Genomic DNA, 220,872 nt, shown 5'->3' with positions numbered 1-220,872 from the left:
TGAAATCGGCGTGGGGCTGTGGAGCTTTGACGAAAGCGCGCGCCCGCGCGTGCAAGGCCGGGCCAAGGTCACCCAGGATCAATCGCGCCAATGGTTCAAGATGTCGTTCCAGCGGGGTGGCCCCGTGGCAGCGCCCGTCGCCGAGCAGACCGGGCGTTTGGCTCTGGCCTGATCTGGCCGCGCGATTTAGGGTCTGCGCATGAACGCGCAGGCCCTTTCCCTATCCGAAGACCAGGCAGAGGCCTATGACGCCATGACCGAGCTGCTGGCCAAGGCTGGCGTTGACGTCACCGAAGGACATACGACCCCTCTGAACGAAGCCCGCAGCCAGGTGATGGCGATTGTCGGCAAGGCGGGCTCTGGCAAGACTTTGCTTTTGGCTCAGATGGTTGAGGCCATTCAGGGCGCAGGCGTCGACCTGATCTCAGGCGACTATGACGGCAAGCCGCGCAAGGACCGTCGCACCATCGCGGTGCTAGCGCCCACAAACAAGGCTGCAAGTGTGCTGCGCAACCGCGGTGTGCCCGCGACAACGATCCACCGCATCCTCTACACCCCGATGTATGACCCGGAATACGAGCGCATTGCCGACTGGCTGGCGGGCCAGGGCGAGAAGCCGGAGATCGAGGGGCTGACCGAGGTGGCGCTGGAGCGCGCGCGCTTGTTCTACGAGGCCAACAAGTCGATCCCGGGCGCGCTGGCCGCCGCGGGGCTGAAGGGGTCCGACTTTATCCAAGGATGGAAGCGGCGCGAAGACCCGCTTGATATCGGCTTCATCGACGAAAGCTCCATGCTGGACGAGAAGCAATACGAAGACCTGCGAGAGATTTTTCCCACGCTCGTCTTGTTCGGCGATCCGGCGCAGCTGGCCCCTGTGGGCCAATCCGGGGCGATGGTCTTCGACAAGTTGAAGGACGGCCGCAAGCTGGAACTCAGCCGTGTGCACAGGCAGACGCAGGACAACCCGATCCTCGACCTCGCCCATGCGCTGGCGGACCCGGACGTCAACTTCGCCACCTTCGAGAACATGGTCCAGGAGGCGGCAAGCAAGGATGAGCGCGTGGTCTGGTCGCCGCGGGTCGAGGCCGATCTGATGGCCCGCTCCCCCGTGCTGGTCTGGCGCAACGCAACCCGCATCCGGCTCATTCAAGCCTTCCGCGGCGCGTATGGCGCGACGGTGGATACGCTGCTGCCGGGGGAGCCGCTGATTTGCGACGGGATAGAGTTGCCGATCAAGCATCGCAAGAAGCGCATCGACCTCGAGGCGCGCGGCCTGATCAAGGGCGCGCAGGTGATCTACATGGGCCCGGGCAAGCGCGCGGGCTTTTCCCGCCTGCATGTCATCGGGGCTGAGGACCCGCAGGTCTCGGCCGCCTCGATCATCAAGATCGAAGCCCCGGGCGAGGAAGAGCCATTCATCCCCTTCGCCGCCCGAATGGGGGCTGCGTTTCTGCATGGGGCGGCAGTGACGATCCACAAGGCGCAAGGTTCGCAATGGGACACGGTGCAGGTCTTCGCGCCGGATCTCTATGCCGCCGCGCGGGCCGGGCGGGAGGAAGCGGGCCAGCCCCTTTGGAAACGGCTCGCCTATGTGGCTATCACCCGGGCCGAGACCCGGCTTTTGTGGATCACCCGCGCGATGCTCGCCAAGCCAAGCGGCCCTTTGGTGACCAATGATCTTCCCTCGGGTCCGGCCAAGCTGGAACTGACATCTGGCGAAGACGACTAGCCGCGCGGCAATGCTAGAAGCGGATGTAGCGGAACACGGCGGATGCGAGCCATCCGGCGGCAATCGCGATAAAGAGCGAGAGCAGTCCGTAGATCAGCGGACGGTCATGGGCCAGGTCGTAAATCCAGCGCTCCAGACCCACCTTGTTGACGTTGATCACCGTGTCAAACCGGTCCACCACAGACCCGCCGCGCACAAGAAAGATGCGGGTCGCATAGGGGCCTTCGACAAGGTTGGCAGGCAGATCGACGGTCGTTGAGAACAAGGTGTCGTCGTAGACTTTCACCGTCTCGTCCCGGCGTTGGTATAGGTCGTCCTTCGTGCGGATGCGGATCAGCGCCTCGGTGAAGGTCGCGGCATTGGCCACGCTCGCGGGCGCGCCGACCGAGCGGATGGCTCGCGGGATGGAGATCCGATTTCGCAGATCTTCGGTGTTGCTCAATACGTCAGACAGGACCCCGCTGGAGGCCACGGCATAAAAGCTTGGCGCGCGGTCGACCTCGACCACATCGGTGTTCACCCAGATGCCCAACCTGCGATCCTTGCGGCGGACGGACACGGGCTCCGCCGGGCCGGAGATGGTGATGATCACGTCCATGTCCCCGTCGCTGATCGGGGCATCCCGCTTGACCGCGCCGTAGATCAGGATGTCGGAGCCGTCGAAATTGGCGGTGATCGCCACCTCGTCGCGGGACAGGCCAGCCACAACCTCCTCCGCCGCGGCAGGAAGGGCGAGCAAAACCAAAAGGAGCAGGGCGCGGATCATCCATGCCCTCCGGTGCCGATCGAGAACAGCTCCGATGGCATAATCAGCAGATCGAGTGCGAGCTTGCCGCAGACTGCAAGGACCATGATCGATAGCAAAATACGCAACTGCTCGGCCTTGAGGCGCAGCCCGATCCGCGTGCCGATCTGCGCGCCAACCACGCCGCCCACCAGCAAAAGAACCGCCAGCGCCATGTCGACCGTGTAGTTCGTCGTGGCGTGCAGCAGCGTCGTGAAGGCGGTCACGAAGATGATCTGGAACAGCGAGGTGCCGACCACAACCTTTGTGGGCATACCCAGCAAATAGATCATCGCGGGCACCATGATGAAGCCGCCGCCGACACCCATGATGGCGGCAAGCACGCCCACGAACAGGCCCACCAGCAAAGGCGGGATGACCGAGATGTAGAGCCCCGAGGTACGGAATTTCATCTTGAACGGCAGGGCGTGGACCAGCCCGTGCTTCTTGCGCGCGGGCAGGGCGGTGGGGTTCTTCGAGCGGCGAATGGCGCGCAGGCTTTCGAGGAACATCAGCCCGCCGATGATGCCCAGGAAGACCACGTAGCAAAGCTTGACCAGCAGATCGACCTGGCCGATCTCGCGCAGGGCCGCAAAGACCTGCACACCGATGGCGGCCCCGACCAGGCCACCCACCAGCAGCACCGTCCCCATTCGGAGATCCACCGTCTTTCGCCTCAGATGCGCCAGCACGCCCGAGAAGGACGAAGCCACGATCTGGTTCGCCTCGGTCGCGACGGCGACAGCGGGCGGGATGCCGATGAAGAACAAAAGCGGCGTCATCAAGAAGCCGCCCCCCACGCCGAACATCCCCGAGAGGATGCCCACCAGCCCGCCCAATCCCAAAAGCAGGAAGGCGTTGACCGAAACCTCGGCTATGGGGAGGTAGATTTGCATGACACTCCCTAACCCCGTCCATCTGGACTGAGCAAATCAAAATTGTAGGTCCAGTTCCCAAATTCGCTGCAACGCGGAAAAATGGGACCGGATGGGGCCTACCGCTCCTTCACGTAGGGCTCACCACCCGCACGGGGCGGAATCGCCTTGCCCACGAACCCCGCCAGAATAACCACGGTCAGAATGTAGGGCAGCGCCTGCATGAATTGCGAGGGCAGGGTCACGATGCCCAGATCAAGCGAGGGGTAGCGGTTTGCCACGGCCTCCAGCAGGCCAAACAGCAAGGTAGCGTAAAGCGCGTACCATGGCCGCCACTTTGCAAAGATTAGCGCGGCAAGCGCGATGAATCCGCGCCCGGCCGTCATTTCCCGCACGAAGCTCGCGCCGAGGCCAGTGGCAAGATACGCCCCCGCCAAGCCGCAGAGCACGCCGCAGATCGCAACGGCCGCAAAGCGCAGTCCCACGACAGAAATACCCGCAGTATCCACCGCCGCCGGGTTCTCGCCCACCGCGCGCAGGCGCAGGCCGAAACGGGTGCGGAACAGAATGTACCACGTGGCAGGCACGCACAGCAGCGCCACGTAGACCAGCAACGTGTGGCCGGAGATCACCTCTGAATATAGCGGACCAAGGATCGGGACGCCTGATAAGGCCTCTGCGAAAGGCAGGTCGATGGAGTTGAAGCGCGCCTCGCGCGGCAGGGCGGGCGTCTGACCGCCCAGCTTGAACCAGGACAACCCGATCAGCACCGTCAGGCCGGAGGCCAGGAAGTTCAGCGCGACGCCAGAGATCAACTGGTTGCCGCGGAACGTGATCGACGCCAGCCCGTGGATGCCCGCCAGCACCATCGACGATGCGATGCCCGCCAGCAGGCCAAGCCACACGGACCCGGTGGAAAAGGCCGTCGCGGCGGAAAAGAACGCCGCGATCAGCATCTTGCCTTCGAGGCCGATGTCGAAGATGCCTGCGCGCTCGGAAAACAGCCCGGCGAGGCAGGCAAACAAAAGCGGCGTGGCAAGGCGCAGACCGGAGTCGAGGATTTGCAGAAGCGTCAGGTAGTCCATCCCCTATGCCTCCGCCGCTTTACGTGAGAAGAACAGCCGCGCCACGATAGACCGGATCATGTTGTCGAGCGCGCCGGTGAACAGGATCACCAGCGCCTGGATAACGATCACCAGCTCCCGCGGGATCGAGGTCCACAGCCCCAGCTCCGCGCCGCCTTGGTAGAGCGCGCCGAACAACAGCGCCGCGAACAGGATACCCACCGGGTGCGACCGGCCCATCAAGGCCACGGCGATACCGATGAAGCCCGCGCCTTCGACCGAGCCAAGGATCAGGCGCTCCGCCTCGCCCATGACGTTATTCGTGGCCATCAGCCCCGCCAGTCCTCCCGAGATCATCATGCAGATGATCGTGATGCGCACCGGGTTGATCCCCGCATAGACCGCCGCGGGCTGCGACTTGCCGAAGGCGCGGATCTGGTAGCCGAGCCGCGTGCGCCAGATCAGGTAATAGACCAACACGCAGGCGATCAGCGCCACGATCAGCGAGACGTTGGCGGGCGTGCCTTTCGAGAAGGGGATGCCCACCGCGCCCAGTATATCGCCGAGCGAGGGCAGATGCGTGGGCTCCGGAAATTTCGCCGTGGCCGGGTCCATCGCGCCTTTCGGGCGCAGCTGGTTGACGAGGATGTAGTTCAGAAGCGAGGCGGCGATGAAGTTGAACATGATCGTCGTGATCACGATATGGCTGCCGCGCTTGGCCTGCAGATAGGCCGGGATCAGCGCCCAAAGCGCGCCGAACAACGCGGCGGAACCGCAGGCGGCGACTAGCGCAATCGTCCAATGCGGCCAGGGAAAGAACAGGCAGATCAGCGCCACACCAAGCCCGCCTAAGGCGGCTTGCCCCTCGCCCCCGATGTTGAACAGCGACGCGTGGAACGCCACGGCCACGGCAAGCCCGGTGAAAATGAAGTTGGTCGCGTAGTAAAGCGTGTAGCCCCAGCCATAGGTCGAGCCGAGCGCGCCGGTGATCATCAGCGACAGCGCCTCCATCGGGTCATTGCCGGTGGCCAGAACCATCAGCATCGACAGGGCGAAGGCCATCACCAGCCCCACCAGCGGCACAAGGAACAGGTCGGCCCATTTGGGAAGCTCGTTCATCTCAGGTCGCCTTTCCGTCTACTCTGGCAAGGTTTTCGGCCACCGCTTCGGCCACCGGCGTCCCCTCGGGCGCGTTGGTCATGCCCGCCATCAGCAGGCCTAGCTCTTTCTCGTCGGTCTCTTCGGGCAGACGCTCGCCCATGAGCTTGCCGTCGAAGATCACCGCGATCCGGTCGCTGAGCGACAGGATTTCTTCCAGCTCGACCGAGACCAGCAGGATCGCCTTGCCCGCGTCGCGCAGTTCGACAATGCGCTGGTGGATGAACTCGATGGCGCCGATATCGACGCCGCGGGTGGGCTGTCCGACCAGCAGCAGGTCCGGGTTCCGCTCGATCTCGCGGGCGAGCACGATCTTTTGCTGGTTGCCGCCGGAGAAGCTCTTGGCCGGCAGCTCCGCATTAGGTGGGCGCACGTCGAAGCGCTCGATCTTGCCTGCCGTGTCCTCGCGCAGGGCGTCGTGGTCCATCAGCATCCCGCGCGAGTAGAGCGGGTCGTCTTCATAACCGAAGGCCACGTTTTCCCAGGCGCGGAAATCCATGATCAGGCCTTCGCGCTGGCGATCCTCCGGCACGTGGGCGATGCCGCGGTGCCTGCGCGAGCGCGCGTCTGACTTGGTGCCCGTCAGGTCCAACTCGTTGCCGTTCAACCGAACGGAGCCGGTGCCGTGGCGCATTCCGCCAAGCACTTCGAGCAGTTCCGACTGCCCGTTGCCCGCCACCCCCGCGATGCCCAGAATCTCGCCCGCGCGGACTTGCAGCGAGACGCCTTTGACCCGTTCCACGCCCGCGCCGTCCACGACGCGCAGATTGTCGACCTCCAGCACGGCTGCGCCGGGTTGTGCCGGGGTTTTATCGACCCGCAGCAAGACCTTACGGCCGACCATAAGCTCTGCGAGCTGCTCTGGCGAGGTCTCGGATGTCTTGACCGTCGCCGTCATTTCGCCGCGCCGCATCACGGACACGGTGTCGGTGGCTTCCATAATCTCGCGCAACTTATGCGTGATTAGGATGATGGTTTTTCCCTCGTCCTTCAGACGGTGCAGGATGCGGAACAGCTGGTCCGCCTCGGCGGGCGTCAGAACGCCCGTGGGCTCGTCGAGGATCAATATGTCCGCCTGCCGGTAGAGCGCCTTGAGAATTTCCACCCGCTGCTGCATCCCCACGCCGATCTCTTCGATCAGCGCGTCGGGGTCGACATTCAGCTCGTACTCGGCGGCAAGCTCAGTCAGCTCGCGCCGCGCCTTGGCCAGCGACGGGCCCAGTAGCGCACCGTCCTCGGCGCCCAGCACCACGTTTTCCAGAACGGTGAAGTTTTCGACCAGCTTGAAATGCTGGAACACCATCCCGATGCCCGCAGCAATGGCCGCTTGGCTATCTGGAATCGCAACCTTCTTGCCAGAGATGAATATCTCGCCTTTATCGGCCTTGTAGAAGCCGTAAAGGATTGACATCAAAGTCGATTTCCCCGCGCCATTCTCGCCGATGATCCCATGGATCGTGCCGGGCATAACCCGGATGGAGATGTCCTTGTTGGCCTGAACCGGCCCAAAGGCCTTGGAGATGCCCTGCAGCTCAATTGCCGGTTCGCTCATTCCACCGCTCCCGTGCCGACGAACCCGGTCATCTTGGCGATGTGGCCTGCGTCCATCTCCGCGAAGTATTGGCCGTGCTGTACCATCTCTGATCCGTCCGGGCCCTTTCCGCCAAAGGCCACGGTGCAGCGGATGCAGCCCGCGATCTCGTCGGATTTGACCACTTTGGCGGTCCAGCCGGGGGCGTTGGCGCTGAAGGCATTGACGTAGGTGGCGATGGCGTCGCCGCTTAACGTCCCATCCGAGCGCGGGTCGGCGTAAGTGCCGCCCTTCGCGAAGCTCTCGGCGATTGCCGTGGCGCGCGCGGCGTCGTCGGCCATTCCCCACGCGTCGAAAAAGCGCTCAATCGCGGTGCCCATGTGCCTGCCCCCTGAAGTTCCGAAAAAGACAAAAGGGCCGCTTTGAGAAAAGCGGCCCCCGTCTAAAGAGGTTTAGAACGTCAGAGCCGGGCAGCTCTCGTCGGACATGTAGTCATGCACGGTGATCTCGCCAGACACGATCTTCTCGGACACCGCGTCCACGGTCGCCTTCAGCTCGTCAGAGACCAGCTCGGCATTGTTTTCGTCCATGGCATAGCCCACGCCGTCATTGGCCAGACCCATCACGTTGAAGCCGGTCTCCATGTCGGGGCCGTCTTTCATGGCCTGGTAGACGGCATTGTCGACGCGCTTGAGCATCGAAGTCAGGACCTTGCCCGGATGCAGGTAGTTCTGGTTGCTGTCGACGCCGATGGAGAGGATGCCCTCGTCCGCTGCGGTCTGCAGCACGCCCAGACCGGTACCGCCAGCCGCGGCATAGACCACGTCCGCGCCTTGGCTGATCTGCGCGCGGGTCAACTCGCCGCCCTTCACGGGGTCATTCCAGGCCGCACCGGTGGTGCCGGTCATGTTGGCGATGACGGTCGTGTCGGGGTTGGCTGCTTTCGCGCCTTGGGCATAGCCGCAGGCGAATTTGCGGATCAGCGGAATGTCCATGCCACCGATGAAGCCCACGGTGTTGGTCTTCGAGGTCTGCGCGGCCATGTAGCCTACGAGGTAAGAGCCTTCGTGCTCGTTGAACACCACGGAGCGCACGTTGGGCGCGTCCACGACCATGTCAATGATGGCGAACTTGGTGTCAGGGTAGTCGCCCGCGACCTCACCCAGGGCGTTGCCGAAGGCGAAGCCGGCCATCACGATGGGGTTCGCGCCGGATTCTGCGAAGCGGCGCAGGGCCTGCTCGCGCTGGGCGTCGGACTGCAGCTCGACCTCGGCGAAAGTGCCGCCGGTTTCTTCGGCCCAACGGGTCGCGCCATTGTAGGCCGCCTCGTTGAAGGACTTGTCGAACTTGCCGCCCAGATCAAAGATGATCGCCGGGTCTGCGGCAACCGCGCCCGCGCTCAGCGCAAGGGCAGCGGTGGCGCCAAGAAATTTCTGCATGATGGTCATGGTGGTCTCCCAGATGTTTTTTAATTGGTACCGGGGACCGTCCCCCCGGCTCGCGCCGCGCGCAGATGCGGCGCGATGATCGGTCAATAACGCCCCACGTGGGGCAGGGGGTCAACCGATTCTTGGGTGTTTTCGCCGCAAATGCCGCCTTTTCAGGCAGTTACCCAAGGGTAGGTCGCGTTCGGCTCGTTGCGTCGCAAGCCCCTAGGTGCGCAAGTCCCGGCGCATGACGACAGCATCAATCTTGCCCAAGTCAGGCGCGAGGTAGTAGCCCGCGCGCAGACCCACCTCTTCAAACCCCGCCGCCCGGTAAAGCGCCCGCGCGGGGGCGTTTTCGGCGCTGACCTCCAGAAAGCTGGTTACAGCACCTCGCTGGGCTGCCTCGTCGAGGAACTGATCGACCAAAGCGCGACCCTGTCCACCGCGCCGGACCTCTGGCGCGACCGCAAGAGTCAGCAGCTCCGCCTCATCGGCGACGACCCGCCCCAGCAAGAAGCCCGCGTCGGATGTGAGCAGGAAGGCACGGGTCAGCAGATACTCGAATTCGGCGGCAGACCACGGGCGCGGCGTCTCGAAACATCGGGCATGCAGCGCTGCGAGCGCGTCCGGGCTCATTCCAGGATCACCGGGGCCGGGTCTTTCGGCGGAGCCGCATCGGCGGGGCGCATATACATCGGCGCCGGACGGCTGCCATCTGGCGTGCGCTCCGCCGCAATGCGGGCGATGGCCTCGATGGGCTTGATCGGGTTTTGAATGATGTGAAGGTTCAGCACGCGGCCGACCTCTTCGGCAAAACTGCCGGTGACCACGCAGTCCGCCTTCAGATGGGGTTTCGGGATCGATTGGTCGTCCAAGGATGATAGGGCGGGCGCCTCGCCCACTCCGCGGTAGAACACTTGCGTGTAGGCCCGGTTCTGACGCGCATCGAGGCACGACATAACCCAGTGATCCATGCCGTAAGCCTGGGCCTCCAGCGTAGAGACGCCGATGGCGGGGATGCCTAGCGCCAGCGCGAGCCCCCGCGCGGCGCTGACCGAGATGCGGATGCCGGTGAAGTTTCCGGGCCCGATGCCCACGCCAATGCGGTCCAGATCGCGCCACGTCACTCCCGCCTCGGCCAGCAGCTCTTCCAGAAGCGGCATCAGCCGTTCGGCCTGGCCCTTGACCATGTCCTCGCGCCGGGAGGCCACAAGGCGCTCGCCGGACAGCAAAGCGGCCGCGCAATGCGCGGCCGATGTATCAAACGCCAATGTCAGCATATCAGGCCGCGACGGGGCGCACCTCGACCACTTCCGGGATGTAGTGGCGCAGCAGGTTCTCGATGCCCATCTTCAGCGTCAGGGTCGAAGACGGGCAGCCCGCGCAGGCACCTTGCATGTGCAGGTAGACGACGCCGCGCTCGAACCCGTGGAAGGTGATGTCGCCACCATCCTGTGCCACAGCCGGGCGCACGCGGGTGTCCAGCAACTCCTTGATCTGGTTGACGATCGCGCCATCCTCGCCGGTATGCTCCGCATGGCCGCCGGATCCCGCGCCATCGCCCTCAAGTGCGGGTTGGCCGGACTGGAAATGCTCCATCACCGCGCCCAGAATGGCGGGCTTCACATGGTCCCACTCGACCGCATCCGCCTTGGTCACGGTGACGAAATCATTTCCCAGAAACACGCCGGTCACGCCATCCACCGCGAAAATGCGACTGGCGAGCGGCGAGGTGCCCGCGGTGTCGGAGGACGGGAAATCTGCGGTGCCCATCTCCAGCACGGTCTGGCCGGGCAGGAATTTCAGCGTTGCGGGGTTCGGGGTGGATTCGGTCTGAATAAACATCTGCAGGGGCCTCTCATGCGCTTGTGGTATATATGGCGACCCACGAGCGCGAAGTCAACGGAGTTAGAATAATTCTAAACTGGCTTCGTTTTGGCGGAAATACTCCCGCCGGAGGCCAGAAATCGCTTCAGCTGACCGCCTCGAGCTGCTCTTTGCTCATCTCGCCCGGCACGATGGTCACCGGCATCGGCAGATTGCCGGAGCGCCGCGTCAGCTCGGTCACCAGCGGCCCGGGGCCCTTGTTGCCGGTGCCCGCGCCCAGAACCAGCACGCCCACCTCCGGATCATCCTTCACCTGGGCGAGGATCTCCGGCACAGGCTCGCCTTCGCGGATCACCAGCTCGGGGTCGACGCCCTGCTTGTCGCGCATCCATTTGGCGAAGACCTCGAAATGGGCCACGATCCGCTCGCGGGCCTCCTGGCGCATGATCTCGCCAACACCGACCCAGTGCTGGAATTCTTCGGGCGGGATCACGGCAAGCACCTCGACCCCGCCGCCCGTGCGCGCGGCCCGCATGGCGGCGAAGCGCATCGCATTCAGGCATTCTCGGCTGTCATCGAGCACGACTAGAAACTTACGCATGGCCCAGGCCCTCCCGAGGGCCGATCATGGCGAAAGCTGCGCGCCCGCGCAACACAAGCTTTCAGCCATCCTCCATCGGGCCGCCGGCCTCCTGCCACTCACCGATGCCGCCGATGTTCGTGACCGAGGTGAACCCCATCTCTTTCAGCGTCTTGCCCGCCAGCGCCGCCTGCCCACCCGCGCCGCAGACGAGGTAGATGTCGGCATCCTTGGTCAGCGCCTTGTTGTGGAACTGGGTCGCGCTGTCGGCCATGAACTCGACCATGCCACGCGGCACCCGGTTGGCCCCCGCGATGGTGCCGGTCTTGGCGATCGAGCCGCTGTCGCGCACGTCGACGAAGACGGCATTCGAGCCGTGTTTGGCCACGGCGTCGCCGCCTGGGATGCGCGGCACGACGGCGTTGGCCTCATCAAGATAGTCTTTGGCGGATTTCATCGGTCACATCCTTTGCGTGAGGGGAGCGGCCCAGGCCGCATGAACAAGACGAGGTAGAGGACGACGTAGAAGATCAAGCTCAAGGCCAGCCAAAAAATCAAACCAGCCATCACGCGTCCTCTGACAGCGCCCAATCCCAGTACATCTCGCGCATGCGCTTCGTGACCGGGCCTTGCTGGTAGTGGGTGCCGTCGAACTCCTTGACCGGGGTAACCTTCATCATGTTGCCCGACAAGAAGACCTCATCCGCCTCGCGAAAGTCCTGAAAGCTCAACACAGCCTCGTGCACCTTCATGCCGTCGGCTGTCAGGTTCTTCATGTGCCGCGCGCGGGTGATACCCGCCAAAAAAGTGCCGTTGGGGATCGGGGTGAAGATTTCGCCGTCGCGCACCATGAACACGTTGGCAGTGGCTGTTTCGGCGACGTTGCCCATCGCGTCGGCCACCAGCGCGTTGCCGAAGCCTTTGGACCGGACCTCTGCCAGCATCCGCGCGTTGTTGGGGTAGAGGCAGCCCGCCTTGGCGTTGACCACGCTCGATTCCAGCACCGGGCGGCAGAACTGCGTTGTCGTCAGCGTCGTCGCGGCACTTTTGGGGGCCATCGGCACTTCTTCAAGGCACATGGCGAAGCCCGTCGCGCCTTCCAGCGGCACGATCCCAAGATCGCCCCCATCCAAGGCCCAATACATCGGGCGGATGTAGACGGCAGCAGTCTTGGGGTAGGCTTTCAGCCCCTCCCGCGCGATCTCGACCATCTCTTCGGCCGTGTGGGTCGGCGTGATCATCAGCGCCTCGGCCGAGCGGTTCACCCGCTCGCAATGGGCCAGCAGGTCGGGGGAGACCCCCTCGAAATACCGCGCGCCGTCAAAAACAGAAGTGCCCAGCCAAGAGCCGTGATCCGCCGCCCGCATGATCGGAATGTCGCCCTCATGCCACGTGCCTTGGAAATACGTGCGAATGTTTACGCCCATCGCCATGGTCAGACCTCCCTTGCGTCAGCGAGCAGGCTAGGCGGATATAGGTCAGGCGTCCAGACGTTCTTGCCCTTCGGCAACCAAGGCCGCGACATCGAGCGGCGCGTTGACCATCGCCAAACCTCCATCGGCATTGCGCGGCCAGTCGGCCTCCGCCCGGTCGCGGTAGAGCTCCACGCCGTTGCCATCAGGGTCGGAAATATACACAGCCTCGCTCACCCCGTGATCGGCGGCCCCTTCGATCTGGAAGCCGTGGTCCACCGCCCGCCCCACCGCACGGCCCAGACTGGCCCGGTCGGGGTAGAGGAACGCGCTGTGATAAAGACCGGGATGGCCGCGGGGTGCCGGGGGCGCGCCCGCGCTGTCCCAGGTATTCAGGCCCAAATGGTGGTGATAGCCGCCAAAGGACATGAAGGCCGCCGTGCGGCTTTGTTGCTGCACCTCAAGGCCGACAACGTCGCGGTAGAATGCAATGGCGCGGGCCAGATCAGAGACCCGCAGGTGAACATGGCCAAGTGTGGGATGAGACATGGGATATCTCCTTTCGCGGCCAAGATGATGCTCTTCCCGCGTAGAGAAAACCCGCAACAGCGCGCGCAATCTGTGCGTCAGACGAAGACGCAATGCGCCCCCGGCCACGGGGAAGAGAGCCGGGGGCGTGAGATCTGCGCGCGCCGGGGGGGCGGTCGTGACCACGGGACAGGGTCGAATGTCACGCGACCTCTGCGCTTTGTCTTAGGCCGATTCTGCAATGCTTTTGTGACACTCAGTCGAGACGGTTGCGCCGACGCATCCCGGCAAGGACCTTGCGTACCGTTGCAAGCTCCGCGCCGCGCTTGCCGCCCTCCGGCACGGGCCGCAGGAGACGGTCGTTGAGCAATTTGGCGTGGGCCGCCTTCGCGTCCGATCCGCGTAACGGCTCGAAAATCAGGTTGAGCGGCGTGCCATCCTCTGCCTCGAAATAATAATCGAGGATGCCGTCATAGGGCAGGGTCCCGAAGCCCATGAAGTAGTACCGCCCGTCCCGCACCAGCGGGCCGTTGATGTAGCCGACCGAGATATCTTCCTGCGCCTCGTAAAGCGTGCCGAAGGTGAAGCCGCTGCGGTCGAGTGCGAAGTTTCCCGCCGTGGCAATCAGGTCCGCCTTTTGTCCTGTCAGCGAGAAGCGTCCGACAAAGGCCAGCCAGTTGCGGTGATCGCGCAGCTTGTTCAGATCACAGGGCGCGCGACGCAGCCGCGCCCCCCAAAGCCACGCCGACAGCGCGCTTATCGCACCAGCCCCACGATCTCGTAGGTGCGCTCAAGGATCGGTACGGTCAGCTCCCGCGCGCGCTCGGCCCCGCGGCGCAGGATCGTGTCGATTTCGGACGCGTCCTGCATCAGCCGCGCCATCTCGCCCGAGATGGGCGACAGTTTCGACACTGCAAGGTCCGACAGCATCGGCTTGAACTCCGAGAACTGCTTGCCGCCGACCTCGGACAGCACCGCGTCGACATCCATATCGGCCAGCGCCGCGTAAATGTTGACGAGGTTGCGCGCCTCGGGCCGATCTTTCAAGCCCTCGGCCTCTGATGGCAGGGCCTCTGGGTCGGTGCGGGCCTTTCGGATCTTGGCGGCGATGGCATCAGCATCGTCGGTCATGTTGATGCGGCTCATGTCGGACGGGTCGGATTTCGACATCTTCTTGGAGCCGTCGCGCAGGGACATCACCCGGGTCGCAGCACCCTTGATCACCGGCTCGGTGATCGGAAAGAAGTCGACGCCGTAGTCATGGTTGAACTTGGCTGCGATGTCGCGGGTCAGCTCCACATGCTGTTTCTGGTCCTCGCCCACGGGCACGTGGGTGGCGTGGTAGATCAGGATGTCCGCGGCCATCAGGGCCGGGTAGGCAAACAGCCCGACCGAGGAATTTTCCTGGTTCTTGCCGGCCTTGTCCTTGAACTGGGTCATCCGGTTCAGCCAGCCCATCCGGGCGACGGTGTTGAAGATCCACGCCAGCTGCGCGTGCTCCGGCACCTGGCTTTGGTTGAACAGAATGGATTTTTCCGGATCGATCCCGCTCGCGATGAAGCCCGCGCACAGCTCGCGGGTGTTGCGGGCCAGCTCGGCCGGGTCTTGCCAGACGGTGATCGCGTGCAGGTCGACCATGCAGTAGATCGTCTCGAACGAGGCGTCGTCCTGCATGTCCACGAAGCGCTTGATCGCGCCAAGGTAGTTGCCAAGGGTCAGGCCGCCCGAGGGCTGAATGCCTGAGAACACCCGCGGTTGGAAGGCGGTGTCTGCCATGGTCTTGATCTCCGTCTGGATTAAAAGGCCCTTGTCGCTTATCGGTGGCCCCGAAGCAGGTCAACCGGAGCCCAAGCCATGTATCACAAAAACGCCGATGTCTCGCCCTTCAACGCGTTGCCGCCGGTGGTGTTGCTGATTGCAGGGCTTATAGCGGCGGTCGAGATCATCTTTCAGGCGGGGGCGGCGGGTCTTGCGGGCGACGCGCGGGCGGTGGGATGGCGGCTTGATGCGCTGCAGGACTACGCTTTCTTTCCGCGCGTGATGGGCGCGATGTGGGAGCAGGGATACTACCCCTACGAGCACATGCGCCGCTTCGTGACCTTCCCGTTCGTGCACCGCTCCTTCATCGACGCGGCCTTCGGCTGCGTGATCGTACTGGCCATCGGCAAGTCGGTGGGCGAGGTCTTTGGCACCGCGCGTTTCCTGATCGTCTTCTTTGCCAGCGCCGTACTTGGGGCCTTCGTCTATGGTCTGACCGGCGATGATTTCCCGCTGGTGGGGGCCTATACTGGCGGCTACGGGCTGATCGGGGCCTTCACCTTCATGCTCTGGGTCAGCCTTGCGGCCACGGGCGAGAACGAAATGCGCGCCTTCACCCTGATCGCGTTCCTGATGGGGATTCAGCTGGTATTCGGCCTGCTGTTTGGCGGCGGATTGGGTTGGGTCGCGGACCTGTTCGGCTTCATCGCAGGCTTTATACTGGCGTTTCTCATGAGCCCCGGTGGATGGTCCCGCGTGCTGGCGAAACTGCGCGCCCGGCGCTGAGCGCACCACGCGCAACTACTTACACGGCAACAAAAAAGGCCCGGGAAAACACCCGGGCCTTTTATTCTTGTTCGTGGAGTTATGCAGCCTTTGCGGGGTCGAACCGGCCGTAGAAGCTCTGGTTCTTGGACGCCATGTCCTCGAGCAGATCCGGGGCCTTGAACCGATCGCCATGTTTGGCGGCCAGCGCGTTCGTGGTCTCTGCCGCCCAGGGGGTGCCGACCATGTCGAGCCAAGACAGCGGCCCGCCGGACCAGGGCGCGAAACCCCAGCCAAGGATCGCGCCGACATCGCCCTCGCGGATATCCATCAGCACGTCTTCCTCAATGGCGCGCACGGCCTCCAGCACTTGGGCGAACAGCAGACGGTTCTGCACCTCGGTCAGGTCGGGCTGGTCGTCGGCGGTTGGGTACTGCTCGCGCAGGCCCTGCCACAACAGCTGGCGTTTGCCCTTCTCGTCGTAGTCGTAGAAGCCCGCGTTGGACTTGCGGCCCAGACGACCTTCGCCTTCCATCCAGAAGAGAACCTCGTCGACTTCCGCGTTCGGGTAGGCGTCGCCCATGGCGGCTTTCGTCGCCTTAGCGATCTTCACGCCCAGATCGATCGAGGTCTCGTCGGTCAGCTGCAGCGGGCCCAGAGGCATGCCTACGAGCTTGGCCGCATTTTCGATCAGCGCGGGCTCGACACCCTCTTTGACCATGCGGATGCCCTCGTTGATGTAGGGGATGATGCAGCGGTTGGCGTAGAAGAACCGCTCGTCATTCACGACGATCGGGGTCTTCTTGATCTGGCGCACAAAGTCGAGCGCCTTGGCGGTCGCGCGGTCACCGGTCTTCTTGCCCTTGATGATCTCCACCAGCAGCATCTTGTCGACGGGGGAGAAGAAGTGGATGCCGATGAACTGCTCTTCGTTGTTGGACGCTTTGGCCAGCTCGGTGATCGGCAGAGTGGAGGTGTTGGTCGCGAAGATGCAATCGGGGCCGACGACGGCCTGTACCTTCTTGGTGACCTCGGCCTTGACGCCGACGTCTTCGAATACCGCTTCCACGATCAGGTCGCAGCCTTCCAGGGCGGCGTAGTCCGTGGTGGCGTTGATCAGGCCAAGCACGGCCTCTTTCTTCTCTTCCGTGGCCTTTTTGCGGGCGATGCCCTTGTCCATATAGGCGGTGGTGTAGGCTTTGCCCTTGTCGGCGGCTTCCTGTTTGCTGTCGATCAGCACCACTTCGATGCCCGCCAGCGCGGAGACCAGCGCGATGCCCGCACCCATCATGCCCGCACCGATGACGCCGACCTTCTTGACGGACTGGTCGTCGACACCGTCGGGGCGCACGGCGCCCTTTTCCAGCGCTTCCTTGTTGATGAAGAGCGAGCGGATCATGTTGCTGGATGACGGGTTCAGCAGGACGTTGGTGAACCAGCGCGCCTCGATTTTCAACGCCGTGTCGAAGGGCACCAATGCGCCCTCATAGACGGAAGACAGCAGCGCCTTGGCCGCCGGGTACACGCCCTTGGTGTTGCCGTTAACCATGGCGGATGCGCCGACGAAGGTCATGAAGCCTGCGGGGTGATACGGCGCGCCGCCGGGCATTTTGTAGCCCTTCTCGTCCCAGGGCTTCACGATGGACGGACCGGACAAGATCCATTCCTTGGCTTTCGCTTCCAGCTCGTCGGCTGGCACCACTTCGTGGATCAGGCCCGCGGCGAGGGCTTTCTTCGGGTCAGACAGCTTACCTTCCAGCAGGAAGGGGGAGGCGCCCATCGCGCCCAGCATGCGGGTCACGCGGGTGGTGCCGCCCATGCCGGGGAAGATGCCGACCATGATCTCGGGCAGGCCGATCTTGGCCTTGGGGTTGTCAGCCGCAAAGATGCGGTGGCAGGCCAGCGGGATCTCGAAGCCGATGCCAAGCGCCGTGCCGGGCAGGCAGCAGGCGATGGGCTTGCCACCCTTGTTTTTGTCGTCCATGCCGCCGCGCTCGATCTTGCGCAGGATGGCGTGGGTGGCCATCAGCCCGTCCATCAGGCCCTTGGCGGGATTGTCGCCAGCGGCCTCTTTCATCTTGGCGATGACGTTGAGGTCCATGCCGCCCGCAAAGGAGCCTTCCTTGCCGGAGGTGATGATCACCCCCTTGACGGCGTCGTCAGCCAGCGCCTGATCAATCAGCGCATCAAGGTCGACGAAGCCCTGCTGGTTCATCACGTTCATGCTCTTGCCCTGGGTGTCCCAGGTGATGGTGGCGACGCCGTCGGCGTCTGTTCTCATGGTAAAATCGGTCATTGCGGGGTCCTTTCGGGATCGTATTCGTTCATTTCGGGGAGGTGCGGCTGCGCCGCCACCTTGGGCATGGTGATCTTGGCGGGGTCGGTAAGAAGCGCGTGGGCGGCCACGGTTTCCAGCCACTTGCCATCAATCAACTCCAGCCGGATGCGGTTGGGGTAGGGCTGCGTCAGCCGTTTTCCGTCGCGCAGGATATGGGTCACATGGCTGCCGCATATGCGGGTCTCGGAGACATATGTCGCAGCGGTCGCGATCCGAACGTGATCGGTGACGCTTTGCGATTTCAAGTTTCGAGACATGCTGAAAAACGCCGAGGCCAGTTCGTCGCGGGTCGAGAAGACTCGTTCCGCGGCCTCGGTGATTATGCGGCACGGCAACGCCATCCGCGCCGCGAAGGCGCTGAAATTGCCCGACAACAGGGCGGCCGACAGGGCATCGAGATGCTCCTGGTAGATCGCCTTGGGGTCGGGCAGATGGGGATGCGCGTCCATGGGGTCCGTGTCCTACACGCGCTCGATGATGGTAGCGGCACCCATGCCGGAGGCGACACAAAGCGTGGCCAGGCCGGTTTCCTTGTCGGTGCGCTCCATCTCGTCAAGCAGCGTGCCGATGATGATCGCGCCGGTCGCGCCCAGCGGGTGGCCCATCGCGATGGAGCCGCCATTGACGTTGACCAGCTCTGGGTCGACCTCGAACGCCTGCAGGAAGCGCAGCACGACGGACGCGAACGCCTCGTTGACCTCGAAGAGATCAATGTCGGAGATGTTCATGCCGGACGTCTTCATGATGTGCTCGGTCACGGGAACCGGGCCGGTCAGCATGATGGTCGGGTCAAGGCCGATCTTTGCCGTGGCGCGGATGCGCGCGCGCGGCTTCAGGTCGAACTTCTCGCCGAACTCCTTGGAGCCGATCAGCACCGCGGCCGAGCCGTCCACGATACCCGACGAGTTGCCGGCGTGATGGATGTGGTTGATCTTCTCCAGATGCGGGTACTTCATCAGCGCGACCTTGTCGAAGCCGGGCATCACCTCGCCCATCGCCTGGAAGGCGGGGTTCAGGCCGCCGAGGCTCTGCATATCGGTCTGGGGGCGCATGTACTCGTCGTGGCTGAGAATTTCCAAGCCGTTCTGGTCGCGAATGGTGATGATTGACTTGTCGAAGCGGTTGTCATCCCAGGCGGCCTTGGCGCGGCGCTGGCTCTCCATGGCCAGCTTGTCGGCGTCGTCGCGGCTGAAGCCGTATTCGGTCGCGATGATGTCGGCGGAGATGCCTTGGGGCACGAAGTAGCTTTCCATCGCGATGCTCGGGTCCACGGCAATCGCGGCCCCGTCCGAGCCCATGGCTACGCGACCCATCATCTCGACCCCACCGGCGATGTAGCCATCGCCCGCGCCGCCTTTGACCTGGTTGGCGGCCAGGTTCACGGCCTCCATGCCCGAGGCGCAGAAACGGTTGATCGACAGGCCCGGGATGCGCTCGTCCAGATCGGAGGCCAGCACCGCGGTGCGGGCGAGGCAGCCGCCTTGCTCCATCACCTGGGTGGCGTTGCCCCAGATCACGTCCTCGACGGCGTGGCCTTCGAGGTTGTTGCGCTCTTTGATGGCGTTCAGGATGTTGGCCGACAGGCGCGCGGCGGTCACTTCATGCAAGCTGCCGTCTTTGCGGCCTTTGCCACGCGGCGAGCGCACGGCGTCGTAGATATAGGCTTCAGCCATTGGGGAGATCCTCCATTAGATTCAGGACCCCGATCCATGTGAGAACGCTGCAGACCAGCGCCCCCACACCGAGGGGGAGTTTGTAGGCGGACAGAGCTTGGATGCTCCGCCCGAATGTCTCGTTACGTAAAACCAGCACGATGGCGGCGGCGATGGCGGGCAGGACAAGGCCCAGCCCCCAAGTTCCGCCCATCAAGAGCATGCCAAAGGCGCACCATGCGGCGAACATCGCCACGGCACTGCCGAACTTGTCACGGGTGTCTTCAACCTTGATCAACGCCAGGGTCAGGGCACAGAGCACCATGCCAATAAGGAACGCGCCCAGGATCATGGCCGCGCCCCGGTGGGATCAGCCGCAGGAGCAGCCCCCGCAATCGCAGGACACACAATCCGCCGCGCCGCAATCGAGCCCGCAGCCATCCCCGTCACAGGGGTTAAGGTCGACATTCTTGGACGCCCCACCGCGCGCCGCACCGCCAAAGCAGCCCGCAAAGGGCGAGGGCCCGCAGCCGCTGCCACAGCACTCGCAGGTGTCACAGCATCGGTCGCGACCGCGCCGGTCACGCTTGCGCAACTCTTGCTTTCGAAGGCGCAAAAGCTCCTTTCGCTCGTCCTCAGAGAGGGGCCGCTCGTCATCCCCGTCCGGAGCGCTGGTGTTGCAGCTGCAATTGGCGCGGATGTCTTCATAGGCCGCACGGCAGTCGCGGAACCTCTGCCGGATGGCAGGCAGCGCGCCCCAGAGCCCGTGATCGCGGATCGCATGTTTTGCAAAGCCCGAACAGCCGGTGCCGCCATGCGCGACCGAGCAAGCGCAGCGAAAACCCTTATTGGGCGAGATATACTGCTGGTAGGCCCAAATGCCCCCAAGCGCCATTCTGCTGAGCATGTCTCCTCCGTCCCTTGCCCGCGAGTTTTGCGGGCCAAGGGTAGTATATCCAGCAAAATGTCAGCTTTGTGGCTCATGCAGGCAGCGCCCGTTGCATCAAATCATAGGGATGCTTCCAGCCCGGCGTCTTGGAGATGCGGGTCAGCCACGCGTCGATATGGGGCCAGTCGGCGCGGTTGAAGCCGAAGGGTTCTTCGTAGAACAGGTAGCCCGCGTTCGAGATATCGGCGACGGTCATGCTGTCGCCCGCGATCCACTCACGCCCGTCGAGATGGGCGTTGAGCACCGCATAGGCCGCGGCCAGACGGCCCTGCAGGAACTTGATCGCCTCTTGCGGGCGCTTTTCCTCGGGCAGGAAGTTCATCAGGAAACGGGTGACACCGGCCTGGCTGGACATCTTGTGGTTGTCCCATAGGACCCAACGCAGCACTTCGTACTTGTCCGCGGGCGCGCCGCCCAGCTTGCCGGTCTGGTCGACCACATATTGCTGGATCACGCCCGATTGCGTCAGCGTCACATCGCCATCGACCAGCACCGGCACTTCGCCCATCGGGTTGATGGCCTTGAAGGCGTCCGAGCGGGCCTCGCCCTTGAAGAAGTCCACAAAGACCGGCTCCCAGCCCATGCCCGACAGCTCTAGCGTCAGGGCCGCCTTGTAGGCATTGCCGCTCTCGCCGAAACAGTAGAGTTTTGCAGTCACAGCCGTCCTCCCAGACTTTCTTGTGCTTTATCTTGGCAGAAATATTCCCGCCGGAGGCACCCACTGGTGCCTCAAGCGTCGTCTTCACCGCTTGCGCGACTCCAGCTCCGAATTGAAGATCCGTAGCCGGTGGGTCAGGTTGTCGTGGTCCGTCACCGAGGCGAAATTCTCAAACAGGAAAGACAGAGCCTCGCCCTCATCCAACCCCGCCTCTGCGCTGAATTTCTTCAGCCGCCGCCACGCGTCCTCGGTCATGGCGAGGTTCACGCGGCGGGTGAGGTTGAGACGCTTGGGCATTGGCAATCGCTCCTGTTCCTAGGGGTAGGGTGGGCAATTCTTGCCCACCGTCACCTTAGAAATTCGCGGCGTCCAGCGCCATGACCGTGTCCGCACCGCTCTCGATGCGGGCCAAGTGCATGCCGGTGGCGGGCAGCTGGCGGGCCATGTAGTAGCGACCGGTGGCGATCTTGGTCTCGTAGAACTCGGTGTCCGACGCGCCCGCGGCCAGTGCATCCATCGCGGCCTTGCCCATTTTCGCCCACATCAGGCCCAGGCAGACATGGCCGAACATGTGCATGAAGTCGTAGGAGCCCGACAGCGCGTTGTTGGGGTTCTTCATGCCGTTTTGCATGAAGTACATGCCCGCGGCCTGCAGGTCCTTGGACGCTGCCTTCAGCGGCTCGAGGAACGCCTTGTCGAACTCTTCATCGCCGGAATTGTCCTTGATGAAGGTCTTGACCAGGTCAAAGAAGGCCATCACGTGCTTGCCACCGTCCAGCGCCAGCTTGCGGCCCACGAGGTCCAGCGCCTGCACACCGTTGGCGCCCTCATAGATCATCGCGATCCGGGCGTCGCGGGCGAACTGGGACATGCCCCATTCCTCGATATAGCCGTGGCCGCCATAAACCTGCTGTGCCGCGGTGGCGTACTCGAAGCCCTTGTCGGTCAGGAAGCCCTTGATCACCGGGGTCAACAGCGAGATCAGACCGTCCGCATCGGCGTCTTCCTCGCGGTGTGCCTTGTCGATCATGCTGGCACCCCAGAAGGTGAAAGCGCGCGCGCCCTCGACGAAGGACTTCTGGTCCATCAGGTTGCGGCGAATGTCCGGGTGCACGATCAGCGGATCGGCCGGACCGTTGGGGTTCTTGGCACCGGTCACATCGCGGCCTTGCAGGCGGTCATTGGCGTAGACCACCGCGTTCTCATAGGCGACGGCGGCTTGTGCGTATCCTTGCAGGCCCACGCCCAGACGCGCTTCGTTCATCATGGTGAACATGGCGCGCATGCCTTTGTGCTCGGTGCCCAGCAGGTAGCCGGTGGCCTCATCATAGTTCATCACGCAGGTGGAGTTGCCGTGGATGCCCATCTTCTCCTCGATGGAGCCGACGGAGACGCCGTTGCGCGCGCCAAGCGAGCCGTCTTCATTGACCATGAACTTCGGCACGATAAACAGCGACACGCCTTTGATGCCCTCGGGGCCACCCTCGATCTTGGCCAAGACCAAGTGGATGATGTTGTCGGACATGTCGTGCTCGCCCGCCGAGATAAAGATCTTCTGGCCGGAGATTTTGTAGGTGCCGTCGCCCTGCGGCGCGGCTTTGGTGCGCATCAGGCCCAGATCGGTGCCGCAATGCGGCTCCGTCAGGTTCATGGTGCCGGTCCACTCGCATGAGACCATCTTGGGCAGGTACATCTGCTTTTGCGCATCGGTGCCGTGGGCGTGGATGGCCGAGTAGGCACCGTGGGTCAGGCCTTGGTACATGTTGAACGCCATGTTGGCGGAGACCATCATCTCGCCCACTGCCGTGCCCATCAGATAGGGCAGGCCCTGGCCGCCATATTCCGGGTCACAGTCCAGCGCGGTCCAGCCGCCTTCTTTCATGACCTCGAAGGCCTCCTTGAAGCCCTTTGGCGTGCGAACCACACCGTTTTCGAGCACGCAGCCCTCCTTGTCGCCGACCACGTTGAGCGGCTGCAACACTTCGGAGGACACTTTGCCCGCCTCTTCCAGAATGGCCGAGGTGAAGTCGGCCTCCAGCTCGTCGTAGCCGGGGATGGAAGACTCGGTCACTTTCAAAACGTCGTGCAGGACGAATTGCATGTCTTTGACGGGGGCGGTGTAGGTGGGCATGTGGCGTCTCTCCGAAAAGGTGGCGTCGTTATAGGTCTTAACCGTTGGCCGCTTTGGGCATCTGCATGGAGGCGATCATCTTCTCGCCCCAGCGCAGCTGCGCGGTCAGGTCGTTGATGGCGTCGTTCAACTCGTCGCGCTGTTTGACCATGTCGGCCAGGCGTTGCTTGGCAATCTCGTAGGTCTTGGCCAGCTGCGTCGCCTGCTGGTCGCCGATATGGTAGAGGTCGAGCAGCTGACGGATTTCCTCAAGCGAGAAGCCAAAGCGCTTGCCGCGCAGGATCAGCTTCAACCGCGCGCGGTCGCTTTTGGTAAACAGGCGGCGCTGGCCTTCCCGGATCGGGAACAGCAATTCCTTGGCCTCGTAGAAACGCAACGTGCGCGGGGTCACCGCATAGGCATCGCACATTTCCCGAATGGTCATCGTTTCCTCAGTCATGTTTTTCATCCTTGCATGATCGCTTTCATGCCTCGGACATGTTGAACGCAGGGCCACCATACAAGCATTGTTGACGTTAACGTAAACGGAACGTGGCGTCATTTTGAGGTTGACGTAATGTCAGGAAAGGTAAGGCAGGGATTTGGGTAATTTTCGCAAAACCAAAGCGCTTTGAATTCTGACGCATGTCCCGCAGAATTCCCCGCAAACGCCATGAAACAAGGGGCTTTGGGCCCTGATACGTGTCCCGGATTCTGGGGACAAGCCTGCGGGCTCGTGATGGGCAGTGATTTGCCTACAGTCCCTCGGCCACCTGATCGCGGAGCGCCTGCAGCTCGTCGATCGACTCCTCGATCTGCGCCCGCCGGGAGTTCAGCTCATCGAGCTGCGCGTCGGCGAGTTTGATCCAGGCCTCCATCTGCACGCGATTCTCAGGCCCCTGATCGTAGAGCTCCAGCCATTGCCGGATATCCTCCAGCGAGAAGCCGAACTTCCGCCCGCGCATGATCAGCTTCATTCGGGCCACCTCACGCGGGTGGTAATAGCGGGCCCGTCCGTCGCGCTCCGGTGACAGCAGCTCTATATATTCATAGTAGCGCAGGGTCCGGGGGGTGACGTCGAACTTGGCACACATCTCTTTGAAGCTCAGGCGTGCATCCTCGCTCATCGTCTCTCTCCCCGTTTTGAGTTGCGAAACCCTAACATTGAATTTTTGCGCACGCCAAGTGCGGCGGCGGAATTTCTATGCGCACCGCGCAGACCCGCTTGGCCCGCCCGCGCAAAGCTGCCAAACAGGCCCCATGAGCACGACAGACCCAGCGGCAGAGCGCCGCGCCCGCATCGCCCGCCAATTCATCGAGGCCATCCCCCATGCCAGGGCGCTCTCTATGCAGATCGAGGAGATCGGCGAGGGCTTGGCAATGCTATCCATGCCCTATGACGAACGCCTGATCGGCGATCCGGCCACGGGCGTAATCGCGGGCGGTGCGGTCTCCGCCCTGATGGACACCTGCGGCGGGGCGGCAGTGATGTCGCATCCCGACGCGCAGGGCACCGCCACCATCGATCTGCGCATCGACTACATGCGCGTCGCAACCCCCGGCCAGCGGATCCGCGCGCGGGCCGAATGCTACCATGTCACCCGTGCTGTGGCCTTCGTGCGTGCCACGGCGCTGGATGACGATGCCGACAACCCTGTCGCCGCAGCGACAGGCGCCTTCACCTTCCAGCGGGGGGCGTAAGCGATGCGCAAACCCGAGCCTGTGCAAGTGATCAAGACCCGCCGCGACGCCGCACTTGGGCAATTGGTCGGCGGAATTCCCTATATCCAATATCTCGGCGTGCAGTTCGACCGCCGCGGCGACGAGCTGACCGCGATCCTGCCCTACCGCGAAGAGCTGATCGGCAACCCGATGCTGCCCGCACTGCATGGTGGCGTTACGGCCGCCTTCCTTGAGATCAGCGCGGTGATCGAGCTGACCTGGTCCACCCTCTGGACCGAGATCGAAGACGGCACCGCCCCGGATCATCCGCCGATGCCCAAGACCATCGACTTCACCGTGGATTACCTGCGCTCCGGCCTGCCGCGCGATGCCTATGCGCGGGCGCGGGTCAACCGCTCCGGGCGGCGCTACGCCAGCGTGCATGTCGAGGCGTGGCAGGACAACCGCGAGAAGCTGTTCGCTCAGGCGACGGGACATTTCCTGATGCCGCCGCCCGCGCAGGATGGCTGACACGCTCACCCACGCCCGCGTCGCAAAAATCGCGGTGCCGATCGTTCTGTCCAACGCAACCGTCCCGATCCTTGGCGTCGTGGACACGGGCGTCGTCGGACAGATGGGGCTGGCCGCACCCATCGGGGCGGTGGGCATCGGCGCGGTGATCCTGTCGGCGTTCTACTGGCTTTTCGGCTTCCTGCGCATGGGCACCGCCGGGTTGGTGGCCCAGGCCCGCGGGGCTGACGATCAGGCAGAGGTCGCGGTGCTTTTGACCCGCGCGCTTCTCATCGGCGGGGTGGCAGGGCTTTTGATCATGGCGCTGCAGGTGCCGCTGTTCTGGGCCGCGTTTCAGATCTCGCCCGCCAGCGCGGAGGTCGAAAGCCTCGCCCGCGACTACATGACAATCCGCATCTTCTCCGCCCCGGCGGCGATCGCGCTTTACGGGATCACCGGGTGGCTGATCGCGCTCGAGCGCACCCGCGCGGTTCTTGCCCTTCAGCTCTGGATGAACGGCCTCAACATCGCGCTGAATTTCCTGTTCGTGCTGCAGTTCGGCTGGGGCGTCGAAGGCGTGGCGGTCGCCACCTTCATCGCGGAATGGTCGGGGCTGGCGCTGGGCCTTTACCTGTGCCGCGCGGCCTTCGCGCATCCTTTGTGGCGCGCGCCGGCGCGGGTGTTCGACCGCGCGAAGCTGACGGTGATGGCGGCGGTGAACACTGACATCATGATCCGTTCTGTGTTGCTCGAAGCCGCACTGATCGCGTTCCTGTTCTTCGGGGCCGATCTGGGCGACGTGACGCTGGCCGCCAATCAGATCCTGTTGCAATTCATGCACGTGACCTCCTACGCGATGGATGGCTTCGCCTTCGCGGCAGAGGCGCTGGTCGGTCAGGCCTTCGGGGCGGCGAGCCGCGCCCGGGTGCGCCGCGCGGCGATCCTGACGAGCATTTGGGGTGTCGGCACGGCGGTCGTGCTGGCGGTGGCCTTCGCGCTGGCGGGCGGCGCGATCATCGACCTGATGACCACCGCGCCGGATGTGCGCACCGAGGCCCGCGCCTACCTCATCTTCATGGTCGCCGGGCCGCTCTTCGGGGTCGCGGCCTTCATGTTGGACGGCATTTTCATCGGTGCGACACGCACGCGGGACATGCGCAACATGATGCTAGTCTCCTTCGCGGTCTACGCAGGCGCGCTTGCGATCCTTTTGCCGCTCTTCGGCAATCACGGGCTGTGGCTCAGCCTGCTGGTGCTCTACATCGCGCGCGGCGCAACCTTGGGGTGGCGCTACCCCGCATTGGAGCGCGCGGCCTCGAGCGCCTGAGGCTTCGTTTTGGCGGAAATACTCAAAAAGCCCCGCAGGGCCGGGCTACAGCCAGTCGCCCCGCCCGGTGCCGACGGCATCCTGAACACTCGCGAACCCGTCTGCCTCCAAAAGCGGTTCCAGTCCGCGTGCGATCTCTCCCGCAAGTGATAGCCCGCCATAGACCATGGCCGTGTAGAGCTGCACCGCCGTCGCGCCCGCGCGGATCTTGGCATAGGCCTGCGCGGCGGAGCCGACCCCGCCCACGCCAATCAGCGGCATCTGTCCGTCGGTCAGCTGCGACAGCCGCGCCAGCACCCGCGTCGATGTCTCAAAGAGCGGCTGGCCCGACAGCCCACCCGCCTCGCCGCGATGGCGCGAGCGCAGGCCCTCGCGCGACAGGGTCGTATTCGTGGCGATGATGCCTGCGAGCTTGGCCTCGACCGCGACCTCGGCAATCTCGGCCAAGGCATCGTCGTCGAGATCGGGCGCGATTTTCAGGAAGACCGGGATCGGGCGCTTCAGCTCGGCCCGCGCCTCCATAACGCCTGCTAGCAGTGCGGAGAGCGCCGCGCGGCCCTGCAGGTCGCGCAGCTTCTCGGTGTTGGGCGAGGAGACATTGACCGTCGCGAAGCTGACATGCGGCCCGCAATGGCGCAGCACGGTCGCGAAATCGGCGGCGCGGTCGTCGCTTGTCTTGTTCGCGCCAAGGTTCAGACCGACCGGAACGCCGACGACGCGGCGTGCAAGGCGGGCGGCGATCGCCTCCATCCCGTCATTGTTGAAGCCAAAGCGGTTGATCGCTGCCTGATCTTCGGTAAGGCGAAAGAGCCGCGGCTTGTCGTTGCCGGGCTGTGGCTTCGGCGTGGCCGCGCCAACCTCCAGAAAGCCGAACCCCGCTTGTGCAAGCGGCCCAATGGCCTCGGCGTTCTTGTCAAAGCCCGCGGCAAGGCCAACCGGGTTGGCCAACTCCATCCCGGCAAGGCTCACCCGCAACCGGTCGGAGCGCACAGGCCCGCGCCCGCCGCCAAGCCCCATATTCAATGCCGAAAGCGCCAGCCCATGGGCGCGTTCCGGGTCGAAATTTTGCAGCAGCGAGAGGCCCGCGCGCTCGATCAGGCTCATTTCACGCCTGACGGGAACTCATGCGCGGTGCCGTTCCACGGCAGCGGCGCTTCGCCTTCGACCTCATCCCACATCCAGTCGCGGTAAAGATGGGGGAATTTGTCGCCGCCCCGCGACACTTCCCATTTCAGGGCCGCGTCGGCGGGCTCTTCGCCCCAGACCAGCGCCAGATCACCCTGGCCCGCGAAGTGCTTGGCCGCTGTCTCGCGCGCCTGTGCGGCGGTGGAGAAGTGGATGTACCCATCCGCAAGGTCGATGGCGGCCCCGGTGAAGCGGCCGCTTTCGCGAAATTCGGCGAGCGCATCGCCGTGCATGATTTTGTAGATCAACATGGGCGCTGACATGCCCGTTGCCCGAGAATTGGTCAAGTCGCCAAGCTGCCGTTGCGTGAGGTGGCCTTGAGGGTCGATTAGTGGCGCGAGGGCTTTGACTCCCCGCATCATCCGCGCCACTCTGGTCTCAGAATCCAACTTGGGGGACCTCCAACATGTACAAGACCCTTCTTTCCAGCGCCGCGGCGCTGACGCTGTCCGCAGGTTTTGCGGCGGCGGAGTATTCGTTGACCATTTTGCACACCAATGATTTCCACTCGCGCATCGAGCCGATCAGCAAGTATGACAGCGGCTGCTCGTCCGAAGACAACGCCGCAGGCGAGTGCTTCGGCGGCTGGGCGCGTCTGGTCAACGCGGTCAAAGACGCGCGAGGGCGCACCAACAACTCCATCCTCGTGGATGGCGGCGACCAGTTCCAGGGCACGCTGTTCTACACCTACTACAAGGGCAAGGTCGCGGCCGAGATGATGAACGGGCTGGGCTATGACGGCATGACCGTCGGCAACCACGAGTTCGACGACGGCCCCGAAGTGCTCGCAGGCTTCATGGACGCCGTGTCCTTCCCCGTGCTGATGTCGAACGCCGATGTCTCGGCGGAGCCGGCGCTGGCGGACAAGCTGATGAAATCCACCGTGATCGAGCGCGGCGGCGAGAAGATCGGCCTGATCGGCCTGACCCCGGAAGACACGCCGGACCTCGCCTCGCCCGGCCCCAACATCACCTTTTCCGACCCGTCCGCAGCCGTGCAGGGTGAGGTCGACAAGCTGACCGCGGAGGGCGTGAACAAGATCATCGTGCTGTCGCACTCGGGCTTCGCCGTGGACAAGGTCGTCGCGGCCAACACCACCGGCGTGGACGTGATCGTGGGCGGCCACTCGAACACGCTGCTGTCGAACACGCAGGAGCGCGCGGTTGATGTCTACCCGGTCATGGTCGGCGACACCGCCATCGTGCAGGCCTATGCCTACGGCAAGTTCCTGGGCGAGCTGAACGTCACCTTTGACGACGCGGGCAAGATCACCGAAGCCAAGGGCGAGCCGCTGCTGATCGACGGCACCGTGCCCGAGGACGAGACCATCGTGGCCCGCGTGAGCGAGCTTGCAGGTCCGCTGGATGAGATCCGCAACAAGGTGGTGGCAGAGACCTCCGCCGCGATCGAGGGCGACCGCGCCGTCTGCCGGGTCGAGGAATGCCCGATGGGCAACCTGATCGCCGACGCCATGCTGGAGCGCGTGAAAGATCAGGGCGTGACCATCGCCATCGCCAACTCGGGCGGCATCCGCTCGTCGATCGATGCGGGCGAAGTGACCATGGGCGAGGTGCTGACCGTGCTGCCGTTCCAGAACACGCTCTCGACCTTCGAGGTGTCCGGCCAGACGCTGATCGACGCGCTGGAGAATGGCGTGAGCCAGGTCGAGGAAGTGAAAGGTCGCTTCCCGCAAGTGGCCGGCCTGCAATTCACCTGGGACGCCTCCAAGGCGCCGGGCGAAGGCCGGGTCGTGGAAGTTCTGGTCGACAAGGGCGACGGCATGACCCCGATTGATCCGGCCGCGACCTACAAGGTGGTGTCCAACAACTTCATCCGCGGCGGCGGTGACGGCTACAAGATGTTCACGGACGCGGCCAATGCCTATGACTTCGGCCCCGATCTGGCGGATGTGCTGGCGGAATACATGGCCGAGACCGGCCCGGTTGCGCCCTACACCGAAGGCCGTATCATCAAGCAGTAAATGTGTCGTCGGGCCGTTGGCCCAATGACCTGATGGGGGAGGGTTTTGCCCTCCCCCATCTTCATTTTCATATCAAGGATAATGACGCGCCGGGACCCACGCGCGATCAGAGGATGCCGCCCCAATGGCCCAGATCGAGGTTTTGACGGAAGACAGCCGATGGCTCGATGCGGGCCTGCCCGGGCTGGCTGAGAAGGGCTGCCTCGCCGCCTTGGCCGAGATGCAGCTCGACGGACCGTATGAGATCAGCCTGATGGGCTGCGACGATGCGCGCGTGGCGGAGCTTAACGCCGAATTTCGCGGCAAGCCCACGCCGACCAATGTGCTCTCCTGGCCGTCCGAGGAGCGCGCGGCGCAGGTGCCGGGCATGATCCCGCAGCTGCCCGGTGACGCCCCCCATGAGATGGAACTGGGCGACATCGCCATCGCGTTCGAGACCTGCGCGCGCGAGGCGGAGCAGGGCGGCATCACCTTTGACGACCATGTCACCCATCTTTTGGTGCACGCGACGCTGCATTTGCTTGGATTTGACCACCTCAATGAGCCGGATGCGGCCTTGATGGAAGGTTTGGAGACGCGCATTCTTGCAAAATTGGGGATTTCGGACCCATATATGACATAAGGGCCTGCGACGTGCCCCCGACATTTGGAAAAGGACCGATGGGCGAAGATACTGACGGCTCGTCTACCGCCGCGCCCCGCGCGCAAGATATAGACCCCAAGCAAAGTGCTGACGCGGACACCGCGCAGCCGGGCCTTTTGTCCCGGCTGGTCTCGGCGTTTAACCCGTCCGGCGAAAGCGGCCCGGACGAAAACTCTCCCGTAAACGGGGCGCAAGCCTCTGGAACTCTCGGGCTCGGCAATCTGCGGCTCAAGCGTGTGGATGACGTGGTGATCCCCCGCGCGGAGATCGTCTCGGTGCCCCGCGACATCGGCCTGCCGGAACTGGTCGAAGTATTCCGCGAAAGCGGCCTGACCCGGCTGCCCGTGTTTGAGGACACGCTCGATACGCCCATCGGCATGATCCACCTCAAGGACCTGTCGCTGGCCCATGGCTTCAACGGCACCCGCCCCAATTTTGATCTGACCGATTTGGTGCGCCCGGTGCTGTTCGTGCCGCCCTCCATGCCCATCGGCGTGCTGCTGGCCAAGATGCAGACCGAGCGCAAGCACATGGCGCTGGTCATAGACGAATATGGCGGTGTGGACGGCCTGCTGACCATCGAGGATTTGATTGAGCAGGTGCTGGGCGAGATCGAGGACGAGCATGACGTTGACGGTGCCGATCTGTGGAAGATGGAGAAGCCGGGCTGCTACCTGGCACAGGCCCGCACCCCATTGGAAGATTTCGAGGCCGAGATCGGCCAGCGCCTGTCCGACGACGACATGGACGAAGAATTCGACACGCTGGGCGGGCTCGTCTTTATGCTGGCGGGACGGGTGCCCGCGCGCGGCGAGATGGTCGAGCATCCCTCCAGCAATGCGGAGTTCGAGATCGTCGATGCAGACCCCCGCCGCATCAAGCGGCTGAGGGTTTTCGTTCCGGTCCTCCACCCCACTGAAGATCCCGAGCCGGAGCCTTCCGGCGACGCCACGACGTCCGACTAAGGCATGATCCGTCGCTCGTTACGCGCGCCGGTGCGCCCCGGCTGGCCGCTTTTGGCCCAAGGGGCCGCGCTGGGTGTGCTGGCGGCGCTTGGCCAGGCGCCATGGTCGCTTTGGCCGGTGGCGCTTGCAGGCTTCGGCGGGCTGGTCTGGCTGTATTCCCGCACTACGCGGACGGGCCACGCCGCATGGCTTGGCTGGGCGGGCGGCGCGGGCTATTTCGCGCTGTCGCTGTTCTGGATCATAGAGCCGTTCCTCGTCGACATACCGCGCCACGGCTGGATGGCCCCCTTCGCGCTTCTGTTTCTGGCGGGCGGTCTTGCGCTGATTTGGGCGCTGGCCTTCGGCGTTGCGCGCCATCTGGGCGGGCTTTGGGCGCTGGTCGCCCTTTGGAGCGCGGCGGAGATGCTGCGTGCGGTGCTGTTCACCGGCTTCCCATGGGCCAGCATCGGGCACATTTGGGCAGATTACCCGATGGCCCAGCTCGCAAGCCTTGGTGGCACGCCGCTTCTGACCTTTTTGACCCTCCTGATTTCCGCAGGACCGTCGCTGCAGCAGCGCGTGATCGGGACGGGGCTGTCTGTGCTCGTGCTGGCGGCGGCATGGGGCTACGGCGCGCTGGTGTTGGGCGGCAACCTAGCCACCGACACCGGTAAAACCGTGCGCCTGATCCAGCCCAACGCGCCGCAGCATCAGAAATGGGACGCCGACATGATCCCGGTCTTCCTGCAGCGCGCGATTGATCTGACCGCCGCATCTGCGCCGGTCCAGCCCGACGTGATCATCTGGCCCGAGACTTCGATCGCGTACCCGCTCGATGCTTCGCCCAACACTCTGGCGGGGATCGCGCAGGCGGGGGGCGGGGTCCCGATTATCGTCGGCGGCAACGACCGGGTGGACGGCAACTGGCACAACACGATGCTTCTGCTGAACCCGGACGGATCCCGTGGGGCCACTTACTACAAGCACCATATCGTGCCGTTTGGCGAGTATATCCCGTTCGGCGAGTTGCTGGCACATTGGGGCATTCGCGGTCTTGCGTCCCGCGATGGGGCGGGGTTCGCCCCCGGCCCGGGGCCCGCGCTGATCGAGCTGCCGGGGATCGGCACGGCGCTGCCGCTGATCTGCTACGAACTGATCTTCCCACGCAATCTGCGCGGCTTGGCCACGCGGCCGGACCTGATCCTGCAGATCACCAATGATGCGTGGTTTGGCGAAGTCTCCGGGCCTTACCAGCATCTTGCACAGGCCCGCCTGCGCGCGATCGAGCAGGGGCTGCCGCTGGTGCGTGCGGCCAACACCGGCGTGTCGGCGGTGATCGACCCGTGGGGCCGGATCATGGCGCAGACACTGCTGGGCGAGGCAGCGTATCTTGACGCGAAGCTGTCCGCCCCTGCCGCCGCCACGCTCTATGCCGGGATCGGGGATTGGCCGATGCGCGGGCTGTTGATGCTGTTGCTGATCTGGCAGATCGCCGCGCGCCGTCGTAATCGTGTTGACGTGTCGGGCGCGCAAGGGTAGGCGAGTTCGATCAATCAAGCGCCCCAACGGCTTCCTGACGGGGCGCAGTCATATATACCGGAGCACTTCCCCATGGCACGTAGCAATTACCTCTTCACCTCGGAATCCGTGTCCGAAGGGCACCCGGACAAGGTGTGCGACCGCATCTCTGACGCGGTACTGGACGCCTTCCTGACCGAGGAGCCGGAAGCGCGTGTCGCGGCAGAGACCTTCGCCACCACCAACCGCGTCGTCATCGGCGGCGAAGTGGGGCTGTCCGATCAGGAGAAGCTCAAGGACTACATGGGCCGCATCGAGGATATCGCCCGCGACTGCATCCGCGACATCGGCTACGAGCAGGACAAGTTCCACTGGAAGACCGTGAAGATCACCAACCTGCTGCACGAGCAGTCGGCGCATATCGCTCAAGGGGTCGACGCCTCGAACGACAAGGACGAGGGCGCGGGCGATCAGGGCATCATGTTCGGCTACGCCTGCACCGAGACGCCGGAACTGATGCCCGCCCCGATCCACTATGCCCACGCGATCCTGCGCCGCTTGGCGGACGTCCGCAAGAACGGCACCGAGCCCACGCTTGGCCCCGATGCCAAGTCGCAGCTGACGGTCAAATATGAGGACGGCAAGCCCGTTGGAGTGACCTCGGTCGTGCTGTCGACCCAGCATCTCGACGAGGCCATGACCAGCGCAGATGTGCGCGCCGTGGTCGAGCCCTACATCACCGAAGTGCTGCCGCAGGGCTGGCTGTCCGCCGACACCGAATGGTGGGTGAACCCGACGGGCAAGTTCGTGATCGGCGGGCCCGACGGTGACGCCGGGCTGACCGGGCGCAAGATCATCGTCGACACCTATGGCGGGGCCGCACCCCATGGCGGCGGCGCGTTCTCGGGCAAGGACCCGACCAAGGTGGACCGCTCCGCGGCCTATGCCGCGCGCTATCTCGCCAAGAACGTCGTCGCCTCCGGCATGGCCGCGCGCTGCACGATCCAGTTGAGCTACGCGATTGGTGTGGCCAAGCCGCTGTCGATCTATTGCGACACCCACGGCACGGGCCAGGTGGAAGACGCGGCGATCGAGAAGGCTGTGGGCGGGCTGATGGACCTGACGCCCCGCGGCATTCGCGAGAAGCTGGGCATGAACCGCCCGATCTACGCCCGCACCGCGGCCTACGGCCATTTCGGTCGCGCCCCCGATGAGGATGGCGGCTTTTCGTGGGAGCGCACCGATCTGGTCGAGGCGCTGAAGAAGGCGGTCTAGCGCGAAGGCCCGCCCGTCCGCATGGGCAGTCTCGTGCCCACTGCGGGACTTTCTTCTTGAAAACCAGAGCCGTGCCGCAATGTCGGGACGGCTCGTCCGTTTCATGACAATTGGCAAAACCTGCCGCCCCGCTTTCGCGGGGTTTCTGCAAGCATTGCCGAATTACCTGCATCCAAATCCCCTAGCCCGCCCCGCTGCGACTGTGACACGATCCCGATGTGGTGTGATCAGGCCAAGGGGATTGGAACGCGACGCAGGATGGCTGGCTTCTTGATCATTTTCGCGGCGACCGCGGCGTTTGCGATGATCGCGAAGCGCCTGTCGGCGACCAGCTTGACCGCGCCGATGGTGTTTCTCTCCCTCGGAGTCGTGCTGGCGCAGACGGGAATGATTTCCGAGCATGACAGCCACGCGCTGCTGCATCCCGTGGCCGAGATCACCCTTGTGGTTTTGCTGTTTCTTGACGCTGCGCAGACGGATTTCGCCGCGCTGCGCCGCCGTCATGTCTGGCCCACCCGCATGTTGCTGATCGGTCTGCCTGCGGCGATGGCGCTCGGCACGGCCGTTGGCCTGATCCTGCTGCCCGCCTGGCCCTTCGTCGCCGTGGCGCTTCTGGCGGCGGTCCTGTCCCCGACCGACGCGGCTTTGGGGCAGGCGGTAGTGACCAACCCCAACGTGCCGATCCGGCCAAGGCGGGCGCTCACTGTCGAGAGCGGGCTGAATGACGGCCTGGCGTTGCCGGTCGTGTTGCTGTTTGCCAGCCTGACGGGCATGCAGACCGGGGTGGACAGCACGCAGTGGTTGGTCTTCGGGCTCAGCCAGATCCTGCTTGGCCCGTTGGTCGGTGCGATGGTGGGCGCGATGGGCGGCTGGGTTCTGTTGCAGGCCAAGGCCCGCGCCACGACATCCGAGATCTACGAGGGCATAGGCGCGCTTGCGATGGCGGGTCTTGCCTATGTCGCGGCGGTGCAGGTCGGGGGTAACGGCTTCATCTCGGCCTTCGTGGCCGGGCTGGTCTTCGGTGGGATCATCAAGGGCGCGTGCAAATTCGTCTACGAGTTCACCGAAAGCGAGGGCCAGATGTTGTCATGGGCGTCCTTTCTGCTGCTTGGCGCGGCTTTGGTGCCAGAGGCCGTCGCGCATCTGACCGCGCCGATGTTGGCCGTGATCCTGATCAGCCTCTTCGTCGCGCGGCCTCTGGCGATCTGGCTATCGCTGATCGGAACTGACGCGGCACCTGTCACGCGCTTGTTTTTCGGCTGGTTCGGGCCGCGCGGTCTGGCAACCGCGCTGTTCGCGCTGCTGATCGTCGATCAGATCCCACCCGAGTTTGGTACACCGATCCTGCATACCGCGATCAACGCGGTCTGGATCAGCGCGATTTTGCACGGGATCACCGCCGCGCCCGCGGCGCTTTGGTATGGGCGCAAAATCGCTAACATGGGCGAAATGGCGGAAACCGCCCCGATCCGCAGCAGCGCCAAGCCGGTCATAACGAGAGACAGTCATTTTGATTAAGGGACTTTCATGAACAAAACCGCCATTTACCCGTCAGCCGATCTTGCCGACCGCACACCGGAATATGCGCTCGTGGGCGAGGTCGATCTGGTCGTCGTGCGCTTCGATGACGAGGTCTCGGTCTTCTACGGGCGCTGCCTGCATCGCGGCGCGCTCATGTCCGACGGGCATGTGCGGGGCAGGGATCTGATCTGCGGAGTGCACGACTGGGACTACCGGCTCGACACCGGTGTGTCGTCCTACAACAATTCCGAAAAGCTGCCGAAATTCACCGCCTGGGAAGAGGATGGCCAGATCTGGGTCGATGCCGACGAGATCAATGACTGGGGCGACAAGAACCCGCAGCCCTTCAACCGCGACGCCTATCTGGGGCTCTATGCCGACACCAGTCACGGCACGCAGGAAGAGCCTTATACCGGCCTGATCCACCAATATGCGCGAGACGGGCTCAGCAAGACGGGCCACCACGGGGTTGTCAGCTCCATGGGCGTGCCGCGCGTCGAGCTGCCCGATTGGGACGACATCCAGCTGATCACCGCGCAGCTGCACAAACCGCCGCTGCTCGACGATGCCGACGTCGGCACCGAGGTGGTGATCGGCCCCAACGCGCAAAAGCCGCTGACGTTGAATATTCCGCTCTTCGTGTCCGATATGTCCTTCGGCGCGCTGTCAGAGCCGGCCAAGCTGGCGCTGGCCACCGGCGCGGAGATGGCCGGCACCGGCATCTGCTCGGGCGAGGGGGGCATGCTGCCCGAAGAGCAGGACGCCAACAGCCGCTATCTTTATGAGCTGGCATCGGGCCGCTTCGGCTTCAGTTGGGACAAGCTCGACCGGGTGCAGGCATTTCACTTCAAGGGTGGGCAGGGGGCCAAGACCGGAACCGGCGGGCACCTGCCGGGCGAGAAAGTGCAAGGCAAGATCGCCGAGGTCCGCGGGCTGGAGCCGGGCTCTGCCGCGATCTCGCCCGCGCGCTTTCCCGAATGGACAGAGGTGAGCCAGATCAAGGACTTCGCCGACGAGGTCCGCGACCGCACCGGCGGCATTCCCATCGGCTACAAGCTTAGCGCGCAGCATATCGAGAAGGACATCGACGCGGCTTTGGCCGTGGGGGTTGACTACATCATCCTCGATGGGCGTGGGGGCGGGACTGGTGCTGCGCCGATCATCTTCCGCGACAACATTTCCGTGCCGACAATCCCGGCCTTGGCGCGGGCGCGGGCGCATCTCGACCGGCTGGGCCGCGGGGACGTGTCGCTGGTCATCACCGGCGGCCTGCGCAAGCCCGCCGATTTCATCAAGGCGATGGCCCTGGGCGCAGACGCTATCGCGCTGTCGAACGCCGCGATGCAGGCGATCGGATGTCTGGCAATGCGCGCCTGCGAGACCAACAATTGCCCGGTCGGCATCGCTACCCAGCGGCCCGAGCTGGTCAGCCGCCTGATCGTCGACCGCTCTGCCCAGCAGCTGGCGAACTTCTTTGACGCCTCGGTGGAGCTGATGCAGGTGATGGCACGGGCCTGCGGGCATGACCACCTGTCGAAATTCAACGCCGATGATCTGGTGACCTGGAAGCGGGACATGTCTGATCTGAGCGGCGTCGCATATGGAGGGCTGTCATGAACGCAGCGGAAGCCATCTTCATGGCCGTGCAGATCTGGGGCTGGATCGGGGCCGCGGTCGCTTTGGTCTTCCTGACCATCGGCATCGACCGCATCGATGAGGATGCGCGTGGTGCCTACATCTTCCGCCCGCTGCTGATCCCCGGGGTTCTGGTGATCTGGCCTTTGGTTTTGTGGCGCTGGTATCGCTACGAGACCGGCGCGGACAAATGGCCCGCCCGCTACGACCCGCCCCGCAAGAGCCATTTTACGGTGGGGCTGATCCTGCCCGTGGCCATCGTGGCGATCATCGCCGTGGGCCTTGTGATCCGCCAGAGCTGGCCCGCGGAGTTCGAGCCGGTTCAGATCTCCGCCCCGGGGGAGGTGTCGCAATGAGCGTCAAGTACACCCCCGTTCAATGGAACAACAACAAATGGATCTACGACGCGATCATGCTCGCGGGCGTCGGGCTGTTTCTCTACATCTTTCTCTACGCGGCGCCGGGCATCCTGAGCCATGAGCGTCCGATCAACCCGCAGGTGCACAATGCCCGCGCCTTCGGGGCCTGTGCCTTCGTGATGATGACGGTGATCTTGTGCATCGGTCCACTCGCGCGGCTCGACGAGCGGTTCCTGCCGCTCTTGTACAACCGCCGCCACTTCGGGGTGATGACGGTCTTCGTCGCGATTACCCATGCCTCCTACATCGTGGATTGGTACTTCGCCTTCTCAATGTCCAACAAGTACGAGGCGCTGCTGTTCGCCAATACCTCCTACGGCCAGCTCAAGGGCTTCCCGTTCGAGGCGTTCGGCATCTTCGCCCTGGCGGTGCTTATCATTCTGGCGGCCACCAGCCACGATTTCTGGATGAAGTTCCTGTCGCCTCCGGTTTGGAAGCGTATCCATTACTTGATCTACCCCGCCTACCTTGCGGTGGTGGCGCATGTCAGCCTCGGCATCCTGCAAGATCAGCAAAACCATGCTTTCACTTGGCTCTTCGCGGGCGGCGCGCTGACCGTGGGCGTGTTGCATCTGCTGGCGGCGCTGAAGGAGCGTGCAAGAGACCAGGCGCTCAGCGTCGCGGGCGCGGACTGGATCGATGTCGCCGGTGTCGATGAATTCGAGGACGGCTTCGCCAAGGTGCGGCTACTGCCGGATGGTGACCGGGTGGCGGTGTACCTGATGGACGGCAAGCTCAGCGCGATCTCCAATGCCTGCGCGCACCAGAACGGGCCGCTGGGGGAGGGGCGGGTGATCGATTGCCTCGTGACCTGCCCGTGGCACGGCTTCCAGTACGACGTGCGCAGCGGGCGCTCGCCCGCGCCGTTCACCGAAATGGTGCCGACCTACAATCTTCGCCTGCAGGGCCAAACCGTGCAGGTCGACCCGAAGGCCAATCCACCGGGCACCCCGGTCGATCCGATCGCCATTCCTCAGGGGGCCGTGACATGAGTGACAAACATCCTCCGTTTTTCGTGGGCTACCTGCCGATACCGCAGGGCCTGAAGCAGTGGTTGCTGCTGGTCAGCGCGTTGCTGGTCGCCGGGATGGCGGGTTTTGGTCTGGTGATGGGCATCGCGCAGGACGATCCCGGGCCGGGGGCGTTCCGCTTCGACTATGGCCGCCAGACCGTGACCGGCGTGGTCGAGCTGACACCCTACCCGCTGGTCCGCGTGACCGAGGGCAATGAGCGCATCGCGCCCGGCACGACGCTGATGCTGTCGGGTCAGGGCAAATCCAATGTCGACGCGCGGGCCATCCCGCTGGAGGGGCAGCTTGCGCAGGTCTCCGGCATCGTCCTGCAGCGCGGCACGCTCAACATGTTGCAGCTGCGCGGCGGTCGCAACGGCATGTCCGCGGTCGAGGGCGCGGCCCCTGCGCAAAGCTCCAAACCGCTGGGCCGCTGGAAGCTGGCGGGCGAGATTTGCGACGGCAAATGTCTGGCCGGGGCGATGCGCCCGGGCACGGGGCTCGCCCACAAGGCCTGCGCCAACCTGTGCTTGATCGGCGGCGTGCCCCCGGTCTTCGTGTCCTCCAAGCCCGTCGACGGGTCGGAATTCCTGCTTGTGACGGGGCCGGACGGCACCGAGTTGCCGAAGAGCCTCTACGATCAGGTAGGCGAATACATCACGATCGAGGGCGAGGTGGAGCGCAGGGGCGATCTGTTGGTGTTCAGCGTCGATCCCACAACAGTCGGGGAGCCGGAGTGATGCGCAAACTGATCTTTCTGAGCCTCGCCGCCGCCATCGCGGCCATCCTGTTCTACCTGTCGCGCTTCTGGTTCCTGTCGCTCTGGCCGCGCTCCGGCCTGTTCGGGCTGGACGCGCTGCCGCCGCAGGGCGGCCTTGTGGGGCGCTGGCTGCGCGGCACCGATGCCGCCCCGTTCGAGCTGCTGCTCTGGGCCATCGGATGCTTTCTGGTGCTGACCTGGTCGCAGAAATTCTACGACCTCGTGACCTCTGACCCCGATGCAGGAGATGACCATGACTGATGAAACGCTCGACTGGATCAGCGTCGGCCACACGGGCGATCTGCCCGAGGGCCGGGTGAAGACGATCACCGCCCGGACGACCTCGATCTGCCTGGTGCATTTCGACGGCCAATGGGCGGCGATGAACAACCACTGCCCACACCAGCGTGGCCCCTTGGGCGAAGGCTCCATCGAGAAAGGGGTCGACGACCAATGCTGGATCCGTTGTCCGTGGCACGGCTGGGATTTCGACCCGCTCACCGGCAAGCCGCCGGGCGGCCACGAGGACACGGGCCAGGAAATGTACCCGGTCGAGATTCGCGACGGCGAGATCTTCGTGGGCATCGCCCCCGAGCCGCCGCACACCCGCACCGTCACCGACGCCATGGTCGAGACGCTGACCAATTGGGGGCTGCAATCGGTCTTCGGCATGGTCGGCCATTCCAATCTGGGCCTGTCGGATGCGATCCGGCTGGCGGTGGGCGATGGCAAGCTGAAATACTACGGTATTCGCCACGAGGGTGCCGCGGCCTTCGCCGCCTCCGCCTATGGCAAGCTCACGGGCAAGCCCGCCGCCTGCCTGACCATCGCGGGGCCGGGGGCGACGAACCTGCTGACAGGTATGTGGGACGCCAAGGTCGACCGCGCGCCCATCCTCGCCCTGACCGGCCAGGTCCAGACACAGGTGATGGGGCCGGGCGCGTTTCAGGATATCGACCTTTTGTCGGCGTTTCAGGCGGTGACGGCCTTCTCCCAGCCCGTGCTGCCCAGCTCCAACCATGTCGAACTGGCCTCGCTTGCCTGCAAGACCGCGCTGGTCGAGCAGAATGTCGCCCACCTGATCTTCCCCGACGATGTGCAGACCCTGCCGTCAGAGCAGGAGGCTGGCGCGCCCGAAGGCCGCGTGTCGCGCACGTCGATCCGCCCCGCGCAGGCCGATCTGGACGCGGCGGCGGCGTTGATTGCAGGGGCGAAGCGTCCGCTGATCATCGTGGGACATGGGGCCATTGACGCACGCGATCAGGTGGCCGATCTGGCCGTGCGTCTGGGCGCACCGGTGCTCACCACGTTCAAATCCAAGGGGCTGGTGCCCGACGATCACCCCAACGCGGGCGGCGTTCTGGGCCGCTCCGGCACGCCGATTGCCAGCTGGTTCATGAACGAGGCCGATCTGATCATCGCGCTTGGTGCCAGCTTTTCGAACCACACCGGCATCGAGCGCGGCAAGGAGATCATTCAGGTCGATTTCGACCGGATGCAGCTGGGCAAATTCCACCCTGTCGCGCTGCCGGTCTGGGGAGAGGTTGGCGCGTTCTGCGACGGGCTGGAGGCGGCCCGCCACCCCGACGCCGACGACCAAATCACGGAGCTGGCGGAGCGTTGGGCCATCTGGCGCGCCGAAAAGCAGGCCCGTCTGGCAGAGGATCACGGCCGCGGCATCCATTCCTTCGCGATCTTCGACATCCTCGGCAGGCTGGTCCCCGACGACACGATCTTCGCCGTCGATGTGGGCAACAACACCTATTCCTTCGGCCGCTATCTGGAAACCAAGGGCTCCCAGCGGGTGCTGATGTCGGGCTATCTCGGCTCCATTGGCTTCGGCTTCCCGGCGGGGATGGGCGCGTGGGCAGCAACGCAGGACCTCGACGCAATGCGCGGGCGCAAGGTCGTCTCGATCTCCGGCGATGGCGGCTTCGGGCAATACCCGATGGAGTTCACCACCGCCGTCAAATACGGCATGGATGTCACCCACATCCTGCTGCACAACGGCGAGCTCGGCAAAATCTCCAAGGAGCAGCGCTCCGGCGAGTGGCCGGTCTGGGAGACGGGACTGCACAACCCCTCTTTCGCGGCCTTCGCGCGGCTCTGCGGTGGGCATGGCAGCAAGGTCACCGAACCCGCAGAGCTGGAGGCCGCCATTCAGGAGGCGCTCGACTACAAGGGCCCGGCGCTGGTCGAAATCATGACGGACGCGGAGCTGGTCTAGGCTTAGTCGGGCGAGAATTCTTCGCGCACCCGGTCCGTGTGCTGCCCAAGCGCGGGCACGGCCCCGGGCGTGAACCCTGCGTCCCGCCCCGTGGGGCGCGGAACTTCAGCCATTTGTCCATCAGGCAGTGGCGTCGGGATACGCCGCAAGGCGGGATGCTCGGCCAAGTCGTCGACCCCGCGATAGCGTCCAAAAGCGATCCCCGCGTCGCTCAACCGCCTGACCGCATCCGCCACCGACATCGCGGCAAAAAGCGGCTCCAACTCTGCATCCAGCAACGCGCGATTGGCGGTGCGCGCCGCATTGCTTGAAAACTCCTCTCGCGCGGCGAGGTCCGGTTGGTCCAGTGCCGTCTCACACAGCCGCGCGAATTCCGCATTGGTCTGCACGGCCACGATGATCGTGCCGTCCGCGCACGTGAACGGCCGGTACGGATAGATCGAGGCATGGGACAGCCCAAACCGCCCGGTGATTTTGCCCTGATGCTCAAAATGCAGCAGCGGCACGGCCATGCAATCGGCCATCGCGTCAAACATCGAAACTTCGATCTGCTGTCCACGCCCGCTGACCCCGCGCGCAATCAGCGCTTCCAGCACGGCGGCGTGGGCGTTTGCGCCGGTCGTGATATCGGCGATGGAGACGCCGACCTTCGAGGGCACCGCCTCGGTGCCGGTGACGGCGCACAGCCCGCTTTCGGCCTGCACCAGCATGTCATAGGCCTTCATCTGCGCGTAGTCCGTGGCAGCCCCGTAGCCCACGATGGAGACGGCGATCAGCTGCGGAAAATCCCGCGCAAGCGAAGCAGGGCCCAATCCCATGCGCTCCATCGCGCCGGGGGCGAGGTTTTGCACCAGCACATCCGCCCGCGCCAGCATCTCGCGCAGCACCGCCAGATCGTCCGACGCCTTGACGTCCAGCACCGCGCTTTCCTTGCCGCGATTGAGCCATGCGAAATAGGCAGAGGTGCCGTGGACCGCGCCGTCATAATGCCGTGCGGTTTCGCCGCCCGCGCGCTCGATCTTGATGACGCGCGCGCCCGCATCGGCCAGACGTACGGTGCAGAGGGGCGCGGCCACGGCTTGCTCGATGGCCACGACCAGCAGGCCGTCCAGCGCCCCCATCAATACGACCTCGGCAGGCCAAGCACATGCTCGGACAGATAGGACAGGATCAGGTTCGTCGAGATCGGTGCGACCTGGTACAGCCGGGTCTCGCGGAACTTGCGCTCGATGTCGTATTCCTCTGCAAAGCCGAACCCGCCATGGGTCTGGATCGCGACGTTCGCTGCTTCGTTGGAGGCATCTGCGGCCAGCATCTTGGCCATGTTCGCCTCCGCTCCCGGGTTCTCGCCCGCCTCAAAGAGCCGAAGCGCCTCGGCCACCATCAGCTCCGCCGCGCGCATATGGGCGTAGGCGGCGGCGAGCGGGAATTGAACGCCCTGATTTTCACCAATCGCGCGCCCGAAAACCTTGCGGTCCTTGGCATAATCCACCGATTTCTCGATCAGCCAGCGCGCGTCGCCAATGCACTCGGCGGCGATCAGGATGCGCTCGGCATTCATGCCCGACAGTATGTAGCGAAAGCCGCGGCCTTCCTCGCCGATCAGAGCCTCGGCGGGCACACGAAGGTTGTCGAAGAAGACCTCCGTCGTGGCGTGGTTCATCATCGTGCGGATCGGCCGGATGGTCAGGCCCGCCCCCACTGCCTCGCGCATGTCGACCAGCAGAACCGACAGCCCGTCGGTCTTCTTCATGCCCGGGCCCAGCGGCGTGGTCCGTGCGAGCAGGATCATCAGGTCGGATTGCGCAGCGCGACTGGTCCAGATTTTCTGGCCGTTGATCACGAAATTCGCGCCATCGCGCGTGGCGGTCGTCTTCAGCGCGCCGGTATCCGTTCCGGAAGTCGGCTCGGTCACGCCAAAAGCCTGCAGCCGCAGCGAGCCATCCGCGATGCCCGGCAGATACGCCCGCTTTTGCGCCTCCGAGCCATGGCGCAGCAGCGTGCCCATCGTATACATCTGCGCGTGGCACGCGCCCGCATTGCCGCCGGAGGCGTGGATTTCCTCCAAGATCGCCGCGCCCGCCGACAAGGGCAGCCCCGCGCCGCCATACTCTTCGGGGATCAGCGCGGCGAGCCAGCCCGCGTCGGTCAGCGCCGCGACAAATTCGGTCGGGTAGGCCATCTCGCGATCCAGCGCGCGCCAGTAGGCCCCGGGAAACTGCGTGCAAAGCCTGGCGATCGCGTCGCGGATGTCTTGGTAGGTCTCGCGCATGGTCCCTCTTCCCTTGCCGCCCTGATCGTCATGGCTAAGGCGAAGGGCGCGGCTCTACAAGCCTTGCGGCGCCTGCGCGTCGCGCCACGCAGAGGGCGTCATGCCGGTGACGCGCAGAAACTCACGGTTGAAATTGGACTTTGTGTAAAAGCCGGACGACAGCATCGCGCCGGTCACCGTCTCGCCAGAGCGCAGCGCCTCTTGCGCGGCCTCGATCCGGGCGGTGTTCACATAGCGTGAGACGTTCCCGCCTGTGGCGCGATTGATTGTCGAGGACAGCGTCTTGGCCGGAACCCCCAGCCTGCGCGCCAGCTTTGACAGCGTCAGCTCCGGGTCGAGATAGGGGCGCTGCGCGTCCATGTAGTGCTCGACCCGCGCCCAAAGTGCGCCATCGGGCGGCGCGCTGGGTGCCTGCTGGTCGTCCCCACGGTCCTGCCCGGACTGCAGGTGACCCGACAGGCTGAGCGCGCCAATCAGGATGAGGTTGCCGACCGAGTAGAGCGAGATGATCCACGGCTGAAGATAACCCGCCCCCGCCGCCTGCGCCGCGATGATCAGCAGATCGCTGAAGGCCGACGCGATCAGGGCGATCCCGATGATCCGCCAGATCTGCGCAGGCCACGCGCCGCTTTCCAGCGCCGCGCGCGGCTGCGCATCGGGACCCGCCATCGTGGCCAGCAGGATCGCCGCCCCGTAGACCACGAAAAGCCCCGGGATCAGCACATCAAGGAATGCTGGCGCTGTCAGCAGCGCGGCCAGCGTCGTCACTGGCACCAGCCCGTGCAGCAGGTCCGCGCGCCGGGCGGGGCGCACGGCGGTGATCTGAAAGGCCAGCCAGGCGGCGGGCGGGATCAGGGTCGCGGTGATGGGCTGCACCAGCCGCGTGCCGGGCACGAGGTAGTGCTGCGCAAGGGCGATGATCGCAGTCTGCGCCGCGCACAGCGCAATCAGGATCGCCAGGGGGCTGATTCTGCCTTGGGTGATCCACAGGCGCAGAAACAGGAAAAACAGCACCAGCGCGCCGATCATGGGGATAGGGAGACTTGGCATGGGGCCGATCATTCGGATCGCCGCCGCGCGCGCAAGTCCTCAAACCGGATCGAGACGTCCTAAAACCGGATCGAGGTCGCGCGGGCGGGGCAGCGAGTGCCAGATCCGGGGCATCACTTCCATTTCGCATAAAGGACGATCCCAATGAGACTGACACTGCTCGCGACCGCTTTTGGCCTTGCGGCCAGCGCTGCACTGGCCGCGCCTCCGGGCCTCATGCTCGACAAGACCTACATGCCGCATCACGACGCCATGGCCGTCACCGCCATCTGGTATCCGGGCGACGGCTCCGGGACAACGCGCATCGTGGCCGAGAACCCGGTCTTTCAGGGGGTCGAGGTCTCCACCACCACCCGGATCGCGCCGGGTGCGCACCCGGTGGTTCTGTTCAGCCACGGGATGGGTGGCATGTACCGCACGCAGGCCTGGCTTGCCGCGGGGCTGGCAGCGCGCGGGGCGATTGTGCTTGCGGTGAATCACCCCAACTCCACGTGGGGCGATTTCGACATGGGCGCGGGCGTGCACCATTGGACCCGGGCACAGGATCTGTCCACGGCGCTCGACGCGCTGCTCGCCCAGCCCGATTTCGCCGGTCATATTGATACGTCGCGGGTGATGGCGGCGGGCTTCTCCTTTGGCGGGTGGACGGCGCTGTCGCTGGGCGGGGTGCGCGGCAATCATGCGGGCACCGTCGCCGCCTACACCCGCTTTGGCGCGCGGATGGAGGCCTGCGAGATGCTCCTGTCGGAACGGGTGAACCTGCAAGGCGTCGCACCGGAAGACTGGAACGGCGACTACGCGGACCCGCGGGTGACCCATGTCACGGCAATTGATCCGGGCTTCGTTTGGGGGCTGGAGCCTGCGGATGTGGCGGGCCTGTCGGTGCCCACCCAGCTCATCGGCTTTGGCGATGCGGCGACCCGGATGCTGGCCACAGATTTCGATGCGAGCGGCCTGCGCGCGCTCTTGCCAGAGGCGCAGGCGCATCAATTGGTGCCCGGCGTGCATTTCACGGCCATGCCGCTCTGCAAGCCCGCCGGGGCGGCGATCCTTGCCGCCGAAGAGGACGACCCGGTCTGCACCGACCCCGACGGCACCGACCGCGCCGCGGTTCATGATGCAATCATCGCGCTTATCGCGGATCAGCTGGGCCTGTAGAAAGCGCCTGTCGCCCGGTTACAGCGGGCGGCAGGACCTCCGCACCACCAGCTCTGGCGCGCATTGCACATTCGCGCGCGGGGCAGAGGGGTCCTTGATTGCCTGCGCGAGGCTCAGGCCCGCGCTGCGCCCGATGCGACGGGCGGGCAGGCGCACCGTGGTGAGCGCCGGCTCGATCTCGGCAGAGCCCTTGAAGTCGCCGATCCCGACAATCGTTATGTCCTCGGGCACCGACAGCCCCACGGTCATCGCTGCATAAAGCGCGCCGGTGGCCAGGATATCATTGCCGCAGATCAGCGCGCTTGGCCGTTCGTCAGATTGCAGCAGCGCGATCGCGTCGCGCTTGGAGGCGGCGATGCTGTACACGGTCGTCAAGAGCCACGGCTCCGGCACCGTCACGCCCGCATCGCTGAGCGTATGCAGGATCGCGGCGCGGCGGGCCTTGGCGCGGTCATTGCCTGCAACCGGGGCGAACATGCAGGCGATATCGCGGTGACCGAGCGACAGTACATGGTTGGCAATCAGCTGCCCGGCCATCTCGTTGCTGGCCCCGACTGACGGGTGCACGGACCGCTCGGCATAATTCCACATCAGCACGGTTGGCACCGATTGGCTGTCGATAAGCTGGAACACTGCCTCGTTGTGATCGAGCCCGGTCAGGGCCACGCCATCCACGCGGTGTTCAAGGAATTTGCGCAGGATCGCGTATTCGCTGTCTTGGTCGTACCCGTGGGAGGCCAGCAGGATCGTGAATCCTTCCTCCGCCACCGTGTCCGAGAAGGCCTGCACCACTTCCGCGAAGATCGCGTGGTCGATCGTGGGCACCAAAACGCCGATGGTGCCGGAGCGGATGCCGTGGATCGTCTGGGCCGCGCGGTTGCGGATGTAGCCTTGTGCCTGAACCGCCCGCTCGATTCTGCGGCGCGTGGTGGGTTTGAGCAGTTCAGGGTGATTGAAGTAGCGCGATACCGTCGAGGCGGAGACCTTCGCCGCCTTCGCGACACTCACGATATCGGCCTTTTTCGATTTGGTTTCAGCCATCTGGAGCGCCCCGCAGGTGAATTTATGAAAACATTTGCAAAACTATTTTCATACCGTAGCGTCATGGGTCAAGCAGCGTTGCAGGGAGGCAGCGATGGAATTCCTGTTCTACATGGGCGACGTGTTCACCCCGATCAATTTCGGGCTGCTCTTGCTCGGGACCATCGGCGGATTGATCCTGGGGGCGACCCCGGGACTGTCCCCGACGATGGCGGTGGCGCTGCTGATCCCGTTCACCTTCCAATTGGAAGCCGCGCAGGGCCTGATCCTGCTGGGCGCGGCCTATACCTCCACCGTGGCGGGCGGTGCGGTGTCGGCGATCTTGCTGAAGATCCCGGGCGCGCCCGCGAACATCGCAACCACGCTCGACGGTCATACGATGGCGCAAAAGGGCGAGGGCGCGAAGGCGCTGCAGATCAGCTTCCTCGCCTCTGCCGTGGGCGGTGTGTTCGGCGTGCTGCTCTTGATCTTCCTGACGCCCGTTCTGGCCCAATGGGCGCTGGCCTTCGGCCCGTCGCACCTGTTCTGGCTGGCCATTCTGGGGGTCACGGTCATCGGCTCGCTCGACAGCAAGTCGGTGGTAAAGGGTCTGCTGTCTGGCTGCATCGGGCTGTGGCTGGCCACGATCGGCTTCGACGACATCATGGGCGCGCAGCGCTTCATCTTCCATCCGGCGCTCGGCGGCGGCATCAACATCATCGCGGCCCTGATCGGGTTGTTCGCGATCCCGCAGGTCATCACCATGTTCGCCAAGGGACGTCACAATGACGGGGCAGAGGTCATCAAGGTGCAAAAGCACCCCGTATCCGGCGCAATCCGCGAGCTGGCCCGCAACAAGCGCGCCCTGGGGATCGGCACGGCGGCAGGCTCGATCATCGGGCTGATCCCCGGTGTGGGCGGGCAGATCGCGGGGCTGGTGGCCTATGATCAGTCCAAGAAGTTCAGCCCTGATCGCGACAAGTTCGGCACCGGCCACCCGGAGGGTGTGATCGCGGCCGAGAGCGCCAACAATGCCATGGTCGGCCCCTCGCTGGTGCCGCTGCTGACGCTCTCAATCCCCGGCTCGCCCACCGCCGCCGTGCTGCTGGGCGGCTTGCTGATCCACGGCATCTTCCCGGGCACGGACCTGTTCGACAACCACCCGGATGTCGCCTGGACCTTCATAAACTCGATGCTGATCGGGCAGGTGCTGATGTGCCTCTTCGGGCTTTACGTGGCGGGGCTGGCGGCCAAGGTCGCGCAGGTGCCGCAAAGCGTCATGGCCGCGGTGGTGCTCGGCCTTGCGGTCTTCGGCAGCTACTCGGTGCAAAGCTCGATGGGCGATGTCTATGTCATGGCGGCCTTGGGCGTGATGATGTATTTCCTCGAACGCTTCGGCTTCTCCGCCGCACCCCTGGTGCTGGGGCTGATCCTTGGCCCCATTGCAGAGGCGAATTTCATCCAAGGCAGCATGATCGCCAATGCGACTGACGGGCTTGCGCCGTATTTCCTGGGCGGTCCGCTCAACATCTTCCTGATCGCCGTGGTGGTCGCGTCGGTGCTCTATTCGGGCTACATGGAGCTGCGCACGCGCCGCTACACCTCCAAAGAGGAGATCATGGCATGAGCGCGCCGTCTCTCCCGCGTCTTCAGCACATCATCGGCTCCGGCATCGTGGCGCTGGTGGGCATCTGGGTCGCCTATATCAGCTACACGCAGCAGCCGTCGGAGGCGTTTCTGTTCCCGCGGCTGATCTCCAGCGTCTTCGCGGTGCTGGCCTTCTGGACCTTCGGGAAGGCCTGTCTGGGCTGGACCAAGGTCGGCAGCGGCATCTCCGGGCGGCAGTTCATGAACCTGTTGCCGGGGCTGGTTGTGGCGCTGGTCTACATCTTCTGGGCCGCCAAGGGCTTTGGCTTCTACACCGCCACAACCATCGCCTTCTTCATTCTCTTGAGCCTCTACGATCCGGCCCCGCACACGGCGCTGAAATCCTGGCTCAAGCGCATCGCCATCACGGCGGTCTTCATGGCCGTCATGTACGGCCTCTTCGCAAAACTTCTGACCGTGTACACACCGCGAGAGGTCTTCTTCTGAACCGCAACAGCGGCAGAACTCACTTTCCCAGGGAGGAACTACCAATGATGAAATCACTATTTGCAGGGGCGGCCATCGCGCTGGCCTCGATGACAGCCACGGCAAGCGCCGACGGCCATGCCAACTACCCGGAGCGGCCCATCATGATGATGGTCAGCTACGGCGCGGGCGGGGCCACCGACTTTCAGGCGCGCATCGTCACAATGACCGCTGGCAACGAGGACGCGCTCGGTATGCCCATCGCGATCATCAACAAGCCCGGCGCGGGCGGCCGCGTGGGCTGGAACTGGCTCGCCGGACAGGCAGAGGCCGATGGCTACACGCTGGGCGCCTACAACATCCCCCACTTCATCGCCCAGTCGATCAAGGGCGGGGTGGAGTATTCACGCGACAGCTTCGAGCCGATTGCCAACTGGGGCGCGGATCCGGCGGTGCTGGTCGTGGGTGCTGACAGCGAGTTCAACACGCTGCAGGACGTGGTCGATTTCGCCAAGGCCAATCCCGGCAAGCTGACGACCTCCGGCGCGGGGCTTTTCGTGGGCCACCACATCGCGGCGCTACAGATGGAAAAGGCGGGCGACATGAAGATGGCCTATATCCCGACCCAAGGCGGCGGTGCTGCGGCGATGAAGGCCGTGATCGCGGGTGACGTGATGGCAGGCATCAACAACCTGTCCGACGCCTTCCGCGCGCGGGAGGCGGGCAATGTCAAAATCCTCGCCGTTGCCGATCTGGAGCGCAACGAGTTCCTGCCCGACGTGCCGACGATGATGGAAGCGGGCCTCGATGTGGACAATTCGTCGGTGAACTTCCGCGGTGTGATGGTGCCCAAGGGCACACCGCAGGGCATCATCGACAAGCTGGCCGCAACCGTGCCCACGATGTTCGAGAATGGCCGTGTCCAGGGCAAGATGAAGGCCGGTGGCTCGCCGATGCACGTCATGACCCGTGACGAGGTGCTCGAGATGTGGGCGGCGCGCGAAGAGACGCTTAAAGAGCTGCTCGCCGGGCTGTAACACTGCAAGGCGGGGCGCGCAGGTCGTGCCCCGCCGCATCCTCGCAAGGATTTTCCCCATGAACGCTGTAGATGATCTTGCCGAAGTCGATGCCATCGTCGCCCGCGCGCGCGCGGCGCAGGCCCGTTTCGAAGCGGGCGGCTCGCAAGAGCTCTACGACCGGGCGGCACTCGCTGCCGGCTGGGCGATCATGGAGCCCGGGCGCAACCGCCATCTGGCCGAGTTGGCTGTCGAGACGACGGGCCTTGGCAACGTGCCCGACAAGATCACCAAGAACCACCGTAAGACCCTTGGCCTGCTGCGCGATATCGCCCACGCCAAGACCTTCGGCGTGATCAAGGACGACCCCGCCACCGGCATCACAGAAATCGCGCGGCCCATCGGGGTGATCGGCGCCGTGGTGCCGTCGACCAATCCCGGGGCAACGCCCGCCAACAACATCATCAACGCGCTCAAATGCGGTAATGCCATCGTCGTCTCGCCCTCGCCCAAAGGGGTGCCGACCTGCGAGGCGCTGCTGGGCTATATCCACGCCGAATTCGACCGCGCGGGCATCAACCGCGATCTGGTGCAGATGATCCCGGGGCGCGGCTCCAAGGACAAGACCCAGCGGCTGCTGGAAATCTCCGATCTGATCGTCGTGACTGGCAGTCAGAACAACGTCAAACGCGCCTATACCTCCGGCACGCCGGCGCTCGCCGTGGGGGCGGGCAACGTGACCGTGATCGTGGACGAAACAGCCGATCTGGCGGCGGCGGCGGAGAAGATCTGCGCCTCCAAGACTTTCGACAACGCGACGTCCTGCTCGTCCGAGAACTCTGTCGTCGTGGTCGATGCAATCTACGATGCCTTCGTCGCCGAGATGGCCCGCACCGGCGGCGCGCTGATTTCAGACGAGACCAAGGTCACCTCGACCCTTTGGGTCGACGGCCACTTGAACCCGCGCGCGTTGGCCAAGGATGCAAGCGAGATGATCGAGGTGCTGGGGCTGACGGGCGAGGTGCCAGACGGCACCGAATACCTCGCCGTCGAGAGCACGGGCATCGGCCCCGACCACCCGCTATCGGGCGAAAAGCTCAGCCGTGTGCTGACTGTCTATCGCGCCCGGGACTTCGACGACGCCGTGCGCCTCACCCGCGATGTACAGCTGCATCAGGGGCGGGGGCACTCGGTGGGTATCCATACGACGGATGACACGCGTCCGCTTGTGCTGGCACAGGCCATCCCGACCAGCCGCGTCATCGTCAATCAGGCCCACACGTTCGCCACAGGCGGCGCCTTCACCAATGGCATGCCGTTTTCGCTGTCCATGGGCTGCGGCTCTTGGGGCGGCAATTCCATCGACACGAACGTGCATTGGCGCCACTTCATGCAGACCACGAAGATCGTGCGCGAGATCCCCGGCCACGAGCCCGCGCCGGAGGATATCTTCTCAGGCTACTGGGCGGATGTGGGCAAATGATCGCGACGCCCGCCTATCCACCGGAAGGCACGGTGCGCGACTGGCTCGACGCACGGGCGACGGGCGGCGAGACCGCGATCGTGTTCCCGGAGACGGGCGAGAGCCTCGGCTGGCGCGAGCTGCGCGATACCGCCAAATTGATGGCGCAGGGATTGTACGGGCTAGGCCTTAGCAAGGGCGAGAGCGTCGCGATTATCCATCCTAACGGACGCGCGGCGGTGCTGGCGCTCTACGCAGCGCTTTATGGCGGCTTCCGCGCGACGATGATCAATCTCGCGGCCGGGCGGGACGCGATCGCCTACGCGCTGGAACACTCCGGCGCGCGCTTCGCCTTTGTCGATGATAGCCAGGCGGACACGTTCGCCGCCGCGGCCCCCGCGAACTTGCGCCGCCTCGACCCATCGGCGCTGCAGGGCGGCGGCACACTGCCCGATCTGGCCTCCGACGATCATGCCTTGCTGATGTACACGTCAGGGACCACGGGCAAACCCAAGGGCGTGGTGCACACCCATGGCAGCCTGCTGGCCGGCGGCTGGACCGCCGCCATCGCCCATGTGCTGACGCCCGAGGATCGCGGCTTCTGCGTGCTGCCGATCTACCACATCAACGGGCTTTGCGTGACGGTGATGGGCGCGCTGGTCTCCGGCGGATCGCTTGCCATGGTGTCGCGCTTCTCGTCGGGGCGATTCTGGGACCAGGCGGATGCGGCGGGTGTGACGTGGTTCTCGGTGGTGCCGACGATCATCAGCCACCTGCTGCATGGCGAGGCACGCCCCAGCGATGGGCTGCGCGCCCGCCTGCGCTTCGGTCGCTCAGCTTCCTCTGCGCTGGCCGTCGACACGCAGCAGGCGTTTGAGACCCGCTTCGGTGTGCCAATTGTCGAGACGATGGGCTTGACCGAGACTGCCGCGCAAATCCTGTCGAACCCGCTGCCGCCGGGGACGCGCAAGGTCGGCTCGCCCGGCGTGGCGTTCGGCAATGAGGTCCGCATTCTGACCGGTGATCTGGACGAGGCCCGGCGCGGGACCGAGGGCGAGATCGCAATCCGCGGCCCCAACGTGATGCGCGAATATCTGAACAATCCGCAGGCCACCGCCGAGACCTTCGCGGGCGACTGGCTGCGCACCGGCGATCTGGGGCGCATGGATGCGGATGGCTATGTTTTCGTGACGGGCAGACTGAAGGAGTTGATCATCAAGGGCGGCGAGAACATCGCCCCGCGCGAGATCGACGAGGTGCTTTATTCGCACCCGGATGTGGTCGAAGCTGCCGCCTTTGCGCGGCCCTGCGCGCGCTACGGCGAGACGGTCGAGGCCGCGGTCGCCCTGCGCCGTGGCGCGCGGCTTGGTCCCGACGATCTCATCGCGCTCTGCAAAGAACGTCTGGGCGTGTTCAAATCCCCCGACGTGATCCACCGGCTCGACGAGCTGCCCAAGGGTCCCTCCGGCAAAATCCAGCGCATGAAGCTGTCGGACCTGATTGCCAGCTAGGCGGCGAAGCAGCTCAGACCGTTAATCCCACAGCAAGGTCTTTGGGCTAGGGTTTCGGCAAAACGAGCGAAGTGACCTTGCATGGCGGATACACTGAAAAGACATCTGTGGGCTGCCGCACTTGGCACCGCCTTGGCGTCCGGATCGCCGCTCCTTGCGCAGCAAAGCTCTGCCAATATCGCGTGGTCGGATTATCCGGGCTGGCGGATGATCATCAATTCTCTCAACGACGCGGTTTTCGGTGCCGGGCCCTATACGCAAGACAAGGCCGAAGAGCTCTACCTGCGCGGGGTGGCAGATATGCTGGCCATCTCGAATATCGGCTTGATCGAGCTGATCGCCGAGAATCCGCGCATGCCGGACACGGTTATACTCTTCCCAACCAGCATTTCAGTTGGGGCAGACAAAATCGTTTTGGCCGAAGGGGTCGATCCTGCGAATTTGATCGGGCGGCGGGTCGGCCTCGTGCGCAACTCCGTCAGCCATTACATGTACGAGCACGCGACGAAGTACTCACGAAGCGCGTTGCAAGGTCCGGCGAACCTGACCTTCCTCAAGGAAGACGAAATCGTGGATGCGTTTCGGTCTGGCCGGGTCGACGTGGCAATCGGCCGGGAACCTGTAATTTCTGGCGCCGTCCGCATGAAGGGCGCGCAGGTGGTTTATGACAGCTCCGGCCTGAACAACGCGGTTGTCGACCTCGTGGTCATGCGACGCGACGTGTACGAGCAGTCGGTCGAGATCGCCCGCCGCTTCGTGCAATCGTGGTTCGAGAAATTCGCCGAAACGGCGGACGGGCGTGTCTCGGTTTCAGACGCGTTCGAGCTGCCGGGCATTGGCGAGCGGTATTTTATCGAGGGTCAGGGCATCAGCCGGCGTGGTTTTGCCACGATCGACCGCGCGCGCGCCATGATGGAGAGCGGGCGGCTTCGGTTTTCGCTTTTGCGGGCCAAGGATTTCGTTGATCTCCACACGTCGCGGCAGCCGGGCATCGCGTCGCTTGGCGCGTATGGCATCCAGTTTGCGGATGGATCAATCCTCGGCAACCCGCTCAACGTGCGCGTGCAGGTTCGGACCGACCATTTTGACGACGCTCCCTCGGACGGCTGACGACGGTTCTTCGGGCTTATGTCAGCGGGCCTCGCAGCTGCCTGTCGTGGTTTTCTGTGTCTGGCGTCTCGAAGCGCATTCGTGAACGGGGCACGCGCGACGGCGACGTGACCTTGCAGTGGCGTTTTTGGACGCCGCTTCCATTATAGTTGAGTAAGAAATCCTGCCCTAAAAACCTCTTTGCCAAGGGTTCTCAGAAAGGTCGATATCAAAATGCGATCCTCGCAGGTCGTCGTAGGTTCCGAGATTGCTGTCCCGGATTATGGATACGAAGCTCCGGATCTACCGCTCGCCAAAAGCTCTTTGGAACGGATCGAAGAGTGGGTTGAGGACGTAATCCAGCACCGTGCGTGTTCCCGTGATGATCGAGGCGTTCACCTCCATCCCCGCCTTGATTGCAAGGAACTCGCCGTTCTCGCCAACCCAATCCTGGCCAAGGTCGACCTTCACCTTGAAATACGTCTCCAGTTGTTCGTTGCGTGTCGAGGTTGCCGAGATCTGGGCGACCCAGCCTGCCAGAACGCCGAATTTCTTGGTGTTGAACGTGGTCAGCTTGATTTCCACCGGGTCGCCTACGGTGATATGTCCGATGTCGCGCGGCTTCAGATGCAGCTCGGCGATCAGGCGATCCGATGTCGGCAGTATTTCGGCGACGAGCCCGCCGGGCTCCAGCACTTCGTTTTGAGAATTGACATACATCGCCTGCACAACCCCGGTCACCGGTGTGGTGATCGTCAGCCGGTCGACCCGCAATCTGTTTTCGACAATGGCGCGCTGGAGCAGAGAAAGCTCCTCGGACGTTGCCTCAAGATCGGCGTAGAGAGTGTCGCGGGTCGTGGTGAAGAACTCGGACAACGCGCGTTCGGCGTCTTGCTTGTTGGCCTGCGCCTCGACCAGCGCTGCGCGGGCGCGGACCACATCACCTTTTATTTCTGCGTGGCGACGCTCGTATTCGGTGAGCTGGCGAAGCGTGGTCAGTCCGGCGCGCACAAGGTTTTCCGCCCGTCCCAGCTCGGCCGCCTCGATGGCGATCCGGGTTTCAAGCGCGTCCAGCACCGCCTGCTGCGACGCAATACGACCCTCCGCGCTTTCGATGCGTGCTTTCAACCTGATGCGCTTGGCATTATAGGCCGCGAGCTGCGCAGTGACCCGCAATCCACCGTTGACCGGGGAAGGGTCCGCATTGCCGGAAAATCCGATCGCCGTCAGGATTTCGAGCGTTCGGTTCAGCGCGAGGTTGAGGATGGCCTCGCGCGCGCGGAAGCGTTCATATTCCGCCTCCACATCGTCTTCGGCGAGAAGTGCGAGCGGTTGCTCGAGATTGATGACTTCACCCTCTCGCACCAAGATCTTTTCGACGACGCCGCCATCAAGATGCTCAATCCGGCGCAAGGACCCACTCGGCTCGATCGTACCGCTGGCGAAGGCGACCTCTGGCAGTTCGGTCAGATGCGCCCACAGCAGGGCGAGCCCGATCATCAGTGCGCTGACCCGAACGGTCAAGCGCGCGGTGCGAGAGGCGTTGGGGCCTTGCATCATGCGGCCTCCGCCGGGAGAAGCAGCTTAAGCGCCTTGTCGCGCCCCCGTGCTGCCCGCTCATTAATCACCACGCGCCCGCGATCAAGCAGCACAAGCCGCGTTCCAAGGCGCATTTCCTCGGCATCATTGGTGATCAGGATCACTGTCCCTGTCTGCGCTTTTTCGGCGATGGCAGCGCGCACATGCGCTACCATCTCATGGGGTAGGCCACGGGTCGGTTGGTCGAAAACATGGATCGGCCCGGGCTGAGCAAGGCAAATCGCAACGGCGATGGCCTGCTGCAGGATTTGCGACATTCGCCCGGCTTGCGACGGCGTCATGACGCAGCCCAGCCCGTCCGGCAAAGCCCGCACCATCGCATCTGCATCAATGCGGCGCAGCACCGCCCAGATTTCGTCGTCGGCCAAATGCGGATTGGCGAGCAGAAAATTCTCCCGCAGGCTGGTGCCGATCAACTGCGGCTCCTGCGGACAGAACGCAACCTGTTCACGCAAAGCATCCAGCGGGTAGGTGGCGATATCGACGCCGCCAATCATGACGCGTCCGGCGGCCGGGGTCGTCAGCCCGACAAGGGTCTCCGCCACGCAGGTTTTGCCCGACATCGAACCGCCGCAAATCACCAAGATATCGGTCGGTTTGGCATGAAGATTGACGCCAAGAAGCGCAGGCGAGACCGCGTCCTTGAAGCGTACGCTCACCTGCTCGAACTGCACCACAGGCTCCAGCGGCAGCGGAGGATGCCTGGTTATCCCACGCGCAGGCTCACCGGGCAACGAAAGCACGTTCATCAGCGAGCTGAGACTGCCCAGGGCGAATACGCCTTGTTCGCTGGCATTCGACAACGATTGGATCGGCGTCAGAAAACGCCATGTCAGCACCAGAATGGCGATCAGGGCGCCGACGCTCAACTCGCCGGTGATGGCCAGGTGAGTGGCGCTGAATCCAGAGACGATTCCCGCGGTCATGACGAGAGACTGCAACAGCAAGCTGACCATTTGGTTAAAGCGCAGACTGGCATAGGTGGTTGAAATCATCTCGTCGAGGCTGGCATCGACCCGGCGTCGCCAGGTCTGACTCAGGCCCAGCCGCCTTATGTCGTGCTGACGCTCGACGGTCTCGACCGACAGGCGCTGGTATTCGGCCTGCGCGACCTGCATCGCGGCCTCTCGCGCCTTTCGCCCCGGGCGCAAGGCCAGAAACAGCGCCACCGTAAGACCTGCGAAGATGATCACCGTCCAGCCGATCGTCGGGGCCAGCGAAAACAGCACCGCAGCGAAGAGCAGCACGAATGGCAGATCGAGGATCGACTGCACCATGGGGCCTTGGAGCATCGCCTTGATGGCTTTGAACTGCTGAAGATAAGCTGAAAAAGACGCACTGTCCTTGCGGGTCAGATACGGCATCGGCAGCGCGAAGAGCTTGCCAAGCAACCCTTGGGCAAGACCACGCTCCAGCGCGGCCGAGCTTCGCTGCAGGCTGGTGGTACGGATTGAGCGGATCAGGAACTCGAACACATACACCAGGGACAGGCCAACCCCGAGAGAGACCAACACCTCGACCGATTGCGAGGGCAGGGCGGTATTATAGATAGCCATCACGAAAAATGGCGTGGCGAGACCCAGCACGTTGATAATCGAGGAGTTGATCAGTAACGGCCCGACCTCGGGTCGCACGATACAGCGCAGCCGTTCCAGTGGCGCAGCGGTCCCTGCCTCGACGCCGTTTGGATCATCGAGAGTTAGTCGCGCCATCGGCCCATCGGGCAGCCCGATCCACCGCCCCGGCGCGCCGTCATCGGCCATGAGCCGCAGGCCCAGATCACGATTGCAATCTTCGATCCAGAAAAGCCGACCATCCTTGTCTGCGACGACGCTTGGCATCGGCGCGTCGCAGAGGTGCTGATGAGAGATCGCGGCGAAGCTGTGCGGGATGTCGAGAGCGTCGAGCGTCCGCTTCAGCGCCGTCTTGTCAAAGGCCGCATCCGGTGCGGGCAGTCCGGCCGCGATCTGTCGCACCGTTCCGAAGCGCCGCTGGGCCGCCAAGACCATCTGCAGGGTCGAGGCCAGAGTGCTGCGATGCTCAGACGCGGCGGCCAGGGTCATGATGCTTCCCGCGTGGCGATTTGAGTGGGCGTGCCGCCGTTGGTTTCCGCGACCCACGCATCCAGATCGGCCCCCATGGCGCGGTGCGTGACGTCGGCTGGGCGGTTTTGGTGCAGGGTCACGACGATATCGGCGGCCTCCAGCAACGCGGCGCTCGGGGCTGTTGCGAGGATGGTCGTCTCGCCGCGCAATGCGATGATCTCTGCGGCGATTGTTGCCGCCGATTTCGGATCCAGATCCACAAGGGGTGCCTCCAGCAGCAAAAGCTCTGGCTGCGCGGCAATTGCCGCTGCGAGGTTGAGCTTCTTGAACAGCCCGGTGCTGCCGCCGCCGGTGCCGGAGCCCTGATAGACCCAATCCAGCCCTCCCGGCATGGCGTTCAGCTCCGGCCCAAGGCCGAATCGTTGAACCAACTCGGCGGCTTTACCCTTGTCCTCGGTGAATTCGGTCAAATTTTCACGTAATGTTCCGTAAAAAAGGAGCGGCTTGCGTTGCAGGAAACGCATGGCGCGGGGCTCGCAGCTAAGCGCGCTCAATCGCGGGATGCGGCCCTTGATCCGGATCGCGCCCTCGGACGGTGCGCGCTCCCCCGCGACGACCTCGAGCAGGGCACTTGGATCTGCTCCGATCCGCCCTTGGATCACGATTAATGCCCCCTTCGGCGCGTCCAGTGTGACGCGTGCGAACCTGTCGCGTTCCGAGAGGTCCAGAAGTTCCAGCCCGGGCTGGTTCGGGTCTGCCGGAAGCCCGCGGGAGGGAGCATCAGGCAGCCAAAGGAAGGAGCGAAGCTCGCGTGTCGTGCGCTTGGCCAGCCGTTCCTCATTGGAGGAGAAAACGGTCTGAAAGACCGGCTGCGTAGCCCGCCCGGTCAGCAGGATGCAGGCAGCCAACTCGGCCAGCCCGATCTGCTGTTGCATCACGAGGTAGCCCCCAAACAGGCTGGTCATCCCGGTCGCCGCGGGCCCCAGCGTCACGGTCAAGCCATAGTAAATCCCGGAAATCCGCGACAGTGTGGCAGAGGCGCGCGCCTGCTGTCGATGAAGCCCGTCATAGGACTTTTGGACGGCCAGATGTGCGCCCCAAAGCTTGACCGCTCGGGTGTGCCGCAGCGCTTGGCTGAGATACGACAGGCCCTTCTGGTCAAGGCTGCGGTCTTCGCCGACCGCCCGGTTCTGCGCCGACCGGAGCGGCAGAGCGGCCGCCACCACCACCGCCATCAAAACGAGCGGCACAAGCACAAGCGCGCCGGCCAGCGCAAAAATCGCCGTCAGGTAGATCAGCGAGAAGACAAGGTCGACGGCAAGGATGCTGCGTTGGCGGGGGAACAGGTTGCGCAAGTGTTGCACCGCCTGCAGGTGGTCGACCAGCTTGGCCCGCCCCAGTTTGCGCAGCGCGGGCAGATCGGCGCGGAACAGGCGGTCGAGGGCGAGCGGTGCAATTTCGCGCTCCTGCGCCTCCGCCGCGCGCAGCAGGATGCGCGACCGCACGATCTTCAGCACGGCATCCAGCGCGATGACGCCAAACATCACCAGCATGATCCCGTCCAGCGTGCCCAGACTCTGGTTTGGGATGACCCGGTCGAAGATTTGCAGCATCGCAATCGGCACCGCGAGCCCCAGCGAATTGATCAGCACAGAGGCCAGCAAGAGGTCCCCGTCAAACCGCGGACCAAGCCGCGCGGAACGTCCCGCGTGATGCGGGCTCCGGGGTTTCGCTGGTGTAGACAATGCTGCGGTCATCGCGCCGGGTTCTGACCCCAAAGGTTTAAAATATCGGAAATTTTGACGGAGTATTTTCTTCCCTTCGCGCCCTGCTTTGCGCCATCCCTTCTGGCGCGGGTGTGAGGTTCATGAGGGGTCAAGAGTCATGGCTGAGGAAAGCGACAAGGACGTTTGGGAAGAGCTGAACGCGTCTGACAGCGCGATGCAGGCGTCGATGGATGATGGCGACGGCGACCGCGCAGCCTTCGCCGCCGCGGAAAACGCCCGCCCGTCCTCCGACGGTGACCGTCAGGCTGTCTTGCATACCGGCACGGCGGAATCCTACGAGCTGGAGAAGAACGCCTACGTCGAGGAGCTGGTAGACGACGAAGCGGATACAGCGATCGCCGCGAGCTTCACCGGCGCGCGCACGACCGAAATCGGAGATCGCGAGGCGCTTGAGGTCGATCAAGGCGGGGGAAGCGACGGTCAGGCCGCTACGATCAATGATGGCGGCGATCTCGGAAGCGGCAACACGAGCCTGGACAACATCGACCGGTTCGAGGCCTCAGTTCAGGCAACTCCAATTTCCGGCGACAGTCTCCCGGGCGATCCAGCCGCGACCGGCTCAACCGTGCGTTTTGAACAAACTGCTCCGGCATCGGAGACTTCCGAGCCCGAACCTGAGCCCGAGCCCGAACCTGAGCCCGAGCCCGAGCCTGAACCCGAGCCTGAGCCTGAACCTGAGCCTGTGCCCGAGCCAGAACCTGAGCCGAAACCTGAGCCGGAGCCTGAGCCCGAGCCTGAGCCAGAACCTGAGCCAGAGCCCGAGCCAGAGCCAGAGCCTGAGCCAGAGCCCGAGCCGGAGCCCGAGCCTGAGCCTGAGCCTGAGCCGGAGCCCGAGCCGGAGCCAGAACCTGAGCCGGAACCTGAGCCGGAGCCCGAGCCTGAACCTGAGCCTGTGCCTGAGCCAGAACCTGAGCCGAAACCTGAGCCGGAGCCTGAGCCCGAGCCCGAACCTGAGCCCGAGCCTGAGCCTGAGCCGGAGCCCGAGCCGGAGCCCGAGCCAGAGCCAGAACCCGAGCCTGAGCCGGAACCTGAACCTGAGCCCGAGCCAGAACCCGAGCCGGAACCTGAACCAGAGCCTGAGCCAGAGCCAGAGCCAGAACCTGAACCGGACCCGGAGCCTGTAAATTCGGCTCCAACGTCTCCAGCGCTGAGCGGCGACACGGTCTCCGAGAACGCGGCGGGGGCTGTGATCGGCACGGTGGCGGCCTCCGATCCGGACGGCGACGCGCTGGTCTACAGCGTCGATGACCCGCGCTTCGAGCTCGACGGCGACACGCTGCGCCTGCGCGAGGGCGTGAGCCTCGATCACGAGGCGGAGCCCACGGTCGAGCTGACCCTGACGGCGACGGACCCGGACGGGGCGGCGACCACGTCGACCGTGACGATCAATGTGGCCGACCTGAACGAGGCGCCCGACGGGCTGACGCTGACCGGCGACACGGTGGCGGAAAACGCGGCGGGGGCGGTGATCGGCACGGTGGCGGCCTCCGATCCCGACGGTGACGCGCTGGTCTACAGCGTCGACGACCCGCGGTTTGAGCTCGACGGCGACACGCTGCGCCTGCGCGAGGGCGTGAGCCTCGATCACGAGGCGGAGCCCACGGTCGAGCTGGTCCTGACGGCGACCGACCCGGACGGCGCGGCGACCACGTCGACCGTGACGATCAATGTGGCCGACCTGAACGAGGCGCCCGATGGGCTGACGCTGAGCGGCGACACGGTCTCCGAGAACGCGGCGGGGGCGGTGATCGGCACGGTGGCGGCCTCCGATCCCGACGGTGACGCGCTGGTCTACAGCGTCGACGACCCGCGGTTTGAGCTCGACGGCGACACCCTGCGCCTGCGCGACGGCGTGAGCCTCGATCACGAGGCGGAGCCGACGGTCGAGCTGACCCTGACGGCGACGGACCCGGACGGGGCGGCGACCACGTCGACCGTGACGATCAATGTGGCCGACCTGAACGAGGCGCCCGACGGGCTGACGCTGACCGGCGACACGGTGGCGGAAAACGCGGCGGGGGCGGAGATCGGCACGGTGGCGGCCTCCGATCCGGACGGCGACGCGCTGGTCTACAGCGTCGATGACCCGCGCTTCGAGCTCGACGGCGACACGCTGCGCCTGCGCGAGGGCGTGAGCCTCGATCACGAGGCGGAGGCCACGGTCGAGCTGGTCCTGACGGCGACGGACCCGGACGGGGCGGCGACGACGACCACGGTGACGATCAATGTGGCCGATGAGGTAACAACGCCCCCGGATGTCTCGGTAGCGGGGCTGTTTCACGTCCAGCAGATCGCCGTCGTCGACACAGCTCTGGGGCTGGCAGGCATTGATTGGGGGTCCGAACCGCTGGCGTCGCATTTCGTGCCGGAGGTGGATTTCCACGCGACATCGGAAAGCTTCTTCGAGGGTGGCGCGCCCGATGCGTTTGCGACACTGGTGCAAGGCTCGATCGAGGCTTCAGAGGCGGGAACATACGAGTTCCATTTGACGACGAGCGATGCCGCATTGCTGTGGATCGACGGGGTGCCCGTTGCATTGGATTCGACCCCCGTCGATCCCGATGATCTGCTCGACCTCGGCGTGACAACCGCGTCCATCGAGCTTGAGGCCGGGGTGCATGATATCGTTATTCAGCATCTCGATGCGCTTGGTGACGCGGAGCTGATCCTCGAGTGGCAGCCGCCCGGAGCAACAGAATTCGCTCTCGCCCCGGCCAGTGGCGTTTATGAGGTCGAGGAAGGGGAGCCGCTGGGACTTGGTGTTGGTGTGCAAGACAACGGCATGGCGGTGGAGACGGTGACCGCGTCCGATGTGCCCGCTAACTGGATTCTGTCGGCAGGTGACGAAAGCGTCGCGTCCGATGGCGGTGACATCGACCTGACGGGGTGGGACCTGTCGCAGTTGTCGGTGACGCCCGCCTTGGGAGATGTCGGGACGACCACATTGCAAATCGATGTGACCGTGGTGTCGCCCAGCGGCGAACCGGCGACATCGAGCGTGGCCATTGATATCGAAGTGGAGCCCGAGGACGGCTTGGCGGTGGATGATCTTGATGTGGCTGGCGCGATTTCTGCGCTTGGCGTGATTGATGGACTGGGGCTCGATGACCCTTTGGCTGGGCTGAGCGATCCGCTTGATGATGCGCTGGATCCGGTCCCACCCCCGCCCGCTGATCTTCCCGGCGTAGGCGGGCTGCTATAAGCCCCAGCCGATACCGTACTTTTTCGAATGCTGGTATGCGGCGGCGGTAGTCGTGGCTGTGCTGCGAAATGAGTCACGGATGCACTCCGAGCCGAAGACACTGTCTCTCGGAATTCAGGGAGCGGATCGCTCGGGCAATGTTGAGCGCATAGGCGAGCCGAGGCCCCGGTGGGTCGAATGCGACGCCCAGCGGCGGGCGGACGCTAGTGTTTGAAGATGAACTCGTCGTCCGCGAGGTAGCTTTCGAGTTCATCGATATTCATGATCTCGAGCGACAGGCCGGAGGATTGCGCGGCCTCTCGCAGCCGCTGGGTCAACGCTTGCTGTATTTGATCGCCGCCAAGCACGTTCGTCATTGCCCGCTCGAGATGGGCTTCAAGCTTCGCGGAAATCTCCGCATCGGTCGGCAAGGCTTCGCGAGAGCGGAGCAATGCCCCCTCCATCGAGGTTTGCAGCACCACCGGGGACAATTCGCCCTTGTTCAGAAAATCGTGGCACCCGGACCTGAATGCCGTCACGGCGGTCTGGGACTGCTCGTCGCCGGTGATCATGATGATCGCCGCCTCGGTGTTGCGACCCTGATCGCGGATCACTTCGAGCGCATCAAGACCGGTGCCCTCGGCAAGGCGGTAATCCACCATTATCAGATCATAGGACTTGTCGCGGAGCATCTCTGACATGCACTTGATCGAAGGGGCCTCGTCCAGCTCGATGGTCAGGCCGGTTTTTTCGGTGTAGCGGCGGATGCGGGTGCGGTCATAGGCATCATCATCAAGCAAGAGAGCCTGAATTGGTCCAGCTGGCAGAATTTGGCCGGAGATCGCATCCTGCATCTGTGAGGTGAAGCCCGTGTGCATGTCCCTGGTCCTTTGTTGGGTCAATTGGGGACACGGTATCAGCGGCGCGCCTCGAAATTCTTAACCCCCGTCCGATACGCCGCCTCGAAATCCGTCGCATTTGAATAAAACTGAAAGCCGTTTCAGCTCTGCAACGGCTGCTTGATCTGAACGCGAACGCTCAGGCCCCGCCCGTCAGTGCCAGACGCAAGCTCAAGAGCCCCGTCATAGTGCTTTGTGATCTTGTTGGCGATCGCAAGCCCCATGCCGCTACCCTCGATCTCGTCGCGGGATTTCAGGGTTGTCATGGGGCCGAGCAGCCGCTCGCGTTCCTTCTCAGGGATGCCGGGGCCGTCGTCGGACACCTCGATCACCACGTCGCGCTCCGCGACATGGGTTGAAATGCGGATATGGCCCGCGCCTTCCGGATTGTGCTTGACGGCATTTGTCAAAAGGCAATCGAGCAGCATGTCCAGATCGCGATCGCCCATGCGGATGTTGCTTTGCGACAGGTCGCGGGTGATCTCAAAGGCGCCAATCCCGGAAATCTTGCCCAGGACAGCGTTAAGCGCGGGACCGACATCCAGCACCTGCACCGTCTGCATGCGCCCGACGCGCGAATAGGTCAGCAAATCCAGCAGCATCTGGTCCAATCGGGCCGTATGGGTGCGCATCAGGCCGAAATACTCGACGACAGAGTCCGGTAGGTCGAGCCCGGCTTCCAAAAGATCCTCGTGAATCCATTCCGGCAACTCGCTCATCGCGCGGATCGAGGCGCGCAGATCGTGGCTCAGGATGTAGACAAATTCTTCGAACTCCGCGCGCGCCTCGGCGGCAGGGTCGGGCACTTGATGTGTCTCGGGGCGAAGGGCTGGCTGCATCTGGGGCTCACTTGGAAAAACACGACATTCCTGCTTCCATAAGGCCCGAGTGCTGAAGAAGCCGTTAAGCAGGCGCGCCCGGCACGGTGTCGAACGTCGCGCCAAGCGCGACCTCGATCAGGCGACACTCCGCGCTTGGCGCGCTCAGACGGGTCTCCAGATGCGGCGGCACAACAAAGGCGTCGCCGGTGGACAGGCGCGTGGCAGGCGTGCCGCGGGCGTCCAAAGTCACTTCGCCGGACTGCACGAAGGTGAACAGGATGTCGGTCGTGTGGCGGCTCCATCCAGCCTCGGCCGTGCCGTCCGGTCGCACAACCTTCACGCCTGCCACCCCCGCGGTCGCCGCCCCGATGCCGGTGTCCTGGGCCTCCCAGCCGGGCAGGCGCCATGGGCCCCAGCTGACCTCCGGGGCCTTGAAATGGATAAATCTCGTACCGTCCCATGTGCGGTCCGGGTCACTGCGCCCGTTGGGCAGTTCCATATCGTGGTCGATTTTGGTGAGATGCTCGGCGGGCACGCCGATCTCCAGCACTTCGACATTATCAGACGCCTCCAGCACGCGGTGGCGGATTTGCGGCGGCTGGATCACGGCATTCCCCGCCTCCAGCACAAAGGGCGGGCCCTGATCCTCGTAGACCAGCCGCACCCAGCCCGCGAGGCAGAAGATCAGCTGAAACCCGACCACGTGGAAATGCACCATGTCGGGCACCGGGCCGCCGTCGGGAATGCGGATATGGGAGGCGATGATCGAGCCGCCAAGCCGGTCGGGGATCAGGTCGCGGTAGCGCATGCCCGCGCGGCCAATCACCCAGGCATCACTGTCCCGCAGGTGGCGGACGAGAAAGGCGTGCTGGGTCTCGGGCGTCTCCAGCACAGGGTCGGCATCGATGATCTCGACCGTGGTCCCGCTTGGGGAGGTCAGCCGCCGCGCGCCAGCCGCGAAGCCATCCGGATCGGTGCAGCGCAGGTGCACGTGCCCCGGCGGCTGCTCCGCCGCGCGGTCAAGCCGGATGCGCATCCCGTGGCCCGACAGCACCGCCACGGCGGGATCATCGGCGGGGTAGATCTCGTCGAGCCGGAAGCCCAGCGTATCGATGAAGAACGCCATCTCCGGCGAGAGCGCGCGCGCGGGCAGCACGATCTCTGCGGCGGTGATCTGCGCGGGGGAGGTGTCGGTCACGGGCGGCGGTCCTTGCAGGTGGTCTGCGCAGACCCTAGCGGCGCGGCGCGCGGGGGTCAAAGCAAGGGGACGCGCGCAGATTTGAGCCGCATTAACATCAAATTGACCCCGAAAAGTCGGCTGTATGCCGCAATTGGGGGCGATGTGATTCACGGGGGCTTAACACGTCATGTGGAAGGTCTCCCCTATGGGACAAAGTGTGGTGAATGAGTGCGGTGGGCGACGTCCACGCCACGGCGGATGGGCAGGGCGCCCATGAGCGTCGTGCTTTCGATCTTCAAACATCTTCAGCTGTTTTGCTTCGCCTTCGCGCTGGCCGCAAGCGGGATGCTCTATGTCGGCATCTCCTCTGGTCAGATGGAGCGCGGGCCGATCTATCTGGGCCTGGCGGAGCAGTTCGCGTCCGTCATGGCGGCGACACCGGCTTTTCAGGCCACGATGGACGGCTACCCTGCCGCGCAGGCCGGGGAGGTGCATCCAGCTCAGCTTCCCGCGCCCAGCATCGGGGTCGTGCAATCGGCAAGCGAAAGCCTGCGCGGTCTGCGCACACGGCAGTTTGCGGGTTTAGGCCAGCCCTGAGGGCAATGCGCTAGAAATTCACCTCGACACCGGGAAGGCGCAGGGCTTTGACCAGCTCACGCACTTCTTGACGGGCCGCGATGTTGGAGATGTTGAGATTCTTCACTCCGATATCGCCCAGATCCATCAAGGTCAGACCGCGCGGGAACAACTCGCGGAAGATCACCCGCTCCGAGAAGCCCGGCGCAACGCGAAAGCCGATCCGTTTGGCCAGTTGGTCCACGGCGTCGGTGATCTTTTTCTTGTTATGCATCCGCTGGGTGCCCACGCGGTTGCGCACGACAATCCAGTCGATGGGGCTTAGCCCCGCCTGCGCGCGCAGCTGCCGCGCCTGCCAGACCATTTCGGCATAGACCGACGGGCCCAGAACATCCTGCGTCTCCGGGTCGATGCGGGCCAGCAGGTCGAAATCGATGAAGCTGTCATTCAAGGGCGTGACCAGCGTGTCGGCCAGCGAGTGGGCGACCTGGCTCAGGCGTGTGTGGGAGCCGGGGCAGTCGATGACGATGAAGTCAAACCGGCCCTCCATGCCCGCCACGGCCTCGGTCAGGCGGCGGTCATACAGGTTCTCGCCAGGGGCAAGCGCGGCGGGGTCGACCTCGGGCAGCTCGACCACTTCGGGCAGCGCCAGATCGAGACCTTCCTTGGCGGCGTAGGCCGCGCGGTTTTCGCAGTAGCGCGAGAAGCTCCGCTGGCGCAGGTCCAGGTCCAAAGCACCCACCGAATGGCCCATCCGCACCAGCGCGGTGGTGACATGCATGCAATTGGTGGATTTGCCCGATCCGCCCTTTTCATTCCCAAAGACGATGATATGCGCGGCCATGGTGCTCGATCCCGTTTCTTCCGTTTGGCCCCGTTTCCCGGGGTTTGCGGCGCTTATACAAGCCCGCGCGGGGGGAGGGGAAGCGAAAGAAAGCTCAAAAGCAGCGTACGCAGGGTTAACGCGGCATTAGTGTCGCAGGTGCTAAGCCCCCGGCCATCGACGTCGATCCAAATGGTTCCGGGTCCCTTCCAAAAGAGGGGCGTCCGTCAATCATGCATGAGGATGGGGGGTGGCACCCCTGTCTCGCCGGTGTCCCGGCGAGGACGCGCGGAGGGACTATCACCCCCTCCGCCCCGGCGCTGTCGGCACGACAGCGCAACGTGACATTCCATTCAGAGATTACCGCACAGCGCGCTGGACCGGTCCGGCGTGCCCATTGGTGTGCGATTTCGGTTAAAACTTGATGCAGAACAATCATTCTGTTAAACAAGCTCATGCCACGTCCTTCATCCTTCACCCCAGACCAGCTGGCCGACCGCGCGTTGGAGCAATTCTGGACGCATGGATTTTACGCGTCCTCGATGGATGATCTGGTCAAGGCAACCGGGGTCAGCCGTCACGGGATCTACGCGACCTATGGTGGCAAGAAGAAAATCTTCCTGGCCTGTTTCGACAGGTATCAGCGGACTGTGGTTACGCCCGCGTTCGAAATTGTCGAGCAGCCGGGCGCAGATCTGACAGCCGTGGCGACCTATTTCGAACGCCAGATCAGTGCGGGCGACGCCAGGGGATTGCCGGGGCCGGGCTGCTTCGTTGCCAATTCCGCGACTGAAGTGGCTCCGAGTGACGCCGATGTCATGGAACAGGTCATGCACCATAACGACCGGCTGCGACGCGGCTTTGTGGGCGCGGTGCGCATGAGCCTGCCATCCATTGATGATCGCGAGGTCGCCGAATTGGCCGAAGTCATGCTGGTTTTCACCAACGGGCTTTGGTCCTTCTCGCGCAGCGTGAAAGAGCCGGACACCTTGCGCCGCGCGGTCGATCGTTTTTTGCACTCAATCCTTGGACGCGGAATATGAGCACACGCCTTCGGACCACAGACGCCTCTCGGCTGTCTTCGCCTTTTATAATGGCGCTTTTCGTGAATTTTGTGTGGATCAACGCGTCGGAGGTCTTTCGCTATTTCGCCTTCGTCATGCCGATGATGCGAGAAGCCTTCTCCGTCGTGCCCGATGTCGCACCGATGAATGTGCCCGTGTTTTTGATCTGGGGCGTCTGGGACACGATCCTGGTGATCGCCGCAACTTTGCTGCCGTGGATGGCGATGCGGGTCTTCGGCGCATCCTTCGCGCGGGCAGTCCTGTACGGCACAGGCGTCTGGTTTGCGGTCTTCGTGATCCTGTGGCTGGGCCTCTACAACATGAACCTTGCGACGCTGCCCGTGCTGTTCACAGCCCTGCCACTGGCCTGGCTGGAGATGGTCGTGGCGTCGGTGGTCGTCTGGTGGTTTGCGGGATCAAACCCCGAGATGTCCGGCTAAGCCGACCCACCCTTCCTTCCCGATGCCCCAACAAAAAAAGCCGCACCCGAAGGTGCGGCTTTTGATCTTTGCACATAAGGCGGGGTTTAGAAGCCCAGGCCTTCGTACTTGTTCTTGAACTTCGAGACGCGGCCACCGGTGTCCATCAGGCGCTGGTTGCCGCCGGTCCATGCGGGGTGCACGGAGGGGTCGATGTCGAGCGACAGCGTGTCGCCCTCGGAGCCCCAGGTGGATTTCATCTGCACCACGTCGCCATTGGTCATCTTGACGTCGATCGTGTGGTACTCGGGATGGGTATCTTTTTTCATGACAGGGCCCTTCCTTACGCGTCTGCGCCGCTGGAGAGCGGCTTGTAGTTGGTCTGCTCGGTGATGCGGGCAGATTTGCCGCGACGCGAGCGCAGGTAGTACAGCTTGGCGCGGCGCACGCGGCCACGGCGCACGACGGTGATGCTGTCGATGTTGGTGGAGTAGAGGGGGAACACACGCTCCACGCCCTCGCCGAAGGAGATCTTGCGCACGTTGAACGAGCCGGCGATGCCGTTGCCATTGTTGCGCGCGATGCAGACGCCTTCGTAGTTCTGCACCCGGGTGCGGGTGCCTTCGGTCACTTTGTAGCCAACGCGGATGGTGTCACCCGCCTTGAAGTCAGGGATGTCTTTCCCCAGTTCGGCGATTTGTTCCGCCTCGAGTTGTGCGATCAGGTCCATCTGACACGCTCCTATTTTGATCCCGGTTTGCCCGGAGAATATGTCTCGCGTCCTAAGAGCTGTTGGTCTTCTTCCGGGTCCGCATATGCGCCCGCCACAGATCAGGTCGTCGTTGCTTGTGATGGCCCGATGTCTTTGCCTTGTCGGATGCGCCGAAGAAAGCGCGGCAAGGTCCAGCAAAACAAGGGCCCCGGTCGGTATTCCGATTCCAGTCTGGCAGCGTATATGCGCCATCGGCCTGCCGATCAAGGGGCTTTGGCATCATTGCCGGATACGCGGGGCCGATCGGGGGCTACATCATCGCGCCCATGGGGCGGGACGGGGCCTTTGGGGCAGGATGGCACAGTTTGCGCGCCAGATAGGCGCGACCCTGACGCACGTTCAGCAACCGACGCGCCGGGGCCGCATGGGTGATCTTGGGCATGGCATCCTTCGCGCAACTCGTGGCCAGCTGATCTTTTGCTTGCGGCCCCAGATACAGGCTTTCGCTCGCCGCGCCATTGGCGGCCAAGACATGATGGGCCTCGAGCAGCAGATGCACGTAATGCACCTCGGGCTGGCGCGTCCGCTGAACCCCGTGAAGCCCCAGGAACGCCTTGGCGGGGATCAGAACGCCCCCATCGTGCGCATGCCCCGGGGGGGCGTCGCCGCCGGCCAAAATCCGGTGTTGGGGGGAGACGGCGAGCGCTTGACTGTTCCCAAGCGTGCCCGCCTCGAACACCACGGGGGCGGCGCGGCCAAAGCCCGGCAGTTTGCTGGTGGTGATCCAGCGCACGGGCTGCGCGCCGCTGTCGTGTGTCAAAACCGGGTCGCCGGGGCTCAGCTCTTCGACCGCGCGGGCGCCGTCCGGCGTAGCAATCATCGTGCCGGTTACGTAGCAGGCCACCATGTGCGAATAGGATGCGTTCGTGTCCTCGGTATAAAATTGCGGCTCGTCGGACGGGTTGTAGTTGTCGTTATACCAACCTTCGAGGTCGAAATCGGGGGTCCAGATAATCTGGGCCAGGTCGCCATTCTCGTCAGTACCCTCGAAAACGATGATACCGCCCACCCCGTCCGGCGACATGTCGGAGCGGATGACCACCGCGTCTTCCATATACCCGCCGCCGCCCTGACCGCCCCAGCTGACGTCATAGGCATCGCCCAACTCGAACAGGCGAGGGTCCGTGTCACCTTCGTTGGAGGTGATCACAAGATCCTTGGACCCGTTGGGCGGGTTGTCAAAACGGGACGTGTTTTCGGTGACGTTGACATTGCTACCCGTCGAGGCGGCAAATTCATTGTCGACGCCGTTAAAGACGATAGGCATCGCGACCTCCTAGGCCTCGCGGATGCCAGTAAATAATTTCCGAAAGCTCTCCGGACCCGTCACAAATGCAGACAAATTAAGAAAAATCCGATCCGCCTAGCGTGGGGAACCCATGTCGTGGCCCAAGCGTTCACCGGTATTGGAGAAGCCTATGCCCGCGCAATCCGTCAGCAGTATCTGCCTGTTTATCTGTACCGCCATCTTGTCGCTCGCGGCGCTGATGTACGCGGAACCCATTGCCGCTCCGCTGTTGCTGGCCCTTGTCGTCGGCATCATCTTGTCCCCGATCAGCGATATGGCCGACAAGGTTGGCATCCCGCGCGCCGTGTCGGCCTTTGCCACGATGGCCTTCGGTCTGGTCGTGGTGGTCTCGGCCGCGTTCCTGCTGGAGCCCTCGATCCGCGCCGCGATCGAGAAGGCCCCGGTGCTCATGCGAGAGCTTGAAAGCACGCTGCAACAGGTCCGTGCGATGATGCAGGGGCTCGATGAGATGGCCAAGGATGTCTCCGAGGCGATAGAGCCGGACGAGACCCCGGCGCCCGCCGAGAGCGGCGACGATGACGGCCAGCTGCCCGTGCCCATGCCGCAGGTGACCGACGCGGTCATCTACGCGCCGGGCGTGCTGGCACAATTCATGACCTTCATGGGCGTGCTTTACTTCTTCCTGCTCGTGCGCACCGATGTCTATCGCTTCGCGGGCCGCACTCTGCCGCGCCTGACAGAGCAGGACCTGACAAGCGCAGAGCGGCAGGTGGCCCAGTATTTCCTGACGATCACCATGATCAATGCCAGTTTTGGCGTCATCGTCGCGACGGTCATGTCGCTGCTGGGAATGCCGTCGCCGATGCTGTTTGGCGTTCTTGCCTTCGCGCTGAACTATATCCTCTACCTTGGGCCGGCGATCTTGCTGGTGGCGCTGCTGCTGACCGGGATCACCGTCTTCGACGGCGCGATGAGCGTGGTGCCTGCCGGGCTTTACCTTGCCATGAACGCGACCGAGGCGCAGTTCGTCACGCCGACCTTCGTGGGCAAGCGCATGTCGGTCAATCCGCTGCTGGTTTTCTTGTCGCTGGTCTTCTGGCTGTGGCTCTGGGGGCCGGTGGGCGGATTCATAGCAATCCCACTGCTGGTCTGGGTCCTGAGCCTGGTCAAATCCTGCGACGTGATCCCAGATGCCGAAGAGGCCCCGGCTCTCAAGGCCGCAGAATAAGCGCAAAGCGCGTGGAACCTTCGCGGGACCGACGCGTTTCTTCCCCAGACACGAACGAAACCGAAATTAAAGGAGACCACCCATGGCCCGTAAGCTTGCAGAAGTGACAAATTCTAACGCCAGCGCCGACGATGTTGCGGCACAGCTCGATACGCTGCGCAAGGACGTCAGCGATCTGACAAGCCTAATTGCCGATCTGGGCAAGGCCAAGGGCGGCGAGATCAGCGACGCGGCGAAGGCCAAGGTCGACGAGCTGCACGCCAGCGCCCGCGAGCGCGCCGCCGCAGCCTCCGATCAGGCCGCAGCCCTGCAGGGTCAAGCCAATGATTTCATCAAGAATCAGCCCGCCGCCGCGCTCGGTATTGCTGCAGGCCTCGGCTTCCTTGTGGGTCTGATGAGCAGCCGCAAATAATGGTCGAGCACCTCAAGAAAAAAGCGGCGCGCGCGTCGAAGAAAGCAGGCCTCCTGACCGGGGGCCTGCTTGCCGTCATCACGGGCATCGCCTTTCTCAGCTGGGCCGCATGGTTCTATCTGTCGCTCCTCACAGATCCGATGACCGCATCGGTAATTATCGGCGCGGCCTATGTCGGCATTGGCTTGGTGATGATTGGTATGGCTGTGATGTCATCGGGCGACAGCCGCGACCATCTGGCCGAGCACGACGAGCAGGTGAAGGCGGCTCAGCCGTCCTCCGACAACCCGCCGCTCATGCAAGCCTTCATGTTCGGCATGGAGGCCGGGCTGTCCGCCCACCGCCGCTGATTATTTGTCGCCCCGGGCCTTCCAAAGGTCCGGGCGTCGCGTTTTGGTCAGCGCTTTTGATTGCGCCTCGCGCCATTCGGCGATCTTTCCGTGATCGCCCGAGGTCAAAACCTCCGGCACGCCCAGCCCATTCCACTCCGCAGGGCGCGTGTATTGCGGATGTTCCAACAACCCCGCTGAATGGCTCTCCTCCTCGGTCGAGGCTGCATTGCCCAGCACCCCCGGCAGCAGCCGCACGGTCGCATCGATCATGGCCTGCGCGGCCAACTCGCCGCCGGTCAGCACGAAATCTCCGAGGCTAACCTCTTCGATCTCGTAGTGGTCCAAAACGCGTTGATCGACCCCCTCAAACCGTCCACACAGCATTGTCACGCCGGGTGCCGCAGCCCAGTCGCGCGCCATCGCCTGATCGAACCGCCGTCCGCGGGGCGACAGGTAGACCAACGGTTGCGCAGGTGCGCCGCGCCGGGCGAACTCAATTGCTTTGCCCACGATATCGGCGCGCAGCACCATGCCCGCCCCGCCGCCATAGGGCGTGTCATCCACGTTGCGGTGCTTGCCCTCGCCGAAGATGCGAAGATCAATCGGATCAAGCGCCCAAAGCCCCTGATCCAGCGCCTTGCCGGTCAGCGACGCGCTCAGCACGCCCGGAAACGCCTCCGGGAACAGGGTGATCACCTTGGCGCACCACGCACCCGGACGGCGCGCAGGTTCGGCCATCAGATCGCGCGGGGTGATCGAGGCCGTGATCGACTTGGAGCCGTGGGATTTCGTCGGTTTCACCATGGGGTGCGGCATACGACAGGCGCGCGCGAACGCCTAGCCCAAAAGCTCCGCCGTCAGCTTGTCGACATTGCGCAGCCGCGCGTCTTGCGATTTGAGCTTGTCGATCCGGTAGCACCAGGATCGTCTTTGCCCGATGGGCATGGCCTCCCACGCCTCGCAGAACATGTCATCCTCCAACGCATCGACCAGCTCCCGCGGCAGGGGCATGGCGTCTTGGTCGGCGACGTTGAAGCTGACCCGGACCCTGTCGCCCAAGCCCTTGCCGATCCGCGCCAGAAGCCTGCGCGACAGCATCATCTTGTAGCGTCCGCCATAGGGCACCCACGCACCTTGATGGTCCACGCCACCGATCTCGGCATCGACGCGAAGTCGGGTATAAGTGTCAAACGGCAGGCGCGCCGCGATCTCTTCGGGCAGCACGATGCAGGTGCCAAGCCGCTGATCCCCGATTTGGTTGGTGATCTCGGCGTCAAACTCATGGGCGAAAAACATCGGCGCTCACATCTGCGGGATGCGGCCATTCTCGGCCGCCACACGCGCCACCTCTGCCACACGTTTGCGCGGGTCGCCGGGGTCTTTGCCAGCTTGATCCAGCGCAGCACATTGCGGGCGTAGCCGTCGGGATAGGCATCAAAATGCGCCCGTGCCGCAGGGCTCAAAGCCGCCACCAGATCATCCGGGGCGATCATTGCATCGACATCAGCAAAGAAATCCCAAAGGCCAGACGCACGGCCCTCGGCCACTTTCGCCACCCCCGCCGGATGCATCCGACCTTCTTCCTCCAGCCGCGCGACCCGGTCCTTGTAGCTTTGCGACCACGCCTGTTGGCGGCGCGGCGCGATCAGCTGCATCGTGCGGTCCGCATCCAGCACCTTGCGCCGCCCATCGATCCAGCCATGGGCCAGCAGGGCATCCAGCACCTCTTCGCGGGAGACGTATTTGTCCCGATGCGCCGCCTTCCACGTCACCAGCCAGACGCTTTGCTCCTGCCCGTGATGCGCCGCCAGCCAGTCCCACAGCGCCGGCGCGCCGGCCACCTCAACCTGTTCAAAATCCATCATTGCCATGGCGGGCGATTTAGCGCGCGCTATGTCCCCGACCATGAGCAAATTCACCCACACGCCCCGCGGCCTCGCCGTGCCCGATGGCCGCCTGACCCGGATGGCACGCTTGGGCGGCGTGGCCGCGGGCGTCGCCGGGTCGCTTGCCACCGGCGGCGCGCGGGAGCTTCTGGCCGGCCGCCGCCCCCAGATGTCCGATCTGCTGCTGACGCCCGCCAATGCCGCGCGGCTGACAAACCAGCTCGCCCAGATGCGCGGGGCCGCGATGAAGATGGGCCAGCTTATGTCGATGGAGGCGGGCGAGTTCCTGCCGCCCGAACTTGCCGATATCCTCGCCCATCTGCGCGCCGACGCCCATTTCATGCCGCCCCAGCAGCTCAAAAAGGTGCTGATCGCCAATTGGGGCGCGGATTTTCTCAAGCGGTTCAAGCGCTTCGATGTGTACCCTATTGCGGCGGCCTCCATCGGACAGGTCCATCGCGGGGTCACCAAGGACGGGCGCGAGGTTGCGGTGAAGGTGCAATATCCCGGCGTGCGCAAGAGCATCGACAGCGATGTGTCCAACGTCGCGGCCCTGATGCGCCTGTCTGGCCTAATCCCGAAGGAGCTCGACCTGAGCCCGCTCCTGGACGAGGCCCGCCGCCAGCTTCATGAGGAAGCCGACTACCTGCGCGAGGGCCAGATGCTCGCCCGCTTCGGGACATTGATGGCGGGCGAGACCGACTTCCGCGTCCCGGCGCTCTACGCCGATCTCACGACCGCCGACATCCTCGGCATGGAATATGTGCCCGGCGTCGCGGTCGAAAGCCTCAGCGATGCCGACCAGGCCACCCGCAACCGCGTGACCGAGCGGCTAATCATGCTCACCCTGCGCGAGCTTTTCGATCTCGGCGTCATGCAGACCGACCCGAACTTCGCCAATTACCGCTATGACGCCGAGACAGGCCAGATCATCCTTCTCGATTTCGGTGCGGCCAGAGAGATCGTGCCGGAGCTATCGGCCAAGTTCCGCGCCTTGCTGCGCGCAGGCCTGCAAGGCACCCGCGAAGATATGCGGCGCGCGGCCATCGAGATCGGCTATTTCAACGCGGACACGTCCGAGCATCACCAGCGCCAGATCCTCGACATGATGGAGATCGCCTTCACGCCCCTGCGCAGCACCGAACCCTTCGATTTCGCCACCAATCCGACGGTGGCACAGCTCCGCGACGCAGGCATGGAGTTCGGCCGCGACCGCGACTTCTGGGTGATCCCGCCGATGGACACGCTCTACATCCAGCGCAAATTCGCGGGCATCTACCTGTTGGCCACCCGCCTGAAAGCGCGCGTCAACGTCGCGCCCATACTCCACGCCTATCTCTGACCGCCTTTTTTCTTTGTTCCATAAACACGGCGGGGGTGCGGGGGCAGCGCCCCCAGCGGATCGACGCAGGCACAGCCTGCGGCGACACTTACCCGTGCCACTCAGCTCAGGTAGCAGCCATCGGCCCCAAAGCCGAAGGGCTCGCGATCCCATTTCGAAAACGGCAAACCCGGGGTGACATCGACCCAGACCACCTCCACCGCGCGATCAAACGGCGCCTCGCTTAGCACGATGCCGGGATCGCTCGCACCTATCTCCCAACCCCGGGCCTCGACTGCCGCGCGCAGTTGATCCGCCGTCACGCAGGCGGTGCCGGACAGCTCCTCGAACAGGCCCATCAGGGCCGCCTGCCACTCGATGACACCGGCGGTGTTGAGATCGCCGAAGATCTCCTGCAGGTCCCGCATCCCGTACCCCACCAGCCAGGCAAGCCCCAGCGACACCAGCCAAAGCACAAAGCGCTTCATGTCCGGTCCCCGGTCGCCTCGCGGAAATGCTTGCGGCAGAGCGACACGTAGGTCTCGTTGCCGCCCACCTGCACCTGGTCGCCATCCACCAGCGCCTTGCCGTCGGGGCCTTTTCGGATCACCATTGTGGCCTTCTTGCCGCAATGGCAGATCGTGCGGACTTCGCGCATTTCGTCGGCCAGCGCCAGCAGCGTGGCCGATCCCGGGAACAGCTCGCCCCGGAAGTCCACCCGCAACCCGTAGCACATCACCGGCACGCGCAAATCATCCACCGCGCGGGCCAGCTGCCAGACTTGGCTCTTCGACAGCCACTGCGCCTCGTCCACCATCACGCAGGCCACTGCGCCGCGTGCCAGCCGCGCCTCGATCATCGCAAACAGGTCCGCCGAGGGGCCGTAGATATCCGCCTCCCGCGCGAGCCCGATGCGCGAGCCGATCTGGCCCACCCCCGCCCGGTCGTCAAAATCGGCGGTCAGCAGATAGGTCTCCATCCCCATCTCGTGGTAGTTATGCGCGGCCTGCAACAGCAGGGTCGATTTGCCCGCATTCATGGTGGAGTAGTGGAAGTAGAGCTTCGCCATGGGCGTGTGCGTAGCAGGGGCCGCGGGGCCGGGCAAGACGCCCGCGCCGCGCCGCGGCAGGTCGGTGGGGAGCACGCTAGGGAAAGCTATGACCTTGGGGGTGATTACCCGGCACCCCTGCCGGCCACTGCCCCCCACCTCAGCGTCACGGCCTTCAGCACAAGACCCCTTCGCTGTCATTAGCCCCCATACCCTAGGAGCTGCCTTGTGGTAGCGAAGGGGAAAGCAATTGCGCAGGGGAAAGGCTTTGGGCTATTCCCCTGTGAACGGGGTGAGCCTGCGGGGACAAGTGACGCGATGGGGACGACAAACAGATACCTGAAGAAGCACACCGAGGCGTTGGTCAAGGATGTGGGCGTGGAGGCGGCGTGCAAGATCACCGGCCGCTCCAAGGCGACGCTGGGCCGCTACTATTCCGATGCCGAGGAGCATTCTGACCGCTACATGCCACTCGACGCCGTCGCCTCGCTCGAGGCCGTGGCGAGCTTCCCCCACGTCACGCAGGCCTTGGCCGAGATCAACGGCAACACGCTCGAGGTCGAAACCGGCCGCCGCGGCAACGCCACGTCGGTGAACACCAACGTGGTGGCGCTGGCGCAGCGGTTCGCGATGCTGATGGGCGAGTACAACCAGTCCATCGAGGACGGGGTGATCACGGTGACCGAGGCCAAACGCATGCTGTCCGAGACCCTGGAGCTGCAGAAGGTGCTGGTAGAGATGAAGCTGCATCTGGAAGAAGAGGTTACTTGAACCCAGCACGGGCATGGCCGCCTTTCGGGGCCTGTTGACGGGCCAAAACCGCCTGTCGGATACCTGTCGGCTTTGCGTCGGACTTTTGTCGGGCAAGGGGGCGGGCTACCGAGTCGGCACGGAATACAGCATATACCTATCCTTACGCGCCACCTATGCCGCGCCCGTGTCACTCACGAACACGCCTAGGATGTCCATGTCCGCCGGACAGCCCACGAGGTCTGCAATGTGGTAGAGAAATTCTCCCGTAAAATTTTCCTCGCCAATGCGGCGGCAAGGGTCTCCCTTGGTGCGGTATCTGTCGTCGAAAAAGGGGAGGGTGGTGTGGCTGACCGGTTCTGGCGCGACGGCGGCTAGGGCGATAGTCGTGTTGATGAGGGTAATGGGGCGCATGTGGGAACTCCATTGGAACGAATTTGGGAAATTAAGCATGGAAACGCTGGTGTCTGTAGGATCGTGATGTACTTCACATTTGAATTAAATGAGAATTCAATCTAACAGAGGTTTTCCAATCTGCAGGGAACAAGTACGCTTTATTTATTCAGAACTTTTCAGGATCGTATTATTGGGAAAAGCTCCAGATTTTAGTCAACCTACAAAGAGAATTCTAGCCGACCGCGCTGGCCAGATGTGTGCGAACCCTGACTGTTTACGCAATACTTCAAGTGCTGCTTCTGACCCAGATCGAGTTGTTCGGATTGGTGAGGCCGCTCATATCCATGGGGCTAGAATGGGTACGGCTCGGTACGATCGGAAAATGAGTGACGTGCAACGCGCGAGTATTTCGAATGCTATCTGGCTATGTCGGAAATGCCACAAGATGGTAGATGACGATGAAATCGCGTTTTCTGCCGAGCTGCTATTTGCTTGGAAGAAGCAGCATGATGTTTTTACTGCAAACCTAATGAAAACCGATGGACGAAAAATTCGACTGGAAGTTGCGAACAGGGTTTTCAAGCCATTCGCTGATGTGTCTCCGTTGGCGATGAATATTGTCCAAGAGAAAGATGGCTTCTGGGAAGGTCAGCTTACTCTGGAACTTATCAATAGATTTTTTGAGCCTGCGCTTCGAGAATTAAGAGATGTCGAGGCTGATGTTGTATTTGGAAAAAGTTTGGTACTTCACGAAGGCTCGGAATCTGTTTTCTTGAATCGAAAGATGGATGAGGCGCAGCGACTTGTTAATGCAATGAAAGTAATTGTCGAAAATGATCTGGTTGCAGCATGGGGTGAAAATAGTGTTCCCGGTGACGAATGGGAAATACTGCACACGACAAAAAATATCTCTAAGTGTCTCGAAGATATGGTGGAGTGGGAGAAGGAATTTGCTCTTGTCTATTTAGAGGATGAAGACTGGGCGGAACCGTTCTCAATTCTCAAGGGAGCGGTCAGCAGGCAAGTCGCTGAAAGCGCAAGAATTCAGGACTTTATCGCCGATTGCGTAAAGAAAGTTGCAGCGCATTCTGGCGATGGCACTCTTACACTTAACTACAACCTAGTTTTCGATTTGCCAGAAGAATTTGAGGACAACTTCAATGTAGCTATGGATCGACTGAGAGAGAAAAAAGGTCTCTAGCTGTATGCTTAATCACCCCTGCAACGCCATAACCCCGATATCCCCCTCAACCCGGGCCTTCATGGCCAAGGCGCAGGCGTGGGACGCGGCGGCGGTGGTGAAGTAGGGGATCTTGTCGTAAAGCGCGATGGAGCGGATGTCGCGGCTGTCCTCGACGGCCTGGGCGCCCTCGGTCGTGTTGAACACCAGCGAGATCAGCCCGTCCTTCATCTGGTCCACGATGTTCGGACGCCCCTCATACACCTTGTTCACAGTCTCGCAGACAAGGCCATGGCTCTCTAGCCAGCTGGCCGTGCCGCGGGTGGCGATCAGGGCGTGGCCCAGCTCTGACACTGCGCGGGCGGCCTCGAGCATGTCGGGGGTCTTGTCCTCGTTGCGGATCGAGATGAAGACCTTGCCGGTCCCGCCCTCCGGCAGGATCGTGCCCGCCCCCAGCTGCGCCTTAAGAAACGCGCGGTGGAAGTTGGCGTCGGAGCCCATGACCTCGCCGGTCGAGCGCATCTCCGGGCCGAGGATCGTGTCCACGCCGGGGAAGCGGGCGAAGGGCAGCACGGCCTCTTTCACCGCATAGGTGTCGATGATCGGATCGATCAGCTCGAACTCATCAAGGCTTGCGCCCGCCATGACCTGCGCCGCGATGGACGCAATCGGCGAGCCGATGGCCTTGGCCACGAACGGCACCGTGCGGGAGGCGCGCGGGTTCACCTCGATCAGGTAAATCACGTCGTCCTTGATGGCGAATTGCACATTCATCAGCCCCACGACGTTCAGCGCGAGCGCCAGCGCCTTGGTCTGCACCCGCAGCTCTTCGATGATCGAAGGCGACAGGGAGTAGGGCGGCAGCGAGCAGGCACTGTCCCCGGAATGCACGCCGGCCTCTTCGATGTGCTGCATGATGCCCGCGACATGGACCTTCTCGCCGTCGCACAGCGCATCCACATCCACCTCGACCGCGCCGGACAGGTAGCTGTCGAGCAGCACCGGGCTGTCGCCCGAGACCACGACCGCCTCGGAAATGTAGCGCTCCAGCTGCGCCTGATCGCGCACGATCTCCATCGCGCGGCCCCCCAGCACATAGGACGGCCGGATCACCAGCGGGAAGCCGATCTCCGCGGCCTTCTCGAAGGCTTCCGCGTCGGAATGGGCAAGGCCGTTATGCGGCTGCTTCAGCCCCAGTTTCTGCACCAGCTGCTGGAACCGCTCGCGGTCTTCGGCCAGATCGATGGCGTCGGGCGAGGTGCCCAGGATCGGGATGCCCTCGTCATTCAACGCCTGCGCGATCTTCAGCGGCGTCTGCCCGCCGAATTGCACGATCACGCCATGCAGCGTGCCGCGCTCCTGCTCGACGCGCAGGATTTCCATCACATGCTCGAAGGTCAGCGGCTCGAAATAGAGCCGGTCCGAGGTGTCATAATCCGTCGACACGGTCTCGGGGTTGCAGTTGATCATGATCGTCTCGTAGCCCGCCTTGGTCAGCGCGTAGCAGGCGTGGACGCAGCAATAGTCGAACTCGATGCCCTGGCCGATGCGGTTCGGGCCACCGCCGAGGATGACGACCTTCTTGGCGTCCGATGGCCGCGCTTCGCACTCGACCTCGCCCATCATCGGGGCCTCGTAGGTGGAATACATGTAGGGCGTCTGCGCCTCGAACTCTGCGGCGCAGGTGTCGATGCGCTTGAACACCGCCGTGACGCCAAGGTTCTGGCGCGCCTTGCGCACGTCGGTCTCGTTGCGGCCCGTCAGCTTGGCCAGCCGCGCGTCGGAGAAGCCCAGCATTTTCAGCTCGCGCAGCCCGTCCTCGGTCATGGGCAGGCCGTCCTTGGCCACCTTGGCCTCAGCCTCGATAATCTCGCGGATGCGGGCGAGGAACCACGGATCGAAGCTGGTGATCTGCTGGATTTCGTCATCGGAGAAGCCAAAGCGCATCGCATGGGCGATCACCCGAAGCCGGTCCGGGGTTTGGCGGGCCAGTTCGCGGGTCAGGGCCTTGTCGATGGCCTGCTGCGCGCCCTCGGTCTTGCCGAACAGCATGCCGTCCTTGCGGGTCACGGCGTCGGGGCTGGGCATGCCGTCGATGTCGATCTCGTCAAAGCCGGTCAGCCCGGTCTCCATCGAGGCGAGCGCCTTTTGCAGGCTCTCGTGGATGGTGCGGCCGATGGCCATGGCCTCGCCCACGGATTTCATCGCCGTGGTCAGCGTCGGCTCGGAGCCGGGGAACTTCTCGAAGGCGAAGCGCGGGATCTTGGTGACCACGTAGTCAATCGTGGGCTCGAAGCTGGCAGGCGTCACCTTGGTGATGTCGTTGTCCAACTCATCGAGCGTGTAGCCCACCGCCAGCTTGGCTGCGATCTTTGCGATCGGGAAGCCGGTTGCCTTGGACGCCAGCGCGGAAGAGCGCGACACCCGCGGGTTCATCTCGATCACGACCATGCGGCCATCGGCGGGGTTCACGGCCCATTGCACGTTGGATCCGCCCGTCTCGACCCCGATTTCGCGCAGCACGGCGATCGAGGCGTTGCGCATCGCCTGGTATTCCTTGTCGGTCAGCGTCAGGGCCGGGGCAACGGTGATGCTGTCGCCCGTGTGTACGCCCATTGGGTCGACGTTCTCGATGGCGCAGACGATGATCGCGTTGTCGGCGCGGTCGCGCACGACCTCCATCTCGAATTCCTTCCAGCCCAGCAGGCTTTCGTCGATCAGGATCTGGTTGACTGGGGACGCATCAAGGCCGGACTTGCAGTAATACTCGTAATCCGCGCGGTTATACGCGACCCCACCGCCGGTGCCGCCAAGCGTGAAGGCGGGGCGGATGATGGCGGGCAGGCCGACATATTCGATGGCGTCCATGCATTCCTGCATGGTGTTGGCGATGGTGGCCTTGGGGTTTTCGAGGCCGAGGCGGTCCATCGCCTCGCGGAACAGCTTGCGGTCTTCGGCCATCTCGATGGCCTCTCGCTTGGCACCGATCATCTCGACGCCGAACTTGTCCAGCACGCCCATCTCTTCAAGCGCGAGCGAGGTGTTCAGCCCGGTCTGCCCGCCCATGGTGGGCAGCAGTGCGTCGGGGCGTTCTTTCTCGATGATCTTGGCAACAATCTCGGGGGTGATCGGCTCGATATAGGTGGCATCGGCCATATCGGGGTCGGTCATGATCGTGGCGGGGTTCGAGTTGACCAAGATCACCCGGTAGCCTTCTTCGCGCAGGGCCTTGCAGGCCTGAGCGCCCGAGTAGTCGAACTCGCAGGCCTGTCCGATGACAATGGGGCCCGCGCCGATGATCATGATGGAGCTGATATCGGTTCTTTTTGGCATGGTCCGACCCCTAGGATTGCGCAAATTATCGTGGGTTTAAGGAGTCCGCCCATGGGGTGCAAGGGCGTGTGGGCGGGGATTTGAGAATCTTTTCCGCCGGGTTAGATGCCCCTTGATGCAGCAGGGGAGCCGTGATGGTCCGGTGGCTTGAGTTCATTGCGTTTTTCGTCGCGGCCCCGGTGGGGATCGCGGTGTTTCTGCCTGTCGGTCTGATGTTTCCGGCGCTCTTTGCCGTGACCGCGGTGGGTCTGGTGCTGCTGGCGGTGACGCCGGGCTTTTCCTGGGGCTCGCTTCTGTCGGGGCTCACGCGCGTCTCTTGGGCATTGGTGGCGATTGTCGGCGTGACAAGCTTCGCGGCCAGCTACATCATCTTGTGGAACACCGCGCCGGGGCGGCTCTTTCAGCTGCTGGGCGAGGGCGCGCCGACCATGTGGGGCGGCTGGCCGGTCATGGTGGTGATTGCCGCGCTCTACCCTTGGGTGTCGGCGCTGCCGCAGGAAATCGTCTTCCGCCCGCTGTTCTTCCGGCGCTACGGGCACCTGTTCGGCCGCGTGGCGCTTTGGGCCAACGCGGCGATCTTCTCGCTGGCGCATCTGATGTATTGGAGCTGGATCGTCGCGGCGATGACCTTCGCAGGCGGGCTGCTCTTTGCCTGGAGCTACGAGCGCCGGGGCAACTTCCCCGAGGCCGTGCTCACCCACAGCGTCGCGGGCATCGCGCTGTTCGCCGCCGGAATGGGGGCATATTTCTACACCGGCAACGTTGTGCGCCCGTTTTAGGGACCACGCCGTGTCAGCATCAAAGCCACGGTCAAGGCGGCCAGTGACGACACGCCCGAGATAAACAGGATCATCGCACGTGTCGCCTCATCGGCCACGGACAGGCTCAGAGCCAGCACGATCGAACTGGCGATCAGCAGGTACAGCACGCAGAGTTTCGGCGTGACACGGTCTGTGGCGAAGGCCAAGGGCGCGAAGGCCAGCGCGGTCAGGAAGTGGTAGGACCAGCTCATCGGGCTGAAGAAGGACACCGCGATCAGCAAAAGCGGCCAGACCCCGCAATAAAGCTGCTGCGGCGTCGCGCGATGCGCGGCCAAAGCCGCCGCGACCAAACAGGCGACCAGCGCCATCTTGTTGATCAGGCCCAGGGCGGCAGGCGCTGCGGCGCTGAAGCCGCCGCCGCTGGCGAAGACATCCTCCGTCAGCGCCGTGACCACAGCGGAGAAGTTATAGGACAGCGGCGTCACCAGCACCGAGCCGGAGATGATCTCGATCTGCGCGAGGAAGTCCTGATGCAAGGGCCATCCCGTCAGCGCGATCGAGGCCCCGGCGAGCACTGCGCCCGCCACCGCAAAGCCCGCGACCGCGCGCCAGCTGCGCGTCGCAAGCCAGATCACCACGAAGACCAGCGGGTAGAGCTTGATCGACGCGGCCAGCGCCAAACAGGCCCCTGCGGTCAGCGGCGCGTCCGCGCGCCCCCGCTCGATGGCCAGCAGGATGAGGAAGGTCGTCAGGATCTGTGGCTGGCCTTGGGCCAGCGCGACATAGCCGTAGGTTGTCGTCACCAATGTGAAAAATCCCACGCTGAGCCAAAGCGTGACCGGAACCGTGGTCCTCGTGATCCGCCATGCAAGGATCGAGCAGGCCAGCAGCAGCGCGCCGTTGATCAGCGGCAACCCGATGGAGACCACCGAGAGCGGCACATGGGGCGCCACCAAAGACGACACCGCCGCCCAGAGCGGGGGGTAGATAAACGGGTAGAGCGTCGTGTCCGCGTCCACGCCAAGCTCTGCGGCGCGGGCGTCCCAACTGTCGGGGTAGGACAGGTCGAACACCGCGTGGGCGGCGGGGTAGACCTGATCGAACTGACCGTCGGCATAGCTCATACCCGCCAGATAGACCGCCAGGAAATCGGAATTCGTCGTGCCCTGGAAGTAAAGTGTGATGGCCGTCAGAAAGACGACCGTCAGCAACGCGGGTCTGATCATTGTGTTCATGCGCGGGCCTGCACCGACTGGCTTTCGACCGTAGCTACAATGATTGGGGCAGGCTCACAAACGCTGATGCGTGCGCAGGGTCATCGCCCGCGCGACAGATGCGCGCTTGCACTACTTTTGGGGGACGAACCCGTCGGGGAAGCTTGAATGCGGCTCCGGCGCGCCCTCGACATAGAGGTAGTCGCGGGTGATCGGCACCACGCCCTGATGTTTGTGGAGCTGCACGTGGTACAGCACATGTGGCATGTCCGACAGCGACAGCTCGGAGGCGATCAGGTAGTAGCGCCACATCCGGATGAAGCGCTCGTCATAGCCCATCGCGCGCACCTCGTCCAAGCGGTCCTCGAAGCGGATCAGCCACTCGTAAAGCGTGCGGTCGTAATGGGTGCGCCAGACCTCGATATCGGCGGCCTCCAGCGTCGTCTTTTCGATCACCCGTACGACCTCCGACAGGGCAGGGGTGTAGCCGCCGGGGAAGATGTATTTCTGAAACCACGGGCTGAGATTGCCCGGCGGGCCGGTGCGCCCGATGAAATGGATCAAGGCCACGCCGTCTTCGGCGAGGTTCTTTTCGATCTGCTTGAAATAGGTGGGGTATTGCGGCTCGCCCACATGCTCCAGCATGCCGACGGAGACGATGCGATCAAACGTCTCCGTCACCTCGCGGTAGTCCTGCAGGCGGAACTCGACCCGGTCGGCGACGCCCGCCTCTTCTGCGCGTTTGGTGGCGGCGCGGCGCTGCTCGTCGCTCAGCGTGACGCCCACGACATGCGCGCCGTAGTCGCGCGCCAGGGTGATCGCAAGCCCGCCCCAGCCCGAGCCGATGTCGAGCACCCGCATCCCCGGCTTGATCAGAAGCTTGCCCGCGATATGCTTTTTCTTGGCTTCCTGCGCCTCTTCCAGCGTGTAGGACGGGTCGCGGAAGTAGGAGCAGGTGTATTGCCGGTCCTCGTCGAGAAAGAGGTAATAAAACGGCGTCGAGATGTCGTAATGATGCTCGGCATTTTTCTTGGCGGTGCTGTGGGGGATCCATTGATCCCACTTGCGCCTGGCGATCCGCAGCTTGCGCGCGATGGTCTGGCTCAGCGGAAGGTTGCCGCGCTGGAAATTGCGCACCACCAGTGTCAGCAGCCCGCGCACATTGTCATCCTCAATGGTCAGGCCGTCGTCTTCGCCGTCCATGTAGGCCTCGCCCAGGGCCAGTTCGGGGTTCAGGATCAGTTTTCGCGGCAGATCTTCACCGTGCAGCGTCAGTGTCACCCGCGGCTCGGCCCCGTTCCCGGCGGTGACGCTCGTGCCGTCAGGCAGGTGCACGGTCAGGCTGCCATCCCGCACCAGACGGGTCACAAGGGTTCTGAGGAGTGCTATCCACATAGGGTGTCGTGCCTTGTCAAATTTTCGAATGCCCCACTAAACCAACCGGTTCAGAGAGCAAAGCCCTGAATTTGAGATGATTTTGCAATTAAATCGAAACCATGGCGGTTTTGAGGCAGGGTTGCTTGACTTTGCGTGGCTGGGGTTGTGTATCGGGCCGAACGAATTTGAGCCCAAAAAGGTCCCTATCATGCACGCATATCGCAGCCACACCTGCGCTGAACTGACCGCCGCCAATGTCGGCGACACCGTCCGCCTGTCCGGCTGGGTGCACAGGGTGCGCGATCACGGTGGCGTGCTGTTCATCGACCTGCGCGACCATTACGGCATCACCCAGGTGCTGTGCGATCCCGACAGCCCCGTGTTCAACGAGGTCGAGAGGGTGCGGTCCGAGTGGTGCATCCGCATCGACGGCAACGTCAAGGCGCGCGATGAGTCTCTGGTGAACGAGAAGATCCCGACCGGCGAGATCGAGGTGTTCATCCGCGATATGGAGGTGCTCGGCGCCTCGGGCGAGCTGCCCCTGATGGTGTTTGGCGATCAGGAATACCCCGAAGAGACCCGGCTGAAATATCGCTTCCTCGACCTGCGCCGCGAGGCGATGCAAAAGAACATGACCCTGCGCTCGGACGTGGTGGCCTCGATCCGCAAGCGGATGTGGGACCAGAAGTTCCGCGAGTTCCAGACGCCGATTATCACCGCCTCCAGCCCCGAAGGCGCGCGCGACTTCCTTGTGCCGTCGCGCCTGCACCCGGGCAAGTTCTACGCCCTGCCGCAGGCCCCCCAGCAGTTCAAACAGCTGCTGATGGTTTCGGGCTTCGACAAGTATTTCCAGATCGCCCCCTGTTTCCGTGACGAGGACCCGCGCGCCGACCGCTCGCCCACGGATTTCTACCAGCTCGACCTCGAGATGAGCTTTGTCGAACAGCAGGACGTGTTCGACACGATCCAGCCGGTGGTTCAGGGCATCTTTGAGGAGTTCGGCGGTGGGCGCAAAGTCGACGAGACGTGGGAGCAGATCAGCTACAAGGACGCGGCCCTTTGGTACGGCACCGACAAGCCCGACCTGCGCAATCCTATCAAAATGCAAGTGGTCTCCGACCACTTCCGCGATTCCGGTTTCGCGATTTTCGCGAAACTGCTGGAGCAGGACGGCACCGAGATCCGCGCCATTCCCGCCCCCACCGGCGGCTCGCGCAAGTTCTGCGACCGCATGAATGCCTTTGCCCAGAAAGAGGGCTTGCCTGGTATGGGCTACATTTTGTGGCGAGAAGTTGTTAACGATCCCGGCATTGGCGGAGAAATCGAAAAATGGATTGAAGACCGGCAAGTCAATCAAACGATATTGACCGAGATTCTAAACGGGGAACATGGAGGCGGTGCCCCGGGAAACTCCGATCGATTACATGAGATTGCTGGACTCATTGAAAAAGGCGACCCCTTGGATCTTCAAATCGCTGGCGAGAAACGCCGTGTTGCCTTTCCAAGGCGCGGTGAGCTAGAAGCCGCCGGGCCTCTGGCAAAAAACATCGGCCCCGAGCGCACCGAAGCGATCCGCCAGCAGCTGGGCCTTGGTGTCGGCGACGCGGCCTTCTTCCTCGGCGGCAAGCCGTCGGCGTTTGAATCCGTCGCGGGCCGCGCGCGAGTCGAGATTGGCAATGAGCTGAAGCTAACCGACACCGACCGCTTTGCCTTCGCGTGGATCGTGGACTTCCCGATGTACGAGGCCGATGAGGAAAGTGGCAAGATCGACTTCTCCCACAACCCGTTCTCGATGCCGCAGGGCGGGATGGAGGCACTTGAGGGCGATCCGCTCGACGTGCTCGGCTACCAGTACGATCTGGCCTGCAACGGCTACGAGCTGATCTCCGGTGCGATCCGGAACCACCGCCCCGAGATCATGTTCAAGGCGTTCGAGCTTGCGGGCTACGGCGAGGACGAGGTGCGCAAGCGCTTCGGCGGTATGGTTAACGCGTTCCAATACGGCGCGCCGCCCCACGGTGGTTGCGCGGCAGGCATCGACCGCATCGTGATGCTGCTGGCCGACGAGCAGAACATCCGCGAGGTGATCCTGTTCCCCATGAACCAACGCGCCGAGGACCTGATGATGTCCGCCCCGTCCGATCCCACCTCGGATCAGCTGATGGAGCTGGGCCTGCGTGTGATCCCGCAGGAATGAGCGCGGCGTCGCGGTGAACCTGTACGATGCGATCATCCCGGTCCTGGGCCATTACCTGGATCGCACGGACGCGCTGGTCGGCAAGGTGGTTCACCGCCCCGAGGTGCTGGACGCGCGCCTCGCGCCGGACATGTTCACAGCCGCCGAGCAGTTCGCGACGGCCACAGGCTTCGCGCTTCGCATTGCGTACCCGTTGGCGGGCCGCGACGTGCCGGAGTTTGAAGATGTCGGCATGGACGTTGAGGGCCTACGCGCCCGGATCGCTTTTGCCCGCGCTGCTTTGGCCGAATTAAGCCCGGACGACTTTGAAAACGGCCAAACCCGCACGATAAATCATCGCGCGGGTTTCGCGGAATTGGAGCAGGACGGCGCGGATTACGCGCTACGCTTTGGGCTGCCGAACTTCCTGTTTCACCTGACAATGGGCTTCGCGATCCTCAGGCAGTCCGGCATCGAGATCGGCAAGGCCGATTTCGACGGTTTGCACGACTACCCGCAGGGATTTCGCTTCTAGTCCGCTACGCGCGTCAGTCTTCCAGACTGTCCTCGCGCTTGGCGTCGATCAGGCCGCGCTCTTCGTCCTTGCGCGCAAGGAAGCGGTCGCCGTAGCCTTCGATTTCATCCTCGGAGATGACCTCGCGGGCGCGGGTGAAGACCTCTTCTTCTTCCTCTTCCATGTGGTGCTCGTAGTCATGCTTGAGCACCTTGAACTTCTCCAGCCAGCCGCCGGACGACATGTCGAGCTCGCGCAGCTCTTCCATCAGATCGTCGAGCTGCTGGTGCTCGTGGACCGAGTGGCGGGCGGCGTCCTGGCCCCAGGTTTTCGAGATCAGCTTCGAATAAAACGTCTCCTCCTCCGCCGCCGCGTGGCTTTTGACGTCGTTGTAGAAATCGTCCCAGGCCTTCTGCCGCGTCTCGGACGCGCCGGAGGTGTTGGCGATCGTCTCAAGCAGCGCGCGGTGGTCGTCGTGGTCGGCTTTGATGGCGGTATAAATATCGGGCATGGAGCTGATCCTGCATAAGGGAGGTGTGCAGGCGAACGCGGTGGCCGGGTTTTGGGTTCCCGACACGGGGCCGGTCGGAGAATTCTTGCCGCTCGGCCGCCGGTCTCAACGAAATTTCAACGGAAAGTCGCCAGGGATGCGTTAGAGTGTCCGTGACCCGCACGAGATGAGGCCCGCATGGCGTTTTCGCCCGACATTGCCGCGATCCGCTTCGGCGAGGGGCTGGCCCCCGCGATTGCCCCGCCCGACAGCGTGGCGGCGCTGCTGGGTCAGCTCGACGGGGCCGACGCAATGGCAGAGCTGTTGCCGGTGCCGCGCGCCTCTGACCTGCTGCCGGAGATGGCGGAGATCCGCAAGCTGAACAAGGCCGCGCGCAAGGGGCGCAACGGGCCGGATGCCGACGATCTGCGCGAGGCCTACAAGGTGGCGCAACGGGCCTATACCCGAAAGCTCGACGCGCTGCTCGCCCCGGTGCTGGGCCGCTCGATCCTGTCCCAGCAGCCTTTTCGCGAGCGATTGGCGCGGTTCTGGGGCGATCATTTCACCGTCGTGGGCAAGAACAACCTGACCCGCCGGGCCGAGCCGACCTATGTCGAGGAAAGCATCCGGCCCCATATCGCGGGGCGGTTCGAGGATATGCTGAAGGCGGTCGTGACCTCACCGATGATGCTCGACTACCTTGATCAGAACGGCTCCGTCGGGCCGAATGCGAAGGCCGCAAAAGGGCGCAAGGGGCTCAACGAGAACCTCGCGCGCGAGATGCTGGAGCTGCACACGCTGGGGGTCGGCGGGGCCTACACCCAAGGCGACGTGCATGAGTTGGCGCAGCTTCTGACCGGCATGGGAACTGACCTGCAACAGGGCTTTGTGTTCCGCGCCAAGGCGGCAGAGCCCGGGGCCGAGACGGTGCTGGGGCTAAGCTATGGCGGCGGTCCTGCGTCGGTCGAGCATGTGCTGCAGTTCCTCAGCGACGTGGCGCGCCACCCCGACACCGCGCGCCATATCGCGCGCAAGCTGGCGGTGCACTTTCTGTCCGACACGCCGGACGCGGCGCTGGTCGCAGCTATGGCTGACACGTTTTTGGTCACGGATGGCGATCTGCGGGCGGTCTACGCGGTAATGCTGGAGCACCCGTTCGCGTGGCAGAGTTTCGGCCAGAAGGTCAAGCAACCCATTGATTTCGTGGCCTCCGCCCTGCGGGCGCTGGAGGTGCCGGTGCGCTCGCTCGCGCAGCTCAACCGCTCGCGCGCCCGCGGCTATCTGGTCGCGCCGATGATGGGCATGGGGCAACATTGGTTGCGCCCCGGCGGCCCCGATGGCTGGCCGGAAGAGGCGGAGGCGTGGATCACGCCCCAGGGCCTTGCGGCCCGGATCCAATGGTCGATGGCGGTGCCGTCGTCCTTCTTCCGCAGCCTGCCCGATCCGCGTGACTTCGTCGAGGTGGCGCTGGGGTCGGTCGCGGATGAGAAAGTCAGCTTCGCCGCCCGCGCCGCAGAGACACGGCGCGAGGGGGTCGGGCTCATCCTTGCCTCGCCCGCGTTCCAAAGGAGATAAGTGATGGCCCTGTCGAGACGCATGTTCCTGAGCCGCGCCACAGCGCTGGGCTGCTCGCTGGCCGCGAGCCCACTGCTGACCCCGGTGACGCTGGCCGATGCGCCGGGCGAGAACCGGTTGGTTGTGATCATCCTGCGCGGGGCGATGGACGGGCTCGATGTGCTGCGCCCGGTCGGCGATCCGCTGCTGGCGTCCTATCGCCCCGGCCTCGTGCGGGAGGCGGAAGCGCGCTCGCTCGATGGCTTCTTCGCCCTGCATCCCGGGCTGGGCGGGCTCGCACCGCTCTGGGAGGCGGGCGATCTGGCCTTCGCCCACGCCGTCTCGACGCCCTACCGCAACAAACGCAGCCATTTCGACGGGCAGGACCTGCTGGAGGCAGGCACCGGCATGGATGTGGCGAAGACGCGCGAAGGCTGGCTGAACCGCCTGTTGCAGGTGATGCCCGGCGTGGGATCCGAGACCGCTTTTGCCATCGGGCGCTCGGAGATGAAGCTGATGGCGGGCCGCGCACCGGTGTCCAGCTGGTCGCCGGATGGGCGCATCGACATGTCGCCGCAGGCGCGTCTGCTGCTCGAAGAGGTCTACCATGATGACCCGCTCTTTCGCGACACCAGCGTCGAGGCGCTGGAGATCGCCGAAAGCCTGGGCCTTGCCAGTGATGACAGCTTCGGGCTGTCGAGCCAGGATCTGCGCCGCGCGGTCAAGGCGGCGGGCAAGGCGGGGGACGGGGCGGTCTTGGCGGATTTCGCGGCCCGGCGATTGACCGAGACGGCGCGGATCGCGGCGTTCTCGCTCGGCGGTTGGGACACCCATCGCAACCAGACCCGCGGGCTGAACCGGGCCTTGGGCGCGTTGCAGGATGCGATCCTGACGCTGAAGGCCGGGCTGGGACCGCGCTGGCAGTCGACGGCAGTGGTGGCGGTGACGGAGTTCGGGCGCACGGCGCGCGAGAATGGCACCCGCGGAACCGATCACGGCACGGGTGGTGCGATGATCATGGCCGGCGGCGCGGTGCGCGGCGGCAAGGTCTATGGGGACTGGCCCGGACTTGCGGAAGCCGCGCTCTACGGTCGACGCGATCTCATGCCGACCTCGGACGTGCGCGCCTACATCGCGTGGTTCATGCGCGGCATGTACGGGCTTGATGCGACGACGCTGGAGCAGATCGTCTTCCCGGGCCTGCAGCTTGGCGCTGATCCCGGGCTCTTGGCTTAGGCCTTAAAAGGCGGGATTCACGTCATGGTTGACCATGGTGGTCGACAGATCGCCCGACAGGTCCTCCATACCGTTGGAGACTTGCACGGTCACGGCCAGCGCCAGACCCACAAGGGCGGCCATCAGCATGGTCATGTCTACGACGGCAGCGCCATCTTCGGCCGTCAGGAAGGCTTTCATCCGGGTCATCATCACTCGTTCCTCTGTCCTTTGGCGATCGCGCCGCCTGTGTCTGGTCTATGGCTATTGATGCCGGGCAAACGTGGCAGGATTGCGCCGCGTTCCGGGTGAGATGCAGGTCATTTCAAGCCCTTTTTCGCGGTATTTTCGGCTAGTCCTTTGCGAACACCCGGTCTAGCGTGCAGCGAAACTGACCGGAGAAACCGATGCGCGACGACAGGCCCCTGGCGGATTGGACCCCACCCGAGCGGCCGGAGTTTCGCACCCGCGCGGGCCGCTACGCGGTGCTGGAGCGGATCGACCCGGACGCCCATGCGGGCGATCTGCACCGTGCCAACAGCGCCGATGATGCGATCTGGGATTTCCTGCCCTATGGCCCCTTTGCCAGCTCGGCGCGCTACCACCGCTGGGCACGCGAGATGGCGGCGCTGGAGGACCCGCGCCTTTATGCCGTCAAGTCCTGCGAGAGCGGGCACTATTGCGGCGTGGCCAGCTACTTGAGGATCGCGCCCGAGGCGGGATCGATCGAGGTGGGGCATATCAACTTCGCGCCCGAGCTGCAGAGAACCCCTGCGGCGACGGAGGCGATCTACCTGATGATGTCGTGGGCTTTTGAGGCGGGCTACCGCCGTTTCGAGTGGAAATGCGATGCGGCCAATCTGGGCTCACGCCGCGCGGCACAACGCTTCGGGTTCAGCTTCGAAGGCATCTTTCGTCAGGCTGCCGTCGTGAAAGGGCGCAACCGCGACACCGCCTGGTTTGCCTGCATCGACGCGGAGTGGCCCGCGCTGAAAGAGGCGTTCGAGGCCTGGCTTGCGCCCGCGAATTTCGACGCAAACGGCCAGCAGCGCGAGAGCCTGGGCGCGCTCACGCGGCTGGTACGGGTCGCAAGCGACCCTGCGCTCTAGACCAGCTCGCGCATGTCCAGCCGCGCCCGGATCATGTCGCGGGTGGCCGTGATTGCGGCGCGATGGCCGGTGCCGCTCTTCATCGCCGCCGACAGCCCGGCGGACACCCGCTTCAGCTCGCTGTCATCGGTCAGACGTGCCAGCCCCTGCAGGAACGGTGTCACATAGGGCAGCGCGTCCTGCCCGCTGCCCAGCAGCTCGTCGAGATGGGACAGATCCTCGGTCAGCGCGATGGGGTCGGGGGAGATCGTCTCGTCCGACATCAGGCGCGGCCCGGCGGGGCGCATGTCCACGGGCAGGTGGCTCAGGATGGTCTGCTGGAACTGCGCGACAGAGGCGATGGGCTTGGGCAGGAACTCGTCTGCCCCGTGATCGAGCGCCACCTGCGCCATCCCGTCGCCATCCGCGCCACTGGTCGCCAGGATCACCGGGCGGGCGCTCGCGTCCTCGCCGGCAAGCTCCGCGATCAGGTCGACGCCGGAGCCATCCGGAAGGCCCAGATCGATGATCACCACCGACGGGCGATAGACCCGCAAGTGCCGATGCGCGGCGGTCAGGCTGTCGGCCCGGCGGATGCGCGCGCCGGAGCGGATGCACAAGAGCCGGATCGCCTCCGAGGCGAAGCGGCTGTCTTCCACCACCAGCACCGTCAGCCCCAACAGGGGGCGCAGGGCGGTGGCATGCACGTTCATGGTCATATATCCTTGGTCTTCGGGCATTTTCTGAACCTCGAGCAGAGAAAGGGGTGAGTCGGAAACTGCGCTCCACGTTGCCCGCTCTTGCCTAACAGAAGGTGAACAGCGCTGATTTTACGCAGCGAACCGGCTTGCGCGCGGGGGCAGCGCCCGCAATAACCGCCAAAACCGCAACAGGAGCCATGCCCATGATCGGTCGCTTGAACCATGTCGCCATCGCCGTGCCGGACCTTGCCGCCGCTTGCGCGCAGTACGAAAACACCCTTGGCGCCAATGTCGGCGCGCCCCAGGACGAGCCCGATCACGGCGTCACGGTCGTGTTTATCGAGCTGCCCAACACCAAGATCGAGCTTTTGCATCCGCTGGGCGAGGACAGCCCGATCCAAGGCTTCCTCGACAAGAACCCCTCGGGCGGCATTCACCATATCTGCTACGAGGTCGACGACATTCTTGAGGCCCGCGACCGCCTGAGCGCCAGCGGCGCGCGCGTGCTGGGCAGCGGCGAGCCCAAGATCGGCGCCCACGGCAAGCCGGTACTGTTCCTGCATCCAAAGGATTTCACCGGCACGCTGGTCGAGCTGGAGCAGGCGTAATGGCCGTCACCTCCGCCCTCGTGGTCTACGCCTGCCTGTGGTTTTTGTGCCTGTTCTGCGTGATGCCGTTTCGCACCCGCACTCAGGGTGACGCGGGCGAGGTGGTGCCGGGCACCCCCAAATCCGCCCCCGCACAAGAGCAGATGGGCCGCACCTTCGCCATTACCTCTGTCATCGCGTTTGTGCTGTGGATCCCGCTCTGCGCGGCGATCATCTACGGCTACATCTCGGCGGACACGATGAACCTCTACAAGCGGTTCGGCCCCGACAGCTAGCGCGCCAGCCGGTGATAGAGATGGGTGAAGCTCGCAACACCCAGAATCGGCACCAAGAGATTGACGAACGGGATTGTCAGCGGGATCGCCATCAGCGTGCCCGCCGCCCAGATCTGCATGCGATTGGCCTTGCGAAACGCCCGCGCGCCCGCGGTGCCAAGGCGGCGCTGTGCGACCAGCGTGGCGTATTCCCGGCCCAGCAGCAGCCCGTTGACGCCCCAGAAGATCAGCGGCGCGAAGGGGGCGAAGACCAGGTAGAGCACCAGCGCAAGCAGGTTGACCACCACGATCAGGCCAAGGAACTTGGCGCTCTCAAGCATGGCCTCGCCCAGCGGCAGGGGGCTGACGGGGGGCTCGTGGGGGTAATGCTCTGCCTCGACGGCATCGACGACGCGGTCCAGAAACAGCCCGGTGAAGGCCGAGGCCACCGGCACCATCAGGAAGATCGACGCCACCGCCATCACCGGGATCACGGCAAGCGAGGCCACGTTGTCGATCCATGTGATCTCCCCGATCCAGGGTAGGGTGAAGCTTTCGGGCACAACCAGCCCCACGGTCCAGGCAAAAGCCACGGTGAAGGCGAAGAGCAGCCCGATGGTCAGCCCGACCCCGGTGAGCAGTACCGACAGGAATCGGCCATCGCCGATCTGGCCCAAGGCCTTCAGCGCATCCCCGAAGATCATGCCGCGACCCAGCTGGTCTTGGCGCCCAGGTCCGGGCGCGGCCGGTCCGGCGGGGTCGAGGTCTCGGTGCCCAGATGGATGAAGCCCGCCACGAACTCATGCGCCGCCAGCCCCAGCCCTTCATCGAGGAAGGGTCGGTCCATCGCGGTCCAGCCGGTCAACCAGTTGGCCCCCCAGCCGCTCGCAAGCGCGGCGTTGAGAAGCGCGAGGCAGACCGCGCCGGAACTGAGCACCTGTTCAATTTCGGGGATCTTGTCGGAGGCCACGGGCGAGGCCACCACGGCCACTGACATTGGCGCTGTCTCGAACATTGCTCCGATCTTGTCGATCTTCTCCTCCGCCTCGCCCCGCGCGGCCCCGCGCACGCGCGCCAGCGCACCCAGCCGCACCAGCGCGGGCTGTTCCAGCACGATAAAACGCCACGGCTCCAGCTTGCCATGATCGGGCGTGCGCGCGGCGGCGGTCAGCAGCACCTCAAGCGCCGCGCGGTCAGGTGCAGGAGCGGTCAGGGTCTTGGCCGGCCGCGAGCGGCGGGTCAGCAGGAACTCAAGTGCTGCGTCGTTTCTCTCGGGCATGGACCCCCCTTATCTGCGTTGCCCCCTATGTCGGGCATCGCACCGGGGCTTTCAAGGCACCAAAATCGACCGAGGCAGGCTCAAATTCTTTGTTCTGAAAATACGGCGGGGGGTGCGGGGGGCAGCGCCCCCCGCGTGGCGACCGCGTCAGCGGGCGCAAACCCTCATTGCAATCCCATGCAGGAGGCGTAGTAGCTCACCGTGCCAGGCCAGTCCGAGAAGATGCCCGCCACGCCCACATCTTGGGCCAGCACGTCGATCACCTCGTACATCACCCCATCGCTGTCCGTGGCCTCGGTGATCGTCTGGTAGTACCAGCCGCCCCCGCTTTGCAGCGGACCGGAGCGCTCGATGGTCCAGGTGATGATCTCAAGGCCCGCGGCCTTGGCCTCTCTGGCGTAGGTCGACGGCACGATATCGCCGTCCTTCAGCGCCAGCAGCACCCACATCGGCGGGGCGATGAAGTTGACGCCCATTCCCTTCAGCTCGGCCATCGTGTGGGGCCATGTGGCCGGGTTTTCGGGCGACCAGCCGTCAATGTCGTAGCTGTCGTCGAGATAGACCGCCTGCGCGCCGAACTCCGGCTCGGCCTCGATCCAGTAGAGCACATCATCGAGGTCGAAGCTCTGCAGCCAGACATCCGACGCAGGGATGCCCGCCGCCTTGTACTCGTCCACCAGCTTCTGGGCGTAGTCCTGCTGGCTGAACCCGTCGAAGGGCATCGCCACCGCAGGGGCCTTCAGCTCCGGCGTGAACTTTACGCCGAGTGATTTGAATAGCGCGACGCTTTCCGCATGGGTCATCAGCAGCCCGCCATCGGCTGCATAAAGATCGGTGCGCCAGCCCGCGGTGCCGTCCATGTAGCCCGCCACATCGGTGGCAGACGTGTCCGCGGCGTCCATCTTGCCTGTTAGCGTGCGGAACTCCGCCAGCGTGATGTCGGAGGTGCGGCATTTGGCGCTGGCGGGCGTATCGCCGGAGGCGGGCGTGAAGCCCGCGGTGCATTTGGCCGCGAGGTCGGTCGCCAGAATATTCGTCGTCGTGTGCAGATCATCTTGCGCGTGGCGGCAGACCAGCTCTTTGTCGGCGGTGAAGGTCACGTCGCATTCAAGGATGCCCGCGCCCATGCGGGCGGCGGCGACGTTGCTCTCAACGGTGTGTTCGGGAAATTGCATCGGCGCGCCGCGATGGCCGATGGAGAAATCCGTCCGCCGCACCGGATCCGCCGCGCAGGACAGGAGCTTCTCCTTCAAGGGCCCGTCCTCCATCTGGTCCACCAGATAAAGCGGGCGCGGTCCAACGGAGATGCCGTCGGCCAAAGCGGGTGCGGCGACGCTCGCCACCAAAAGCGATAGGAATGCAGTTTTCATGGGTCTCTGGCCTTCCGAAGAGAGTGTGAACCCCTCCAGTCAAACGCCCTCCAGCGACACCACCATGACAGCCGGATGAAAGTCTCGCAACAGGTCTGCGCCGGGGCCGGGGCGGCTCTTGGCCCAGATCAGCAGCCCCATCAGCACGCAAAACACCGCCAGCAACACCAGCAAGCCTTTGATCATGCCTTCTTCTTGGCCGCCGATTTCTTCTTCGCCGCGGTTTTCTTCTTGGGGGCGGCCTTGCGGCGGGTGCCCTTCTTGGCCTGCTTTTCTTCGATCAGTTGCATGGCCTGGGCCACGGTCAGATCATCGGGCGCGATTTCCTTGGGGACGGTGGCGTTCACCTTCTCCCACTTCACGTAAGGGCCGTACTTGCCCTCCATGATCGAGATGTTACCGCCGTCTTCGGGATGCTCGCCCAGATCGCGCAGCACCTTAGCCGGTGCGCCGCGCCCGCCGCGGGACGCGACCTTCTCGGCCAGAAGCTGCACAGCGCGGTTCATGCCCACATCGAACACCTCTTCGAGGCTTTCGAGGTTGGCGTTCGTCCCGCCCCGGTTCGAGGTCGTATCGGCGTGTTTGATGTAAGGCCCGTAGCGGCCGATATTGGCCCAGACATTCACCCCGTCCTCGGGGTGCGGCCCGATCAGGCGGGGCAGGGAGAGCAGGCGCAAAGCTTGGGCCAGGTCCACATCCTCGGCGGGCCATTCCTTCGGGATCGACTGGCGCGGGGGCTTCTTGTTGTCGTCGCTCACCTCGCCGCGCTGGACGTAAGGCCCGAAGCGGCCTTTATGCACCCAGATCTTGTCGCCACCGTCTTCGCCCAGCAGCTTGCCCTCGGGCGGGATGGCGGAGGCTTCGGCTTCCGGATCGGGTGGGCCGAAGGGCCGGGTGTAGCGGCATTCGGGGTAGTTCGAGCAGCCGATAAACGCCCCGCCGGAGCGCGCGGTGCGCATGGACAAGCGGCCCGCGCCGCAATTGGGACAGAGACGGGGATCAGTGCCGTCCTCGTTGGGCGGGAAGATGTGTGGCGCCAACACCTCGTTGATCTTTTCGAGCACTTCGGTGATCGACAAATCCAGCGCCTCGGCAATCGCGACGGAGAAGTCGCGCCAGAAACGCTCGAGCACATTCTTGTAGTTGCGCTCGCCCGCCGAGACATCGTCGAGCTCTTCCTCCAGCGCGGCGGTAAAGTCGTATTCCACGTAGCGCGAGAAGAAATTCGACAGAAACACCGTCACCAGACGGCCTTTGTCTTCGGGGATCAGGCGGTTTTTCTCTTTGCGGACATAGTCGCGGTCCTGAATGGTCGTCACGATCGACGCGTAGGTCGACGGCCGCCCGATGCCCAGCTCTTCCATCCGTTTGACCAGCGTGGCCTCGGTGTAGCGGGGGGGCGGCTGGGTGAAATGCTGCTCGGGCGTGATCGATTTCTTCGGGGCGGCCTCGCCTTGATTGATCTGGGGCAGGGACTTGTCGTCATCGTCGATGACGGCGTCGTCGCGACCTTCCTCGTAGACCTTCAGGAAGCCGTCGAACATCATCACCTGGCCGGAGGCGCGCAGCTCAACCTGCTTGTCGTCAGAGCCGATCAGCACCGTGGTGCGTTCCAGCCGGGCTGCGGCCATTTGCGAGGCAATCGTGCGCTTGTAGATCAGATCATAGAGCTTGCGCTGATCCGCATCGATGATCTTCAGGCTCTCGGTCTGGGCGGCAAGGTCCGTGGGCCGGATGCACTCGTGGGCCTCCTGCGCGTTCTTGGCCTTGTTCTTGTACATGCGCGGCTCTTTGGGCAGGTAGTCCGCGCCGTATTTGTCCTTGATCGCGTCGCGGGCGGCGTGCACGGCCTCGGGGGCCATGTCGATGCCGTCGGTCCGCATGTAGGTGATGTGTCCCGCCTCGTAGAGCCGCTGCGCCGCGCTCATCGTCTGGCGTGCGCCCATGCCGAACTTGCGGCTGGCTTCTTGCTGCAAGGTCGAGGTCATGAAGGGCGCGGACGGGTTGCGGGTGCCGGGCTTGGCCTCGACGCTGGTGACTTTCAGATCGCGCGAGTGGATGGCTTGCACGGCCAGCTCCGCCGCGGTCTCGTTGCCGATGTCAAACTTGTCGAGCTTGTCGCCACCCAGCACGGTCAGCCGCGCCTCGTATTCCTGGCCACGGGAATTGGCGAGCATCGCCTTCACCGTCCAGTATTCCTGGGCGTTGAATTTCTCGATCTCCATCTCGCGGTCGACGATCAGGCGCAGGCACACTGATTGCACGCGGCCCGCGGACTTCGCGCCGGGCAGGCGCCGCCACAGGACCGGGCTGAGCTTGAAGCCCACAAGGTAGTCCAGCGCGCGGCGGGCGAGATAGGCGTGCACCAGCGGCTCGTCGATCTGGCGCGGGTTCGCCATCGCCTCGGTCACGGCGGATTTGGTGATCGCGTTGAACACCACGCGGCTGACCGGCGTGTCCTTCTTGATGGCCTTGCGGTTGCGCAGGGCCTCTTCCAGATGCCAGCTGATCGCTTCGCCCTCGCGGTCGGGGTCGGTGGCGAGGATCAGGGCGTTGTCGTCCTTCAGCGCGTCGGCGATGGCCTTGACGTGTTTTTTGCTGTCGGAGGCGACCTCCCACATCATCTCGAACTCGTTGTCGGGGTCGACGGAGCCGTCCTTCGGGGGCAGGTCGCGCACGTGGCCGTAGGAGGCGAGCACGGTGTAGTCATTGCCGAGATATTTGTTGATAGTCTTGGCCTTGGCAGGCGACTCGACGACGACAACGGGCATATATGCCTCTCCTTGGACTACTCATGGGAGCGTTCTGATTTAGACGGCTACATGTGGTCGGGGGTGGGGGGATGTCAACAGGGCCGCTGCCCCAAGGTCAGCGCTTGGCCGCGGATTTGTCTGCCTCTGCGCCTCTTTTCACGCCTATTTATGTAAAATGACGTAAGGTTTACGCACGGGGAAGGTGAAACCTGGACGCCTGCGGATTACTTTATTGCCCATGAGACGGATCATTGCCCTTGGTTTGATGCTTGCCGCGCCCGCACCCGCACTGGCGGAGTGCGTTGTGCTGCTGCACGGGCTGGCGCGGTCGAGCTTTTCGCTTTCGGTGATGGAGCAGAGCCTGCAGGCCAATGGCTACCAGACGGTGAACCCGTCCTACCCGTCGACCACCGACACGATCCGGGATCTCGCCTACGGCACGATCCCGCCCGCGATCGCGGAATGCAATGACAACACTCCCATTCATTTCGTCACCCACTCCATGGGCGGCATTCTGGTGCGCGCGTGGCTGGACGACAACGAGCTGGCGAGCTTGGGCCGGGTGGTGATGCTGGCCCCGCCCAACAAGGGATCGGAACTGGTCGATGAGCTGTCGGTCTGGGAGCCGTTCGAATGGGTCAATGGCCCGGCGGGCAAGGAGCTGCATACCGGGCCGGACTCGGTGCCCAATCAACTCGGCCCCGTGGACTTCCCGCTGGGCGTGATCGCGGGCACGCAGACGCTGAACCCGGTCTATTCGGCCCTGATCCCCGGGCCCGATGACGGCAAGGTGTCGGTGGAGAGCACCAAGGTGGAGGGCATGGCCGACCACATGGTCTTCCCGCTGACCCATACGTTCATGATGAATGCTCCGCTGGTGGTGGCGCAAACCGTGCGGTTCCTGCAGAACGGGCAGTTTCAGGATGATCTGACGCTGGCCGATATCGTGTCGGAGGTGGCCGAGGAGGCCGCCGAGGAAGTCACCAGCGCCGTCGAAGAGACCATCACGAATATCGTTCAGGATTAGGCGGTGGAAGCCGCGTCGACGCGGCTTGAGCGCGCAGCGCAGCTGCGCGCGGGACGCAAATTCGAATTTGCGTCAGCCCTTCGGTGAAATGCGGTTCACATGACCCATCTTGCGCCCCGGCTTGGCTTCGGCCTTGCCATAAAGATGCAGGCCCGCGCCGACCTCTGCCGCAAGCGCTGCCACCCGTTCCATATCGGCCCCGATGAGATTTTCCATCACGGCATTCGAATGCCGTGACCCGTCGCCCAGAGGCCAGCCCGCCACGGCACGAATGTGCTGCTCGAACTGATCAATCACGCAGCCGTTCTGGGTCCAATGACCGGAATTGTGCACGCGCGGCGCGATCTCGTTGACGATCAGCCCGGCGGGTGTCACGAACAGCTCGACCCCCAGCACCCCCACGTAGTCGAGCGCGTTCAGCACGCGGCCCGCCACCAGCACCGCGTCGGTGCGCAGCCGGGCGGGCACGTTCGCAGGCACCGTGGTGGTGTGCAGGATGCCCTCGCGATGCACGTTCTCGCCGGGGTCAAAGCAGGCGACCTGTCCGTCCTGCGCCCGCGCTCCGATCACCGAAATCTCGCAGGAGAACTCGACGAAGCCTTCGAGCACCGCAGGCGCGCCCTCCATGGCCTCCCACGCGGCTGTGGCGTCATCTGCGCTTTTCAGGCGGGCCTGCCCCTTGCCGTCATAGCCGAAGCGGCGGGTTTTCAGGATCGCGGGCGCGCCAATCTTGGCCACCGCGGCGTCCATGTCATCGCGGCTCTCGACATTGGCGAAGGGGGCGACTTCCAGCCCCAGATCGCGCAGGAAGGTCTTTTCGACCAGACGGTCCTGCGAGACCTCCAGCGCGCGGCGGCTGGGGTGGATCGGCGCGAGCGCCTCCAGGATGTCGAGCGCCGAGGTGGGTATATTCTCGAACTCGTAGGTGATGACGTCGACGCTTTCGCCGAACTGGCGCAGGGCGGCCTCGTCGTCATAGCTTTTCTGGAAATGGAAATTCGCCACATGGGAGGCGGGGCAATCGCCGCCGGGCTCATAGATGCAGGTCTTGAAGCCCAGCCGGGACGCGGCCACGGACAGCATGCGCCCCAGCTGGCCACCGCCCAGGATGCCAATCACGGCGCCGGGTTTCAACGCCTCACCCATCGCGCGGATCCTCGGGGATCGAGGCGCTCAGCGCGCGGCGCCAGTCGTCCAGCCGCGCGGCAAGACCTTCATCCTGCAGCGCAAGGATGCCCGCCGCCATCAGGCCCGCATTGGCAGCCCCCGCCGCGCCGATGGCCATGGTCGCCACCGGAAAGCCTTTGGGCATCTGCACGATGGAATAGAGCGAGTCCACGCCCGATAGCGCCTTGGTCTGGACCGGCACGCCGATCACCGGCACCCGGGTCTTGGACGCCATCATGCCGGGCAGATGCGCGGCCCCGCCGGCGCCTGCGATGATCACCTGCAGCCCGCGCTCCACGGCGCTTCGCCCGTAGTCCCACAGCCGGTCCGGCGTGCGGTGGGCGGAGACGATCCGCGTCTCGTAGGCCACGCCCAGCGTGTCGAGCAGATCGGCCGCCTCTTTCATGGTGGGCCAGTCGGATTGGCTGCCCATGATGATACCAACGGGAACGGGGGAGGGGGACATGGCAATGCTCACTTGGCCAACGGAAAGCCGCTCTTATAAAGCCTCGCGGCGCTTACGCAATGATATCCGGGGTCAGCTGGTCCTCGATCACCGCGATGCGGTCCTTGAGGGCCAGTTTCTGCTTTTTGAGCCGCTTGAGTGTCAGCTGATCGGGGGCTGCTTTCTCCTGCAGGGCCGCGATCGCGTCGTCGAGGTCGCGGTGCTCGCGTTTCAACACCTCGAGCTTGACGCGCAGGACGTCGTTCTTGCTCATGTTTTCGGGCGATTTCACGGGCTTGGCGGCCTCTTGATTGACTTTGAGCACAATGTGGGGGGCGAAAGGCCCCCTGTCCAGCCCGCAGGGCTTGATAAGGGGCAAAACACTCCCCATTTTGAAGATGTGGCTGCTTTCGAGGGCCACGACCTGCAAAGTCGCTGACGCTAACTAGGACTGTGCCATGACAAAATTGACCCTGGGCTCCCACCCCTTCTTGCTGGGATTTGACCAGCTGGAGCGGCTGGTGGAGCGCACCGCGAAGTCGGAAAACGGCTATCCGCCCTTCAATATCGAGCAATCCGCCGAGAATGCCTACCGCATCACGCTGGCCGTGGCGGGGTTCGGCGATGAGGATCTGTCGATCACCGTCGAGGACCGGCAGTTGATCGTGCGCGGCAAGCAGGCCGATCCCGGCGACGAGCGCATCTTCCTGCATCGCGGCATCGCCGCCCGGCAATTCCAGAAGGCCTTTGTTCTGGCCGACGGGGTCGAGGTTGCGGGCGCCACCACGGAAAACGGCCTGCTGCATGTCGACCTGCAGCGCGCGGTGCCCGAGACCATCGTGCAAACCATCAAGATCAATAAGGGGTAATCTGTCATGGATACAAAACTGGATCTGCAGTCGCTTGGTGAGGAATCCCGGATCGTCTATGTGCGCGCCGTGGACGTGGCCGAGCTGCCCGATGAAGTGCGCGAAGAGGCCGGTGAGCTGGAACAGCTCTATGCCGTACACGCGCCCGATGGGTCGCGGCTGGCGCTGGTCGCCGACCGCCAGATGGCCTTCGTTCTGGCCCGCCAAAACGACTTCTCGCCCGTCACGGTGCACTGATCGGTGGCGGTCTACCCGTTCGACTGGGTTGACGCCTTCACCGACACGGCCTTCGGCGGCAATGGCTGCGCGGTCGTCTATGACGACGGAGCGCTGGACACACAGACCTGCCTAAAATTCACCCGCGAGACGGGGCTGGTGGAGTGCACCTTCATCGGCCCGTCGGACGTCGCCGATCTGCGGGTGCGCTACTTCTTTCCCACCCACGAAATCCCGTTTGCGGGCCATCCCACGATTGCCTCCGTTGCCTCCGCCCTGTCGCGGGGGCGGGTGTCCGGCGCGTCCCTGACGCTGGAGACCGGCGCGGGTGTCATCCCCATCGAGGTCTCGCCTGAGGGCTGGATCACCATGACGCAAAACGCGCCGATCTTCGGGCAGAGCGTCCCGTCGGAGCTGGTCGCGGGGACTGTGGGGCTGTCCGCAAACGATATCGTCGGCGCGCCTCAGGTCGTCTCGACCGGGCTGCCCTTCGTGGTGACGGTCGTGCGCGACCACACCGCTTTGCGCCGCGCGAAGGTCGATGTCGCGGCACTCACCGCGTTCCAAGAGCAGGTGCGGCTCGACGGGGCGCCGGTGATGGAGCCTTACCTTGTCAGCCTCGGCGGCGCGACCGCAGCGGGCGATACGTTCTCGCGACTGCTGCTCTTGCCGCCCAGCCCGCCCGAGGACCCGTTCACCGGCTCCGCAACTGGCTGCGCGGCGGCGTATCTCTGGCATCACGGATTGATCGACACACCGGCCTACGTGGCTCAGCAGGGCCACGATATGGGCCGACCGGGCGAGGCGCGGGTCGAGGTGCTAGGCCCCCGCGACGCGATCACCGGCGTGCGCGTGTCGGGCCAGGGCCGTATCGTCATGCGCGGCGAGATGCTGCCCTGAGGAAACTCAGCGACGTAGATGAGTTTGCGAGACGTGGCCGTTGAGCGGGACCTTTTTGCCGCTCGCGGAGAAGGAACGAAAGCCTGTGCTGTGTACTTCGCATTCGCCCGGTTAAGACGTCGGTGTTGCAAGGACGTGGGAAACCTCGAAGAGCCGTCGAGAAAGTAATCTTTTCAAGCCCGCCAAGTAGGCTCTCGACCTGAACCTATCACACTCCCCACCACCGCCCTTTGCGGGCAGATCACCGCAGTTCTGGGATGCGTCAGCCAAGACCTCTACCGCAGCGCAAAGATAATCAGAAGAAACACCAGGATCATCGTCACGGCCACCACGGTTCTTGTGACCCGCTTATCTTGAGTTGCCCGCCTTCGCCTAGTCATACTGAAACCTTTCCGACAAGACGCGATCCGGGGACACGCCGTGATCCAAGAGTGCTTGCTCAACGACAGTCATCATAATCGGTGGCCCGCAGATGACGAACAGCCAGCTCGCAAACTGCTGCGCGTCAAAGCTGCGTTCAATGAGATCAGGGCTCACGAAGCCCGTCTCTCCGTCCCAGCCGGGCGGTGGCTCCTGTAGAACATGGATCGTACGGGTCCGATCGAAGGTGCCAATCTCCTCCCGCCCGACGATCTGCTCTTCCACCCGGTTGCCGTAGATCAGGACCCTGTCCCGGTCGTCGCCCTCGGTGTCGAGGCCCCGCAAGATGCTGAGCATGGGCGCAATCCCGACACCACCGGCGATCAGGGCGATACCGGGTTCCGAGCGCCCCGCGACAGTCAGCGTTCCATAGGGCCCGTCGACATAGGCGCGGTCCCCCGCCTTGACCTGATCAAGGTTGGATGTGAAATCGCCCAGCTCCTTGATCACAAACTCGATCTCAGACCCTTGCGACGGGGCCGAACTGAGGGAGAACGGGTTTTCATTGAGCGAAAAGGCCGAGTGATCGATATTCAGCCAGACGAACTGACCCGCCTTGTAGTCGAGGCCCGCGTGCCCGTCGGGCGACACCCTAAGCACCCATTGCTTCGGCGAAACGCGTCTGATCGTCGAGACCCGCCACGGATGGCCGCGCTGATACAGTGGTTTGACGACATATACGAACACCGATGAAAGGACCGCGACCCCTGTCATCGCGCTCCAGAACCAGACAAGTTCGCTCTGGGCGCCGTAGCGCCCGGCAGCCAACGTGTGGTGCAACAGCAGTCCGGCGAGGGCCAGTGCCCCCGCTCCATGCAGGAGGCGCCACCGTTCGTATTTGTACCCGAGCGCGTCATGGTTGATCGAGGCCAGCACGAAAGCGGGCAAGATGATGAAGGCGAGAAAGCCCGAGGCGAGGGCGGTCACATCACCTGTCAGGGTCAATTCCCGCGTCGGGTCCCAAGGGCGGGGCGGTCCGGGCAGCCATTGATAGAGGAAAGGATGGAGCAGGGCGAAGACCAGCAGACCCCGGGCCATCAACTGATGAAAGCGGATTGTCACATCAAGGCCTACGCCGTTCGAAATTGTTCGAAACCGGCCCGACAGAACGAACTCCACGAGGATCATGGCAAAGGCCAGCATTCCCAGTGCAGAGGCAAGCTCATTGCGAAAGGAGCGCGGCGGAAGGTCTGCGAGCCAGGACAGAGCCAGCGGTGCTGAGACTGCCGCCAGATAGAACAGAATGAGGATCAGCGCGCGCATCGGTATTTGCCTGCCCTTGGCTGGAGCGATGATCTTCTGGATAGCAGACGGGCGTGCATAACGCAGCCTTGGTGTGGTCGGGCCCTGCGCCGACGCCCTGATTTCAGTCCTCGAACAACCCCGTCTCGAACCCGTCGATGGTTTTGGTGTTTTTCCTGCGCCAATAGGCCTCGACCCCGTCTTCGCCCATCTTGGCATAGAAGGGCAGCAGCTCGTCGTGCACACGGTCCTTCTGGAAGGCCATGAGCGGGACGCCGGTGCCGCAGGAGGTCTGAAGGCGATCCAGTGAGAAATCGAAGATTTGCCGCGTGCCGGCCATGGGCGGGAATTGTGCCGCGGCGGCGTCCCAGCCCGCGTCGCGCGGATGCAGGACCGTGGCGGTGCCGTAGAGCCGCAGGATCAGGGCGTCGCCCTCGAAGGCACAAAACATCAATGTCATGCGGTTGAGCTTGCGCAGATGGCCCGCCGTCTCGTTGCCGCTGCCCGACAGGTTCAGCCACAACAGCCGCGTGTCGCTGAGGATGCGCAGGCTGTCGGCGCCCTTGGGTGACATGTTGACCGCGCCATCCGGCGCTGCGGTGGCGACGAAGAACAGGTGCTGGCGGGTGATGAAGTCTCTCAGGCTGCCGTTGAGTTTCGTACCATGGGCCATGGGGCGCTCCTATGCGTTTGGAACATAGTGCGAACATTTGCGGGCCATGGCAAGGGGCGGCTCCGGGACGCGCACAAACCCGCCATGGCGGCGGGTCTGCGTTGATTTTTGCGTCGGCGCTTAAGCCTTGATGAGGCCCATGGACTCGAGCTTCAGGATCACCTGATGGGCGCAGTTGTCGACTTCGACATTCTCGGTCTCGACCCGTAGTTCGGGATTTTCCGGCACGTCGTAAGGGTCGGAGATGCCGGTGAATTCCTTGATCTTGCCCTCGCGCGCCAGCTTGTAGAGCCCCTTGCGGTCGCGGCGTTCGCATTCCTCGATTGAGGTGGCGACGTGCACCTCGATGAAGGCCCCGAAGCCCTCGATCTCCTCGCGCACGGCCCGGCGGGTGGTGGCGTAGGGGGCGATGGGGGCGCAGATGGCGATGCCGCCATTCTTGGTGATCTCGGAGGCCACGTAGCCGATGCGGCGGATGTTGAGATCGCGGTGCTCTTTCGAGAAGCCCAGCTCTGAGCTGAGGTTTTTGCGCACGATATCGCCGTCCAGCAGCGTCACGGGACGCCCGCCCATCTCCATCAGCTTGACCATCAGCGCGTTGGCGATGGTCGACTTGCCGGAGCCGGAGAAGCCGGTGAAGAACACGGTGAAGCCCTGATTGGCGCGGGGTGGGCGGGACTTGCGCAGCTCTTCGACCACGGCGGGGAAGGAGAACCATTCGGGGATCTCCAGCCCTTCGGCCAGACGGCGGCGCAGCTCGGTGCCGGAGATGTTGAGGATGGTCACGTCATCCTTGTCCATGATCTCGTCGGCGGGCTCGTACTGGGCACGGTCCTGCACGTAAACCATGTGTTTAAAGTCGACCATCTCGATGCCTATCTCTTCCTGATGCTCGCGGAACAGGTCCTGGGCGTCGTAGGGGCCGTAGAAATCCTCGCCTGCGGAGTTCTTGCCGGGGCCCGCGTGGTCGCGACCGACGATGAAATGCGTGCAGCCGTGGTTCTTGCGGATCAGGCCGTGCCAGACCGCTTCGCGCGGGCCGGCCATGCGCATGGCAAGGTTCAGAAGGCTCATCGAGGTGGTGGAGGACGGGTATTGATCCAACACCGCCTCGTAGCAGCGCACCCGGGTGAAGTGGTCGATATCGCCCGGCTTGGTCATGCCGACGACGGGGTGGATCAGCAGGTTGGCCTGCGCTTCCTTGGCCGCGCGGAAGGTCAGTTCCTGATGGGCGCGGTGCAGCGGGTTTCGGGTCTGGAAGGCCACAACGCGGCGCCAGCCGAGCTTGCGGAAATAGGCGCGTAGCTCGTTGGGGGTGTCGCGGCGGCCGCGGAAGTCATAGTGCACCGGCTGCTGGATGCCGGTAACTGGACCGCCGAGATAAATCTTGCCCGCCTGATTGTGCAGGTAGTTCACCGCCGGATGGGCGCTGTCATCGGCGCCGAAGACCATCTTGGCCTCGTGGGCTTTGTCGGGCGTCCACTTGTCGGTGACGGTCATGGTGCCGAGGATCACACCCTCCTGGTCGCGCAGGGCGATGTCCTGTCCTGTCTCGATGGTGGCGGCGAAGTCTTCGGACACGTCCAGCGTGATCGGCATCGGCCAGAGCTCGCCCGTGCTCAGGCGCATCGTGTCGACGACGGAGGTGTAATCGGCCTCCGAAAGGAAGCCCTTGAGCGGGTTGAAGCCGCCATTCATCAACAGCTCCAGATCACAGATCTGGCGCGGCGTCAGATCCCAGGAGGTGAGCTCCCCCGCCTCGTGCTTCATCTTCTGGGCGCTGTCGTAAGACACGAAAAGTTCCGGGATCGGAGCGAGATTGTTTTCCATGAGTTTGATCCTGTTCGAGAAGGGAGACAGACCGGTATTCGTGCCGGTCAATTCGGCGTGGAGCGCGTCGTATTCTTCGAATTTGCGCTTCAGAAAATCGTTGGTCAGGCGGTTCTTTTCCGAGGCCCCGCGCGGGGTCAGGGCATAGGCGTAACGCTGGCGCTTGTCGGGGCCGTGCCGCTCGGAGATCTTGATGAAGCCCGCGCTTTGCGCCGCGCGCACCTCGGCGTTCAGCTTGCCAAGCGAGATCCCGAGCGCCGCCGCCATGGCGCGCTGCGACGCGTCGGGCGTCACATCGAGCTGGCGCAGCAGGCGAAACAGTGCGTCTTGCTCGTCGGTGAGGGTGCTTGTCTTGGACATGCGGGCCGCGGTTCAAAGTTTGTTCATCTGTGAACGTATTAGGCAAGCCCGAGCCGCAAAGCTATGCCGGAGTACAGCCAAATGCGGAAACAGACTGTGTGTGGGTTGAGCGCAACAGCCGCCTAAGGCGTGCCGGAGCGTGTGCGGCGCGGTGATTTCCCGCGCCAGATCAGCGACTGGTCGTTGAGGGCCCAGAGGTCCGCCTCGCCCGAGAGTATCCGCTCGCAAAGCTCGACGGCCTGTGTGGCCTGCGCCTCTGTCAGGTGTTTGTAGGCGGGCTTTTCGATGTGATCGTACCAGACCCCGCCCGAGATCGCGTCGAGCACGATGCGCTGAAAGCAGTGGTCGTTGCGCACGGGCCAGTCGCGCCCGCGGCGCGCGGCCTCGGCAGGCAAGGTCTCCCGCGTGAGCGTCAGGTAGCGATCAACGGGGCGCACCTCAGGCGTTGGCCTCGGCCCCGTAGCCCAACGGCTCGGTCACGGTCTCGCGCTCGGCCTCGCTGTGTTCGGCCAGCCAGCGCTCCGCCTCAAGCGCGGCCATGCAGCCCATGCCGGCCGAAGTCACCGCCTGGCGATATTTGTGGTCGGTCAAGTCGCCCGCGGCAAAGATGCCGGGGATCGAGGTTTCCGTGCTGTCGGGCTTGGTCACCACATAGCCGCCCATATGGGTCTCGAGCACATCTTTGACCAACTCGTTGGACGGCGCGTGGCCGATGGCCACGAAGACTCCCTTGCAGGGAATGTCCGTGATCTCGCCCGTTTTGGTGTGCTTGACCTTGATGCCCTCGACGCCCAGCGGGCTGTCGGTGCCGTAGACCTCATCCAGCTCGTGGAACCACAAGGGCTCGATCTTGTCGTTCTTCATCAGGCGGTCGATCAGGATCGCCTCGGCGCGCAGCTCGTCGCGGCGGTGCACCAGCGTGACCTTGGAGGCGAAGTTGGTGAGAAACAGCGCCTCTTCCACGGCGGTGTTGCCGCCGCCGATCACGACAATTTCCTGCCCGCGGTAGAAGAAGCCATCGCAGGTGGCGCAGGCGGAGACGCCGAAGCCTTTGAATTTCTCCTCCGTCGGCAGGCCCAGCCACTTGGCGCGCGCGCCGGTCGCGAGGATCACGGCGTCGGCCGTGTAGGTCGTGCCGCTGTCGCCTTGTGCCGTGAAGGGCCGGGACGTGGTGTCGAGCGACATGATGATGTCGCCGATGACCTCGCAGCCCATCGCCTTCGCGTGCTCTTGCATGCGCACCATCAGCTCGGGGCCTTGGACCTCGGTGTCACCGGGCCAGTTCTCGACCTCGGTCGTGGTGGTCAGCTGGCCGCCGGGCTCGATCCCTTGCACGAGGATCGGCTCAAGCATGGCGCGCGAGGCGTAGACGCCGGCGGTGTAGCCTGCGGGGCCGGAGCCGATGATCAGAACTTTGGTGTGGCGAGTGTCGGACATGGCAGCGTCTTTCGCGATTTGTGTGCAGCCAGACCGATATAAGCGGGGGCGCGCGCCAACGAAAGGGGCGGCGGATCAATTTGCGGATGATTTATTTTCTTGCGCATTGTTGAAATATTATTGCGCAATGCGGCGCTGCCGCGTAAGAATTGCGCCACACCGGGAGAGGGTAGGCATGTCAAAACTCGATGAGATAGATCGCAAGATTCTGGCCGAGCTGCAAGCCGATGGCCGCATGACCAATGTGGAGCTTGCAAAGCGGGTGGGCATCTCGGCCCCGCCGTGCCTGCGCCGGGTGCGCACGCTGGAAGAACAGGGCTTCATCCGCGGCTACCACGCCGATGTCGAGGTCCGCGCGCTGGGGTTTGAGGTCAAGGTCTTCGCGATGGTGGGCCTGCAAAGCCAGGCCGAGGCGGACCTGTCCGCCTTTGAGGCCCGCTGCCGGAATTGGCCGCTGGTGCGCGAGTGCCACATGCTCAACGGCGAGGTGGATTTCATCCTGAAATGCGTGGCGCCGGACCTGTCGAGCTTCCAAAGCTTTCTGACCGAGCAGCTGACCTCTGCCGACAATGTGGCGTCTGTGAAGACCTCGCTGGTGATCCGTGTGGCCAAGGACGAGCCGGGCGTGCCGTTCGAGGTGGTCGAAGAGCGGGTCGCGGAGATCGGCTAGCACCATTTGATTTCTAGCGCGGCAAGGCCATTCGAATGGCCTTGTTCAACGGGATTTTCAAATCCCGTTTTCATGCGCCTTGCAAGGCGCATCCTTTAACGCGCGTCGACGCGCGTTAGGCCCCTTCGCGCAGGGCGCGCACCTCGAACGTGGTCAGGCGCTGGATCAGCTGCGGGCCGAAGAAGTCCAATCCCCGCGCCTGCGGGAAAAGCCGCAGCAGCGAATAAAGCATCTCGTCATCGAGCAGCGTCTCGGAATGGGGGCCGGGGTGAAAGCTTTCCATCTCCAGCCCGCTGACCGTCACGGTCGCCTGCCGATCAAAGCCCAGATTATAGACCGACACGGGCGAAGCAGGTTTGACCGCGAAGACGGCCATCCCGTCCTCGAAGGCGCGCACCGGCGCGAAGGCGGTGTCGACCCCGAACAGCTTCCGGCACGCCGCATGGCGCATCAGGATGTGGGCGCGGGGCGCCAGCATCAGGTCCTGGGAGGGCTTGGCCAGCCCGAACGCGTCGGTGGTCACTCGAAACAGCGTGCCGCGGTCAAGAGTCTGCGCCTCGCGCGGGGACATGTCATAGGATCCGATCCACTGCACCGGCAGCGGGCCGTACTCGCTGGTCTGCACGCGGGCACCGGGCGTCAGGTCCTCGACCGCAACGGGCCCGTTTTCGGTGGCCACCAAGGCTCCGCGCGCCATGGCGGCGCAGGCGGCCTCGATCACCGGGACAGAGGGGGCGATGACCGTGTCGAACTGCGCCTCGCCCGCGCGGTCCAGCCACGCGATCGAGTAGGTGCGAGACAGCGTGCGGGTGCGGCGCGCTTGGGCGGGGATGATCGAACTGGTCTTGGAGAGATGCGGATTGGCATCGATGGGGTAGGTCATGCGGGCCCTCAAAATTCAGGTCTCAAGCGTGACTGCGACGGTCCCCACCGGCGCGCAGAGTGCGATAATGCGCCAACAATCGGGCGAATTCTGCGAAAAAGTCAAATTTTAGCGTCCAATGGGTGCTGAAGCCGGGCCAAAGCAGCATCTCGCCGGCGGATTGTTTCCCGTCACGCGTCGAGACCGCCACAATTGGCGGGCCCCATGCCGTGCAAGGGCATGGACAGGCGCGAATCGCTCTGGCAGACTCCGCCACAGACACCAACAAGACCCGATGAAAGGGGCGCAGGTGCAGGTAACGAGCAAAGAGCAGACCCTCAAGGTCCTCGCGATGACGCGGTTTCACTTCATCACGGGCCTGCCTCGATCCGGGGCGGGGATGATGACGCGTCTGCTGGCGCAAAACCCGCGCATCCTTGCAACCAGCGACGGTCCGGCGGCGGCGCTGTTCGCCCAGACGCGCGGCCAAATTGACCGCAGAGAGGGCGCGCATGCGCATCTGGAGCCCGGCATGGGCACCGCCCTGCTGCGCGCCACGCTCGACGCGGTGCATCACGCGCGCCCGATGGAGGCGGTTGTCTTTGACCACAGCGCAAACTGGCTGGGCCAGATCGCGCCGCTGGCCGAAACCTTCCCGTTGTCGCGCTTCATCGTGATGGTGCGGGACCCGGCGGCGATCGCGGCCGAGATGGCCGGGGAGGCGGGCCGGGCGCTGAGCCCCGATGTCTTGCTGGCACCCAATGGGACGCTGGGCGCGCCGCTGGCCCAGATTCATGACGCGCTGCAATCGGAAGCGGCGGAGCGGGTTCTGCTCGTCGATCGCGACCGTCTGCTGCGCGACCCGGTGCGCGTGCTCACCGCGCTTTACGGATTCATCCGCGAGCCGGTCTTCCCCCATGACATGGCGGTTTTGCCTGCGCCGGACAGCGCAGACGTGCCGGTCAGCCGCCGCCGGGCCTTCCCGCCGCTGGGGTTTGGCCGGGGGCGCGGACGGGCGGAGACGCAGGCGCAGGTCTGGCGCAGGCTGTCGGCGTCGGGTGCGACGATGCTGCTGCCCGAGGCTGGATAAGCCGCCCGCCCGGTGGTAGCAGACCCCCATGGCGCAGATGACCAAAGAGCAGATCCAGAAGGCCTTCGCCCGCGCCCGCGCGGCGCAGGCAAAGGGGCAGTTTGACGAGGCCGAAAAGCTCTACGCCCGCATCTTGCGCGCCGCTCCGGGGCTGGCGGAGGTGCATTTCAACCTCGCAGAGATCGCCGCGCGCCGGGGCCGCATGGCCGACGCCGCCCAAAGTTTCGAGGCGGCGCTGAAACTGCGTCCGGGCGAGCCTGCAATCTGGGTCGCCTATCTTGACATGGCGAGCAAGCACCCCAACCCCAAGAATTTCGATCTGCTGCGCAAGCGCGCCCGTTCCGCAATCGGCACACAGCCGGCATTTGCATTCTTCGAGGGCCTCGCGCAGGCTAGGCGCGGCGCGCATGACAAGGCGCTGGAGCGGTTCGATGCGGCGGTGTCGGGCGGGTACAAGACCGCGCGGGTCTTGGGGGAGCGGGCGCAGAGCCTCGCGGCCTTGCGCCGCCGGGAGGAGGCGTTGGAAGGCTTCGATGCAGCGTTGGAACTGGCGCCTAAGGACGACCTGATCCTTTACCGGAAGGCCGAGTTGCTGCGCGCCATGGGTGATCTGGCCCAGGCCAAGGTCGCGGCCCTCAGAGCAATCGACGCGGCCCCGCATATGGGCGGGCCATACGCGCTCTACGTCTCGCTGGGCAAGGTCGCGGCGGATGATCCCAACATCGCGCGGATGAGGGCGGCGCTGAAGAGCAAGCGCAGCGGGGATCCCGACATCACGACGCTGACGAGCGCACTGGCCAAGGCGATGGAGGATACCGGGCAGACGGACAAGGTCTTCACCTATCTCAATCGAGGCAACGCCGTTGCGGCGAAGGTCTATCCGTTTGATGCAGATGCAGCAACGCAAGGGATCGCCTCGATCAAGGCGCGCTACCTCGAGTTGCGCGACATCGAGGTCGAGCCGTCGGATGCGGCTCCGATCTTTGTCACCGGCGCGCCGCGCTCCGGGACCACCCTGGTGGAGCAGATACTGGCCTCCCACTCCGCGGTGGAGGGCGGCGGAGAGCTGGGCTGGATACAGCCGAAGATCAACCCGCTGCTGACGGGGGAGGCGCCGGATGCGGCGCGGGAACCGGACGCTCTGTTGGGTCAGGTTCTATCTCATGTGCATGGCTTTGCAGCTTACCTGAACGCGGCCTTCCCGGGCGCGGGCCATGTGACGGACAAGTCGATCAGCAGCTACGCGACGCTGGGCGTGCTGCACAAGCTGATGCCCAACGCGCGGTTCATCGTGGTGCGCCGCGACCCGCGCGACAACGCGCTGTCAGTCTACAAGAACCAGTTCGAACGGGGCCTGCACCGCTATTCCAACGACTTGCGCCACATCGCTCTTTTCCTGCGGCAGTTTGAGGAGATGGTGGGGTTCTGGCGGCTGGATTGCCCGGGAGCTTTCCACGAGATCCGCTACGAGGACCTGATCGCCGAGCCCGGGGCGCAGTCGCGCGCGCTGGTGGCGGCGGTGGGTCTGGAGTGGGAGGACGCCTGTCTGTCCTTCTACGAGACCAAGCGGGAGGTGCGGACGCTGTCCTCGGCGCAGGTGCGCCAGCCGATCTATTCGTCGTCGGTCGGGGCCTGGAAGACGTACGAGGCGGAGATGGCCCCGTTCCTGGAGGCCTACGGCGCGGTCGAATAGGCGGCCCCCGGTCCTGAGGGCCGCCCGTGTATCAGTTGCTGACGCGGACCTCTTCCATCGGGTAGCCCATGGCGTCCTGCGTGTCGAACGCCGAATGGCAGTCGTGGCAGAAGCTTTGCTTGACCTTCATGACCTTGCCGTTGGGCTGCAGGCCGGCATAGAGCCAGTCAGAGGTCTCTGGGATCGAGCCGGCTTCCATCTTGGTCATGATGAACAGGGGGCCGGGGCGCGCGGTTTTCTTCTTCTTGGACAGCGAGACCGACTCCTTGGCCAGCACAGAGCCCACTGGCATGACAAAATCGCCATCCTCGAATTTCAAGTACTGCTCGGCGGCGACGTCGTTGACGAAGGTGTTGAGCAGGCGGTTGCCATGGGGGCCTGCGACCGCAGGGCGGGTCGAGGTGGCGGTCCAACCGCGATAGGCCGTGCCGATCTCGTCGCCTTCCTTGGCGTAGCCCTCGGCCATCTTGTCCTGCAGGCAGGCGTAGATCTCTTCGATCTGCGCGGCCTCGAGGTCGAACGGATCTTCCTCGGTGTAGGCGCAGTCGGCGGCATGCGCGCCGGAGGCCATGAGGGCGGTTGCGGTGGCGGCGGCGGCAAGTGTGGCGCGGATGGTCATGGCTTGGTTGGCTCCCTGTGTTCTGGATGGCCAACTTGTCGCAGGGGCCGCAGGGCGAAGCCAATTCACGAATGTATACGATCGCACACATCCGCGTGAACGCGCGGCGTGCTTTTTTGGGCGATCTGCCCCTTCGCTTAGAGCGTGCCGTCCACCTCGATCTCCATCGGCGGGACGGTCGATAGGCAGGCTTTTCCGTCCACCGTAACGATCTCGAACGGCTCCAACGTGATCCGGTAGCGTCCCGTGGTAAGATTTGCAGCGTCCGTGATGGTGCGGAAGGCGGCATAGGAGATGCGTGCGAAGTTCCGGTCTCCGTTGGCCGCGAACCGGATTTCACGCGGGGTCGGCTCGCCGGTGTGCAGCGGGTCGATCTGCGACTGCGTGATGTCGATGAAGCGCCCCTCGCGGTCCTGACGGGCGATCTTGAAGAAGAAGGCCAGCGGCGCGGGGTCTTGGAGCTGCGCGGTCAGCCCGGCGGGGCCGTCCCGGTTCACGATCTCGAACGCGATGCTGTGCTCGTAGGGGTCTTCGATCCCGATGTCGCGCAGATGGGCAAGGTCGGTGGTCGGGGCGAAATAGGCCGAGACCTCCAGCGGGCCGCAGGTCTGGGTGTGGTGCTTCTTGAGGCCTTCGATCATGGCAGGGTCTCCGGTTGAGGCGCCAGGGCTGGGCGCGATGCAGGCCGCGAGGGTGAGCAGTATGGTAACTGCTGCGACCCGGGCCAGACGACTAGACAATTTCCAGCCCCGTCACTGTAATTCCGTTCTGGGCGAAGATGGCGACGACCGCATAGGCGATGGTCAGGCAGTAGCGTTCCGGCTGGGCTGTGGTGGTGCCCATGGTGCCCATCAGGTCGGTGTTGGAGGCGTGCAGCGAGCTTGTGCCGTCGAAAAATTCGTACTGCACCCCGCCGCGGTCGAGCCCGACATCGTGGTATTCATCCTTCAGCCCGATCATGTGGCCGTATTCATGGGCCTCGAGATGGGTGTCCCCGCCATTGGTGGCGGAACGATTATCCGCAAGATTGAACTTGCCCGAAAAGGAGCTGGGCAGGATGTAGGAGCGGCCGCTCTTGATCCCCTGGTAGTCATTGTTGGCCCCCATATTGTTCGTGGCAGCATCGATGACATTGACGAATTCAAGATCGTAATGCGAGCTGGCGGTGACCTGCGGCGCGTCGAAATCGACCTTGAAGGTATTCTCGCCGCATTTGCTGTCGGTGATCTTCAGCTTGTAGGGGCGGGCATTCCAGCTCTTGCGGATCGATCCGGGGATCTTCGCGACGCGCTGGTTCACCACGTCGTCTGTTAGGGTGGTGGTGTCGGGATACCGGGTCGTGTCGGAGGTCTTGTTGATCATCTTCCAGCGGGTCAGAACATGCACCGCCTTGGGCGAGCCGCCCTGATTGATGATGATCTCGGCCTTAAAATTTGTGTCCGTCTGCCCGTTCGGCGTCGTGCCGTCGGCCCGCATCTGTGTCAGCTTGCCACTTGGCCCATGGGTGCCGTCCTTGCGAAAGACGCAAGTGCAGCAGCCTTCGGTTGCATCAGCGGCCTCGTCGCGCAGGCCCGTCAGCTCTTTCGGCGTCAGGGTCGGATCGTTGGAACTCTTTCCCATCTCTTATCCCTCCTTCAACATGGCGACCTGCCGCTTGAGGCGCTTGAGGGCGTAAGCGGTCAGCGCCTCGGTCCGCGCGGCGGGATCGTCTTCTTCCTGCGCCTTGTCCCTGAGCCAGGGATAGAGCGGGTCCTGATGCACGCCAAATCCCAGCCAGTAGCCCAGCCCCAGGGCCAGGGCGAGGCCCTGCCGCCCGGTCAGGCCCAGCCCGTTGGCCACCGACCCGGCATTTTGAACCATCACCTGGCGTTGCTGGGGCGTGAGCCGGTAGGCGCGGTCGCCGTGCGAGCGCAGAAGCAATGCGATCATCTCGTCTTCGCCGATCGCGTCGGCCTCAATGGCGTCCTCCAGCGCGGTGGTGAACCGGGCCAGATCCTGCGCGTAAAGCTCCATCTTGGTGCCCAGAAAGCTGTCGACGAAGCCAAGAAACGCGGTGCGCGCCCGATCGATGCGGTTGTCGAAGCCCGGTGCGGGTTCTTCGAGGATGGCGCTGATCTCGCGGTGGCGGAAATCCATGTAGAAGTAGGAGCCGAGGTAGGTCATCAGGAACATCACGTAGCCGATGCCGTTGACCGAATGAATCTTGTGGGTGTCGCAATAGGTGATCGCGTGGCGCATGAACCGCTCTGTATGGGCGTGGCCAAGGCCGCGGAAGCGCGGCTTGTCGTGGCGCATCAGCATGTCGTGATAGGTCTCGAACAGGGTCTCGAACCGGATGTCCCGGATCACCTCGGGGGAGAGAACCAGCGCCATCAGCCGTCCTCCTGCGCGTGCAGGACCCAAAGCCCCTCGTCCCCGTCGGGGCCAAGATCGGGGTAGAGGAACCGGTGCGGTCCCAGAAGCTTTGCATAGACCGTGTCGCGCAGCCCGGATTTGCGCAGGGCGCGCAGGACCGGAAGCTCCCAGAAGCGAAAGAACAGCCATGCGCCATTCTCATCCTGCGCCCGGGTGAACTTGCGAAAATGCGCGCGCATCTTGTCGAGGGGGGCGTCGCTTTGAACCAGAAGCACCGTCGGCTTGCGCCACAGATGCCATTGCGCGTCGCCCTTGGTAAAAATGGCCCGGGTCACCTTGCTGTCGGGTTTGAGGGCGATGATCCAGGGAGCGACCTCGCCCAGCTCGTCGCCGAGCTCTCCCTTGAACAGGCAGGCTTTCTCCAGCCCATCGCCCTCGGCCATGCCGGTGATGCCGGGAATCGCGGCGTTATCGACCACGGCGTAGGTGGTCAGATTCGGCTGAAAGGCGACCTCCGCGAGCGTTTCGGGGACGCACAGCTTTTCGATGGTGCCGAATTGCGCATCCAAAGGCTCCACAGGCCCAACATACTCAACCGACAGCGTTTCTTGTGCCTGCGACGGGGTCGCAAGGTCCATAATAACGGTCTGGGTCATCAAATTGACTTTCAAACAATGAAAGCAGCTTGACCCAAGGTTACCCGTTTCGTCAAGAAAATAGGGCCAAGTGAGAAGATCAGCCGTGCCTGCGCCCTTTGGGGTGGGCGTTGTCGTAGACCTCCATCAGCCGCGCGGTGTCGACGGCGGTGTAGGCTTGCGTCGTCGACAAAGAGGCATGGCCAAGCAATTCCTGGATGGCGCGCAGGTCGCCGCCAGCCTCCAGCAGATGGGTCGCAAAGGAGTGGCGCATGGCGTGGGGCGTGGCCGTGGCGGGCAGGCCCAATTGCATCCGCGCGCTCTCCATTGCCTTGGCAATCAGGCGCGGGCTGAGCGCGCCGCCGCGCGCGCCGCGAAAGAGCGGATCGTCGGGCTCCATCGGGAAAGGTTGCGCGGCCAGATAGCGCGCGACGGCCCGCCTCGCGGCGTCGATCACCGGGACGACACGTTCCTTGCCGCCCTTGCCGGTGATGCGCATCACATCGGGCAGCGGCGTGTCGGCAAAGCGCAGGCCGAGCGCCTCGGATATCCTCAGGCCGCAGCCATAGAGCAGCGTCAGCACGGCGGCGTCGCGGGCGGCGATCCAGTCCTTGCCCGCCTGCAGCTCCACCGTGTCGATCATCGCGCGGGCGGCATCCTCGGCCAGCGGGCGCGGGAGCTTCTTTTGGAACTTTGGGCTGCGCGTGGCGAGCACGGCGGTCGGTTCGAACCCTTCGCGCTCGGCCAGCCAGCGGTAGAAGCTTTTGACAGAGGACAGCTGGCGCGCCAGGGAGCGGGCGGCGACGCCGCGCCTGCGCTCATGGGCCATCCAGGCGCGCATGTCGGTGGGCTTGACGCGGGCCAGAGGTGCGAGACCCGTCGTGTCGCCGAAATGTCCCGTGATGAAGGTGAGGAAGCCCAGCACATCGCCGCGATAGGCCTCGATCGTGTTGTCGGCCACCCCGTCCAGCGACTTGCGGTGGGTCAGCCAGCCCTCCAGCGCGTCGCGGCAGGCGGGCGAGATCAGCATTACGCCAGCCAGCGTTTGATCGCGCGCTCGAACACCGCGCCGAAGAAGGTCAGAAGGTCGGTGCCCTGGTTCGGACGGAACTGATGCGGGTCTTCCGAGCCCATCACCAGCAGCGCGGGTAGGCGGCCCTCGCCCAGATCAAGGCGCAGCAGGGCTTCGGATTTGATGTAGGCGGCGGTGTCGCCGTAGACATCCGCCGAGGCGGGCGAGACCTGGCGCAGACTCACCGGGCGCACCGGGATGTCGCGACCTGCGGTGATGTAGTGATCGACCACGCCGGGCTCGACCACCGACAGCACGTCCTCGAACCCGACGGAGGGCCCGTCGGCCTCGTGGCTTTCGAGGATCAGTCGCAGGCGGCTGATCCGCAGCGCGGTCAGCAGATCACCCGACAGCGTGCGCAGGAAGGTGGAGAAATCCGTGGGCTCCAGCACCTTCAGCACCGCGTTGTGGATCAGATTCGTGCCCGCGAGGTTTTCGTAGGCCGCGGCAATCACCGAGCGATGCGTGTCCTCGAGCCGGTCGAGGCGGCTTTCCATCCGCTCCATCGCGATGCCGCGCAGATCGACGATATTGCCGCCCAGCGAGCGCTCGTTCGCGTCAATGAGCGCGCGCATAAGGTCTTGATCTTCAAGGATGACTTCCGGATCGGAAAGAATCTTGGTGCGCAGCGCGTCCAGCACTTCGGCCTGCTCAATCATACTCAACTGCCTCTGTCTGTGGCCCTTAACAGGTCCTTCGTTTTAAGGCACTATAGCCCAGTTGATTGTGTTTTCCTATCCGCCGATTTGCGGAATGCGGGTGTGTCACAAATCTGAATCACCCCCGTCACATCTGCGTAATTTTGCCAGTTTATGCGTCGTCTATCACCTTGAGTTTTACCCAATTGAGGAAGCTGCCATGAAAGATATCGACACGACTGATCTGTCCTGGGACGACTGGGACGAGCTGCACTCCCCGCGCCCCGAAGAAACCCAGTTTGACGCCGTTGTGGAACGCGCCCTGTCGCGCCGCGGCTTCCTGTCGGGGCTGGTGGCTTTTGGCTCTGGCGCGGCCGTAATGGGCACCGCCGGGCTGATGGGCTCGACCGCGCAGGCGGCAAGCTCGCGCTTTGGCTTCACGCCGATCCCGATCCAGACCGATTTCACCGTGCACGTGCCGGAAGGCTACAGCTGGCATCCGGTCGCCAAATGGGGTGAGCCGCTGTTCTCGGGCGTGGCGGAATTTGACCACGCGGTCGGCGGCGCCTTCGCCGACAGCGACAAGGTGTTTGGCGAGAATACCGACGGGATGGAGGCCTTCGTGGTGGACGGCCGCCAGCTGATCGCGGTCAACCATGAATATGTGAACACCAAGACCAATCTGCCCAACAACGAAGGTGGCACGCCCACCTCCGCCGAGGACGTGCGCAAGCTGCAGAACCTGCAGGGCGTCACGGTGATGGAAGTGGCCGAAAGCGACAGCGGTTGGTTCATCGTCAAGGACAGCCCCTACAACCGCCGCATCCATCACAACACGCCGATGCAGATCGCGGGCCCTGCCGCGGGCCACGATCTGCTGAAAACCCCGCTTGACCCTGATGGGACCACGGTGCTGGGCACGATGAACAATTGCGGCGCGGGCAAGACCCCGTGGGGCACCTACCTGACCTGGGAGGAGAACTTTAACGGCTACTTCGGCTCGACGGACGAGGCGGTGGCCCTGCCCGAGGATTTCGCGCGCTACGGCATCGACGCCGAGAGCCGCTACGCCTACGAGAAGTTCGATGCGCGCTACGATCTCGCCAAGAACCCCAATGAGCCTTATCGCTTTGGCTACATTGTCGAGATCGACCCGTCCAAGCCCGACAGCATGCCGATCAAGCACACGGCCCTTGGCCGCTTCAAGCACGAGAACGCCGCCTGCGCCCTGGCCCCCGATGGCCGCGTCGTGGTCTATATGGGTGACGATGAGCGGGGCGAGTTCCTGTACAAATTCGTCTCCGAGGGCATTTACACACCTGGCGGCGAGACCTCGGCCCTGTTGGACGCGGGCCAGCTTTATGTCGCCAAGTTCAGCGACGATGGCACCGGCCAATGGGTGGCCCTGACGCCGGAGGCGACTGGCATGTCCACGCCGGAGATCGCGATCATGACCCGCATTGCGGCCTCGAAAGTGGGCGCGACCACCATGGACCGCCCGGAATGGGTCGCCGTGAACCCGGTTTCTGTCGAAGGCTACGCCGCGCTGACCAACAACAAGAACCGCGGGATCAAGCCCAATGCGGGCGGCGATGACACCTCGGTCAATGGCCCGAACCCGCGGGAGGCCAACAATTACGGCCAGATCGTCCGCTGGTTCCCGGCCGATGATAACCACGCGTCCGACACGTTCGACTGGGACCTTTACGTCATGGCGGGCAACCCGAAGGTGGCCGAGGGGCTTTACGCGGGCTCTGACAACATCAACGAGGGCAACCTGTTCAATTCGCCCGACGGGATGATGTTCGACAGCACCGGGCTTTTGTGGATCCAGACCGATGGCGACGATGACAACGAGGGCGAGTTCGAAGGGATGGGCAACAACCAGATGCTGGCTGGCGATCCCGTGACGGGCCAGATCGAGCGCTTCCTGACGGGCCCGAACGGGTCCGAGGTGACCGGGCTGACCTGGTCCGCGGACAAGCGCACGATGTTTGTGGGCATCCAGCACCCGGCGGCGCCGTTCCCCGATGGCGAGGGCAAGCTGGCCCGGTCGAGCGTGATTGCCGTCAAGCGCGACGATGGCGCGCTGGTGGGCTAGGCGTCATTTCCAATGAGCCAGGATGGGGCCGCGCCTTCGGGGGCGGCCCCTTTTCATTTGGTTTGGTCTGCGGGAAGCTGCGCCCATGACCGAGCGCAGTTTGCATATCACCAATGGCGACGGGGCTGCCGGGCTGATCAAAGCGGCGGGTTTCGCGGGCGACGTACTGCCGTGGCGGGACCCGATGCATCACGGGCCGTGCCCGGCGGGATTGGATCTGGACGCGTCGAGCGAGGTGCGGGCGCTGTATCTTGGTGGCCCAGCGGATGTCGCGGCATTCCGCGCGCGTGACGCGCAGTTGCGGAACGCGTCCGCCTATGACCGCGTGGTCTTGTGGTTCGAGCATGATCTTCTGGATCAGGTGCAGCTTTTGCAGATTTTGGATGAGCTGGCGGACCAAGACCTGCCGGCTTTGGAGATGATCTGCATCGACCGCTTCGAAGGGGTCGCACCGTTTCGCGGATTGGGGCAGCTGACACCAGAGCAGCTTGGCTCCCTTTGGCCGTCTCGCGAGCCGGTCACTGCGGACGTGTTCGCGGTGGCAAGAGCCGGGTGGGCGGCGTTCCGGGCTGATGATCCACGCGATTTGCTGAGCTTCCTTGAGGGTGATCTAGGCGCGCTGCCCTTTCTGCGTCCGGCTCTGCAGCGCCATCTGCAAGAATTCCCGTGGGCCGAGACGGGGCTGAGCCGCACTGAGCATCAGATGCTGTCGCTGGTGGCGGAAGGCGTGAACGATCCCTCCGGGCTGTTCCGGCAGAACATGGATCACGAGACTCATTTGTTCATCGGCGATTGGCGCAGCTTCTCGACGCTCGCACAACTGAACAAGGCGGGTCTGCTCGATTGCTCTCCTGCGCCGTTCTGGCACCCGCCAACTCCCGATCGACGGGAGCAATTCATTTCGCAGAAATTTGCGCTGACGGAATTGGGGCGCGCGGTGCTGGACGGCGCGCGCGATGCATTTGCCGTGATGGACCGAGACATGTGGCTCGGCGGGGTGCACTTGAAATCCGGCCAACCGATGTGGGTGTGGGACACGGACAAGCTGGTCCTGCGTCAGCCCTGACGCTTGGGGCTTTGCCGCTTCGACAGCTGGTTCTCCCGCCACACGGTGTAGAGCCCCGAGCCGAGGATCAGCGCGATCCCGGCCCAGGCGACCGCATCGGGCCATTCGTCGAAAAACGCGATGCCGAACGCGATGGACAGCGGCAGGGCCAGGTATTCGAACGGCGCGACCAGCGCGGCCTCGCCCAGCCGGTAGGCCTGGCTGATGAACCAGCCGCCCACAGAGGCGAAAAACCCGAGCACCATGATGAATGGCAGATCGCTCGCGGTCGGCACGACCCACGGGCGGAACAGAAAGTCGAGCGACGCATTGTCCGAGCCCGCGAATTTGCCGTCGCCCATGATCAACCCGAGCAACAGCGTGGCGGCGATGAACATCACCTGAATATAGAACACCATCGATACCGCGGTTTCGGTGTCGCGCAGGTAGCGGGTCATGACGTGCAGGCCCGCGTAGCCGAACGCGGCCGCGATAAGCAGGAGCGAGGCGGGCTGGAACGCCTCTGTGCCCGGGCGCAGGATGATAAGCACGCCCGCCATTCCGACCGCGACGGCGGCCCAGCGACGGGGCCCGACCGCCTCGCCCAGAAAGATCACCGAAAAGATCGTGATCAGGAAAGGCGAGACGAAAAACAGCGCCACCGCATCGGCCAGCGGCAGCGCGGCGAGGCCCAGAAAGAACGTGATATTGGCGAAGAACACCATGCCCGCGCGCACCATCTGCGCGCCCAACCGTCGTGTCTTGAGGCTCGCCGGCCCGCCTTGGAAAGGCATCATGAACAGCAGCACGACCGAGATGCCGACCAGCGAGCGGATCAGCACGATCTGATGCAGCGCGTAATCGCCCGACAGGTATTTCATCGTCACGTCATTCAGCGAGAACAACGTCACGGCAATGGCGGCAAAGAGCGGCCCGAGCGTGGCGGGGGAGAGCTTCATGGCCGGACGCTAGGCCTTTGTCGGCGCAGCGTCCAGCGATGGCGTCGCGCGGCCTAGAGGATCTTGATGCCCGCCTTCTCGACATCTTTCATGAAGCCATCCAGCCCCTTGTCGGTCAACGGGTGATCGGCCAGTTTCTTGATCACGCCCGGCGGCGCGGTGATCACGTCGGCCCCGATGCGGGCGCTCTCGGTGATGTGGTTCACCGTGCGGATCGAGGCGGCGAGGATCTCGGTCTTGAAGTCGTAATTGTCGTAGATCTCGCGGATGTCGGCGATCAGCTCCATCCCGTCCATGTTGATATCGTCGAGCCGCCCGATGAAGGGCGAAATGAACGTCGCGCCCGCCTTGGCCGCGATCAGCGCCTGATTGGCGGAGAAGCACAGCGTCACGTTGACCATGTTGCCCTCGTCGGACAGCACCTTGCAGGCCTTCAGCCCGTCCCAGGTCAGCGGTACCTTGACGGCGATGTTGTCGGCGATCTTGGCAAGCTTGCGGCCCTCGGCGATCATGTCGTCGGAGGTGAGGGACACGACTTCGGCTGAGACGGGTCCGGAGACGATATCGCAGATCTCCTTGGTGACCTCGAGGATGTCGCGGCCGGACTTCGCGATCAGCGAAGGGTTCGTGGTGACCCCGTCAACCATGCCCAGGTCGTTGAGTTCCTTGATCTCGTCAATCTCTGCGGTGTCTACGAAGAATTTCATGGGTGTGGTCCCTTTCGGCTGGGGCTATGATCGGCTCTGGCAGAGGCTTACCCCAAGTCCTGCCGAGGGGCAATTGAAGGCGGAGAAGAACGGGCCGTGGACGGGTTTTTCCAGGAAGGCGAATTGGTGGGCGTGCTGACCACGCAGCCGCTCGACCGGGTGCTGGACTACAAGGCCCCCGAGGGCGGGTGCTTTCCGGGCGCGTTTGTCGAGGTGCCGCTGGGCCCGCGCAAGGTGCTGGGCGTGGTCTGGGGGCCGGGGCGCGGGGATTGGGACTACGCCAAGGTGCGCTCCGTCATCCGGGTGCTGGATGCGGCCCCCATGCGCGAGGAAATGGTCGAGTTCCTGACCCGCGCGGGCGCCTACACGCTGACGCCGCTCAGCGCGATGCTGCGGCTGGCAACCCGATCGCCCGGGTTGGGCGACCCGCCCGCGATGCGCAAGATTTACCGAATGGGATCGGGCGAGGTGGACCGCATGACCCCCGCCCGCGAGAAGGTGCTGGCGGTTCTGGAGGAGTTCGGCGGGCTGTCTTTCACGTTGAAAGAACTGGCCGAGCAAGCGGGCGTGGGATCGTCCGTGGTCAAAGGTCTGGTGGCCCAAGGTGCCGTGCGGGAGGAAGACAGCCCCCGCGATCTGCCCTTCGCGCCGCTGGACCCGGACCTGCCGGGCAAGGCGCTGACCGACGATCAGCAGCGGGCCGTCGTGGCGTTGGCGGGCGAGGGCTACGCGACAACGCTGCTGAAGGGCGTGACCGGCTCGGGCAAGACGGAAGTGTATCTGGAAGCAGTCGCAGATTGCCTGCGCCGGGGGCGGCAGGCGCTGGTGCTGCTGCCGGAGATCGCGCTGACGTCCGAGTTCCTGACCCGGGTCGAAGCGCGGTTCGGCGCGAAGCCCGCCGAATGGCATTCGGGCGTGACCATGACCGAGCGCCGCCGGGTCTGGCGCATGGTGTCCGAAGGCGGCGCGCAGCTGGTGGTGGGCGCGCGCTCTGCGCTGTTCCTGCCGTACCGCGACCTTGGCCTGATCGTCGTCGATGAGGAACACGATACGTCCTACAAGCAGGAAGACGGCGTGATGTACAACGCGCGGGACATGGCGGTTCTGCGCGCGTCGCTGTGTTCGGCCCGCGTCGTGCTGGCCTCGGCCACGCCGTCGCTGGAGAGCTGGGCCAATGCGGAAGCCGGAAAGTACAAACGTGTCGAGTTGACTTCGCGCTTCGGCGACGCGGTGCTGCCGGAGATGCGCGCGATTGACATGCGCTCCGAAGATCTGCCGGGGGCGCGGTGGGTTTCACCCACCCTACAGGGCGAGATCGCCAAGCGGATCGAGCGGGGCGAGCAGTCGCTGGTGTTCCTCAACCGCCGGGGCTACGCGCCGGTGACGCTCTGCCGAGCCTGCGGCTTTCAGATTGCTTGTGAGCATTGCGACGCGCGGCTGGTCGAACACCGGTTTCTGAAGCGGCTGATGTGCCACCAATGCGGCGAGACGAAGCCGATACCGACCGCCTGTCCGAATTGCGAGGCCGAAGACCGGCTTGCCCCCATCGGGCCGGGGGTCGAACGTATGGGCGAAGAGCTGTCGGAGCTGTTCCCGGACGCCCGCGTCGTCGTGCTGTCGTCGGACCTTTATGGCACGTCTCGGGAGCTGAAGGCGCATATCGAGACGATTGCCGAGGGCGGCGCGGATATCATCATCGGCACGCAGCTGGTGGCCAAGGGGCATAACTTCCCGCTCTTGACGCTGGTGGGGGTGATCGATGCCGATCTGGGCCTGCAGGGATCGGACCTGCGCGCGGCCGAGCGCACGTTCCAGTTGATGCGCCAGGTGGCGGGCCGCGCCGGGCGGGCGGAGAAGCCGGGGCTGGCGCTGATGCAGACCTTCCAGCCGGAACACCCCGTAATCCGCGCCATTCTCGACGGCGACGAGGAGGCGTTCTGGAAGGCGGAGGCGGCGGAGCGCGAACAGGCCGGCATGCCGCCCTATGGGCGCATGGCGGGTGTCGTGTTGTCGGGGCCGGAGGTGGGGCCGGTGTTTGATCTGGGCAACGCGCTGGCGCGCAATGATGCGGCCCTGCGCCGGGTCGGCGCGCAGGTTTACGGCCCTGCGCCCGCACCGATTGCGCGTATCCGCGGACGCCACCGGGTCAGGTTGCTGGTGAAAGCGCCGAAAGGGGTGGCCTTGCAGAACGCGCTGGCGGAATGGATCAGGCCGGTGCGGCTGAAGGGCGATTTGCGCCTGCAGATCGATATCGACCCGCAGAGCTTCTTTTGAGCGACCCTCCGCAGGGAATAGTTCTGCCAAAATGAAACAGGGCGTTTGCGCCTTTTCTTCCGCGCCCCGCGCGGGTTAAAACGGGCGGAATTTTGGGGATGTTGACCATGGGTATCACGCCGCAGCCGGGCATAATGGATATCAAGTTGTACCAATCCGGGGCGGCCTCGATCGAGGGTGTGTCGGAGGTGGTCAAGCTGTCCTCGAACGAGAACCCCCACGGGCCGTCCAAGCGCGCGCTCGATGCGTTCCGCCAGAGCGCGGGCGCCTTGCATGTCTACCCGTCCACCGATCAGCTGTCCCTGCGGGAGGCGATTGGCGAGGTTCACGACATGGACCCGGAGCGGATCATCTGCGGGGTCGGCTCGGACGAGGTGATCTCGCTTTTGTGCTACGCCTTTGCGGGGCCTGGCGACGAGGTGCTGTATACCGAGCACGGCTTCTCGATGTACAAGATCAGCGCTTTGGCCGCGGGTGCCACGCCGGTGATCGCGCCGGAGACCGAGCGCTACGCGGATGTGGATGCGCTTTTGGCCGCCGTCACGCCTGCGACGCGGCTGGTGTTCATCGCGAACCCGAACAACCCGACCGGCACGATGATCGCCGAAGACGAAGTCGCGCGGCTGGCCGACGGTTTGCCGGAGAACTGCCTGCTGGTGCTCGACGGGGCCTATGCCGAATACGTCGAAGGATTTGATGGCGGTCGTGCGCTGATTGATGCGCGCGAGAATGTCTTCATGACCCGCACATTCTCCAAGATTTACGGGCTTGGCGGTCTGCGCATCGGCTGGGGCTACGGCCCGCAGGAGATCGTCGATGTGCTGAACCGCCTGCGCGGGCCGTTCAACCTGTCGGTGCCCGCGCTGAGCGCGGCCGAGGCGGCCGTGCGTGACGTAGGCTACACCGAATGGTGCCGGGTCGAGAACGCGCGGATGCGGGACTGGATGGAGGCGCAGCTGCGTACCATGGGCGTGCCGTGTGACGCGATGCAGGCCAATTTCGTGCTGCCGCGTTTTGCGGATGCGGCTCAGGCGGAAGCGGTCGATGCGCATCTGAAATCCAAGGGCCTGATCGTGCGCATGGTGGCAGGCTACGGCCTGCCCGAGGCGCTGCGCATCACCGTGGGATCAGAGACCGATTGCAAGCGGGTCATCGCGGCCATCAAGGAGGTGCTGTGATGGCGGTGATGTATGACCGGGTGGCAGTGATCGGGCTGGGGCTGATCGCGGGATCGCTGTTTTATGCCTCCCGCCGTGCGGGGCTTGTGGGCGAGATGGTGGGCTTTGCCCGCTCGGAGGAGACCCGTGCGGTGGCCCGCGAGATCGGGCTGTGTGACCGGATCGCCGACAGCGCGGGCGACGCGGTGGAGGACGCCGATCTGGTGCTCCTGTGCGTGCCGGTGGGCGCAATGGAGCAGGTCGCGCGCGAGATCGCGCCGCGGCTGAAGCCGGGAGCGGTCGTCTCTGACGTGGGGTCGACCAAGGGGGCGGTGATCGCCGCCGTCTCGCCGCATATGCCCAGCGGTGTGCATTTCATCCCATCCCACCCGCTGGCAGGCACCGAACAATCGGGGCCGCGGTCTGGCTTTGCGGAGCTGTTTGACAATCGCTGGTGCCTACTCACGCCCCTGCCGGGCACGGATGAGAGCGAGCTTGCGAAATACCGCGCCTATTGGGAGGCGCTCGGGTCCAATGTCGACGAGATGGACGCCGACCACCACGATCTTGTGCTTGCGGTGACGTCGCACACGCCGCACTTGATCGCCTACACGATGGTGGGCGTGGCCGATGATCTGGGCCGGGTGACCGACAGCGAGGTGGTCAAATACTCCGCCGCGGGCTTCCGGGATTTCACGCGGATCGCGGCGTCTGATCCGACCATGTGGCGCGACGTGTTCCTGTCCAACAAGGAAGCCACGCTGGAGATTCTGGGTCGGTTCACCGAGGAGCTGTTCGCGCTGCAGCGCGCCATTCGCACCGGCGACGGGGCGCATCTGCATGACTACTTCACCCGCACGCGCGCCATCCGGCGCGGGATCATCGAGGCGGGCCAAGACACCGACTCCCCGAACTTCGGGCGCAACAAGCCATGAGGGTGTGGGCGCTGATCGTGATGCTGGCGGCGGGGGCTGCGCAGGCCAACACGGCGACGTCCATCCGGCCGGTGCCACGGGAGCCTATCGCGGCAGCGCCCGTGAGCGCTGTTCCCGTGACGCCCGCGTCTCAATTGGCGCCCGGACGGTCCCTGCGCCCCGTGGAGCGGAGCGGGACAGCACCCAGAGCGCGGGGCAACACGTTCGGCAAGCAGCTGCGGCAGGCGTTTCAGGCCAAGCCGCAATCGAAGACCGAGAAAGGCTCGAAGAGGGTCGCGAAGGGCCTGCAGGGCTCTGTCTGCGGCGATCCGCTGATCCGCGGCGAGAAGATCAGCCGCATTCCCGGCAAGCTGCGCGGATGCGGACTGGACCATGGCGTCAAGGTGACCGAGGTGTCCGGCGTGACGCTGACCCAGCACGCGCGGGTTGATTGCAACACCGCCAAGGCATTGAAATCATGGGTGGAGAAGGGCGTGAAGCCCGCGGTTGGCAAGCGCGGCGGCGGGGTGAAATCGCTCAAGGTCGTGGCGCATTACAACTGCCGGACGCGCAACAACAAGCGCGGTGGGCGCATCTCCGAGCATGGCAAGGGGCGCGCGGTGGATATTGCGGCGATCAACCTCAATGACGGCTCGCAAATGACGGTCTTAAAAGGCTGGCGCAGTCGCAAGAACGGGCCTGCCCTGAAGCAAATGCACAAGGCGGCCTGCGGTCCGTTTGGCACCGTGCTGGGCCCGAATGCCGACCGCTACCATCAGGATCATTTCCACTTTGACACCGCGCGCTACCGGTCCGGGCCGTATTGCCGCTAGGCGAGCGTCGGAGCCTGCGGCGGGAAAGCTTTTCGAGCAATGAAGTCTGGTGCTGCGCGGCTTGATTAGGTCAGCGCAGGTTCAGACGCGGGGCGGTGCCAATAGGCACGGGGCCTAGGAAGATGCGCCCGTCGCGAAAGCCCAAGGGGGCGTCGAGCGAGTTTTCATTGCCCGAAAGCCGCGCCAGCAGGCCCAGCCCAAGCTCTGCGGTGCCCACAGCCTCTGGCGGGATCGCACCGGCGCGGGCGGCAAGTGCGAGCATCTCGCGCCAGTTGCGCGCGTTGATATCGATCTCACCCGTGGGCTGGCCCGCGTCGTCGACATCCAAAGCGCCTGCGGCGCGCAGCTCCAGCTCGCCCCACGTGCCGCGGGCCTGCTTGATGTTCAGGGCGGTGATGTCGGGGCGGCTGTCCTCGATCACGCGCAGATCGAGCGGGCGGGCGAAGCCCACCTCCGTGTCCAGTCGCAGGCCCTCGATCACGTCGGGCAGGGTGCCCCCGGCGTCGAGCAGGTCCCGAACCCGCGCGCCCGGCGAGACCGTGTCGGCCCGCACAGCGATGTCATAGGTCATGGGTTTGCCCACGGTTTCCCGGATCGCGGCGTTCAGCACATCGGCGCTGGCCTGCCAGCCTTCGGTCGAGACCAGATTCAGCCCCTCTACCACCATTGTGGCCTGTGCAAGCTCCAGTTGGGCGGAGGGCTGCACCTTCAGCGAAGCCTCCATCGTGGAGCTGGTCACGGTGACCTTCTGGAAGGGCGTGGCGAGCACCTGTTCGTTTGGCCAGACCGCGATCAGGTGGTTGGGCTGGTAGCTGAGCGCGAAGAACTGGAAGAAGGGCGCCTGCCAGCTGAGCCCGGTGTCCGGGTCGGTGAGCTGCAAATCGGTGATCGTGGTGTCGAAGCGATTGGGGAAGCCGCGCACGGACAGGTCGGCATATTCGACCTGCCAGCCCTCGGCGCGGCGGTTCTCCAGCCAGGTCTCGGTGGCGCGCTGCGATGCGCTGGCCCCGAACACCCAGTACCCCGCCCAGGCCGTGGCGGCGACGACGACAACGATCAGCAATTTGCGCATGGGTTTTGTCCTTTTCCAGCGGGCCGCGATGCTGTTTACAGGCGCAAACGAGGAAGGACCAGACGGATGAGCGATACGCCCTTGTGGGTCTTCGGCTACGGATCGCTGATGTGGAACCCCGGGTTTGACCCGGCCGAGCAGGTGCTGGCGCGGCTGGGCGGCTTCCACCGGTCGTTTTGCATGTGGTCGATCCATCACCGCGGCTCCGAGCAGGAGCCGGGCCTGGTGCTGGCGCTCGATGAGGCCGACACCCATTGCGAGGGCGTGGCGATGCGGGTGCATGACGCCGAGCGTGACGCGGTGCTGGCCTACCTGCGCGAGCGCGAGCTGATCTCCGCGGCCTATGTCGAGCAGACCCATGATCTGGACCTGCGCGACGGGCGGCGGGTGCCGGGGCTGTGCTACGTCATCCAGCGCGATCACGTGCAGTATTGCGGCGGGATGGAGCTGGAGCGTCAGGCGCAGGTGATCGCGCAGGCCGTGGGCGGGCGCGGGCCGAACACCGAGTATCTCTACAACACGTATGCGCAGCTCGAAGCCTTCGGGATCGAGGACGCGGATATGGATTGGCTCGTCGCCCGGGTGCGCGAACTCACGAGTTAGTTTCCGCTTTAAAAACTTGGGCCTTGGCCGTAAGCTCTGGCGCAATCAAAAAGAAGACCGAGCTAAGCAGAGGCCCTCTTCATGGACACCCAGACGGCGCAGGCGCGCGCGCAGCAGTTCACCCAGCCGGTGCGCCAGATCGTGCTGATGCTGATCATCCTTGGGCTGGTGGTCTTCGGGGCCTATCTGATCTACCCCGCCGTCGCGCCGGTTTTCCTCGCCTCGCCCTTCCTCAATGGGGTGATCATGGCGGTCTTCGTCTTCGGGGTGCTGGCCTGTTTCTGGCAGGTGCTGCAGCTGATCTCGTCGGTGTCGTGGATCGAAAGCTACACCTCCGAGCGGGCCGATCACGACGAGTTCCGGGCGCCGCGCCTTTTGGCCTCGCTGGCGGCCCTGCTGCGCTCGCGGGGGGCGCGGATGCAGATCAGCTCCGGCTCGGCGCGCACGATCCTCGACTCGGTCGCAACCCGTATGGACGAGGCCCGCGATATCACGCGCTACATCGTCAACCTGTTGATTTTCCTTGGCCTTCTCGGCACGTTCTACGGACTTGCCACGACCATCCCCGGGGTGGTCGACACGATCCGATCGCTGAACGTCGAAGAGGGCGAAAGCGGCGCGCAGGTCTTTGGCCAGCTGATGGACGGGCTGGAAGACCAACTGGCGGGCATGGGCACGGCGTTCGCGTCGTCGCTTCTGGGGCTCGCCGGCTCGCTCGTGGTGGGCTTGCTGGAGCTCTTTGCCGGACACGGGCAGAACCGCTTCTACCGCGAGATGGAGGAGTGGCTGTCGACGATCACGCGCGTGGGCTTCTCGTCCGGCGATGGCGAAGGGGGCGGCGCGTTCGATCAAGGGGTCGTCGCGACCGTGCTCGACCATATGGTCGAGCAGATCGACAGCCTGCAGGGGCTGTTCATGCAGGGCGAAGTGGCCCGGGCCGGGACGGGCGAGAAGTTAGATGCGCTGACCGACAGCGTGCAGCAGCTGACCGGGCGGCTTGATACCACGCTGGACCCCACGGATGCGCTCAATCGGGTCGCCGACGGGCAGGAGCTATTGCTGGAACAGCTGGCCGAGCGCGCGGACAGTGACGGTATCGACGCCGAAAGCCGGATGCGCCTTCGCTCGATCGATGTGCAGCTCCTGAAGATCCTCGAAGAAATGTCGGCGGGCCGGCAAGAAAGCCTCGCCCAGCTGCACAAGGACCTCGCGCAGGTGACGCAGGCCGTGCGCCAGCTGACCCGGGAGCGACGCCCGCTCACGCCCACCCGTCGCCCCGCCACCGACCGGGATCAGGAGGGCTAGACCATGGCCCTGAGCCGTCGCACCGGCAAGCGTTTCGAGGCCAATATCTGGCCCGGTTTCGTCGACGCGATGACGGCGCTGTTGCTGGTGCTGGTCTTCGTGCTGTCGATCTTCATGATCGTGCAATTCATGCTGGGCGAGACCATCGCGTCGCAGGACAGCGAGCTGGACGAGCTGTCGGGGCAGGTTCTGTCGCTGGCCGAGGCACTGGGGCTGGAGCAGCAGCGCAATTTCGGGCTGGAAGAGCAAGTCGAGGCGCTGAACACCGAGACCACCGCGCAGGCCTCGCTCATCGCCTCGCTGAGCGCGCAAAATGACGCCCAGGCGGGCCGGATCGCCAGTTTCGAGGAACAGGTCGCGGGGCTCTTGCGCGACCGCGAAGGGCTGCGTGGACAGCTCGCCGCGCTTTCGGGCGATTTGGAAAGCTCGCAGGAACAGGTCGCCGGTCTGACCGCCCGGATCGAGGATATCGAGGCCGGGCTCGCGCGCGAAATCTCCGAAAAGGAGGCGGCGCAATTGGCCCTGGCATCGGCCCGCGACGAAATCGACGAGACGCAGGAAGCCGCCCGTCTGGCGGCCGCGCGCAGTGAGGCGTTGCGGGCCCTCGTGGCTGATCTGGAGGCCAAAAATACCGAGCAGGCCGAGGCGATCAGCGCAGCGGAGGCCAAAAACGCCGAGCAGGCCGAGGCCATCAGCGCGGCGGAGGCCGCCCGATTGGTGGATGCCGCCGCCGCGGAAGCGCTGCGCGAACGATTGCAAAATGCCGATGCCGAGCTGACCGCGATGACGCTGAGCCTGGAGGCACAGCGCAAGGAGGCTGAAGAGACGCTGACCCTGCTGGCCGCTGCGCGGGCGGCGCAGGAGAGCTTGCGCGAAGAATTGGCGGCATCGCGCGATCAGACGCTGACACTGGACGAACAGCTCGCCGCCGCGCTGGCGGCACAGACCCGGACCAGCGCCAATCTGGAAGAGGCCAGCGCCGCGGAGCGCGCCCTGCGCGAGCGGCTGGAAGCGGCGCTCGCCGCGCGTGAGACAACGGGTGAGACCCTGCAGCAAACCGAGGCCGAGCGCGACGCCCTGCGCCAGCAACTGATCGCGGCGCTCGCAGCCAAGGCCGCGGCGGATGCGCAGGGTGAGGAGGCCTTGAGCGCCGCCGAACAACGCGCAATCCTGCTGCAGACCGCGCGGGCGGAACTCAGCGAGGAGCGCGCGCTGAACGTTGAGAGCCAGCGGCAGGTGGAGGCGTTGAATCAACAGGTGGCGGCGCTGCGCACGCAACTCGGCTCGCTGCAGGCCATTCTCGACGACACCGACGCGCGGCGCGAGGCGGCCAATGTCGAGGTGCAAAACCTCGGGACGGAGCTGAACGCGGCACTGGCGCAAGTGGCGTCCGAGCAGCGCGCGCGGGCACGTCTGGAAGAAGCCGAGCGGCTGCGCCTTGAAGCGGAAGCGGCGGAGTTGAAGAACTACCGCTCCGAGTTTTTTGGCCAGCTGCGCGCGCTGCTGGGCGATCAGGAAGGCATCCGCATCGAGGGCGACCGCTTCGTGTTCTCGTCCGAGGTGCTGTTCCAGCCCGCCCAAGCGGAGCTGTCACCCGAAGGGCGTCAGGAAATCGCCAAGGTCGCGGCATTGCTGAACCAGGTTGCGGGCGACATTCCGGAGACGCTTGATTGGGTCATCCGGGTGGACGGGCACACCGACAATCTGCCGCTCTCGGGGCGCGGCGAATTCGCCGACAATTGGGAGCTGAGCCAGGCCCGCGCCCTGTCGGTGGTGCGCTTCATGTCGGAAAGCCTTGGCGTGCCGCCGGAGCGGCTGGCGGCCAACGGTTTCGGGGAATATCAGCCCATCAATCCCGCCGACACGCCTGAGGCGCGGGCGCAGAACCGCCGGATCGAGCTGAAACTCACCGAGCGATAGTGACGCTCAGCACCTCTTCGCCCAAGACTGCATCGCCGCGCATCAGCGTGATGCGCCCCTTGTAGCTGCCCGATGCCCAGCCTTCGGGCGGCTTGCGGCGGCCAGAGGCGCGGAACAGCTGGGCCTGGGATTTGTCAAACTCGACCTCCTGCTCGTGGCTCCAGCCCATGGGCCCGTCGATGCGAAACCGCATTCTGTCGCCCTCTTGCGTGCCGAAGGCGAAGCCCCACATCACGAGGGCGCCCGCGTCTGCGGGCAGGGTCGGAGGGCTCGCAAGCCCGGCCTTGATCGCGTCGAATTCGGGGATGTCGCTGGCAAAGCCCGCCTGCATCAGCCCGCCGCCGACATACTCCGGCGTGTCGGCCCAGAGGCTGTCATCGGAAGGTCCGCAGGCAGCGCGCGGTTCCGGCGCGAAGGGGTCGACGACCTTTCCGGCGCGCCGGATCGACATGTGGATATGCGGAAACTCGGTGCGCCCGCTCAGGCCCACCTCGCCCAGCGTCGCGCCGGCGGCGACCTTTTCGCCGTTGCTGACCGACAGTGAGCCGTTCTTCATGTGGCAATACTGGGTCTCCCAGCCGTCGCCGTGGTCTATGACCAGCCCGTTGCCGCAATCGCGCCCCTCAAGATCGGGGGCGTTCGGCGCGGTGGAGGCGATGTCGGCCATGCCGTCCCGGGTGGCGGTCACAGTGCCCGCTGCGGCGGCGAGCACAGCGACGCCCGCCTCCATATCCGCCAAAGAGATCAGCCGCACGTCGGTACCTTTGTGCCCGTCATAGCTAAGCGGGCCGCAGGTGAAATCGCGATGCGCGGCGGAGGGATCGGTGTCGACGTAGTTCTGGATGAAACAGGTCTCGCCCAGCTCGCAATCTATCGGCAGCTGAAACGATGGCGCCTCCGCAAGCACGGGGCTCGCGAAGGCGCTGATCATTATGGCCTGCAGGGCCCGCCGCATTAGTCCGCGGTCAGCAGCGGCGGCTTTTTCTTCGACGTGATTTGCGCGGCCTCGGGTTCCAGAATGGTAAGATGGATCTCGCCCTTCTTGACGCCAACCTTGACCACACCGCCCTTGGCGAGCTTGCCGAACAGCAGTTCTTCCGCCAGAGGCTTCTTGATCTGCTCCTGGATCACGCGGCCCAGCGGGCGCGCGCCCATTTTGTCGTCATAGCCCTTCTCGCCCAACCACTCGGCGGCGGCAGGGGTCAGCTCGAACGTCACGTTGCGATCCATGAGCTGCGCCTCAAGCTGAAGTACGAACTTTTCGACCACGCGCGTGATGATCTTCTTGCTCAGCGGCGCAAAGCTGATCACGGCGTCCAGGCGGTTGCGGAATTCCGGCGTGAACGTGCGTTCAATTGCTGCCGTATCCTCGCCCTCGCGGCGGTCACGGCCAAAGCCGATGGCCGATTTGGACATCTCCATCGCGCCCGCGTTCGACGTCATGATCAAGATCACGTTGCGGAAGTCGACGGTGCGGCCGTTATGGTCGGTCAGCTTGCCGTTATCCATCACCTGCAGCAGGATGTTGTAGACGTCCGGGTGTGCCTTTTCCATCTCGTCGAGCAGCAGCACGCAGTGCGGATGCTGGTCGACCTGATCGGTCAGCATGCCGCCCTGATCGAAGCCGACATAGCCCGGGGGCGCGCCGATCAGGCGAGAGACCGCGTGCTTTTCCATGTATTCCGACATGTCGAAGCGCAGCAGCTCCACGCCCAGGGTGGACGCCAACTGCTTGGCGACTTCCGTTTTGCCGACCCCGGTAGGGCCTGCGAACAGGTAGTTGCCAATGGGCTTCTCGGGCTCGCGCAGTCCGGCGCGGGCCAGCTTGATGGCCGAGGACAAGGCCTCGATAGCGCTGTCCTGGCCGAACACCACGCGCTTGAGCGCCTTCTCGAGGTCCTTGAGCACCTCCGCATCGTCCTTGGAGACGTTTTTCGGCGGAATGCGGGCGATCTTGGCCACGACCGTCTCGATCTCCTTGGCGCCGATGGTTTTGCGCCGCTTGCTTTCGGCGACCAGATGCTGCGCCGCGCCGGCCTCGTCGATCACGTCGATGGCCTTGTCGGGCAGCTTGCGGTCATGGATGTAGCGCGCGGACAGCTCGACGGCGGATTTGATCGCGTCGGAGGTGTACTTGATGTCGTGATGCTCCTCGAAATAGGGCTTCAGGCCCTTGAGGATCTTCACGGCGTCATCCACCGACGGCTCGTTGACGTCGATCTTCTGGAACCGGCGGCTCAGCGCGCGGTCCTTTTCGAAATGCTGGCGGAACTCCTTGTAGGTGGTCGAGCCCATGCAGCGCAGCTTGCCGCCTTGAAGCGCGGGCTTCAGAAGGTTCGACGCATCCATCGCGCCGCCAGAGGTCGCACCGGCACCGATCACGGTGTGAATCTCGTCAATGAACAGCACCGCATCGGGATGCTCTTCCATCTCGGTCATAACGGCTTTCAGGCGCTCTTCGAAATCGCCGCGATAGCGCGTGCCTGCAAGAAGCGCGCCCATGTCGAGCGAGAAGATCGTGGCACCGGCCAGAACGTCGGGCGTCTCGCCCGCGACGATCTTGTGGGCGAGACCTTCGGCGATGGCGGTCTTGCCCACGCCGGGATCGCCCACCAGAAGCGGGTTGTTCTTGCGGCGGCGGCACAGCACCTGAATGCAGCGCTCAACCTCGTCGGAGCGCCCGATCAGCGGGTCGACGTCGCCCTTGGCCGATTTGGCGTTCAGGTCGACGCAGTATTTATCAAGCGCGCTTTCCTTGGCCTCACCTTCCTCGGTCGTGTTCTCGCCGCTGGTGCTTTCTTCGAACTCGGAGGCGCCGGTGATCGGGCGCGCTTCGCCGAAGGACGAATCCTTGGCCACGCCGTGGGCGATAAAGTTGACCGCGTCGTAGCGGGTCATGTCCTGCTCTTGCAGGAAGAAGGCGGCGTTGCTTTCACGCTCGGCGAAGATGGCGACCAGTACATTGGCGCCCGTCACCTCGGTGCGGCCGGAGGATTGAACGTGGATCGCGGCGCGCTGGATGACGCGCTGGAACGCGGCGGTCGGAACCGCCTCCGATCCTTCGACATCGGTGACCAACGTGGACAGCTCATCTTCGATGAACTCGCGCAGCGTGGTGCGCAGCACTTCCAGATCGACGCCGCAGGCCTGCATGACTTTGGCGGCGTCCGGCTCGTCGGTCAGGGCGAGCAGGAGGTGCTCCAGCGTGGCGAGCTCATGGCGATGGGAATTCGCCTGCGCCAGCGCGGAATGAATTGCTTTTTCGAGAGTGTCAGAGAATGACGGCACCCTATGCTCCTTTTTATCGAGGGCAGACCCGGGTCGAGGTCCCGGTCTCTACCATTGCCTCTTAGGTCTTACAGTTCGGTTTAAATCGGCTGGCTTCAAGTCTTTTCTTGTCACATTTGCCGTGATCTGACGGAAATGCTTCAGGTTTGGGCAATATCGCCGCCGACCCGTTAACTTTCAGGTAAGCCGCATGGCCCCCTTTGCAAGGGAGGCCCGGCATGGCTATCTGGGGGCCAAGCCGCAAGGGGCGCGCCATGCATCTCGATGTCCAGGATCTCAAGAAGTTCTACTACCGCACCGGCCTGGGCCGGGTGGCGCAGCGCGCGGTGCGCGATCAGCTACGTGACCTTTGGCCCAACTCCAAGGGGCAGACGGTGGCAGGCTATGGCTTCGCCGCGCCGCTGCTGCGCCCCTTCATAGGGGACGCGCGCCGGGTGGTAGCCCTGATGCCGGGTCCCCAGGGCGTCATGCACTGGCCCGCCGGACAGGACAACATGTCGGTGCTGTGCGAAGAGACGATCTGGCCGCTTCAGACCGGTCAAGTGGACAAGCTTGTGCTTATGCACGGGCTCGAGACATCCGAGAATCCATCCGCCCTGCTGGACGAGTGTTTTCGCGTGCTGGGCCCCGGGGGGCGGGTGATGTTCGTGGTGCCCAACCGCGCGGGCCTGTGGGCGCGGCGCGACGTGACACCCTTTGGCTACGGGCGGCCCTATTCGCTGACCCAGCTGGAGGCGCAGCTCAAGCGCCACTCGTTCACGCCGGAGCGGCACGCGGCGGTTCTGTTCACGCCGCCCAGCCAGCGCAAGGTCTGGCTGAAATGGGCCAACACCTTCGAGGGCTTCGGGCGGCGGGTCTCGTCCTACCTTGCGGGGGGCGTGCTGATGGTGGAGGCCAGCAAGCAGGTTTATGCGCCCAAGAAGAAGGGTTTGGGCGTGGATGTGCGCGCGCCTTTGCGGGTCCTGGAGGGCGCGCGGCCCAAGCCAGTGGCGGGGCGCGATGCCAGCCCCCAGAGGTGACTCGCGCAGGTTTTGTCCCCCCGCTGCGCGCATTTTGTCGCGTGAAAGTCGCACAGATTGTCGCAGAGCGGGCAGTTTTCCATAAAAAGAAGGGCTGCGACCCAGGCGCACTATTATCTGCTTCCTAGTTGCGGTGGGGTGATCGCTTTGCTACATCACCGCTGATTTTGAGGGCTGCGGGTACGCGGCCCTTACTTGCAACGGCAAAGCTGATCCGCGCCACCGAGGCGTCGGGCTCAGCCTACAACCGGAAGGGTGGACGTGTCCGAACCAGTCTCGATCTCCCAAGGCATCGCTGCGCGCTACGCGACTGCCGTGTTCGAATTGTCCAAAGAGGACAAGAAACTCAAACAGCTCGAGGCCGACGTCGACACGTTGGATGCCGCGCTGAAGGACAGCGCGGATTTCCGTGACCTGATTTCCTCGCCGCTGTATTCGCGCGAGCAGCAGGCCGGCGCCATCGAGGCGATCGCCGACAAGATGAAGCTGACGCCGACCATCGCCAACACCTTGTCGCTGATGGCCAACAAGCGCCGCCTCTTCGTGCTGCCGCAGCTCTTGGGCGCGCTGCGCGGGCTGATCGCCGACGAGAAAGGCGAGGTTACCGCGGATGTCACCGCCGCCAAGGCCCTGACCAAGGCGCAACAGGACAAGCTTGCCAAGTCGCTGAAAGCCAGCGTCGGCAAGGATGTGAAAATCAACATGGCCGTAGATGAAAGCCTCATCGGCGGCCTTATCGTTAAGGTGGGCTCCAAGATGATCGACACGTCGATCCGCTCGAAGCTCTCCTCCCTCCAGAATTCCATGAAAGAGGTCGGGTAAATGGCTATCGAAGCTGCAGAAATCTCTGCGATCCTGAAGGACCAGATCAAGAACTTCGGCAAAGAAGTTGAAGTGGCCGAGGTTGGCCGGGTGCTGAGCGTGGGCGACGGGATCGCCCGGGTGTACGGCCTCGACAACTGCCAGGCCGGCGAGATGGTCGAATTCCCCGGCGGCATCCAGGGCATGGCCCTGAACCTCGAGAATGACAACGTGGGCGTCGTGATCTTCGGCTCCGACCGCGACATCAAGGAAGGCGACACCGTCAAGCGCACCAACTCCATCGTGGACGTGCCCGCGGGCGACGCCCTGCTGGGCCGCGTTGTCGACGGTCTGGGCAACCCGCTGGACGGCAAGGGCCCGATCGAGGCGACCGAGCGCCGCGTGGCCGACGTCAAAGCCCCGGGCATCATCCCGCGTAAATCGGTGCACGAGCCGATGGCGACCGGCCTGAAGGCCGTGGACTCGATGATCCCGATCGGCCGTGGTCAGCGCGAGCTGGTCATTGGTGACCGTCAGACCGGCAAGACCGCCGTGGCGCTGGACGCGATCCTGAACCAGAAATCCTACAACGATGCGGCCACCGACGAGAGCGGCAAGCTCTACTGTGTCTACGTCGCCATCGGCCAGAAGCGCTCCACCGTGGCGCAGCTGGTGAAAAAGCTCGAAGAGACCGGCGCGATCGAGTACTCGATCGTCGTGGCCGCTACCGCGTCCGACCCGGCACCGATGCAGTTCCTGGCACCCTACGCCGCGACCGCCATGGCCGAGTATTTCCGCGACAACGGCCGCCATGCGCTGATTGTGTATGATGACCTGTCCAAGCAGGCCGTGTCGTATCGTCAGATGTCGCTGTTGCTGCGTCGCCCGCCCGGGCGTGAAGCCTATCCCGGCGACGTGTTCTACCTGCACTCCCGCCTGCTGGAGCGCTCCTGCAAGCTCAATGAGGACAACGGCTCCGGCTCGCTGACCGCGCTGCCGATTATCGAAACCCAGGGCGGCGACGTGTCGGCCTTTATTCCGACCAACGTGATCTCGATCACCGACGGCCAGATCTTCCTCGAAACCGAGCTGTTCTACCAGGGCATCCGCCCCGCCGTGAACACCGGTCTGTCAGTGTCGCGTGTGGGCTCGTCTGCCCAGACCAACTCGATGAAATCGGTCGCAGGCCCGGTGAAGCTGGAGCTGGCGCAGTACCGCGAAATGGCGGCCTTTGCGCAGTTCGGCTCTGATCTGGATGCTGCCACCCAGCAGCTGCTGAACCGTGGTGCCCGCCTGACCGAGCTGATGAAGCAGCCGCAATATGCGCCGCTGACCAACGCCGAGATCGTCTGCGTGATCTACGCAGGCACCAAAGGCTACCTGGACAAGCTGCCCGTGGGCGATGTGGGCCGGTTCGAAAAGGGCCTGCTGGCGCATCTGCGCGGCAAGGCGTCCGACGTGCTGGACTTCATCACCAAGGAAGACCCCAAGGTGAAGGGCGAGGCAGAGGACAAGATCAAGGCTGCTATCGACGCATTCGCCAAAGACTTCGCGTAAGGGAGGCAGAGGCAGATGCCAAACCTCAAGGACCTGAAAAACCGGATCGCGTCGGTCAAATCGACCCGCAAGATCACGAAGGCGATGCAGATGGTCGCCGCCGCAAAGCTGCGCCGTGCGCAGGAAGCGGCGGAGGCCGGTCGGCCCTATGCCGAGCGGTTCAACGCGGTGATGGGCCAGCTGGCCGCATCGGTCGGCACGTCCGACAGCGCGCCGAAGCTGCTCAGCGGGACCGGGTCGGACCAGACCCATCTGCTGATCGTCATGACCGCCGAGCGTGGTCTGTGCGGCGGCTTCAACGGCAACATCGCGAAGCTTGCCCGCTATCAGGCGGAGAAGCTGCTCAAGGACGGCAAGACGGTCAAGATCCTGACCGTGGGCAAGAAAGGCCGTGAGGTCCTGAAGCGGGACCTGGCCGATCACTTCATCGGCCACGTTGACCTCTCTGAGGTCAAGCGCATCGGCTACGAGGATGCCTCGAAGATCGCGCAGGACGTTCTGACTCGCTTCGACGAGGGCGAGTTCGACGTCGCGAAGCTGTACTTCTCGGAATTCGAGAGCGTGATCAGCCAGAAGCCGAAGGAGCTGCAGATCATCCCGGCGCAGTTCGACGCCCCCGAAGAGGGTGACGACACCGGCGTGGTCTACGACTACGAGCCCGGCGAAGAGGAAATCCTGGCCGACCTGCTGCCCCGCGCAGTGGCGACGCAGATCTTCTCGGCGCTGCTGGAGAATGGCGCGGGCGAGCAGGGCGCGCGGATGTCCGCGATGGACAACGCAACCCGCAACGCTGGCGAAATGATCGACAAGCTGACCATCGAGTTCAACCGGACCCGCCAGGCTGTCATCACCAACGAGCTGATTGAAATTATTTCGGGCGCGGAAGCGCTCTAGACCCGGAGAAACCACTATGGCCAAAGCAAACGGCAAGATCACACAGGTCATCGGCGCTGTTGTCGACGTGCAGTTCGATGACCAGCTGCCCGAGATCCTCAACGCGCTTGAGACCGACAACAACGGCACCACCCTGATCCTCGAGGTCGCGCAGCACCTGGGCGAGAACACCGTGCGTGCCATCGCCATGGACTCCACCGAGGGTCTGGTGCGCGGCGCCCCCGTGACCGACATGGGCGAACCGATCTCGGTTCCCGTGGGCAAAGGCACACTGGGCCGCATCCTGAACGTCGTTGGCGCGCCCGTCGACGAAGGTGGCCCGGTTGACGCAACCGAGCGCCGCGCCATCCACGGCGACGCGCCCGACTTTGCAGACCAGTCCACCGAGTCGGAAATTCTGACCACCGGCATCAAGGTCATCGACCTGCTGGCCCCCTACACCAAGGGCGGCAAGATCGGCCTGTTTGGCGGTGCCGGCGTGGGCAAGACGGTTCTGATCATGGAGCTGATCAACAACATCGCGAAGGTGCACTCCGGTGTGTCCGTGTTCGCGGGTGTGGGGGAGCGGACCCGTGAGGGCAACGACCTGTATCACGAGATGATCGAATCCGGCGTTATCGTGCCCGACAACCTGGAAGAGTCGAAAATTGCGCTGGTCTACGGCCAGATGAACGAGCCTCCCGGTGCGCGTATGCGTGTGGCGCTCTCCGGCCTGACCCTGGCCGAGCAGTTCCGCGACGATACCGGCGCAGACGTGCTGTTCTTCGTGGACAACATCTTCCGCTTCACGCAGGCTGGCTCCGAGGTGTCCGCGCTTCTGGGTCGTATCCCCTCCGCTGTGGGCTACCAGCCGACGCTGGCCACCGACATGGGCGCGATGCAGGAACGCATCACCTCGACCAAGTCGGGCTCGATCACCTCGGTGCAGGCCGTGTATGTGCCTGCGGACGACCTGACCGACCCCGCACCGGCCACCTCGTTTGCCCACCTAGACGCGACAACCGTTCTGGACCGTGCGATTTCCGAGAAGGGTATCTACCCGGCTGTGGACCCGCTGGGCTCTACCTCGCGCCTGCTGGACCCGCTGATCATCGGCGAAGAGCACTACAAAGTGGCGACCGATGTGCAGCAGATCCTGCAGCGCTACAAGTCGCTGCAAGACATCATCGCCATCCTTGGCATGGACGAGCTGTCCGAGGACGACAAGATGACTGTGACCCGCGCCCGCAAGATCGAGCGCTTCCTGTCGCAGCCGTTCGACGTGGCGAAGGTCTTCACCGGCGCCGACGGCAAGCAGGTTCCGCTGGAAGAGACGATCGCGTCGTTCAAGGCCGTTGTGGCTGGCGAGTATGACCACCTGCCCGAAGGCGCCTTCTACATGGTTGGCGGCATCGACGAGGTGATCGCCAAAGCCGAGAAGATGGCCGCTGACGCCGCTTAGGCGCAAACTCAAGGAGGCCTTTGATGGCTGAAATGATGCAATTCGACCTGGTCAGCCCCGAGCGGCGGCTTGCTTCCGTGCAGGCCTCCGAGGTGCAGATCCCGGGGGCTGAGGGCGACTTCACCGCCATGGCGCAGCACGCGCCGGTGATCTCTACCCTGCGACCCGGTGTGCTGACGGTGGTGACCGATGTCGGCTCCGAGCAGTATCTGGTGACAGGCGGCTTTGCGGAAGTCGGCGCGGGGGGCACGTCTGTGCTGGCCGAGCGGGCATTTGCCAAGGCTGACGTGACCGCAGAGCTGATGGAAGAGCTGATCAAGGAAGCCAACATGCAGCGCGATGCGGCCAACACCGATGCGGCGGCGAAATATGCCGACGATCTGGTGGCCGCACGGACGCAAATCCTGGCCTGATCCTTGGCCCGGCGGCCCACACTTGAAAGTATCCTGGAAAGCCCTGCATCTGCGGGGCTTTCTTTACGTTCGGGCAGGGGGTAGACCCTAGCACCATTATGCTGCCAAAGTTTCGCCGGGATTTGTGCGTATCGGCGTCGTGTAAAGGGTAAGAATGCAGCGTCTGAACAGCAATACGATCGGGATAACCCAGGGATCACGGGTTTTGTTCTCGGACTTCATCGACGATGGGCCGATGTGGACCGGGACCGGTCCGCGCGAGCATCGTTTCGAGGTCGACTTTGCCGAGCGTTTCGCCGCCGTGCCCAATGTGCAGGTCTCGATCTCCATGTGGGACAGCGACCAGAAGACCAATCAGCGTATGGATATCTCGGCAGAGAACATCACGGAGACCGGATTCGATCTGGTGTTCCGGACCTGGGGCGACACCCGCGTTGCGCGAGTGCGGGCCAACTGGATGGTGATCGGCCCCTTGCCCAACGAGGATGATTGGCAGCTTTACTGAGCTGACCCAAATGTGCGCTGTCGCGCGCGCCTTTTGACTATGCTCTTGGGAGGCCTTGCCTCCCGCCGCATGGGCATCCCACGGGGCGTCTCTCTACTGTTGGGCCTAGCTGCTGGGGTAGAGGCTTTCGTAAATCGGCTTCAGTGTCTCGTTGTCAAACAGCGACGAGACCGACATGCCGCCCGAGATATTCAGGATCGCCTGGGCGAACATGGGCGCTGTCGGCACGATGCGGATGTTCTTGCATGTCTTGACGGCCTCGGTGGGCTCGATGCTGTCGGTGATGACGAGGCTTTTCATCACCGATTTGGTGATCCGCTCCACCGCTGGGCCCGATAGCACGCCGTGGGTGATGTAGCTGTGCACCTCGGTCGCGCCCGCGCCCATCAACACCTCGGCGGCCTTGCACAGGGTGCCGGCGGTGTCGCAAATGTCGTCGACAATAATGCATTTCTTGCCTTTGACGTCACCGATGACGGTCATCTCGGCCACCTCGCCCGCCTTCTCGCGGCGTTTGTCCACGATGGAGAGCGGGGCGCCGATGCGCTGCGCCAGCTCGCGCGCGCGGGCCACGCCGCCCACATCGGGCGAGACCACCATGACATTCTCGCGGTCCTTGAAGTGGTGCAGGATGTCGAGCGCGAAGATCGGCGAGGCGTAGAGGTTGTCCACGGGCAGATCGAAGAAGCCCTGGATCTGGGCTGCGTGCAGGTCCATGGTCAGCACCCGCTCGACGCCGGAATTGGCGATCAGGTTGGCGACCAGTTTGGCCGAGATCGGCGTGCGCGCCTTGGTGCGGCGGTCCTGCCGTGCGTAGCCGAAATAGGGGATGACGGCGGTGATGCGTGCGGCCGAGGAGCGGCGCAGGGCGTCGGCCATGATCAACAGCTCCATCAGGTTGTCATTGGCGGGGTTCGAGGTGCTCTGGATGATGAACATATCCTCGCCGCGCACATTCTCGAACACCTCGACAAAGATCTCGCCATCGTTAAAGCGTTCGACCCGGGCATCGACCGGCCGGACCGCCATGCCGCGATGCATCGACATTCGCTTGGCCACGGCTTCGGCCAGCGGTTTGTTCGCATTGCCCGCAATGAGCTTGAGATCGGAAGTGTGCAGCATGAAGTATCCCCGTTTGGCAGCCTGTGGGAGGCCGTGCTCCCCAGCCCCAACCCCGCGTTGCGCACCCCGTAGCATCGCACTAGGATTCGCGCAAAGCCAAAGCCCCGCAAAGGACGTGCAAATGCCGCATATCGACTACTATTTCGCGACCCTGTCTCCCTACACCTACATGGCGGGCACCCGCCTGGAGGAGGTCGCGGCCAAGCACGGCGCGACGATCACCTACAAGCCGCTCGATATCATGGCCCTGTTCGGCCGCACCGGCGGCACCCCGCCGCCGCAGCGCCACCCCAACCGGCAGGAGTGGCGACTGCAGGAGATGCGGCGCTCGGCCAAGAAACTGGGGCTGCCGATCAACCTGAAGCCCGCCCATTGGCCAACGAATCCCGCGCCGTCCTCCTACGCGATCATCGCGGCCCAAGAGGCAGGGGGCGATGTGGGGGCGCTGGTTCATGCGTTCACCCGCGCCTGCTGGGCCGAAGAGCGCGACATCGCAGAGGATGCCGTCGTGCGCGAGGTGCTGGAGGCCAATGGGTTCGACGCCGCGCTGGCCGATAAAGGCCTGCTGGCCGGAGCCGAGCAATACGCGCGCAACCTCGAGGACGCTGTGGGCGCGGGCGTCTTTGGCGCGCCGACCTACATCACCGATGGCGACGAGCGGTTCTGGGGGCAGGACAAGATCGAGGATTTGGACCTGCATCTCTCCGGCAAGCTCTAGGTGCCCGACGCCGTTTTGCTTCATGGTATGCTCGCTGACCGGCGGGTATGGCGCGGCGTGGTGCCTCAGCTGGATCACCTGACGCGCCATCTGGTCGAGTTGCCCGGACACGGCGACGCGCCGGATTGGGACGGGGGCGCGTATCAGGATCAGGCGCTTGGCCTTCTCGATGCACAGGCGCAAGGCCCGATCCATCTGATTGGCCACTCATTCGGGGCTACGGTCGCGCTGCGTTTTGCGGTCGAGCACCCGGAGAAGCTGGCGAGCCTGACGCTGATCGAGCCTGTATTCTTCCACGCCGCGCGCCGGACGGATCAGGCCGCCTTCGCGCAGTATGCCGAGACCGGCGCGCCGGTGATCGACGCGATCCGGGCGGGCGAGACCCACAAGGCGGCGGAGATGTTTCTGGGCGCTTGGGGCGCGCCCGGGATGTGGGAGGCGCTGCCGGACAAAGCGCGCGACGCGATCGCTGGACAGATGCATCTGATCGACGTTTCGGCCCCGAGCCTGATCGACGATACGGGCAACATCTGGCCGCGCTTGGATCGCATCACCTGCCCGGTGCTCTATGTGCAGGGAGCGAACTCGCCGCCCGTGATCGCCGCCATCGCCCACGGGCTGGAGCAGCAGATGAAGGTCGATGCGACCCTGACCATCGAGGGGGCGGGCCACATGATCCCGCTGACCCATGGCGAAGAGCTGGGTCGGGCCATCGCGCAGTTTACGGCGTAAGCGTGCTCAGGAACTGGTCCACGTCATCCTCGGTCGTGCACCACGAACATACCATGCGAGCAGAGAGCAACTCCTCCGGATCGCCGTCCAGAGGCTGAGCAAAGGGCCACAGGTAGTATTTGGCGCCCGCATCATGGGCGCGCTTGTGGGCGGCGCGCGGCCAGCGGGCGAAGACGGAGTTTGCCTCGACCGGGTGCAGCAGCTCTGCGCCCTCAAGCTGCATCAAACCGTCCTTCAGCCGCGCCGCCATCGCGTTGGCGTGGCGCGCCATCTCGAGCCACAGATCGCCGTCGAGATAGGTCTGCATCTGCGCCGACAGGTAACGGTGCTTCGAGAACAGATGCCCGGCGCGCTTGCGGCGCAGCTCGAACTCCCAGGCGTGTTTCGCATCGAACAGGATCACCGCCTCGACCCCCATCAGGCCATTCTTGGTGCCGCCCAGCGTCACCGCGTCCACGCCCGCTTTCCACGTCATCTCGGCGGGCGAGGCGTTGGTGGCGACCAGCGCATTGGCGAAGCGCGCGCCGTCCATGTGCAGCGGCAGGTCGTAGCGCTTGGCGATGAGGGCGATTTCCTCGATCTGGGCCACGGAATAGACCGCGCCATTCTCGGTGGGCGAGGTCAGCGAGACCGCGCCGCACTGGATGTTGTGCACGCCGCCGCGCCCGGTATGGCTGATCGCGTGATCCAGCGCGTTCGCATCCATACGGGCGTCATCGCCGCCGACCAGCGTCAGTTTCGCGCCGCCGGTGTAGAATTCCGGCGCGCCGCATTCGTCTTCCTCGATATGCGCGTTGGTGTGGCAGAAGATCGTGGACCACGGCGGAGCGAGGCAGGCCAGCGCCGTGCAATTGGCCGAGGTGCCGGTGGCGGTCAGGTAGACCGCGGCCTCGGGCGCCTCGAACCGGTCGCGGATGGCGGCGCGGACCTCGTCCATGATCGGATCATTGCCATAGGGCATCGCGTAGCCTGTATTGGCGCGCACGACCGCCTCCATGACCTTTGGATGCACGGGCGATGTGTTGTCAGAGGCAAAGAACATGGCCAGTTAATCCTCGATTATGTAGTTTTCCCACTCGTCCTCAGACACCTCGAACTCGGGTACCGTCCACCCCTGCACCGACACGCCAGCGTCGTGAACGGACTGCGCGGTGCCAGAGATCAGCGGGTGCCAGTCGTAAAGCGGCTTGCCCTCGTGCAGCAGCCGGTAGGCGCAGGTCTCGGGCATCCAGTAGCCGATCTCGTCGATATTCTTCGGCGTCAGCACCACGCAATCGGGCACAAATTGCTTGCGGATGTCGTATTGCGCGCAGCGGCAGGTGTCGCCGTCCAGCAGGCGGCAGGCCACCCGGGTGAACGCGATCTCCATCGTGTCTTCGTCTTCAAGCTTGTTGAGGCAGCAGCGCCCGCAACCGTCGCAGAGCGCTTCCCACTCCTTGGCGCTCATGTTCTTGAGCGGCACCTTTTCCCAGTATCTTGGGCGCAGACCGTCGCGGGGGATCGGATCGCTCATAGCGCGCCCAAGATGTCGCGCGCGCGGGCGCAATCGGCGTCCATCTGTGTGATCAGCGCCTCCAGCCCGTCGAATTTTTCCTCGCCGCGCAGGAAGTCGACCAACGCCACCGACAGGGTCTCGCCATAGAGATCGCCCTTGAAGTCAAAAAGGAAGCTCTCGCAATTGGGCGTGTTCACCCCGAACATTGGCCGCACCCCGATCGAGGCCGCGCCTTGGTAGCTGCCCCGATGCGGGCCGGTCAGCACATCGACCAGTACGGCGTAGACGCCGAACCTTGGCGGGTGCAGCCCGTCGATGGACATGTTCGCGGTAGGGTAGCCCAGCTCGCGCCCGCGCTGATCGCCCTGGATCACCGGGCCTTCGATGCGGTGCCAATGACTGAGCATCGCCGCGGCGTCGCGGGGGCGGCCTTCGCTTAAGGCTTTGCGGATATTGGTCGAGGACACCTGCGCCGTGTCCTGCGTCACCAGATCAGCGATGGTCACGCCGAAGCCGAAGCGCTGCCCAAACTCCTGCAGCATTTTTGCATTGCCCGCGCGACCCTTGCCGAAACAGAAATCCGCACCGACGACGACATGTTTCAGGCCAAGGCCATCGGCGATCACATCGCGGGCGAATTCCTCCGCTGTCAGACTCGAGAGCGTGGTGTTGAAATTGAGCTGATAGAGCCGTTCGACCCCCAGCTTTTCCAACCGGTTCGCCTTGGCCTCGGCGTTCATCAGGCGGAAGGGCGGGGCGTCCTTTGCGAAGAACTCGCGCGGATGCGGCTCAAAGGTGACGATCCCCAGCGGGGCGTCCGGCGCGGCATTGCGGGCGATGTCGATCACCGCCTGATGGCCGATATGCACCCCGTCGAAATTGCCGATGGCTGCGGTGGCGCCGCGGTCTTCGGGGCGGACAAATTGGTGGTCGCGGATGATCCTCATGGCGTTTGGGTAAACGCCATATTGGGAAGGTGCAAGGGACGCTCTCGGTCTGTCTTTGCCAGACAGACCTGCCGCGCGACGCAGGTCTAGCTGCGCGAGCCCCGCGTTAGTCGAACTTGCGGCTCGGCGCGAGAACCACAGCCTCGCCCTTCAGCACGTTCTTGCCATCCACCTCGCAGCGGGTGTGCATCGTGACGCGGCGCTTGGCGTGGTCAATCTCGACAACTTCGACCTCGGCCATGACCATGTCGCCGGGGCGCACGGGGGCGAGGAATTTCAGGCTTTGCCCCAGATAGACGGTGCCATGCCCAGGCAGCTGCTCGCCAATGACGGCAGAGATAAGCCCGGCGGTCAGCATCCCATGGGCAATGCGGCCTGCGAAGATCGTGTCGCGGGCGTAATCGTCATCGAGATGCACCGGGTTGCAGTCGGTGGAGACTTCGGCGAACAGCTCAATATCGCGGTCGGTGATCTGCTTGCGCAGGTGCCGCTTCATGCCGATCTCGATATCCTCAATGCAAATAGTGCCGCGAGGAAGGTTGTCGGAACGGGGTGTATCAAGCATGGCGCGTAACTTTCAAACAAGGTTGCCTACAAGTTTGAAAGATTATTACTTTGCAGATGCAGAAAAGTCTACCCCTAGTTCCGGTTAACCTGAGCTTAACGCAGGAAGCCAATCGTATAGGTCGGGCTGACCATTTCCTTTTCGAGATAAGCACTTAGCAGATCAGGATCGGGCTGAGTCTCAGTTTTTGTCTCCGCTGCGGCGAGGCCGCCGGAGATGAAAAGGGAATCAAGGTCCTCGCCGAGCGCGCCGCGAATGTCGGTTAACACGCCGTCCCCGATGCACAGGATACGGCTATCGGGAATGTTTTCGCCCAACGCGAACAGACGCCGCCGAGCGAGGTCATAGATCGGCGGATGGGGCTTGCCAAAATAGAGGCTCTCGCCGCCCATCTCGGTATAGAGCTGCGCCAGCGCGCCCGCGCACCATTCGCGGGTCTCGCCGCGGTCCACTACGATGTCGGGGTTTGCACACAGCAGCTTCATGCCCTTCTGCTTGGCGTAAAGAAACTCGGGGCGGTTCACCTCCGGGTCGGCCATCGGGTCGGTCGGGCCGCAGCAGACGATGCCTTCGGCCTGGTCCAGCGGAACCTGCTCGATCGTCACGGGATCTTCAACGATTTCAAGCGGATCGAAGAAATTCTGGTCGTGCGGTTGCCCGATGAAATAGACCTTGGAGCCCACCGCACCGTTGAACATCGCAAAGCGCGCGCTGTCGCCGGAGGTCGCAATCGCGTCCCAGCTGTCACGGGCCACACCGATCTTATCCAACTGCTTAGCGACGCTGCCGCGATGGCGCGGGGCGTTTGTCACGAAGATCACCTTGCCGCCTTTGGCGCGGTAGGTCTGCATCGCCGCAACCGCGTCGGCGAAGGGTTCCAGCCCGTTATGGATGCAGCCCCAAAGGTCCACGAAGAGCGCGTCGTAGCGGTCGGAGACCTCGGAAAGGTGGGTGATGATCTGCGTCAATCTCTATCCAATCTTGTTAACCATTTGGCCGAACAGACCCGGTCGGAGACCTGTCGGCTTTGCGTCGGACTTCTGTCGGACCCTGCGCGCGCAGCGCAACGGCCCGCTCACCGGCTCCACTTGATAGAACATCCCATCGACGGCGTCTGTTCCGCAGGGCCTTCGCCCGTCTCGGCCACGGCGCGCATGGCATTGAGCAGGTCCGGCACGCGGCCTGATGCATCGCCCATGCCAGCGCTGTCCAACCGTCCGCGATATTGCAGGCCGAGAGCCGCGTTGTAGCCGAAGAAGTCCGGCGTGCAGACAGCACCATAGGCGCGGCCCACGGATTGGTCCTCGTCGATCAGGTAGGGGAAGTCCCAGCCGTATTTATCTGCGAAGGGCTGCATCCGCTCCGGCGCGTCGGCCGGGTAGTCGCGGTAGTCATTGGACATGATCGCGACCACGCCCAGCCCCATCTCCCGCAGCGCTTTCGCGTCCTCGCCCAACCGCGCTGCGACGGCCACGACATAGGGGCAATGGTTGCACACGAAGGCCACCAGCAGGCCCTTCGGCCCGCGCGCGTCGTCCAGCGTGACCAGCTTGCCGTCCGGCGTCTTCAATGAGAAGTCAGGCGCCGGGGCGCCAAAGTCGCAGAGCGGGGTGTCGAGCAGGGCCATCCCGGGTGCCCCGATCAGACCTTGAGCGCCGGGATAATCTGCTTTTTACGGCTCATGATGCCCGGCAGAACGACCGAGTTGCCGTCGACCTTGGCGCCGAAAGACAGCTCCGCCACGCGCTTGGACAGATCGTTCGGGATCAGCATCGTGGCCTCTTCGTTGAGGATATCGACGACGAAGAGCAACACCTCGTTCACCTTGTCCTCGCCTGCCACGGTGGACATGGCGGCCATGATCTCGTCCTGGCGGTCGAGCACCATCTTGGGGCTGGTGGTTTCCAGTACCGAGACGCGGAATTTGACCGAGCCAACCTCGTATTCCTTGCTGTCCATGCGCAGCAGCTCTGCCGCCGAGAAGGCGGAGACGTCGGATTTGGCGGCAAACATCTCGGCGGCATAGTCGGGGATCGAGATGCCCAGCTCGCCCGCCAGCTTCTCGGCCAGCGCGCGGTCGGTATCGGTCGTCGTGGGCGAGCGGAACTCCAGCGTGTCCGACAGGATGCAGCTCAGCATCGCGCCCTTGATCTTGTCGGGCATGTGATCCGCGTGATCGCCCATCAGATCGTGCATGATCGTGGCCGTGCAGGCCAGCGGGCGAATGGTGATGTCGATGGGGCCCGCCGTCTCGAGCCCGCCCACCAGCTTGTGATGGTCGATAATCGCGCGGATATCGGCGTCGTTGATATTCTCAGGCAGCTCGGCGGGATTGTTGGTGTCCACGATCACGCAAGGCTGGCCGTCGCGCACATTGTCGATGATCTGCGGCTTATCGAGCGACCAGCGCTCCAGCATGAAAGCGGCCTCGGTGTTGGGCTCGCCCAGCAGGGCGGCCTGCGCGTCGGTGCCGGTGTGGTTGAGGAACCATTCCCAGATCAGCGGCGAGCCGGTACTGTCGGTGTCAGGGGATTTGTGGCCGAAAATCAGGGTCGTCATTGCACGCGGTCCTTGGCTGAGAGGTCTTGTTTGCGCGCCTTATAGGACAGGGGTGGCGGGGTGTCACGCGACCTTGCGCCGCGCCTTTTTCAGGTCGGGGGTGAAGGGGATCGCCGCGAGCTCTGGCGCGGCATGGGCCAGCAGGGCGTCGTTGCAGTGGTTGGCCTGGCGGGCCTTGACGGGCAAGCGCATCGCAGCCGCGATCAGGGCGCGGTCCGAGAACGGATTGACGAAGAAGTTGCGCGTGTAGCCGTAGAATTTGGGCTGCCAGCCGGGCAGCAGATGCTCGACGAAGGCCAGATCGTAATGTAGCGGCTTTGCGGCGTCTGGCAGAGCGTCGTACCATGCCGCGTATTCGGGGCGGAAGCGCGCGACGGCCTCGCCCTGATGCGCATGGTTGATTGCCAGCCGCGCGGTGGCATAGTCCAGATCGACCCCGTCCGGGTGCGCGCCGTCGCGGGCCAGCCCGCGCTTCCAGTGGTTGGCCTTCACGATCTCCATCACGTTGCCGCGCAGCACCACACCGCGGGGGATCTGCTGGCAGAGCCCGTCCATCACCTCGTTATTGGCGTCGCCCACATAGCCGCCCGCCAGCCGGAAGGCCATTTTCTGGCGTCGGCGGGCCTTGTTGGACAGGGTCTTGCGCGCGTGGCCCTCGTGCCACGAGGTGTAGGTGGTATGGGGCAGACCCAGCGTCTGGGCCATGGTCTGCGCGAGCTCGGCGTCGATGGTGCCTTGCCAGTTCATCACATAGGTGAAGCTGCCCTGGAGATGCTCCAGATGCGGCTTGGCGCAGGCGGCCAGATTGCGGCTGTCTCGGCCACCGGTCAGGGGCAAGAGCGTAGGGGTGGAGCGGGCGATTGCGCCGATGATCGCACTAAGGCGCGTGGCCATCTGCGGGATCGTGTCTTGCTCGGCGAAGTCCTCGTCCGCCGTGGGCCAGAAGCGGGTGAGGGTGAAGTCATCGAGGTTCAGCCGGTGATTGGGCGGGATCGCCCGGACCGCGTGATCGCGGGTGTAGCCCAGCGAGTAGGCGCCCTTGCCTGACATGACCGCCTTCGCGTCAAAACCCTCCGGCGCGGTGGGCGGCCGGTCGAGGCACATCAGCACGGTGGAGGCGACGGTGCGGGTCGAGGCGTCAAAGACCCCGCCCATGGACCCCGATGGGTCGGAATAGGCGGCGTCCGGCGTCAGGACCACGTAGCGGCCCGCGCATTGGGTCACGAACGCCTCGGGCGTCTCACCGAAGCTCAGCTTGTGGCCGTCGCCCACGCGTTGGCCCGCGCCATCCACCGCGATGCCCAGCACGATCGCCACCATCGCGCCGCCGTGGTCGTGGATCCGCGCATAGGGCAGGGCGCGGCAATGGTGCAGCCGCCATGCGCCCAGCTCGGTGACGCGGTAGCCGTCGATCTGCAGGTCGGGCGATTGGGACAGGGTGAACTGGGTGCGGAAGGTGCGCGCGAAGCTCAGGCCTGCGTGGCCGCAGGCGGTCTGCGCCGCGAGGGGGGCGGTGATCATGGGCGACGGCTCCTTCAGGGGCTCTATGTCTGCTCGTATGTTGATCCCAGGCTACACCATCGCGAGGCCGTTTGGCGAGAGCTTGTTGCGCGGGGCGCACGCCCCTATCGTCACGCCCATGGTGAAAGAGGTCGAGCTATACCCCGCCGTGAAATCCTTCCTCGAAGGGCAGGGCTACGAGGTGAAATCGGAGATCGGGGCCTGCGATGTCGTGGGCTGCCGCGCGGGCGATGACCCGGTTATCGTGGAGCTGAAGGCGGTCTTCTCATTGAGCCTGTTCCACCAGGGCGTTGCCCGGCAAGCGATCTGCGATGATGTCTATGTCGCCGTGCCGCACAAGCCGGGCAAGCCGTTTCTCAAGGCGATCAAGGACAACACCGCGCTCTGCCGCAGGCTGGGTCTGGGGCTGATCACCGTGCGATTGCGTGACGGGCTGGTCCAGGTCCATGTCGACCCCGCGCCCTATGCCCCGCGGAAATCTAAGATGCGCAAGGGGCGGCTGTTGCGCGAGTTCGCCCGCCGGGTGGGCGATCCGAATGCGGGCGGGCAGACCCGGGCCGGACTGATCACCGCCTACCGCCAGGACGCGCTGAAATGCGCGCGCCATCTGGCGGCGCAGGGCGTCTCAAAGGGGGCGGCGGTGGCAAAGGCCGCGGAGGTGCCGACGGCCACGCGGATCATGGCGGCGGATCACTACGGCTGGTTCGAGCGGGTCGAAAAGGGCCATTACGGCCTGACGCCGAAAGGGGTCGCGGCGTTGGGCGATTATAAAGACGCGCTTTAGAGGCGGGAAAGCCGCATCGATGCGGCTTTGTGAAAGCGTCTTGCAAGACGCTTTGCACGCGCATTGCAATGCGCGTGAAGAAAGGCCGTTCGAACGGCCTTGATCGCCTGACTTGAGCTGTTTCACACCAAATCACCCTTATTTCCCACGCTCTTCACGGTCTGTGCGCGCGCTTCTCACGCAGGCGGCCTTGGCCGCTCCGCACCCCGCCCCGCACACTCATGGCACGACAATTTCGACAAAAGTTCACACCATTTTGGAGATTTGACATGCCCAAAGATAGACAATCCAACGCCCACCGCGTGCGCATCGAGGCCGCTGATCTGGCCCATAGCCGCCCGCACCCGACCCATGCTGCCAATGGCGACGAGACGCGGTTTTCGAGCGCGTGCTACGCGCTGACTTTCACCAAGGGCCTGTGCCACGACGTGGCCACTGGCCTTGTGTCCGACCCCACGCATTTCGAGGCGTTTCGCGGCGCCATTGACGAGGGCTATATCGAGGCCTTCACGTCGCGCGTGCCGGTTCCGCAGGACCCGAAGCGCGGTCGCCGCAGGTGGGAGGCCCCGACCGCCGGTAGCGCCTATGATCTGCAGGGCCCCGACGCGCAGGCCGTCACCATGCCGCCCGCCCCCGCGATGGGCTCGTCCGAGCTCGATTTCGAGTTGGCGGAGGTCTATGAGCTGGCGCTTTTGCGCGATACGCCACTTCTGAGCTTCGATCAAAACGGCGGGCCCGGCTCGGGCGACGTGAATGATGCGGTCAGCCGCCTCAATGCGATGGACTACGCCAAGGACGGCTTCCCCGGCCGCCCGCGCACCAATGAAGGCGGGCAGCTGACCCGCCAGACCGTGTTTCGCGGCTCGGGGGTGGGGGTCGAGCACGGGCCTTACCTGTCGCAGTTCCTGTGGATCGGGTCGTGCGATCAGGCGGGCAGCATCGATGTGGGGGACGGCTATATCAGCTATGGCGGTCAGCGGATCGACCAGCGGGTGCTGCGCGCCAAGGATGGCGACGACCACATGACCAACTGGCAGGACTGGCTCGACGTCCAGAAGGGCTTCGATGTGAACGGATGCGGGTCCGGGCAGACGCTTGACGGCGAGCGGTGCTTCATCCACCGGCCGCGTGATCTGGCGACCTACGTGCATTTCGACGCGCTCTATCAGGCCTATCTGAACGCCACGCTGATCCTTCTGGGCATGGGCACGCCGTTCGACCCCGGCTTTGCGAAGCTGTCAGGGATGCGCGACATGTTCAACCCGCTCTCCGGCGCGGCCGGGATCAAGCAGAACGCGGGCGGCTTTGCGCTGTACGGCGGGCCGCAGATCCTGACCCTGGTCACCGAGGTGGCGACGCGGGCGCTCAAGGCCGTGCGCTACCAGAAGTTCAACAACCACCTGCGGCTGCGGCCAGAGGCGCTGGCGGGTCGGTTGGCGCGGGCGTGCGAGATCGACAGCGCGCACCCGTCGACCTGCGGGGCGTTCTCCAGCATGCGCGACCGCATGGTGCCCACGCTCAGCGCCATCGACAGCGCCAACCCGGCCGATCCGGCGCTGCCCGGGGGCAACCTGCTGCTGCCCATGGCCTTCCGCGAAGGCTCGCCCATGCATCCGACCTACGGGGCGGGGCATGCCACCGTGGCGGGGGCCTGCGTGACCATTGTCAAGGCGTTCTTCGATACCGGCACCGTTATGGGGGCCAATGCCGATGAGGGCTGCCGGAAGGGCAAGATCGGCTTCTACCGCCGGATCGAGGACCCGTGCTACTTCGAGGCGGTCGAGAAGGGCAAGACGCTCGACAAGCGCCGCGCAGAATGCCCGCTGACGCTGGAGGGCGAGCTGAACAAGCTGGCCGCCAACGTCTCCATCGGGCGCAACATGGCCGGGGTGCACTACTATTCCGACTACTACGACAGCCTGCGCATGGGCGAGGAGATCGCCATCGGCATGTTGCAGGAGCAGGCGCTGTGCTACCCGACCGACGATTTCGTCCTGTCGGTGCCGACCTTCGACGGCGATCTTGTGCGCATCGGCGGCAAGTGACCCCGTCGATCCTGAGCAGCCAGAGGGGGCCCGTGTGGGCCCTCTCATTTCGTGGAAGCGCGGGATAAATTTTTCACACACCAGCGGTTGACTCGCCCCCGCCCGCTCCTTAGCTACGCAACGTTAGCACTCGCGCCATGTGAGTGCTAATGCCCCCATCGCGGGGCTGAACTGGAAATTTGGAAGCTAGGGAGCACCAAAACCAATGGCATTGAAACCGCTACACGACCGTGTCCTGGTTCGCCGCACCGAAGGCGAAGAGAAAACCGCTGGTGGGCTGATCATCCCCGACAGCGCGAAAGAGAAGCCCGCAGAGGGCGAGATCGTCGCAGCAGGCGAAGGCGCACGCAAAGACAGCGGCGAGCTGATCGAGATGGCCGTCAAGACCGGCGACCGCATCCTGTTCGGCAAGTGGTCCGGCACCGAAGTCACCATCGACGGCGAAGAGCTGCTGATCATGAAAGAGAGCGACATCCTGGGCATCCTGTCCTAAGTCGCTCACCCCCTCGAAACAAATCGAAATTCTAAGGAGCTACTCTAATGGCTGCTAAAGACGTTAAATTCGACACCGACGCCCGGAACAAGATGCTCAAGGGCGTCAATATCCTGGCCGACGCCGTCAAGGTTACCCTGGGCCCCAAAGGCCGCAACGTGGTGCTGGACAAATCCTTCGGCGCCCCGCGCATCACCAAGGACGGTGTCTCCGTCGCCAAAGAGATCGAGCTGGAAAACAAGTTCGAGAACATGGGCGCGCAGATGGTCAAGGAAGTCGCTTCCCGCACCAATGACGAAGCCGGCGACGGCACCACCACCGCCACCGTGCTGGCCCAGGCCATCGTGCGCGAAGGCATGAAGTCGGTTGCCGCTGGCATGAACCCGATGGACCTGAAGCGCGGCATCGACATGGCGACCGCGAAAGTGGTCGAGGCCATCAAGGCCGCTGCCCGTCCCGTCAACGATTCCGATGAGGTCGCACAGGTCGGCACCATCTCCGCCAACGGCGAAGCCGAAATCGGCCAGCAGATCGCTGGTGCGATGCAGAAAGTCGGCAACGAAGGTGTGATCACCGTCGAAGAGAACAAAGGCCTCGAGACCGAGACCGATGTCGTGGAAGGCATGCAGTTCGACCGCGGCTACCTGTCGCCCTACTTCGTGACCAACCCCGAGAAAATGACCACCGAGCTGGACGACGCCCTGATCCTGCTGCACGAGAAGAAGCTCTCGTCGCTGCAGCCGATGGTGCCGCTGCTCGAATCCGTCATCCAGTCCGGCAAGCCGCTGCTGATCATCGCCGAAGACGTCGAGGGCGAAGCCCTGGCGACCCTCGTGGTCAACAAGCTGCGCGGCGGCCTGAAGATCGCTGCCGTTAAGGCCCCCGGCTTCGGCGATCGCCGCAAAGCCATGCTGCAGGACATCGCGATCCTGACCGGCGGCCAGGTGATCTCCGAAGATCTCGGCATGAAGCTCGAGAACGTCACCATGGACATGCTTGGCACCGCCAAGAAGGTCCAGATCACCAAGGACGAGACGACCATCGTCGATGGTGCTGGTGAGAAGGCCGAGATCGAGGCCCGCGTTTCCCAGATCCGTCAGCAGATCGAAGAGACCACCTCCGACTACGACCGTGAGAAGCTGCAAGAGCGCGTGGCCAAACTGGCCGGCGGTGTTGCCGTGATCCGCGTCGGCGGCATGACCGAAGTGGAAGTGAAAGAGCGCAAGGACCGCGTCGACGACGCCCTGAACGCAACCCGCGCCGCTGTCCAAGAGGGCATCGTTGTGGGCGGCGGTGTCGCTCTGGTGCAGGCCGCCAAGACCCTCGACGGTCTGGAAGGCGTCAACAATGACCAGAACGTCGGCATCAACATCGTGCGCAAGGCCATCGAGGCTCCGCTGCGCCAGATCGCCGAGAACGCAGGTGTCGACGGTGCGGTTGTTGCGGGCAAAATCCGCGAAAGCAACGACAACACCTTTGGCTTCAACGCGCAGACCGAGGAATATGGCGACATGTTCAAGTTCGGCGTGATCGACCCGGCCAAAGTGGTGCGCACTGCGCTGCAGGACGCAGCCTCGGTCGCGGCTCTGCTGATCACGACTGAAGCCATGGTTGCTGACGCCCCCGCCAAGGAAGGCGCCGGCGGCGCTGGCGGCGGCATGCCCGACATGGGCGGCATGGGCGGCATGATGTAAGACGCGCTTTCCTGCACAGGAAACGCGTCTGGCAACAGGTGATCGCAGATCACCGAGAGCCCACGCCGTCTGATCAAATAAAGAAGGGCCGCTCCATCCGGGCGGCCCTTTTTCTGTCTGTGCGTGCTACCTTTCCGCGCGCATCACCCGGACCAGTATAATCGTCCCGATCCCCGCCATCACCGCCACGACCCCGTAATTGATCGCCGGAATCCACTCCCCAAAGGTGAGCCGCCCCAGCAGTCTCTGGGGCAAAAAGGTAAACGCCCCGGCGATCAACAGGCCGCTCGCATAAAGCGAGCGCATGAAATTCTGATGCGCGCGCACGCGCGCTGGCCGCGCTCGCACCGCCAGAACGCCCAGCACCAGAGAGCACAGGGTGTAGACGGACAGCAAATGGATCGGGCTGAACCCGCCCGGGTTGATTTCGCGGATCGCAAAAGAGCTGAGCGCCCCCACGGCCATCAAGCCCACCCAAATGCGCCCCAACATGCGGTGCCGGGCGTCGCCCTTGCGCCGCCACAACACGAACGCACCCAGGATCAGCGCCGCGACCACGCAGATCAGATGCACCCAGATCGCGGGGGTCATCTCGGCAATCAGCTCTAGCCTTCGGCTCATCACGGGGGGCTTTCCTTGGGTGCGATCATGCTGCCTGCCGGAAATGTGTCTGTCAATTCCGCCGGTTTCGCCCTAATCCGCGCCCATGCGCCTGTTCCTGCTCACCGCCCTCACCATGGTGGCCTTTGCCGCCAACTCCGTCCTGAACAAGCTGGGTGTGGCCCGGGGCGACATGGCCCCGCTGGACTTCGCCATGCTGCGCACATGGGCGGGGGCGGTGATGTTGCTGGCGCTGGTGCGCCTGCGCGCGCCCGCAGCCACGTCCGAGCGCGGCAGCCTCGCGGGCACGGCGGCGCTGCTGGTCTACATGCTGGGCTTCTCGCTCGCCTATGCGTCGCTCGACGCGGGCGTCGGTGCGCTGATTTTGTTCGGCGTGGTGCAGATCACGATGTTCGCCGCCGCACTGCGCGCGCGGGAGGCCATCCCGGTGTTGCGCTATTTCGGCTGCTTCGTGGCGTTTGCGGGGCTGGCCGCACTGCTCTGGCCCGCAGGCAACGCTGCACCTGATCTTCTGGGCGGGGCTTTGATGGCCGCGGCTGGGATCGGCTGGGGCGTCTACACGCTGCTGGGCAAGGGCGCGGCCCAACCTCTGGTGCGCACCGAGTACAATTTCCGCTTTGCGGCCATCGCCCTTCTACCGCTGGTCCTTTTCACCGGCCTACCTTCGGGAAATGTGACGGGCTACGCCGCCGCGATCACCTCTGGTGCGATCAGCTCCGCGCTGGGATATGCGCTGTGGTACCGGGTGCTGCCGCAGCTGCCCACAACCATCGCCGCGACCGCGCAATTGACCGTGCCTGTCATCGCCCTCGCGGGCGGCATGCTGTTTCTGGGCGAGGCGCTCACCCTCCGCTTCGCCGTCGCCAGTGTGCTGGTCTTGGGCGGTGTGGCACTGGCCCTGCGCCCGAAATCCTAAGCCAATTTGGCGTCGCTCACACCACCCGCGACAGCATCCCGCCCGCGTCGCGGGTGATCTTGCCCTCCAGCTCCAACGCCGTCAGATGCGGGGCCACCGCGCCCGCGGTCGCCTTCAGGTCACGGATCAACTGATCCTCCGGGATTGGCGTAGGGCCAAGCAGGCCGAGGATTTCGGCATGGGCCGGGCCGTGGCTATGCACGGGTGTTGCACGCGGCGGGGCGGCGGGGCTCGGCGCGGCCACGGGGGTGCTCGGCCGCTCCAGCGCCTCAATCACATCGCGCGCGGAGCGCACCAGCTGTGCGCCGTCGCGGATCAGCATATTGCACCCGGCCGCTCGCGCGTCAAAGGGATGTCCAGGCACCGCCATCACGTCGCGCCCCTGGTCGAGCGCGTTGCGCGCGGTGATGAGCGAGCCGGACTTGGCGGCGGCCTCCACCACCACCAGCGCCTGGGACAGTCCGGAGATGATCCTGTTGCGCCGCGGGAAGTCGCGCGCCTGCGGTTGCAGGCCTAGCGCGCGCTCCGACAGGCGCAGGCCCCGGATCGCGATCTGCTCGTGCAAGGTCATGTTTTCCTTGGGATAGACCGTGTCCAGACCGCCGGCCTGCACGGCGATGGTGCCGGTCTCGAGCGCCGCGATATGCGCGGCGGCATCGATCCCGCGGGCAAGGCCGGAGACGATCACATGACCCGCCTCGCCAAGCTTGGCGGCAAGCGATTGCGCCATCCGGCTGCCCAACGACGAGGCATTGCGGGCGCCGACCAGGCCGATGCAGGGCCGGTGCAGCAGGGACGTATCGCCCAGGGCCCACAGCACCGGTGGCGCGTCGGGCAGATCCATCAGGGCGCGGGGGTAATCCGGCGTGCCGAAACACAAAAGCCGTGCGCCGATTTGCGCGCCCGCCTCAAGCTCCCGCTCGGCGACCTCCAAGGGGCAGACGAGATAGCGCTGCACGCCAGCGGCCTCGGCAATCGCGGGCAGCGCGTCGAGTGCAGCGTCGGCAGAGCCGTGCTCGGCCATGAGGCGGTGAAATGTGGTGGGGCCAACGCGGCGGGACCTGATCAGACGGAGCCAAGAGGCAATTTCGCCCTGACGTCTTGGGGGTGCGAGGGGGGGTGGGGTAGACAGCAGGTCGCTGGCCATCTCGTCGCTCCGTCTGAACAGTGACTACGTTGTGGCCCCGGCGGAGTTAAGAGAGTGTGAACAGATATAATTATTCGACATTTTTTCGCTACCCGTCTGAAGATAATAGGAAAAATAAAGGTCCAGCCGGTACGACCCAATGGCGGCACCTGACCGGACCTCCCCCAAAATAGCGAGGAACGTTTTGGTTAACTGAGCCTTCCCGTCGTGGCGACTCGCGGCTCAGGCCGCGGAGCCGCCCACTGTAAGTCCGCCGATCTTCAGGGTTGGCTGGCCGACACCCACCGGCACCCACTGACCGGCCTTGCCGCAATTGCCCATGCCGGGGTCGAGCGCCATGTCGTTGCCGATAGCCTGAATATGCTGCAGCGCGGTCGCGCCGTCGCCGATCAGCGTCGCGCCGGTCACCGGCTCGCCCACGACACCGTCGCGGACCCGGTAGGCCTCGGTGCAGCTGAAGACGAACTTGCCGTTGGTGATATCGACCTGCCCGCCGCCAAAGCCCACGGCGTAGATGCCGTTCTTGAGGTCCTTCACGATCGCCTCCGGCGCCGCGTCGCCGCCCAACATGTAGGTGTTGGTCATGCGCGGCATCGGCGCGTGGGCGTAGCTTTCGCGCCGCCCGTTGCCGGTGGGCTCGACCCCCATCAGCCGCGCGTTCTGGCGGTCCTGGATGAAGCCCACGAGGATGCCGTCCTCGATCAGGGTGTTCTTGCCCGAGGGCGTGCCCTCGTCATCCACGCTGATCGAGCCGCGCCGGTCCGGGATCGTGCCATCGTCGAGCACCGTGACCCCCGGGGCGGCGACCCGCTGGCCCATCAGCCCGGCAAAGGCAGAGGTCTTCTTGCGGTTGAAATCGCCTTCCAGCCCGTGGCCCACGGCCTCATGCAGCAGGATGCCCGGCCAGCCGGGACCAAGCACCACGTCCATAACGCCCGCAGGCGCGGGGGCCGCGTCGAGGTTGACCAAGCCGATGCGCAGCGCCTCGCGCACAAGGCCCTGCCAGTGGTCCGGCTCCATCAGCCCGTCGAGCATTGTGCGCCCGCCGCCGCCCGCCGTTCCGCTTTCACGACGTCCGTCCTTCTCGACCATGACAGAGACGTTGAGCCGCACCATCGGGCGGTCGTCGGAGACGAGCGTGCCATCAGGGCGCAGGATCGCGATCTCCTGCAGGGACGCGGCCAGCGAGGCGGAGACCTGCACCACCCGCGAATCCAGCCCGCGGGCGAAGTCGTCGATGCCGCGCAGCAGGTCGACCTTGACCGGGAAGGCCACGCCTTCCATCGGGTCCATGTCCGAGTAGAGCTTGGTATTTGTGCCCACGGGCGCATCCGCCATCGTGCCGCCGCCCGCGCCCACGGCGAGCCGGGCGGTCTCGGACGCGCGCAGCAGGGCGTGTTCGGAGATTTCGGTGGCATGGGCGTATCCGGCGGTCTCGCCGCGCACGGCGCGTAGGCCGAACCCTTCGGAGGCATCATAGCTCGCGGTCTTCAGGCGGCCATCGTCAAAGGCGAACATCTCGCCACGCTTGCGTTCGAGAAACAGCTCGCCATCATCGGCCCCGTCGGTGGCGTCGCGCAGGATTTTAAGGGCCCGGTCCTGATCGAGCATGGTCTCGAACGGGCGGAAGCGAGGGCTGGTCTGCGGCTGCATCGGTGATTCCTTTGATATGGCGAAAAACGCGCCTGCGGCATGGTATCGCTCTGCCCGCCTCGGCGCTTGCTCCTGACTGCGTAATATGGTTTCTCGCGACAAAGACGCAAGCAGGGACCCGCATGCCCGAACAGCATGGCCCTGGGAATAAACGGGAAACGACAGATGAAATTTGCGAAACTTCTTGCCGGAATCGGTTCTCTGACGGCCGCGGGCAGCGTTTGGGCGCAGTCCGCCCTGGACCGCCCCCTGGGCGATCTGGAGATCATCGGCGCCCCGGTCGACGACGGCCTCAACTTCCAGCCCGCCGTCACTGAGCTGGCCCGCGACATCCACTGGCTCGACAACTTCGTGCTGGTGATCATCACCCTGATCACCCTTTTTGTGACCGCGCTGCTGGTGTGGTGCATGTATCGCTTCCATCAGAAGCGCAACGCGACGCCCGCGACCTTCACCCACCATTCCACGCTCGAAGTGGCCTGGACGATGGTCCCCGTGGTCATCCTGGTCTTGATCGGCGCCTTCTCGGTCCCGGTGCTGTTCAAGCAGCAGCGCATCCCCGAAGGCGACGTGGTGATCAAAGCCACCGGCTACCAGTGGTACTGGGGCTACGAGTATGTCGACGAGGGCTTCGCCTTTGACAGCTTCATGATCGGCGCGGGCGAAAACCGCCTGACCCCGGACGTGTCCGCACAGCTGCAAGAGGCTGGCTATTCCGACGAGGAATTCCTGCTGGCGACCGACACCGCCGTGGTCGTGCCCGTAGGCAAGACCATCGTGATCCAGGTGACCGGCGCCGACGTAATCCACTCCTGGACGATCCCCTCCTTCGGGGTGAAGCAGGATGCCGTGCCGGGTCGCCTTGCCGCGCTGTGGTTCAAGCCCGAGCAGGAAGGCATCTATTTCGGTCAGTGCTCCGAGCTGTGCGGTCAGGCCCATGCCTACATGCCGATCACCGTGAAGGTGGTCAGCGAAGAGGCCTACGAGGCATGGCTGCAGCGCGCGACGGATGAATATGCCGACGCGGGCACCGCCCAGCCGATCCAGATCGCATCCAAGTAAGGGGTAGGGTGGGCCGTTCGGCCCACCATGCAAGCCAATGACCGACGCTACGCAAAATATCGGCACACAGACCGTCGTTCCCGGCGAGGGGCAGCTTGGTGATTACTGGGCGCTTCTGAAGCCGCGGGTGATGTCGCTGGTGGTGTTCACCGCCGCCGTCGGTGTCTTCGTTGCGCCGGTCTCGGTGCATCCGTTCATTGCCGCCGTGTCGATCCTGTTCATCGCCTTGGGCGGGGGCGCGTCCGGCGCGCTGAACATGTGGTACGACCACGACATCGACACCGTGATGAAGCGCACGTCGCGCCGTCCGGTGCCGGCGGGCAAGGTCACCCCGGGCGAGGCGCTGACGCTGGGCCTGTGGCTGTCAGCCATCTCGGTCGTGATGTTGGGTCTGGCGGCCAATTGGGTCGCCGCGGGCCTGTTGGCCTTCACCATCTTCTTCTACGCCGTCATCTACACGATGTGGCTGAAGCGCTGGACGCCGCAGAACATCGTGATCGGTGGCGCGGCGGGGGCCTTCCCGTCGATGATCGGCTGGGCCGTGGCCACCGGCGGGGTCTCGATCGAGGCGGTGCTGATGTTCTGCCTGACCTTCATGTGGACGCCGCCCCATTTCTGGGCGCTGGCGCTGTTCATGAACGAGGATTACTCCAAGGCGGGCGTGCCGATGCTGACGGTCACCCATGGCCGCCGCGAGACCCGCAAGCAAATTTTCATCTACGCCGCCCTGCTGGCCCCGCTGGCAATCGGCGCGGCCTTCACCTCGATCGGCGGGTGGATTTACTTCGTGGCGGCGCTCTACCTGAACGCCCGCTTCACTTGGGGCGCATGGAAGCTGTGGCAGCGCGACGAGACGCAGGCCGAGGCCGACGCCTACGCCGCCGAGAAGAAGTATTTCCGCTTCTCGCTTCTCTATCTCTTCGCAAGCTTCGGCGCGCTGCTGCTGCAGGCCGCCTGGGTCAAAGCCGGTATGGAGGCGTGGTTCTGATGGCACTGCAAGTTGAACATGATCTCCACAAGCGCCGCTTTGGCCGCAATCTGGGCGTGGGCCTGATCCTCGTGGGCTTCATCGCCATCATTTTCGGCCTGACCGTGGTCAAGGTTAAGAACACGGGCTTTGTTGAAGGCTATGACCATTCCGTCCGCTACGAGCTGGACCCGGAGATTCGCCAGAACCTCAACGAAGGGGGCGCGTCTGACTGATGGACGGCAAGCGCAAAACCCTTCTGTCGCTGGTCGGCGTTGTTTGCACGATGACCGCGCTCGGCTTCGCCTCAGTACCGCTCTATGACTGGTTCTGCCGGGTCACGGGCTATGGCGGCACGACGCTGGAGGCAAGCGCTGGCTCCGAGACGATCCTAGATCAGACCATCAAGGTCCGCTTCGACGCCTCCATCGCCAAGGACATGGCGTGGGAATTCACGCCCGTCGAGCGCGAGATGGAGGTCCGCATCGGCGAGACCGGTCTGGCCTTCTACGAGGCCTACAACCCAACGAACCGCCCCATCGCGGGATCGGCCAGCTACAATGTCTTTCCGTTCACCGCGGGCGGCTACTTCATCAAGATCGCCTGCTTCTGCTTTGAAGAGCAGGTCTTGCAGCCCGGCGAGCGCATCCAGATGCCCGTCACCTTCTACGTCGACCCGGAGATCGTCGACGACCCGGACGGCAAGCATATCGAGCAGATCACGCTCAGCTACACATTCTACGAAATCGACCTGCCCGAGCCGCAAGCGCAAGCCGCGCTTGACCTGGGCGCGGACAGCATCCAGACAGACTTGAACTAACAAGCCCACCAAGAGGGACGCCCCATGGCACACGCAAAGAACCACGACTACCACATCCTGCCGCCTTCCATTAACCCGCTGATCGGCTCCGTCGGGGCGTTCGTGATGCTCTCCGGCGCGGTGCTGTGGATGCATGACAACGGCCCGTGGATGTTCCTGATCGGCTTCGCCGCAGTGCTCTACACGATGTTCGCCTGGTGGTCCGACGTGGTCGAGGAAAGCCAGGTGGGCGACCACACGCCGGTCGTGCGCATCGGCCTGCGCTACGGCTTCATCTTCTTCATCATGTCCGAGGTGATGTTCTTCGTGGCGTGGTTCTGGAGCTTCTTCAAGCACGCGATGTACCCGATGGGTCCCGACAGCCCCGCGCAGGACGGCGTCTGGCCCCCCGCAGGCATCGAGACCTTTGATCCGTGGCACCTGCCGCTGATCAACACGCTGATCCTGCTCTGCTCCGGCGCGGCGGCGACATGGGCGCACCACGCTCTGGTCCATGAGAACAACCGCCAGGACCTCAAGAACGGGTTGTGGCTGGCCATCGTGCTGGGGGTGATCTTCACCTTCTTCCAGGCCTATGAGTACAGCCACGCGGCCTTCGGTTTCGCAGGTAACATCTACGGCGCGAACTTCTTCATGGCGACGGGTTTCCACGGCTTCCACGTGATCATCGGCACGCTGTTCCTGGCAGTCTGCCTGATCCGTGCCTATGCGGGCCACTTCACGCCGGAAAAGCATGTCGGCTTCGAGGCCGCCGCCTGGTACTGGCACTTCGTTGACGTGGTCTGGCTGTTCCTGTTCGCCGCGGTCTACGTCTGGGGCGGCTGATTTTCTGACACAGAAAATCGACAAAATTTTTGGTAAAAATTTTTCGGCGCGGGGGGCAACCCTCGCGCTGCGTCGTTGAGGTAAGGCTTCCATGATCAAACGCATGATCTTTCCACTGCTGCTCGGGCTCGCGGGGTGCGCGATCCTGATGTCGCTGGGGCTCTGGCAGGTGCAGCGGCTCGATTGGAAAGAGACGATGCTGGCCGAGATCGACGCCCGCATCGCCGCCGCGCCGGTGGCCGTCCCGGCCACGCCCGACCCGCAGGCCGACCGCTTCCTGCCCGTCACCGCCACCGGCACCATCGGCGCGGAGCGCCTGCGCATCCTTGTGAGCCAGAAGAAGATCGGCGCGGGTTACCGGATCATCTCGCCCTTCATGACGGAAGACGGGCGCACCATCCTGCTCGACCGGGGCATCCTGCCGATCCAGGCGGAGCTGCCCGCGCCGCCCGCAGGCCCCGTCACCGTGCAGGGAAATCTCCATTGGCCCGACGAGGTCGATGACTATACGCCCGAGCCGGATCTGGGCCGCGACATCTGGTTCGCCCGTGACGTGCCGCGCATGGCGGACGCGCTCGGCACCGAGCCGGTCCTGCTGGTCCTGCGCGCATCCGAGCCCGCAAGCCCCGCCATCACGCCCTTGCCCGTCAGCCGCGCGGGTATCCCCAATGACCATCTATCCTACGCCGTGACATGGTTTTCGCTGGCGGTGATATGGTTTGGGATGACAGTCTTTTTGCTTTGGCGTATCAGGCAGCGGACCGTTTGAAGGAACACCCCATGCGCTACATCTCGACCCGCGGCAAAGCCCCTGTGCTGAGCTTCGAGCAGGCGATGCTCACCGGCCTCGCCCGCGACGGGGGGCTTTACCTGCCCGAGACGATCCCGACGCTGGATGCGGACGCCATTCGCGCGATGCGCGGTGCGACGTATGAGGACGTCGCCTTTACTGTGATGAAGCCCTTCATCGGCGACACCTTCACCGACGCCGAGTTCCGCGAGATCATCGCGTGCGCCTATGCGGGCTTCGGCCACGACGCCCGCGCGCCGATGGTGCAGCTTGGACCCAACCACTTCCTGCTGGAGCTGTTCCACGGGCCGACCTTGGCCTTCAAGGACTTCGCCATGCAGATGATCGGGCAGATGTTCCAGAAGGCGCTGAGCCGTTCGGGCGAGCGGGTGACGATCGTCGGCGCAACCTCGGGCGACACGGGTTCTGCCGCGATCGAGGCGTTTCGCGGCCTTGATGCGGTCGACGTCTTCATCCTGTTCCCCAATGGCCGCGTCTCCGACGTGCAGCGCCGCCAGATGACGACCCCGTCCGAGGCCAATGTGCACGCGTTGGCGGTCGAGGGCGATTTCGACACCTGCCAGGCGGCCGTCAAAGACATGTTCAACGATTTCGACTTCCGCGACGGCGTGCGGCTGGCGGGCGTGAACTCGATCAACTTCGCCCGCGTGCTGGCGCAGGTGGTCTACTATTTCACCTCCGCCGTGTCGCTGGGCGCGCCGGACCGCACGGTCAGCTTCACCGTGCCCACGGGCAATTTCGGCGACATCTTCGCAGGCTACATCGCCAAGCAGATGGGCCTGCCGATCGAGACGTTGGTGATCGCCACGAACCAGAATGACATCCTGCACCGCACGCTGGAGACGGGCGCCTACACGACCGAGGGCGTGAAGCCGTCAATCAGCCCGTCGATGGACATTCAGGTCAGCTCCAACTTCGAGCGGGCGTTGTTTTACGCCTACGAGCAGGACGGCGCGGCGGTGGCCGCCGAGATGGATAGCCTGAAAGCCACGGGCGAGTTCAAGGTAAGCCAAGGCGCCTACGAGGCGCTGAAAAGCACCTACGCGTCGGGCCGGGTCAGCGAAGCGCAGACATCGGCCATGATCACCCGCGCGCAGGCCGAGATGGGCGAGCTGCTCTGCCCGCACTCCGCCGTGGGTGTCCACGTGGCCGAGGCGCATCTGGGCGCGACACCTATGGTCACTCTCGCCACCGCGCACCCCGCGAAATTCCCCGCCGCGGTCGAGGCCGCGTCGGGGCACCACCCGGCGCTGCCGCCGCGCATGGCGGACCTGTTCGACAAGCCCGAGCGCATGACCGAGCTGCCCGGCGATGTCGAGGCGATCAAGGCGGTGATCCGCGAACGGATCGGCGCATGACCCAGGCCTTGCACACCCTGCCAAACGGCTTTCGCATCGTGACGGAGCATATGCCGGGGCTCGAAAGTGCCTCCATCGGCATCTGGGTTAACGCGGGCGGACGCCATGAGCGGGCCGAGCAGAACGGCATCGCGCATTTCCTCGAACACATGGCCTTCAAAGGGACCGAGCGGCGCTCGGCCTTGCAGATCGCCGAGGCCATCGAAGACGTGGGCGGCTATATCAACGCCTACACCTCGCGCGAGGTGACCGCATATTACGCCCGCGTGCTGAAGGATGACGTTCCGCTGGCAATGGACGTGATCGGGGACATCCTGCGCAACCCGGTCTTTGACACCCGCGAGATCGAGGTCGAGCGCGGCGTGATCCTGCAGGAAATCGGCATGTCGCTCGATACGCCCGACGACATCATCTTCGATTGGCTGCAAGAGGCGGCCTACCCGGGCCAGCCCATCGGGCGCACGATCCTGGGGCCGAGCGAGCGGGTGCGCAGCTTCTCGCGCGCGGACCTGTCCGGGTTTGTTTCCGAACACTATGGCCCGCAGAACCTGATCCTGTCGGCGGCGGGCGCGGTCGATCACGACATGATCGTGCGCATGGCCGAAGAGATGTTTGGCGACATGACCGCCGGGGTCGCGCAGCCGACCGAGGGCGCGCGCTTCGCCGCGGGCGAGCGGCGCGAGATCAAGGCGCTGGAGCAGGCCCATTTCACCCTCGCGTTGGAAGCCCCGGGCTACCGCGACGATGATTTCTACACCGCGCAGATCTTCGCCTCGGCCTTCGGCGGCGGCATGTCATCGCGGCTGTTCCAGGAGGCGCGCGAGAAGCGGGGCCTGTGCTATTCGGTCTACGCCTCCATCGGCAGCTATTCCGACACAGGCATGATGACGGTCTATGCGGGCACCTCGGACGAGGACATCGCTGGCCTGGCGGAGATCACCGTGGACGAGCTGAAGCGCGCCGCAGACGATATGTCGGATGCCGAGGTCGACCGCGCCCGCGCGCAGATGAAAGCGGGGCTGTTGATGGGGCTGGAAAGCCCGTCGTCGCGCGCGGAGCGTCTGGCGCGGCTGGTCGGCATCTGGGGGCGTGTGCCCCCCCTGTCGGAAACGGTTGAGAAGATCGACGCGGTCAATACCGGCGACGTGCGCGCCTTTGCCCAGCGGCTTGCGGGCGCGCGGGCTGCCATGGCGCTTTACGGTCCGGTCGAGGCTGCGCATTCGCTGGATTACGTGACGCGGAGACTGGCCGCCTGATGCTGAAGCGCAAACGCAAGGTCCGCATCGAGACAGAGCGCATGACCCTGCGCCTGCCCCAGCACGGCGATTACCGCGCGTGGGCCGCGCTGCGGCAGGCGTCGATCGAGTTTCTGACCCCGTGGGAGCCGTCCTGGGCGGTCGATCACCTCACCCGCAAGAGCTTCACCAACCGGGTCTATTGGGCGCAGCGCTCGGTGGCCAATGGCAACGCGGTGCCGGTCTTCATGGAACGCCGCGACGACCGCGCGCTGCTGGGCGCGATCACGCTCGACAATATTCGCCGCGGCCCGGCGCAGGCGGGCACGCTGGGCTACTGGATCGGCGAGACCTACGCGCGGCAGGGCTACATGCGCGAAGCCATCCTCGGGCTGGTGCATTACGCGTTCACCTCGCTCGATCTCAGCCGGATCGAGGCCGCTTGCCTGCCCGAAAATACCGCCTCCCGCGGGGTGCTGGAGAAGTCCGGCTTCAAATACGAAGGCGTTGCGCAAAGCTACCTGCAGATCAACGGGCGGTGGCGCAACCATGTGCTGTTTGCCAATTTGCGCAGCGACCGGCGCGGAAAAACCGACGTCGGGTAGGCGGAAGCGGCGGGATTTGAGTATTTTTGCCAAAACGAAGCCAGAATTGATTTGCCAGACCCGGCTCGGCGCTTAACCTTAACCCCATGCGGTGGGTTCTTCTCTTTCTTCTTCTTCCGATGATGGCCGCGGCACAGGATCGCCGTCCCAGCCATTGCATTGCCCTAGCCGATGCGCCGGGCATCGAATATGTGCACCGCGCGGCGTTTGGCGACGCGCTGGAGGAATACTCCGTCCGGCTGAACTACGTGGCCCATGCGACCTTCCTTCTGGAAACGGCGGGCGGGCTTTCCGTGGCCACCGATTACACCGGGTTTCTGGGCAGCGTTGATTTCGTGCCGACTGTCGTCACGATGAACCACGCCCATGACAGTCATTGGACGGCCCTGCCGGACGAGCGCATCCCCCATGTGTTGAAAGGCTGGGGCGACGGGCGTACGCCCAATGAGCATCACCTTGATCTGGGCGAGATGCTGGTGCGCAACGTGCCCACGGATATTCGCAATCAATACTCCGGCGGGGTCGAGAAATACGGCAACTCCATCTTCGTCTTCGAGGTGGCGGGGCTCTGCATCGGCCATCTGGGCCACCTCCACCACATGCCCGATGATGCGCAGTTTGCGGCCCTTGGGCGGCTCGACGTGGTGATGGCCCCGGTCGATGGCGGGCTGACGCTGGATCTGCCTACGATGATCGAGGTGCTGACGCGCTTGCGCTCGTCGGTGGTGATCCCGATGCATTACTGGGGCGACGCGTCCTTGCGCGAATTTGTCAGCGGCATGTCCCAGCAGTTCGACATCGAGCGGCGCGGCGGCTCGTCGATCGAGCTGTCCCTGCGCACCCTGCCGCAACGCCCCACGGTGATCACCCTGCGACCGGCCTATCTGCGCGCGAGCGGCGAGTAGTTGTCCTTCCCCCGGGCGCGCGCGATAAGGCGGTCATGTTGAATTCTGTGACAGACGCGTTCCGCGCGGATTTGAAAGCGAGGCTGCCCGCGGCGGCCTTTCGCGACCTGACCCCAAATTATCTTGAAGAGCCCCGCGGCCGCTATGCGGGGGGCGACGGTTTTCTGATCGCGCCGGGTTCGACCCAGGAGGTCGCCGCGGTCGTGAGCGCCTGCGCGAGCGCGGGCGTGGGCATTATCCCCTATGGCGGCGGCACTGGGCTGGTCGGCGGCCAGATCGCCGAAGATGGCCCGGTCCCGGTGATCCTGTCGCTCGAGCGCATGACCGCGATCCGGGAGGTCTGGCCGGACGAGAATGTCATGGTGGCCGAAGCGGGCGCGATCCTGTCTTCGGTGCAAGACGCGGCGGATGCTGTGAACCGGCTGTTTCCGCTCTCGCTCGCCTCGGAAGGCTCGGCGCGGATTGGCGGCAACCTTGCGACCAATGCGGGCGGGGTGAACGTGCTGCGCTACGGCAACGCGCGCGATCTGTGCCTGGGCGTCGAGGCGGTGCTGCCCGACGGCTCGATCCTGCGCGGGCTGTCGCGGCTGAAGAAGAACAACACGGGCTATGACATGCGCCACCTGCTGGTGGGGGCGGAGGGCTCTCTTGGCATCATCACCGCAGCATCGCTGCGGCTGTTCCCCAAGCCGCAGGCCGAAGGCGCCGCGCTGATGGTCGTCCGCGACCCGGAAGCGGCGCTGTCGCTTCTGGCGCTGGCGGGCGATCTGCTGGGCAGCCAGGTGTCGGCCTTCGAGCTGATGCACCGGCAGGGCTTGGATTTTCTGGCGGAGGTCGGACCAGAGGTCCGCGCGCCGTTCGAGGCGCCGCCGGAATGGATGGTGCTGGTTGATCTGGGCTGTTTTGCGGGCGTCGACCCAGCGGAAGCGCTGGAGCAGCTGTTTGCGGAAGCCGCAGAGCGCGATCTTGTGAGCGACGGCGTCATCGCGCAATCCGAGCAGCAGCGGCGGGATTTCTGGGTGATCCGTGAAAGCATCCCCGAGGCGAACCGGCGCATCGGCTCGGTCTCGTCCCACGACATCTCGGTGCCCGTGGGCCGCATCCCCGACTTTATCGCGCGCGGCGGGCAGGCGCTGGCCCAAGTTGGCGATTTCCGGATCAACTGCTTTGGCCATGTGGGCGATGGGAACCTGCATTACAACGTTTTCCCGCAGCCCGGGAAGACCCGCGCCGATCACGAGCATCAGCGTGGCGCGGTCAAGCGCGTCGTTCATGATCTGGTGGCCGAAATGGACGGCTCGATCTCCGCGGAGCACGGCATCGGGCGGCTGAAGGTCTACGATCTGAACCGATACGGCGACCCGGCAAAACTCGCGGCAATGCGCGCGATCAAGGCGGCGCTGGATCCCAAGGGGATCATGAACCCGGGCGCGGTGGTGGGGTAGAAGCCGCGTCGACGCGGCTTCACCTCACCCGAGATAGAGCGCGCCCAAAGCCAGGCAGGCCGGGACGGTCTGCACATAGAGGATGCGCCGCGACGCGGTCGCGGCTCCGAATACCCCGGCCACGGCGACGCAAAGCAGGAAAAACGTGGCCACGTTCACCTGCCACGCAGGTGTCCCAATGAGCAAGGCCCAGATCAGCCCCGCGGCCAGAAAACCGTTATAGAGCCCCTGATTGGCGGCCATTGCTTTCGTCGGCTCGAATAGGTCGCGTGGGAAGCTGCGGAAAATTCTCGGGCCACGGCTTGTCCAGGCGAACATCTCGAACCAGGCGATATAGAGATGCAGCAGGGCGATCAGCCCGATCAGGACCGTGGCGAGCAGAGGCATTGGCGCGGGGCCTTTAAACAGGGGACAGGCCCGCAGTAGACCCGCGCCATCCCGCTTTGTAAATGCCGCTCAGGCGCCCTCGAACTGGCAGAGCGCGTGGACCTCCTGGCCCATCGCCTCCAGCTTGGCGCGTCCGCCAAGCTCTGGCAGGTCGATGATGAAGCCGCAGCCGACCACCTCGGCCCCCAGCTTCTCGATCAGTTTGATGCCGGCCTCGGCGGTGCCACCCGTGGCCAGCAGGTCGTCGATCAGCAGCACCTTCTCGCCAGGCTGCAGGCTGTCATCATGAAGCTCCACGGTCGCTTGGCCATATTCCAGCTGGTAGTCCTGCTCGATCGTGCTGCCCGGCAGCTTGCCCTTCTTGCGGATCGGCACAAAGCCCACCGACAGCTGATGCGCAATCGCGCCGCCCAGGATGAAGCCGCGCGCCTCCAGCCCTGCCACCTTGTCGAAGCGCTGCCCTGCATAGGGGTGCAGCAGCTGGTCGATAGCCATGCGGAAGCCGCGCGGGTCCAGAAACAGCGTGGTGACGTCCCGGAACATGATCCCCTCATGGGGGAAGTCAGGGATGGTGCGGATGTAGTCTTTGACCTGCATTGGGGCTCCGGAGTTGAACAGCACCAAACCCGGATACCCCAAGGGCGCGCGTGGCGCTAGCCCAGGCTGGCGGCCTGCACATGCATCCAGTCGAAGTTGCGCACACGGCCCAGCGAGGTCCAGCCGTTCCGCTCCCAGATTTCCCAGAAGTCGGTGCAGTCGGGATGGGCGAAGCTGGCGCGGCCGCGGCCCCATTTCAGGCGGTTGCGCTCCGGATCGAAGTCGATGGCGATGCCCCAGGAATGGGTCGACCATTTCGAGCCGCCGCGCATCTTGCGCGGGTTGTAGTCGCCACCGAACAGATCGAAGCCCAGCCGGGTGATCTCGGCCAGCCCGTACTGCTCATGCACGCGCTCGACGATCTCGCCGAGGCTGTCGGCGACCTTCTCGTGGACCTTGAAGCCCGAGCGGCGCTGGCTCTTGTTCCACGCGATCTTCAAGGGCCAGGGGCAGGGCACCGAGACCAGCTTGGGCGAGCGCCCGCCGGGGATGCCGTGGGGCCCATAGAACGACGTCATCTCGGACTGTTTGCAGAATTTGAACTTCTCGGGCTTGGCGGGCTCCACATCGCGCCATGCATGCACGAAGCCCGATTTCAGCTTCTCTTCGAGCGCGTCCGCGGCCCAGGCGGTCTGCGGCCCCCAGAACCCGTCCACGGTGCCCGCATCCACGTCATTGGCGTGGCAATACATCTGCAGGAACATGATCGTCTGGCGCTTGCCATTGTGGCGGTCCCATCCCGCGGGCGGCGTGCCGCCGATCTGCGGGATGCCCTTCTTGACGGCGGCGTGGGTCTTGGGGCCACGGTCCCCATCGATACGGCCAGAATAGTGGCCCATGTCTTTCAGCTTGCTTTGAACAAGTTTGATGGCTGCGCTGTCCATGCGAAAAATCCCCTTGTTGAAAAATCTACCCTCAGGTGGGCCTGAGTTTACGCTAGGGAAGCGAGTCTCGGGTGTGAAATCGTAAAACGCTGAAAACGCAAGAAAAACATAGCCGAACGGCGCCCGGCGTCACACTTTTCTCACAAGGGGGATGGCGCGGCCTGTGCTATGATGAGCGCACAGCACACATACCTTTTTCTTTCAGGAGTTTGACCAATGCGCCTTTTGACTGTGGCCCTCCTGGGCCTGTTAGCCGCCAGTTTTTCCGTCGCCGCCGCAGATTGCCCGGAGGGGTATTACAATTGCGGTGGGAACCTCTGCTGCCCGAAATGAGGGCGGTGTCATGAAAAACAAACTGATCTTTTACCCGCTGGTGATCTTCGGCTCGGCGCTGCTGATCGCCTTTACCGCGAGCCATTTCCTGACGGTGAGCTTTGACGACGTGCTCTACCACAAGCGCCACGTGAACTCGGACCGGCTGAACGCGCCGTGGCCCGGCAAGGCCTATGCCTTCTACAAGCCCACCGGCCAGTTCGAGGCGACACCTTTGTGTTCGCTGGAGATGGCGGATCTTCAGATCGACAAGGACAAGGTGACCTTCCACGCGCAAAACACCGTGGGCAAGCAATTCTCGCAGGCCCTGAGCTACGTGATGACCGCGTCCGGCATGAGCAAGGAAGAGACCTCCTACCAGGTTTATTCTGTCTCGCTGGACCTGCCGCTGGAGAAGAGCTTTACCAGCACCGGCGAGGCGAAATTCCTCGAGTATTGCCAGGATCGGGTCGCGGAAAAGGCCGCCGATACCGACTACGTCGTCTATCAGGTGGAGAACGCCTATTTCGACTTCGACACCGAGACCGGGCACAACGAGTGGAAGATGGTGTCCTTCAAGCCCAAGCCGGTGATCTTCGTGCGCTGCGAGCCGGGCGCGCCGGACAACCCGCCGCAATGCGACAATGAGTTGCTCGACTACCGCGCGGCGAACTGGGTGACCAAGGTGAAGTATATGCTTGGGCTGATCTCTATCTCCTGACCCCGGGCGGTGGCAGACTTTCGAGGAAAGTCTGCGGCCAAAGTCTCGCGGAGACTTTGCGTGCGCCAGGGACCCGGGGATGCGTGCCCGCTTTCAGCCAAGCACCCGGCCCGCCACCGCGTCGAGCTTGGCCACCATCGCCGGGTCGCGTGCGTCGGGCTGGGTGATCAGCGCAAATTCCAGCGCGCGGTCGCAGCCATGGGGGCAGGGCGCGCGCGCGGCTCCGAGCAGTCCGGGCAGCAGCGCCACCATATCGCGGGCATGGGCCGCGTTGCCCATCAGCGTCGCGATGATCTGCGTCACATCCACCTCGCCATGGTCCGGATGCCAGCTGTCATAATCGGTGATCATCGCGACCGAGGCGTAGCAAAGCTCCGCCTCGCGGGCGAGCTTCGCCTCGGGCATGTTCGTCATGCCGATCACGTCCGCGCCCCAGCTTTCGCGGTACATCTTGCTTTCCGCCAGGGTCGAGAATTGCGGGCCCTCCATCGCCAGATAGGTGCCGCCCTTATGAACGGTCACGCCCACCTCCTTGGCTGCTGTCAGGCAGGCCTCGCCCAGCCTTGGGCAGGTCGGATGCGCGACCGAGACATGGGCCACCAAACCTTGCCCGAAGAACGACTTCTCGCGCGCAAGCGTGCGGTCAATGAACTGATCGACAACGACAAAATCCCCCGGCGCCATCTCTTCGCGAAACGAGCCGCAGGCCGAGACCGAGATCACATCCGTCACTCCCAGCCGCTTCAGCGCGTCGATATTGGCGCGGTAGGGCACGGTCGTTGGCGAATGCACATGCCCCCGCCCGTGGCGTGGCAGGAAGGCCATCTTCACGCCCCCCAACGTACCCGTCAGGATCGCATCCGACGGTGCGCCCCAAGGCGTGTCGACGTTTTGCCATTCGGCCCCCTCGAGCCCCTCGATGTCATAGAGGCCAGAGCCGCCGATTACGCCGATGTAAGTGTCTGTCGTGGGGTCTGCCATGGGGGAGCCTTTGCCTGATCAATGGGTCGTCGCCCGTCATATTGGCGCAAGGTTACCCGGATGAAAATGCACCGTTCGGTGGGGGCGGTTGGTTTTCTGTTCTTTGCCCGGAATCAAGCGCGTTAGCGCGCCGGGCATCGCCAGACCGCCCGACAGGGCTGGCGATTTGGCAAGCTTGGGCGCACAGCAATCCTTGAAGATGTACTTTGCAACCATAAAGCGCTTTAGCGGTACCCTGGGATCGCCACCCCGCGGTCTGGCGCTAGCCTGTCAGGTGACTCGCCGTTAAGGAATGTCAGGTATGCGCAAGTATTCCGTGCAATCCCCGACTGCGTGCGCTAACAGGCCCGCGACCAAGCGAACAGACCAGACCCAAACATAAGGCATAGGCGTGACTGACACGATTATGGCGAAGCTCGCCCGTAACCCGATCCTCAACGACCTCAACATGGCGCCCACCGGCCCGCTGGGGGCCGCGCGCTGGCGGATCGAGATTCTGTCCGGCCTGACCGTCGCGCTGGCTCTGGTGCCCGAGGCGGTGGCCTTTGCGTTTGTCGCGGGCGTGCACCCGCTGGTGGGGCTCTATGCGGCCTTCATCGTGGGGCTGATCACCGCCTGCATCGGCGGGCGTCCGGGCATGATCTCGGGCGCGACCGGCGCGCTGGCCGTGGTGATGGTATCGCTCGTGGCGCAGCACGGGGTCGAATACCTGTTTGCGACCGTGATCCTGATGGGCCTCATGCAGATCGCGGCGGGCGTGTTCAAGTTGGGCAAGTTCATCCGTCTGGTGCCGCACCCGGTGATGCTGGGCTTCGTCAATGGCCTCGCCATTGTTATTTTCCTGGCGCAATTAAGCCAGTTCCAGATCCCCGGTACGGCCGAGGCGGGCGGCGGCCACGGCATGGCGAGCGGCGAGTGGATGACCGGCATGCCACTGGCGATCATGCTGGTGCTGACCGTGCTGACCATGGCCATTATCTGGGCCACGCCCAAGATCACTTCTGCCGTGCCGGCGCCTTTGGCGGGGATCGGGATCGTCGCGATCCTCGTGATTGCGTTCGGCATCGATGTGCCGCGCGTGGGCGATCTGGCCTCTATCTCGGGCGGGCTGCCGCCGTTCCACATCCCGTTCAGCTTCGGGGCCGAGGGCGGCACGGGGCTCTATGGCGACATGCTTGCGCCGTTCAATCTGGAGACGCTCTGGATCATCGCGCCCTACGCGCTGATCCTGGCCGCCATTGGCCTGATCGAGAGCCTTTTGACGCTCAACCTCGTGGGCGAGATCGTCAACAAGCGCGGCGGTGCGTCTCAGGAATGCGTGGCCCAAGGTGTGGCCAACACCGTAACGGGTTTCTTCGGCGGCATGGGCGGCTGCGCCATGATCGGCCAGTCGATGATCAACGTGAAATCCGGCGGCCGCACCCGGATCGCAGGTATCGCCGCGGCGCTGTTCCTGCTGGCCTTCATCCTGGTGGCCTCGCCCCTGATCGAGCAGATTCCGCTGGCCGCGCTCGTGGGCGTTATGTTCATGGTGGTGATCGGCACCTTCGCGTGGAACTCGTTCAATATCATGCGTAAAGTGCCGCGCATCGACGCTTTCGTGATCGTGCTGGTGACCATCACGACCGTGATGTACGACCTCGCGATTGCGGTGGTGGTCGGCGTGATCGTCTCGGCGCTCGCCTATGCCTGGCAAAATGCCACTCGCATTCACGCCAAGACCTATGACACGCCGGAGGGCGCGAAGGTCTACCAGGTGCAAGGTCCGCTGTTCTTCGGCTCTGCCGAAGGGTTCGCCGAGCTCTTCACCCCGCGCGAGGATCCGTCGCTGGTGGTGATCGACTTCGCCGACAGCCGGGTGGCGGATCAGTCCGCGCTGCAGGCCATCGAGGCGATTGCCGCGAAATATGAAAGCGAAGGCAAAACCGTCCAGCTGCGTCACCTGTCGCGTGACTGCCACGACCTTCTGACCAAGGCGGGCCAGCTGATGATCGACAGTGACGACGATCCCGATTACGCGATTGCGGTGGATTACTCGGTCAAGACCGGCGTGATGGCGGGTGGCCACTAGGCGCGCAAAATTTTTGGGAAAAATTTTGGCCAAAACTCTTTGTAAGAGTTTTGCGCCCGGCCCGAAAGCTGCGCGCGGTGGTATAAGACAAGGTTAACGCCACTGCGGTAGAACCCCGCCCATCGAATTCGGTACATAGCTTGTGGACACAGGGGCGCTTCCCGCGCCCGATCCGTCTCCGCGCATGCGTATGAACAGGATATCGGGGGTGACGCCCCGATCTGGCCCCACATCCCGGCGGGCCCGCCTTTTCAGCTTTCGATGTGACAGCGCACCTTTCCAGTCAGAGACGCTTGATCCCTGCCGAGCTTGCTGTCGCGCGGGTCGCGGGCTCTGTGGTCGAAGGATGCGCGGCGTGTGGCAGGCTCATGTCTCGCCGGGGCGGGTCAGGCTGAAGACGTCTTTCACATAGGTGTAGTCCTTGTACCCAAGCCGCGCGAGCGGCTGGTAGCGGGTCACATCGAATCTTCCGTCCACAAGGCAGTCGTCGCGCAGATGCACGCCGGTGACCTCGCCGAAGACGGCGAAGTTCGCCTCGCCCGGCAGCTGCACGATCTGGGTCAGTTTGCATTCCAGATTGGCCGGCGCGCCCACCACGCGGGAACACGCGATGGTGTCGCACTCCGCACGCCCGATCTCGGCCTTGTCGAACTCGTCGACCTCCCGCGCCCACGGGCCGGAGGTCACGTTCATCACGTCGCGCATCGCGTACTCCACCACATTCACGCAGAACACGCCGGTGTCGCGGATGTTGGCGACGCTGTCCTTGGTGTCGCCACGGTCATCCTTGGCCGAGGTCGAGGCGAACATCACCTGCGGCGGCACATAGGCCACCGCATTGAAGAAGGAGTAGGGCGCAAGGTTCTCGGACCCGTCCGCGCCACGGGTGGAAATCCAGCCGATGGGGCGCGGCGAGATCACCGCGTTGAACGGGTTGTGGGGCAGGCCGTGGCCGTCTTCGGGGCGGTAGAACATAAGCGGGGCTCCATCTGTGGTTGCCCAAGGGGTAGCGCCATGTAGGATGCGCGGAAAGGGCAAAATCGGGCGCGTGGGCAATGGAGTTGAGGCGGGAGCAGCCGCAGGATTGGTGGGAGGTCGAGGCGCTCTATGACCTGACCTTTGCGCCGGGCCGCACGGCACTGTCGTCCTACCGTCTGCGCGAAGGGCCCCCCGTGGCCGAGCTGTCACTGGTCGCGCGCGATGCGGACGGCATCCTTGGCGGCGCGATCCGGTATTGGCCGGTGTCGGTCGGCGGCGCGCCAACCCTGTTGCTCGGCCCCGTCGCGGTGCACCCGACGCGGCAGGGCGAAGGTCTGGGCGGAGCGCTGATCCGCGATAGCCTGGCCCGCGCGCGCGAGCTCGATTGGGCGCGGGTGCTTTTGGTGGGTGATGCGCCTTATTACGGAAAATTCGGCTTTTCCCGGCAGGACGGCGTGACGATGCCAGCCCCAACGAACCCCGCGCGGGTGCTTGGTCTGGCGCTTCAATCAGACGCTTGGAATGGAGTTTCGGGGAAAGTCGTGAAAAAAAATATTTATTGAATTCAGCGGGTTGCATAGAAAACTCTTGAGCCCACATCTTTATTTTCATCGGCTCCGGGAACGCTTTTCAAGCTTGTGCGGTTTCCTCGTCATACCTGCCACGACGGCAGGCCAGAATTAGGATACATGAGGACCGATATGAAACATTTCTTCGCAACCACCGCCCTGATCGCCGCGCTGAGCGCCCCCGCTTTTGCTGACGGCCATGGCCAAGTCCAAGCCGCCCTGGAGCAAATGGGCTTTGAAGCCGATGCATCGAAACTGAGCGCGTCTGAGCGTGGCCAGCTTGAGCTGCTGCTGAACGGATCCGACATGAGCCCCGCCGCACGTCAGGGCCAGATCGAGCAGATCCTGACCGACGCAGGGGCAATGTCTGCTCCGACCGCGGGCGACACGTCGATGTTGCAGGCCCAGCTCGACCAGATGGGTATCGCGGCAGACGCTTCCACGTTGACCGGTGCGCAGGTTGCACAGTTGGAGCTGATCTTGAACGGCTCGAACGCCAGCCCGGCCGCGAAGCAGGGCCGTGTCGAACTGATCTTTGAAGGCGACAACGCGATTTCGCTGTCGTCGAACAACGGTCGCATGGCGGTTGACATGTCGATGAACTCCCTGCGCAACCAGGTGTCGAACACGCTTGAAGGTTCTGGCGTTGACTGCGACGTCTATGCATTGTCCGACGAACAAGTGACCCAGCTATACGTGGCCGTGACCTCTTCGATGTCGTCGGGTGACGCGATCCAGGCGGCACGTTCGGCCTGCATGTAGTACGCGAATAAGCCATGACATTCGGCCGCTTCCCATATTTGGGGAGCGGCCTTTTTTATTTGTGTGACCATTTCGGCGCGAAACCCCGGGAAAATATTGATAAATGCGTCCGCCGCCGCCATCTAGATAGGGCGAAGGAGTGACCTTATGAGCGAGACCATTCTGCCCCCACCGATCAAGGCCGACCCGCCTGTCGAGGCCCAGATCGCGGCTTTGGCGCGCAGGTATCGCGGGGCGCGCGGGCTTGGGCTTCGCCTGATGGGCACGCTGGGGGCGCAGGCGGAAACCCTGCTGGACCGTCTGCCTCATTCGGCGCGCAGCGGGCTTGATGCCGCGACGATGCGCGCGCTGGAGTTGAGCTTTTCGGCCGCGCATGCCTCGCGCGGCACGGTCCCCGATACCGGACAATGGCTGACCCGGGCTTTGACTGCGGGCACCGGGGCGGCGGGCGGTTTTGGCGGTTTGCCATCGGCTCTGGCAGAGCTGCCGCTGACCACAACGGTGATGTTGCGCGCGATCCAGGGAATTGCGGCGGAACACGGGTTCGACCCGTCCCACGATGACACCCGCGCGGAATGCCTGCAGGTCTTCGCCTCGGCCGGGCCGCTCGAGGAGGACGACGGCACCGACCTGAGCTTTCTGACCCTGCGCATGACGGTCAGTGGGACAACCATGCAGGCGCTGCTCAAGCAGGTGGCCCCCAAACTGGCGTTGGTTCTGGGGCAGAAGCTGGCCGCGCAGACGGTGCCGGTTCTTGGTGCGGTGACCGGCGCTGCGATCAATTACACCTTCACCAGCTACTATCAGGAAATGGCCCATGTGAGCTTCGGTCTGCGCAAGCTGGCCGAGGAAACCGGGACCGATCGCGCGCAGCTCATCGCCGAATTTCGCACGCAAGTCTCAAAGCGCGCTTAACCATGATCGAATTGTTAACTATTTGTTAAGCCTCTTGCGCTCTGATGGAAGTTGCCGGGACATGCCAGCAGCATCCCCTACCCTCCCGGCGAGGATAGTGAGTTTTCCCCTACGGCGTTTTTCCCTGACGCTCACTAACAGCCCGTCTCGGTGATCTCTTCCGCCGGGGCGGGTTTCTCTTTGGGACCGCGCGCTCGCGCGATCACATCCGCCCCGTCAGCCAATCCATCACCGCTGGACGCACCGATTGCGCGCCGGACACCCGCGCGTCGTCGATCACCTGTTTCGCCTCCGCCAGGTCGACGCGGCGCAGCAGGCTCTTGACAGGCCCGATGGAGGCCGGGCGCATCGACAGCGACCGCATCCCCATAGCGGTGAAGCACAGCGCCTCGACCGGGCGGCCGGCATCTTCGCCGCAGAAACTGACCGGCACGCCTACATCGTCACAGCGCCCGACGATCTGCTCAAGGAAGGTCAGGAAGGACACGTTGAGCGTGTCATAGCGCTTGCGCACGCGCTCGTTCTCGCGGTCGGCGGCGAAGAAGAACTGCTTGAGATCATTGCCGCCGATAGAGATGAAATCCGCCATCTCGAAGAACTGCCGCGGGGCGAAGGCCAGCGACGGGGTCTCGAGCATCGCACCGACGGAGACGTCGGCGGGCAGGACATGGCCCAGCTTGTCCTCGCGCTCCAGCTCGTCGAGCAGGTGCTGGCGGGCATCGCGGAACTCGTCGAATTGCGCCACGAAAGGGAACATCACTTTCAGGGGCCGCCCGGCGGCCGCCCGGATCAGCGCCTGCAGCTGCATGCGCATCACGCCCTTTTTGTCGAGCGCCACGCGGATCGCGCGCCAGCCCAAGGCCGGATTCGGCTCTTCGGTGCGCTTCATGTAGGGCAGCACCTTGTCCGACCCGATATCAAGCGTGCGGAACACTACCGGTTTGCCCTTGGCCGCATCCATGACGGAGCCGTAGATCGCCGCCAATTCAGAGCGGCGCGGCACCCGGGATCGGGTCAGAAACTGCAGCTCGGTGCGAAACAAGCCGACCCCGTCGGCGCCGGAGCTTTCCAGCGAGGGCAGGTCAGCCATGAGCCCCGCATTCATGTGCAACGATATGGTCTCGCCGCACAGCGTGCAGGCGGGCTTGTCGCGGATCGAGGCGTAGCGCTCCTGCGCCTTGGTCTGCATCGCCATCTTGTCGCGGAAGGCGGCGGTGACGGTTTCGTCGGGGCGCAGATGCACCACCCCCTGATCGCCGTCGACCATGATGTGATCGCCATTGAGCGCCTCGGTCAGGATGCGCTTGGCGTTGATTACCAGCGGGATCGCCCAGGCGCGCGCAACGATGGCCGCGTGCGACCCGACGGAGCCTTCCTCCAGCACGATGCCGCGCAGCTTCTTGCCGTAATCCAGCAGCTCGCCGGGGCCGATATTCTTGGCCACCAGAATGGGTTTCTCCGGCATCTCGGCCCCGGTATCGCGGCCTTGGCCAGTGAGCAGTCGCAGCAGGCGGTTCGACAGGTCATCGAGATCATGCAGCCGCTCGCGCAGATACGGGTCGGGGACCTGTTCCATGCGCGCGCGGGTGGCGGATTGTTCTTTCTCGACCGCAGCCGCCGCGGACAGGCCCAGCGAGATGTCTTCCTCCATCCGCCGCACCCAGGAGCGGGAGTTGGCAAACATCCGGTACGCCTCGAGCACCTTGACCTGTTCCTTGTCCGCGCCGCGGCCCATGGCGCCGAGCATCTCGTCGACAGAGCTGCGCAGCGTGTCCATTGCCTCTTGCAGGCGCACCAGCTCGGCATGGGGGTCGTCTGCGATCGGGTTGGTGACGACGACGCGCGGCTCGTGCAGGAAGACGTGGCCCTCGGCGGCCCCTTCCTGCGCCGTCCCGCCGCGAAACAGGGCCTGCTGAGTGTGGCGCGCGCCCATGGCCGCGCCTTCGCCCTGGAACGCGCCCAGCTCGGCCATCTCTGCGATGACCATGGCGACGACTTCCAGCGCGTAGACCTCGTCTTCGGTGTAGGTGCGCGCGTCCTTGGATTGCACGACCAGCACGCCCAGCGTTTCACCCAGCCGCTGGATCGGCAGGCCGAGGAAGCTCGAAAAGATCTCCTCGCCCGTCTCCGGCATGAAGCGGAAGCCGCGGGCCTGCGGGGCGTCGGGGGTGTTGACCGGGGTCCTGGTGCGCGCGACGCGGCCCACAAGGCCCTCGCCGATGCGCATGCGGGTCTGGTGCACGGCCTCCTTGTTCAGGCCCTCGGTCGCGCACAGCTCTAGCGTCTCGGGGTCGCGGAACAGGTAGATTGAGCACACATCCGTGCCCATGCTTTCGGCAATGATCGAGGTGATGCGGTCAAGCCGTTCCTGCCCTGCGCCCTCTTGGGCCAAGGTATCCCGCAGCCGCCCCAGCAGCTTGCGGCTTTCGCTTTCCGATCTCTCGGGCAAATCCTTCGCCCCTCTCCCGTAGTCTCTTCCCCAAGCTATAGGCGGGATTGGCGGCGAAGGGGAGGGGGGAGTTGGTGCGAGGACCGACCCAGTCGGCCGAAACCCGCACGACTTGTGCAACGGCCAAATCGCTGTAAGGTAAGAGGGTCGCAATTACGCGGTGTGAAACGTCGAAGTATTTGAAATATGAATTTTGTTCCGGATCGGACGGACGATCCAATCAAGCTGCACATCCAACCCTTGGGCAGGATAGACCCGTTGGCGCCGCAGTTCGGACCCGACGCCAAACAGTCGGTGCCGGAAGGCCTGGTGCCGTACCTGTTTGAAGGCGACGCAGAGGGGGCCGCGTATCTGGTCCTTGATGGCGCGCATCTGAAAGGTGGGCTGCAAGAGCTGTTGGCGAATTCGGGCCTCGCGCATGCGTGCCTGCTGTCTGGCAAGGCGCAGGAAGAACAGTCGCTGACCGCGCCCTGGATCGTGCGCCTTGAGCGGGAAAACCGCTTCACCCGCGATGTGTTCACCCACGACCCACAGAAGGCCGCACCCTGGCATCTTTGGCGTCACGCGCCGGGGCTGCTGCTGCGCAGCCCGGCTGATCTGGACACGCTCCGGCGGCATTTCCGCAAGTTTCTGCGGATCGCGGATGCCGAAGGGAAGGCGTATTTTCTGCGCTTCTGGGAATGTGGGCCCTTGCTGGAATATCTGCGCCGGGCGGATCGTCCAAGCGAGATTGCCCGGATGTGGCTGCGTACCGCCACGGGCCATCCCATCGAGCTGATCCTGCCGATCAGCGGCTATTGCTACCACTGCACCGCGAACGGCCGCGAGAGCACCGGGGCGCCGCGTGGGACCCTGCAGTTGAGCGATCACGATGTATCGGCGCTTTATGATGGCACGTTACGAGCGCGGGCCTCGCGGATTTTGTACCGGATGGAGCGGTTCAACCCGGATGTGTTCGCGGATCTCGACCGCGAGGCGCTCATCATTCAGGCGATCGCGACGATCAAGCGGATGATCGGCTACCGCATCACCAGCGGCATTGAACTGGACCGCGCGGTCCGGCTTGAGGTGCTGCTGCGCATGCCTTTGGAGGCTTGGGACAAGAGCGGGAGGCTTCTTGCGATCCTCGGCTCGGATCTGCGCGAAAGCCGCAAGATGGATTTGGTGGAGGCCCATGTAGATGAGGTCTTTGCCGAGCCCATCGGCGCGTAGGAGGGGGGCAGGCCATGGAAACCTACACTGTTCAACCCGGCGACAGCCTGAGCGCCATTGCGCGCGAGGCGGGCGTTAGCCTGACCGATATGCTTAATGCAAACCCCGGCGTCACGGATCCCAGCCGCATCCGCGTGGGCCAAGAGCTGAACATGCCCGACGGATCGGCAGAGATGCCTGCGGCGGATGGCGGCGCGGACGACGCCTATACGGAGGCCGCGTGCAATTGCGAAGGGCCGGTATTCCTGCATTTCGACGGCTTCACGATGCGCCTCTACGAGGTCGATCCGAAGCTCAAGCCCGACCTCGATGCGGCCGCCGCCGGGGGCTATACCAGCTTTCTGAACTGGGTGAACGCGAACAAGGCGTCCGCGGATGTCCCGCTTCGGCTGTCGGAGGACGCGATGGCGGGCAAGATCAACTACAACTCCAGACGTCACGAGCACCTGTCCAATTTCGGTCCGACACCCCACGGGCTGTGGAAGCTGGACTTCACCCATTGGCGCGCGAGCGACCCGGACCCCAATGACGGACGGGTCGAGAACAATTCGCGCGGCAAGTTCACCCATCACAACCAAAACCTTGCGGACCGCGACCGGGTGGCCGTGAACAACTGGAATGTCGACATGGATTTCGGCTCCGGTGGGTGGGCGATTGCGCCGCTGAGCCTGCCCACTGGGATCGGCGGGCGCAGCGGCTTCGTGTTCCATGAGGACGCCAACGCGAACGGCTCTGCCGGCTGCCTGATCGTGGGATACCGCAAAATCCTGCCGTTTTACGACATTATCTTCCCGACGGTGACGATGGGCTTTGATACGGTCTACGTTTTGGTGGAGAATTACGACGAGGGGCGGCAGCGCCCCAACTGGACCCGTCACGGAACATCGGTGGACGAATGACCCGCACAACATGCCTTGCTTTGCTGCTTCTCGCAGGCCCCGCGCTCGCCAATGGTGACGGTCCGGACCTGAGCGCGCTCTACGCGGATGCCACCCTGGACCAGCCGATCTGCTACGCCGCAGAGGCTGAGCCCGATGGGGCGGAGCGGACCGTGACGCAATTGCAGCTGTCGCTGGTGCCTTATGGCGAAAGCTACAATGGCACCGCCAATGACAACGGCTTCGCCTTTACGCTGGATCTTGGCCTGTCCGGCACCCCGGATGAGATGCGCATCTACGGATGCTGCGATCAGGCGGGGTATTGCGGCACGGGGGAGGCCTGCGCGGATCAGCCGGTATTCCTGCGCATGGCAGAGGAGGGGCTGGAGGTTGACCTGTCGGCCTATCCCAAACGCGGCCCGTCCGCCACGCTGACGCCCGAGGCGGAGCGCCCCACAATCGGCGCGCAGGACGCGCGGTTCATGCTGGCGCCGGCGGCCTGTCCCAAGCCGTGATTGTCTGAATTCAGGTCAGGCCGCCTTGTCCAGCTCGAACGCGTCGTGGAGGGCCTGAACGGCAAGCTCCATATACTTGCGGTCGATCAGCACCGAGATCTTGATCTCGGAGGTGGTGATCACCTTGATGTTGATGCCCTCGGCCTGAAGGGCCTTGAACATCTGCGCGGCGACGCCCGCGTGGCTGCGCATGCCGATGCCAACGACCGAGACTTTGGCAACATCGGTGTCGGCCACCAGGTCGTGGTAGTTGATCTCACCCGACGCCTTGGCATCGGCCATCGCCTTCTCTGCGCGCACGACCTCGCTGACCGGGCAGGAGAAGGTCATGTCGGTGCGACCTTCCTCGGAGATGTTCTGCACGATCATGTCCACGTTGACGCCCGCCTCGGAGAGAGGGCCGAAGATGGCGGCGGCGATGCCGGGGCGGTCGGCCACCGAGATCAGCGTCATCTTTGCCTCGTCGCGCGAGTAGGCGACGCCTGAAACCACATTGCTTTCCACGATATCCTCCTCGTCGCAGACAAGAGTGCCCGCGTTGTCACTCATTTCCTCGAAGCTCGACAGCACCCGCAGGCGCACCTTGTAGCGCATCGCCAGCTCGACCGAGCGGGTCTGCAGCACCTTGGCGCCCAGAGAGGCCAACTCGAGCATCTCTTCGAACGCGATCTTTTCGAGCTTGCGCGCCTTGTCCTCGATCCGCGGGTCGGTGGTGTAGACCCCGTCCACGTCGGTGTAGATGTCGCAGCGTTCCGCCTCGAACGCGGCGGCGAAGGCCACGGCGGTTGTGTCGGACCCGCCCCGGCCCAGCGTCGTGATGCGGCCCTCGGGCGAGATGCCCTGGAAGCCCGCAACGACGGCGACCTTCATGCCCTCGGCAAATTTGGCGTCGAGATTGTCGGTCGGGATCTCTTCGATCCGCGCCGCGCCATGGGCGGAAGTGGTCTTCAGCGGCACCTGCCAGCCCTGCCAGCTGCGCGCGGGCACATCCATTTCCTGCAAGGTCAGCGCCATCAGCCCGGCGGTGACATTCTCGCCCGACGAGACGATGGCGTCATACTCGCGCGCGTCATAAAGCGGCGAGGTCTCGTTGACCCAGCCCACCAGCTCGTTGGTCTTGCCGGACATGGCGGAGACGATGACGATCACCTCGTAGCCTTTGGCCACCTCGACACCCACGCGCTTTGCGGCGCGGCGGATGCGATCGAGATTGGCCACCGAGGTGCCGCCAAATTTCATCACGAGACGGGGCATGCGAAAGGGTCCTTGCGAGTTCGCACGCCTCATACGGCCCGCCGCCGGGGAGGGCAAGGGCTCACGCCTCCGCGCGGACCTCCACGGCCAGGATCGTGGGCAGATGCCGGGCGATTTCGTGCCAGCTCTCGCCCTCATCGCGCGTGGCGAAGACAGAGCCGCTATTGGTGCCGAAATAGAGCCCTGCGGGCGTACGCGCATCGCCGGCCATTGCCTGACGCAGTACCGTGAAGAAGCAGGCCTCCTGCGGCAGGCCTGCGCGCTGCGCCTGCCAGCTGTCGCCGCCATCGGCAGACGTCCAGACGGCGCAGGCGGCATCGGGCGGGAAGCGCCCGGCGCTGTCGCCGTTGAGCGGCAGGGTCCAGATGCGCTGCGGATCGCGCGGGTGGACCCGGATCGGAAAGCCGAAGGTCGAGGGCAGCCCGTCGGTGATATCCTCCCAACTGCGCCCGCCATCGCCCGAGCGCCAGACCCCGTGGTGGTTTTGCTGGTAAAGCGTCTCGCCGCCGCCCGGCGCGCGCATCATGTTGTGCACGCAATGCCCGGTCTCACCGTCGCGGGGGGCTGCCGGGTGGTCATGGGCCACGCAGCTTTCGGCATTGGCGAGGCGGTTGCGCCGGGTCCAGGTGACACCGCCATCCTCGGTCGCAAAGACGCCCGCCGCGGAGATACCGATCCACAGCTTGTCTGGATCGTCCGGATCGGGGACGATCGTGTGCAGCACCAGGCCCGCCGCGCCGGGGTTCCAATCCTTGGCGGATGGGTGGTCCGTCAGGCCCTGCACCCGGCTCCATGTCGCGCCGCCATCGGTGCTTTTGAGAAGGCCCGCAGGCTTGGTGCCCGCATAGAGCACGCCGTGGGCGAAACTCAGCGACCAGACCTGATTGAAGTCGTCGCCGAAGGGCAGCGGCGCATCGGTCCATCCAATCATTTCCGCAAATTCGGGGTCGTTGGCGGCCCACTCGTCGGTTGTGCCTGTGGTGAGCCGGGTCAGCTGCCAGTTCGCGCCATTGTCGTCCGAGCGCCAGACGCCCGCACCTTCCCACTCGCTGCCGCCCGCAGCCCAGATCGCGCCCGTGTCCGGATCGCTTGCCATGTGGTTTATGGGCCAGCCGTTGCAATGCGGCCCCTCAATGCTCCACCCGTCGCGCGCCGCGTCGCCCCGCAGAATAAAGGCGCCCTTGGTCGTTCCCAAAAGCACGTCAATCGCCACGTCCCCCATCGCACTCTCTCCCGTCGTCTGGGCGGGAGTGTAGCACAACTTGCGCGCGATTTTGAGCTAGAACGGCATCTCCGTGCCATTCCACATCTCGAAACAACCGGTGGTGTCCATTGACAGCGCGTCAAAGCGGCTGATGAGACCGGTCGCGCTTTCCTCTTCCGAGATGTCCGCGTTGGAGCCGCCCATATCGGTGCGCACCCAGCCGGGGTGGTAGATGCCCACCGCGATGCCGTCCGGCTCCAGCGCAACGGCGAGGTTGCGGCCCAGGTTCAGCGCCGCGGCCTTGGAGGCGCGGTAGATCAGACCGTTGCCGCCCGCGCGCGCGCTCGATCCCATCTGCGAGGAGATGATCGCGATCTTGCCGCCGCGCGTGCGCAAGGCGGGCAGGGCGGCCTCGATCGTCAGGTAGACGCCGGTCACGTTCGTCGCAAAAGTTCGGGCCCAATCATCAGGCGCGTAGCCGTTCCCGATCTCGTGGCCCTTGTCGAGGTAGACGCCCGCGTTGCAGATCAGCAGGTCCAGCCCGTCGACCTGGCTCAAGGCGTTTTGCAAAGAGGCGGCGTCGGTCACGTCCGCGGCCACAAGATCGCCCTGCGGCTCACGCGCCGTGCCAGTCACCGTTTCGCCGCGCGCGCCCAGCTGTCTGTGCATCGCCGCGCCAATGCCGCGATTGGCCCCCGTGATAAAAATGTCCATGATTGTCCCCCTAATGGCCCATATCGGCCGGATTTTAGTTCGATTTTCGCCCGGTCGGACCGAAGGGCAGGGGCATCACTGGCACCCCGTCTTCGATCAGGGCCTTGGCCTCTTTCAGCTTCGCCTGGCCCCGGATCGGCCGTTCCGGCGCGCTGCCTTCGTGCATCGCGCGGGCCTCGGTCGCGAAGCGGTCGCCGACATCTTCCGAGTGCGCTTCGATCTTCGCCTGCAGCTCGCGCACGGCCTGTTCGGCGGGCGAGGCCGGGGCCGAGAGCGGACGGTCCTTTTCCGATGTGCGCACCTGCGGTGCCATGATCCGTTTGGTGACGTCTGCGCTGCCACAGATCGCACATTCCACCAGTCCGGCGACCTGCAGCTTCTCAAAGGCGGCCGCCGACTGGAACCAGCTGTCAAACTGGTGGTCCTTGGCGCAGCTGAGGGCGTAGCGGATCATGGGGCGCGCGGTCTCCTTGGCGGTTATGTGCTAGATGTATGAGCTGGCGTGGACTTGGCAAGAGTCACTCTCAGCCCTTCAGCAGGCTCGCATCGAAGTTCTTGATAATCTTGCGCAATTCCGGCTCGCGCACCAGCGATGCGGCCTTCTTGATCGTGAACCAGCGGCGCTTGCGTTCTTTGGCCTCCGGCCAGTCCTTGTGCACTTTCTGCACCTTCACCGGAAAGACCGAGACCGCGCAAGGCAGGTCCTCTTCGCGCGCGCCCATGAGCTTGGTGTAGGAATAGAGCCCAAGGCAGATATTGTAGGTCTTGCCCTCGACGCCGCCTTCCTCGAACGCTTCGGTCGCGGCGGCCTCGGCTGGGGTCATCCGCGCCATCGGCCAGCCCTTGGGAATGATCCAGCGCTTCGAGGTCCGGCTGGTGATCAAAAGCACCTGGGTGCGCCCCTCGTTCACACGGAAGCAGAGCGCGCCGAATTGCGTGCGCACATCCCGCTTGCGCGAGCCCTCCAAACGGAAGGCGGGGTGTTTCATTTTGATCAAAGACATGACCTGCTCCTGACGCTGTCAGATTGCGCCTTAACCCTTAATTTACCGTAAATTCCCGCAGTTTAAAGCCTTTTTGGGCAAATTCGCGGTGAAAACCCTGTGCAATCGCGACCTTTCGCCTAAGTCACGGCGCGATGGCAGGCGCGTCGAAATTCATCGGATCAGAGATCTACCGCGGCTCGTCCTACGGGCCCCGCCACCCGCTGCGCGTGCCGCGGGTGTCCACCGTGATGGACCTGAGCCGGGCGCTGGGCTGGCTGCCAGCGAGCGATTTCATCCCCTCGCCACGCGCCAAGCCCAAGGCGTTGGAAGTGTGGCACACGCCTCGCTATCTGGCCGCCTTGCAGGCCGCCGAAGCCGCGCAGGAGGTTAGCGCGCAGGTACGGGCGCGCCACAATATCGGCACGCCCGCCAATCCAGTGTTTCCCGAAATCTTCCGCCGCCCCGCAACGGCTGCGGGCGGCTCGCTTCTGGCGGGCGAGCTGCTGGCGCATCCGGGTGTGGTCTACAACCCGGCGGGCGGCACGCATCACGGCTTCCCCGATCGCGCGGGCGGGTTTTGCTATCTCAACGACCCGGTGCTGGCGATGCTGTCCCTGCGCCGCCAGGGCGTGCGCCGGATCGCCTATGTCGACATCGACGCCCATCACCCCGACGGGGTCGAGCATGGCTTCGCGGGGGATGCCGAGATGCGGATGATCTCGGTCCACGAGGACGGGTTGTGGCCGCGCACCGGGGCCTTGGAGGATCACGCGGGCGGCTCGGCGTTCAACCTGCCCGTGCCGCCGGGATTGAATGACACCGAGATGGCCATGATCTGCGACACGCTGATCGTGCCGCTGGTGGAAGAGTTCAAGCCCGACGCTGTGGTCCTGCAATGCGGGGCGGACGCGATGGACGAAGACCCGCAAAGCCATCTGAGCCTGTCGAACAATGCCCATATCGCGGTGCTGGACGCGTTGCGCCCGCTTGCGCCGCGCCTGCTGGTGCTGGGTGGCGGGGGCTACAATCCGTGGAGCGTGGGGCGGCTGTGGACCCGGGTCTGGGGGCGTTTGGCGGGGTATGACGACCCCGACCGCCTGCCGCCCGAGGCCGAAGCCGTGCTGCGCGCCCTCACGTTCGAGGGTAATTCCCGCGGACGAAACCCGCCGGAGCATTGGTTCACCACGCTCAAAGACGCCCCGCGCCAAGGCCCAATCCGGGAAGAGCTGAGCACCCGCATCGAAACGCTGCTGAAAAGATCTCGTTCAGGTTAACGCGCCTCAGCAAAGACCACGTGGGCTTCGTTTTGGCATAAATACTCAAAATCCCGAAATCGGCGGCGTGCTCAGACCTTTGGCGTCTCGCCTGCCATCACCTTCAGGAACCACTCGGTGTCGATGTTCCCGCCGCACAGGATCACCGCGCAGGTCTTGCCCGCCATGCGCTCTTTCTCTTGCAACAGGCCCGCAAGCGGCGCGGCCCCGGCGCCTTCGGCGACGTTGTGGGTGCAGTGGAAATAGGCGCGGATTGCCTCGGCGACCTCGTCGTCCGAGACGGCGATGATCCGCTCCGCGCCTTTGGAATAGATGTCATAGGCGTCCTGCACCGGCACGCGCACGGCCATACCGTCAGCGAAAGTGTCGGCGCTGTTGGTCTCGACCAATGCACCTGCCTCGACGGACAGTTTTGCGGTTTGAGCGGCGTCAGAGACCACGCCCACGATCTTGGTCTTCAGGCCCAAAGCGTCACGGGCCAGGATCGTGCCGCAAATGCCAGAGCCGCAGCCGATGGGCACGTAGATCGTGTCGATCTCCGGGGCCTTGGTCAAAAGCTCGAACGCGTAGGTCGCGACGCCGCGCACCAGCTCAGAGTGGAACGGCGGCACGATGAACAGGCCCTGCTCTGCACCGACGCGGAACGCTTCTTCTCGTGCGGTGTCGAAATCATCGCCGAACTCGACCAGCTCTGCCCCGAACCCTGCCATCGCGGCGTTCTTCTCGACCGAGTTGCCGCGCGGCACGTAGACCAGCGCGCGCAGGCCCGCGGCCACGGCGGCGCGGGCCTGACCTTGCCCATGATTGCCTCGGGTCGCCGTCACGATGCCGGGCACGTCCGGGTGCGTGCGCACCAGCCAGTCCATGAAGGTGATCGCGCCGCGGTTTTTGAACGCTCCGGTGGGGCCGTGGTTTTCGTGCTTGACCCAGGTCGTGCCGCCTGTGCGGGCGTTGAGCAGCGGCCAGATATATTCCGGCGTGCGGGCCATGTGGCGGTAGACAAGGGCGCAGGCGTCCTCGAGCTCTGATTTGGTGAAGCTGATCATGGGGCGCAGGTTACGCCTAACGCCCGGCGCGTCCAGCACAATTACGCCTTGCGCCTGCGGCGCGTATGCCCAAACTCGCGCTTATGTTTTTGCGCGCGCTTCTCTTCTTGATCCTGGCTGCGGCCCCGCTGCGGGCGGAGGTGGTGATCTTCGCCGCGTCGTCCCTGAAGGGCGCGCTGGACGAGGTGCTGGCCGAGGCCCCGGTGCGCATCTCCTATGGCGGCAGCGGCGCGCTGGCGCGGCAGATTTTGCAAGGCGCGCCTGCGGATATCTTCTTTTCCGCCAACCCCCGCTGGATGGATGCCGCCGCCCCGGCGATGGACGGCGCCACGCGGGTCGATCTGTTGGCCAACAGCTTGGTGGTGATCGGGGAGGGCGGGTTTGACGATATGCTCGCCTCCGACGGCAAGGTGGCGACGGGCCTGATACGCTCGGTGCCTCTGGGTATTTATGCCGAGGCGACGTTGCGCGAGTTGGGCCACTGGGACGCCATCGCGCCGCGGCTGATCGAGACCGACAGCGCCCGCGCCGCGCTCGCTTTGGTCGAGCGGGGGGAGGTGCCGTTTGGCATCGTCTACCGCACCGATGCGGTGAGCGCTGAGGCGCCGGTGATCGCGGAGCTTCCGGAGCTGGAAGATCTGCCGATCCTTTACCCGATCGCGTTGACCCGGCGGGCGGGACCGGAGGCGCAAGGGGTGCTGGACGAGCTAACCGCGGACGCCGCTTGGACGGTGTTCGAGCGCCACGGATTTACCCGGCCATGATGGGCCTGACGCCGCTGGAATGGGAGGTCATCGCACTGTCCCTGCGGGTCGCCCTGGTCGCCACGGTGATCTCGGCCCCGCTCGCGTTGTGGCTGGCCTATGTACTGGCGCGCAAGGAGTTCTGGGGCAAGAGCCTGCTCAACGGGTTGATCGTTTTGCCGCTGGTGCTGCCCCCCGTGGTCACGGGTTACGCGCTGCTCGAGGCTTTCGGCACGCAAGGCCTGATTGGCGGCTGGCTCGCGGATATAGGCATCGTGCTGGCCTTCCGCTGGACCGGCGCAGTGCTGGCGGCGGCGGTCATGGCCTTCCCGCTGATGGTGCGAGCCATGCGCATCGGGATCGAGGCAGTCGACCCCAAGCTGGAGCAGGCAGCGACCACTTTGGGTGCGCCGCCGTGGCGTGTCTTCGCGACGATCACTCTGCCGCTGAGCCTGCCCGCGATCATCGCGGGCGCGGTGCTGGCCTTTGCCAAGGCCTTGGGCGAGTTCGGGGCGACGATCACCTTTGTCGCCGCGATCCCCGGGGAGACGCAGACCATCGCGTCGGCCATCTATGCCGCGCTGCAGGTGCCGGGTGGCGAGGCGGATGCGCTGCGGCTGGTGTGGGTGTCGGTCGTGATTGCGCTGGGCGCTGTGCTACTGTCCGAGCTGCTCGCGCGGAGGGTGCGGCGATGAGCGTGAAGGTTGATATCCGGCACCGGTTCGATGGCTTTTCGCTAGAGACCCAGTTCGCGTCCGAGGGGGGCGTGACGGCGCTGTTTGGCCCGTCCGGGTCCGGCAAGACGAGCATCATCAACGCGCTGGCGGGGCTGCTGACGCCAGATGAAGGTCGGATCGAGATCGGCGGGCGCGTTCTGTTCGACAGCGCCGCCGGGATCAACGTACCGACCCATAAGCGCAGGGTCGGCTACGTGTTCCAGGAGCCGCGGCTGTTTCCGCATATGACCGCTCGGCAGAATTTCGACTACGGTCGTCCGCGTCCCTTGATCACCGAAAGGCATGACCCTGCCATTCAGGCGCTTGGCATTCGACATCTTCTGGATCGCGACGTGCGCGGGCTCTCTGGGGGCGAGGCACAGCGCGTGTCCATTGCCAGAGCGTTGATGTCAAACCCGAGCATTCTCTTGCTCGACGAGCCGCTCTCGGCATTGGATGCTACGCGCAAGGCGGAGGTGCTACCGTACCTGCAGGCACTCTTTTCCGAGGCCCAGATACCGGTGTTCTACGTCTCCCACGCGATGGAGGAGGTGGCGCAATTGGCCACGGACCTGATCGTGCTGCGCGACGGGCGCGTGGCACGGGCCGGGGCGATCGGCGATGTTCTGGCGGACCCGGAAGCGGTGTCGGATATCGGCGTGCGCGAGGCGGGCGCACTGTTGCGGGTGACGGTGAAAACCCGCGCGGCGGGGGATGGACTGTCGGAGCTTGCGACCTCGAACGGGGCGCTGTTCCTGCCGCAGGTGAGCGCGGCGGAGGGCGCGGGGCTGCGAGTGCGCATCAAGGCCTCCGACGTGATCTTGTCGAAGGACCGCCCCGACCGTCTGTCGGCGCTCAACATCCTGAAGGCTACGGTGACCGCTGTGCATGAGGGGCAGGGACCCGGGGTCGCGGTGGCGCTGAGGGCGGGGGAGGATCAACTTGTGGCGCGCATCACCCGCCGCTCGGCCCGGGCGCTTGGGCTGAAGCCGGGCAGCGCGTGCTATGCGGTGATCAAATCGGTCTCGGTCGCGCCCGCAGATATGGGGCCGACCGGATAACCCCGCGATTTGCCAACGGAAACAGGCTGTTTCCGGATTGATCCGCGCGCGTATGGTTTTGGTTACTGGAGATTAACCATCGCTGGGGTATGCTGCCCGAATGCGCCACGCTGCCCTGATCCTTGCCCTGCTTTTGCTGCCCGCGCTCGGGCAGGCGGAGGAACGTGTGTCGCTGGGCTGGGGCAGCATCATCAACAATGACTACATCGGGGATGGGCGGGACCGGTACCGTACGGGCTCTGTGGTGGTCTCGCATCTGCGTGGGCCTGCCTGGACGGGCGCGCGGCCCACGGGGTTTGGCGAGCTCGTCGAGCTGCGCTTCCGGATCGAGGCGATCTCGCCCCGCAACGTCGCCACGCCGCCCGCGGGCGACCGGCCCTATGTCGGCGCCGTGTCGCTGGGCGCGCATACGCATTTCCAGCGCGGCGGGGCGGAGATGAGCCTGGGGCTTGACCTCGTGGTGGTGGGGCCGCAGACCGGCGTGGACGATTTGCAGGACGGGCTGCATGACCTGTTCGGTGTCGCGGGCGTTAATGTGGATGGAAACCAGATCGAGGATGGCGTCTACCCGACCGTGACCTTCGAGGTCGGTCGCGCCTATGCGCTGGGCGCGGCGCGCGAGGTTCGGCCCTTTGTCGAGCTACAGGCCGGGGCCGAGACGCTGGCGCGGGTCGGGGCGGATGTAACACTTGGCGCGTTCGGGCAAGGCGGGCTTCTGCTGCGCGACAGCACGACGGGGCAGCGCTATCTCGGGATCAAGGGCGCGGCGGAGCCGGGGCTGTCGTTTACCCTTGGGGCGGACGTGGCCTATGTGGCGGACAGCCAGTTTCTCGACGCGCCGGGGATCGAGGTCGAGCACCTGCGCGCCCGCGCGCGTTTGGGGCTGCACCAGCAATGGCAGCGCGGATCGCTGTTTTACGGCGCGACCTATCTGAGCGAGGAATTCGAGAGCCAGCCAGAGGGGCAGGTGGTCGGCTCGGTCAACGCGCAGTTCAACTTCTAGCTGACCCAGAGTCACCCGCAGCGCCTGCGCAACAGGTGCGCTGCGCCTGTTAACGATCTGTTAACGCAGGGCTATCCAAACCACCCCTTTTGTGCTAGCTCTCTGAAAAAACACGACCAAAAAACAAAAAACTTGAGCAGGTATACGGGACATGACAGCGGGCTTTGAAGGCACGTTTGTCCTTACGTCAGACCAAATTTTTCTTGATGGGGCGCCGATGGGCGCTGCCGAGTTGCCGTGTGTGGGGCAACGCTGGGTCTGGCAGGGGGAAGCAGTGCGTCTTGACGGGGCAGACGGCCCCTTGGTTCTCACCGGAGAGATTGGGCGTGCGGATATGCGCCGCCGCGTGGCGCGCGTTGTCGCGCGCAAGTTCGACCTACCCGAGGGCGAGGCGTTACCCGAGGACGAGGACCCCACCGCCGCTGACGCCTTCATTCTGTCGGACGGGCAGGCGCAGTTCACGCTGGTGCCGATCCGCTCGACCCGGCTTGCGACCACCCTGTGGTGGTGCGAAAGCGGCGTGCCGAAGCGAGGGCAGGAGTACCGGGTGATCACCGTGCCGAGCGAGCCTGATGCGGTACGGGTGCGCAGCAGCGATTTTGGCGGGGACGTGATCTGCTTTACCCAAGGCACCCGCATCCGCCTGCCCGAGGGCGATGCCCCGGTGGAAAACCTGAACGTGGGCGACTGGGTGCAAACAAAGGATGACGGCCCGCAGGAAATCCTGTGGATCGGCCAGCGGCGCATGTCCGGCGCGCGGCTTTATGCCATGCCGGAGCTGCGGCCGGTGCGCCTGCGTGCCCAAGCCCTTGATACGGACGTGCCGGACGCGGACCTGCTGGTCTCGCCGCATCACCGCATTCTGTTCTCCGGGCACAATGCGCAGGCGCTGTTCAATCAGCCGGAGGTGCTGGTCTCCGCCCGCGATCTGATCAACGATCACTCGGTTTATGTCGATCACAGCGTCAAGGAGGTCACTTATATTCACCTTCTGCTGTCGCGCCACCAGGTGCTGTGGGCCAATGGCGTGCAGACCGAAAGCTACCACCCGGCCAACACCACGCTGAAGACCGTCGACCCGGATCAGCGCGCGGTCTTGCTGGCGCTGTTTCCGGATCTCAAGCGCGATCTGCACAGCTACGGGCCCTATGCGCGGCGCAATCTCGACCGCTCCGAGGCCGCGATCCTGCTGCACGATCACTAGCGCGGTGGCCTTCCTGAAGGGCCATTGGCAGGTGCTGGCGCTGACGACGCTGATCTTCGCGCTGTGGCAGACCCCGGTGATGGTGCCTTTGAAGATTGTCGTCGTGCTTTTGCATGAGCTGTCCCACGGCGCGGCGGCGATCCTGACCGGCGGCACGATCGAGCAGATCAGCGTCTCGCCGCAACAGGGCGGCTTTGCAAGGACCCGTGGCGGCAGCGGCTTTTTCATCTCGACCGCGGGTTATCTCGGCTCGCTCGTGCTGGGCGTGGGGCTGTTGATCGCCGCGCTGAAATCGACAGCGGACCGGGTGGTGATGATGGCCGTTGGCGCGATCTTTGTGCTGGTTGCAGCCCTCTATATGCGGGACCTTTTCGCCTTCGGCTTCACCGCCGGGATGGGCGCGGTGCTGCTGGCGTCCGGGTTCTTTCTGCCGCATCAGTTTTGCGATCTGGGGCTGCGCGTGATCGGGCTGACCTCGATGATCTATGTGCCGTACGACATTTTCGACGACACGATCCGACGCGCGAGCCTGCGCTCGGATGCGCGCATCCTGGCTGAAGAGGTTGGCGGCTCCACGATCCTGTGGGGCGTGATCTGGCTGCTGATCAGCGGTGTGGTGATCTTCGTGGCGCTGCGCAGCCTGTTGGGGCGCGACAGCAACGTCCATTTCACCAGCGGGACAAAAGCACCCTGATCGCGTCGCCCGCGCGCGCCAGCGGCTCGAGCGGGTCGCGCGAGCGGGCCATGATGCGTACGCCGACATATTGTGTGACCAGCAGGTCGGCCAGCGCCGCGCGCTCTGGTTCAGGCACCTGCGAGGCGTCGAGGGCCGTGGCGAAGCCGTCTCGGATCTTTTCCAAGCCCTGCTTCACCGCCGCCGCGATTTCCGGGTCGTAGGCACTGGGGCCTGCCGCGGCAGAACACAGAAGGCAGCCCCGCCGGTCGCCGGATTGCACGACGCCGATTGCGTTGTCGAAAAGCTGCGTGATCCGCGCGAACCCGTCGGTCGCGGAGCCCGTGCTCAAAAGGGTCTCGGCCCGGGCGACCGCACCCTCTTCATAGCGGGTCAGCACCCGCAGGAAGAGCGAGTGTTTGTCATCGAAAGCCTTGTAGAGGCTGCCGCGCGTCAGCCCCATGCCGGTCAGCAGGTCGGGCAGCGAGGCGCCCTCGTAGCCGTGTTCCCAGAACACATGCATCGCGGCCTCCAGGGCCTCATCTGTGTCGAATTCTCTGGGGCGCGCCATGGTGTCGCTCACTTTTGCAAGAAAGTCCGTGTTGCGCATCATATAGGTTGGGAACCCATCGGTCCACAATCACGAAGACGTGTATTGTACCAATCGGTTCCTAATTGTAGCTCTTGGTCATCCCGCCGGATCACCCGGCCTTCCAGACCCTGACACAAAGGACCAAACAATGAAAACTCTCTCCCTTCGCGCAGCCGCCCTGTCCCTCGCCGCCCTGACCGCGCTTGCTCCGCTCTCCGCCCAGGCCGATGTCGCCGCAAGCGGCACCTTCACCGGGGCCAGCGACCACGTCACCACCGGTAACGTTTCGATTTTCAAGACTGCCGATGGCGGCGCGCTCGTGATCCTCGACAGCAACTTCTCGCTGGACGGCGCGCCCGACCCGCGGGTGGGCTTCGGCAAGGACGACGTCTTCGAGCCGCTGTCCGATCTGGGCATCCTGCAACAACTGGGCGGCACGCAAGTCTACAAGGTGCCGGCCTCGGTCAATGTCGATGATTTCAACGAAGTCTACATCTGGTGTCTGAAATTCGGCGTGCCGCTGGGCGTGGCCGAGCTGTCCTGAGCCCGACCTTTCCCTCATCCAAGGAATTCCTCATGTCCGTTCGTTTCATCACAAGTGCGTGACTGTCACCCAAGGAAAGGGCGTCCCGAAACCGGGCGCCCTTTTCGCGTTTTGGCGATTGACTCGCGCATCGCGGCTTATATAAGCGCGCATTCATTGGTGTTGGTGGCCCCCGCAAGGGGATGCCCTGTCGCTGCGGCAAAATCCGCGGAGAGGACAACGCCCTTCACGCCCGCAAGGGTTCGCAAAGAAGGAGATCAGACGGTGACCAAACGTACCGCTGCCAAATACAAAATCGACCGCCGGATGGGCGAGAACATCTGGGGTCGCCCGAAATCCCCCGTCAACCGCCGCGAATACGGCCCCGGCCAGCACGGCCAGCGCCGCAAGGGCAAGCTGTCCGACTTCGGTCTGCAGCTGCGCGCCAAGCAGAAGCTGAAAGGCTACTACGGCGATCTGACCGAGAAGCAGTTCAAGCGCATCTTCGTGGAAGCCAACCGCGTCAAGGGCGACACCGGTGAGAACCTGATCGGCCTGCTCGAGCGCCGCCTGGACGCCGTCGTCTACCGTGCCAAGTTCGTGCCGACGATCTTCGCGGCCCGCCAGTTCGTCAACCACGGCCACGTGACGGTGAACGGCAAGCGGGTGAACATCCCGTCCTACCGCGTCAAGGAAGGCGACGTGATCGAGGTGCGCGAGAAGTCCAAGCAGCTCGCCATCGTTCTGGAAGCCTCGCAGCTGCCCGAGCGCGATGTGCCGGACTACATGGAAGTCGACCACTCCAAGATGCGCGCGACCTTCACCCGCACGCCCGGCCTCGGCGATGTGCCGTACCCGGTGATGATGGAGCCGAACCTCGTGATCGAATACTACGCGCAGAACTAAGCATTCCGCGCCAAGGTTTCTGGAAAGGCCGCTCCTTCGGGGGCGGCCTTTTTGCGTAAGGAGGCGGACTAGACCGCCCGGGCGACGATGCCGAAACTGGTGCGCGAGGGCGGGCCGGAGGGGAAGTCATACACCGCCTCTGGCAAGAAGCCTGCGTCGCGGAGCATTACCTGCAGGGCGTCCTTGCGAAACGTGCGGTGGCGCCATTGCAGCCAGATGATCGCATTGCACCAATGCGGCTTGGAGGCGACGAGCCACAAGCGCCCACCGGGCGCCGTGATGCGCCGAAGGTCTGCCAACGCCGTACCTTGGTCGGAGAAATGCTCGATCACATGGGCGGCAAGTACATGGTCGTAGCTCCCGCGCGTCGCGGCATCGAGGCCCGCGACGCGGCATTCCGGCGCAATGCCACGATGGGCCAGCGCCGATGACGCGGCCGAAAGCATCTGCGCGGATGGGTCCAAAAGCGTCATCTCGGCGGGCGGCCCATGGATCGCGGCAAACGCCTCACCCATCGCCCCGGTCCCGCATCCGACATCTATGACGCGCGCGCGGGCCATATCCTCGCGCGGCATATGGGACAGGAACCCAAGGTAGCCCTCGTAGTAGCCCAGCAGGCGCATCTTGTCCGACCACCTCGCGGCGGATGCATCATATCGCTGGATCAGGGCGGCAGAGGCTTGGAACTTATTGGAAAGGTTTCACGGGACGTAGGGCCATGCAAGAATCGATTGCGCCGCGCACGCATTGCCGCGAACGTCGGTCCTATCCTCGTGTGGCAGATCGCAATCATGGGCCAGCCCTGGGGTCCAACGGCTGCCGGTTTGGCCGCGCCGCCGCGCTGCGGCAAGCTGATATGTCTGTAGGAAATTTACAGAATTGACAGGATATTTTCGGGACTCAGCCCTTCTGCAAAAATAAATTTACAAAATTATCCCGTATTCCCGGCATCTTGGCGGACAAGCCCTCGGCTCGGGTATATAAAGCACGCGACGGAGGGCGCTGTGCGTGCCGTGGGGTCAGGTGTGGGAGTGACACCGCCTCGGGGCCTGCGCCTTCCCGAAGACAAAACCTGCGGAGGACAGACATGCCAAATCCAGACACCACCTATGCCCCGAGTGCCGAGCAGGCGAAAGCCGCCCATGTAGACGCCAAGGGCTACGAGGAGATGTACGCGGCCTCGATCGCCGATCCGGATGCGTTCTGGGCGGAGCAGGCCAAGCGCATCGACTGGATGAAAGCGCCCACGAAGGTGTCGGACGTGAATTTCGACCTCGGCTCGGTCAACATCAAGTGGTTCGAGGATGGCACGCTGAATGTCGCCGCCAACTGCATTGACCGCCATCTGGCCGAGCGCGGCACGCAAACGGCAATTATCTGGGAGCCGGACGAGGCCACGGACGAAGCGCAGCACATTACCTACCAGCAGTTGCATGCCCATGTGTGCAAGTTCGCCAACGTCCTGAAAGAGATGGGCGTGGGCAAGGGCGACAGGGTGGTGCTGTACATGCCGATGATCCCGCAGGCGGCCTACGCGATGCTGGCCTGCGCCCGGATCGGGGCCATCCACTCCATCGTCTTCGCGGGCTTCTCGGCGGACGCGCTCGGCGCGCGGATCGACGCCTGCGACGCCAAGGTCGTGATCACCAGCGACGGCGCGCCACGCGGCGGGCGGGTCACTAACCTGAAGGACAACGTCAACAAGGCGCTGCTGAACGATTTCGACACGGTCAAATGCCTTGTCGTCAAGCGCACCGGCCAGCAGATCGCCTGGCGCGATGGCCTGGATTTCTGGCTGCACGAGATGGAGGAAAACGTCTCCAACGATTGCCCGCCGGAAGAAATGGGTGCCGAGGATCCGCTGTTCATTCTCTACACCTCCGGTTCCACCGGCCAGCCGAAAGGCGTGGTGCACACCACCGGTGGCTACCTCACCTACGCGGCGATGACGCATGAATATACCTTCGACTACCATGACGGTGACATCTTCTGGTGCACGGCGGATGTCGGCTGGGTCACTGGCCACAGCTACATCGTCTACGGCCCGCTGGCCAATGGCGCGACCACGCTGATGTTCGAGGGCGTGCCGACCTACCCGGACGCTGGGCGCTTCTGGGACGTTTGCCAGAAGCACAAGGTCAACCAGTTCTACACCGCTCCCACCGCGCTGCGGGCGCTGATGGGGCAGGGCAATTCCTTTGTGGAGGGCTACGATCTGAGCGATCTAAAGGTGCTGGGCACCGTGGGCGAGCCGATCAACCCCGAGGCCTGGAACTGGTACTACAACGTCGTCGGCAAGGGCAAAGTGCCCATCGTCGACACCTGGTGGCAGACCGAGACTGGCGGTCACCTGATGACACCCCTGCCGGGGGCCACGAACCTCAAGCCCGGCTCTGCACAGCAGCCATTCTTCGGAATCAAACCATTGGTGCTGGAGCCGACCACGGCGGAGGTGATCGAGGGCAACGATGTGGAAGGCGTGCTGGTCATCGCCAACTCGTGGCCCGGGCAGATGCGCACGGTCTGGGGCGACCATGAGCGGTTCGAGAAGACCTATTTCAGCGACTACCCTGGCTATTACTTCACCGGCGACGGCTGCAAACGGGACGCCGATGGCGACTACTGGATCACCGGCCGTGTCGACGACGTGATCAATGTCTCCGGCCACCGGATGGGCACGGCAGAGGTCGAAAGCGCGCTTGTGGCACACGAGAAAGTCGCCGAGAGCGCCGTGGTCGGCTACCCCCATGACATCAAGGGGCAGGGCATCTACGCCTATGTCACCCTGATGAACGGGGTCGAGCCCAGCGATGAGCTGCGTAAGGAGCTGGAGACCTGGGTGCGCACCGAGATCGGCCCGATCGCCAAGCCGGACCTCATCCAGTGGGCACCGGGCCTGCCGAAGACGCGTTCCGGCAAGATCATGCGCCGCATCCTGCGCAAGATCGCCGAGGATGATTTCGGCGCTCTGGGTGACACCTCGACCTTGGCAGAGCCTGCGGTGGTGGATGACCTGATCGAGAACCGCATGAACCGGAAGGACGCGTGATGGACGGGGCAGGGGCGCCGGCCCCGGTGCTGATCCTGCTGGGCCCTCCCGGGGCCGGGAAAGGCACGCAGGCCCGCAAGCTTGAAGAAGCGTACGGCATGGTCCAGCTGTCCACCGGTGATCTGCTGCGCGCGGCGGTGGCCGCAGGCACGGACGCGGGCAAGCAAGCCAAGGCGGTGATGGAGGCGGGCGGGCTCGTCTCCGACGAGATCGTTCTGGCAATCCTGCAGGACCGTCTGGCGGAAGATGATTGCGCCAAGGGCGTGATCCTCGACGGCTTCCCGCGCACCACGGTTCAGGCGGAGGCGCTCGACGGGCTGCTGGAACGCTCGGGCCAGAAGATCGACGCGGCGATTTCGCTGGATGTGGACGATGCCGCCATGGTCACCCGCATCTCGGGGCGGTTCACCTGCGGATGCTGCGGCGAAGGCTACCACGACACGTTCAAACCCACCGCCAAGGACGGCGTCTGCGACTGTTGCGGCGGAACGGATATGAAGCGCCGAGCCGATGACAATGCGGAGACGGTCGCCTCGCGGCTGGAGGCGTATCACGCGCAGACCGCGCCCCTGATCGGGTATTACGAACAAGCGGGCGCTTTGAGCCGTGTCGATGCGATGGGCGAGATCGCCGCCGTTTCGCGCGATCTGTCCAACATCGTGCGCGGCGTGCAGGCGTAAACCCGCAGCTTGGCGTGTTGCCGGAGAAAGGGCGTGCTTTGGCGCGCCCTTTTGCTACTCTGACTCCATTGATTTGTTGATTTTGGGGGTCTGTCATGTCGAATTTATTGAAATTGGTGCCGATTTGTTTGTTGCTTGGGGCCATGCCCGCAAGCGCCCAAGAGATCAAAGCCCGTTTTGTCATCGTCAACGCCGAGGCCGGTCGGCAGGTGGTGCCGCAGGAATGGTCCGACGCGGTGGTGGCCGCGGGACTGGGCGAAACCACGGCGACGGTGATCGACACGGACTTCTTCGCCATCGACCGCACAGTAGAGACGGCGAAGGAGGACGGCAGCACGGTCGCCTTTTTCATGACCGCGAATCTGCCCACGACGGATGACGCCCAGTTCGCCTCGATCCTTGAGCGGTTCCTGACGCCGAACCCGCAGCAGCCCCAGCTCGAAGGGCTATACGCCATGATGCAAGAGCCGGGCTGCGCGCTGATCCGCAAGCCTTTGTCGGGACAGGAGTTCATCCACACCAACACGATCCTGACCAAGAACGACCCCGCCGCACGGGTGGCGTGCTTCCGCTCTGTGATGACCTATACGATGAACAACCTCGACCAGTTTGGCCCGCGCACGCCATTCCACGAGCAGGTGGACCCGGGCGCGGTGGAGCGGCAGGCGAACCTGCCGCCCATGGCGATCAAATCCTCCGCCCTGATCGACCCGTCCGATCCGAATGCCGCGCAAGGCCCGGTGCGCCGGGCGAGCAACGTCTACAAGCCGGGCGAGAAGATGGATTTCCACGCCAACATCCTCAACGTCGGGCGGTTCGACCCCGGCACGGCGCAGGCGCGCTACGAGATCCAGCTGGACCTGGCCGTCACCCGCAAGGATGGCGGTGGCGCGCAGACCCTGCCGAAGGTGTTTGTCTACACCGGCCAAAGCACCCACCGCATCCCGGTGGCGGAAGACTATTTCGACAATTTCATCACCGCGGGCTTCTCGCTGCAGGACCCGGGCGAATACCTTGTCGAGCTGGTTCTGACCGACCTGTCGCGCCCCGGCCAGGACGGCACAGTCCTGCGCGTGCCCTATGAAGTGGTGGTGGCCGAGTAGCTTTTTGCTCGCCTTCCGGGCGGGGCGGGCGTAAGCCTGAGCCCATGTTCGGCGACAGTATCAGACGGCTCGATCTTGACGAGGCGAAGCGCCTGCCGTTTATCCGGCAGCCGGTGTTTCTGCTGGTGCTGATGGCCATCGCGATGCCGATCGCCTTTGCGACATGGTCGGCGCTTCTGAACAACTTCGTCATCGAGGCTGCGAACTTCACCGGCGTCGAGATCGGCTGGCTGCACACGATCCGCGAGATTCCGGGCTTTCTGGCCATCGGCGTGATCTTCCTGATTATCTTCATCCGCGAACAGGTGCTGGGGCTGATCTCGCTGATCCTGCTGGGCGGGGCCACCGCGCTGACCGCCTATTTCCCGACGGTGGGCGGCATAATGGTGCTGACGCTGATCTCATCGATTGGCTTTCACTACTACGAGACGGTCAACCAATCCGTGCAATTGCAGTGGATCGACAAAGCGAATGCCCCTCAGACGCTGGGCTGGCTGACGGCGGCGGGCAGTGCGGCGTCGCTGGTGGCCTACGGGCTGCTGGTGCTGACCTGGAAGACGCTCAATCTGAGCTACGAGTTCGTCTACATGACCGCGGGCGGCATCACGGTGCTGATCGCCGCCTTCTGCCTGATCTACTTCCCGCAATTCGAGACACCCAACCCGCAAAACAAGACGATGGTGCTGCGCAAGCGGTACTGGCTCTACTATGCGCTGCAATTCGTCTCCGGTGCGCGGCGGCAGATTTTCGTGGTCTTCGCGGCCTTCATGATGGTCGAGCGGTTCGGGTTTGAGGTGCACGAGGTCACGGCGCTGTTCCTGATCAACTACGTGGCGAACATGATCTTTGCGCCGCTGATCGGCCGCGCCATCGGGGTCTACGGCGAGCGCAATATGCTGGTGTTCGAGTATGTCGGCCTGACGCTTGTATTCCTGGCATATGGCGGCATCTACTACTTTGGCTGGGGCGTGGTGCTGGCGGCCTCGCTCTATGTGGTCAATCACCTGTTCTTCTCGATGGCCTTCGCGCTGAAGACCTATTTCCAGAAAATTGCGGACCCGGCAGATATCGCGCCGACCGCCGCGGTGGCCTTTACCATCAACCATATCGCCGCGGTCTTCCTGCCGGTGGTGCTGGGCTACATGTGGATCAACTCGCCCGGCTCGGTCTTCATTGCGGCGGCCTGCATGGCGATCACGTCGCTCGCGCTGTCGCTTCTGATCCCGCGCCACCCGGAGCCGGGGCGCGAGACGATCTTCGCGCGCGCCGTGCCGCAGGCCGCGGAGTAGAACTTCGCGCGCCGCGGCCCTATATCAGATACAACCGATATAGGAGGACACCCATGTTCCTGTTCCAGAAAAAGAAGATGCAAATGATCAGCCCCGCAGATGCCCTGCCGGGCCGCGCCGACCCGATCCCGACGGCAGAGACCCATTTCGTCAATGGCCGTCCCCTGACGATGGATGTGCCGGACGGCATGGAAGAGGCCATGTTCGGCATGGGCTGTTTCTGGGGCGTGGAGCGGATGTTCTGGAAGCTTGATGGCGTCTACCTGACCATGGTGGGTTATGCGGGCGGCTTCACGCCCAACGCGACTTATGACGAGGTTTGCGGCGGGCAGACCGGCCATAACGAGGTGGTGCGCGTGGTCTATGACCCGGCGGTGATCTCTTACGAAGACCTGCTCAAGGTGTTCTGGGAAGGCCACGATCCGACGCAAGGCATGCGTCAGGGTAACGATATGGGCACCCAGTACCGATCCGGCATATACACTTATTCCGACGCGCAGAAGGCGGCAGCCGAGGCGACGAAGGCTGCCTTTGCCCCGCAGCTCGCCAAGGCGGGCTATGGCGGGATCACGACCGAGATCCTCCCCGCGCCAGCGTTCTACTTTGCCGAGGATTACCACCAGCAATACCTCGCCAAGAACCCGGCGGGCTATTGCGGCATTGGTGGCACCGGAGTCAGCTGCCCCGTTGGGGTTGCGCAGACCGCCTGAGCGGCCTAACGGGTTGGCACCTTGATCAAGGAGCCAACCCATGCCCACCTACACTGCTTTGACGACCCTGATGGGCGAGCCCGCAGCCCAAGCCTTGGGCGAGGCGCTCGAGACGCTCGATCCGGCCCCCACGGGTGTGGGCGTGTTCGAGGTCGAGGATGGCTCAGGCCTGTGGGAGGTCGGCGGGTATTTCCTGGAGCCCCCGAGCGACATTGAGCTGGCGCTGTTGGCGGCAGCGCATGACGCTAGGCCCTTCGTTATTTCGGAAGTCCCCGATCAAGACTGGGTCGCCCATGTGCGCCGCGAGCTGGCCCCGGTCGAGGCCGGGCGCTTCTTCGTCTATGGCAGCCATGACGCGGACAAGGTCCCGAGCGACAGGATCGCGCTGCTGATTGAGGCGGCGATGGCCTTTGGCACCGGGCATCACGGCACGACGCAGGGCTGCTTGCTGTCCTTTGAGGATTTTCTGGGCGAGGGCGGGCGCGCACGCAGCGTGATCGACGTGGGCTGCGGCACGGCGGTGCTCGCAATGGCCGCGGCGGCGGTGTGGGACGAGACGGTCATCGCCTCGGACATCGACCCGGTGGCGGTCGAGGTGGCCGAAGCCAATGCCAAGGCCAACAATATGGCGGACAAGATCACCTGTCTGGAAGCCGTAGGATTTGACCACGACGGGATCGCACACGCCGCGCCGTTCGACCTGATTTTCGCCAACATCCTGAAGGCCCCGCTGATCGGCCTTGCGCCCGATATGGCGGCGCATGCGGCGCCGGGTGGCACGATCATCCTGTCGGGCCTGTTGGTCGAGCAGGGCGACGAAGTGCAGGGCGTTTACGAGGTACACGGCTTCGAGGTGTCGCAAAGACGCGACATTGGCGAGTGGACTGCGCTGCGAATGCGCAAATTGTAGCTTTCACCCTTGATTTGCAGCGTCCCGTGATAGGTAATGTCGCAAAAGTGCAATTGATAAGCACGACATTTAGGGCTGGGTGCAGGTTTTGGCAGACGTCAATAAGGACCGCTTTATCGAGCGGCTCAATGCGATTCAGGAAAAGTCCAACCCGAAGAAGCGGGTGGTCCATAAGGTTCGTGAGGACGGCCTTGTGGTTGAAGTCGTCAAGCGCAAGCGCCCCAAGCTGATCCCGGTCAAAAGCATCGTCACGGCCGCGCTGATCTTCGTTATGCTCAAGGGGTTCGTGTTCGCGCAGCTCGGGGAAAACGAGTATCTGTCCCGCATCGAGACGCTGCAGAAAGGCCAAAGCCCTCAGGTCCTTGCGGCGTTTCTGCTGGATGCCGACCCCGCGACGCGAACGATGGCCCGTGGCCTCGACGCCGTGCTGCGGGGCAAGTGGTAGGGCTGGCCCCTGCGCACAAAAAAGCCGCCTCGATCCGGGCGGCTCTTTCGATCTTCTGACGCTGAGACGTCGCTTACATCTCGGCGATGTCTGCGCGGGTCAGGCCAATATCGGCAAGCTCGCGAGAGGTCAGGCCTTCGAGCGCGTTGCGGGTGACGCGACGGTCATTCCACGACACGATTGCTCCGATCAGGGAGGCGAAGACGCCGCGGGCATCGGCGCGGACGCCTGCAGTCATCGGGCGAGTGGTTTCAAAAACAGCCATGTGAGTCGTCCTTTTCATAAAGTGCCCAAGCTTTGGGCGTATCGATTGCGTTGAGCCGCATCTAGGCTTGGACTTCACGCCTCACAAGCCGGATTTTTGGCATGCCACATATGCATTCTCTGCATGGGTCGTATTTTTCGGTAAATACTTAAATTTAATATCAAATTTGCGTGTAGGCGCGTGTCGCAAACAAGCGTTTTTCAGGCGATTTTGACCGCCGGGTGAGCGCGTTTGATCTGGATGCGACATGGCGGTCGGAAAACGACGTAAATTCGCCTGTCTTGGCAAATGTTCGCGTTTCGTGCTACTCGTTGCAAAAGAACAAATAAAATCGAGCAGACCATGCGCGTAATCGGGATTGATCCGGGACTTCGAAACCTGGGCTGGGGGGTCATCGACACGGATGGTGTGCGCATGGCGCACGTCGCCAATGGCGTGTGCAAGACGAAACCCGGCAGTTTGGCCGAGCGCCTTTTGAGCCTGCATATCCAGCTTTCCGAGGTTTTCACACAGCTGCGGCCCGAGGCGGCAGCGGTCGAACAGACCTTCGTCAACAAGGACGGGGCAGGAACCCTGAAGCTTGGCCAAGCCCGCGGCATCGCGATGCTGGTTCCCGCTCAGGCCGGTCTTGATGTCGGGGAATATGCCCCGAACGCGGTCAAAAAGGCCGTTGTCGGGGTCGGCCATGCGGACAAAGTGCAAGTGGCCCACATGGTTAAGATGCAGTTGCCCGGCGTCGATATCGCGGGCCCCGACGCCGCGGATGCGCTGGCCATCGCGCTGTGTCACGCGTTCCACACCCGCGCGGGCGGCACGCTGGCCCAAGCGCTGGCGAGGGCGGGCGCATGATCGGCAAACTCGCGGGCAGGCTCGACTACCGCGCGGGCGATCACGTGCTGATCGACGTCGGCGGTGTGGGCTACATGGTGTACTGCTCAGAGCGGACCATGGCGACGCTGCCCGGACCGGGCGAGGCGGTGTCGCTGTTCACGGAGCTTTTGGTGCGCGAGGATTTGCTGCAGCTCTTCGGCTTCACGACACTGGTCGAGAAAGAATGGCACCGCCTGCTGATGTCGGTGCAAGGCGTCGGTGCGAAGGCGTCCATGGCAATCCTGAACACACTCGGGCCCGATGGCGTGTCACGGGCGATCACGCTGGGCGACTGGAATGCGATCAAGGCCGCTAAGGGGATTGGGCCCAAAACCGCGCAGAAGGTCGTGATCGAGTTGAAAGACAAGGCCCCGAGCGTCATGGCGATGGGTGGCACCGCCGCCTTGGCGCAAGGCAGCCCGGCGGCCCGCGCGGACGCGGACGACGTGATCGAGCCCATCGAGACGCCCAGTGTCACGTCAGCCTCGGCCCAAGCGGAGGCCCTGTCGGCCCTGGTTAATCTCGGCTACGGCCAAGGCGACGCGGCAGGCGCCGTCGCGACCGCCGCGGGCGAGGGCGCCTCGGAGACCCCGGACCTGATCCGCGCCGCCCTGAAGCTGCTGGCCCCGAAGGGATAGGCGTGCTGTCTTTCAATGATGTGCTGGGATCGGTGGGCATCGCGCCTGAGGATGTGAATGTGATGCTGCATTCACCGAGGCATCCAGACATGCTGGCCCTGATGCCTTCGCTTGTTCGGACCCGGCGCGCAGCGATCGAGGCCTATCAGGCCGCTCATAGCCGAGGGGCCGAACGAACCCTATGCGGTGGCAGGTCCTACGTCGCCTCTTTCGTGAAAGCGGCCCCCGAGCGGATTGAGGGGCGCAGCAAGAAGCTGTTCATGGGCCTCTATCGCAATATGGGCCATGAGATGCGCAGCCACGCCGCGATCATGGCTCATCGGGAGGTTCATTGGCTTTACGAGAGTTTTGGCGTGTTTGCCGAGATGTCAGACGCATCGCCCGAGCGCCAACACAGGTGGTTTGATCTTCAATTGGACGATCATTTGTCAGATTACGAAGGCAGTCTTCTGGTGCTGGCGCGGCTCACACAGAACTATGTTCGCCTTGCGGAGAACCTGGATGCGCCCATTCTAGCATTGAGCGAGACCGGAGCCTTCGAGGCCGCGCCGCCGGACTGGCGCCAGATGCACCTGTCGGCGGAGTTCGTCCGCAACATCCCCCTTGGCTGGGCCGCACGATTGCGGGAATGGCGCGGGGTTTATCTGATCGTCGACGAAAGAGACGGCGCGCGCTACGTGGGCTCGGCCTATGGGGCCGAGAACTTACTGGGGCGCTGGCAAGAGCATGTCGCAGGGGATCGCGGAATTACCGCGGGATTGGCTGGTCGTGAGACGAGAGGGTTCCGGTTCTCGATCCTTGAGCGCTTGTCGCCAGATATGGAGGCAAATGACGTGATCCGCCGCGAGCACAGCTGGATAGCAAGGCTGGACACGATCCGATATGGCTTGAACCTTGCGGACCAGATGGGAGGTGTGCCGAGAGCGTGAACCTTCCTCTGGAAGAACCACCCACCCTGCGGCATAGAGGATGTATGAGCGAACCTGATCCCACATTGCGCCCGGAGCGGCTGGCCGAGGATGGTGACCGGGCCTTGCGGCCGCAGGGGCTAGATGAATTCATCGGGCAGGCGGAAGCGCGTGCGAACCTGAGGGTCTTCATCGAAAGCGCGAAGGCGCGGGGTGAGGCGATGGATCACACGCTGTTCCATGGGCCCCCGGGGCTGGGCAAGACCACGCTGGCACAGATCATGGCGCGCGAGCTTGGGGTGAACTTCCGCATGACCTCCGGCCCGGTGCTGGCAAAGGCCGGTGATCTGGCGGCGATCCTGACCAATCTGGAAGCGCGCGATGTGCTGTTTATCGACGAGATCCACCGGCTGAACCCGGTGGTGGAAGAGGTGCTCTACCCGGCGCTTGAGGATTTCGAGCTGGACCTCGTGATCGGCGAGGGCCCCGCCGCGCGCACGGTGCGCATTGAGCTTCAGCCGTTCACGCTGGTGGGGGCGACGACCCGGCTTGGGCTTTTGACGACGCCCCTGCGCGACCGGTTCGGCATCCCGACCCGGCTGCAATTCTATACCGAGTCCGAGCTGCACGAGATTGTGCGTCGCGGTGCGCGATTGCTCGGGGTGCCTTGCGAGGATGACGGCGCACTGGAAATCGCGCGCCGCGCACGGGGCACGCCACGTATTGCAGGCCGGCTGTTGCGCCGTGTGGTGGATTTCGCCGTAGTGGAAGGCGGCGGCAAGATCACCCGCGCCTTAGCAGATGGCGCGCTGACACGGCTGGGGGTGGATCATCTGGGGCTCGATGGGGCGGACCGGCGCTATTTGCGCCTGGTGGCCGAGAACTACCAGGGCGGCCCGGTGGGTATCGAGACCATGTCGGCGGCGCTGTCGGAAAGCCGCGACGCGCTGGAAGAGGTTATCGAGCCCTACCTGCTGCAACAGGGCCTGATCCAACGCACCCCGCGCGGGCGGATGCTGGCGCAGAAGGCCTGGACGCATCTGGGCCTTGATGCGCCGAACCGCGACATGGACCTTTTTGGCAAATGAGGATCGTGCGGCTGGCATTGATGGTGTTGATCGCCACGGTGGGTGTCGCAGGGGCCGATTACCCGGACGGCAACTTCAAAACCGCGCAGACTCGCTTTGGGCTGTTGCAGGTGACCGGAGCGCTGGGCGCTATGCGGATCAACCTCAACGGCACGGACCTTGGCATTGAGGACTGGTCGATCAATATCGACGGGGTCTACGCGCTGGAAGGCGGCGCGCATGACTGGGTTCTGCTGACGGTGCATTTCGGCGGGAATGCCTGCACAGCCCCGAAGATGGTCCTGCGACTGTCCAATGGCGCGGTGACGCGCACCGACACATTTGGCGTCTGCAAGGGATTGGCCAAGGACATCCTTTTTCACCCCGACGCGGTCGAGGTGGTATTCTCGGACAGCGATCCCAAGGTGGCACAACGGGTGTTTCGCTTTGACGGCGTGACCTTGACCGACACGCCGATCGCCGCGGGCGTCGCCGCCGATACGCTTGCGGGCGGGGCGGATGTGCTGCGCTGGCTTGGCCGGCACCCACAAAACCTGTTGCAGGACCCCGGCGAGCAAGCCCGCCTGCGCCGCATCATGGGACCGGATGGTATCGACGAGATGAGCCGCCGCATGTCGGGGCCCGGCGAGATCCGTCAGGAAGGCGGCTGGGTTGTCGGGCGCGCCTGTCAGGCCCATCAATGCAATGCGGCGGCGGCGGCCTGGGCAATCCGGATCAGTGACGGCGTGCCCTTTGCGATTTTCTATGATCGCGGTGGCCCGGGCGTCTTTCCGCCGGATGTGCCATTGAGCGATCCGGTCATTGAAAACCTTCTGCGCTGGAGCCTGCCATGAGCGAAGCTGCGCCCTTTGACACCTCCCCTGACGCCGTAACCCGGCTTTTCACACGCTCGGACGGCTCTTATCTGTTCGCCCGCTGGGGGCGACCCATTGCGCCTGTGGCCTTCGGGGTGGAGGACAGCACCGTGTCGACGCTCAAAGGCGCAATCGAGGCCGTGTGCCAGCTGGCAGGTCACGAGGTGGCGGAGACGGACCCGGAGCTGGGCTCCAACTTCATGGTGTTCTTCCTGCGCGAATGGCAGGAGCTGGTGGATACCCCGAACCTTGATCGCATGATCCCGGAGCTGGGCCCGCTGGTCGAGCGCCTGAAAGCCGCCGATGCCAACCAGTACCGGCTGTTTCGCTTTGACGAGGCGGGCGGCATCAAGGCGTGCTTTGTCTTCGTTCGCATGGACGAGATCATGTCCGAGATCCCAGCGGATACGATCTGCCTCGGTCAGGTCGTGCAATCGATCCTGCTGTGGTCGGACGAGGCCTTTCTTGGCACCTCGCCCCTGGCGCTGACTGGCGACAATGTGGCGATCCTCAAGCCCGACGTTGCGGCGGTGATCCGTGCGGCCTATGATCCAGTGCTGCCGGTAACGGCCGATGATGCTTCCCACGCGTTGCGGCTGAGTGCGCGGATCGGGCTGGCCTCGTGAGCCACCGGTTTTCCTGCCGCGTCTACTACGAGGACACCGACCTTGCGGGCATTGTCTACTATGCCAATTACCTGAAATTCATCGAACGCGCCCGCAGCGAATGGGTGCGTGAGATCGGGGTGGATCAGGGGGCGCTGAAGGGGGAGCAGGGGATCGTGTTCGCCGTGCGCCGGGTCGAGGCGGATTACGTGGCCCCCGCCAGATTTGACGATCTACTGGAGATCACGACGACGCTCGATGACATCACCGCTGCGCGCATCATGCTCACACAAGATGTCAGACGGGAGGACACTCTGCTGTTTCACAGCACGGTGACCCTTGTTTGTTTGGGTGAGGACGGCAGGCCCGCGCGCATTCCGGCGGATATTCGCCGCTTGATGACCGGGTAACAGGAATTTTTCTACCCCGCCGTGCAGAATTGTAGCAATGCGCTCCCGTTGCGGCTAAACTAGGCCTAATCAAGCCGCACAAAGCGGTAAAAACAAAGGCGAGCGGGTTTTATGGAAGCTGAGGCAATTGGCCTGGCCAGCGAGGTCGACTTTTCGGTCACCGCGCTTTTCTGGCGGGCGACACCAACTGTAAAGATAGTCATGCTGATGCTGATCGCGGCCTCCTTCTGGGGCTGGGCGATCATCGTGCAGAAGTTCATCAACTTCCGGGCCGCGCGGCGCGAAGCGGAGGCGTTCGATCGCGCCTTCTGGTCGGGCGAGCCGCTGGACGAGCTGTTCGACAAGGTCGGCCCTGATCCGGATGGCGCCGCACACAAAATCTTCGCGGCGGGCATGAGCGAATGGCGCCGCTCGCACAAGGAAGACGGGCAGTTGATCGCAGGGGCCACGGCGCGGATCGACCGCTCGATGGATGTGGCGATCTCCAAGCAGGAAGAACGGCTGAACAACGGCCTGGGCTTCCTGGCGACCACCGGCGCCACCGCGCCCTTCATCGGGCTGTTTGGCACGGTCTGGGGCATCAAGCACGCGTTTGAGGAGATCGCGATTGCGCAGAACACCAATCTGGCGGTCGTGGCCCCCGGCATCGCCGAAGCGCTTGTCGCCACGGCCTTGGGCCTCGTCGCGGCCATCCCGGCGGTGATCTTCTACAACAAGCTTTCCGCAGATGCCGACCGCATCATGTCGGGCTACGAGGCCTTCGCGGACGAGTTCACCACCATCCTGTCGCGCCAGCTGGACGCCTGAGCCATGGGGGCCAACGTTCAGCAGGGGGCAGCATCGGGCGGTCGCCGCGGCAAGCGGCGCAAGGGCCGCGCCAAGCCCATGTCCGAGATCAACGTCACGCCCTTCGTGGACGTGATGCTGGTGCTCTTGATCATCTTCATGGTCGCAGCCCCGCTGCTGACCGTGGGCGTGCCGGTGGAGCTGCCGAAGACCGCCGCCGAAGCCCTGCCGACGGAAGCCGAAGAGCCACTGACCATTACAGTGCAGGCCGATGGGCAACTGTCGATCCAGAACACCGAGATCGCCGATGCCGATCTGATCGGCCGCCTGCGGGCCGTCGCCGCCGAGCGGGCCGATGACAAGGTCTTCCTGCGTGCCGATGGCTCGATCCCCTACGAGCGGGTCGTGCAGGTCATGGGCGCCCTCAACCGGGGTGGCTTTTCGAACATTGGGCTGGTCACAGATACCGGCGGCCCGGCGCTCGACGGGTCCGACGGATAGCCGCCGATGGGCCTGAGGCCAAATACCGGCACCTACGTGTCCGGCGCGGGCCACGCCGCCTTCCTGCTCTACCTGATGGTGGGCGGGCTGTTCTTTGCGCGCGAGACGGAAATGGACGTGTCCGTCTCCAATGTCTCGATCATCTCTGGCGAGGAATTCGCCGCGATGCAGCCGCAATCCCCGGGCAGCCCTGAACTACCAGAAGCACCCTCCGCCCCCGAGCCGGACCAACCCGCGCCCGCGGTAGCCGAGGAAGAAGCGCCCGCGGCTCCGGCAGCCCCGACGCCTTTGGAAGAGGTCACACCGGACGAGCCTCCGGTGATCGAGGAAACCGCCCCGCCCCCCGCGCCGGAGCCGGAAGGCGATCCCGGCGCGTCGGTGGTGGAGCCCGATGCGGAACCCACGCCCGAGGCCGCCGAGCGCGTCGCGGAAGAAGCGGTCGATGCCCCGGATCCGGAGGTGACCATCGACGAGACCGATCAGGCCGCCGTGTCCGAAGATCCAGCGGAGACCCCGGCGGTGCAGGAAGACGCGCAGGAAGAAACCGCGCGCGAAGAGGCCACGACCGAGATCGTGACCGAGGCTGACGAGCCGTCCGCCGCGCCGTCGCAATCCATCCGGCCCGGCCGCAAGCCGACCCCGCCCGCCCCGCAAGTGGCCGAGACCGAGACACCCGCGCAGGACGACCAACCCTCTGCGCCCAGCCTTCAGGACCTGATCAACGATACCGTGCGCGAGGCCGCGTCCGAGACGCAGGAAGAAGCGGTCGCCGACAACGCCAACCCCGGCGGCGGCACTGGCGCGCCGATCACCCGGGCCGAGAAAGGCGCGTTCATCCTTGGCATCCAGCGCTGCTGGAATGTCGGCGCGCTTGGCACCGATGCGCTTGCCGTCTCCGTTGTGGTCAGCTTCCAGCTCGACCCGACGGCCAAGCCCGATGTCGGCTCGATCCGCATGGTCTCGTCCGAGGGCGGCAGCGGGAGCGCCGTGGACCGCGCCTACGAGGCCGCGCGGCGGGCAATCATCCGCTGCGGGTCGAATGGCTTCGACCTTCCCCTAGATAAATATGACCAATGGCGGCAAGTTCAGGTGAGCTTCAACGCCAGCCGGCAGGAGATCCGCTGATGCCCCGTGCCGCAGAGCAAAGGAAATTGAGCATGATGAGACGACTTCTCAGCCTTATCGCCGTGGTGATGGCCCTTGTGGCCGCACCCGTCGCGGCGCAGTCTTGCCAAGACGGCGTCCTGTGCATCGAGCTCGACAATCCAAACATCGAACCCTTGCCCTTTGCAGTCCCGACCTTCGTGGCCGAAAGCGCGGGCGCGGATCAATATGCCCGCGATCTGGCCTCTGTGGTGGCGGCGGATTTGCAGGGCTCCGGCCTGTTTCGGGCGATCTCGGAAGACGCCTATATCAGCCAGATCACCAGCTTCGACAGCCCGGTGCAGTTTGCCGATTGGAAGGCGATCAATGCGCAGGCGCTGATCACCGGGGCGGTGTCCACCACCGGCGACGACCAGATCGTCGTGAAATTTCGCCTGTTTGACGTGTTCGCCGAGAACCAGATGGGCGAAGGCCTTCAATTCGTGGGCAGCACCAATGGCTGGCGGCGCATGGCCCATAAGGTGGCCGACGCGGTCTATTCCCGGATCACCGGCGAAGGTCCGTATTTCGACAGCCGCGTCGTGTTCGTGTCCGAGAGCGGCCCGAAGAATGCCCGCCTGAAACGGCTGGGCGTCATGGATTACGACGGCGCGAACCAGCAATTTCTGACCGACGCGCAGGCCATCGTGCTGGCGCCGCGCTTCTCGCCAAATGGCGACCGGGTGATCTACACCAGCTACGAGAGCGGCTTTCCGAAAATCTACGTGCTTGATGTGGCCTCCGTGGGACGCCGGGTGCTGCAAGACCAGCCCGGCACGATGAGCTTCGCGCCGCGCTTTGCGCCCAACGGGCAAGAGGTGGTGTTTTCGCTGACGACAGGTTCCAACACCGACATCTATAAGCTGAACCTCAGCTCCGGCGAGCGCACGCAGCTGACGACAAGTCCCGCGATTGAAACCGCGCCCAGCTATTCGCCCGACGGCACCCAGATCGTGTTTGAGAGCGACCGTTCCGGCACGCAGCAGCTTTATGTGATGCCCGCGAGCGGGGGCGAGGCCACGCGGATATCCTTCGGGCAGGGCCGTTACGGCACGCCCGTCTGGTCCCCGCGCGGCGATTTGATCGCGTTCACCAAGCAAAATCGCGGACGGTTTCACATCGGCGTCATGCGCACCGATGGATCGGGCGAGCGGCTGCTGACCGCGTCCTTTCTTGATGAGGGCCCGACCTGGTCGCCCAATGGCCGGGTGATCATGTTCACGCGGGAAACCGCAGGCTCAGGCGGGTCGTCCACACTCTACTCCGTCGACATCTCGGGCCGGAACCTGAAGGCGGTGCAGGCCAACGCCTCCGACCCCAGTTGGTCGCCGCTTTTGAAATAAACAGTGAAATTCACAACCGGGCGGACCCGTGCTAGGGTTCCGCCCAATCGAGCCAATAAAGTCCATCAAAGGATCTGCGATATGAAAACTCTCACCAAGGCCGTTCTTCTGACCGCCACCCTTGCGCTGGGCGCCTGCGCCAATGGCGGCTTCCGTGGCGATGAAGGCGGCGCAGGCCCCGGCGGTGTGCCGGGTGCGGGCGACGGGATCTCCACCTCCGCGTTGAACCCGTCGAGCCCCGCCTATTTCAGCCAGACCATCGGCGACAAGGTGCTGTTCGCGGTGGATCAATCCACGCTCAGCCCCGAGGCGCGCGCAACGCTGCAGCAGCAGGCAAGCTGGCTGCAGACGAACACCACCTACACCGCGATCATCGAAGGCCACGCGGACGAGCAGGGCACGCGCGAGTACAACCTCGCACTTGGCGCTCGCCGCGCCGCCGCTGCGCGCGACTTCCTTGTGGCCAACGGCATCGCCGACAACCGCCTGCGCACGGTAACCTTCGGCAAGGAGCGCCCGCTTGAGGTCTGCTCGACGGAAAGCTGCTACGCTAAGAACCGCCGCGCCGTGACGGTGATTTCCGCCGGTGTCGGCAGCTAGGGACCCTGAGTGATGATGCGTAAGGTAATCGGTTTCACTGTTGCCCTGATGCTGGCCGCGCCCGCTGCGGCGCAAGACAGCACGCTTGCGGACATTCGCGCCGAGCTGGGTCAGCTCAACGGCGAGATCACCCGGCTGCGAGCCGAGATGTCGTCGGGCAATACCGGCGGGCTGACGGTGACCGGCGACATGCTGCAGCGCATGGACACGATCGAGGCGGAGCTGTCCCGGCTGACGTCGCGCACCGAGAGCCTTGAGAACCGCATCAATCGCGTCGTCACGGATGGCACCAACCGGGTGGGCGATCTGGAATTCCGCCTCTGCGAGCTGGAGGCAGGATGCGATATCGGCAGCCTTGGCACGACGCAGCCGCTGGGCGGCGAAACCGGCGGGGCGACCCCCGC

The 220,872-nt window shown here is 64.3% G+C and carries 228 protein-coding genes, 1 pseudogene and 1 riboswitch (2 of these 230 only partly in view); of the genes and pseudogenes, 122 read left to right on the top strand and 107 right to left on the bottom strand.

The genetic code is table 11. The features are described 5' to 3' along the window. Together C8N43_RS08955 and C8N43_RS08950 are read left to right on the top strand one after the other, a co-directional pair. A protein-coding gene (locus tag C8N43_RS08955) for an acyl-homoserine-lactone synthase (RefSeq protein WP_107845270.1) crosses the window boundary here: on the top strand, positions 1–172 show its 3' portion. It extends 491 nt beyond the left edge of the window; the window shows 172 of its 663 coding nt (coding positions 492–663); the start codon falls outside the window, past its left edge; the stop codon is at positions 170–172. A 27-nt stretch (positions 173–199) separates the two neighbouring features. Next, complete coding sequence (locus C8N43_RS08950; protein WP_107845269.1) at positions 200–1,729, top strand: ATP-dependent DNA helicase; 1,530 nt, start codon at positions 200–202, stop codon at positions 1,727–1,729. Positions 1,730–1,742: 13 nt separating this feature from the next. Here C8N43_RS08950 and C8N43_RS08945 read toward each other — a convergent pair whose 3' ends face one another. The 16 genes from C8N43_RS08945 to trpS all read right to left on the bottom strand — a co-directional run bounded on the left by C8N43_RS08945 (position 1,743) and on the right by trpS (position 14,691). Further along, positions 1,743–2,495 carry a TIGR02186 family protein gene (locus C8N43_RS08945; protein ID WP_107845268.1) on the bottom strand — a complete coding sequence of 251 codons (753 nt, stop codon included), beginning with the start codon at positions 2,493–2,495 and terminating at the stop codon, positions 1,743–1,745. Further along, positions 2,492–3,409, bottom strand: coding sequence for a sulfite exporter TauE/SafE family protein (locus C8N43_RS08940; protein WP_107845267.1), 918 nt, complete (start codon positions 3,407–3,409; stop codon positions 2,492–2,494). The genes C8N43_RS08945 and C8N43_RS08940 overlap by 4 nt, the downstream gene beginning before the upstream one ends. A 98-nt stretch (positions 3,410–3,507) precedes the next feature. Beyond that, complete coding sequence (locus C8N43_RS08935; protein WP_107845266.1) at positions 3,508–4,473, bottom strand: ABC transporter permease; 966 nt, start codon at positions 4,471–4,473, stop codon at positions 3,508–3,510. A 3-nt stretch (positions 4,474–4,476) separates the two neighbouring features. Beyond that, positions 4,477–5,571 carry an ABC transporter permease gene (locus tag C8N43_RS08930; RefSeq protein ID WP_107845265.1) on the bottom strand — a complete coding sequence of 365 codons (1,095 nt, stop codon included), beginning with the start codon at positions 5,569–5,571 and terminating at the stop codon, positions 4,477–4,479. Position 5,572: 1 nt separating this feature from the next. After that, a complete protein-coding gene (locus tag C8N43_RS08925; RefSeq protein WP_107845264.1) occupies positions 5,573–7,162 on the bottom strand; it encodes an ABC transporter ATP-binding protein in 1,590 nt (529 codons plus the stop codon). Then, positions 7,159–7,521, bottom strand: a complete 363-nt coding sequence (locus C8N43_RS08920; RefSeq protein WP_107845263.1) for a hypothetical protein — start codon at positions 7,519–7,521, stop codon at positions 7,159–7,161. Before C8N43_RS08920 ends, C8N43_RS08925 begins: the two co-directional genes overlap by 4 nt. A gap of 72 nt (positions 7,522–7,593) precedes the next feature. Then, positions 7,594–8,589: a BMP family lipoprotein gene (locus C8N43_RS08915; protein ID WP_107845262.1), complete on the bottom strand. Its 996-nt coding sequence runs from the start codon at positions 8,587–8,589 to the stop codon at positions 7,594–7,596. A gap of 204 nt (positions 8,590–8,793) precedes the next feature. Beyond that, positions 8,794–9,204, bottom strand: coding sequence for a GNAT family N-acetyltransferase (locus C8N43_RS08910; protein WP_107845261.1), 411 nt, complete (start codon positions 9,202–9,204; stop codon positions 8,794–8,796). Further along, positions 9,201–9,848 (bottom strand): tRNA (adenosine(37)-N6)-threonylcarbamoyltransferase complex dimerization subunit type 1 TsaB, encoded by a 648-nt coding sequence (gene tsaB, locus C8N43_RS08905; protein ID WP_107845260.1) that lies wholly within the window; start codon positions 9,846–9,848, stop codon positions 9,201–9,203. Before tsaB ends, C8N43_RS08910 begins: the two co-directional genes overlap by 4 nt. Before the next feature lies 1 nt (position 9,849). After that, a complete protein-coding gene (locus C8N43_RS08900; RefSeq protein ID WP_107845259.1) occupies positions 9,850–10,413 on the bottom strand; it encodes a NifU family protein in 564 nt (187 codons plus the stop codon). Between the two features lie 127 nt (positions 10,414–10,540). Beyond that, positions 10,541–10,996: a universal stress protein gene (locus C8N43_RS08895; protein WP_107845258.1), complete on the bottom strand. Its 456-nt coding sequence runs from the start codon at positions 10,994–10,996 to the stop codon at positions 10,541–10,543. 61 nt (positions 10,997–11,057) lie between these two features. Further along, on the bottom strand, positions 11,058–11,432 hold the full coding sequence (locus tag C8N43_RS08890) for a rhodanese-like domain-containing protein (RefSeq protein ID WP_107845257.1): 375 nt from the start codon (positions 11,430–11,432) through the stop codon (positions 11,058–11,060). 109 nt (positions 11,433–11,541) lie between these two features. Then, positions 11,542–12,408, bottom strand: a complete 867-nt coding sequence (locus tag C8N43_RS08885; protein ID WP_107845256.1) for a branched-chain amino acid aminotransferase — start codon at positions 12,406–12,408, stop codon at positions 11,542–11,544. A gap of 45 nt (positions 12,409–12,453) precedes the next feature. Then, entirely contained in the window at positions 12,454–12,936 is a 483-nt protein-coding gene (locus C8N43_RS08880) for a VOC family protein (RefSeq protein WP_107845255.1), read from the bottom strand. A gap of 235 nt (positions 12,937–13,171) precedes the next feature. Continuing rightward, on the bottom strand, positions 13,172–13,435 hold the full coding sequence (locus C8N43_RS08875) for a hypothetical protein (RefSeq protein ID WP_146174191.1): 264 nt from the start codon (positions 13,433–13,435) through the stop codon (positions 13,172–13,174). Positions 13,436–13,671: 236 nt separating this feature from the next. Then, positions 13,672–14,691, bottom strand: a complete 1,020-nt coding sequence (gene trpS / locus C8N43_RS08870) for a tryptophan--tRNA ligase (RefSeq protein WP_107845253.1) — start codon at positions 14,689–14,691, stop codon at positions 13,672–13,674. 78 nt (positions 14,692–14,769) lie between these two features. Here trpS and C8N43_RS08865 point away from each other — a divergent pair, with 78 nt between their 5' ends. Continuing rightward, complete coding sequence (locus C8N43_RS08865) at positions 14,770–15,459, top strand: rhomboid family intramembrane serine protease (protein WP_107845252.1); 690 nt, start codon at positions 14,770–14,772, stop codon at positions 15,457–15,459. 79 nt (positions 15,460–15,538) lie between these two features. Here C8N43_RS08865 and C8N43_RS08860 read toward each other — a convergent pair whose 3' ends face one another. From C8N43_RS08860 to C8N43_RS08815, 10 genes are all read right to left on the bottom strand, one after another. Continuing rightward, positions 15,539–17,734 carry a 3-hydroxyacyl-CoA dehydrogenase NAD-binding domain-containing protein gene (locus C8N43_RS08860; protein ID WP_107845251.1) on the bottom strand — a complete coding sequence of 732 codons (2,196 nt, stop codon included), beginning with the start codon at positions 17,732–17,734 and terminating at the stop codon, positions 15,539–15,541. Further along, positions 17,731–18,225: a hypothetical protein gene (locus tag C8N43_RS08855; protein WP_107845250.1), complete on the bottom strand. Its 495-nt coding sequence runs from the start codon at positions 18,223–18,225 to the stop codon at positions 17,731–17,733. The genes C8N43_RS08860 and C8N43_RS08855 overlap by 4 nt, the downstream gene beginning before the upstream one ends. Before the next feature lie 12 nt (positions 18,226–18,237). Then, positions 18,238–19,449: an acetyl-CoA C-acetyltransferase gene (locus tag C8N43_RS08850; protein ID WP_107845249.1), complete on the bottom strand. Its 1,212-nt coding sequence runs from the start codon at positions 19,447–19,449 to the stop codon at positions 18,238–18,240. Beyond that, on the bottom strand, positions 19,442–19,780 hold the full coding sequence (locus C8N43_RS08845) for a hypothetical protein (protein ID WP_107845248.1): 339 nt from the start codon (positions 19,778–19,780) through the stop codon (positions 19,442–19,444). The genes C8N43_RS08850 and C8N43_RS08845 overlap by 8 nt, the downstream gene beginning before the upstream one ends. A gap of 18 nt (positions 19,781–19,798) precedes the next feature. Next, entirely contained in the window at positions 19,799–20,335 is a 537-nt protein-coding gene (yidD, locus tag C8N43_RS08840; RefSeq protein WP_107845247.1) for a membrane protein insertion efficiency factor YidD, read from the bottom strand. 73 nt (positions 20,336–20,408) lie between these two features. Continuing rightward, positions 20,409–21,035 (bottom strand): glutathione S-transferase family protein, encoded by a 627-nt coding sequence (locus tag C8N43_RS08835; RefSeq protein WP_107845246.1) that lies wholly within the window; start codon positions 21,033–21,035, stop codon positions 20,409–20,411. A gap of 84 nt (positions 21,036–21,119) precedes the next feature. Then, positions 21,120–21,332: a hypothetical protein gene (locus C8N43_RS08830; RefSeq protein WP_107845245.1), complete on the bottom strand. Its 213-nt coding sequence runs from the start codon at positions 21,330–21,332 to the stop codon at positions 21,120–21,122. Positions 21,333–21,387: 55 nt separating this feature from the next. Continuing rightward, positions 21,388–23,166, bottom strand: a complete 1,779-nt coding sequence (locus C8N43_RS08825; protein ID WP_107845244.1) for an acyl-CoA dehydrogenase C-terminal domain-containing protein — start codon at positions 23,164–23,166, stop codon at positions 21,388–21,390. Positions 23,167–23,203: 37 nt separating this feature from the next. Further along, positions 23,204–23,605, bottom strand: coding sequence for a MerR family transcriptional regulator (locus tag C8N43_RS08820; protein WP_107845243.1), 402 nt, complete (start codon positions 23,603–23,605; stop codon positions 23,204–23,206). A gap of 295 nt (positions 23,606–23,900) precedes the next feature. After that, a complete protein-coding gene (locus C8N43_RS08815) occupies positions 23,901–24,272 on the bottom strand; it encodes a MerR family transcriptional regulator (RefSeq protein WP_107845242.1) in 372 nt (123 codons plus the stop codon). Between the two features lie 133 nt (positions 24,273–24,405). Here C8N43_RS08815 and C8N43_RS08810 point away from each other — a divergent pair, with 133 nt between their 5' ends. Genes C8N43_RS08810 through C8N43_RS08800 form a run of 3 tightly spaced genes read left to right on the top strand, consistent with a single transcriptional unit; the run spans position 24,406 to position 26,644 of the window. Beyond that, positions 24,406–24,846: a PaaI family thioesterase gene (locus tag C8N43_RS08810; protein WP_107845241.1), complete on the top strand. Its 441-nt coding sequence runs from the start codon at positions 24,406–24,408 to the stop codon at positions 24,844–24,846. Between the two features lie 3 nt (positions 24,847–24,849). Further along, positions 24,850–25,338 (top strand): PaaI family thioesterase, encoded by a 489-nt coding sequence (locus tag C8N43_RS08805; protein WP_107845240.1) that lies wholly within the window; start codon positions 24,850–24,852, stop codon positions 25,336–25,338. Then, positions 25,331–26,644 carry an MATE family efflux transporter gene (locus C8N43_RS08800; RefSeq protein WP_107845239.1) on the top strand — a complete coding sequence of 438 codons (1,314 nt, stop codon included), beginning with the start codon at positions 25,331–25,333 and terminating at the stop codon, positions 26,642–26,644. The genes C8N43_RS08805 and C8N43_RS08800 overlap by 8 nt, the downstream gene beginning before the upstream one ends. Before the next feature lie 45 nt (positions 26,645–26,689). Here C8N43_RS08800 and C8N43_RS08795 read toward each other — a convergent pair whose 3' ends face one another. Both C8N43_RS08795 and C8N43_RS08790 read right to left on the bottom strand, forming a co-directional pair. Next, positions 26,690–27,748 (bottom strand): quinone-dependent dihydroorotate dehydrogenase, encoded by a 1,059-nt coding sequence (locus C8N43_RS08795; RefSeq protein WP_107845238.1) that lies wholly within the window; start codon positions 27,746–27,748, stop codon positions 26,690–26,692. Further along, positions 27,745–28,080 carry a DUF952 domain-containing protein gene (locus tag C8N43_RS08790; protein WP_107845237.1) on the bottom strand — a complete coding sequence of 112 codons (336 nt, stop codon included), beginning with the start codon at positions 28,078–28,080 and terminating at the stop codon, positions 27,745–27,747. Before C8N43_RS08790 ends, C8N43_RS08795 begins: the two co-directional genes overlap by 4 nt. 155 nt (positions 28,081–28,235) lie before the next feature. Between C8N43_RS08790 and C8N43_RS08785 the strand changes: the two genes are divergently transcribed. The 12 genes from C8N43_RS08785 to C8N43_RS08730 all read left to right on the top strand — a co-directional run bounded on the left by C8N43_RS08785 (position 28,236) and on the right by C8N43_RS08730 (position 41,762). After that, entirely contained in the window at positions 28,236–29,810 is a 1,575-nt protein-coding gene (locus C8N43_RS08785) for a bifunctional metallophosphatase/5'-nucleotidase (protein WP_107845236.1), read from the top strand. Positions 29,811–29,934: 124 nt separating this feature from the next. Beyond that, a complete protein-coding gene (gene ybeY / locus C8N43_RS08780) occupies positions 29,935–30,432 on the top strand; it encodes an rRNA maturation RNase YbeY (RefSeq protein ID WP_107845235.1) in 498 nt (165 codons plus the stop codon). A gap of 38 nt (positions 30,433–30,470) precedes the next feature. Beyond that, positions 30,471–31,418 (top strand): hemolysin family protein, encoded by a 948-nt coding sequence (locus C8N43_RS08775; protein WP_107845234.1) that lies wholly within the window; start codon positions 30,471–30,473, stop codon positions 31,416–31,418. A gap of 3 nt (positions 31,419–31,421) precedes the next feature. Next, complete coding sequence (lnt, locus tag C8N43_RS08770; protein WP_107845233.1) at positions 31,422–32,936, top strand: apolipoprotein N-acyltransferase; 1,515 nt, start codon at positions 31,422–31,424, stop codon at positions 32,934–32,936. A 15-nt stretch (positions 32,937–32,951) separates the two neighbouring features. Next, positions 32,952–33,001, top strand: a riboswitch (SAM-SAH riboswitch). Positions 33,002–33,008: 7 nt separating this feature from the next. Beyond that, entirely contained in the window at positions 33,009–34,190 is a 1,182-nt protein-coding gene (metK, locus tag C8N43_RS08765; RefSeq protein ID WP_107845232.1) for a methionine adenosyltransferase, read from the top strand. Positions 34,191–34,448: 258 nt separating this feature from the next. Then, positions 34,449–35,708: a cation:proton antiporter gene (locus tag C8N43_RS08760; protein ID WP_107845231.1), complete on the top strand. Its 1,260-nt coding sequence runs from the start codon at positions 34,449–34,451 to the stop codon at positions 35,706–35,708. A 9-nt stretch (positions 35,709–35,717) separates the two neighbouring features. Beyond that, complete coding sequence (locus tag C8N43_RS08755; RefSeq protein WP_107845230.1) at positions 35,718–37,328, top strand: glutamate synthase-related protein; 1,611 nt, start codon at positions 35,718–35,720, stop codon at positions 37,326–37,328. Beyond that, on the top strand, positions 37,325–37,702 hold the full coding sequence (locus C8N43_RS08750; RefSeq protein ID WP_107845229.1) for a hypothetical protein: 378 nt from the start codon (positions 37,325–37,327) through the stop codon (positions 37,700–37,702). The genes C8N43_RS08755 and C8N43_RS08750 overlap by 4 nt, the downstream gene beginning before the upstream one ends. Beyond that, a complete protein-coding gene (locus C8N43_RS08745) occupies positions 37,699–38,757 on the top strand; it encodes a Rieske 2Fe-2S domain-containing protein (RefSeq protein WP_107845228.1) in 1,059 nt (352 codons plus the stop codon). The genes C8N43_RS08750 and C8N43_RS08745 overlap by 4 nt, the downstream gene beginning before the upstream one ends. Continuing rightward, positions 38,754–39,515: a hypothetical protein gene (locus C8N43_RS08740; RefSeq protein WP_107845227.1), complete on the top strand. Its 762-nt coding sequence runs from the start codon at positions 38,754–38,756 to the stop codon at positions 39,513–39,515. The genes C8N43_RS08745 and C8N43_RS08740 overlap by 4 nt, the downstream gene beginning before the upstream one ends. Beyond that, positions 39,515–39,796, top strand: a complete 282-nt coding sequence (locus tag C8N43_RS08735) for a hypothetical protein (protein WP_170114418.1) — start codon at positions 39,515–39,517, stop codon at positions 39,794–39,796. Before C8N43_RS08740 ends, C8N43_RS08735 begins: the two co-directional genes overlap by 1 nt. Beyond that, a complete protein-coding gene (locus tag C8N43_RS08730) occupies positions 39,789–41,762 on the top strand; it encodes a thiamine pyrophosphate-dependent enzyme (RefSeq protein ID WP_107845225.1) in 1,974 nt (657 codons plus the stop codon). Before C8N43_RS08735 ends, C8N43_RS08730 begins: the two co-directional genes overlap by 8 nt. A gap of 2 nt (positions 41,763–41,764) precedes the next feature. Here the strand turns inward: C8N43_RS08730 and C8N43_RS08725 are convergent, their stop codons facing one another. From C8N43_RS08725 to C8N43_RS08715, 3 genes are read right to left on the bottom strand one after another with little or no spacing between them, the layout of a single operon-like run. Continuing rightward, positions 41,765–42,883, bottom strand: a complete 1,119-nt coding sequence (locus C8N43_RS08725; RefSeq protein ID WP_107845224.1) for a CaiB/BaiF CoA transferase family protein — start codon at positions 42,881–42,883, stop codon at positions 41,765–41,767. Then, positions 42,883–44,034: an acyl-CoA dehydrogenase family protein gene (locus tag C8N43_RS08720; RefSeq protein WP_107845223.1), complete on the bottom strand. Its 1,152-nt coding sequence runs from the start codon at positions 44,032–44,034 to the stop codon at positions 42,883–42,885. Before C8N43_RS08720 ends, C8N43_RS08725 begins: the two co-directional genes overlap by 1 nt. Before the next feature lie 54 nt (positions 44,035–44,088). After that, on the bottom strand, positions 44,089–45,084 hold the full coding sequence (locus C8N43_RS08715) for a helix-turn-helix domain-containing protein (protein ID WP_146174190.1): 996 nt from the start codon (positions 45,082–45,084) through the stop codon (positions 44,089–44,091). 144 nt (positions 45,085–45,228) lie between these two features. Between C8N43_RS08715 and C8N43_RS08710 the strand changes: the two genes are divergently transcribed. Continuing rightward, the gene (locus C8N43_RS08710) at positions 45,229–46,242 is read left to right on the top strand and encodes an alpha/beta hydrolase family protein (protein ID WP_107845221.1); all 1,014 of its coding nucleotides are present in this window, start codon (positions 45,229–45,231) and stop codon (positions 46,240–46,242) included. 18 nt (positions 46,243–46,260) lie between these two features. On the opposite strand, the gene C8N43_RS08705 is transcribed toward C8N43_RS08710, so the two are convergent. Further along, positions 46,261–47,283, bottom strand: coding sequence for a LacI family DNA-binding transcriptional regulator (locus C8N43_RS08705; RefSeq protein ID WP_107845220.1), 1,023 nt, complete (start codon positions 47,281–47,283; stop codon positions 46,261–46,263). 94 nt (positions 47,284–47,377) lie between these two features. Here C8N43_RS08705 and C8N43_RS08700 point away from each other — a divergent pair, with 94 nt between their 5' ends. From C8N43_RS08700 to C8N43_RS08675, 6 genes are all read left to right on the top strand, one after another. Beyond that, positions 47,378–48,889: a tripartite tricarboxylate transporter permease gene (locus tag C8N43_RS08700; protein ID WP_107845219.1), complete on the top strand. Its 1,512-nt coding sequence runs from the start codon at positions 47,378–47,380 to the stop codon at positions 48,887–48,889. Beyond that, positions 48,886–49,356, top strand: a complete 471-nt coding sequence (locus tag C8N43_RS08695; protein ID WP_107845218.1) for a tripartite tricarboxylate transporter TctB family protein — start codon at positions 48,886–48,888, stop codon at positions 49,354–49,356. The genes C8N43_RS08700 and C8N43_RS08695 overlap by 4 nt, the downstream gene beginning before the upstream one ends. A gap of 47 nt (positions 49,357–49,403) precedes the next feature. Continuing rightward, complete coding sequence (locus C8N43_RS08690) at positions 49,404–50,372, top strand: tripartite tricarboxylate transporter substrate binding protein (RefSeq protein WP_107846305.1); 969 nt, start codon at positions 49,404–49,406, stop codon at positions 50,370–50,372. 58 nt (positions 50,373–50,430) lie between these two features. Beyond that, positions 50,431–51,834, top strand: coding sequence for an acylating sulfoacetaldehyde dehydrogenase (gene sauS, locus C8N43_RS08685; RefSeq protein WP_107845217.1), 1,404 nt, complete (start codon positions 50,431–50,433; stop codon positions 51,832–51,834). Further along, positions 51,831–53,324, top strand: coding sequence for an AMP-binding protein (locus tag C8N43_RS08680; RefSeq protein ID WP_107845216.1), 1,494 nt, complete (start codon positions 51,831–51,833; stop codon positions 53,322–53,324). The genes sauS and C8N43_RS08680 overlap by 4 nt, the downstream gene beginning before the upstream one ends. An 81-nt stretch (positions 53,325–53,405) precedes the next feature. Continuing rightward, complete coding sequence (locus C8N43_RS08675; protein WP_107845215.1) at positions 53,406–54,434, top strand: type 2 periplasmic-binding domain-containing protein; 1,029 nt, start codon at positions 53,406–53,408, stop codon at positions 54,432–54,434. A 282-nt stretch (positions 54,435–54,716) separates the two neighbouring features. Here C8N43_RS08675 and C8N43_RS08670 read toward each other — a convergent pair whose 3' ends face one another. The 3 genes from C8N43_RS08670 to C8N43_RS08660 are packed head-to-tail and all read right to left on the bottom strand — an operon-like array spanning position 54,717 to position 59,709. Then, positions 54,717–55,973: an HlyD family type I secretion periplasmic adaptor subunit gene (locus C8N43_RS08670; protein WP_107845214.1), complete on the bottom strand. Its 1,257-nt coding sequence runs from the start codon at positions 55,971–55,973 to the stop codon at positions 54,717–54,719. Beyond that, complete coding sequence (locus tag C8N43_RS08665) at positions 55,970–58,075, bottom strand: ABC transporter transmembrane domain-containing protein (protein WP_107845213.1); 2,106 nt, start codon at positions 58,073–58,075, stop codon at positions 55,970–55,972. The genes C8N43_RS08670 and C8N43_RS08665 overlap by 4 nt, the downstream gene beginning before the upstream one ends. Continuing rightward, a complete protein-coding gene (locus C8N43_RS08660; protein WP_158269950.1) occupies positions 58,072–59,709 on the bottom strand; it encodes an ABC transporter transmembrane domain-containing protein in 1,638 nt (545 codons plus the stop codon). The genes C8N43_RS08665 and C8N43_RS08660 overlap by 4 nt, the downstream gene beginning before the upstream one ends. Positions 59,710–59,941: 232 nt before the next feature. On the opposite strand from C8N43_RS08660, the gene C8N43_RS08655 reads away from it, so the two are divergent. Next, complete coding sequence (locus C8N43_RS08655) at positions 59,942–63,046, top strand: cadherin domain-containing protein (RefSeq protein WP_107845211.1); 3,105 nt, start codon at positions 59,942–59,944, stop codon at positions 63,044–63,046. Between the two features lie 203 nt (positions 63,047–63,249). Here the strand turns inward: C8N43_RS08655 and C8N43_RS08650 are convergent, their stop codons facing one another. The 3 genes from C8N43_RS08650 to C8N43_RS08640 form a co-directional block, all read right to left on the bottom strand. Continuing rightward, positions 63,250–63,903 carry a response regulator gene (locus C8N43_RS08650; RefSeq protein ID WP_107845210.1) on the bottom strand — a complete coding sequence of 218 codons (654 nt, stop codon included), beginning with the start codon at positions 63,901–63,903 and terminating at the stop codon, positions 63,250–63,252. A 122-nt stretch (positions 63,904–64,025) separates the two neighbouring features. Continuing rightward, positions 64,026–64,763: a sensor histidine kinase gene (locus C8N43_RS08645; protein WP_107845209.1), complete on the bottom strand. Its 738-nt coding sequence runs from the start codon at positions 64,761–64,763 to the stop codon at positions 64,026–64,028. A 64-nt stretch (positions 64,764–64,827) separates the two neighbouring features. Continuing rightward, a complete protein-coding gene (locus tag C8N43_RS08640; protein ID WP_425437047.1) occupies positions 64,828–65,943 on the bottom strand; it encodes a cupin domain-containing protein in 1,116 nt (371 codons plus the stop codon). Between the two features lie 255 nt (positions 65,944–66,198). On the opposite strand from C8N43_RS08640, the gene C8N43_RS08635 reads away from it, so the two are divergent. Beyond that, a complete protein-coding gene (locus C8N43_RS08635) occupies positions 66,199–66,522 on the top strand; it encodes a hypothetical protein (RefSeq protein WP_107845208.1) in 324 nt (107 codons plus the stop codon). 10 nt (positions 66,523–66,532) lie between these two features. Here C8N43_RS08635 and C8N43_RS08630 read toward each other — a convergent pair whose 3' ends face one another. Next, a complete protein-coding gene (locus C8N43_RS08630; RefSeq protein WP_107845207.1) occupies positions 66,533–67,345 on the bottom strand; it encodes a division plane positioning ATPase MipZ in 813 nt (270 codons plus the stop codon). Positions 67,346–67,779: 434 nt separating this feature from the next. Between C8N43_RS08630 and C8N43_RS08625 the strand changes: the two genes are divergently transcribed. Both C8N43_RS08625 and C8N43_RS08620 read left to right on the top strand, forming a co-directional pair. Continuing rightward, positions 67,780–68,367, top strand: a complete 588-nt coding sequence (locus C8N43_RS08625) for a TetR/AcrR family transcriptional regulator (RefSeq protein ID WP_107845206.1) — start codon at positions 67,780–67,782, stop codon at positions 68,365–68,367. A 50-nt stretch (positions 68,368–68,417) separates the two neighbouring features. Then, the gene (locus C8N43_RS08620; RefSeq protein ID WP_245912957.1) at positions 68,418–68,828 is read left to right on the top strand and encodes a hypothetical protein; all 411 of its coding nucleotides are present in this window, start codon (positions 68,418–68,420) and stop codon (positions 68,826–68,828) included. Between the two features lie 86 nt (positions 68,829–68,914). On the opposite strand, the gene rpmE is transcribed toward C8N43_RS08620, so the two are convergent. The 3 genes from rpmE to C8N43_RS08605 form a co-directional block, all read right to left on the bottom strand. Continuing rightward, positions 68,915–69,136 (bottom strand): 50S ribosomal protein L31, encoded by a 222-nt coding sequence (gene rpmE, locus C8N43_RS08615; RefSeq protein WP_107845204.1) that lies wholly within the window; start codon positions 69,134–69,136, stop codon positions 68,915–68,917. A gap of 14 nt (positions 69,137–69,150) precedes the next feature. After that, a complete protein-coding gene (rplS, locus tag C8N43_RS08610; RefSeq protein ID WP_107845203.1) occupies positions 69,151–69,537 on the bottom strand; it encodes a 50S ribosomal protein L19 in 387 nt (128 codons plus the stop codon). Positions 69,538–69,829: 292 nt separating this feature from the next. Beyond that, the gene (locus C8N43_RS08605; RefSeq protein WP_107845202.1) at positions 69,830–70,846 is read right to left on the bottom strand and encodes a Hint domain-containing protein; all 1,017 of its coding nucleotides are present in this window, start codon (positions 70,844–70,846) and stop codon (positions 69,830–69,832) included. Between the two features lie 151 nt (positions 70,847–70,997). Between C8N43_RS08605 and C8N43_RS08600 the strand changes: the two genes are divergently transcribed. The 3 genes from C8N43_RS08600 to C8N43_RS08590 all read left to right on the top strand — a co-directional run bounded on the left by C8N43_RS08600 (position 70,998) and on the right by C8N43_RS08590 (position 72,818). After that, positions 70,998–72,056 (top strand): AI-2E family transporter, encoded by a 1,059-nt coding sequence (locus tag C8N43_RS08600; protein ID WP_158269949.1) that lies wholly within the window; start codon positions 70,998–71,000, stop codon positions 72,054–72,056. Positions 72,057–72,138: 82 nt separating this feature from the next. After that, positions 72,139–72,468, top strand: a complete 330-nt coding sequence (locus C8N43_RS08595; RefSeq protein ID WP_107845200.1) for a DUF883 family protein — start codon at positions 72,139–72,141, stop codon at positions 72,466–72,468. Beyond that, positions 72,468–72,818, top strand: coding sequence for a phage holin family protein (locus tag C8N43_RS08590; RefSeq protein ID WP_107845199.1), 351 nt, complete (start codon positions 72,468–72,470; stop codon positions 72,816–72,818). Before C8N43_RS08595 ends, C8N43_RS08590 begins: the two co-directional genes overlap by 1 nt. Here the strand turns inward: C8N43_RS08590 and trmD are convergent, their stop codons facing one another. The 3 genes and pseudogenes from trmD to C8N43_RS19885 form a co-directional block, all read right to left on the bottom strand. Next, the gene (gene trmD / locus C8N43_RS08585) at positions 72,819–73,604 is read right to left on the bottom strand and encodes a tRNA (guanosine(37)-N1)-methyltransferase TrmD (protein WP_107846303.1); all 786 of its coding nucleotides are present in this window, start codon (positions 73,602–73,604) and stop codon (positions 72,819–72,821) included. A 33-nt stretch (positions 73,605–73,637) separates the two neighbouring features. Further along, the gene (locus tag C8N43_RS08580; protein WP_107845198.1) at positions 73,638–74,096 is read right to left on the bottom strand and encodes a DUF1905 domain-containing protein; all 459 of its coding nucleotides are present in this window, start codon (positions 74,094–74,096) and stop codon (positions 73,638–73,640) included. A gap of 77 nt (positions 74,097–74,173) precedes the next feature. Continuing rightward, positions 74,174–74,293: pseudogene (locus C8N43_RS19885) on the bottom strand (YdeI/OmpD-associated family protein); the annotation flags it as partial. A gap of 412 nt (positions 74,294–74,705) precedes the next feature. Between C8N43_RS19885 and C8N43_RS08570 the strand changes: the two are divergent. Then, positions 74,706–76,028, top strand: a complete 1,323-nt coding sequence (locus tag C8N43_RS08570) for an ABC1 kinase family protein (RefSeq protein ID WP_107845197.1) — start codon at positions 74,706–74,708, stop codon at positions 76,026–76,028. Positions 76,029–76,129: 101 nt separating this feature from the next. Here the strand turns inward: C8N43_RS08570 and C8N43_RS08565 are convergent, their stop codons facing one another. Together C8N43_RS08565 and C8N43_RS08560 are read right to left on the bottom strand one after the other, a co-directional pair. After that, on the bottom strand, positions 76,130–76,495 hold the full coding sequence (locus C8N43_RS08565; protein ID WP_107845196.1) for a hypothetical protein: 366 nt from the start codon (positions 76,493–76,495) through the stop codon (positions 76,130–76,132). After that, positions 76,492–77,076, bottom strand: a complete 585-nt coding sequence (locus C8N43_RS08560) for a thymidine kinase (protein ID WP_107845195.1) — start codon at positions 77,074–77,076, stop codon at positions 76,492–76,494. The genes C8N43_RS08565 and C8N43_RS08560 overlap by 4 nt, the downstream gene beginning before the upstream one ends. Before the next feature lie 297 nt (positions 77,077–77,373). Here C8N43_RS08560 and C8N43_RS08555 point away from each other — a divergent pair, with 297 nt between their 5' ends. Further along, positions 77,374–77,826 (top strand): hypothetical protein, encoded by a 453-nt coding sequence (locus tag C8N43_RS08555; RefSeq protein WP_107845194.1) that lies wholly within the window; start codon positions 77,374–77,376, stop codon positions 77,824–77,826. 153 nt (positions 77,827–77,979) lie between these two features. Here the strand turns inward: C8N43_RS08555 and C8N43_RS08550 are convergent, their stop codons facing one another. After that, positions 77,980–78,219, bottom strand: a complete 240-nt coding sequence (locus C8N43_RS08550) for a hypothetical protein (protein WP_107845193.1) — start codon at positions 78,217–78,219, stop codon at positions 77,980–77,982. Between the two features lie 427 nt (positions 78,220–78,646). Here C8N43_RS08550 and C8N43_RS08545 point away from each other — a divergent pair, with 427 nt between their 5' ends. Next, positions 78,647–79,402, top strand: coding sequence for a hypothetical protein (locus tag C8N43_RS08545; RefSeq protein ID WP_107845192.1), 756 nt, complete (start codon positions 78,647–78,649; stop codon positions 79,400–79,402). A 12-nt stretch (positions 79,403–79,414) separates the two neighbouring features. Here C8N43_RS08545 and carB read toward each other — a convergent pair whose 3' ends face one another. Next, the gene (gene carB, locus C8N43_RS08540; RefSeq protein WP_107845191.1) at positions 79,415–82,714 is read right to left on the bottom strand and encodes a carbamoyl-phosphate synthase large subunit; all 3,300 of its coding nucleotides are present in this window, start codon (positions 82,712–82,714) and stop codon (positions 79,415–79,417) included. A gap of 134 nt (positions 82,715–82,848) precedes the next feature. On the opposite strand from carB, the gene C8N43_RS08535 reads away from it, so the two are divergent. Then, positions 82,849–83,493, top strand: a complete 645-nt coding sequence (locus tag C8N43_RS08535) for a CPBP family intramembrane glutamic endopeptidase (protein WP_107845190.1) — start codon at positions 82,849–82,851, stop codon at positions 83,491–83,493. On the opposite strand, the gene C8N43_RS08530 is transcribed toward C8N43_RS08535, so the two are convergent. Next, positions 83,490–84,710 carry a glycosyltransferase family 87 protein gene (locus C8N43_RS08530; protein ID WP_107845189.1) on the bottom strand — a complete coding sequence of 407 codons (1,221 nt, stop codon included), beginning with the start codon at positions 84,708–84,710 and terminating at the stop codon, positions 83,490–83,492. The genes C8N43_RS08535 and C8N43_RS08530 overlap by 4 nt on opposite strands. A gap of 111 nt (positions 84,711–84,821) precedes the next feature. Next, positions 84,822–86,084 carry an SAM-dependent methyltransferase gene (locus tag C8N43_RS08525; protein ID WP_107845188.1) on the bottom strand — a complete coding sequence of 421 codons (1,263 nt, stop codon included), beginning with the start codon at positions 86,082–86,084 and terminating at the stop codon, positions 84,822–84,824. 190 nt (positions 86,085–86,274) lie between these two features. On the opposite strand from C8N43_RS08525, the gene aspS reads away from it, so the two are divergent. After that, the gene (aspS, locus tag C8N43_RS08520; RefSeq protein ID WP_107846302.1) at positions 86,275–88,263 is read left to right on the top strand and encodes an aspartate--tRNA ligase; all 1,989 of its coding nucleotides are present in this window, start codon (positions 86,275–86,277) and stop codon (positions 88,261–88,263) included. Between the two features lie 13 nt (positions 88,264–88,276). After that, positions 88,277–88,777, top strand: a complete 501-nt coding sequence (locus C8N43_RS08515; protein ID WP_107845187.1) for a DUF1993 family protein — start codon at positions 88,277–88,279, stop codon at positions 88,775–88,777. Positions 88,778–88,790: 13 nt separating this feature from the next. On the opposite strand, the gene C8N43_RS08510 is transcribed toward C8N43_RS08515, so the two are convergent. Then, a complete protein-coding gene (locus C8N43_RS08510; protein WP_107845186.1) occupies positions 88,791–89,267 on the bottom strand; it encodes a hemerythrin domain-containing protein in 477 nt (158 codons plus the stop codon). Between C8N43_RS08510 and C8N43_RS19585 the strand changes: the two genes are divergently transcribed. From C8N43_RS19585 to C8N43_RS08500, 3 genes are read left to right on the top strand one after another with little or no spacing between them, the layout of a single operon-like run. Continuing rightward, complete coding sequence (locus C8N43_RS19585; RefSeq protein ID WP_158269948.1) at positions 89,266–89,412, top strand: hypothetical protein; 147 nt, start codon at positions 89,266–89,268, stop codon at positions 89,410–89,412. The two genes, C8N43_RS08510 and C8N43_RS19585, sit on opposite strands and share 2 nt — an antisense overlap. Positions 89,413–89,444: 32 nt before the next feature. Then, the gene (locus C8N43_RS08505) at positions 89,445–90,821 is read left to right on the top strand and encodes a DUF1800 domain-containing protein (RefSeq protein WP_107845185.1); all 1,377 of its coding nucleotides are present in this window, start codon (positions 89,445–89,447) and stop codon (positions 90,819–90,821) included. 3 nt (positions 90,822–90,824) lie between these two features. Continuing rightward, on the top strand, positions 90,825–92,036 hold the full coding sequence (locus C8N43_RS08500) for a DUF1501 domain-containing protein (RefSeq protein ID WP_107845184.1): 1,212 nt from the start codon (positions 90,825–90,827) through the stop codon (positions 92,034–92,036). Between the two features lie 3 nt (positions 92,037–92,039). Here C8N43_RS08500 and C8N43_RS08495 read toward each other — a convergent pair whose 3' ends face one another. Then, positions 92,040–92,225 carry a pilus assembly protein gene (locus tag C8N43_RS08495; RefSeq protein ID WP_245912956.1) on the bottom strand — a complete coding sequence of 62 codons (186 nt, stop codon included), beginning with the start codon at positions 92,223–92,225 and terminating at the stop codon, positions 92,040–92,042. A 197-nt stretch (positions 92,226–92,422) separates the two neighbouring features. Here C8N43_RS08495 and C8N43_RS08490 point away from each other — a divergent pair, with 197 nt between their 5' ends. Then, positions 92,423–93,124, top strand: a complete 702-nt coding sequence (locus C8N43_RS08490) for a GNAT family N-acetyltransferase (protein ID WP_107845182.1) — start codon at positions 92,423–92,425, stop codon at positions 93,122–93,124. Here C8N43_RS08490 and C8N43_RS08485 read toward each other — a convergent pair. Beyond that, positions 93,121–93,816: a response regulator gene (locus C8N43_RS08485; protein ID WP_245912955.1), complete on the bottom strand. Its 696-nt coding sequence runs from the start codon at positions 93,814–93,816 to the stop codon at positions 93,121–93,123. The two genes, C8N43_RS08490 and C8N43_RS08485, sit on opposite strands and share 4 nt — an antisense overlap. 191 nt (positions 93,817–94,007) lie before the next feature. Between C8N43_RS08485 and mce the strand changes: the two genes are divergently transcribed. Both mce and C8N43_RS08475 read left to right on the top strand, forming a co-directional pair. Then, positions 94,008–94,412, top strand: a complete 405-nt coding sequence (gene mce / locus C8N43_RS08480) for a methylmalonyl-CoA epimerase (RefSeq protein WP_107845180.1) — start codon at positions 94,008–94,010, stop codon at positions 94,410–94,412. Next, positions 94,412–94,687 (top strand): DUF1467 family protein, encoded by a 276-nt coding sequence (locus tag C8N43_RS08475; protein ID WP_107845179.1) that lies wholly within the window; start codon positions 94,412–94,414, stop codon positions 94,685–94,687. Before mce ends, C8N43_RS08475 begins: the two co-directional genes overlap by 1 nt. On the opposite strand, the gene C8N43_RS08470 is transcribed toward C8N43_RS08475, so the two are convergent. From C8N43_RS08470 to topA, 5 genes are all read right to left on the bottom strand, one after another. Further along, positions 94,684–95,370, bottom strand: coding sequence for an EI24 domain-containing protein (locus C8N43_RS08470; RefSeq protein ID WP_107845178.1), 687 nt, complete (start codon positions 95,368–95,370; stop codon positions 94,684–94,686). The two genes, C8N43_RS08475 and C8N43_RS08470, sit on opposite strands and share 4 nt — an antisense overlap. Continuing rightward, positions 95,367–95,945, bottom strand: a complete 579-nt coding sequence (locus C8N43_RS08465) for a nitroreductase family protein (protein WP_107845177.1) — start codon at positions 95,943–95,945, stop codon at positions 95,367–95,369. The genes C8N43_RS08470 and C8N43_RS08465 overlap by 4 nt, the downstream gene beginning before the upstream one ends. Before the next feature lie 164 nt (positions 95,946–96,109). After that, positions 96,110–97,315 (bottom strand): glycerophosphodiester phosphodiesterase family protein, encoded by a 1,206-nt coding sequence (locus tag C8N43_RS08460; RefSeq protein ID WP_107845176.1) that lies wholly within the window; start codon positions 97,313–97,315, stop codon positions 96,110–96,112. A 39-nt stretch (positions 97,316–97,354) separates the two neighbouring features. Continuing rightward, positions 97,355–97,501, bottom strand: a complete 147-nt coding sequence (locus C8N43_RS19580; protein WP_158269947.1) for a hypothetical protein — start codon at positions 97,499–97,501, stop codon at positions 97,355–97,357. Continuing rightward, a complete protein-coding gene (gene topA, locus C8N43_RS08455) occupies positions 97,498–100,086 on the bottom strand; it encodes a type I DNA topoisomerase (protein ID WP_107845175.1) in 2,589 nt (862 codons plus the stop codon). The genes C8N43_RS19580 and topA overlap by 4 nt, the downstream gene beginning before the upstream one ends. Positions 100,087–100,306: 220 nt before the next feature. Between topA and C8N43_RS08450 the strand changes: the two genes are divergently transcribed. After that, positions 100,307–101,095, top strand: coding sequence for an alpha/beta fold hydrolase (locus tag C8N43_RS08450; RefSeq protein ID WP_107845174.1), 789 nt, complete (start codon positions 100,307–100,309; stop codon positions 101,093–101,095). Positions 101,096–101,167: 72 nt separating this feature from the next. Here the strand turns inward: C8N43_RS08450 and C8N43_RS08445 are convergent, their stop codons facing one another. From C8N43_RS08445 to C8N43_RS08435, 3 genes are read right to left on the bottom strand one after another with little or no spacing between them, the layout of a single operon-like run. Beyond that, positions 101,168–102,241 carry a 5-(carboxyamino)imidazole ribonucleotide synthase gene (locus C8N43_RS08445; RefSeq protein WP_211308574.1) on the bottom strand — a complete coding sequence of 358 codons (1,074 nt, stop codon included), beginning with the start codon at positions 102,239–102,241 and terminating at the stop codon, positions 101,168–101,170. Then, a complete protein-coding gene (gene purE / locus C8N43_RS08440; protein WP_107845172.1) occupies positions 102,234–102,728 on the bottom strand; it encodes a 5-(carboxyamino)imidazole ribonucleotide mutase in 495 nt (164 codons plus the stop codon). The genes C8N43_RS08445 and purE overlap by 8 nt, the downstream gene beginning before the upstream one ends. A gap of 52 nt (positions 102,729–102,780) precedes the next feature. Continuing rightward, complete coding sequence (locus C8N43_RS08435; protein WP_107846301.1) at positions 102,781–102,981, bottom strand: YdcH family protein; 201 nt, start codon at positions 102,979–102,981, stop codon at positions 102,781–102,783. A gap of 184 nt (positions 102,982–103,165) precedes the next feature. Between C8N43_RS08435 and C8N43_RS08430 the strand changes: the two genes are divergently transcribed. The 3 genes from C8N43_RS08430 to C8N43_RS08420 are packed head-to-tail and all read left to right on the top strand — an operon-like array spanning position 103,166 to position 104,692. Continuing rightward, on the top strand, positions 103,166–103,576 hold the full coding sequence (locus tag C8N43_RS08430) for an Hsp20 family protein (protein ID WP_107845171.1): 411 nt from the start codon (positions 103,166–103,168) through the stop codon (positions 103,574–103,576). Positions 103,577–103,582: 6 nt separating this feature from the next. Further along, a complete protein-coding gene (locus C8N43_RS08425; protein WP_107845170.1) occupies positions 103,583–103,813 on the top strand; it encodes a DUF1150 family protein in 231 nt (76 codons plus the stop codon). A 3-nt stretch (positions 103,814–103,816) separates the two neighbouring features. Then, on the top strand, positions 103,817–104,692 hold the full coding sequence (locus C8N43_RS08420) for a PhzF family phenazine biosynthesis protein (protein WP_107845169.1): 876 nt from the start codon (positions 103,817–103,819) through the stop codon (positions 104,690–104,692). Positions 104,693–105,064: 372 nt separating this feature from the next. On the opposite strand, the gene C8N43_RS08415 is transcribed toward C8N43_RS08420, so the two are convergent. The 5 genes from C8N43_RS08415 to trxB all read right to left on the bottom strand — a co-directional run bounded on the left by C8N43_RS08415 (position 105,065) and on the right by trxB (position 110,654). Next, entirely contained in the window at positions 105,065–106,375 is a 1,311-nt protein-coding gene (locus C8N43_RS08415) for a ferredoxin reductase family protein (RefSeq protein ID WP_158269946.1), read from the bottom strand. Between the two features lie 103 nt (positions 106,376–106,478). Continuing rightward, the gene (locus C8N43_RS08410) at positions 106,479–107,027 is read right to left on the bottom strand and encodes a pyridoxamine 5'-phosphate oxidase family protein (protein WP_107845167.1); all 549 of its coding nucleotides are present in this window, start codon (positions 107,025–107,027) and stop codon (positions 106,479–106,481) included. A 120-nt stretch (positions 107,028–107,147) separates the two neighbouring features. Then, positions 107,148–109,217, bottom strand: a complete 2,070-nt coding sequence (locus C8N43_RS08405) for a bifunctional sulfate adenylyltransferase/adenylylsulfate kinase (RefSeq protein WP_107845166.1) — start codon at positions 109,215–109,217, stop codon at positions 107,148–107,150. A gap of 122 nt (positions 109,218–109,339) precedes the next feature. Beyond that, positions 109,340–109,654: a hypothetical protein gene (locus C8N43_RS08400; protein WP_245912953.1), complete on the bottom strand. Its 315-nt coding sequence runs from the start codon at positions 109,652–109,654 to the stop codon at positions 109,340–109,342. Between the two features lies 1 nt (position 109,655). Then, positions 109,656–110,654 carry a thioredoxin-disulfide reductase gene (trxB, locus tag C8N43_RS08395; RefSeq protein ID WP_107845165.1) on the bottom strand — a complete coding sequence of 333 codons (999 nt, stop codon included), beginning with the start codon at positions 110,652–110,654 and terminating at the stop codon, positions 109,656–109,658. A gap of 175 nt (positions 110,655–110,829) precedes the next feature. On the opposite strand from trxB, the gene C8N43_RS08390 reads away from it, so the two are divergent. Beyond that, a complete protein-coding gene (locus C8N43_RS08390) occupies positions 110,830–111,324 on the top strand; it encodes an Lrp/AsnC family transcriptional regulator (protein ID WP_245912952.1) in 495 nt (164 codons plus the stop codon). A gap of 115 nt (positions 111,325–111,439) precedes the next feature. Here C8N43_RS08390 and C8N43_RS08385 read toward each other — a convergent pair whose 3' ends face one another. Beyond that, on the bottom strand, positions 111,440–112,207 hold the full coding sequence (locus C8N43_RS08385; RefSeq protein ID WP_107845164.1) for a Hint domain-containing protein: 768 nt from the start codon (positions 112,205–112,207) through the stop codon (positions 111,440–111,442). A gap of 289 nt (positions 112,208–112,496) precedes the next feature. Between C8N43_RS08385 and C8N43_RS08380 the strand changes: the two genes are divergently transcribed. Both C8N43_RS08380 and C8N43_RS08375 read left to right on the top strand, forming a co-directional pair. Continuing rightward, positions 112,497–113,276, top strand: coding sequence for a sulfotransferase family protein (locus tag C8N43_RS08380; RefSeq protein WP_158269945.1), 780 nt, complete (start codon positions 112,497–112,499; stop codon positions 113,274–113,276). 28 nt (positions 113,277–113,304) lie between these two features. Further along, positions 113,305–114,969 carry a tetratricopeptide repeat-containing sulfotransferase family protein gene (locus C8N43_RS08375; RefSeq protein ID WP_107845162.1) on the top strand — a complete coding sequence of 555 codons (1,665 nt, stop codon included), beginning with the start codon at positions 113,305–113,307 and terminating at the stop codon, positions 114,967–114,969. Positions 114,970–115,000: 31 nt separating this feature from the next. On the opposite strand, the gene C8N43_RS08370 is transcribed toward C8N43_RS08375, so the two are convergent. The 7 genes from C8N43_RS08370 to C8N43_RS08340 all read right to left on the bottom strand — a co-directional run bounded on the left by C8N43_RS08370 (position 115,001) and on the right by C8N43_RS08340 (position 120,309). Next, complete coding sequence (locus C8N43_RS08370; RefSeq protein ID WP_245912951.1) at positions 115,001–115,588, bottom strand: cytochrome P460 family protein; 588 nt, start codon at positions 115,586–115,588, stop codon at positions 115,001–115,003. Positions 115,589–115,725: 137 nt separating this feature from the next. After that, positions 115,726–116,229 (bottom strand): hypothetical protein, encoded by a 504-nt coding sequence (locus tag C8N43_RS08365; RefSeq protein ID WP_107845161.1) that lies wholly within the window; start codon positions 116,227–116,229, stop codon positions 115,726–115,728. A gap of 91 nt (positions 116,230–116,320) precedes the next feature. Then, on the bottom strand, positions 116,321–117,208 hold the full coding sequence (locus C8N43_RS08360; RefSeq protein ID WP_107845160.1) for a hypothetical protein: 888 nt from the start codon (positions 117,206–117,208) through the stop codon (positions 116,321–116,323). A gap of 3 nt (positions 117,209–117,211) precedes the next feature. Then, positions 117,212–117,961: a hypothetical protein gene (locus C8N43_RS08355; RefSeq protein ID WP_107845159.1), complete on the bottom strand. Its 750-nt coding sequence runs from the start codon at positions 117,959–117,961 to the stop codon at positions 117,212–117,214. Beyond that, positions 117,961–118,599, bottom strand: coding sequence for a DUF4123 domain-containing protein (locus C8N43_RS08350; protein ID WP_107845158.1), 639 nt, complete (start codon positions 118,597–118,599; stop codon positions 117,961–117,963). Before C8N43_RS08350 ends, C8N43_RS08355 begins: the two co-directional genes overlap by 1 nt. A 79-nt stretch (positions 118,600–118,678) precedes the next feature. Beyond that, the gene (locus C8N43_RS08345; protein ID WP_107845157.1) at positions 118,679–119,608 is read right to left on the bottom strand and encodes a tyrosine recombinase XerC; all 930 of its coding nucleotides are present in this window, start codon (positions 119,606–119,608) and stop codon (positions 118,679–118,681) included. Continuing rightward, entirely contained in the window at positions 119,608–120,309 is a 702-nt protein-coding gene (locus C8N43_RS08340; protein WP_107845156.1) for a DUF484 family protein, read from the bottom strand. The genes C8N43_RS08345 and C8N43_RS08340 overlap by 1 nt, the downstream gene beginning before the upstream one ends. Before the next feature lie 199 nt (positions 120,310–120,508). Between C8N43_RS08340 and C8N43_RS08335 the strand changes: the two genes are divergently transcribed. Both C8N43_RS08335 and C8N43_RS08330 read left to right on the top strand, forming a co-directional pair. Then, complete coding sequence (locus tag C8N43_RS08335; protein WP_107845155.1) at positions 120,509–122,389, top strand: PhoX family protein; 1,881 nt, start codon at positions 120,509–120,511, stop codon at positions 122,387–122,389. Positions 122,390–122,474: 85 nt separating this feature from the next. Beyond that, entirely contained in the window at positions 122,475–123,455 is a 981-nt protein-coding gene (locus C8N43_RS08330; protein ID WP_158269944.1) for a DUF1835 domain-containing protein, read from the top strand. On the opposite strand, the gene C8N43_RS08325 is transcribed toward C8N43_RS08330, so the two are convergent. Both C8N43_RS08325 and fsa read right to left on the bottom strand, forming a co-directional pair. After that, a complete protein-coding gene (locus C8N43_RS08325; protein WP_107845153.1) occupies positions 123,446–124,393 on the bottom strand; it encodes a DMT family transporter in 948 nt (315 codons plus the stop codon). The two genes, C8N43_RS08330 and C8N43_RS08325, sit on opposite strands and share 10 nt — an antisense overlap. Positions 124,394–124,446: 53 nt before the next feature. Next, the gene (gene fsa / locus C8N43_RS08320) at positions 124,447–125,100 is read right to left on the bottom strand and encodes a fructose-6-phosphate aldolase (RefSeq protein ID WP_107845152.1); all 654 of its coding nucleotides are present in this window, start codon (positions 125,098–125,100) and stop codon (positions 124,447–124,449) included. Positions 125,101–125,196: 96 nt separating this feature from the next. On the opposite strand from fsa, the gene C8N43_RS08315 reads away from it, so the two are divergent. The 4 genes from C8N43_RS08315 to C8N43_RS08300 all read left to right on the top strand — a co-directional run bounded on the left by C8N43_RS08315 (position 125,197) and on the right by C8N43_RS08300 (position 130,278). Then, positions 125,197–127,374 carry a primosomal protein N' gene (locus C8N43_RS08315; RefSeq protein WP_107845151.1) on the top strand — a complete coding sequence of 726 codons (2,178 nt, stop codon included), beginning with the start codon at positions 125,197–125,199 and terminating at the stop codon, positions 127,372–127,374. 134 nt (positions 127,375–127,508) lie between these two features. Further along, on the top strand, positions 127,509–128,552 hold the full coding sequence (gene hisC / locus C8N43_RS08310) for a histidinol-phosphate transaminase (protein ID WP_245912950.1): 1,044 nt from the start codon (positions 127,509–127,511) through the stop codon (positions 128,550–128,552). Continuing rightward, positions 128,552–129,466, top strand: coding sequence for a prephenate/arogenate dehydrogenase family protein (locus C8N43_RS08305; protein ID WP_107845150.1), 915 nt, complete (start codon positions 128,552–128,554; stop codon positions 129,464–129,466). The genes hisC and C8N43_RS08305 overlap by 1 nt, the downstream gene beginning before the upstream one ends. Further along, on the top strand, positions 129,463–130,278 hold the full coding sequence (locus tag C8N43_RS08300) for an extensin-like domain-containing protein (protein ID WP_107845149.1): 816 nt from the start codon (positions 129,463–129,465) through the stop codon (positions 130,276–130,278). Before C8N43_RS08305 ends, C8N43_RS08300 begins: the two co-directional genes overlap by 4 nt. 70 nt (positions 130,279–130,348) lie before the next feature. Here the strand turns inward: C8N43_RS08300 and C8N43_RS08295 are convergent, their stop codons facing one another. Continuing rightward, on the bottom strand, positions 130,349–131,350 hold the full coding sequence (locus C8N43_RS08295) for a DUF2125 domain-containing protein (protein WP_107845148.1): 1,002 nt from the start codon (positions 131,348–131,350) through the stop codon (positions 130,349–130,351). Between the two features lie 66 nt (positions 131,351–131,416). Here C8N43_RS08295 and C8N43_RS08290 point away from each other — a divergent pair, with 66 nt between their 5' ends. The 3 genes from C8N43_RS08290 to C8N43_RS08280 all read left to right on the top strand — a co-directional run bounded on the left by C8N43_RS08290 (position 131,417) and on the right by C8N43_RS08280 (position 135,178). Further along, on the top strand, positions 131,417–131,953 hold the full coding sequence (locus tag C8N43_RS08290) for a gamma-glutamylcyclotransferase (protein WP_107845147.1): 537 nt from the start codon (positions 131,417–131,419) through the stop codon (positions 131,951–131,953). Positions 131,954–132,034: 81 nt separating this feature from the next. Further along, the gene (locus C8N43_RS08285) at positions 132,035–133,258 is read left to right on the top strand and encodes a biopolymer transporter ExbB (protein WP_107845146.1); all 1,224 of its coding nucleotides are present in this window, start codon (positions 132,035–132,037) and stop codon (positions 133,256–133,258) included. A 3-nt stretch (positions 133,259–133,261) separates the two neighbouring features. Further along, complete coding sequence (locus C8N43_RS08280) at positions 133,262–135,178, top strand: peptidoglycan -binding protein (protein WP_107845145.1); 1,917 nt, start codon at positions 133,262–133,264, stop codon at positions 135,176–135,178. Here the strand turns inward: C8N43_RS08280 and C8N43_RS08275 are convergent. Both C8N43_RS08275 and clpA read right to left on the bottom strand, forming a co-directional pair. Next, a complete protein-coding gene (locus C8N43_RS08275) occupies positions 135,165–136,109 on the bottom strand; it encodes a M23 family metallopeptidase (protein ID WP_245912948.1) in 945 nt (314 codons plus the stop codon). The genes C8N43_RS08280 and C8N43_RS08275 overlap by 14 nt on opposite strands. A gap of 23 nt (positions 136,110–136,132) precedes the next feature. After that, positions 136,133–138,466, bottom strand: a complete 2,334-nt coding sequence (clpA, locus tag C8N43_RS08270) for an ATP-dependent Clp protease ATP-binding subunit ClpA (protein ID WP_107845143.1) — start codon at positions 138,464–138,466, stop codon at positions 136,133–136,135. A gap of 254 nt (positions 138,467–138,720) precedes the next feature. Here clpA and C8N43_RS08265 point away from each other — a divergent pair, with 254 nt between their 5' ends. From C8N43_RS08265 to C8N43_RS08235, 7 genes are all read left to right on the top strand, one after another. Next, positions 138,721–139,485, top strand: coding sequence for a methyltransferase domain-containing protein (locus C8N43_RS08265; RefSeq protein WP_107846296.1), 765 nt, complete (start codon positions 138,721–138,723; stop codon positions 139,483–139,485). Positions 139,486–139,746: 261 nt separating this feature from the next. Then, complete coding sequence (locus C8N43_RS08260) at positions 139,747–140,307, top strand: F0F1 ATP synthase subunit delta (protein ID WP_107846295.1); 561 nt, start codon at positions 139,747–139,749, stop codon at positions 140,305–140,307. Then, complete coding sequence (gene atpA / locus C8N43_RS08255) at positions 140,308–141,843, top strand: F0F1 ATP synthase subunit alpha (protein WP_107845142.1); 1,536 nt, start codon at positions 140,308–140,310, stop codon at positions 141,841–141,843. Positions 141,844–141,858: 15 nt separating this feature from the next. Beyond that, a complete protein-coding gene (locus C8N43_RS08250; protein WP_107845141.1) occupies positions 141,859–142,737 on the top strand; it encodes a F0F1 ATP synthase subunit gamma in 879 nt (292 codons plus the stop codon). A gap of 16 nt (positions 142,738–142,753) precedes the next feature. Beyond that, positions 142,754–144,178: a F0F1 ATP synthase subunit beta gene (gene atpD / locus C8N43_RS08245; protein WP_107845140.1), complete on the top strand. Its 1,425-nt coding sequence runs from the start codon at positions 142,754–142,756 to the stop codon at positions 144,176–144,178. 23 nt (positions 144,179–144,201) lie between these two features. Then, positions 144,202–144,591: a F0F1 ATP synthase subunit epsilon gene (locus tag C8N43_RS08240; protein WP_107845139.1), complete on the top strand. Its 390-nt coding sequence runs from the start codon at positions 144,202–144,204 to the stop codon at positions 144,589–144,591. Between the two features lie 154 nt (positions 144,592–144,745). Then, complete coding sequence (locus C8N43_RS08235; RefSeq protein WP_211308573.1) at positions 144,746–145,096, top strand: H-type lectin domain-containing protein; 351 nt, start codon at positions 144,746–144,748, stop codon at positions 145,094–145,096. A gap of 105 nt (positions 145,097–145,201) precedes the next feature. On the opposite strand, the gene C8N43_RS08230 is transcribed toward C8N43_RS08235, so the two are convergent. Continuing rightward, positions 145,202–146,218 (bottom strand): ribose-phosphate pyrophosphokinase, encoded by a 1,017-nt coding sequence (locus C8N43_RS08230; RefSeq protein WP_107845138.1) that lies wholly within the window; start codon positions 146,216–146,218, stop codon positions 145,202–145,204. Between the two features lie 121 nt (positions 146,219–146,339). On the opposite strand from C8N43_RS08230, the gene C8N43_RS08225 reads away from it, so the two are divergent. Further along, positions 146,340–146,936 (top strand): 2-hydroxychromene-2-carboxylate isomerase, encoded by a 597-nt coding sequence (locus C8N43_RS08225; protein WP_107845137.1) that lies wholly within the window; start codon positions 146,340–146,342, stop codon positions 146,934–146,936. Next, positions 146,937–147,668 (top strand): alpha/beta fold hydrolase, encoded by a 732-nt coding sequence (locus C8N43_RS08220; RefSeq protein ID WP_107845136.1) that lies wholly within the window; start codon positions 146,937–146,939, stop codon positions 147,666–147,668. Here C8N43_RS08220 and C8N43_RS08215 read toward each other — a convergent pair. From C8N43_RS08215 to C8N43_RS08180, 8 genes are all read right to left on the bottom strand, one after another. Beyond that, the gene (locus C8N43_RS08215) at positions 147,658–148,710 is read right to left on the bottom strand and encodes a threonine aldolase family protein (RefSeq protein WP_107845135.1); all 1,053 of its coding nucleotides are present in this window, start codon (positions 148,708–148,710) and stop codon (positions 147,658–147,660) included. The two genes, C8N43_RS08220 and C8N43_RS08215, sit on opposite strands and share 11 nt — an antisense overlap. 6 nt (positions 148,711–148,716) lie before the next feature. After that, on the bottom strand, positions 148,717–149,181 hold the full coding sequence (locus tag C8N43_RS08210) for a YcgN family cysteine cluster protein (protein ID WP_107845134.1): 465 nt from the start codon (positions 149,179–149,181) through the stop codon (positions 148,717–148,719). Beyond that, positions 149,178–150,110, bottom strand: coding sequence for a bifunctional riboflavin kinase/FAD synthetase (locus C8N43_RS08205; RefSeq protein ID WP_107845133.1), 933 nt, complete (start codon positions 150,108–150,110; stop codon positions 149,178–149,180). Before C8N43_RS08205 ends, C8N43_RS08210 begins: the two co-directional genes overlap by 4 nt. Before the next feature lie 106 nt (positions 150,111–150,216). Beyond that, positions 150,217–150,675, bottom strand: coding sequence for a MaoC family dehydratase (locus tag C8N43_RS08200; RefSeq protein ID WP_107845132.1), 459 nt, complete (start codon positions 150,673–150,675; stop codon positions 150,217–150,219). Positions 150,676–150,770: 95 nt separating this feature from the next. Next, entirely contained in the window at positions 150,771–151,643 is an 873-nt protein-coding gene (locus C8N43_RS08195) for a TIGR01459 family HAD-type hydrolase (RefSeq protein ID WP_107845131.1), read from the bottom strand. Between the two features lie 107 nt (positions 151,644–151,750). Continuing rightward, positions 151,751–152,302 carry a thioredoxin family protein gene (locus tag C8N43_RS08190; RefSeq protein WP_107845130.1) on the bottom strand — a complete coding sequence of 184 codons (552 nt, stop codon included), beginning with the start codon at positions 152,300–152,302 and terminating at the stop codon, positions 151,751–151,753. A 14-nt stretch (positions 152,303–152,316) separates the two neighbouring features. After that, positions 152,317–153,234: a manganese-dependent inorganic pyrophosphatase gene (locus tag C8N43_RS08185; RefSeq protein ID WP_107845129.1), complete on the bottom strand. Its 918-nt coding sequence runs from the start codon at positions 153,232–153,234 to the stop codon at positions 152,317–152,319. Positions 153,235–153,297: 63 nt separating this feature from the next. After that, positions 153,298–154,755 carry a hypothetical protein gene (locus C8N43_RS08180; RefSeq protein ID WP_107845128.1) on the bottom strand — a complete coding sequence of 486 codons (1,458 nt, stop codon included), beginning with the start codon at positions 154,753–154,755 and terminating at the stop codon, positions 153,298–153,300. A gap of 118 nt (positions 154,756–154,873) precedes the next feature. On the opposite strand from C8N43_RS08180, the gene C8N43_RS08175 reads away from it, so the two are divergent. The 4 genes from C8N43_RS08175 to groL all read left to right on the top strand — a co-directional run bounded on the left by C8N43_RS08175 (position 154,874) and on the right by groL (position 159,771). After that, the gene (locus C8N43_RS08175) at positions 154,874–155,539 is read left to right on the top strand and encodes a DUF2161 domain-containing phosphodiesterase (protein ID WP_211308598.1); all 666 of its coding nucleotides are present in this window, start codon (positions 154,874–154,876) and stop codon (positions 155,537–155,539) included. 269 nt (positions 155,540–155,808) lie between these two features. Next, positions 155,809–157,584, top strand: coding sequence for a vanadium-dependent haloperoxidase (locus C8N43_RS08170; protein WP_107845127.1), 1,776 nt, complete (start codon positions 155,809–155,811; stop codon positions 157,582–157,584). Positions 157,585–157,789: 205 nt separating this feature from the next. Continuing rightward, entirely contained in the window at positions 157,790–158,077 is a 288-nt protein-coding gene (gene groES / locus C8N43_RS08165; protein WP_107845126.1) for a co-chaperone GroES, read from the top strand. Between the two features lie 47 nt (positions 158,078–158,124). Next, a complete protein-coding gene (gene groL, locus C8N43_RS08160; protein WP_107845125.1) occupies positions 158,125–159,771 on the top strand; it encodes a chaperonin GroEL in 1,647 nt (548 codons plus the stop codon). 126 nt (positions 159,772–159,897) lie between these two features. Here groL and C8N43_RS08155 read toward each other — a convergent pair whose 3' ends face one another. After that, entirely contained in the window at positions 159,898–160,392 is a 495-nt protein-coding gene (locus C8N43_RS08155) for a DUF2306 domain-containing protein (RefSeq protein WP_107845124.1), read from the bottom strand. 85 nt (positions 160,393–160,477) lie between these two features. On the opposite strand from C8N43_RS08155, the gene C8N43_RS08150 reads away from it, so the two are divergent. After that, positions 160,478–161,308, top strand: coding sequence for a DMT family transporter (locus tag C8N43_RS08150; RefSeq protein ID WP_107845123.1), 831 nt, complete (start codon positions 160,478–160,480; stop codon positions 161,306–161,308). A gap of 16 nt (positions 161,309–161,324) precedes the next feature. On the opposite strand, the gene dprA is transcribed toward C8N43_RS08150, so the two are convergent. Next, positions 161,325–162,455 (bottom strand): DNA-processing protein DprA, encoded by a 1,131-nt coding sequence (gene dprA / locus C8N43_RS08145; RefSeq protein ID WP_107845122.1) that lies wholly within the window; start codon positions 162,453–162,455, stop codon positions 161,325–161,327. A 222-nt stretch (positions 162,456–162,677) separates the two neighbouring features. Beyond that, the gene (gene tldD, locus C8N43_RS08140) at positions 162,678–164,108 is read right to left on the bottom strand and encodes a metalloprotease TldD (protein ID WP_107845121.1); all 1,431 of its coding nucleotides are present in this window, start codon (positions 164,106–164,108) and stop codon (positions 162,678–162,680) included. A gap of 165 nt (positions 164,109–164,273) precedes the next feature. Here tldD and coxB point away from each other — a divergent pair, with 165 nt between their 5' ends. The 11 genes from coxB (at position 164,274) to C8N43_RS08085 (ending at position 174,141) form a co-directional block, all read left to right on the top strand. Then, positions 164,274–165,170 (top strand): cytochrome c oxidase subunit II, encoded by an 897-nt coding sequence (gene coxB / locus C8N43_RS08135; protein WP_107845120.1) that lies wholly within the window; start codon positions 164,274–164,276, stop codon positions 165,168–165,170. Positions 165,171–165,207: 37 nt separating this feature from the next. Beyond that, positions 165,208–166,158: a heme o synthase gene (gene cyoE, locus C8N43_RS08130; protein WP_107845119.1), complete on the top strand. Its 951-nt coding sequence runs from the start codon at positions 165,208–165,210 to the stop codon at positions 166,156–166,158. Next, positions 166,158–166,373: a hypothetical protein gene (locus C8N43_RS08125; protein ID WP_107845118.1), complete on the top strand. Its 216-nt coding sequence runs from the start codon at positions 166,158–166,160 to the stop codon at positions 166,371–166,373. The genes cyoE and C8N43_RS08125 overlap by 1 nt, the downstream gene beginning before the upstream one ends. Beyond that, on the top strand, positions 166,373–166,957 hold the full coding sequence (locus tag C8N43_RS08120) for a cytochrome c oxidase assembly protein (RefSeq protein WP_107845117.1): 585 nt from the start codon (positions 166,373–166,375) through the stop codon (positions 166,955–166,957). The genes C8N43_RS08125 and C8N43_RS08120 overlap by 1 nt, the downstream gene beginning before the upstream one ends. A gap of 24 nt (positions 166,958–166,981) precedes the next feature. Beyond that, positions 166,982–167,782, top strand: a complete 801-nt coding sequence (locus tag C8N43_RS08115) for a cytochrome c oxidase subunit 3 (RefSeq protein ID WP_107845116.1) — start codon at positions 166,982–166,984, stop codon at positions 167,780–167,782. Positions 167,783–167,873: 91 nt separating this feature from the next. Continuing rightward, complete coding sequence (locus C8N43_RS08110) at positions 167,874–168,551, top strand: SURF1 family protein (RefSeq protein ID WP_107845115.1); 678 nt, start codon at positions 167,874–167,876, stop codon at positions 168,549–168,551. Between the two features lie 11 nt (positions 168,552–168,562). Continuing rightward, positions 168,563–169,951: a threonine synthase gene (thrC, locus tag C8N43_RS08105; protein ID WP_107845114.1), complete on the top strand. Its 1,389-nt coding sequence runs from the start codon at positions 168,563–168,565 to the stop codon at positions 169,949–169,951. Beyond that, the gene (locus tag C8N43_RS08100) at positions 169,948–171,207 is read left to right on the top strand and encodes a M16 family metallopeptidase (RefSeq protein ID WP_107845113.1); all 1,260 of its coding nucleotides are present in this window, start codon (positions 169,948–169,950) and stop codon (positions 171,205–171,207) included. The genes thrC and C8N43_RS08100 overlap by 4 nt, the downstream gene beginning before the upstream one ends. Further along, the gene (locus tag C8N43_RS08095) at positions 171,207–171,791 is read left to right on the top strand and encodes a GNAT family N-acetyltransferase (RefSeq protein WP_107845112.1); all 585 of its coding nucleotides are present in this window, start codon (positions 171,207–171,209) and stop codon (positions 171,789–171,791) included. Before C8N43_RS08100 ends, C8N43_RS08095 begins: the two co-directional genes overlap by 1 nt. 86 nt (positions 171,792–171,877) lie before the next feature. After that, positions 171,878–172,696, top strand: a complete 819-nt coding sequence (locus tag C8N43_RS08090; protein ID WP_107845111.1) for an MBL fold metallo-hydrolase — start codon at positions 171,878–171,880, stop codon at positions 172,694–172,696. A gap of 35 nt (positions 172,697–172,731) precedes the next feature. Next, positions 172,732–174,141, top strand: coding sequence for an FAD-binding oxidoreductase (locus C8N43_RS08085; protein ID WP_107845110.1), 1,410 nt, complete (start codon positions 172,732–172,734; stop codon positions 174,139–174,141). Between the two features lie 24 nt (positions 174,142–174,165). Here C8N43_RS08085 and C8N43_RS08080 read toward each other — a convergent pair whose 3' ends face one another. From C8N43_RS08080 to C8N43_RS08070, 3 genes are all read right to left on the bottom strand, one after another. After that, positions 174,166–174,528, bottom strand: a complete 363-nt coding sequence (locus tag C8N43_RS08080) for a DUF1304 domain-containing protein (protein WP_107845109.1) — start codon at positions 174,526–174,528, stop codon at positions 174,166–174,168. A gap of 69 nt (positions 174,529–174,597) precedes the next feature. After that, complete coding sequence (locus C8N43_RS08075; RefSeq protein WP_107845108.1) at positions 174,598–175,125, bottom strand: adenine phosphoribosyltransferase; 528 nt, start codon at positions 175,123–175,125, stop codon at positions 174,598–174,600. 56 nt (positions 175,126–175,181) lie between these two features. Beyond that, positions 175,182–176,009 carry a M15 family metallopeptidase gene (locus C8N43_RS08070; RefSeq protein ID WP_107845107.1) on the bottom strand — a complete coding sequence of 276 codons (828 nt, stop codon included), beginning with the start codon at positions 176,007–176,009 and terminating at the stop codon, positions 175,182–175,184. Positions 176,010–176,352: 343 nt separating this feature from the next. Here C8N43_RS08070 and C8N43_RS08065 point away from each other — a divergent pair, with 343 nt between their 5' ends. Further along, positions 176,353–177,042 carry a hypothetical protein gene (locus tag C8N43_RS08065; RefSeq protein WP_107845106.1) on the top strand — a complete coding sequence of 230 codons (690 nt, stop codon included), beginning with the start codon at positions 176,353–176,355 and terminating at the stop codon, positions 177,040–177,042. 93 nt (positions 177,043–177,135) lie between these two features. Here C8N43_RS08065 and C8N43_RS08060 read toward each other — a convergent pair whose 3' ends face one another. Further along, complete coding sequence (locus tag C8N43_RS08060; RefSeq protein ID WP_107845105.1) at positions 177,136–178,023, bottom strand: S-methyl-5'-thioadenosine phosphorylase; 888 nt, start codon at positions 178,021–178,023, stop codon at positions 177,136–177,138. Between the two features lie 448 nt (positions 178,024–178,471). Between C8N43_RS08060 and C8N43_RS08050 the strand changes: the two genes are divergently transcribed. Continuing rightward, entirely contained in the window at positions 178,472–180,094 is a 1,623-nt protein-coding gene (locus tag C8N43_RS08050; protein WP_245913016.1) for a SulP family inorganic anion transporter, read from the top strand. Positions 180,095–180,460: 366 nt separating this feature from the next. On the opposite strand, the gene C8N43_RS08045 is transcribed toward C8N43_RS08050, so the two are convergent. After that, positions 180,461–181,069, bottom strand: coding sequence for a flavin reductase family protein (locus C8N43_RS08045; RefSeq protein WP_107845102.1), 609 nt, complete (start codon positions 181,067–181,069; stop codon positions 180,461–180,463). 80 nt (positions 181,070–181,149) lie between these two features. On the opposite strand from C8N43_RS08045, the gene C8N43_RS08040 reads away from it, so the two are divergent. The 3 genes from C8N43_RS08040 (at position 181,150) to C8N43_RS08030 (ending at position 183,318) form a co-directional block, all read left to right on the top strand. Beyond that, complete coding sequence (locus C8N43_RS08040) at positions 181,150–181,635, top strand: GNAT family N-acetyltransferase (protein ID WP_107845101.1); 486 nt, start codon at positions 181,150–181,152, stop codon at positions 181,633–181,635. 138 nt (positions 181,636–181,773) lie between these two features. Next, the gene (locus C8N43_RS08035; protein ID WP_107845100.1) at positions 181,774–182,403 is read left to right on the top strand and encodes a hypothetical protein; all 630 of its coding nucleotides are present in this window, start codon (positions 181,774–181,776) and stop codon (positions 182,401–182,403) included. A 147-nt stretch (positions 182,404–182,550) separates the two neighbouring features. After that, on the top strand, positions 182,551–183,318 hold the full coding sequence (locus C8N43_RS08030; RefSeq protein ID WP_107845099.1) for an EcsC family protein: 768 nt from the start codon (positions 182,551–182,553) through the stop codon (positions 183,316–183,318). Between the two features lie 202 nt (positions 183,319–183,520). Here C8N43_RS08030 and ptsP read toward each other — a convergent pair whose 3' ends face one another. Next, positions 183,521–185,767 carry a phosphoenolpyruvate--protein phosphotransferase gene (ptsP, locus tag C8N43_RS08025; RefSeq protein ID WP_107845098.1) on the bottom strand — a complete coding sequence of 749 codons (2,247 nt, stop codon included), beginning with the start codon at positions 185,765–185,767 and terminating at the stop codon, positions 183,521–183,523. Positions 185,768–185,953: 186 nt separating this feature from the next. Between ptsP and C8N43_RS08020 the strand changes: the two genes are divergently transcribed. Genes C8N43_RS08020 through C8N43_RS08010 form a run of 3 tightly spaced genes read left to right on the top strand, consistent with a single transcriptional unit; the run spans position 185,954 to position 188,372 of the window. Further along, entirely contained in the window at positions 185,954–186,979 is a 1,026-nt protein-coding gene (locus C8N43_RS08020) for a DUF4123 domain-containing protein (RefSeq protein WP_107845097.1), read from the top strand. Between the two features lie 14 nt (positions 186,980–186,993). Next, positions 186,994–187,878, top strand: coding sequence for a LysM peptidoglycan-binding domain-containing protein (locus C8N43_RS08015; protein ID WP_107845096.1), 885 nt, complete (start codon positions 186,994–186,996; stop codon positions 187,876–187,878). Then, positions 187,875–188,372, top strand: a complete 498-nt coding sequence (locus C8N43_RS08010) for a hypothetical protein (RefSeq protein ID WP_107845095.1) — start codon at positions 187,875–187,877, stop codon at positions 188,370–188,372. The genes C8N43_RS08015 and C8N43_RS08010 overlap by 4 nt, the downstream gene beginning before the upstream one ends. Positions 188,373–188,387: 15 nt before the next feature. On the opposite strand, the gene C8N43_RS08005 is transcribed toward C8N43_RS08010, so the two are convergent. From C8N43_RS08005 to C8N43_RS07985, 5 genes are all read right to left on the bottom strand, one after another. Further along, positions 188,388–189,626 carry an aspartate kinase gene (locus C8N43_RS08005; protein WP_107845094.1) on the bottom strand — a complete coding sequence of 413 codons (1,239 nt, stop codon included), beginning with the start codon at positions 189,624–189,626 and terminating at the stop codon, positions 188,388–188,390. A 61-nt stretch (positions 189,627–189,687) separates the two neighbouring features. Continuing rightward, a complete protein-coding gene (locus C8N43_RS08000) occupies positions 189,688–190,848 on the bottom strand; it encodes a WD40/YVTN/BNR-like repeat-containing protein (RefSeq protein ID WP_107845093.1) in 1,161 nt (386 codons plus the stop codon). Positions 190,849–190,905: 57 nt separating this feature from the next. After that, positions 190,906–191,544, bottom strand: a complete 639-nt coding sequence (locus C8N43_RS07995) for an SDR family NAD(P)-dependent oxidoreductase (protein WP_107845092.1) — start codon at positions 191,542–191,544, stop codon at positions 190,906–190,908. 34 nt (positions 191,545–191,578) lie between these two features. After that, a complete protein-coding gene (locus C8N43_RS07990) occupies positions 191,579–191,998 on the bottom strand; it encodes a DUF1178 family protein (protein WP_107845091.1) in 420 nt (139 codons plus the stop codon). A 70-nt stretch (positions 191,999–192,068) separates the two neighbouring features. Beyond that, on the bottom strand, positions 192,069–192,548 hold the full coding sequence (locus C8N43_RS07985) for an NUDIX hydrolase (protein WP_107845090.1): 480 nt from the start codon (positions 192,546–192,548) through the stop codon (positions 192,069–192,071). 134 nt (positions 192,549–192,682) lie between these two features. Here C8N43_RS07985 and C8N43_RS07980 point away from each other — a divergent pair, with 134 nt between their 5' ends. After that, positions 192,683–193,804 carry an acetoin utilization protein AcuC gene (locus tag C8N43_RS07980; RefSeq protein ID WP_107845089.1) on the top strand — a complete coding sequence of 374 codons (1,122 nt, stop codon included), beginning with the start codon at positions 192,683–192,685 and terminating at the stop codon, positions 193,802–193,804. Between the two features lie 71 nt (positions 193,805–193,875). Here the strand turns inward: C8N43_RS07980 and C8N43_RS07975 are convergent, their stop codons facing one another. Then, positions 193,876–194,850, bottom strand: coding sequence for a threonine dehydratase (locus C8N43_RS07975; RefSeq protein ID WP_107845088.1), 975 nt, complete (start codon positions 194,848–194,850; stop codon positions 193,876–193,878). 83 nt (positions 194,851–194,933) lie between these two features. Between C8N43_RS07975 and modA the strand changes: the two genes are divergently transcribed. The 6 genes from modA to C8N43_RS07945 all read left to right on the top strand — a co-directional run bounded on the left by modA (position 194,934) and on the right by C8N43_RS07945 (position 200,271). Beyond that, on the top strand, positions 194,934–195,614 hold the full coding sequence (modA, locus tag C8N43_RS07970; protein WP_158269942.1) for a molybdate ABC transporter substrate-binding protein: 681 nt from the start codon (positions 194,934–194,936) through the stop codon (positions 195,612–195,614). Next, a complete protein-coding gene (gene modB, locus C8N43_RS07965) occupies positions 195,611–196,288 on the top strand; it encodes a molybdate ABC transporter permease subunit (protein ID WP_107845086.1) in 678 nt (225 codons plus the stop codon). Before modA ends, modB begins: the two co-directional genes overlap by 4 nt. Further along, entirely contained in the window at positions 196,285–197,370 is a 1,086-nt protein-coding gene (modC, locus tag C8N43_RS07960) for a molybdenum ABC transporter ATP-binding protein (RefSeq protein WP_107845085.1), read from the top strand. The genes modB and modC overlap by 4 nt, the downstream gene beginning before the upstream one ends. Positions 197,371–197,470: 100 nt before the next feature. After that, positions 197,471–198,373: a lipid A-modifier LpxR family protein gene (locus C8N43_RS07955; protein ID WP_107845084.1), complete on the top strand. Its 903-nt coding sequence runs from the start codon at positions 197,471–197,473 to the stop codon at positions 198,371–198,373. A gap of 334 nt (positions 198,374–198,707) precedes the next feature. After that, the gene (locus C8N43_RS07950; RefSeq protein ID WP_245912947.1) at positions 198,708–199,577 is read left to right on the top strand and encodes a Hint domain-containing protein; all 870 of its coding nucleotides are present in this window, start codon (positions 198,708–198,710) and stop codon (positions 199,575–199,577) included. A gap of 4 nt (positions 199,578–199,581) precedes the next feature. Then, on the top strand, positions 199,582–200,271 hold the full coding sequence (locus tag C8N43_RS07945) for a M50 family metallopeptidase (protein WP_107845082.1): 690 nt from the start codon (positions 199,582–199,584) through the stop codon (positions 200,269–200,271). On the opposite strand, the gene C8N43_RS07940 is transcribed toward C8N43_RS07945, so the two are convergent. Continuing rightward, the gene (locus C8N43_RS07940; protein WP_158269941.1) at positions 200,246–200,821 is read right to left on the bottom strand and encodes a TetR/AcrR family transcriptional regulator; all 576 of its coding nucleotides are present in this window, start codon (positions 200,819–200,821) and stop codon (positions 200,246–200,248) included. The two genes, C8N43_RS07945 and C8N43_RS07940, sit on opposite strands and share 26 nt — an antisense overlap. Before the next feature lie 169 nt (positions 200,822–200,990). On the opposite strand from C8N43_RS07940, the gene C8N43_RS07935 reads away from it, so the two are divergent. Beyond that, on the top strand, positions 200,991–201,386 hold the full coding sequence (locus C8N43_RS07935; RefSeq protein WP_107845080.1) for a DM13 domain-containing protein: 396 nt from the start codon (positions 200,991–200,993) through the stop codon (positions 201,384–201,386). Positions 201,387–201,650: 264 nt separating this feature from the next. Next, positions 201,651–202,271, top strand: coding sequence for a 30S ribosomal protein S4 (gene rpsD / locus C8N43_RS07930; protein ID WP_107845079.1), 621 nt, complete (start codon positions 201,651–201,653; stop codon positions 202,269–202,271). Positions 202,272–202,339: 68 nt separating this feature from the next. Here the strand turns inward: rpsD and C8N43_RS07925 are convergent, their stop codons facing one another. After that, the gene (locus tag C8N43_RS07925) at positions 202,340–202,894 is read right to left on the bottom strand and encodes a class I SAM-dependent methyltransferase (RefSeq protein ID WP_107845078.1); all 555 of its coding nucleotides are present in this window, start codon (positions 202,892–202,894) and stop codon (positions 202,340–202,342) included. Positions 202,895–203,358: 464 nt separating this feature from the next. Here C8N43_RS07925 and acs point away from each other — a divergent pair, with 464 nt between their 5' ends. The 7 genes from acs to C8N43_RS07890 all read left to right on the top strand — a co-directional run bounded on the left by acs (position 203,359) and on the right by C8N43_RS07890 (position 210,457). Further along, positions 203,359–205,320: an acetate--CoA ligase gene (gene acs, locus C8N43_RS07920; RefSeq protein ID WP_107845077.1), complete on the top strand. Its 1,962-nt coding sequence runs from the start codon at positions 203,359–203,361 to the stop codon at positions 205,318–205,320. Next, entirely contained in the window at positions 205,320–206,000 is a 681-nt protein-coding gene (locus C8N43_RS07915; RefSeq protein ID WP_107845076.1) for an adenylate kinase, read from the top strand. The genes acs and C8N43_RS07915 overlap by 1 nt, the downstream gene beginning before the upstream one ends. A gap of 143 nt (positions 206,001–206,143) precedes the next feature. Next, positions 206,144–207,103, top strand: coding sequence for a hypothetical protein (locus C8N43_RS07910; protein WP_158269940.1), 960 nt, complete (start codon positions 206,144–206,146; stop codon positions 207,101–207,103). 44 nt (positions 207,104–207,147) lie between these two features. Further along, positions 207,148–208,392 carry an MFS transporter gene (locus C8N43_RS07905; protein ID WP_107845074.1) on the top strand — a complete coding sequence of 415 codons (1,245 nt, stop codon included), beginning with the start codon at positions 207,148–207,150 and terminating at the stop codon, positions 208,390–208,392. A 53-nt stretch (positions 208,393–208,445) separates the two neighbouring features. Next, on the top strand, positions 208,446–209,102 hold the full coding sequence (msrA, locus tag C8N43_RS07900; protein ID WP_107845073.1) for a peptide-methionine (S)-S-oxide reductase MsrA: 657 nt from the start codon (positions 208,446–208,448) through the stop codon (positions 209,100–209,102). A gap of 40 nt (positions 209,103–209,142) precedes the next feature. After that, entirely contained in the window at positions 209,143–210,012 is an 870-nt protein-coding gene (locus C8N43_RS07895) for a 50S ribosomal protein L11 methyltransferase (RefSeq protein WP_107845072.1), read from the top strand. Positions 210,013–210,100: 88 nt separating this feature from the next. Continuing rightward, positions 210,101–210,457 carry a hypothetical protein gene (locus tag C8N43_RS07890; RefSeq protein ID WP_146174188.1) on the top strand — a complete coding sequence of 119 codons (357 nt, stop codon included), beginning with the start codon at positions 210,101–210,103 and terminating at the stop codon, positions 210,455–210,457. A 73-nt stretch (positions 210,458–210,530) separates the two neighbouring features. Here C8N43_RS07890 and C8N43_RS07885 read toward each other — a convergent pair whose 3' ends face one another. Then, a complete protein-coding gene (locus C8N43_RS07885) occupies positions 210,531–210,722 on the bottom strand; it encodes a DUF1127 domain-containing protein (protein WP_107845070.1) in 192 nt (63 codons plus the stop codon). A gap of 342 nt (positions 210,723–211,064) precedes the next feature. On the opposite strand from C8N43_RS07885, the gene ruvC reads away from it, so the two are divergent. From ruvC to ybgF, 13 genes are all read left to right on the top strand, one after another. Further along, positions 211,065–211,571 carry a crossover junction endodeoxyribonuclease RuvC gene (gene ruvC, locus C8N43_RS07880; RefSeq protein ID WP_107845069.1) on the top strand — a complete coding sequence of 169 codons (507 nt, stop codon included), beginning with the start codon at positions 211,065–211,067 and terminating at the stop codon, positions 211,569–211,571. Next, positions 211,568–212,230 carry a Holliday junction branch migration protein RuvA gene (ruvA, locus tag C8N43_RS07875; RefSeq protein ID WP_107845068.1) on the top strand — a complete coding sequence of 221 codons (663 nt, stop codon included), beginning with the start codon at positions 211,568–211,570 and terminating at the stop codon, positions 212,228–212,230. Before ruvC ends, ruvA begins: the two co-directional genes overlap by 4 nt. A 2-nt stretch (positions 212,231–212,232) precedes the next feature. Then, positions 212,233–213,159 (top strand): GIY-YIG nuclease family protein, encoded by a 927-nt coding sequence (locus tag C8N43_RS07870; protein WP_107845067.1) that lies wholly within the window; start codon positions 212,233–212,235, stop codon positions 213,157–213,159. Positions 213,160–213,203: 44 nt separating this feature from the next. Next, entirely contained in the window at positions 213,204–214,226 is a 1,023-nt protein-coding gene (ruvB, locus tag C8N43_RS07865) for a Holliday junction branch migration DNA helicase RuvB (RefSeq protein ID WP_107845066.1), read from the top strand. Then, on the top strand, positions 214,223–215,059 hold the full coding sequence (locus tag C8N43_RS07860) for a hypothetical protein (protein ID WP_107845065.1): 837 nt from the start codon (positions 214,223–214,225) through the stop codon (positions 215,057–215,059). The genes ruvB and C8N43_RS07860 overlap by 4 nt, the downstream gene beginning before the upstream one ends. Next, positions 215,056–215,706, top strand: a complete 651-nt coding sequence (locus C8N43_RS07855) for a hypothetical protein (protein ID WP_107845064.1) — start codon at positions 215,056–215,058, stop codon at positions 215,704–215,706. The genes C8N43_RS07860 and C8N43_RS07855 overlap by 4 nt, the downstream gene beginning before the upstream one ends. Continuing rightward, positions 215,703–216,095: a tol-pal system-associated acyl-CoA thioesterase gene (gene ybgC, locus C8N43_RS07850; RefSeq protein ID WP_107845063.1), complete on the top strand. Its 393-nt coding sequence runs from the start codon at positions 215,703–215,705 to the stop codon at positions 216,093–216,095. Before C8N43_RS07855 ends, ybgC begins: the two co-directional genes overlap by 4 nt. A 111-nt stretch (positions 216,096–216,206) precedes the next feature. Further along, positions 216,207–216,902, top strand: coding sequence for a protein TolQ (gene tolQ / locus C8N43_RS07845; RefSeq protein ID WP_107845062.1), 696 nt, complete (start codon positions 216,207–216,209; stop codon positions 216,900–216,902). A 3-nt stretch (positions 216,903–216,905) separates the two neighbouring features. After that, complete coding sequence (gene tolR / locus C8N43_RS07840; RefSeq protein ID WP_107845061.1) at positions 216,906–217,382, top strand: protein TolR; 477 nt, start codon at positions 216,906–216,908, stop codon at positions 217,380–217,382. 6 nt (positions 217,383–217,388) lie between these two features. Then, positions 217,389–218,507: an energy transducer TonB gene (locus C8N43_RS07835; RefSeq protein WP_107845060.1), complete on the top strand. Its 1,119-nt coding sequence runs from the start codon at positions 217,389–217,391 to the stop codon at positions 218,505–218,507. A 32-nt stretch (positions 218,508–218,539) separates the two neighbouring features. Beyond that, positions 218,540–219,868, top strand: a complete 1,329-nt coding sequence (gene tolB, locus C8N43_RS07830; protein WP_107845059.1) for a Tol-Pal system beta propeller repeat protein TolB — start codon at positions 218,540–218,542, stop codon at positions 219,866–219,868. An 81-nt stretch (positions 219,869–219,949) separates the two neighbouring features. Beyond that, positions 219,950–220,468, top strand: coding sequence for a peptidoglycan-associated lipoprotein Pal (gene pal / locus C8N43_RS07825; protein ID WP_107845058.1), 519 nt, complete (start codon positions 219,950–219,952; stop codon positions 220,466–220,468). Between the two features lie 15 nt (positions 220,469–220,483). Further along, positions 220,484–220,872, top strand: the 5' end (the start) of a protein-coding gene (ybgF, locus tag C8N43_RS07820) for a tol-pal system protein YbgF (RefSeq protein ID WP_107846292.1). It continues 430 nt past the right edge of the window; the window shows 389 of its 819 coding nt (coding positions 1–389); it begins with the start codon at positions 220,484–220,486; its stop codon lies off the right edge, out of view.

Source organism: Litoreibacter ponti, assembly GCF_003054285.1.
GTDB lineage: Bacteria > Pseudomonadota > Alphaproteobacteria > Rhodobacterales > Rhodobacteraceae > Litoreibacter > Litoreibacter ponti.
Note: the sequence above shows the minus strand (reverse complement) of the source record. Positions and strands in the feature narration are given on the sequence as shown.

Bases quoted from the DNA above. Each gene is read 5' to 3' on its own strand.
- C8N43_RS08935 (WP_107845266.1), bottom strand. From the start codon at position 4,473: ATGGACTACCTGACGCTTCTGCAAATCCTCGACTCCGGTCTGCGCCTT.
- C8N43_RS07855 (WP_107845064.1), top strand. From the start codon at position 215,056: ATGAGCGAAGCTGCGCCCTTTGACACCTCCCCTGACGCCGTAACCCGG.
- C8N43_RS08550 (WP_107845193.1), bottom strand. From the start codon at position 78,219: ATGCGCCCCATTACCCTCATCAACACGACTATCGCCCTAGCCGCCGTC.
- C8N43_RS08940 (WP_107845267.1), bottom strand. From the start codon at position 3,409: ATGCAAATCTACCTCCCCATAGCCGAGGTTTCGGTCAACGCCTTCCTG.
- C8N43_RS08580 (WP_107845198.1), bottom strand. From the start codon at position 74,096: ATGTTTTTCGCCCATGAGTTTGACGCCGAGATCACCAACCAAATCGGG.
- C8N43_RS08740 (WP_107845227.1), top strand. From the start codon at position 38,754: ATGAGTGACAAACATCCTCCGTTTTTCGTGGGCTACCTGCCGATACCG.
- C8N43_RS08175 (WP_211308598.1), top strand. From the start codon at position 154,874: ATGGTGAAAGAGGTCGAGCTATACCCCGCCGTGAAATCCTTCCTCGAA.
- C8N43_RS08060 (WP_107845105.1), bottom strand. From the start codon at position 178,023: ATGGCAGACCCCACGACAGACACTTACATCGGCGTAATCGGCGGCTCT.
- C8N43_RS08355 (WP_107845159.1), bottom strand. From the start codon at position 117,961: ATGGCGCTGGTTCTCTCCCCCGAGGTGATCCGGGACATCCGGTTCGAG.
- modA (WP_158269942.1), top strand. From the start codon at position 194,934: ATGTTTTTGCGCGCGCTTCTCTTCTTGATCCTGGCTGCGGCCCCGCTG.
- C8N43_RS08045 (WP_107845102.1), bottom strand. From the start codon at position 181,069: ATGTTCTACCGCCCCGAAGACGGCCACGGCCTGCCCCACAACCCGTTC.
- ruvC (WP_107845069.1), top strand. From the start codon at position 211,065: ATGCGCGTAATCGGGATTGATCCGGGACTTCGAAACCTGGGCTGGGGG.
- C8N43_RS07925 (WP_107845078.1), bottom strand. From the start codon at position 202,894: ATGCGCCTGCTGGGCTACTACGAGGGCTACCTTGGGTTCCTGTCCCAT.
- atpD (WP_107845140.1), top strand. From the start codon at position 142,754: ATGGCCAAAGCAAACGGCAAGATCACACAGGTCATCGGCGCTGTTGTC.
- C8N43_RS08525 (WP_107845188.1), bottom strand. From the start codon at position 86,084: ATGTGGATAGCACTCCTCAGAACCCTTGTGACCCGTCTGGTGCGGGAT.
- C8N43_RS08070 (WP_107845107.1), bottom strand. From the start codon at position 176,009: ATGGACAGCGCAGCCATCAAACTTGTTCAAAGCAAGCTGAAAGACATG.
- C8N43_RS08200 (WP_107845132.1), bottom strand. From the start codon at position 150,675: ATGCTTGATACACCCCGTTCCGACAACCTTCCTCGCGGCACTATTTGC.
- C8N43_RS08015 (WP_107845096.1), top strand. From the start codon at position 186,994: ATGGAAACCTACACTGTTCAACCCGGCGACAGCCTGAGCGCCATTGCG.
- C8N43_RS08115 (WP_107845116.1), top strand. From the start codon at position 166,982: ATGGCACACGCAAAGAACCACGACTACCACATCCTGCCGCCTTCCATT.
- modB (WP_107845086.1), top strand. From the start codon at position 195,611: ATGATGGGCCTGACGCCGCTGGAATGGGAGGTCATCGCACTGTCCCTG.
- C8N43_RS08605 (WP_107845202.1), bottom strand. From the start codon at position 70,846: ATGCCTATCGTCTTTAACGGCGTCGACAATGAATTTGCCGCCTCGACG.
- C8N43_RS08430 (WP_107845171.1), top strand. From the start codon at position 103,166: ATGACAAAATTGACCCTGGGCTCCCACCCCTTCTTGCTGGGATTTGAC.
- C8N43_RS08445 (WP_211308574.1), bottom strand. From the start codon at position 102,241: ATGGGTGAGGCGTTGAAACCCGGCGCCGTGATTGGCATCCTGGGCGGT.
- C8N43_RS08600 (WP_158269949.1), top strand. From the start codon at position 70,998: ATGCCCGCGCAATCCGTCAGCAGTATCTGCCTGTTTATCTGTACCGCC.
- C8N43_RS08295 (WP_107845148.1), bottom strand. From the start codon at position 131,350: ATGCGCAAATTGCTGATCGTTGTCGTCGTCGCCGCCACGGCCTGGGCG.
- C8N43_RS08030 (WP_107845099.1), top strand. From the start codon at position 182,551: ATGAGCGAGACCATTCTGCCCCCACCGATCAAGGCCGACCCGCCTGTC.
- tolB (WP_107845059.1), top strand. From the start codon at position 218,540: ATGATGAGACGACTTCTCAGCCTTATCGCCGTGGTGATGGCCCTTGTG.
- trmD (WP_107846303.1), bottom strand. From the start codon at position 73,604: ATGGTGAAACCGACGAAATCCCACGGCTCCAAGTCGATCACGGCCTCG.
- atpA (WP_107845142.1), top strand. From the start codon at position 140,308: ATGGCTATCGAAGCTGCAGAAATCTCTGCGATCCTGAAGGACCAGATC.
- C8N43_RS08570 (WP_107845197.1), top strand. From the start codon at position 74,706: ATGAGCAAATTCACCCACACGCCCCGCGGCCTCGCCGTGCCCGATGGC.
- C8N43_RS08690 (WP_107846305.1), top strand. From the start codon at position 49,404: ATGAAATCACTATTTGCAGGGGCGGCCATCGCGCTGGCCTCGATGACA.
- C8N43_RS08230 (WP_107845138.1), bottom strand. From the start codon at position 146,218: ATGCTGCACACTTCCGATCTCAAGCTCATTGCGGGCAATGCGAACAAA.
- C8N43_RS08005 (WP_107845094.1), bottom strand. From the start codon at position 189,626: ATGCCCCGTCTCGTGATGAAATTTGGCGGCACCTCGGTGGCCAATCTC.
- C8N43_RS08630 (WP_107845207.1), bottom strand. From the start codon at position 67,345: ATGGCCGCGCATATCATCGTCTTTGGGAATGAAAAGGGCGGATCGGGC.
- C8N43_RS08475 (WP_107845179.1), top strand. From the start codon at position 94,412: ATGGCCGTCACCTCCGCCCTCGTGGTCTACGCCTGCCTGTGGTTTTTG.
- C8N43_RS08490 (WP_107845182.1), top strand. From the start codon at position 92,423: ATGCGCGACGACAGGCCCCTGGCGGATTGGACCCCACCCGAGCGGCCG.
- C8N43_RS08745 (WP_107845228.1), top strand. From the start codon at position 37,699: ATGAGCGTCAAGTACACCCCCGTTCAATGGAACAACAACAAATGGATC.
- C8N43_RS08485 (WP_245912955.1), bottom strand. From the start codon at position 93,816: ATGAACGTGCATGCCACCGCCCTGCGCCCCCTGTTGGGGCTGACGGTG.
- dprA (WP_107845122.1), bottom strand. From the start codon at position 162,455: ATGGCCAGCGACCTGCTGTCTACCCCACCCCCCCTCGCACCCCCAAGA.
- C8N43_RS08925 (WP_107845264.1), bottom strand. From the start codon at position 7,162: ATGAGCGAACCGGCAATTGAGCTGCAGGGCATCTCCAAGGCCTTTGGG.
- C8N43_RS08435 (WP_107846301.1), bottom strand. From the start codon at position 102,981: ATGAGCAAGAACGACGTCCTGCGCGTCAAGCTCGAGGTGTTGAAACGC.
- C8N43_RS08500 (WP_107845184.1), top strand. From the start codon at position 90,825: ATGGCCCTGTCGAGACGCATGTTCCTGAGCCGCGCCACAGCGCTGGGC.
- C8N43_RS08945 (WP_107845268.1), bottom strand. From the start codon at position 2,495: ATGATCCGCGCCCTGCTCCTTTTGGTTTTGCTCGCCCTTCCTGCCGCG.
- C8N43_RS08425 (WP_107845170.1), top strand. From the start codon at position 103,583: ATGGATACAAAACTGGATCTGCAGTCGCTTGGTGAGGAATCCCGGATC.
- C8N43_RS07935 (WP_107845080.1), top strand. From the start codon at position 200,991: ATGAAAACTCTCTCCCTTCGCGCAGCCGCCCTGTCCCTCGCCGCCCTG.
- ybeY (WP_107845235.1), top strand. From the start codon at position 29,935: ATGGCCCAGATCGAGGTTTTGACGGAAGACAGCCGATGGCTCGATGCG.
- C8N43_RS08450 (WP_107845174.1), top strand. From the start codon at position 100,307: ATGAGACGGATCATTGCCCTTGGTTTGATGCTTGCCGCGCCCGCACCC.
- C8N43_RS07995 (WP_107845092.1), bottom strand. From the start codon at position 191,544: ATGGACATTTTTATCACGGGGGCCAATCGCGGCATTGGCGCGGCGATG.
- C8N43_RS07860 (WP_107845065.1), top strand. From the start codon at position 214,223: ATGAGGATCGTGCGGCTGGCATTGATGGTGTTGATCGCCACGGTGGGT.
- C8N43_RS07905 (WP_107845074.1), top strand. From the start codon at position 207,148: ATGTTCGGCGACAGTATCAGACGGCTCGATCTTGACGAGGCGAAGCGC.
- C8N43_RS08505 (WP_107845185.1), top strand. From the start codon at position 89,445: ATGGCGTTTTCGCCCGACATTGCCGCGATCCGCTTCGGCGAGGGGCTG.
- C8N43_RS08625 (WP_107845206.1), top strand. From the start codon at position 67,780: ATGCCACGTCCTTCATCCTTCACCCCAGACCAGCTGGCCGACCGCGCG.
- C8N43_RS08720 (WP_107845223.1), bottom strand. From the start codon at position 44,034: ATGCGCGAGACCTACCAAGACATCCGCGACGCGATCGCCAGGCTTTGC.
- C8N43_RS08020 (WP_107845097.1), top strand. From the start codon at position 185,954: ATGAATTTTGTTCCGGATCGGACGGACGATCCAATCAAGCTGCACATC.
- C8N43_RS08365 (WP_107845161.1), bottom strand. From the start codon at position 116,229: ATGATCGAAGGCCTCAAGAAGCACCACACCCAGACCTGCGGCCCGCTG.
- C8N43_RS08820 (WP_107845243.1), bottom strand. From the start codon at position 23,605: ATGACTGAGGAAACGATGACCATTCGGGAAATGTGCGATGCCTATGCG.
- C8N43_RS08225 (WP_107845137.1), top strand. From the start codon at position 146,340: ATGCCGCATATCGACTACTATTTCGCGACCCTGTCTCCCTACACCTAC.
- C8N43_RS08350 (WP_107845158.1), bottom strand. From the start codon at position 118,599: ATGACCCAGACCGTTATTATGGACCTTGCGACCCCGTCGCAGGCACAA.
- C8N43_RS07910 (WP_158269940.1), top strand. From the start codon at position 206,144: ATGCCCGCAAGCGCCCAAGAGATCAAAGCCCGTTTTGTCATCGTCAAC.
- C8N43_RS08385 (WP_107845164.1), bottom strand. From the start codon at position 112,207: ATGACCTACCCCATCGATGCCAATCCGCATCTCTCCAAGACCAGTTCG.
- groL (WP_107845125.1), top strand. From the start codon at position 158,125: ATGGCTGCTAAAGACGTTAAATTCGACACCGACGCCCGGAACAAGATG.
- C8N43_RS08910 (WP_107845261.1), bottom strand. From the start codon at position 9,204: ATGAGCCCGGACGCGCTCGCAGCGCTGCATGCCCGATGTTTCGAGACG.
- ruvA (WP_107845068.1), top strand. From the start codon at position 211,568: ATGATCGGCAAACTCGCGGGCAGGCTCGACTACCGCGCGGGCGATCAC.
- C8N43_RS08280 (WP_107845145.1), top strand. From the start codon at position 133,262: ATGGCCCTGAGCCGTCGCACCGGCAAGCGTTTCGAGGCCAATATCTGG.
- C8N43_RS08920 (WP_107845263.1), bottom strand. From the start codon at position 7,521: ATGGGCACCGCGATTGAGCGCTTTTTCGACGCGTGGGGAATGGCCGAC.
- C8N43_RS08010 (WP_107845095.1), top strand. From the start codon at position 187,875: ATGACCCGCACAACATGCCTTGCTTTGCTGCTTCTCGCAGGCCCCGCG.
- C8N43_RS08650 (WP_107845210.1), bottom strand. From the start codon at position 63,903: ATGCACACGGGCTTCACCTCACAGATGCAGGATGCGATCTCCGGCCAA.
- C8N43_RS08120 (WP_107845117.1), top strand. From the start codon at position 166,373: ATGGACGGCAAGCGCAAAACCCTTCTGTCGCTGGTCGGCGTTGTTTGC.
- metK (WP_107845232.1), top strand. From the start codon at position 33,009: ATGGCACGTAGCAATTACCTCTTCACCTCGGAATCCGTGTCCGAAGGG.
- C8N43_RS08370 (WP_245912951.1), bottom strand. From the start codon at position 115,588: ATGACCATCCGCGCCACACTTGCCGCCGCCGCCACCGCAACCGCCCTC.
- C8N43_RS08275 (WP_245912948.1), bottom strand. From the start codon at position 136,109: ATGATCAGCGCCTTCGCGAGCCCCGTGCTTGCGGAGGCGCCATCGTTT.
- hisC (WP_245912950.1), top strand. From the start codon at position 127,509: ATGGATATCAAGTTGTACCAATCCGGGGCGGCCTCGATCGAGGGTGTG.
- C8N43_RS08360 (WP_107845160.1), bottom strand. From the start codon at position 117,208: ATGGGAAAGAGTTCCAACGATCCGACCCTGACGCCGAAAGAGCTGACG.
- C8N43_RS08810 (WP_107845241.1), top strand. From the start codon at position 24,406: ATGAGCACGACAGACCCAGCGGCAGAGCGCCGCGCCCGCATCGCCCGC.
- C8N43_RS08735 (WP_170114418.1), top strand. From the start codon at position 39,515: ATGCGCAAACTGATCTTTCTGAGCCTCGCCGCCGCCATCGCGGCCATC.
- C8N43_RS08285 (WP_107845146.1), top strand. From the start codon at position 132,035: ATGGACACCCAGACGGCGCAGGCGCGCGCGCAGCAGTTCACCCAGCCG.
- coxB (WP_107845120.1), top strand. From the start codon at position 164,274: ATGAAATTTGCGAAACTTCTTGCCGGAATCGGTTCTCTGACGGCCGCG.
- C8N43_RS08710 (WP_107845221.1), top strand. From the start codon at position 45,229: ATGAGACTGACACTGCTCGCGACCGCTTTTGGCCTTGCGGCCAGCGCT.
- C8N43_RS08375 (WP_107845162.1), top strand. From the start codon at position 113,305: ATGGCGCAGATGACCAAAGAGCAGATCCAGAAGGCCTTCGCCCGCGCC.
- C8N43_RS08645 (WP_107845209.1), bottom strand. From the start codon at position 64,763: ATGCAGCCAGCCCTTCGCCCCGAGACACATCAAGTGCCCGACCCTGCC.
- C8N43_RS08065 (WP_107845106.1), top strand. From the start codon at position 176,353: ATGAAAAACAAACTGATCTTTTACCCGCTGGTGATCTTCGGCTCGGCG.
- msrA (WP_107845073.1), top strand. From the start codon at position 208,446: ATGTTCCTGTTCCAGAAAAAGAAGATGCAAATGATCAGCCCCGCAGAT.
- C8N43_RS08100 (WP_107845113.1), top strand. From the start codon at position 169,948: ATGACCCAGGCCTTGCACACCCTGCCAAACGGCTTTCGCATCGTGACG.
- C8N43_RS08695 (WP_107845218.1), top strand. From the start codon at position 48,886: ATGAGCGCGCCGTCTCTCCCGCGTCTTCAGCACATCATCGGCTCCGGC.
- C8N43_RS08545 (WP_107845192.1), top strand. From the start codon at position 78,647: ATGGTAGATGACGATGAAATCGCGTTTTCTGCCGAGCTGCTATTTGCT.
- C8N43_RS08730 (WP_107845225.1), top strand. From the start codon at position 39,789: ATGACTGATGAAACGCTCGACTGGATCAGCGTCGGCCACACGGGCGAT.
- cyoE (WP_107845119.1), top strand. From the start codon at position 165,208: ATGACCGACGCTACGCAAAATATCGGCACACAGACCGTCGTTCCCGGC.
- C8N43_RS08755 (WP_107845230.1), top strand. From the start codon at position 35,718: ATGAACAAAACCGCCATTTACCCGTCAGCCGATCTTGCCGACCGCACA.
- C8N43_RS08305 (WP_107845150.1), top strand. From the start codon at position 128,552: ATGGCGGTGATGTATGACCGGGTGGCAGTGATCGGGCTGGGGCTGATC.
- C8N43_RS08800 (WP_107845239.1), top strand. From the start codon at position 25,331: ATGGCTGACACGCTCACCCACGCCCGCGTCGCAAAAATCGCGGTGCCG.
- rpmE (WP_107845204.1), bottom strand. From the start codon at position 69,136: ATGAAAAAAGATACCCATCCCGAGTACCACACGATCGACGTCAAGATG.
- C8N43_RS08075 (WP_107845108.1), bottom strand. From the start codon at position 175,125: ATGCAGGTCAAAGACTACATCCGCACCATCCCTGACTTCCCCCATGAG.
- tldD (WP_107845121.1), bottom strand. From the start codon at position 164,108: ATGCAGCCGCAGACCAGCCCTCGCTTCCGCCCGTTCGAGACCATGCTC.
- C8N43_RS08390 (WP_245912952.1), top strand. From the start codon at position 110,830: ATGTCAAAACTCGATGAGATAGATCGCAAGATTCTGGCCGAGCTGCAA.
- C8N43_RS08325 (WP_107845153.1), bottom strand. From the start codon at position 124,393: ATGAAGCTCTCCCCCGCCACGCTCGGGCCGCTCTTTGCCGCCATTGCC.
- pal (WP_107845058.1), top strand. From the start codon at position 219,950: ATGAAAACTCTCACCAAGGCCGTTCTTCTGACCGCCACCCTTGCGCTG.
- C8N43_RS08190 (WP_107845130.1), bottom strand. From the start codon at position 152,302: ATGGCCCTGCTCGACACCCCGCTCTGCGACTTTGGCGCCCCGGCGCCT.
- C8N43_RS19585 (WP_158269948.1), top strand. From the start codon at position 89,266: ATGGAGCTGATCCTGCATAAGGGAGGTGTGCAGGCGAACGCGGTGGCC.
- sauS (WP_107845217.1), top strand. From the start codon at position 50,431: ATGAACGCTGTAGATGATCTTGCCGAAGTCGATGCCATCGTCGCCCGC.
- C8N43_RS08590 (WP_107845199.1), top strand. From the start codon at position 72,468: ATGGTCGAGCACCTCAAGAAAAAAGCGGCGCGCGCGTCGAAGAAAGCA.
- C8N43_RS08885 (WP_107845256.1), bottom strand. From the start codon at position 12,408: ATGGCGATGGGCGTAAACATTCGCACGTATTTCCAAGGCACGTGGCAT.
- C8N43_RS08345 (WP_107845157.1), bottom strand. From the start codon at position 119,608: ATGCTGATCTCGCCCGCCTGCCGCGACGCGCTGGAGGGCTGGCTGACC.
- C8N43_RS08715 (WP_146174190.1), bottom strand. From the start codon at position 45,084: ATGCCAAGTCTCCCTATCCCCATGATCGGCGCGCTGGTGCTGTTTTTC.
- C8N43_RS08930 (WP_107845265.1), bottom strand. From the start codon at position 5,571: ATGAACGAGCTTCCCAAATGGGCCGACCTGTTCCTTGTGCCGCTGGTG.
- C8N43_RS08560 (WP_107845195.1), bottom strand. From the start codon at position 77,076: ATGGCGAAGCTCTACTTCCACTACTCCACCATGAATGCGGGCAAATCG.
- C8N43_RS08895 (WP_107845258.1), bottom strand. From the start codon at position 10,996: ATGCGTAAGTTTCTAGTCGTGCTCGATGACAGCCGAGAATGCCTGAAT.
- C8N43_RS08795 (WP_107845238.1), bottom strand. From the start codon at position 27,748: ATGAGCCTGATCGAGCGCGCGGGCCTCTCGCTGCTGCAAAATTTCGAC.
- C8N43_RS08340 (WP_107845156.1), bottom strand. From the start codon at position 120,309: ATGATTGAGCAGGCCGAAGTGCTGGACGCGCTGCGCACCAAGATTCTT.
- groES (WP_107845126.1), top strand. From the start codon at position 157,790: ATGGCATTGAAACCGCTACACGACCGTGTCCTGGTTCGCCGCACCGAA.
- C8N43_RS07975 (WP_107845088.1), bottom strand. From the start codon at position 194,850: ATGATCAGCTTCACCAAATCAGAGCTCGAGGACGCCTGCGCCCTTGTC.
- C8N43_RS08705 (WP_107845220.1), bottom strand. From the start codon at position 47,283: ATGGCTGAAACCAAATCGAAAAAGGCCGATATCGTGAGTGTCGCGAAG.
- aspS (WP_107846302.1), top strand. From the start codon at position 86,275: ATGCACGCATATCGCAGCCACACCTGCGCTGAACTGACCGCCGCCAAT.
- C8N43_RS08860 (WP_107845251.1), bottom strand. From the start codon at position 17,734: ATGACCGATTTTACCATGAGAACAGACGCCGACGGCGTCGCCACCATC.
- C8N43_RS08535 (WP_107845190.1), top strand. From the start codon at position 82,849: ATGGTCCGGTGGCTTGAGTTCATTGCGTTTTTCGTCGCGGCCCCGGTG.
- C8N43_RS08080 (WP_107845109.1), bottom strand. From the start codon at position 174,528: ATGCCTCTGCTCGCCACGGTCCTGATCGGGCTGATCGCCCTGCTGCAT.
- C8N43_RS08085 (WP_107845110.1), top strand. From the start codon at position 172,732: ATGTTGAATTCTGTGACAGACGCGTTCCGCGCGGATTTGAAAGCGAGG.
- C8N43_RS08620 (WP_245912957.1), top strand. From the start codon at position 68,418: ATGGCGCTTTTCGTGAATTTTGTGTGGATCAACGCGTCGGAGGTCTTT.
- C8N43_RS08495 (WP_245912956.1), bottom strand. From the start codon at position 92,225: ATGACCCGGATGAAAGCCTTCCTGACGGCCGAAGATGGCGCTGCCGTC.
- modC (WP_107845085.1), top strand. From the start codon at position 196,285: ATGAGCGTGAAGGTTGATATCCGGCACCGGTTCGATGGCTTTTCGCTA.
- C8N43_RS08150 (WP_107845123.1), top strand. From the start codon at position 160,478: ATGCGCCTGTTCCTGCTCACCGCCCTCACCATGGTGGCCTTTGCCGCC.
- C8N43_RS08155 (WP_107845124.1), bottom strand. From the start codon at position 160,392: ATGAGCCGAAGGCTAGAGCTGATTGCCGAGATGACCCCCGCGATCTGG.
- C8N43_RS08675 (WP_107845215.1), top strand. From the start codon at position 53,406: ATGGCGGATACACTGAAAAGACATCTGTGGGCTGCCGCACTTGGCACC.
- C8N43_RS08185 (WP_107845129.1), bottom strand. From the start codon at position 153,234: ATGACGACCCTGATTTTCGGCCACAAATCCCCTGACACCGACAGTACC.
- C8N43_RS08460 (WP_107845176.1), bottom strand. From the start codon at position 97,315: ATGAAAACTGCATTCCTATCGCTTTTGGTGGCGAGCGTCGCCGCACCC.
- C8N43_RS08240 (WP_107845139.1), top strand. From the start codon at position 144,202: ATGGCTGAAATGATGCAATTCGACCTGGTCAGCCCCGAGCGGCGGCTT.
- C8N43_RS08265 (WP_107846296.1), top strand. From the start codon at position 138,721: ATGCATCTCGATGTCCAGGATCTCAAGAAGTTCTACTACCGCACCGGC.
- C8N43_RS08565 (WP_107845196.1), bottom strand. From the start codon at position 76,495: ATGAAGCGCTTTGTGCTTTGGCTGGTGTCGCTGGGGCTTGCCTGGCTG.
- acs (WP_107845077.1), top strand. From the start codon at position 203,359: ATGCCAAATCCAGACACCACCTATGCCCCGAGTGCCGAGCAGGCGAAA.
- C8N43_RS08530 (WP_107845189.1), bottom strand. From the start codon at position 84,710: ATGAACACAATGATCAGACCCGCGTTGCTGACGGTCGTCTTTCTGACG.
- C8N43_RS08915 (WP_107845262.1), bottom strand. From the start codon at position 8,589: ATGACCATCATGCAGAAATTTCTTGGCGCCACCGCTGCCCTTGCGCTG.
- C8N43_RS08760 (WP_107845231.1), top strand. From the start codon at position 34,449: ATGGCTGGCTTCTTGATCATTTTCGCGGCGACCGCGGCGTTTGCGATG.
- C8N43_RS08250 (WP_107845141.1), top strand. From the start codon at position 141,859: ATGCCAAACCTCAAGGACCTGAAAAACCGGATCGCGTCGGTCAAATCG.
- C8N43_RS07895 (WP_107845072.1), top strand. From the start codon at position 209,143: ATGCCCACCTACACTGCTTTGACGACCCTGATGGGCGAGCCCGCAGCC.
- C8N43_RS08170 (WP_107845127.1), top strand. From the start codon at position 155,809: ATGCCCAAAGATAGACAATCCAACGCCCACCGCGTGCGCATCGAGGCC.
- C8N43_RS08290 (WP_107845147.1), top strand. From the start codon at position 131,417: ATGAGCGATACGCCCTTGTGGGTCTTCGGCTACGGATCGCTGATGTGG.
- C8N43_RS08725 (WP_107845224.1), bottom strand. From the start codon at position 42,883: ATGGGGGCGCTGGACGGCCTGCTGGTCGTGGCCATCGAGCAAGCCGTG.
- purE (WP_107845172.1), bottom strand. From the start codon at position 102,728: ATGTCCCCCTCCCCCGTTCCCGTTGGTATCATCATGGGCAGCCAATCC.
- C8N43_RS08330 (WP_158269944.1), top strand. From the start codon at position 122,475: ATGACCGAGCGCAGTTTGCATATCACCAATGGCGACGGGGCTGCCGGG.
- C8N43_RS08855 (WP_107845250.1), bottom strand. From the start codon at position 18,225: ATGGACGCGCATCCCCATCTGCCCGACCCCAAGGCGATCTACCAGGAG.
- C8N43_RS08110 (WP_107845115.1), top strand. From the start codon at position 167,874: ATGATCAAACGCATGATCTTTCCACTGCTGCTCGGGCTCGCGGGGTGC.
- C8N43_RS08510 (WP_107845186.1), bottom strand. From the start codon at position 89,267: ATGCCCGATATTTATACCGCCATCAAAGCCGACCACGACGACCACCGC.
- C8N43_RS08670 (WP_107845214.1), bottom strand. From the start codon at position 55,973: ATGATGCAAGGCCCCAACGCCTCTCGCACCGCGCGCTTGACCGTTCGG.
- C8N43_RS08825 (WP_107845244.1), bottom strand. From the start codon at position 23,166: ATGCCCACCTACACCGCCCCCGTCAAAGACATGCAATTCGTCCTGCAC.
- C8N43_RS07915 (WP_107845076.1), top strand. From the start codon at position 205,320: ATGGACGGGGCAGGGGCGCCGGCCCCGGTGCTGATCCTGCTGGGCCCT.
- C8N43_RS08000 (WP_107845093.1), bottom strand. From the start codon at position 190,848: ATGGGGGACGTGGCGATTGACGTGCTTTTGGGAACGACCAAGGGCGCC.
- tolR (WP_107845061.1), top strand. From the start codon at position 216,906: ATGGGGGCCAACGTTCAGCAGGGGGCAGCATCGGGCGGTCGCCGCGGC.
- C8N43_RS08410 (WP_107845167.1), bottom strand. From the start codon at position 107,027: ATGGCCCATGGTACGAAACTCAACGGCAGCCTGAGAGACTTCATCACC.
- carB (WP_107845191.1), bottom strand. From the start codon at position 82,714: ATGCCAAAAAGAACCGATATCAGCTCCATCATGATCATCGGCGCGGGC.
- tolQ (WP_107845062.1), top strand. From the start codon at position 216,207: ATGGAAGCTGAGGCAATTGGCCTGGCCAGCGAGGTCGACTTTTCGGTC.
- C8N43_RS08790 (WP_107845237.1), bottom strand. From the start codon at position 28,080: ATGTTGATCTACAAAATCATGCACGGCGATGCGCTCGCCGAATTTCGC.
- trxB (WP_107845165.1), bottom strand. From the start codon at position 110,654: ATGTCCGACACTCGCCACACCAAAGTTCTGATCATCGGCTCCGGCCCC.
- C8N43_RS08125 (WP_107845118.1), top strand. From the start codon at position 166,158: ATGGCACTGCAAGTTGAACATGATCTCCACAAGCGCCGCTTTGGCCGC.
- C8N43_RS07980 (WP_107845089.1), top strand. From the start codon at position 192,683: ATGGCAGGCGCGTCGAAATTCATCGGATCAGAGATCTACCGCGGCTCG.
- C8N43_RS07835 (WP_107845060.1), top strand. From the start codon at position 217,389: ATGGGCCTGAGGCCAAATACCGGCACCTACGTGTCCGGCGCGGGCCAC.
- trpS (WP_107845253.1), bottom strand. From the start codon at position 14,691: ATGGCAGACACCGCCTTCCAACCGCGGGTGTTCTCAGGCATTCAGCCC.
- C8N43_RS08890 (WP_107845257.1), bottom strand. From the start codon at position 11,432: ATGAAATCCGCCAAAGACTATCTTGATGAGGCCAACGCCGTCGTGCCG.
- C8N43_RS07940 (WP_158269941.1), bottom strand. From the start codon at position 200,821: ATGGCGCGCCCCAGAGAATTCGACACAGATGAGGCCCTGGAGGCCGCG.
- C8N43_RS08180 (WP_107845128.1), bottom strand. From the start codon at position 154,755: ATGATCACCGCCCCCCTCGCGGCGCAGACCGCCTGCGGCCACGCAGGC.
- C8N43_RS08830 (WP_107845245.1), bottom strand. From the start codon at position 21,332: ATGCCCAAGCGTCTCAACCTCACCCGCCGCGTGAACCTCGCCATGACC.
- rplS (WP_107845203.1), bottom strand. From the start codon at position 69,537: ATGGACCTGATCGCACAACTCGAGGCGGAACAAATCGCCGAACTGGGG.
- C8N43_RS08775 (WP_107845234.1), top strand. From the start codon at position 30,471: ATGGGCGAAGATACTGACGGCTCGTCTACCGCCGCGCCCCGCGCGCAA.
- C8N43_RS08335 (WP_107845155.1), top strand. From the start codon at position 120,509: ATGAAAGATATCGACACGACTGATCTGTCCTGGGACGACTGGGACGAG.
- fsa (WP_107845152.1), bottom strand. From the start codon at position 125,100: ATGAAATTCTTCGTAGACACCGCAGAGATTGACGAGATCAAGGAACTC.
- C8N43_RS08880 (WP_107845255.1), bottom strand. From the start codon at position 12,936: ATGTCTCATCCCACACTTGGCCATGTTCACCTGCGGGTCTCTGATCTG.
- C8N43_RS08815 (WP_107845242.1), bottom strand. From the start codon at position 24,272: ATGAGCGAGGATGCACGCCTGAGCTTCAAAGAGATGTGTGCCAAGTTC.
- C8N43_RS08215 (WP_107845135.1), bottom strand. From the start codon at position 148,710: ATGTTCTTTGCCTCTGACAACACATCGCCCGTGCATCCAAAGGTCATG.
- C8N43_RS08415 (WP_158269946.1), bottom strand. From the start codon at position 106,375: ATGCGCGCGCTGATCCTCATTCTGTTCTATCTGGCGGCAGTCTCAGCA.
- mce (WP_107845180.1), top strand. From the start codon at position 94,008: ATGATCGGTCGCTTGAACCATGTCGCCATCGCCGTGCCGGACCTTGCC.
- C8N43_RS08635 (WP_107845208.1), top strand. From the start codon at position 66,199: ATGAGCGTCGTGCTTTCGATCTTCAAACATCTTCAGCTGTTTTGCTTC.
- C8N43_RS08210 (WP_107845134.1), bottom strand. From the start codon at position 149,181: ATGAGCGATCCGATCCCCCGCGACGGTCTGCGCCCAAGATACTGGGAA.
- C8N43_RS08235 (WP_211308573.1), top strand. From the start codon at position 144,746: ATGCAGCGTCTGAACAGCAATACGATCGGGATAACCCAGGGATCACGG.
- tsaB (WP_107845260.1), bottom strand. From the start codon at position 9,848: ATGCTGACATTGGCGTTTGATACATCGGCCGCGCATTGCGCGGCCGCT.
- C8N43_RS08465 (WP_107845177.1), bottom strand. From the start codon at position 95,945: ATGCCCGAGAGAAACGACGCAGCACTTGAGTTCCTGCTGACCCGCCGC.
- C8N43_RS07955 (WP_107845084.1), top strand. From the start codon at position 197,471: ATGCGCCACGCTGCCCTGATCCTTGCCCTGCTTTTGCTGCCCGCGCTC.
- C8N43_RS19580 (WP_158269947.1), bottom strand. From the start codon at position 97,501: ATGATCAAAGGCTTGCTGGTGTTGCTGGCGGTGTTTTGCGTGCTGATG.
- topA (WP_107845175.1), bottom strand. From the start codon at position 100,086: ATGCCCGTTGTCGTCGTCGAGTCGCCTGCCAAGGCCAAGACTATCAAC.
- lnt (WP_107845233.1), top strand. From the start codon at position 31,422: ATGATCCGTCGCTCGTTACGCGCGCCGGTGCGCCCCGGCTGGCCGCTT.
- C8N43_RS08205 (WP_107845133.1), bottom strand. From the start codon at position 150,110: ATGAGGATCATCCGCGACCACCAATTTGTCCGCCCCGAAGACCGCGGC.
- C8N43_RS08405 (WP_107845166.1), bottom strand. From the start codon at position 109,217: ATGTCCAAGACAAGCACCCTCACCGACGAGCAAGACGCACTGTTTCGC.
- C8N43_RS08865 (WP_107845252.1), top strand. From the start codon at position 14,770: ATGTATCACAAAAACGCCGATGTCTCGCCCTTCAACGCGTTGCCGCCG.
- C8N43_RS08785 (WP_107845236.1), top strand. From the start codon at position 28,236: ATGTACAAGACCCTTCTTTCCAGCGCCGCGGCGCTGACGCTGTCCGCA.
- C8N43_RS07985 (WP_107845090.1), bottom strand. From the start codon at position 192,548: ATGTCTTTGATCAAAATGAAACACCCCGCCTTCCGTTTGGAGGGCTCG.
- yidD (WP_107845247.1), bottom strand. From the start codon at position 20,335: ATGCTCAGCAGAATGGCGCTTGGGGGCATTTGGGCCTACCAGCAGTAT.
- C8N43_RS08845 (WP_107845248.1), bottom strand. From the start codon at position 19,780: ATGATCCTGGGCGCGTTCCTTATTGGCATGGTGCTCTGTGCCCTGACC.
- C8N43_RS08655 (WP_107845211.1), top strand. From the start codon at position 59,942: ATGGCTGAGGAAAGCGACAAGGACGTTTGGGAAGAGCTGAACGCGTCT.
- C8N43_RS08900 (WP_107845259.1), bottom strand. From the start codon at position 10,413: ATGTTTATTCAGACCGAATCCACCCCGAACCCCGCAACGCTGAAATTC.
- C8N43_RS08595 (WP_107845200.1), top strand. From the start codon at position 72,139: ATGGCCCGTAAGCTTGCAGAAGTGACAAATTCTAACGCCAGCGCCGAC.
- C8N43_RS07885 (WP_107845070.1), bottom strand. From the start codon at position 210,722: ATGGCTGTTTTTGAAACCACTCGCCCGATGACTGCAGGCGTCCGCGCC.
- C8N43_RS08950 (WP_107845269.1), top strand. From the start codon at position 200: ATGAACGCGCAGGCCCTTTCCCTATCCGAAGACCAGGCAGAGGCCTAT.
- C8N43_RS08555 (WP_107845194.1), top strand. From the start codon at position 77,374: ATGGGGACGACAAACAGATACCTGAAGAAGCACACCGAGGCGTTGGTC.
- C8N43_RS08805 (WP_107845240.1), top strand. From the start codon at position 24,850: ATGCGCAAACCCGAGCCTGTGCAAGTGATCAAGACCCGCCGCGACGCC.
- C8N43_RS08700 (WP_107845219.1), top strand. From the start codon at position 47,378: ATGGAATTCCTGTTCTACATGGGCGACGTGTTCACCCCGATCAATTTC.
- C8N43_RS08680 (WP_107845216.1), top strand. From the start codon at position 51,831: ATGATCGCGACGCCCGCCTATCCACCGGAAGGCACGGTGCGCGACTGG.
- thrC (WP_107845114.1), top strand. From the start codon at position 168,563: ATGCGCTACATCTCGACCCGCGGCAAAGCCCCTGTGCTGAGCTTCGAG.
- ruvB (WP_107845066.1), top strand. From the start codon at position 213,204: ATGAGCGAACCTGATCCCACATTGCGCCCGGAGCGGCTGGCCGAGGAT.
- C8N43_RS08300 (WP_107845149.1), top strand. From the start codon at position 129,463: ATGAGGGTGTGGGCGCTGATCGTGATGCTGGCGGCGGGGGCTGCGCAG.
- C8N43_RS08090 (WP_107845111.1), top strand. From the start codon at position 171,878: ATGCGGTGGGTTCTTCTCTTTCTTCTTCTTCCGATGATGGCCGCGGCA.
- C8N43_RS08095 (WP_107845112.1), top strand. From the start codon at position 171,207: ATGCTGAAGCGCAAACGCAAGGTCCGCATCGAGACAGAGCGCATGACC.
- C8N43_RS08040 (WP_107845101.1), top strand. From the start codon at position 181,150: ATGGAGTTGAGGCGGGAGCAGCCGCAGGATTGGTGGGAGGTCGAGGCG.
- C8N43_RS07950 (WP_245912947.1), top strand. From the start codon at position 198,708: ATGCGCCGCCGCGTGGCGCGCGTTGTCGCGCGCAAGTTCGACCTACCC.
- C8N43_RS08470 (WP_107845178.1), bottom strand. From the start codon at position 95,370: ATGATCTTCGGGGATGCGCTGAAGGCCTTGGGCCAGATCGGCGATGGC.
- C8N43_RS08035 (WP_107845100.1), top strand. From the start codon at position 181,774: ATGAAACATTTCTTCGCAACCACCGCCCTGATCGCCGCGCTGAGCGCC.
- C8N43_RS08750 (WP_107845229.1), top strand. From the start codon at position 37,325: ATGAACGCAGCGGAAGCCATCTTCATGGCCGTGCAGATCTGGGGCTGG.
- C8N43_RS08050 (WP_245913016.1), top strand. From the start codon at position 178,472: ATGGCGCCCACCGGCCCGCTGGGGGCCGCGCGCTGGCGGATCGAGATT.
- C8N43_RS07990 (WP_107845091.1), bottom strand. From the start codon at position 191,998: ATGATCCGCTACGCCCTCAGCTGCGCCAAGGACCACCAGTTTGACAGC.
- C8N43_RS08665 (WP_107845213.1), bottom strand. From the start codon at position 58,075: ATGACCCTGGCCGCCGCGTCTGAGCATCGCAGCACTCTGGCCTCGACC.
- C8N43_RS08850 (WP_107845249.1), bottom strand. From the start codon at position 19,449: ATGGCTGAAGCCTATATCTACGACGCCGTGCGCTCGCCGCGTGGCAAA.